The sequence below is a fragment of the Paraflavitalea devenefica genome (assembly GCF_011759375.1).
In the GTDB taxonomy this organism is placed as follows: Bacteria; Bacteroidota; Bacteroidia; order Chitinophagales; family Chitinophagaceae; genus Paraflavitalea; species Paraflavitalea devenefica.
Window position 1 is genome coordinate 461,371 of record NZ_JAARML010000002.1, and the last position, 230,686, is coordinate 692,056.

Consider the following 230,686-nt stretch of genomic DNA (forward strand, 5'->3'; position numbering starts at 1 on the left):
ATATTCATCATAAAGGCAACAATTTTATTCCCGGCGATTTTGATGGAGATGGCAACCAGGACTATATAATGATTCTGGCCATGAAGACGACCGAATATGAACCTGATCCGGTGGACTATTTTGGTTTTAAGGCTTTCCTTACCTGTCCTTCTACCAATGAGATCAATAGCGAGATTGTCAATTTTGGCTTTGGATCTTATCCTCCCGATTTTTATGCCAATACGGTTGCTGATGCCGATATGATCACGCCTTTTGATTTTGATGGAGATGGTAAACATGAGATACTGGTTACCAAAGACAATACCAGCTATGTATTATCTGTGCAACGTGTTTCGGCTACTACAGGTTATTCCTTTGGCGCCTTTGTGATAGCTACTACTGCTGAGGTGATCAAGAACTGTCGCGTGTATCCGGGCGATTTTAACGGCGATAGGAAGAGTGACCTGCTTGTCAGGAATACGAATGGTAGCTGGAAAATTCTGTATAGTACCGGTGCTTCTTTTGTAGCAGCCTCCTTTTCTTTTAACCAAAGTCCGAATATTACCGGCAACTATTCAGATGATAAGATGATAGTATCGGATTTTAATGGTGATGGAAAAAGTGATATTGTGCATGGATTCCCTTATTGGGTGGGCGGTGTATCTACCAGTTCCAGGTTCTCGCTTTATTACAGCAGGGGAGGTATTGGCGGATCTTCTTCTTTCCTGTACGAGCAGTACGTCTATAATAACGTATTGTCTTTTGGGGAATTTACCGTGGGCGATTTTAATGGGGATGGAAGAAGTGATCTGCTGAACAGGTTCAATGTGTCTTCACCAGCCGACTTTATTGGATTTAAACAAAATGGCAAGGAAAACCTGCTGGTAAAGATCACGGACGGACATAATGTAACCAACACTTTTGATTATAAGTTGCTCACCGATAAAACTACTTATCCCTGGTTCTATAATCGCACCATATCACTGGATAATCCGGCCAACCTGAATCCGTTTAATTATATTCAACCGCCGATATATGCTGTTTCTGCATTTACTACGCCCAATGGTGTTGGAGGTACTAATACCACCAACTATAAGTATGAGGATGGTGTTGCGCACCGTGCAGCAAAAGGGTTCCTTGGCTTTAAGAAGATCACCGCAGCAAATACAACCCTTGGTATTACTTCCATAACGGAAAATGAGATCAATACCCAGTTTGCGATACCTTATGTTAAAAAGCAAACCACCAGTCTTACGGCTACAGGGGAACTTTTATCTGAATATATTGCAGATGTTTCTTTTGTTTCCTTGTCTACAGGCTATCTGGATCCCAAAAGATTTGTGCAGCATATTGATAAAACACTGGAAGTAAACCACCTTACCGGTGCTGCCGTTGAAACGGTTAACGGGTATGATAATTCCGGGAATATCACTTCGGCTACGGTGAAAACAGGCGCCCTGTCGGGTAGTACGGTGAGCCCAACAGAAACGACCGTCACAACATCCACTTTTGGGACATACAATACACCTGTACCTGCACGTCCGGATAATATTACCGTTTCAAGTACAAGAACCGGCAGCTCCACGGAAAGTAACACCGTTGAATTTACGTATACTGGCAGCGGGATGATCGCTACCCGCAAAGAGTTTGCAGGTTTGCCTCAGGCGATAACTACCACCTATGGATACAATGCATTTGGTAATATTACCAGCGTTACCATCAGTGCTGCCGGTTTGAATAACCGCGTAACCAATTACACATTTGATACCAGGGGACGCCTGCCCTTGTCCAGCCAACGCTCAGCTTCAGGTGTAACACAAACGGAGTCATTTACCTATGATTTCAAGTGGGGGAAACCAGTAACAAAAACATCCTCAGATTGCCTCACCAGCACCTATGAATATGACGCCTTTGGAAGAATGAAGAAACATACCCTGCCTGCCGGCTACAGTGTTAATACTTCCCTCAACTGGGAAGTACAGGGGGAAAATGTATACTATAGTTTTGCCGATTGGCCGACCGGGGCTCCCGATATAAAAGTGTGGTTTGATAAGGCCGGCAGGGAAGTAAAAAAACAAACCAGCGGATTCAATAATCAATGGCTCACGCAGCTAATTACCTACAATACCCAGGGAAATATAGCTACCCAAACAAATAGTTATTACCCTTCCGAAACACCTGTTATAACTACCAATGCTTATGATGCTTATGGCAGGCTTCAAAATATAAGCAATGCAGTGAGTAATGCGCAATATACCTATACAAAGCTAAGTGGCGGAAGAATGCAGGTGGAAACCACGTCGGCCGGACAAAGCACTACTAAAATTACAGATGCTACCGGCAAAGTGGTTACTGCAATAGATAATGGAGGGCAGCTTGATTATGGGTATGACAGCAGGGGCAACCAGCTACAGGTAACGCATGGCAGTACAGTCATATTGAGCAATGGGTATGATAGCTACGGCAGAAGGACCTCCTCAACAGATAAAAATGCCGGTACTATTACGTACCAATATGATGCATTCGGACAGATTACGCAACAAACAGATAATATGGGCAATGCTTATAGCATGACCTATGATGACTTGGGACGTATTGTAACCCGTCAGGGGCCGGAAGGCACCGCTACTTATGAATATTATAAGGACATTACAACCGGATGTAACAATAATAATCTTTCACGAGTTACCGATTTCAATGGTATTGTCAAAGTTTATGGATATGATAATTTAAAACGCCTGCAAACGGAAACAGTCACTATTGATGGCGTGCCTGTTTCCACGTATTATGCTTATGATATCTATGATCACCTGACCAAAATAACCTATCCTTCCGGTATAGAGGTAAATAATATATATGATAACAGCGGGAAGCTGGTACAAGTAACCGGAGGTAATGCAGGCTCCCCAATAAACCTGTTTACCGGCACTGCCTTAAACGGATTTGGTCAATACACTGGTTATACACTGGGCAATAACATGACTTCGCAGAACACTTACACGTATGGATTCCCCACCCGTTACTATACAGCCGGTATTCAGGACCTTAACCTGAACTTTGACTATGCCAGGGGTAATTTGCTGAGCCGGCAGGATGCTATTAAAAGTTTAACAGAAACCTTCCAGTACGATGGGCTCAACAGGCTCACCCAAACTACTGTGAACAATGTACCACAGATCTCTATTGGTTATGATGGGAATACCAGTTTTTCTATGGGCAATATTGTTTCCAAGACCGACGCAGGCAACTACGTGTACAAAAATGATAAAATACATGCGGTGGCTTATATCACCAATCCTGCAGGTGCACAAACGCCACCAGCGACTATTTCCACCAACCTGCAGCAGGTGGCTTATACCCCCTTCTTAAAAACAGCTATGGTTACAGAGGGGGCTTACCAGGTGAATTATATATATGGCGAAGATTACCAGCGGGTCAAGAGTATCTTAAGGCAGAATAACAATATTATTGAAACAAAATATTATTTAGGTAATTATGAGAAGCAGAATAGCGGAGGAGTAAACCGGGAAATACACTATGTGATCGGGGGCAATGGTTTATGTGCCATGATCGTAAGGGAAAATAGCGTAAACAACTTCTATTTTGTGTACACGGATCATTTAGGCAGCCTGCTTACGCTAACGGATATCAACGGGAATGTAGTGACTGAACAGAACTTCGATGCCTGGGGACGTAACCGTAATCCGGTCAACTGGCAATATGCGGGTGTTCCTGCTAATCCTGCATGGCTGTACCGTGGATATACGGGACATGAACATCTTGCCCAGTTTGCCCTGATCAATATGAATGGCCGGATGTATGATCCTATACAGGGCCGCATGCTTAGCCCGGATAATTTTGTCATTACACCTTTCGGTACACAGGGATACAACCGGTACATATATGCCTTGAATAATCCATTAGCCCATATTGATAGTAATGGCGACTTCCCCTGGCTGATAGTGGCCGTTGCTGCTGCAGTATTTGCGGTTGGAAATACAGTTGCCCATGCTGTGCGGGGCGATATTGATAATTTCTGGGATGGGTTAAGGTACTTTGCACAGGGCGCCATTGCCGGCGCTGCTTTGGGTGCAGGGATTGCAGCGGGCATAAGTGTACCGATATTGGGGACCATTATTAAAGGGGCGGCATGGATCTACGCAGGTACAACTGCACTGAGTGTAGTAAGTGGTTTGGGGCAAGGGATCTTTGGCGGTGATTGGGGTGCCCTGCGTAATGCCGGGGAGATATTCCTGGGCAATTTCTACCTGGATGAGAACCGCTCCTTCTTTGGTGGTGTATGGCAGGGTGTTTCCAGATTTAGCTGGGAACTTACCCAATCTACTATAGGATATGGCTATACCCAGATACGCAATACAGTAGGGAATGTTGATGAAGTAGAGTTCTTTGGCGGCGCCACCTTTGCCTTCAGGTTAAACCGTACAGGGCAGCAAGATCAAGGTGTATCCATCGGCAACTATATTAATATCAGGGTCCGGGGCAACAATACCAATATTCTGAGTAATCCGCTCTACATGCACGAATATGGACACACTTTCCAAAGCCAGCGATGGGGTATTTTGTATCCTTTTGTTGTAATGATCCCAAGTGCCCTAAGCGTCTCGAATCAGGCGGATATTCCTGGTTTTCCGGGCCTCACCACCCATGATATCCGGGCATTTGAGATGGCGGCCAACAGGTTTGCAGCCGATTACTTTGGAAGGCATTTCGGAATAAATTGGAATAACTTTGAACCGGCCGCCGGCGGTACCTATCCGAGAAGATGGCCATAAACCTTAAAATCAGTTCTATGAGATACTTAATCATTTACCTGGGGAGTTGTTTGTTGCTGATGTCTTTCCGCTGTGGTAAACTGGCAGAGACAAGAAACAGCTTCTCCATAAAAAACAATGCTGCTCATAGCATATCCTTCTATGTGGCGGCGGTTGGGATACAACATAAATATCCCGATACAGCCATTGAAAATAATCAGGTTCCCATGCAGTCCATTTTGCCAGGCAAATCTGCAGACTGGGGTACCGGACTTAAATGGGAAGAGTTTTTTAAAGCCTTGCCAACGGATACTTTGTCGGTCTATTTATTTCATCCGGATACATTGCAAAAGTATAACTGGGCTGTAATACGCGACCAGTACAAAGTGCTAAGGCGTTATGATTTAAGCCTGCAGGATTTAAAAGGCCTCAATTTTGAAATTCCTTATCCATAGTAAAGGGTTTTAACCAGCTAAAAAACACTCCATGAAAAAGAAATTTATAGTATCCCTGATCCTGACTCTGGCAGGCATATATGCGTTCTCACAGCAGCTTCCGGCCAATGCCTGCGGTATTGTCAATACCTATGATGCTGCAGGTAACCGGTTAAAACGGGTATACTTTTGTAACAATGGTATTGATCCCTATCCCACGCGTGCAGCGCAGCAGACAACAAATGTTACCGAAGAAATTCAGTCTATAGATGCCCTGTATCCCAATCCTACCACGGGCCGCTTTTTTGTTACCTTCAGTAAGGCATTGAGCAATGCGGTGGTATCCCTGACCGATGTGAACGGTAAAACCATCCGGCAATTCAAAGCCAGTGGCTATAGGGTAGATTTCGACCTCTCGGCATTTGCCGCAGGTGTCTATTTTGTGCTCATCAATGATGCAGGTAATATCATTTCCAAGAAAGTGGTGAAACAATAACAGTGATAGTAAAGATGGGGAAGAAGAGCATTAATCACAGGCTTTTAAAAAGCCTGGATTTGGCGATCCCCGTTTTTTGAAAGAAATACTGGAAGCTTACGCGCAACACGCCGAACCCATATTTCATGCTTCTGCTGAAATTGATAGAGGAAGCCTCATCAAAGTATTTCGTAGGACAGGTTATTTCAGCAATCTCAAAACCTTTATAGAATATCTGTGCCAGTATTTCATTATCAAAAATGAAATCATCTGAATTGTTCTCAAAAGGAATGGACAGCAGCACATCTTTATGATACGCCCTGTACCCGGTATGGTATTCAGATAATTTTTGTCGCATCAACAGGTTTTGGATAGCTGTGAGTAAGCGGTTGGAGATATACTTGTACATAGGCATACCACCTTTTAAAGCTCCTTTTCCCAAAATCCTGGACCCAAGCACCACGGGATATACTTTGTTGGCAATCAGGGATACCATAGGTTTGATAAGTGCCGGTGTGTATTGGTAGTCGGGGTGCAGCATTACAATAATATCTCCACCTAACTCCAGGGCTTTTTTATAACAGGATTTCTGGTTGCCCCCATAACCCTTATTTTTTTCATGCCTGATGATATGGGTAAGGCCAATGGCTTTTGCTATCTGGATAGTATTATCCATACTCATATCATCTACCAGGATGATTTCATCCACAATGGTCCGGTCTATTTCACGGCAGGTCTTTTCCAGGGTGAGGGCCGCATTATAGGCGGGCAGAACAACTATTACTTTTTGGCAATTGATCATGCAATGGCTGTTTGAAAATGCATTTTATCAATATGCCATTACGGCAGAAATGGATAATGAGTTGCTTACCCGAAATTTATGTCAGCCATCCCTGCTTCCATTTCTGTGCAATTTTAATGGCCGTTTCTACCATGGCGGGGTCCCAGTTCTCTATCTTCCAGTCAGAATGGGCTAAGGAGGATTGAGCCAGCAGGCGCCTGGCATCTTCATACGAAGGCGCCGATTCCAGGATAGCGGAAAGCTCCCGTTGCTGCTGGTATAAAAACAGGTCTTCAGTCACGCCCCCCTTTTGCAGTGGAGCCTGGGGTAGAAATGAACAGGTGGAATGGGGAGTGCGGGATAAATTTTTTTCGCTTACAATGCTCTCCATTCTCCCGAAATCCTGGTAGAATTGTTGTTTGCTTTCGGGAGTGAGCAGGCCAGTGCCCAATTGTTCCAGCACTACATATTGAAGATGAGGGCAACGTGATATGGTCATTTCCAGCAATTGGAACACTGCTGCAGGTACTGCATTATCATGGGTATCCCTTCTTATTGTCCTTCCTGCTTCCACTTCTGAATCGTCCCAGCTACCACCGGAAATATGGATTTCCCGCACCCTGTGTAAAGGATAGAGATCAATAACCTCTTCAAAGGGAATGGAAAAATTATGGAGCTGGCACCAGAGGTTATGCAGGTCTAAAATGATAAAACCATTTACAGGTTCCAGCAGTTGGTCAAGGAAGGTACCATGCCGTTTTACTTCATCCAGTGAATAGGAAAACGCGAGGTTTTCAAGTCCCACAGGGCATTGACAGGCTTCCTGGATCCTTTGTAAGCGGTCTCTGCCAATAGCCAGCGTAGATGTTGTGTAAGGAATATTAAGGGGAGCACCCTGGTGGAAATCCTTGCCGGTCATAAATCCAAAATGCTCCGTGATGTGGTCAAATTGAAATTCAGTACAGGTTTGTTGTAGTTTGTTGAGCCATTGTTGCTGTTCGGGCAACCATTTTCCGGAAAAGAGTGAAAAGAAAATCCCATGACCTATAAGCCTTTTCTCTTTACTGAATGCAGTCAGTAATTCCCGGAACCAGGCTGGGATTTCCTCTACGTTGAACAGTGCATCAAAAGACCATTCAATGGCTTCTATTCTTGCTTCTTCCCATAAAGGAATACAGGCGCCAAGAATATCGGCTTCCAGGTTACAGGCTACGGAGGATAGTATTTTGGGCACTGGCAGGAATTTGCAGTGATGATCTTATAAGCCGATTAACCCATTCCGCAGGCTGGGCAGGGATAGGGAGGTTTATTTTTCTCTTCTTCCTTGGCTTCTTTCTTTGCTTTGGTATCCGGCAGGTCTTTGTCTTTGCTGCAGGAAGTGGCGGTTTGTACGGCAATGCCAATCACGATGGCCGTGAGTAACGTTTTGGGTAATTTCATTTTGTCGGCTTTTAAATGACTAATTACATCTATGACAGCGGGAAATGAAAAAGCGTGGCATGCGCCGGATTGCAGCTTTGCGTAATATGATAATCAGGACTTGCGCTTGAAATGCTTACTTTTTTTATATTGAATACTCGCGAGGAGGTTGATGGAGTCAAAAGGAACATCTATCAGCTCACTGATCCTGTTCAGTTCCTCCAGGGTAAATTTCTCCGTACGGTCTATTAACCTCGTCATCCGGTTATTATTGGTGCCGAGGTCTCCTGCCATGACTGTTTTGGGCAGATAGGTAAAGATCTGCTTGAATTCGGTGATATGACCCGATTCAATCAGTTTTTTTACGCCTATGTATCTCTCATCCTTTGTCATGATCCAAAGAAAAAAACAAATGATAAATAAATTAGCATAAAGTACAGATTGTCCTTTATTCGTTATGACACGGACGATTTTAAATAAGATGTATCTTTTTTTTGTGATCTTCCGTATTGGTTAGTGTTACAATTCGTGTAATTAAGTACCAGACTGCGTATCATAGATTTTCAGGCTGCCCAATATGTAAAGGGAACAGCATGCTATGGTTAGCATACAAGGGGAGGTTTGAACAAGTAAAATTACTAAAATTATTAGTATTTAAACACTGATTTTATACTTTTGGGGATTGTTTGTTGATAAGAGCAAACAACCATGTATGTTATAAATGGATAATTGTGAATTGTCAATGGTACATGCATTGTTGTCCTTGTCCCGCTGCCGCTATCCCTCATTGCTTTTGTACCTTCTTGCCTTTATGCCTTCCTCCCTGGGTGTGGATAATTAGCCCTGCTAATGAGGTTTTTACGGTTTTTTTGGTATTATTATTGAAGTTAATACCATTGATACCATTGCCTTATAACTCCCGCCCACGCCGTAGCAATACCCTGTTCCTAATTTTTTTACTGGATAATTTGTATGGGAAAAATTGTACTTAAAATTTTTCATGATGCCGCTATTGTTGCTAGTATCCCTTTATGAATTCAGGCAGTTTCTCCAGATCGTATTGTGGATTGCTGTGCCTGCTACCCTGATCGCTGTATTTCTTACTATTTTCTTTCATTATCGCCGCAAGAAGAAACAGCAAGGACTGGAACTGGCTTTCGAAGAGGAAGAAAGCTGGTCCGAAAAGCTGCTGCAAAATCCCGTAATGCCTTCTATCCAGCCTGTTGTGGACGGACAGGCTGAGCAATTACCCGACTGGCTGGCCAGTGCCAATCCCGAGAACACCTCTCTGCTGAAGAAATATGAGCAGGAAGTAAGGCGGTACAGGGAAAACTACGCTATCCTGGAACAGGATTTCCGGGAGCTGGAAGGAAAGTATACCGACCTGCGCAATAAGGCTTATAGTGCAGATAAAGAAGCAGATATGAAACTTGTGGCCCAATTGCAGCAAGAGATAAAAGAATATAAAGACAAGATCAGTCAGTTGCAGCAGGCTGCCAACGTCCACCCGGAAAATGACGAAATACTTCAATATAAGACCGAAAATGAAGAACTGACTGAGCAGTTGCAGCAGGTGGAAAAGCTTTTACAACAGTTCCAGGAAGAGAATAACCGCCTGCAGTTATTGGTCACTGCAGGGAATGATGCGGCTGTTGCCGGTGATGCCGGCGCCGATGAGCGCATTCAGGCCTTGCAGCAATTATTGGCGCAAACAGAAGCAGAGCGAAAGACCCTGAAAGAGAAGCTGGCTGAAAAAGAATACCTGCCTGATGTATTGGAAGAAAAGAAGTTACATATTGATTTTTTACAACACCAGTTGGAGCAACGTATCAAAAACTACCATACACTGGAACAACAGGCCGGAGAATCGGCCTCTCAACTGCAACAATTGCAAAATACCGCTGCCGGATTTGATCAGCAGATCAGGCAGCTCAATGATGAATTACAGTTGCGGCAGCAACAGTCTGCCGAATGGCAGACTGCCCTGAAAAACAGTCGCGAAGAAGGGGAGCAGCAGCAGGAGGTCATTCGCGCCAAAGCCGGGCATATTGAAGTGCTGGAAAAAAACATACAGGACTTACAGGAACAGCAGGGGACCTTACAAACAGCCATCGCCGGTCACCAGGACTCCGTGCGTACTTTGCAGGAAAACCTGGCCACCGAACAGCAGAAAGCTGCCTCCCTGGAAAACAAACTGGAATTGAGCAGCCAGTTGCTGGTGAAGATCTATACTGAATTGGCAAAATCACTGAACCATCACGGACTGATCATCACTACCGGTCAGGCAGCCCTTACGGAAGGTAGCCCTGCCACTAAAGACGAAGTACTGCAATTGGAGGGATAAATATAGCGAAGGCAACAAGGCATAAGGCAATGAGGCATCGAGGCGCTGCGTAGAAAGCCGACCTTTTAATCTTATTGCCTTTATGTCTCAATGCCTCGTTGCCTTTCCCTTAAGATAATTTTAACATTTCGTAGTATACAGCGCTGCCCGGGGATTCGTTATAGTTTCGTTAACTTACAACAAATTGCACCCCCGTATGAGAAAGTATGCCCCGGCAAACAACTTCATCATTACGCTTTTAATACTCATCGTAGTCACTGCATTTCATCCTCCCGTCAGCAATCTTTCCCTTACCGGCGCCTGGCATTACCAGGAAGGGACCCATGAGGAGACCCTTACGTTTGTGGATGGCTATTTTGTACAGGCTGTGTTCGACAAGACTGGCAAGCAGTTCATGTATACCTGGGGTGGCCCTTATGCAATAAAGGATGATAAAATTGAGGTCACTACCCAGTTCCATACACAGCAAAGAGAGAAAGTGGGAGAGGTGGTCAGCATTGCCTGGTCGGACAACAATGGCCAACTGGTAGCGAATGTTGATGGAAAAGAAAAGACCTGGACGCAAACGGATAAAGGGATGGGCGACCTGGCAGGAGTATGGCGTATTGCCGGCCGCAAGCAACAAGGCCAGCCGGTAACCATGCCGCTGAGACCCCGGCGCACACTCAAAATACTGTCTGCTACCCGCTTCCAATGGGTAGCCATTAACATTGAAACCAAAGAATTCTCCGGAACAGGAGGTGGTACTTACACCTTTAAAAACGGGAAATACACAGAGAATATTGAATTCTTCAGCCGCGATAGCACCCGGGTAGGGGCCTCCCTTACTTTCAATGGAAAAGTGCGTGGCAATGAATGGGACCACACCGGCCTGAGCTCCAAAGGCGATCCCATTGATGAAATGTGGAAGAAGCTGAACGCAGAATAAAGAAAAGAATCCGGCATCCGGCAGCCAACACCAGGAGCCAGTCCTTTCAATTAACAAGTTTTCCCCCGTTGGAAGGGGTAATTATTTACCCCGGCGAGCTTTTCCGTAACTTGCGGTCATGCAACAATACCTTGATCTGCTGCAACATATTTTCGATAAGGGGGTAACCAAAACCGACCGTACCGGCACTGGTACGTCCAGTTGTTTTGGTTACCAGATGCGTTTCGATCTTCAGCAGGGATTTCCTTTGGTGACCACCAAGAAACTTCACCTGAAAAGTATTATTTATGAACTGCTCTGGTTCCTGCAGGGCGATACCAATACCCGTTACCTCAAGGAACATGGGGTTAGTATCTGGGATGAGTGGGCCGATGAAAAGGGGAACCTGGGACCTGTGTATGGCAAGCAATGGCGTAGCTGGGCAGGCGTCGATGGTAAAACCATTGACCAGATCGGTGATGCCCTGAAGCAGATCAAACATAATCCCGACAGCCGGCGCATTATTGTAAGCGCCTGGAATGTGGCAGAACTACCGGAAATGGCATTAATGCCCTGCCATGCCCTTTTCCAGTTTTATGTAGCTCCAGGGGTAAATGGCGGCAAAGGAAAGCTCTCCTGCCAGCTTTATCAGCGCTCAGCAGATGTTTTTTTGGGCGTGCCCTTCAACATTGCCTCTTATGCATTGCTCACCCTGATGATGGCACAGGTATGTGACCTGGAGCCGGGCGAGTTTATTCATACTTTTGGTGATGTGCATTTGTATAACAACCATGTGGAGCAGGCTAAGCTGCAATTAACCCGCACACCTTATGCATTGCCGGTGATGAAACTGAACCCGGCCGTCAAAAACCTGTTCGACTTCACTTTTGAAGATTTCACCCTGGAAAATTATCAGTCGCATCCGGCCATTAAGGCGCCTGTAGCTGTGTAAAGAAATATTATGCTTATAGCTTTAGTTGTTGCTGCTGCTGAAAATAACGTGATCGGTAAGAATAACCAGTTGTTGTGGCGCCTGCCCAATGATATGAAGTTCTTCAAGAATACCACCTGGGGTATGCCGGTGATTATGGGCCGTAAAACATTTGAATCACTGGGTAAACCGCTGGCGGGCCGTACCAATATTGTGATCACCCGGCAGGATGCCTGGGAGGCGCCGGGCGCACAGGTCGTCAAAAGCCTGGAAGAATCAATAGCTGCTGCGGCTGATACCGATGCCAAAGAAGCATTTGTGATTGGTGGTGGCGAAATTTATGCGCTGGCCTTGCCATTGGCGCAAAGGATCTACCTTACCCGGGTACATACCAGTCTGGAAGGGGATACTTATTTCCCCGAATTCGACGGGCAGCAATGGGAGTTATTATCTAACCTTGACTTCCCCGCTGATGACAAACATGCTTATGCCTATAGCTTCCAGGTGTGGGGCAGGAAATAACGGGGGAAAAGCTTCTGAATTTTGTATTCAATATTCTGTATTCTTTAACCATGTTCTCACGCTCGCAGTTAGCGAAAAAATATTTGCACTATTATTTTACGGCTTCCAATGGAAAGGGACATGGCGTGCATTCTCCCTTTGTATTTGAGTTTATCACCAGGGTCCTGAATGATGACAGTCATTTCTATGCGTATGACCAGGTAGAAGCTTTGCGCAGGCAATTACTGGCCGATACCCGGGTGCTGGAAGTAGAGGATTTCGGTGCAGGCTCTGCCATCCAAAATACCAACCGGCGCACAATAGCGCGTATTGCAAAGCATGCCGCCAAATCCAGGAAGTTCAGTCAACTCCTTTTCCGGATCGTGAATTATTACAAGCCGGCTACGATATTGGAATTGGGTACCTCCCTGGGTATTTCCACCTCCTATATGGCATTGGCCAACCCGGCGGCGCACATTATAACAGGGGAGGGCAGCAAGGCCATAGCCGAACAGGCGGCTGCCAATTTCCGGCAACTGTCGTTATCGGCTGTTGAACTGGTGCCCGGTAATTTCGATGATACCCTGCCGCACATACTGGAAAAGCATCCCGTTATTGACCTGGCCTTTATTGACGGCAACCACCGGCTGGAGCCTACCCTCCGTTATTTTGAGCAGCTACTCCCGCATATAACAGACAACACGATCGTTATCCTGGATGATATTCACTGGAGTGAGGGCATGGAGCAGGCCTGGCAGCAGGTGAAGGAGCATCCTGCGGTTATGCTTACCATTGACCTCTTCTTTATAGGGCTGGTATTCTTTCGCAAGGACTTTAAGGTAAAGCAGTATTTTTCCGTCCGTTTTTAATGTCGTTATGCAGGGTTGAAAATTTCATTTATATTAGTGTTCTCAACATTTAACAATTAAACCAACTCAAGATGGAACAGCAACCTTCCAATGAACCCCTGTTCGGAATACAGGTGGACTATGATTCCGGCAATACATTTAATGAGGCCGCCAAATGGGCGAAGTTTATTGCCATTATTTTCTTTATAGGTATTGGTTTGTGTGTATTAGTCCTGGCATTCTCCAGTGCCTTTTTGATTCAAGGTCTCAGCAACTTTATGCCGGGACTGGAAATGGCAGGCGGGATAGCCGGTGGCCTGATCGTTGCCATAATCGCCATTGTGCTCATTATTTTCACGTACCTCACCATTTTACTATACCGTTTTGCTACACTGGTGCGGAAAGGTATAGAAAGTCAAAATCAGGCGCAGTTTAATGATGGGCTCAGGAACCTGAAGAACTATTTCCTGATTAATGGGATATTTAGTTTAATAGGTATCGTATTTAATGTAGTAGGTACTATCGGAAACCTGTTTTAACACCTGTAAAAAAAGCATATGGAAAACAACAGTAATCAAGCAGATAATATATTTAATATTTCAGTGGAAGGGAATGCCAGGGAACTCCTGCTTACAGCAGCTACCTGGGCACGTATCATAGCTATTGTGGCATTTATCAGCGCAGGATTATCCGTGCTCAATGCCATTATTGGTAAGCCGGGTTTGGGTGGCGCCGCCAGTATATTTAGCATAATGGTTGCATTGATCATGGCGGCCATTAGCGTAGTGATCAATTTATTTTTGTACAGATTCGCTTCCAACAGCATTGAAAGTTCCTCCAATATGAGCCAGGTGCAGTTTAATGAAGGGATTGGTAATTTGAAAAACTACTTCAAAATTGTCAGCATCTTCATCATCATTGTGTTGTCGCTGATGGTTTTGGGCTTCATATTCCTTGGTCTTGGCAGAGGATTCAGATAAGAAAAAGCCCTTTGACAATATTATTAACCCCGCACTGCGGGGTTTTTTTATTTTAATTGGTGGAGTAGTAGTTGTAATCTTTCAGCAGGGTTTGCAGGAATTCAATAGCATCCTGGTCGCTTTCCATTTTTAACTTGGACTTGATGCGGTCTCCGATCCTGAGGGCCAGGTCGTAGTCATTCTTCCTGCGCACACTTTCAATGATACTTTTAAGGGTATTGATATCCCGGTCGCTCAACTGCATTACCTGCGGATAGCGCGGTTTATAGGTAGATTCCACTTCTGTGAATACAGTATCCTCCCAGGAAGTACGGTTTTTGAGGTCAATCAGGATCGTGCCGGCCAGGAGATCGCCCACGCGTTGTGATTTGGGCGTAAAGATCACACAGGCCAATCCCAGGAAAAGTAGGGGTAATGTCCACCAGGGTATTACCTGGGTTACAATAGCTGCCAACAGCCACCAGGGGAAATCAATCATTCTGAAAAGCCAGCGAATGAGGTACTGGCCAATGCTGGGTTGGCCGCCTTCTTCTGTAATCACTTTGATACGAAGGGCCATTTTCCCCAGTGTCTGGCCATTCAGGGTGATCTCCAGCAAGGGGAAATAAAGGAATACAGGTATAATGACCACTACGTACTGCCAGCTCCAGCCAATCATGGGTATATCAACGATCGCTGTCATGAGCCGCAGGTACATCCATAAAGTAAACATGTCTATCAGCCACGCAAACAAGCGTTTGTGGAAGGGGGAAATGGGAAATTCCACCTCTATATTAAAACCTGTATCTAACTTAACCAGCAGCATATTGCAACAATAGGGGAATAATTTCGTTTAGCATTTCTGTAAACGCTCTTAAAATTAATAAATTACACAAATTGCACGAATTATACCGGAAACCATGGTTTGCCCGGATTGTACAAATTGCACAAATTTGTAATCCTATTAAAAAAGGGCGCTGAAAAACACCGATAACACTGGTTATCAGTCTTTGTTCAATGGACTTTTTCCTGTAGGTTTGAGAAACTTAAAATTGTACCCCCGGTGAGAGAAGGTCTTTTCCTGAAAAAAAATATTGACAAATGGAAACAGTACCAGTATGAGGCTGCTTCCAACCCGGACGAGATGGCGCAGCAGTTTACTGAGCTGGTCAATGATCTGGGGTATGCCAAGACCTTTTATCCGCACAGCAAGGTTACCCAATACCTCAATGGGCTGGCCTCCAAAATCTACCTCGGCATTTATAAGAATAAACGGGAAGAAAGCTCCCGGTTTACCCGTTTCTGGACAACGGAGCTGCCTTTAACGGTGCGTAAGCACCACCGTGAGTTGTTGTATGCCTTTCTCATTTTTACCTCCCTGGCCATTATGGCGGCGTTCTCGGCTTCGCATGACGAAACATTTGTGCGCGGCGTGCTGGGAGATCATTATGTGGAAATGACAGAGGACAATATTGCCAAAGGCGATCCTTTTGGCGTGTATAAGGATGAAGACAAGGTCTCTATGTTCCTGGGCATTGCCCTCAACAATATCCGCGTATCCTTAATGGTATTTGTGGCCGGTATCTTTTTGTCCCTCGGTACTGCCTGGTTCCTGTTTACCAATGGCGTTATGCTGGGCGCTTTCCAGTATATGTTCTTTGCCAAGGGGCTGGGATGGTCATCGGTGCTGGTGATATGGATCCATGGCACCCTGGAAATTTCGGCTATTATTATTGCCGGCGGAGCAGGGTTTATCCTGGGCAACAGTATCCTGTTCCCGGGAACCCGTAAACGCATTGACTCTCTGAAAAAGGGCGCCAAAGATGGGTTGAAACTGATGATCGGACTGGTGCCGGTATTTATAGCCGCCGCTTTCCTGGAGGGGTATGTGACCCGTTATTCCACCATGCCACAATGGATCAGCATTTCCATTCTGGCTTTATCATTTAATTTCATATTGTGGTATTTTGTACTCTATCCCATCAGGTTAGAAAGAAAGAATGCTTCAATTAAACCGCTGAAGTAGCCAGGCATGTTACGTGTTTCACTGAATATAGGATTGAAAAGAACAGGCAGGATGTTGCTATACATCTTCCTGCTCTCCATGCCCTACCTGGTTATGGCGCAGGATGATGAGGAAGAGGTGACGGTGGATACGATGGTATCGGAAACGCCGACTGGAGACAGGACCATAACGACTATACAGGAGGATACTGATTATGAGCAGGAGAAAGTAAAGCCGGCACCGCCTGAGTTACGCCAGGTGCCGGATTCGGCGGTGAACAGGATGAAGCAGGAGGAAGCCTTTGCCTATGCCAATGATCCTGAATATTGGAGCAAAAAAAAGCAGGCGGAGGAAGAGGAAGAAGACGCCAGTGACAGGAGAAGCGGATTCTGGTATAATTTCTACCGGTTTTTTGCCGATAGCACGGTGCGCATGATTATGTACATTATACTGGGAGTGGTCTTTGTGCTGATCATTTACCGGGTGATCGTTGTAAATAACCTGTATATGACCGGCGCATCCCGACGCAGAAAAGAGGAAGCAATAACCGAGGAGCGGGAGATTGATGATGAGAACCTGGACCAGAAGATACAGTCTGCCATACGGGAAGGCAATTACCGGTCGGCAATCCGGTTCATGTATATCAAATCCCTGCGCTCGCTGCATGAGAAAGGGTGGATCCGTTATCATGCACAGGCCACCAATTATGAATACATCAACCAGGTACATCCTTATGGCATAGGTAATGAATTCCGTTTTCTTACCCACGTGTATGAATATGTATGGTATGGTGAGTTTGCCTTGTCTGAAGACCAGTTCAACAGGGTACAACAGAATTTTCAACATTTTTTTAATACTGTAAAGCCGTGAGCCGTTCCCTGCTGTACATATCTTATTGTTTGCTGCTGCTGGCAGGCTTAACTGGTTGTATAAAAACCAAAAAGCTGAACGAACGGGTAACGCTCTGGCGCAATGATAAGATACCTTATGGTACTTATTATGCCCATGAAAACCTGGCGCGCATCTTTCCGGAAGCTTCTATAGAGAATACAAAGACTTCCCCCGATCCTTATCATAAGGAGAATACCCATGATATTTTTTCCAATTCTTACAATCCTAAGGCGAACAAGACCTGTTATGTGATCATTGCCAATTCGGTGATGCCGGATGATAAAGAAATGGAAGGGCTTTTTGACATGGTGAGCAAGGGTACCCAGGTATTTATTTCTTCTTCCAGTATTGATGAAAACCTGCTGGACAGCCTGCAGTTGAAAGCTTCCCTGTATACCGGCTTTTTTAATGGGCATGATTCCCTTACGGTACGTGTGTTTGATCCGGTATCCTGGCAGGAAAGCAGGTATTCTTATCCCGGCATGGCGCTGGATAACTATTTTAGTAATGTAGATTCTTCCATTACTACGGTATTGGGGAAAAATAAGGAAGGCAAGGCCAATTTTGTAAAGATAGCTTATGAAAGCGGCGGTGCTTTTTATATTCACCTGGCGCCTATGTCCCTCACCAATTTCTTCCTGCTTCATAAGGGTAATAAAGGCTATTATGACCAGGTATTGTCCTGGATGCCGCGCAATGCGGAGTTGGTACGCTGGGATGATTATTTCCGCAACAGTGTAAACGGTAATGGTAAAGGTGGTAGAAGTGCAAAGGACACTTTTTCTGCCCTTGGATGGTTGCTGGGCCAGCAACCGTTGGCATGGGCCTGGTGGTTGCTATTGTTACTGCTGTTGCTGATCTATCTCTTTGAATCGAAGCGTAAGCAGCGCATTATTCCAGTGATAGCACCGGTAAAGAACGCCTCTCTTGATTTTGTGAAGACGATAGGCCGTATGTATTTTCAGCGCAAGGATAATAAAGACCTGGCGCATAAGATGCTGGTTCATTTCCTGGGGTATGTGCGCAGCCGTTACAATATCCGTGCTACTGTAATGGACAGCGATTTTGTACAACGGCTGGCCTATAAGAGCGGTTATGACCAGCAGGCTATACATTCACTGGTATATGTCCTGCAGTATGCACAGGATGCACCACAGGTATCGGACCATGCCTTGCTGGAACTGAACCATAAACTCGAAACTTTTTATCAATACGCCTGATAGCGCGAAACATTCATAAACAACGCCTCATTACATGGAAGAGACTTTTTTTGAACTCCGCACCGATCTTAGCTCCCTGCAGCAATCGGTAGAAACCTTAAAGGGAGAGATCGCTAAAGTAGTGGTAGGACAAGAACAGATGGTAGAATTGTTGCTGACCGCAGTACTGGCCGACGGACACGTTATTATTGAAGGCGTGCCCGGCGTAGCCAAAACACTGACGGCCAAACTACTGAGTAAAAGTATCTCTGTGGGATTTTCCCGCATCCAGTTTACCCCCGACCTGATGCCGAGCGATGTGATCGGTACTTCTATATTCAACCCTAAGGAAACGTCTTTCCAGTTTAAGAAAGGACCTATTTTCAGCAATATTGTGCTGATAGATGAGATCAACCGTGCCCCGGCCAAAACACAGGCGGCGTTGTTTGAGGTGATGGAAGAAAGGCAGGTTACGGTAGACGGGCAAACTTATCCGCTGGCAGCCCCCTTTATGGTGGTAGCCACACAAAACCCCATTGAGCAGGAAGGTACTTATCACCTGCCCGAAGCTCAACTGGACCGTTTCCTGTTTAAGATCAATGTTACTTACCCTACACTGGAGCAGGAGTTCCGCATCCTTTTCAATCATCACCATACTACGCTAAACAGTATGCTGGACGAAGTAACGTCGGTGATCAGTGCAGCGCAGATTGATGCTTTGCGCAAGCAGGTACGTACCATCCGCATAGAAGAAAAGCTGATCAGCTTTATTACTTCCATTGTGGCCAATACCCGTAATCACAAATCCATTTACCTGGGTGCTTCTCCCCGGGCATCTATTGGTATATTGAACGGTGCCAAGGCGCTGGCTGCCATGCGCGGCCGTGATTTCGTGACGCCGGAAGATATTATTTATATTATTCCGCCTGTATTGCGCCACCGCATTGTGCTGACGCCCGATAAGGAAATGGAGGGCGCTTCTACCGATGATGTGATCACGCAGGTCATACAAGGAGTGGAAGTACCAAGGTAAGAGAGAAGAATAAAGAACCCGATTACAAAACACGAAACTTGCGTTTTTACAATAATTATATCAAGCCATTATTCTTCAGCCGCCGGTTCTATTGGTCGCTGGTGGCAGTGATCACTTTATTCCTGGTGTCGTTCAATTGGTCTTTCCTCTTCCTGGTGGGACAGTTGGCTTTTTTATTCCTGATTGTGCTGGTATTGCTGGATTATGCCATCCTGTTCCTGCAACGAAAAGGAGTAGTGGCGGAGCGTGAATTGACGGAGCGCTTCAGCAACGGCGATAATAATAAGGTGCAACTGGTGTTGAAAAGCCATTATCCATTCCGGGTGCAGCTAAAGATCATTGACGAGATCCCGGTCCAGTTCCAGCAACGTGATTTTGTATTGCAGGCATCACTGGCCGGTGGTGAACAGCAGCGGCTGATATACCAGTTACGTCCGGTAGAGCGGGGGGAATACCTGTTTCATGATATCAATGTTTTTGTAAAAAGTCCGCTGAACCTGGTGGTGCGCCGGATAATCACGCCACAGGAGCAGATGGTGAAGGTAATGCCTTCCTACCTGGCCCTGCGCCAGTTTGAGCTATTGGCCTATTCCAATAACCTGGCGGAAGCCGGAAGCCGGAAGATCCGCAAGATTGGGCATAGCCTGGAGTTTGAACAGATCAAGGAATATGTTATTGGTGATGATATCCGCAGCATTAACTGGAAAGCTACTGCCCGTAAAGGCGGCCAGTTGATGGTGAATAATTATGTAGATGAACGCAGCCAGCAGGTGTATTGTGTGATTGATAAAGGCCGGGTGATGAAAATGCCTTTTGAAGGGATGACCTTGCTGGATTATGCCATTAATGCCACCCTGATACTTTCCCGGGTAGCATTGATCAGGCAGGATAAGGCCGGCCTCATCACTTTTGCCGAAAATATTGGTCAGTTCCTGCCGGCCGACCGCAAAGCTGCCCAGATGGGCAGTATCCTTGAAACCCTGTATAACCAGGAAACGAAGTTCCTGGAAACAGATTTTGAGAAGTTGTATGCCCTCGTGCGCACCCGTATTACCCAACGCAGCCTCATTGTGCTGTTTACCAATTTTGAATCCATGAGCGGCCTGCAGCGCCAGTTGCCCTATATCCGGAGTATTGCCCGCAATCACCTGGTACTGGTGGTATTCTTTGAGAATACGGAGTTGCGTCAGCTTACAGAATCCAAAGCCAATGATATTGAATCGGTGTATGTAAAAACCATTGCTGAAAAGTTTGTGCATGAAAAAAAGCTCATCGTTAAAGAGCTGCAGCAGCATGGTATCTTCACTATCCTTACTGCTCCGCAAAACCTCACGGTGAATACCGTAAATAAGTATCTTGAATTGAAAGCAAGGCAGGCTATTTAAAATGCCTGTTTTCCTATCTTCGCCGCATGGAGCAGGGTATCCCTAATATTTTTGCAGATGGTCAGGTATTGTTGATCAATAAGCCGCTGGAGTGGACTTCTTTTGATGTGGTACGGAAGCTGCGGGCGCAAATGAAGATCAAAAAAGTAGGTCATGCAGGTACGCTCGATCCTTTGGCTACCGGCCTGCTGATCCTGTGCACCGGTAAGTTCACGAAGCGTATTAATGAATACATGGCCCGGGAAAAAGAATATACCGGCACCATTACCCTTGGTTCTACTACACCCACGTATGACCTGGAAAGTGAGCCGGAAAATTTCAAGGATTACAGCGGCATTACGCCGGTGCAACTGGAGGCGGTAACAAAAGTGTTTACCGGTGATATTTTACAAGTGCCGCCTATTCATTCGGCCATTAAGAAAGATGGCAAACGGGTGTATGAGCTGGCCCGCAGGGGTGAGCAGGTAGAACTGGAGCCCCGGAAGATCACTATTAAGGTTTTTGAGATCACAGCCATTGAATTACCCTTGATCCACTTCAGGGTAGTATGTTCTACGGGTACTTATATACGCAGCCTGGCCAATGATGTGGGTGCCGCCCTGGGTTGTGGCGGTCACCTCAGCAGCCTGTGCCGCACGCGCATAGGAGAATTTACTTTGGATAAATCGATGACAATAGAACAAGCGCAGCTAATGATTAAAGAAGCAATAGAAAAGTAAGTGGAACGGCTTAGAACGGATAACCAATGCCCAGTTGCAATTGCCCGCTGCCGATATCCAATTTCTGGAACCAGCCATTATTTACACTGGCATAACGTGGATTCTTGATGCGGTAAGCCCAGTCGAGGCGGATGAGGAAAAACTCAAAGTCCAGGCGTAAGCTGGTACCCGCTCCTACAGCAATATCTTTGTATAACCGGCTTAATTTGAAAGAAGCTTCCGGTATTTCCTTGCCATCCTGGAACTCCTTACTCCAGATATTCCCGATATCTGTAAATAAAGCGCTGTTGATCTTAATGCCTGCAATGGTAGTGAGGTTAAAGCGGTATTCTACGTTAAACTCCAGTTGCATGTTGCCAAACCGGTCTACCCGGGTGCTATCCGTTTGATCATACAGGGTAGAGGAGCCGGGGCCTAACCGCCGTACCTGCCAGGCGCGCATGCTGTAAGGGCCTCCTGAAAAAAATGCTTTGAAAAAGGGGAGATTATATTCTTTTACTTCTTTTACTACTACGCTGCCGGTATCCGTTTTACCATAAATAAAGGCTACGCCGCCAAATACCCGGAAGGCCCAGGACGATTTCTTGTAATTAATATAATGCTTAAACTCCCCATCCAGTTTCACGAACCGGCGAAGGTCGCCCAGTTCTAATCTCCGGATGAGGCCAAACAATGCGCCACTCTCTTCTATGCGTCCCCGGATAAGGGTGAATTTCCTGTCTTCATCATATTGCCGTCCAAAAGTAGCGCTGAAGATGGTGCTAATGATCATACCATCATTGAAAGCAAAACGGTAGGCCGGGATGGCTTGTTCCAGTTTTATCAGGCTATCCGTCTTTTTGAGGTTCGTATACTCAAAGTTTAAAGGAGTTAGCTGGTAACTCTTGGTCCATCGCTGGGCAATATTATCAGGATCGGAGGCACGGGTCCTTCTGCGTGTCCATTCATACCCCCAGGAACTGTTAAAGGAGGGGGCAGTGAAGAAGTCGCGCCGGTTGGTATAGGTACCATTCAGGTTCAGCACAGTACGCCTGGCAATGGTGCGGTCAGTTCCCGTTGTTTTCCGCGGAAACAACCTGAGCAGGAAATCGGGAATGATGATCTTTGGAAAGTAGATATTGTGCGAAAGGCTGGCCTGTATGGTTTGTACCAGGTGGGTACCGATCTCTATACCAAAACGGGCATTGGTACTGGTTTGTATGGCTTCCCGGTAGGCATTGCGGTTCAGTAGCCGGAAGTTGAGACCAATACCAAAATAGGTTCCCTGCGAAAGGAAGTCACTTACGTTGCGGCTGGTCTCAAAGTCAACATTAAGGCTGTGCTTCATGGCAGGGTATAAGCGTAATACAGCATCCAGCAAGGGAACACTGTCATAGCGCTCCTGCAGACTGAGGTCTACATTTTGCCAGGCGCCCAATTGGTTAAAAGTGTTGATGACCCTGTAATACCGGCGCTGGGAGTAGAGCGACCCGGGCCGTAGCCGGATATTGTTGGCAATGAAAGGCAACTTAAACCGCCGGGAGCTGTACAGGATCTTATAACCGTCAATAACAGCACTGTCTTTGGGTACAAAGGTGGTATCATCCAGTACAGACAGATCGGGGTATACTTTGACATCACCTATATAAAATTTCCGGATATGGAAACTGTCCTTTACCGGCCTTTGTTTGATCACTACATTGATGGTAGGCTTTTCCCGCTTTTTACGCAGGGAATCTAATAGTTGTAATTGCTCAAAAGGGTCCAGCGTAGGATCAATGAGCGCAGCTACCACCGTATCACGCTCGGCATAGATATTTTCTTTGGTGAATTTGTAATAGCCACTGTCGCGGTACATGCCCAGCAACCTGTCCAGTTCCGCATTTACCTTCTGGTCGGAATAAGGCGCTCCTTTTTTCAGGAGTGATTCTTTCCGGGACTTCAGGGCCAGCGCCTGCAAGGCAGGTGTTTCCAGGGCATAGCCTATGGAATCCATGTGCAGGGCAATACCGGGCGTTACCGTGAAAGTGAGGTATACCCTTTTCTGTTCACCCTTACGCCTGTTGGGCACCGTATCAATAAAAAATGTATCCCGGATGGTGGGTTGAAAATAACCCAGTGAGTTAAGCAGGTTGGTCATGAATATTTTTGACCGGCCAATGTTCAGGGAATCAAATACAGGCGGCCTCTTTAGCTCACGATAAACGCCGGCATAGGAAACCAGCGGCGCCTTGAGGCTGTCATCTACCTGGGCCTGCAATTTGGTCTGCAATTCCTGCCGGTCATAATCGGGCGTTTTGCCTGCTATGTTAATGGTAGTCTTATACACAAAGGGTTTGGCGGAATTATACTTACGCGGCACGGTACAGGACGCGGCCAGTAGTAAACCCAGCAGGCCATATAAAGACCACCTGGAAAAAGTAAAAAAAGTAACTTGCTGGCCGGATGACATATAACTTTAAACGGGGTGCAAATGTTGGTTAAATCGCAGGTCAAATATATTCAAAGTTTAAGCCAGAAAAAATCAAGGGACGAAGAAGGGGTATTTATTGCTGAAGGCCCGAAGATTATTAACGAACTCTTAAGTACGCCCAACGTGGCTGTGCAGCAGTTGTATGCCGTGCAGGAATGGATGGCACAACATAGCGGAATAGCGGCTGGCGGGGCGATTGAAGTAAGTGAGCAGGAGCTGGAACGGCTTTCGCTGCAGCAAACGCCCAACCAGGTGATCGGTGTTTTTAAAAAGCCTGTATTTGCCAAAATCACCAGTTACCGGGAGCGGCTTTCCCTGATGCTGGATACCATCCAGGACCCAGGCAACCTGGGTACTATTATCCGTTGCGCCGACTGGTTTGGCATTGACACGGTTATTTGCAGCAGGGAATGTGCCGATGTTTTCAATCCCAAGGTGGTGCAAAGCACCATGGGCAGCATCAGCCGGGTGCAGGTGATGTATGAAGACCTGGTTGCTTTTATGCAGCAGCATGCGGATGTGCCTGCCTGGGCGGCTACCCTGCATGGCGCCAACCTGCATGAGCTGCCTCCGGTAGAGGGAGGCATATTGGTGATCGGTAATGAATCGAAGGGCATTCATGAAGAGTTGCTGCGGCTTTGCCGCCACCGTATTACGATTCCGCGTAAAGGACAGGCAGAATCTTTAAATGCAGCAGTGGCTACGGGCATCATACTTTCACATATCGTTAAATAGCTTCGAGCGACGAGCTGTGAGCTTCGAGCAAATACAGCGAAGCATAGGGCTCGTAGCTCGTGGCTCAAAGCTCGTAACTGTTTTCAGCTAAAGCGGATAGCCTTCACCGGCTGTATTTTTCTTACAATGATGGTGGGGATCAGCAGTACCAGGAAACAAATGAGGAAGGTGCCTATATCCACCAATACTACCTGCCACCATACTACATCGGCCACGGCTTTGGACATCCAGTAAGCGTCTTCCGGCAGGGGGATGAATCCATAGCGTTGCTGCAGCCAGCAGATGAGCAGGCCAATAACATTGCCCAGGAGCAGACCGGTAAAGGTAATAACAGCCCCATGGTACAGGAATATCCGCTGTACAATATTGTTCCGGGCGCCCAGCGCCTTTAGCACGCCTACCATGCGGGTGCGTTCCAATACCAGTATCAGCAGGCAGGTAATGAGGTTGAGTGTGGCAATGACGATCATGATGATCAGTACAATGACAATGGTCTTATTCTGCAGTCCCAGCCAGTCGAAGATATTCGGATAAATGTCCATGATAGTAGTACCCTGTAATCCAATGGGAAGTTTCGGCACAATGTCCTCACTTACCTTATCCATTTGATTAAAGTCATGCAGGAATATTTCATAGCCGCCCACCTGGGTGGAATCCCAGTTATTGAGACGTTGTATCAACTTCAGATCGCCGATGGCAATATGCTTATCATAGTCTTCAATACCTGTTTTGAAAATGCCGGCTACGGTCAGCTTACGGGGACGGAAAGAAGGGGAGCCGGGCTGAATAAAGTAGATGATGACCTGGTCATTTACTTTAAGTTTGAGCTGGGAGGCGGTATAGGCAGACAGGTTGATCTCATTGCTGTACCCGCTGTCGGTAAAATTTACCCAGCGTCCTTCTACCAGGAAGCTTTGCAGGTTATTGAAATCATACCCTTTTTCCACTCCTTTCAGTAATACGGCTTCTATGGTCTCGGATGTTTTAAGAATGGCATTTTTGGTGGCAAAGGCCTGCACTGTTTTGATGGCCGGATTGGTCTTTTTGAGGTTGAGTACCGAATCACTCATGGGGATGGGTACTTCTTCTGCAATAGATACTCGCACAGCATCAAAGCTTTGCACGCGGATATGGCCCCAGAAGCTGAATACCTTCTGGCTGATGGTTTTCTGGAATCCGCTGGCAAAGGCCAGGGTGAGGATCATGACAGCTACGCTGATAATAGTAGCGCCTATGGAAAGGCGTATCACAAAGCGGGAAAATGACCGTTGTTGATTAAAAGCGATGCGTCGGGCTATAAAAGCGGCGATATTCAATCGGCATGATTTTTCGGTCGTAAAAATAGCAGAAAGCAACCATACCATTCGAAAAAGCTGTCTTTTAGAGGATTTCTATAACTTCAGCGCATGGAAACGTCCAGGACGTTCCATCCGGCCCAAAAACAATAAAAACTAACGGATGAAATATATCTTATCCATTTTCCTGATCCAACTGTCTGTAGCCATGCAGGCGCAGATACCCGATGCTGTTTATTCGCCACGCATTAAAACAGTGCTGTTGCACCAGGCTGGTAACCAGTTGGGTGTTCCCATTATGAAACTGGGCGCTATGGGCGCGCTGGAACTGCATTTTGACGACCTGGACGCCAATGTTAAAAATTATTCCTATACTTTCCAGCTTTGCAATGCCGACTGGACGCCTGCCATCCTGAGCCAGTTTGATTTTATTAAAGGCTTTTCCCAGCAACGCCTTAACACGTACCGTATTTCTTCTATCGCTTTTACCCGTTATACCCATTACCAGGCTACTTTGCCCGACCAGAATTGCATGCCCAGCCGCTCGGGCAATTATATTTTAAAGGTTTTCCTGAATGGGGATACTTCCAAACTCATTTTCACGAAACGGATGATGGTGTGGAGTGAAGCCGCTGCGATTACCGCCCAGATACAGCAACCTTTTAATGGACAGATCTTCCGCACCCACCAGAAGATACAGTTCAAGATAGCGTTGAATGAACAATTGAATGTGGTGAACCAGTTCCAGCAGATCCATGTAGTGATCATGCAGAACAATCGCTGGGACAATGCCGTGACGAATATCCGTCCTTCTTTCTTTTCAAGGAATGTGCTGGAGTATAATACGGAGAATGATGCCGTATTCCCGGCAGGGAAGGAGTGGCGCTGGCTGGATATCCGCAGTTTCCGTTTTCAGAGCGACCGGGTAGAACGGGTGAAGTATGGCGCCACCAGTACAGAAGTGATCGTGAAACCGGATGCCAACAGGAGCCCCCAGCGGTTTAATTTTTTCCGGGATAATAATGGTATGTTCACGATAGAGACTACGGAAAGCGTGAATCCTTACTGGCAGGCTGATTATGCTACGGTGAATTTCACGTTTGTGCCGGGTAATAATTCTCCCTTCCCGGATAAGGATGTTTTTATTGTAGGACAGCTTACGAATTATAACCTGGACGACAGTGCCAAGATGGTATTCAATACAGAGCGGGGTGTGTATGAAAGATCGTTGTTCCTGAAGACGGGGTATTATGATTATTGTTATGCCACAGTTGACCGCAATGATAAAAAACGGCTCCCTTCTTTTGAGTTTACAGAAGGCAATTACTGGGAGTCGGAGAATAACTATACTATTTTGGTATACTATCGCCCCTTGGGCGGCCGTGCCGATGAGCTGGTAGGGGTGACAACGGTGAATTCACTGACGGGAAGGCGATGAGGAAATTATTTATTATTACTTATTGATTATTAGTTGTTGCATACCGGAGCTGCTGTGGCTGGAGCGAATTGATTGTTAGCGAATGTGAAATAATTAATAATCAATAATCAGTAATTAATTGTTTTGACGTATCTTTGCAGCCGGCAGGTCTTACACGACCAGCTCCTGCTGAACCCCCCCAGGGCCGGAAGGCAGCAAGGGTAGGCGGTTGTAGCGGTGCGATGTAAGTAATCTGCCTTTTTTTCTTTTCTTTTATCCAAGAGCATGGCCCATGGTAACCTGCACACATCTTTCCCTTCAAAGAGATCGCTTCCCATTCAGTGGCCATTACCGCTTACAACAAGTTAACATTTCAAAATCGTAATAGTATGAAGTTTTTTATTGATACAGCTAACCTGGCTCAGATTAAAGAGGCTCATGAATTAGGTATCCTGGATGGTGTTACTACCAATCCTTCCCTGATGGCCAAAGAAGGTATTAAAGGTGAAGATGCAGTGATGAAGCATTACCTCACTATTTGTGAAATGGTAGATGGTGATATCAGCGCTGAAGTGATCTCTACTGAATTCAAGGATATTGTGGAAGAAGGTAAAAGACTGGCTGCTATTCACCCGAATATCGTGGTGAAAGTGCCAATGATCAAGGATGGTATTAAAGCGATCAAGTATTTTGCTGACAATGGTATTAAGACCAACTGTACGCTGGTATTCTCTGCCGGTCAGGCTATCCTGGCCGCCAAAGCAGGCGCTACCTATCTCTCTCCCTTTATTGGCCGTGTGGACGACAGTAACTGGGATGGTGTACAACTGATTGAGCAGATCTCCCATATCTATAACCTCCAAGGGTACAAAACAGAGATACTGGCAGCTTCCATCCGCAGCCCGCTCCACATTGTAAAGTGTGCAGAGGCCGGTGCTGATGTGGTAACCAGCCCGCTGGAACCCATCTTAGGATTGCTGAAACACCCGCTTACTGATATCGGCCTGGCCAAGTTCCTGGAAGATGCCAAGAAAATGGCTGCTCCTGCACTGGCTGGTGTGAAATAAGCTTACATATAGTGAGTAAATGATATTATAGACGCCCCTTTTTTAGGGGCGTTTTTTATTGGATAAGTCATTTAATTTTAATAGTTTACAGTATACGAAACATCGTGGTAGCGGAAAAAACTATAGAGCTCTTATAGAGCTTTTATAGAGGAGCTATAGAGCTCCTATAGAGGCCTTCATCCGGGGATAATCCAGGGTATAGCCGGAGAATAACCAAGGGACAAGTACGGACGAGGTATAGAAAAGGGGTTGGTCTCCTTTATCCCGCAGTCTCTTTCTGTGCTGCTGGGTTTGTGAGATGGTGGAAACAAAAACTAAGAATTTCTCCTGTTCCGCTTGCTTTTCCGGGCCGGGGCATTACCTCCCTGCAGTATTTCATCCACCGTTCTCAGCCGTTCCGGTATATCCACCGTTTTCAGGTAGATGGTGACCTCCTTCCAGACCTGCGGATTGCTCTTCAGGGTGGCCTTTACGGTCACTTTTTCCCCCTTAAAGGCAGTATCGAGGATCAGGTTACAATTGTCGAATTTGCCGGCCGAAGCGGTAAAGTTTAACTCTTTGGCGGTGAGGGGCAGCCAACGGCCATTGGAGAGTTTCCCGTCTACATTAATGTAATTGTGCACCCCTTTCTTCAGGCTGTCGGTATAGAGGTGGAAGAAAATACTATCCACCTGCTGGGCCTGCGCGGTGCGGCCGGCGCCAACAATCAGTGTCAATAAAATGTAATAGATTATCTTCAAGTGTAAAGAATTGTCTGTTTATCCAAGATCGGAAATAGCCCTGAAAAGTTGTATTCCCGGGTTGTTAAATATAGCAAGAAACGGGTTGAGCAGGCCGGTAAATACAGGGAATTTGCATATACTAATTAATACGTTATGCTATCAGAAAAAATATTAAATTTTGAACCTGTGACTACGAATGCTTACCAATACGAGCAAATAGCACGGGCTATTGATTATCTGTATGTCAACTTCCGTGCTCAGCCCAGCCTGGAAGAGGTGGCGGCCCAGGTGAATATGAGCGCCTTTCACTTTCAGCGTGTGTTTACAGAATGGGCAGGCATCAGCCCCAAGCGTTTCCTGCAATTCCTCACTACCGATTACCTGAAACACCGGATTACCGGTTTTGACAACCTGCTGGATGCGGCCGATGCAGCCGGTTTGAGCAGCCAGTCGCGGGTATATGATCTCTTTGTGAACCTGGAAGCGGTAACACCACAGGAATACAAGGAGAAGGGTAGTGGCATCCGCATAGACTATGGCTTTCACAATACGCCTTTTGGCGAGTGTATTATAGGGGTAACCGGACGTGGTATTTGTCACCTCTCCTTCCTGCAGGAAGACAACCGGAGCACAGCGGTGGAAGAGCTGGAAAAGGCCTGGGAAAATGCTACGGTACGGGAGCACAGCCGGAATACAGAAGTGATGGCCAATGCCATTTTTAACCGCAAGCCGGGCAAGCAGGAAAAGCTGAGTGTACTGGTGAAAGGGACCAATTTCCAGGTGAAAGTTTGGAATGCCCTGCTGGAGGTGCCTTATGGCAATGTAACCACTTACCAGTCTATTGCCCGCCATATTGAGCTGCCCAATGCCCTGCAGGCGGTAGGATCGGCCGTAGGCGCCAATCCCATTGCTTACCTGATACCCTGCCACCGGATCATCCGCAAGAACCTGATCATTGGTGAATACCATTGGGGTACCGAACGTAAGAAAGCAATGCTGGGCTGGGAAATGGCGAAAACGGCTATTTAATCAAAATACGCAGCGGCATTCGGGTCTGCTGCTTTTTTATAGAGTAGTTCGATCTGTGAACGCAGGATGCGGTCTTCCGATAATTCCGGTAGCTGATCAACTGGAAAGAAAGCCACTTCAAGGATGTCGAATCCCTTCTGAAACTGTATGTCTCCTGTTATTGCACACAGTAGGGCAAATTTGTATACATAGAATGCCTGAGCCGGATGTGGATGGCATCTCTTATCAAATACCGCCAGCAGGCGGGTGGCTTTTACTGCTAGTCCTGTTTCTTCCCGGAACTCTTTTTGAATGACCTCGGAGGGGGATAAACCGATATCGGCCCAGCCGCCAGGCAGGGTCCATTTTCCATCGGCCATCTCTTTTACGAGTAATATTTCACCCGCTTTATTGAGCGCAAGTCCCCGTATATCTACTTTGGGGGTAGGATAGTCTGTATTGGGCGCATAAAAGCTTTTGATCACTTCTATGGGCTGGTTAATGAGCAGCCCCGCCATTTCATGGCTGATCTCCAGTAATTCGGTATACCGTTCCCGGTCATAATCGTTGGTATTGTACACAAGGCCGGTGTCTGCAATGGATTTTATCCGCTTGGCGAGGTTGAGCAGGGTACTGTTCACGTACTTTTTGCGGGTAAATGTATGTCAACTCCAGCTATAAGCCGCATCAAGTGGTATTCCCAATTTACCCAATTTTGTTATATAACAAGGAGTTATCGTGCTTTTATGGGTGCATTCCGGGTGAGATTTATGCACGGTGCAAGGCCATTTTATCCACAACTTGCCGGGGATATCCACATGGTGCAGTGTTTGTGTATATTTCCCTGTGTGTAACTGTGTGAGTAACTATTGTCCTATGTATTTTGTACCCCTATTCTTCTATATTTGCTGTCCTTAAAAATTAAGACACTGTGCGATTAAAGAGTTTAGAAATTAAAGGTTTCAAGAGTTTTGCCGACAAGACCGTACTGAATTTTGATGAGGGTATTACCGGCGTTATCGGGCCTAATGGCTGCGGTAAAAGTAATATCATCGATAGTATCCGGTGGGTAATTGGCGAACAGAAGATCAGTCACCTGCGTAGCGAAAACCTGGAGAGCCTGGTATTTAACGGCTCCAAAACACGTTCTGCAAGTGGCCTGGCCGAAGTAAGCCTCACTTTTGAAAACACCCGTAATCTGCTCCCGACAGAGTTTAATACCGTTACTGTTACCCGGAAATTCTATAAAAGCGGTGAAAGTGAATACCGCCTCAATGATGTGCAGTGCCGCCTGAAAGATATCCAGAACCTGTTTATGGATACCGGTGTGAGCACCGACAGTTATGCCATTATTGAGCTGGGCATGGTAGATGAGATTATTAAGGATAAGGAGAACAGCCGCCGCCGCATGCTGGAACAAGCTGCTGGTATTACAATATATAAGACACGTAAGAAGGAAGCCAAACAGAAGCTGGATGCTACCGAGCAGGACCTGGCGCGTATTGAAGACCTTTTGTTTGAGATCAACAACCAGTTGAAGAGCCTCGAAAACCAGGCGAAGAAGGCGGAGAAGTATTACGAGATCAAGAAAGATTACCGCGAGGTAAGCATCGAACTGGCCAAGGCTTCCCTGGAAGGATTTAACCTTACTTACCGCGATCTGAACAGCCAGGCAGAAACGGAAACCGATAAGAAGATCAGGCTGGAAGCGGAGATCGCCAATGAAGAAGCGGTGATCGAGCAGGAGAAGGTAGGGTTTATTGAGAAGGAGCGCGCCCTGCAAAGCATGCAGCACGAGTTTAACGACCTGTTACAGACTTTACGCACAAAAGAGAACGATAAGAACCTTGCTTCCCAGCGGTTGAATTTCCTGAAGGAAAAGGAAAACAACCTGCAGGAGTTCCTGAATAAAAGTGAAGGACAATTGAAGGGACTGGAAGAGAGCATTGAATTCACCCGTATACAGGTAGGAGAGGAAGAGGGCAAACTGGAAAGTCTTACCCAGCAATTAGATGATCTGAAGGAGGCGAGTGAAGAGAAGCGTAAAGTGTTTGATGAAAAACGCGTGCATGTGGATAGCCTGCGCAGTGAGAACCTGAATATGCAGCGCAACCAGTTTGAAGCAGAAAAGAAGGTGGCGATTGCTGATAACTCTATCCGTAACCTGGAGCAAAGCATTGCCCGGCTGGAAGAAGAGCAGGAGGTACGCAACAGCCAGTTGAAGCAACTGGAAGAAGAGCGGATCACGAAGGAAGAAGAACTGGAAAGCCGCCAGCGCGACCTGCAACAGTTGCAGGAACACCATGAACGCACCAAAGAGCAGATACTGCAAACGCAGGGTGAAATGGAGCAGTTGCGTCTGCAACTGGCAGACGAAAGCCGTAAGCTGGATGCCCGGAAGAATGAGCATGACCTGCTGAAAAGCCTGATCGACTCCATGGAAGGCTATCCCGAGAGTGTGAAGTTCCTGCACAAGAATCCCAACTGGAATCATACGGCGCCTATTTTATCCGATATTATTTATGTGAAAGAAGAGTTCCGCGCAGCCGTGGAAAATGTGTTGGAGCCTTACCTGAACTATTATGTGGTGAATGACCTGCAGGAAGGTTTGCAGGCGGTACACCTGCTGGATGAAAATAAAAAAGGTAAAGCCAATTTCTTCCTGCTGGATAAGCTGAACGGGAATGGGGAAGGTGTTGCCCACCAGCCGGAAGGCACGATCCCTGCGATGCAGGTGATTGAGGTGGACGCGCAATATCGTCAACTGGCAGAGCACCTGCTGGGGCAGGTATTTATTGCAGAGAATGAAGAAGCCCTCCAGAACAGCAATGGTTCTATTGTACTGGAAAAGCACGGTAAGTATGTAAAAGGAAAATACTCATTGACCGGTGGCAGCGTGGGCATGTTTGAAGGAAAGAAGATCGGCCGCGCCAAGAACCTGGAAAAGCTGCATGAGCAGATACAGGTGCAGGAGCGTATCGTGCATGAGTTGAAGGCAGCTATCCAGGAAAAGCACAATGAGGTGATCGGTTATAATGAGCAACTGAAGGAAACAGCGATCAAGCAAGCCCAGGAAGATATTAACCGCCTCACCAACCTGGTGTTCTCCCTGCAGAATAAGATCGAGAACCTGCATGGTATGAAGAGCACCTCCCAGAACAGGCTGGAAGAGTTGCAGATGAACCTGGAGAATACGACTTCTTCTATTTCCGGCACACGTGAAGAGTGGCAGCAACTGGTAAGCCTGCTGAATGAAGTGCGCGATAAACTGCAGGCGGCGGAAGGGGATTATAAATCGGCAGAAAGCCAGTACCACAGTGCTTTGGCTACATATAACGAGTTTAACCTGCAGGTAACACGTCAGCACAGCAAGATCAATGCGCTGACCCAGGAACTGGAGTTCAAACGCAATCAGCTCACCGGCCTGCGCACCCAGATAGATACCAATGCCTCCCAGTTGAAACAAACGGCGGAGAACATTACAGAGAGTGAAGAAACCCTGGCCAATGCCGATAACGGCCTGTTGGACCTGATGCGTAAGAAGGAAGAAGCGGAGAAGGTATTGAATGAAACAGACCAGGCTTATTATAACCTGCGCAATACACTGAGTGAAAAGGAAAGTGAGTTGCGGCATAAGACAAAAGAGCGGGAGATGCTGGAGCACCTGCTCACGGAGATCAAGGACAAGCTGAATGAGCTGAAGCTGCAACTGGCCGGTATGAAGGAAAGGCTGAATGTGGAGTTCCGCATTAACCTGGATGACATTATTGACCAGCCAAGGACAGGGGATACGCCGACAGAAGAGTTGCAGGAGAAATGTGACCGTATGAAGAAGCGCCTGGAGAACCTGGGCGAGGTAAACCCCACTGCTATTGAAGCTTTCCAGGAGATGAAGAAACGCTATGAGTTTATCCTGGAACAGAAGAATGACCTGGTGACCGCCAAGGACAGCCTGTTGCAGACGATCCAGGAAGTGGAAGCCACCGCCAATCAGCAGTTCCTGGATACTTTTAACCGGGTACGTGATAATTTCCAGAAGGTATTTAAGGCACTGTTCACCGAAGATGATACGGCCGATATGATCCTGGAGAATCCGGAGAACCTGGCCGAAACCAGCATTGATATTATTGCCAAGCCTAAAGGTAAACGTCCTTCTTCCATTACCCAGTTGAGCGGTGGAGAGAAGACGTTAACGGCTACTGCGTTGCTGTTTGCTATTTACCTCATCAAGCCTGCTCCGTTCTGTATCCTGGATGAGGTGGATGCGCCGCTGGATGATGCGAACGTAGGTAAGTTCACGAATATGATCCGCAAGTTCAGTGAAGAGAGCCAGTTCATTATTGTTACGCACAATAAGATGACGATGAGCTCAGTGGATGTTATATATGGGGTAACGATGCAGGAGCCCGGTGTAAGTAAGCTGGTGCCGGTGGATTTCAGAAGCCTGAATTAATGTGATAATTTGAAAATGGCTTTGTGAAACGGGGTTACCAATTTTAATTAACGAAGTAGAATCTGGTCAGAACAATAAATCAAAAAAATCCCGCTTTCGTGCGGGATTTTTCATTTATGGGTATTTTCAAATTATCACATTGGCATTAATGTCCATGACCGCCTTTCCCTTTTCCACCGCCAGCGCCGCCATGTGGATTTAAAGTGCCCAGGTCGCGGTCAAAAAGGTACATACCGCCTTTGTCTTCGCCAATGAGCTTTAATTTGTCAAGGATCTGGCGGGCGAGGCTTTCCTCTTCAATCTGCTCGGTTACGTACCATTGGAGGAAGTTATGGGTAGTATAGTCTTTCTCCTGTATGCAAAGCTCTACGAGGGCATTGATCTCATTGGATACTTTTACCTCGTGGGAGTGAACGATCTCGAAGATCTCCTGGATGTTCTTAAAGTCTTTCTGCGGTGCAGCAAAAGGAGGAACGATGGCATGGCCGCCACGGTCATTGATATAATGGAACAGCTTAAGCATGTGCAAACGCTCTTCATCGGAATGATGGTACAGGAACTGCGCCACGCCAGTGTAACCCTTTACTTCGGCCCAGGAGCCCATGGCAAGGTAATACATGGAAGAGAATCCTTCCAGATCAATCTGCCGGTTGAGGGCTGCGTCAATTTTGCTGGATATCATATATTGATAGTTTTTGTGATGAATATACGAATTTCTAATTTCGGCACATTGTTATCGCCTGCACAAAAATAACCGAATATGCGAACTATTATTCTCCTGCTGCTGTCAAATATATTTATGACGATTGCCTGGTATGGCCATTTGAGGCAACAGCATTTGCCTATGTGGAAGGCCATCCTGGTGAGTTGGGGCATTGCTTTTTTGGAGTATTGCCTGATGGTGCCTGCCAACCGCTGGGGTTTTTCCAACGGGTTTAACGGCTTTCAACTGAAGATGACGCAGGAAGTGATCACCCTGATCGTATTTACCGTTTTTGCAGTGATTTACCTGAAAGAGCCCTTTCACTGGCGTTACCTGGTGAGCTTCGCCTTTTTACTGGGAGCGGTGTATTTTATGTTTAAGAAATAGCTTCGAGCTGTGAGCGCCGAGCTACGAGCCCTGTTCTTCGCTGTTTTAGCTCGAAGCTCGTGGCTCATAGCTCATTGAATGAGCTTTGCTATTTTCCCATTACTGCCCGCCAAAAACACAGCATTGCCTTTCTTTGCTTTCCGGCATACATGAAAGCCTTCTGTCGAAATAGATTGCCAGTGATTACCGCCATCAACAGAAATATCTACACCCGGCACCCCGCAGGTGATCAGCTTTTGGGAACTGATGTATACCACACAGCTACGATACCCCTGTGGCCCTTTAACAGGCGCCTGCCAGGTTTTCATACCGTCTGTTGACAGCAGACAGTTTTTGGTCGTGTCTTTTTGGTTATCATAGTCTCCGGCTACAATGATGGCCTGGTTGCCATGGATGGCTATGGAATTGGGACCGGTCATTTCACGGCCTTGTGTAATGTCGAGGGATTGTGCACCACGGGGATCAAATAGCCGTGCATTTTTACCACCGGATACGATGGTGAAGAGCCCTTTTTTATGGTACCAGATATTGGAGCCGCTGGCGGCAAAGAAACCTTCGCCTTCCAGGGCAGGCAGTGCCGTTGTGGTCATTTTTTTCCAGGTGCTGCCGCCGTCATCGGTGGTAGCCAGAAATACTTTACCGTCTATAGGATCACCTACTACAATGCCTCTTTTATTGTCATAAAAATCCATGGCGTCGAGGAACATGCCTTTGGTGCTATCGGTAAAGACGGTTTTCCAGGTGCGCCCGCCATCGTTGGTTTTGAGGATATGGGCCGGTTCGGCAATGGCGATGATAACAGCCGTTTTATCATCAAAGGCCTCAATATCACGGAAATCCCTTTTTTCAAATCCGGGTACAGTGGTCCACTGCCAGGTCTTCCCGCCGTCAACAGACCGGCCTGTTTTGCCTTTACTGCCGCTGACCCATATTACCTGGTCATTGACAACACTAAGGCCGCGAAGGCTGGTTTCTGTGCCGCTGGTGAGCAGTTCGATCTGTTGTGCCTGTAAAGCTGTTGGGGAAAGGAAGCAGGTGGCCAGGAAAGCGATGGCGGAGAAAAAGGTTTTGATCTTCATAGCTGTTAAGATAAGCAAAAATCAAAAAGCCATCGTTCCGTTGAAGCGATGGCTTTTTGAATGTCTTAATCTTTCAGTCGAATCGATCGAAGGTAAACTCATTTCAAAGGCATTGGATTGGATACAGGTGCTCTCTGTTTTTGGTGGTTGGGTTTTTAGGATATCGACTGGGTTTTTAGGTCTACCGGATTAGGGGCTTTCTACTACGATATTGGATGTTGCTATATGGTCTTTCAGGATTTTTCAAAAGAAACCTCGATGCACTCCGGATCAAGGATAAAAGCTTTCGGTTTCTGTAAGGGATTTAGAACAGATCTTTCAGATGATATTGGATGCTGGATATTGGCGGTGGACTTTCTGTAGAGATATTGGATCAACTATTTCAAAGGTAGTATTAGAACTTTTATTGACATAGCGCAAATCTGCCCTGTTTTTTGGCTTCAGTTATTACCCATCATATCGTAAAAATTGCTATCTGGCTTAGCGGTATTACTTTTAATTCTATCGTGTTTTTGCGAAAAACATCCTGATTTGGGTAAAAACACTCGATTATTCCTGGTAATTATACTGCTTAACACGAGCCCTGCTGCAGGAAACCACCAGCCCCTTTTGGACAAGGGAGGCTTCGGGAAAGTCAGGCCAGGCATGCGTTTTTTAGTGGCGAAGGGCTTTTTTAAAACCCTTTTTTAGCGGATTGTAATTTGGGTAAAGTGAAGTTGTCCAGGGGACTTTTCTCAGCTACCAGCTTCTCTATTTCGCTGATCTTACGGGGAGCTGCCCAGGAGAGCAATTCATAATCCTTTTCCCGGATGAGCAGGTCATCTTCAATACGCACGGCAATGGTCCACCATTTCTTATCACAGGGACTGTTCTCCGGAATGTAAATGCCGGGCTCTATAGTGATGACCATGCCTTTCTTCAGCTTTGTAGAGGCATTCCTGTCATGCACATCCAACCCAATATGATGGCCGAGGCCATGGGGGTAGTATTTGTTGGCTTCTTCCTTTTTGCTGATGATGCCCAGTTTCAATAACCCATCGGCTATTACACCCCTGGATACTTTATCCAGTTCCTGCCAGGTAGTGCCTTCTTTACATAATTTGAAAGCGGCTTCCTGGGCTTCATATACCAGCTCGTAAATGGCTTTTTGTTCCGGGGTAAATTTCCCATTGGCAGGCACGGTCCGGGTTACATCGGCTGTATAGCCATGGTATTCGGCGCCTACATCCATGAGCACCATCCTGTTCTCAACATGCAGCTTTTCATTTTCCTGGTAGTGCAGTACGCAACCATTGTTGCCGGCGCCTACAATAGAAGGATAACCTACATGCTCGGCGCCATATTTTTTATGAACAAATTCATGCAGTCCCTGCGCTTCTCTTTCTGACATGTCGGGACGGACAGCTTTCATGACTTCGGCCTGTCCCTGGCAGGAGATCTCTACAGCTTTGCGCAGCAGTACAAGTTCTTCCGCTGTTTTAATTTCCCGCAACTGACCTGTATATTGGCGGAACAAAGCAGTGCTGAAGCGTTTGTCCTGTGCATAGTTGTCGGTGATCTGTGCCTTCTCTTTCAGTTGTTGGATCAGATCATACAGGTCGGCATTGTCATACAGGGAGTTGGCAATATCTGTTGGCAGGCGGTCAAGAATGATCTTTTCGAATTTGGAAAAGTCTATAGCGGTATTCTTAAAGTCTTCGCCATTGTATACATGGGTGAGGCCTAGTTTTTGTTTGGCGCCTTCCACGCCCAATCTTTTACCGGTCCATTGTTCTGCCTGTGCATTGCGTTTTTGTACAAACAATAACTCTTTATAGGTACTGCCATCGGCAGCGGTTTGTGGTTCTTTAAACAACAGGAAGAGTGAATGAGGTTCCTTATAACCGGTAAAGTAATACAGGTCGGGATTCTGGTGGTATACATAGTCCACGTCATTGGAAAAATTGCGGGTGGGGTAGGCCCATACAATGGCAACGGAATTGGCTGGCATTAGTTGCCGCAGGGAATCCCGGCGGCCTGCATGGAAGGCAGGGGTAAGGTAATCATCCGGCAGATCGGTTTCCTGGGCGAAGGCAGGGGTGGTGGCCAGCAGGGTGGCTACTATAACGAAATCGCGTAAACGCATAGTTGGGTTTTTAAGCATCATTGAATGAGATAAATTTAGGGGTTATTGTGTATAGGCGCCGGAGTGAATGAGGCGAGTGGAAGTGATAAGTGGCGAGTGGTAAGTGAGCGGGAATAGGGGTAAATGGGTAGGCGGCATGCTGTGAAAAGGGGAATTACCGCAGGGGTATTCAAAAGCCGCAATGACGAATCGTATTTTATGCAGGAGTGTGCAAGGTAGTAATACTGAAACTGGCAAAAGATGCAATATTTCGTTATTTTTTTGCGATTTTACAGGGTAATAGCCAGCTTAGTGAAAAGTCAAATATACCTGGTCGTATCTGTCTTAACGGTCGTAATGTCATTTGTACCCGCATTGATCGTCTTGCTTAAAAAACTTTGGCAGGCGACTCCTTTTCAATATTTCGCTGTTTACTGGATCATCAATGGACTGATGAATATTATGTTCCTGGTAGAGGGACTGAATAAAAGATTTATTGAAGTGGCCAGTGTGATCTATAATGCATTGGATATACCTATGATGGTGGGCATTATCTACCTCGCTGCTTTTTCTCCGGCGATCAAAAAGTTTATCCGTATTGGCATGGTGGTTTTTGTCCTGTTTGAAATTGTTTGCCTGGCAAGCAGCGGACTCCGGTATGATGCCTTGAAGTATGCGTTGGGATTGGGTTTGATCTTTATCCTGACGATTATTATCTGGCAGATATCCCTGTACCTGCAACAGGTGGTGTATGCTACACGGGAAAAAGCCCTGTTGCTCATCCATGGCGCCTTGTTGTTCCAGTACGGCACTTATATCGTGGTGTATATTTTTGATTATTTCCTGAGCGGGAGTAGTGTGGCAGACAATATTGACAAGTTCCTGATCTATTATATTTCTACCATTTTATCCATCGGTATTGGTTGCAGCGGATTGCTGCTGAAGGGGCTGCATAAGTTACCCGCTACAACGGCGCTCAGAAAGTCTTTTTGGGCTGAGTCCCGGGAAACGCCTGTATGATGGCCATCACGAAGAGGATATTTTTCAACAGGTTGAATACTGCATGCAGGGGCCAGTTCTGCTCCCATTGTTTTCCCACCGTAATAAAGAAGAAGAAACTTCCCGAAAGATACACGAGACAACCCAGCGTTATCCAGAAAGCCGGTTTTTTGTAAATGAATTCCATGGGATCGTCCATAAGCCATTCATGAAACAGGAGCAGGCTGTAACTGATGATGAGTATGACGGCTGTACCGGCATTGAAACGGCTGTAGTAAACAAGTCCGAATTTCTCCAGCTCAAGGGTTACTATGACGATGAAGATCACGGAACCTGCTATTACCCATTTCTTATAGTTTTTCCGTCGGAAGAACCGGTAAAAGAAAAGGGTGAAGAAGGTATATTCCGTGATGGTGAATATGAATGACAGGATCCTGGCTGCAGTAGGCGAGGCGTGGAGGATTTCCGATAAACGGTCGCCGGTAAAAACTGTCAAGGCATAGATGAACAGCAGCTTGCCTGTGAGACTCAGGCGGGATGGACGCAGAGCCAGCAAAGTGATAGGGATAGCCAATAACGAATATGACGCTATTATGCCTGCAAGGGGTGTTACAGTCATGCCTTAACCGAATTGTGCTAAAAATAACACTTATCTGTCAAAAAGGAACAGCGAAATGTGGAGAATAGAATAGTATTTAGTGGATCACAAGTCAATGATCGCGTATGCTTTCTCGCTGAGATAAGGACCACCAGGATGTTTGGCTGTATAATCGAGGTTGATCCAGTACTGACCATTTTGTTCGTGGTAGTAGATGTTATCTATCGACTTGTCGCCAAAAAGATAGATGATGGCCTGCTGCAGCCGGTCAAAAGCTTTTTTATCACCTGCATACATTTCCGGGTAGAGATGTCCTTCTGACAATACCATGCGGCAATGTGCGCCGATTGCCTTGAGGCAGGAAACCATGAGAATGGTATGATCATCGCAATCGCCTCCCATCCCGTTGAGGATGGTTTCACGGGCAGTGGCAAAGTATTCATCCCGCTCAGAATCGGATACGTATTTAAAGCTGGAGTTGATGTATTTGAAGAGGGAGAGATGCCTGACCACAGGACCATATTTGGTGTGGTATTCATCAAAGTAATCGAGGGAATGCTTTACGGCAAAGTTCCGCACAATAGAATCTCTGTAATCTACTTTGGATTGTAATACCTTGATGGTTTTAGTCAGCGGCCCATCGAAAATGCCGGGCGTTAATACGAGGTCTGTTTCCTTTTGTCCCTTCTGGCCCCAGTTGTTTTCCACCATGGTCCGGTAGTCGGTCACCATGTGGCTGAAGCCATATCCATTGGTAAGCTGGTTATATAGCAGCACCAGTACACAGAGCGCTACAGCAGGTATAAGCAGGAACCGGAAGATGCGCAGCACCAGCCAGGTAGCCAGGGCGGCCAGCAATACAGAAACAGTAAGATCGAGGTTCCAGTCGCCCACCATCAGGGGGGGAAGATACCGGTTAATGAGCGGGGCCAGTGGTAATACAGTGAGAATGCTGACGATGACCAGCAGCACTTTCCGTATTTTGATATACTTTTCGTCGTTAAAGTTCATACCTGATAGCATCCGTTAAAGCAAAGAAAATCATTTCTGTCAACTTATTCATGTGCACCAATAGCCATAGTAGCTAAGCAGGTCGTTTGGGGAATAAGGTTTACATGAATTTATACAATTTTACGTTAACGGAGGCATAATATTAGCCCCGGTTTTTTACACCGGGGCCTGCTGGTATCATTTAGTCATCATCTTCTTCGTAATAGGCATCCTGATTATCATTGTATACGGATTCCCATTCTTTCACTTTGTCATCGCTCAGCAGTTCCAGTATATCGAAGATGGGGTCAGTTTTCTTTTTCCATTCCAATACCGGTACTTCCGCATAGTTGGTGACATACAAACAATAATCCGTTTCTACCGTTACTTTGAGCAGTGACACCGGGCTGTCTTCTTTTTCCTGTACCAGGTAATAATAACCAGACTCTAATAGTGCATACGAATACATACAATCTCCCTCCACCGTTTTAGTTAAAGTGTTTTAAAAAAGTAACTTAATTGGTTATAGTAAGTGATTACCCTGTTTCCAGGCATACTTTTTCAAAGGCAATGATCCTGGGCAGAATTTAATGGATGTAGCGGGGGTTGGTTTGGTAGAATTCTGATAGGTTGGTAAGGCCAAAATTAGGATAATAATGGTAATCGCCGGGCAGGAGGCAGGGCCAGGGGCAAAATTTTTACGGAAGCTTAATAATTCTGTCTATTTATTATTGATTATTAATATGTTATAAATGGTTGTAAAGTTAATAAATATGCTGACTGGGGTTATAAATACCCGCACCAGGATCCTTTACCTCCATCCCGGCGGTCCAAAAGAGGGGAGGATTATTTACCGGCAGGTTTGCGATATTTGCACCTTTTTAAACCTCTGTATATGCGTATCGCGATTAATGGAATGGGACGTATCGGCCGTTTGTTATTCAGAAGGCTCGTGGAGCATGAAGCAGTGGAACTGGTGGCTATCAATGATATTATGGAGCCGGATAACCTGGCTTATCTCCTTAAGTATGATTCTGTGTATGGCACTTTCCCCGGGCCTGTAAGTTTACAGGATGCCAAACTGCAGGTGAATGACCTATCCATTGCGGTATTACAGGAGCCTGATCCGGCCAGGCTGCCCTGGAAGGCATTGGGTGTGGATGTGGTGCTGGAATGCTCAGGACGTTTTACGAGCAAAGCAAAAGCATCTGTCCATCTGGCTGCCGGTGCCAGGAAAGTGCTGCTGTCTACCACCGGTTCACCGGATATTCCTTTGATGATTTATGGCTTCAACCAGCATTTGCTTACACCGGAAACGGATATTATTTCACCGGGCGGCTGTATGACAAATTGCTCCACCCATATCCTGTACCTGCTCAATTCGATTGGTATTGAATCGATGCACATTAATGTTTTACACTCCTATACCTCCCGGCAGGGGATTGTAGATGCGCAGCACAAACAGTTCCGCCGCGGAAGGGCTGCTGCGGAATCTATTATCCCGGTAGAGATTGACCTGGCGGTTTCCCTTGAAGGCCTGTTCCCGGTATTACAAAACAGGATTGCCGCGGTATCTACCCGCGTACCGGTAGCCAATGGCGCCCTGGCCGATTTCACGGTCCAGTTGAAACAACCTACTACTGCGGAGGAGATCAACCAGCTATTCCGTAAAGCTGCCGCTGCTGAGTATAAAGGCATCGTTGATTATACAGAAGAACAACTGGTGTCGCTGGATATTAAAGGCAATACACACTCCTGTATTGTAGATGGCACGCTTACCTCCGTCATCGGAAAGCATGTGAAGCTGATCACCTGGTTTGATAATGAATTTGGTTATACCAGCCGGATGCTGGATTGGTTGCTGTACTGGAAGAAGGTGTTGGGGTAGTTGCTGGTATCTGGTTGCCGGATGGCATTGTTACCTGAAGCGACAGGGTTATGCACAATGTGGATAAGTTGGATTAGAAGAAAAAATATGTAACTGGTACTCACAATTTTAGCAGCACGAGGCGTTAATAACTCTGTTGATAATTTGTGAGCAATCAAAATTCCAGTAACATTGCCTTCTTAAAATCTAACCCCAATGAAGAAGTTAACCAATCTGCTGTTGGCTACTATGGCCATGGCCCTGACCGTACCTGCGCAGGCACAATTCAAGACAGACAAAGAACCATCACCCGGCTTTGTGAAAGCCATTGAGACGATCCTGAGCGATTACCCTTACAATTACAGGCATATTACAGGCGAGCTGGTAGAGGCTACCGGCGACTGGCACCAGTATGTCTCCACGGTATCATTGCCAGGTTCTGAGAATTGCGTTGTAGGGGTTTATCATTCCGAACTGGATACCACTGCCAGTTGGCAGGCATTGATGTTCCGGAGTGAGACTTTCAGTAAAGCGGCTGCTGCTTATAAACGCCTGTACCAGCAGCTTACCCGCTGTCACCTGAAGATGGTAGATGGCAGCTTCTATTACCTGGATGGGGATTATGAAGAAGCTTCAGAAGATGTGGATTTTATTACGAGCGCACTGACGATCCGGACGGCTGATGAACGCTTCCGCGAATTCTATGTAGAGCTGGAACTGCTGTACAAGCTGGATGAGTGGGTGGTGAATGTGAATATGGTAAGCAAGAAGAAGGATAGCGAAGTGAGGCCCGACTGGATGAGTGGGAAGTAGTTCCGGGTTTCGGGTTTGGAGTGTCGGGTTCTTTTGTTTGTACCTATTGACTAAACCGACGTTTACATTATTAAGAAGGATGCCGCCTGGTGAGAGGCGGCTTTTCTTTTTATAATTAATCAATTCTGTAATCTTCCCGTACAGGAGAAAAGGCATCGAGTACGCGGCAGTCGGTGAGGGCAATAGCACTATGGGGGGTGTTGCCGGGAATCACGTGTGTAGTGCCTGCGGTGAGTACCATTTTTTCTCCGCCAATGATCATTTCCAGTTCCCCTTCCAAAATAAAGGTCACCTGCTCATGCGGGTGCCGATGCTCGGGCAAAGGACTGCCTTTCTTAATGTCTACTATCGACAGCGTGATCTTTTCGCCATGTACGAAACGCCCGAAATAGCCGGGCACGATCTCTTTTCCTTTTATATTATCGAGGTGTTGCATGTAAATATGTTTAAAAGCATTATTGTTCAAAGTAGCAGACACTGCCGCCTACCCACTTCTTGTCCTTGTTGTAATCTACGCCGATCATCTTTCCTTTGCTCAGCCGGGCCAGGTTAATGGCCGGGCGGGGTCTGTCCCACCCATCCTGCCACAGGTACATGATGCGTATTTCCACTTTGGCCGGCACATCGGGGGTGGGAATGACATCGGCATATTTTACTTTCCGTTGCAGTATCCAGTTCTCCGGGTTGTTGGTATGGGCAATATGTTCCGGGGTTACATCTATTACCACGCCCTGGCCGGCAAAAGAGAACAGGGGCTTCAGTACGTAATTCTCCAGATCGGCGGGCACCTGTTTCAGTTCATTCAGGAACCAGGTTTCAGGCACGTAGGGATGATGGATGAAAGGCAAGGTGAATTTGCTGATGCGGTAGAACCAATTGGGGTGCGGTACCCATTCCACTTCCAGGTCCTGCGTAATATCTACAAAACTGCCCAGCCTGGCCTTTTGCGCATGCAGGTCGTCAAAGATAACGCGGTTATAAATGCGCTTTACGGCTGTCTTTTGTCCGTTGTTCAGGTAATAGAGTTTTTTCCCTTCCTGGATGAGCTCTGTAATACAAACCGGTTGTATGCCGAGGTAATCCCGCGTACAATAGAAATCAACTTTCGTCTTTTGTTCATGGGGTTTTATCTCCAGCAGGATCACGTTTTCCGGCGGCAGGCCGCCGAGGATCACCTCTTTCAATTGAGCCAGGTAACTGTCACGGTTCAATCCATTGAGGTATTGGGAGTAGTTGTCCGGCACCGGGAAATACTGGCGCAGCAGGTCGGGATACAGGACCTGGAAACCAAAGAGGGTAGGGAAGCCCTGCATTTCAATCAACTGCGGCTCCAGTGAACCGTCTTTGCCGGTGCAGATACCAAAGTCGAAGGCGATCATGTGCGCATGATCGTTCTCATTGGGCACCCGCTCGCCGGGAGGAATAGCCCTTTCCGTAAGCTCCCTGAACTTTGGATCGGTGAGTACATCAATAATGCTTTCACAGGCATCGAATACTTTCTGGGCAAACGTTTTGTCAATGAATACCGGCGTCTCAGCCAGGCGGAATTCTATAGCGCCCGGGTATTTCCCGTCCAGTTCTTTCAGGAATGCATTGTACTGTTCAACGGTGAATGTTTCATTGTACACTTTCCGCAGGCTGGGTACCATAGCTGGTTTGTTTGCTGGAAGATACGAATTACCCGGCTTCTACTGTTACCAGTTTGTCAATAGCTTGTTTGAGGAAGTTGGGTATTACATGCGAGTAGGTATAACCTATTTTATCAGGATCGTTGAGTTGCTCTATCATGGATTGCCACTTTTCAAAGCCATGGTTTTCTATGACAGTGTGTTTTTTATCTTCCCGCTGCAGGTACATACTCATACCGGAAGCATCGGCTTCGGGGTGAAACTGTGTGCCGATCATGTAGTGATTAAAGCGGATAGCCATGATAGCCCTTTCGAGCGGGATGTGCGGACGTTCTTTTTCAATGGCCAGCAGGGTGGCGCCCAGTTTCCGCAGTTGCTTATTATCGGGTTGTATCACCTGGTAGTCCCGGCTGTCTACTGCATAGAAAGGGTCGTTCAGGCCGGCGAATACAGGTTCCTCTTTACCGGTTTCGAGCATGTGGACAGGGAATACGCCAAAGGCGGTAGACCTTCTTTTGGCCACCTGCGCTACCCGGAAGTACCGGCAGGCCAACTGAAAGGAGTGGCAGATGAATAAGACGTTCTTTTTGACCGGGTTGTGTGCGGCGTTGTTATAGTCTTCTACGGTTTGCAACCAATTGAAATACTGGTTCTCCCACTCACTGCCTTCACTGTCAAGGGGAGAGCCGGGGCCGCCGCTGGAGATATAGATGTCGTAGGAAAGATCGGGTAACTCGTTTTTGAGCCTTACATCAAACTCATCCCAACTGATATTGACCTGATGGGTTTGCCCATATTGGGTTAATAATTCCCGGATACAGCGCATGCCCTGGTTGGGCTGGCCTTCATAGAGATCTAGGATTGCTATGCGTATGTAGGTATAATCGCTCATATAGATGCCTGCAAACATAAGGATTTTTGCTGTTTGGGTGGCTTGCAGACCTATATGATAACGTACAGCAGGGGCGATTAGTTGTATCGGCTTATTTGATAAGGCCCTTCATCATTTGCTCTGCCACGAGCTGGTTGCCCTTTTCATTGAGGTGCACGCCGTCGGTGGTGAGGATGTTCCTGTCTTTGTTCTCCGGATTGTTGGCCAGGTTGTATTCGAGAAAAGTTTTGCGGAGATCAATAAGGCCCACATTGTTCTTTTGGGCTATCTGGCGGATGATGTTGGCATACTTGTTCAGGTCGCCATCCAGTTCATTGCTGAAGTCTGTGCGTTCTCCGATAGCAGCGGGCGTGCAGATGACTACTTTAATGTTTTTAGCCTGCAGTTTTTTGATGATGGCATGGTAGAATTTTTCAAACTTGTCGGCATCTGTACCGGTACCGGATGTTTTTTTGTGCCATACATCATTCACCCCTACCCATATTACAACGGTGGTGGGATTTTTTGCCAGCACATCCTCCTCCATGCGGAGATAGAGATCATACGCCTTATTGCCGCCAATACCTGCACCTATGAGCTCATATTGGTCCTGTACGCCTTTTTGCTTCAGCAGGTCGCCCAATACCATAATGTAACCACCGGGTTTTGCACCTGCCTGGGTAATGGAGTCGCCAAAGAATACAATACGTTGTTTTTGCTGGGGAAGGGTAAAGGCCATTAATAAGCTGATAAAGGAGGCAATAACGATCGTTTTTTTCATAATGTGCCGAGTTGGGTGGTCAAAACTAATGGTTTTTGCTTGTAAAAAGAAGTGCGCCGGCACTTACTGTCTTCTGGTTATTGCAATGATAATATCCGAAATTGGAGCTGGTACTATTATTTTGCAGGCGGCATATACCTCATGGATTAAATAAAACGATATGTTCTTTTGTAAGGAGAGATCATGGATGATGCTGGTCATACTGTTGGCCTGTAATAGGGGCAATGCCCAGGAAACAGATACCGTTCAACGAATGGTGACAGGCCGCCGGAATAGTGCGGCGCAGCAGGCAAAACCTTATGTGATCATGATCTCGGCCGATGGGTTCCGGTATGATTATGCGCATAAGTATGCTGCTACCAACCTGCTGCGGTTGAGCCGCCAGGGGGTAAGGGCGCGGTCTATGCAGCCTGCTTTTCCATCCCTTACTTTTCCCAATCATTATACGCTGGCTACGGGATTGTATCCTGCCCATCATGGGTTGGTGAATAATAACTTTTATGACCCTACCCGTGGCGCGCGTTATTCCATGTCGAATAAGACCATTGCTTATGACTCCTCCTGGTATGGTGGTGGACCGTTATGGGTGTTGGCAGAAAAAGAACAATTACTGGCTGCCTGTTTTTATTGGGTAGGCAGTGAGGTGGCGGTGCAGGGTGTGCGACCCACTTATTATTACCTGTATAACGAAGCTATTCCCATCAATGAACGATTAAAAACGGTGAAGCACTGGCTTCAGTTGCCGGAGGCAGAAAGACCCCACCTGATCACGTTCTATTTCCCGGAGGTGGACCATGAAGGTCATGCACATGGGCCGGACAGTAAAGAGACGGCAGCCGCGGTACATTTTGTTGACAGTGCCATCGGCAGGTTGTGTGCGATGGTAGATTCCCTGCAACTGCCGGTTAATTATGTTTTTGTATCCGATCATGGCATGGCGGCTGCTGATACAGTCAATACGTTGCGGGTACCGCCCGTAGATACTACCAGGTTTGTGACGGTGGCCGGTGATGTATTGGTGAATTATTATGCGAAGGATAAAGCATTGATCCCGGAGCTCTATCAGCAGTTGAAGTCAACTGCCGATGGTTATGATGTGTACCTGCCCGACGAGTCGCCGGCAGGCTGGCATTACCGGAAGCAGGATGACCGTTATAACCGCATAGGCGATGTTTTATTAGTGGCCCGTTATCCCCGGATGTTCACCTGGGGCAATAAGCGTCCCAATCCCGGTCGCCATGGTTATGATCCGCAGGTGGTGAAGGATATGGGCGCTACTTTTATGGCCTGGGGGCCTGCCTTTAAAAAAGGTAAGGTGATTGCTCCTTTTGAGAATATACATGTGTATGCATTGGTAGCGCGGATACTGGGGCTGACAATAGATCAACCGGTTGATAGTAAGGAGAATGTGTTAAATAAGATCATCAAGTAGCATAAGGAGCGAGTAGTAAATGGCTAGTGGCGAGTGGTCCTTTGAGCGGAAAACCACTAGCCACTTGCTACTCACCACTAGCCTGTTACTTTTCAAATACTTTTTCTCCCTGTATATAGGTAGCCAGTACCTGCACCTGTAATAATTCTTTTTCGGGCGCTTTCATCAGGTCTTTATTGATGATGATAAAGTCGGCCAGCTTACCGGTTTCGAGGCTTCCTTTTTCTGTTTCTTCAAAGTTGGACTTTGCTGCCCAGATGGTCATACCGCGCAGGGCGTCCCCCCTGCTTAATGCATTTTCCACCTGGTAACCACCTTCCGGCCAGCCTTTGGCATCTTTACGCACTACCGCAGCATAGAAAGTTTTGAAGGGAGAGATGTCCTCTACCGGGAAATCGGTGCCGAGTGGTATCCAGCCATTTTGTTTGAACAGATCGTTGAACGCATATGCGCCTTTGACCCGCTGTGGCCCCAACCGGTCTGCGGCCCAGTACATATCGCTGGTAGCATGGGTAGGCTGTACCGAAGGAATGATACTGTACTGGCCAAAGAGGTTGAAGTCATGTTGATTGAGCACCTGCGCATGTTCAATGCGCCAGCGGAGATCATTTTTGCCGGTGAGGTATTTGCCATAGATGTTCAGGATGGCGCGATTGCCGGAATCACCAATGGCGTGGGTACACATCTGGTAACCTTTGGTGAAAAGCAGGCTGGCCACCGAATCGAAATGAGCGGGATTGCTCAACAGAAACCCTCTCCAGCCGGGCCGGTCGCTATAAGGTTCCAACAGGCAGGCGCCTCTTGAGCCCAGTGCACCATCTGCATATACTTTGAAGGAACGCACATTTAACCGGTCGGTTTTTATTTTGCCTTTGGCGAAGATGTAGTCATAGTTCTTCGGTGCATCACTGAGCATAGCATAGATGCGCATTTTGAGATCGCCGGAACGTTGCAGACTATCGATGAAGGTAATTTCTTCATGGTCCAGACCACAATCATCTACGGTGGTTAATCCCACTGCAAAACAATATTGCTGCGCCTGCAATACACCTTTCTTTATTTGCTCAGGCGTAGGAGCGGGTACTTTTACCCTTACCAGGTCGATGGCATTGTCTATTAATATACCAGTTAGTTTTCCCTGCTTTACTTCTACGGTACCACCGGTTAAGGTAACACCCAGCTGCAGGCCGGCGAGTTCCAGTGCTTTTTTATTGGCAATGGCGGCATGTCCGTCAATGCGGGTGAGCAGTACCGGCCGGTCGGGGAATAATTGATTGAGCTGGTCATTGACAGGAAATTCTTTAACGGGCCAGTCATTCTGGTCCCAGCCACGGCCAATGATCCATCCTTCGGGATTTTGTGCTGCGAAGCCCTGTAGTTTTTTCAGGATCTCGTCCCAACTGGTGGTAGCTACCAGGTCGGCGGTTTGTAATCCTATTCCATAGCGGAAGAAGTGGGCATGGGCATCTATCAGTCCTGGGTAAATGAAGTTCCCCTGCGCGTCTTTCTTTTCTTTGGCATCGTATTGGGCCAATAGGTCGTCGGTTTTACCGGTAGCGATGATCTTACCGTCTTTTACGGCAATGGCCTCTGTGGTGGAAAAGGAGGAGTCTACTGTATATACGATGGCATTGTATACAATGAGGTCTGCCTGCTTTTTAGATTGGCAGGAGAATAGGATGGTTAACAGGATGAGGTAACAAGTAGTTCTCATGTTATTGTTTAAACTTTTCGGGGTGTTTGGTGTGAAAATCTGTGGCATCCTGGTAAGCTTTGGCTACGGCGAGGATGGTGGCTTCATCATAGAGGTTGCCCAGCAAGGTGATGCTGGTGGGCAATCCATTTTGGCTAAACCCCACTGGGAATACGACCACCGGATGACCGGTAAGGTTGGTCATGGCCAGTTGATTGCCGCTGAACGTGGGCACAATGATCACATCATATAGTTTGATAAAGGCATTTAGTTTTTCCATGAGTGCATACCGGTGACGGTTGGCATTGATGTATTCAGCGGCAGGAACGAAGCGCGACACCCGGAAGCTGTTGGGCCAGAAATTCTTGTCCTGCCGGCGGATGAGGTCATCCTGGTTACTGCGTGTCAGCTCATCAAAAGCAGCGGCCGATTCAGCACTGAGCACTATGTCCATGATGTTGAATGGGTAGATAGTTGAATCGGGGAAGTTGACTTCCCTGATATCGGCGCCTGCCTTGCGTAAGGTTTCCAGCACGGCCCACTGGGGCGCTGTGGGAGACAGGTTCTTAAAGTAGTTGGCGGCACAGGCGATACGCAGCTTTTTGAGATCCGCTTTACCGGTATAGTTAAACGCGCGGGTGATGGCCCCTGCATCTTTACCATCTGTTCCTTTGAGATGATAGAATACAATGGCGGCATCTTCTGCGCTGCGGCAAATAGGCCCTGCTTTATCAAGACTCCAGCACAGTACCATAGCGCCGCTGCGACTTACCGATCCAAAGGTGGGGCGCAGGCCGGTAGCGCCGCAGGTATGAGAGGGGGATACAATAGAGCCCCAGGTTTCTGTGCCGATCGCAAAAGGCAACAGGCCTGCTACGGTAGCAGAAGCCGAACCGGCAGAGGAGCCACTGGAACCCAGCTTCCCGTTCCAGGGATTGCGGGTGCGCCCGCCAAACCATAAGTCGGCATACGCCAATTCTCCCAGCGTGAGCTTGGCGCACAGCACGGCACCTGCTTTTTTCAACTGCGTATATACAAAAGCATCTTCGTCTATTACCTGGTCCTTATAGGGTACCGAACCCCAGGTGGTTTTATAACCTTTTACGGCAAAGAGGTCTTTGAGGCCATAGGGAATACCATGCAGTGGCCCTTTGTACAGCCCTTTTTTAATGGCTTCATCGGCCTGCCTGGCCTGTTCCAGGGCCAGCTCCGGTGTAAGGGTAATGACACATTCCAGTGTATCGCCCCATTTTTTTAACCGGTCCAGGAAGAAGGTGGTTAATTCCACCGAGCTGATCTTTTTGTATTTGATAAGGGAGGCCAGTTGCAGCAGGGAGTAGAAGGCCAGCTCATTCCTGTTGGCCGGCAGATTTATATTGGCTGGTATATTAAAAGCGACGGCTGCCTGTTTTACCGGCACGGTATAGCCATGCGGGGCGGGGTTAAAAGCAAAAGGGTAGGGTAGACTGTTGGGAATGGATAGCTCGTGCATTTTCCGGTAATGCTGCAGGTTATCATTCAGTCCATCCACCATGGAATCTTTTTCTGCCGCCGTAAAGGAAAGATCGCTGAGCCTGGCGGCCTGTGTGATGGTTGTGGTATCTGCTTTCTGTTGTGCCTGTGTTGTGTATAGAATGAAGAATGACAGGACCAATAGAACATGCTTCATGTTTGTGAATGCTTTGGTGAAGGGATGCCAACCATCTTAAAGATATGGATAAAAAAACGGAGCCGCCCCGGTTTGTATGGAGGCGGCTCAGTTTTTAATGTCTATGGGTTTGTTTTAGTATGGTCTCTTAATGACGCGCTGGGTGACTACTTTATCATCGTAGAACATCCTGAGGGTGTATACGCCACTGCTGAAGCGGCTGAGATCAACCCGGATGTTATTGGCAGCGTTGCCATTGAATGTTTGCTGGTACACGACCTGTCCTGATGAACTGATCACTACCATCCCCTTCAGGCTGGTGGGCGGCAGCAGGTGCCGTACCTCGAAGTAGCCGCTGAAAGGATTGGGATAAATGAGGTATCCTTCCGCTTTCAGTTTGGCCGGCAGCGTAACGGTAGAGATATTGATATTGTCCAGGAAGGTATTGTTACCGGCATTGCTGGTATTCCTGAAGATGACCTGGAAGTTGCTTCCGGCAGGGACATATTTTGATACATCAATGAATTCCCTTCTCCAGTAGTTGCTGTTGGGCACGAAGCCGACCGGATCATTAGCGCGGTCATAGACGAGCGGCTCATTGGGATTACCTACTGTTTGCAATTCTATACCCCATTTTTTGTATACAGAGGTATAGGTATTGCCGCAATCGGTGGATACCAGTACTTCCAGTGTGTCCATGGGAATGGCTGTACTGCCGGGGAATACGGAAGTGGCATGGGCCATATCAAACCTGATGTAGGTGGAATCAATATTGGCTTCCGCTTTGATAATCGGAGAATAGAGGTCATCTGTTTGTCCGGAGGTACTTCTGTAATTGCGTACCCAGGCAGAAGCGCTCTGTTCAGTGGAGCTGAGCGTGTTTCTTTCCCAGGTGAAGTTGGTACCGGAGGTTGACAGACCCCAACCGGCTGGCGGGAAGGTGCCTGATTCAAATCCTTGTGTGATTGGCGCACTGACTGGTACAAAGATGGTGAACCTGAACCGTAAGGTATCATTGGTTGGATATTCATCTGCACCGTTATTGGGCAAAGAAGTGTACACCGTCAATACATGGGCGCCTGCAGGGAGGTTGGCAATATTGCCCAGGGCGTAGTCGATTGCTTCGCCTTTACCGATGGTTCCATTCCAGGTGATTGTGGTGACAGTGCCATTGTCAATGCTGTAATTGACCTTCACGGTAGTGAGCGTTGATTTGGCTTTGTTGGCAATGACCACCACCGGTGTAATGTCGAATTTATTACACTGGAAAGGCGGTATGCCTTTGATAGCCGTAATGGCGGCATCCCTGCCGGGCTGAATGGCAGCGGTAACGCCAATGTCATCAATGAATATATTGTTGCCATAGGCATTTACGTTCCTGAATTTAAGGATGACCTTTTGCCCACTGCTGATAAATGGCGTCAGGTTGACGGTTTCAGTCCGCCACAAATCATCATCATCTTCCGGGTCAAAGGCGCTGGTTTCAAGGTCGTCTTGTGTTTCCAGGTCTTTACCCGTTTTTTTATAGATGATGAACCAGTTTTGACCGCCATCATTGGAGGCGTGTACTTCCAGCCCATCCCAGGTATAACTGGGGTCATCATAGCGGGCATGCGCTACGCGGAAGCTCAATACTGAACTATCGAAACCGGTAAAATCAATAGGAGGGGTGACCAGGTCTTCAAACTGGCCGGGCTCATTGTAGTCATAGTTGGCAGCAGCTACTGCGCCGGAAGTAAAGAAGTCTACATCACTCAACTGCCAGGTATTGGCCCCGGTAGGATTGTTCACATACCAAAGGTCGTTGGTTGCAGTGAGCCTTGGCGGGAAGGTGCTGCCATTGAAATCCTGTGTGAAAGGCGCTGTGAGGTAATTGGTACGGATGTTAACCCTGGTGGTGAGGGTATCATTGTGCAGGTAATTATCTGCACTGCCATTGGGCGCCGTAGTATATACCACTATCGTATGATTGCCCATAGCGCCGGTGATGTTGCCGAGGTTCAGGGTGGTATCGCCGCCGGCTGCCAGGCTTAATGGGAAAGTAGTAGGTACTGCCGCTGCCGCATCTAATTTTACATTGATGGTAACGGCCGTGAGGGGGGTAGTACCGTAGTTACGTATAATGGCCTTCAACGGTGTATTGTCAAGCACAGGGCTTCTGCTGTCGCATTTACCCATCGGTGTAATGCTGACGAGATACGCATCGGTAACAGGGGCTGGTGGCAGATCGGCATCAGACATCATCAGGTCATGCCTGTACATGTCGAGCGTAGCCATTACCCGTTCTTTTTGCCCGTTGGTAAATATAAACAGGGAGCGGTCGTCATAATAGTTCATGAAGTTCATGTACATCATACCGGGTGGTGCGGTCTGGCATCCGTCGCCATAGATACCACTTACATTACCATACATGGTATTCTCATCGGCTTTTTCCGGTGGTGTATCATCATTGGAAGCGGCGGGTGTTAATGGCCAGCCGGACTGTATCCTGAAATCAAGGTTATTGCAGGCGGTATTGTCACCGAAGGTATGCCACAGGTAAAGGTAGTGGCCTACTTCATGGGAAAGCGTGGAGCCCTGGTCATATACGGTGGAATAGTAACCACGGCAGGGATTGGCGCCCAGCACAGCGAGGTGGATGGCAACGCCCTGCGGCCCGATGGCAGTAGAGTTGGTAAACGGAAAGGTAGCGATACCCAACAGGTTATCGGAGAAGACAGCGCACCAGATGTTGAGGTATTTGCTTACATCCCAGGGATCCTGGCCTCCACCGGAAGTACTCTTTAACAGGTTGATGGTAGTTTGTGAAAATGTTTGGGTGGTAACGCGGCGCTCAATACCATTGGTGGCAGCGCCGGAAGGATCGCGCCTGGCCAGTACAAACCGCACCGGTATATCAGCAATGGCCGATACAAATTCAGGTGCAAAGACGCCATTGGCCTTGTAGAAGGCTGCTTTTTTACCAGCGAAATCCTGGTTCAGGATCTCCAACTGTTCGTAAACGTCCCTGTCGGGAATAACATTCAACACATTGCTGGGGCCTACCAGGTGGAATACCACCGGAATGATGATCTCTCCGGCCTGTATACGCTGACCGCTTTGGTCCTGCTTGCGCTGAAGGTATGCGTTGTATTGTTTTTGTCCCTCTTCCTTCCATCTTTGTAGAATGGCCGGATCATCCTGAATGATCTTATTGAGGAGTTCCATTGTTCCGCACCGGTGCTGGAGGTGGGTGTTAGGGAGGTTTCTTTGTTTTTGTGCCGAAGCAAACAAGGTAAGGCATACACATAAACCCGCTGCTGCAGTACGTAGAGTAGATTTTCTCAAGGCAATAAAGTTTTGGTTCAATGTAATAATTAGCAACTCATGCGTTTCCTCAAATTACTATTTTTTTAGAACACTTTCCTGCCGCCTGAAATTTAATTTCCTAAAATGCTGTCCCCATTTGGATCTTAGGATTATACATTACTAATTAAATGTTTTTGATATGTCAAAGCACTACCTGTACAGGCTATTCGTATAGGTTATTATGCCCCATACCTGTACAAATAACAATTCTACCCAAACACCCGAGGGCGAGTGGTAAGTGGTAAATGGCTAGTAGGCGTAGTAGTCGCAGGCAATTCGACGCAGAGGCTCCACTTGCTACTTGCTACTTACCACTAGCTTGTATCATAATCCGTAGAGAAACTGGTTTTGGATGTAGTCTACTACGCTGGAAAGGCTTTGCGTTTGTTCAAAGACTTTTAGTTGCCTGTCGGCACCGGTCCCTTCTTCCATCATACGGGCTATGTAGTTCACTGCATGGCGGCTGCCGAGCGGATCAACCACATCATCAATGAAGTCGAGCAGTTCATAAATGAGCACCCGTGCATTTACTTCTTCTTCCTTGCCAAAGTCAATCAGGCGGCCATCAATACCATAGCGGCTGGCGCGCCATTTGTTTTCGTTGATGAGTGCGCGTGAATACTGGATGAAGTTGAGGTTCTGGTTGCGCAGCTTGTATATTTTGGCACATACTCCCTGGAAGAGGGCCGCAATAGCAATGGTTTCGGAAACCGTCATTGGTACATCGCAGATGCGGAATTCCACGGTGTTGAAGAAAGGATGCACCCGGAGGTCCCACCATATTTTTTTGGCATTGTCTATACAGTTGGTCTTCACCAGCAGCTTGATGTAGTTGTCATAAGATTCGATAGAATCAAATGTTTCGGGTATGCCGGTGCGGGGGAATTTGTCGAATACTTTGGTACGGAATGATTTATAGCCTGTTTGCCGGCCTTCCCAGAAAGGGGAATTGGTGCTGAGGGCATAGATATGCGGCAGGAAATAACGGGTGGAATTGGCGATGTGGTTGGCCATTTCCCGGCTCTCCATGCCTACATGCACATGCAGGCCAAAGATGAGGTTGCTGCGCGCTGCTTCCTGTAGTTCGTTGACGATCTCATTGTACCGGATATGATCGGTGATGAGCTGACTTTCCCAATGACTGAAAGGATGCGTGCCGGAAGCGCCCATGCCGAAGCCCTGCTCATGGGCAATGCCGGCAATGGTTTTACGCAGGGTAGCCACATCATGAAAGGCTTCGTCTACATTCTGGCAGATGTCGGTACCTACTTCTACTACGGCCTGGTGCATTTCGGCCTTTACTTTATCTTTAATGACTTTCTGTCCTTCGGTCACTATTTTCTGTTCATGACTTTTGAGTTCACGGGTATTGGGATCCAGTACCATGTATTCTTCCTCGATGCCCAGTGTAAATTGCTTGTAATTGGTGTTTCCCATATGACAATCAGCTAATTGGTACGTGCTTAGATTAAAGGTTGTTTGGCAGTGCTGTGTTTGAGGTATTCGCCCCAGGTGAGGTTATCACGTTTGGGTTCATGGGCCATTGCCCGTTCGATGGCATAATTGGCGGCGGTTTCCACTACCCAGTTGAAATTGTCTTCTCCTACGCTTGGCAGGTCGGCATCCGGCGCCGGATTGCAGAAGTCAATGGCATAGGGAATACCATCCCGTACAGCCAGCTCCACCGTATTGAAATCATACCCGAGGTATTGATTGATGCGCAATACGATCTCTTCCATTTGCAGTAAGCGTTCCTGCGAAGGGTTAAAATCGCTGGTATAGCGCAGGTGGTGTGGGTTACGTGGTTCATAAGGCATGATGCGTACGTGTTTGCCACCAATGCAATAACAGCGGTAATATTCTTCAAAGATGATCTCTTCCTGGAGCAACATGACCAACTGCCCCGTTTCGCCGTGCTTGCTGTAGAAATCTTCGAGGTTATGGAGCTTATATACGTTTTTCCATCCGCCACCGGCAAAAGGTTTCATATAGGCCGGAAACCCTACATAACTGAAGATGCCTTCCCAATCCAGTGGATAGGTAAGGTTGCTGAATGACTGATCGCTGGTATCGGGGGGCAGCTCATAAGAAGGTAAGATGACGGTTTTGGGAACCGGCACGCCTATTTTAACCGCCAGGCAGTTGTTGAAGAACTTTTCGTCGGCACTCCACCAGAAAGGGTTGTTAATGACGGCGGTACCGCAAATAGCCGCATTTTTAAGGAAAGCCCGGTAAAAAGGCACATCCTGTGAAATACGGTCTACAATAACTGCATACTCATCCGCAGCGCCCTGTACTACTTTATCTATCCGGACCGGCTCGGCCATAACACCATTCACTCCTTTACTATTGATCCTTTCTACAAATGCCATCGGGAATGACCTTTCCTTCCCAAAGAGAATACCTATTTTTTTCATTATACACACATTTTTTGGTGAATGATATTGACGGAGAGTGGTAACCAAATTTATCTGAATGGACGGGAATCTCCAAATTCATTACTTTTGCCGCCATGCACACTGAGATTAGTACCGGCATCATGGTTGAGACCGTAGCATTGCCATCTGAATTCCTGGACCGAACCGTAACGATCAATTTTTACCTGCCTGCCCCTGGTACCCGGCCTGAAGAAACCAGTCTGCTGCTGGTGAATGACGGGCAGGACCTTGAAGCGATGGGGTTTGATAAGATGATCAGTTACCTGTCGGAGACCAGGCTTGTTAATCCCCTCTTTGTAGCGGGTATTCATGGCGGCGATGACCGCCTTAATGAATACGGAATGCTGGCAGGCCCCGATTTTAAAGGGCGTGGCGCCAAAGGTGCGGCTTACCAGCGGTTCATTGTAGAAGAATTACTGCCCTATATATACAGTCATTATAAGATATCTTCTTTTAAAGAGCGGGCTTTTGCCGGCTTCTCGCTTGGCGGCCTGAGCGCCATGGATATGGTGTGGAATCATCCCGGGGTGTTTTCCAAAGTGGGTGTGTTTTCCGGTTCGCTGTGGTGGCGTTCAAAAGATCAAGATGCCAAGGATTATAATGGCGAGAAACATCGCATGATGCACCGCCAGGTAAGGGAAGGGGAATACCATCCCGGGCAAAAGTTCTTTTTTCAATGCGGCACGCAGGATGAAACAGAAGACCGTAATAAGAATGGTGTGATTGACTCCATTGATGATACGATCGACCTGATGCGGGAATTGTTGCAAAAGGGGTACAGGGATGGAAAAGATATGTACTATCTGCAACTGGAAAAAGGTAAGCATGATGTGGTTACCTGGGCCAAAGCTTTACCGGCCTTCCTGAAGTGGGGATGGCGGGGGAAGGGGGAAGAATAGGTTCCTGCTAATAAGTTATTATGATATTGAAATAAAAGCCGGCTTTTAATACAGCCGGCTTTTATTTTGTTACTATTTATCGTTGATTGGGTCCCTGATAAAAGAATTGGGTTTCATCTCCACTGAGGGTATTATAAGAGGCGTCATAGTTCTCATGGTGACTATTCTGGCCTATATAGTAACTGTGGCTGCCTGCCGGGAGGTTCATCCTATAGGTATAATCGCCGTTTGTTATCCAGCGAAGAGAGACCTGGGAATAAATGTAGGAGAGGCTCCTGATCTGGAAATCGTGACTAATGTTCAGGTTTACCGGTTGTGTACATTGTTGATCTGCAAAGAATTCGAGGTACACATCGTTTACATTTTCCCAGTAGGTGCCGTTATCATAGTTAGATATCAGCTCATATCTTAATCTTACATAAGGCGGCCCGTAAATGGCTTCCACTGTTTCCTCATCACCGGCTGATATCCAGAAGTTCCATCCCCAGGTGGTGCCATTCAATCGTGTCATGGTTGGTATAGAGGTATTAAATACAAAATCGGGGTCTGTGATAAGAGATGGATATAGCATAATGGAGTTAAAGTCAAAGGCCCCGAATTGGGTACCAGGTATGCCCTGTTCCGCATAGGTTTGAAAGTTATGTAGCTTGCCCGACTTTATATTTGACAAATTGATGTTGATAAAGTTTCCACGATCTGTTCGTGACTGTTCATGGAACAGGCCCAGTGAGTGTGCTATTTCGTGTTCTGCGCTGGTGAGGTCTACAGTAGGATTTTCTATAAGATTGATGATCTGTTTACCACCGATCATTCCTACGGGAGAGTTGTTGATGGTACTTTCCGTGAATTCTATATAGTTGGCCTGGCTGCCCCGGGGTACAAAGTCCAGCCCACCTACCAGTATTTCCCATTCATTCATGGCAGTCTGGATGGTATTACGACTGGCAGTGGAAAGATTGGCATTGAAGGTGAAGGGCACCACGCCACGCGGCCAGTGTTTGGTAAATTCCAATCTAAATGTTCTGGCGCTGCCATCATTGATGATTTTGAGTTGCTCTACCTGGGAGGGCGTCAACGCAATATCCCCTTCCAGCAGGTACATGGTATCAGACTTGTAGAGAGACAGTTTTTTCCCGTTGGCAAATTGAAAGTTCACATATTCACCACCAGGAGGCAGGCTGAAGTAGTTAATGTTGTGTGGAGCCTGTGTTTCTTTTTTTTCCGTATCCTGCGGTTCAATATTTTGTTTCTGACAGGCGTACAGCAGCATGACCAGGCAGGCCATGCATAACAAGGATAAGATTTTCATAAGAGAAAGTTTTAGGTTTAATGATATTAAATTTAACCAATTCTCTTTTTTAGGCTGTATTATTTTTTTGTTTTCGTCAAGCGAGGGCTTATTGGTGGTATATTAGTATATTTATACACGTTATTTTTACTCTCCTGTAATCACTTTTTCATGAACGGTTTAAAGACAATATCTCCTCTTTTTAAGGTTCCGGGTTTTTCCAGTCTGCGTCCCGGAAGGAGCCCTTTGGGGCCGAAGGAGTCCTTGTGGACCGGCCGGGTTCATTTTGCCACTTTTATCTACGCTTAAAGTACGCTCCAGGTACGCTTATAATACGCTCATGGTACGCTTATGATGCCCTCCACATCTTGGCTTACTTTCGGCTTAGTATGGACTTAATATAGGTCTGATAGGAGCAGTATATGGGCTGCCTATAGCCGGTAAGGCGGAAAGACCGGAAAGGGATATGAGATTGGGGATTTCATTTGTAATCAATAGTAATCATTTGTTATCCTTTGTATTCATTTGTTTCATGCTCATTTGGAAATGGGTACCAGGCCGCTGTATGTTTGCCGTGAAAGTGGTGATGGTTCTTTTTCTAACATTTAAAAACAATTTTATGGCAAAGCAAAAAGGTACACATCGATTTACCGGTAAGATGGGCGCCACCATCGGGTATAAGCTGAAGGATGAGTTCATTGAGCGTGAGAATGGTTCCAAAGAAGGCAAGGCGTTTAAGAAAGATCCGCTCCGCTGGCGTACGATGTATTATGCTGGTTTGTTTGTCCAGGCCTCCCAGACGGTAAAGTTTATTTATCGTGCATTACCGGAAGACCAACAGCAACATGGCGTATATGGCAAGCTTTCGGGTATGGCATTTACGATGATCAAAGCAGGTAAAACAGTAGAAGAAGTGAAGGAGGTATTGACAAAGCAATATGTGGAGGATAAGAGGCCGCTGGTGGAGGAGAAGCAAGAAGAGGAAGCCGCCAAAACTACTGGAACCGCTGCTTCAGGAGCGGGGGCCGGCACAGCGCCTGCACCATTACCTGTATTGGAAAATCAGGTACAAAGCTACGTGATCGCGAGGACCGCTATGCCGGTGTTTTATACGACGGTGAGTGGGTAATTGTGTACAGTGTGTAGGCCGGGAAAGCATAAAAAAAGCCCCGGAATTTCCGGGGCTTCTTTATTATGCGAAATCATCAATCTTTAGAAATTCACTTTAGCACCCAGTGTCCAGGTTCTTCCGAAGCCGGGATATACAGTATTTTTCTTTCCGGAGCCATTATTACCAATGATGAAATCTTTGGCATCATAACCGGTTGTACCGGGATTAGGATTGTATTTATTGTCAGTTGTAGATTCTGCAATGTATTCTTCGTCCAGGATGTTATCTACATTCAGGCGGAAGGTTACTTTAGTTCCGTTGAATTTAATTGTATAAGACAACATACCATCCAACAAGCCGTACGAAGGAAGTTTCCAAGCCTGTACGCCTTCCTGAGCTGCATTTGACCTGTTTTCCGGTGTAAAGTTGGCATACAGGTTATCAGCAAAATAGTAAGATGCCCTGATCTTTAAACCTTTAATGATCTCATAGCCGGCGCTCAGGTTAAGCGTTGTTTGAGCGGCATCACCTACCTTCAATCCTTTGGTATAAATATAAACGGTATCAATCGGAACACTGTTATCGTTCGTTACAACTGTTGATACATTGTTTTTCCATTTCCAGTCGCCCAGCGATAACATACCCTGGATCTCCAGTTTGTTGATGGGACGTATGGTTGTTTCAAACTCAATGCCCTGGTGCAAGGCAATGAGACCAGCAATGTTGGAACGGAATTGCTGACCTGAGGAGGGGTCAGTGAATGTTTGGTTAAAGTTTTTATCCTTCCATTCTGTTCTGTACACGTTAACATTAGCACTAACCAGTTTAGACCTGAAACCATAACCAGCTTCAACACTGAAGATCTTTTCGTTGGTTATGTTTTTGTTTACATCTACGTTGTTGTTATTAGGCCATACCGTATTGAAGAAAGGAGCCCTTTCAAAATAGCCCACGTTGGCAAATACGTTATGCTTATCTGTGAGACGGTAGTTGGCGCCACCCTTAACAACGAAACCGGTGAAGTCTTTTTTGGCTGACTCCCAGATGGGGTTGGTCTTCTTGTTGTACAGGAAGTGGTCAATCCGCTGGTAGTTGGTATTGGACAATGAACCTGCTGCAAATAAGCTCCATTTGTTTTTATTGTATTCTGCCGATACGTAACCGCCCACTTGTTTTACAATACCATCGTTGTTGTAATCAATAGTTCCATCCTGGTCATCGGCCGCAACGTATTTGCCAGGATTGTTCAGGTCTTTGGTTTCATAATAGGCTGCAACACCCAATCCATCTTCAACCCTGCGGTAGTGCAAGCCTTTGTAGTATCTTAAGTCAAGACCACCATTTACAGAAATAGCAGAATTAATGTCATGGGTAAGATTCAGGATGCTACCATACCAGTTGTGTTCGTTCATGGATGCACGGCGGATGATACCATTACCGTTTAAGTCTGCCACATATTTACCCTGGTAAGGGCCCGCCAATGTCCATTGGGGATTGCTGGGCAGTGAGCCGATAGCAGGAGACGGAGTAACACCGGAATTCCATTTTTCGATGTCATCAAAACGTACCAAGCCATTGGCATCGTCAGGTGTCGTGAAACCGCTATATGTGGTTGGAGTGCCTCCTGAGTTGGGAATAGAACCAATTGGGCCGGTACCACCTCCTCTGCCGAGAGAAGCATACAATACAGCGCTGAAATCGGTCCTGTTGTTTATTTTCCAATAATAGTTCAGGTTGGCTACCGGCTTGTGGTAGAAGTTTTTGCTCCAGCTAAATTCTTTACCCTTGTAATAGCCCCAGGAGTCATTGTATTTGGCGCCACGTACAACAGTAGTGGCATCATTGGGGTTACCAAACAAGGTAGCGTAAGAGATAGCAGCGCTTCTCTGGTGGTGCCATTGGGGGGCGCCGGTAGCGGTCAAGGTGATGGTATGTTTATCGTTGATCTCCCAACCTAAAGTAAGGAAGTAGTTCCAGCCTTTGAATTTGGTGCCGTCTACATAGCCATTGCCTTGTGTATAAGAACCCAATAAGGATAAGGCCAATCCGTTCTTACCTTTACCGGTATTGTAGCCAACGGTATATTTCATATAGCCGTCGTTGCCGATGGTGGCAGAAGCCTGGCCGCCTTTTTCCATTTCGGTAGCTTTGGTAACGATGTTGATGTTACCGCCTACAGCAGCGATTGACAGCTTGGAAGCACCCAAACCGCGTTGTACCTGTACGCTGCTGGCAATGTCGGCCAGACCGGCCCAGTTGCTCCAGTACACTGCACCACTTTCCATATCATTCACCGGAACACCGTTGATCATTACCGCCGTGTTGGTTTGGGCAAACCCTCTTACGTTGATCCTGGAATCACCGAAGCCACCACCTGATTTGGTGATGTAAGTGCCAGGCATGGTCCTTAAAATTTCAGGGAACTCTTTATTGCCAATCCTTTCTTCGATGGCTCCTGCACGAATGGTGGAAACAGCGATCGGCGTTTTCCGGTCAATAGCGATGTTGCCGGTTACGATCACTTCTTTCATCGCTACCTGGCTGTTGGCAACGCTGATATCTCCGAGGCTGGCGCCGGGTTCTACTTCTACGGTTTTGCTTAAGTAGCCAACAGAGCTGATCTCGAGCGTAGCTTTTTCTGTGATCACAAAAGTGAAGCGGCCATCAACAGCCGAAAGGAGTTGTAATTTCTTACTACCTGCAGTAACCGTAAGTGAAGCTCCTGGAATGGTTTCTTTAGTGTCGGCATCTACCAGCCGGCCGGTTACAGGGGTATTGGTTTGGGCCCATAGGGCGAGGGGTCCTATAAGGACCAAAAAGAACAGAGTGAGTGATCTTCTCATATATGCATGTTTAATTTCTGGCGGCAAAGAAACAATGATCCCTGCTGCCGTACCAGCAGCTTTGTATTATCAAATAATTAAATTGACCGAAAACAATACAAATACAGATCAATGTATCCAGGCTAAGAAGCCTTTGTATTCCATGGTAGCAAGAAACCGTAGCAGCATTCTCAGGGTAAGGTGTAGCAGTTGTGCGGCAAAAATAACCGAAAAAATTGCAATGCGTGTTAACAGGGATAGTAGTTTTACACAGTCTGTTCAGAACTGCATACTACCCAAACACCATGAGCATTCTCTCATTTTATGTACTGGCAAACCTGCACTGCAGGCGCGATTGAACAGGCAATTGATACACATCAAATGCTGCATGTACACCAAAAAATAATCCTGATCAATAAAAAATGGCGGGCCTCCTTTACAGGTGACCCACCATTGTATCAATAAGTGTGTATTGTACAATCAATTATTAAAGATGTACCGCAGTCCCAACTGTATACCCCAGGTACTGGTGGTAGAGTAGTTGGGCTGGAAACCGGCTTTTGGATTTTCCGGGTTAAAAGTGAATTTAGGTGCATTCCTGTTGAAGACCTCTCCGCCTGTATTATTAGAGGCGGAAGGCACACCAAGAATACCCATATCCTGGAAAGTGCCAAAGGTATACTGGTAACGGTACCCCCATTCAGAGTTGATCAGGTTGAGTGCATTGATAATATCCACGCTGAATTGCAGGGTATGTTTTTTAGTACCTGTACGTAAGCTGAAGTCCTGCAATACCCTGATATCAAGGCTATGTGACCAGGGAAGCAGTGCGCCGTATTTTTCCATGTACTGGCCTTTGTGTTTACGCAGGTAATTATCATTTTCAATAAATGCAAAGAATGCATCACGTTGTTGGTTGGCAGACCAGGTTTTGGTAACACCTCCTGAAGTGACTTTAAATCCTTCTACGAAAGTGATCTCAGAAGGATCTTTCGGTATATACAGGACGTCATTGGCCTGTCCGTCGCCATTGATATCAGATCCATAGCGGTAAGTGTACCTTTCCTGTGGCTGTGCGCTGTAGAACATACCGATGGTAGTCGCCATTTTACCACCCCAGTAGTTGAAGCGCTTAGACAGGTTAGCCACTATGCGGTGCGGCACAGCATAGTTGGAAGGACCCTGATCGGGCTTGTTGGGATTGAAGATGATGTTATTGGTATTGAAACCGCTGGCGCTTTGGTCACCACTGCCAATGGCCACTTCTTCTGCCAGTGTCCAGGTATAGGCCAGGCCAGCTTCCCAGTTCTGGGAGAAGGTTTTCTGTACCTGGGCAGTCAGCGCAAAGCTGTAGCCTTTGTCGGTATTGTCCAATACGATCATCTGGCCAATGTTATCATTTAACCTCACATTGTAGTAAGGCCTTTTGTCTGCCGCACCGCCCAGCGTGCCATTTTGAGCGCCGAGATTGGCATTGCGGAAATAGGCGTTATTTATTTGTTTGGTGTAAATGGCTTCGAGCGTGAAGACATAGTTGCCTGCAAAGCGCCTGTCAATAGCCAGGTTACTCCTCCATACCTGTGGCATTTTGAAGTCTTTATCTACTGCAGTGTAAGAAGGGCGGCCTGTCGGAATAGTAGTTCCCACCGGAGGTATTTCATTCTGCGGAGGAATGTAGGTTGTTCTGTCTGGATTGTAACGGATGTTGGTAAGTTGTGCAGCACTGGCATTGAACTGGGCCCGGATTACTCCATTGTCACCTACCTGGTTTACGAGCCAGATGAAGGGAATGCGGCCGGTGAACAGACCAGTACCACCACGCACAATGATTGATTTATCGCCTTCGGGATCGTAGGTGAAGCCTACGCGGGGAGAAAACAGGGGCCTTTGTTTGGGCCATTTGCTTACATCAAATTTTTCATCGTTTCCATTCTCATCTTTGAAGGTAACTGCTTCAAGGGCTGGATTCCGGGGGGGATCATAAGGATAGAAGGGCAGATCCACCCGCAGGCCATAGGTGAGTTTGAATTTATCGGAAGGTGACCATACATCCTGCGCATAGATGCCTAATTGGGCAAATTTTGCTTCAGGCACTTTGATGCCGAGGCGATTATTAGGATCATACGCTACTGAAAAATAAGTAGGTGCACTGTTGCTCAGGAAGTCGGCCAGGGACGCATAGCGATAGTAGCTGGGACCTGCACCACCGGTGAAGGAGTTGGCAAATTGCATATACTCGTAGCTAACACCGCCGGTAACAGTATGTTGTCCAAGATTGATGGTCACATTATCGGCTATGTTCAACGCTTTGTCACTAATATTATTCAGGTAAGAGAAAAGATCGGTACCAAAGGAAATGTATACATTGTCAACATCCCGCATAATGTCAACAAAAGCAACCGTGCTGTTGGGAACGCGCTTCAATTGGTTATCGGTATAAGAACCAATCAACTGGTTGGTTATTTTGGAGCTGAAGTTAGAGTTGAGTTCCAATACACCTGATTTTACTACCACGTTGTTCTTAAAGTTGGAACCGGTATAGGCCATGCCACCGGTTCTGCCACCCCTGCGGCTGTTGCCCGCAATACGGGGGATGGGCGAAGCTGTGCTGGAAGCATTGATCTGGTCGTCATCATCGGTTTCAGACTGTGTATAACGCAGGGTCAAACGATGTTTGCCGGTAATATTCCAGTCTACACGACCCAGAAACTTCTTATTCTCTGTTTCAAAATTGTAACCCTGGTATCCGCCTGGGTCATATTTGTAATTGGTAATGAGGTATTGCCTTAAATTGTCCAGGTCACTTTTCAATACAGCGGTAACATTAGGACCTGAAGAGGACGGATTATCTTTGGCTATGAATGTTTGGCCGGGTTGCGTTCTCTTTTCCTGCTCATAGTTCACAAAGAAGAATAGCTTGTCTTTGATGATGGGACCACCGATGCTGGCGCCAAATATTTTGGTTGATCTGTCGGCATTGTCTACTTTGTCCCCTTTTACCTTCTCACCGGTAAAATCCTGACTCTTGTAGAAGCCATAAGCTGTTCCATACCAGTTGTTGGTACCCCTGCGGGTTACGGCATTGATACCGCCGCCTACGAAGCCTGACTGACGAACGTCATAGGGGGCAATGTTTACCTGGATCTGGTCTACGGCATCAATAGAGATAGCAGAAGTAGCACCACCGGGGATCATACCGTCACCGCTACGGCCGAAGTTGTTGTTGAATAAAGACCCGTCAATGGTAATGTTGTTATAGCGGTTGTTCATACCGGCAAAGCTGTTGCCATTGCTTTGCGGGGTGAGGCGGGTAAGGTTGGTAAGACTGCGGGAAACGTTGGGCAGGTTCTGCACCAGCCTGTTGCTGATGTTGGTGGAAGCACCGGTCTTTACGGTGGTGTTTCTGCGGCCTGCACTGATAGTTACTGCCTGTAATTCCACTCCTGCACCTGCAAGGGTCGCCTGCAGGTCAAACTTTTCACCTAACGGAATATTTATATCACCTCTTGTAAAATCAGTATACCCTACATAAGAAACTTTTACATTGTAAGGGCCACCGGGGGGAATGTTGTTGACATCGAAACGGCCACCAGCCCTCGATACCACGGTAAATACAGAACCGGTAGGCTCGTGCCTGAGGGTAATGGTAGCCCCTGCCAGTTCTTCGCCTTTTTCATTTTTGACGACACCGGTCATATTACTCGTAGTAACCTGCGCCACTACGTTTATACTACATCCGATAGCCAGTAAGAAAAACAAGGCAATCATTGATCTTCTCATATATGCATATTTGATTTCTGAAAGCAGGAAACAAAGACCTGTTCTTCCATACAAAATCAGTTACAGCCATTTTGATTACCAGGCTTGGTGACACTTAATTACAGATCAATGCTTCAAAAAAACGTGCAGGTCCTTTTTGATCAATACCTGCCGGTGGAGAGTTTCAAGGGGGTCCAGGTTAAAATTTAGCCGATGTAACAAATGTAACAGAAAATAGAAGGAAATGTTAAAACCGAATGCACAGGTTATACACAAGCGTAAGGCATCGGGGCAACCAGGCGTCGAGGCATCAGGAAAACCGTAACACGACACTACCCAAAAACCCTGATCACTGCTGTTCCATCTGCTTTGCAAAAACTATAATAGAGGCAAAGGCAGACCTGAAAGTGCTGCATGTTCATGCAGGGATAATCTCCGGGAGCCGGTTTTGCCAGACCCGCTGCGGCAACCTTTTTCCTCCGGATGGCGTTATACTACATAGGTTGCCCGTGGCAGATCGCCGGGTTTCCCGGCTGCCCGGGTAATGCCTGCTAAGGTGATGAACTGGTTTATTGCAGTATACCGATCTCATATAATTGTTAGAAATCAGTCACTTAGGAGAGTTTGTTCCAGAACCTGAACCTTGAAATTTGTGCCTTTAATTAGTAACTTTGCGTCAAATTAGCTCCATGCTCGATACAATAGAAAGTGCGATTGAGGATATTAAAAACGGGAAAATGATCATTGTCGTAGACGATGAAGACCGTGAAAATGAAGGGGATTTTATCACTGCCGCCCGGAATGTAACCCCGGAAGTGATCAATTTTATGAGCAAACATGGCCGCGGCCTTATCTGTACGCCGCTGCCGGAAAGCCGTTGTGAGGAGCTGCAACTGGGATTGATGGTGAATAATAATACGGCCCTGCACGAGACAGCTTTTACTGTTTCCATTGATTTACTGGGGCATGGTTGTACTACCGGTATTTCGGCCCACGATCGTGCCAAAACGATCCAGGCATTGATCAACCCGGCTACCAAACCGGAAGACCTGGGCCGTCCCGGCCATATTTTCCCGCTACGCGCCAAGCAAGGCGGCGTATTGCGCCGTGCCGGACACACGGAGGCAACCGTTGACTTGGCCCAACTGGCCGGATTTGAGCCTGCGGGCGTACTGGTAGAGATCATGAATGAAGATGGTTCTATGGCCCGCCTGCCCGAACTGATAGAGATTGCGAAGAAGTTTGACCTGAAGCTTATTTCTATAAAGGACCTGATCGAGTACCGGCTGAAGCGTGATAGCCTGATAGAAGAGGTGGTGCGGGTGGATATGCCCACCCAGTGGGGGCATTTCAAGCTCATCGCTTTCCGGGAAAAGATGACAGACATTGAGCACCTGGCCCTGGTAAAAGGTGAATGGAAGCACGATGAGCCTGTGCTGGTAAGAGTACACTCTTCCTGCTTTACCGGCGATATCCTGGGCTCCATGCGTTGTGATTGCGGCGACCAGTTGCATACCGCGATGGAGATGGTAGAAAAAGAAGGTAAAGGAGTGATTGTGTATATGAACCAGGAGGGCAGGGGCATTGGACTGGTCAATAAGCTGAAAGCCTATAAGCTGCAGGAAAATGGTTATGATACAGTAGAAGCCAATCTTCACCTCGGCTTCCCGATGGATAAGCGGGATTATGGTATCGGCGCCCAGATCCTCCGCGCTTTGGATATTACCAAGCTGCGCCTGATGAGTAACAATCCTAAAAAACGCGCCGGCCTGCTGGGCTATGGACTGGAAGTGGTAGAAGCAGTTCCTATTGAGATATGCCCCAACCCGCACAATGAAAAGTACCTTACTACGAAGAGAGATAAATTAGGACATGAGATATTGAAGGGATAATTTTTAATTCTTTCCTATCGTATCCTGTTTGCTGCTGCTGTCTGTTGCAGAAGTGGAAGTATTGCTGGCTTCTTTCTCCCGTTGCCTTTGTTCGGCTTTCTCTTTTCTTTTCCGTTCGCTGCGGAAAATGTCACCCAGGCGGTCAAAGTCGTGCCGGTAGCTGATACTGGCGCCTGAGCGGTTCTGACGGGCGCCCACTCCACTCATATAGTTATAGGAATCGCGGTAGAAGAAGGTGAGCACTACTTTACCATCGGCCCTTACTTTCCATTCGGCTGTGATATCCGGCAGGAATTGCAGGTTCTGCGTAGCCTGTACCTGTTGGGAGCTGAGGCCAAAGTCGAGAGCACTGCCAAAGGTGAAGGTCAGCCGTTCATCGAGGAAGCTTTTACCAATATTGAAGTTCAGGTTCGTACGGTCTATATTGAGCCTGTTCTTGTTTACATTGTCAATGAAGTTGGACCCGCTGTACATCTGTGCATTGAAGTTGACCTTAAGGCTCTTGTCGTTGAATATTTTCTGGAAGATGTTGGAGAACTGTTTGCTAAGGGTGTTGGAGAGCACACCGGAAATGCTGTTGATGACCACTCCTTCAAAGGCGAGGTTGGCCAGGGCGCCCTGGTTGCTGGAGGTAGACAAGGGACCAAAGCTGTTGAATACAATGAGGAAGGCTACCTGTTTGTTCAACTCATTCTCGTCGCTTTGGATACGTTGCAGGATAGCGAGTGCATCTGCATCATTTTTCAGTGGACTACCCGGTGGCATTTCTATCTGGAAACTGATGTCGGGCTGCATCAGTTTGTTTTTAAGGCTGGCCACTACGATTACCTCTCCCCGGTATTTACGCACGTTGTTGTTGATGCCGCCACCGTTATCGGTGCCCGACTGCAGGGAAAATGCATCCAGCCCCAGGTCGCTGAAGCGTACATTTTCTGCCACGTATTCAGCATCTATCTTTATGGTGGCCCCAAAGGGATCGCCCTGCCATTGTATATAGTTGCCTGCATTGGGGCGCAGGGTAAAAGGTTTGCGCAGGAGCGACTGGAAGGTGAAATTGTAATTACCCCTATCAATATCGTACCGGCCGATGATGGAGAATTCTCCATCGGTACGGGCCCTCATTTTAAGATTGCCATGGCCAACGGCCTGGATGATATCGCCGGTGGCCTCATCCATGATTACGTACATGTTGATGTAGTTATTGGCGGTCACATCGAGTGTTACGCTCAGGTTGCTTTCTTTAAAGGCATCTACTTGCTGCATTTCACGGCCATATACCTTCCATACGATGTAGTCTGTTTCCCCGCTTTGTTTGGAACTGCCGGAACGGATGTAGAGTTTGGAGCTATCGGCCGGTTCGCCCCTGATGTCCATCTTCATATCCTCCAGCCTGTCTTTGAGTGTCATGTTCACCTTGGCGAACACCGTACCAAAGAAGGGATCTTTTCCTGTACCGTCGGTAGCCAGCACCAGCAGTTTATTGGTGTTCATGGCAAAGTCAAAGTCGAGGTCATTAAATCCCCGGTGCTTTAAAATGCCACGGCTAACTGTACCTGTATTGCCAAACTCATCTTTGATAGCAAAGGAGCCAAAGTTGATACGGTCTTCCAGGAAATCAAAAGTAGCTGCCGGTATCTTGTACAGCACATTGGTATAGTTTACCCGTAGCTGTCCGTCGCGCAACTGCACCTTGCCGAGGTATTTTAAATTGTCGGTAGGGCCGGTGATCCTTAGCTGTCCGGTAGCCAGGCCGGTAATGTTTTTGAATACGCCCGACAGGTATTTTTCGAGGATGTCTATCTTAGTGTCCTGGAAATTGCCGGTAATATCCAGCGGGGTTTTGCTGTTGGTACTGTCCAGCAGGTTGTATACCCCTTTCATATCAAAAACGTAATCCTTATTGTTGGATACGGCGGCAAAGTTCACCGCGCCGCTGCGTTGGTTGTAGTTGGCATTGAGTTGTATCCTGCCCAGTGAGTCGTTATCCAGCCTGAACTGATCGGCCTCCCCATTCATTTCTACCTGTATCTTTCCGAATGGGTTCATTACATCTACGGTGGCATTGAGTAATCCTTCCAGCCGGGTTGTTTTGGTAACGTAGGGCGCGAAGTCGCCAATATTGATCTTCTTCAGTTCTACCTTGATATCGTTGGTATTGCCAATGTCTGATGGCTGGGTGGTGACCAGCACTTCCTGGTCGCCGCTGTATATCTTCACCCCGTCGGCTGTTACCAGCTCTTCGCTCAATACCAGTTCCCCGTTCTTATCAATCACCCAGTTCTTACCATTCACGTCGAAGGTGGATTCATTGAAAACGATGCGCACGCCTTTGGGCATGGTTTGCACACGGGCGGCGATATTGGCGGAGTTCAATGTTTGGCTGGCGCTGGTTTTTATGGTGATGTCTGAAACATCATTAGACGAACGGATGTTGATGGTAGAACCCGGGAAATGCAGGCTGTCATTGATGTAAACATCTGCAATAGAGTTTTCCAGGGTGAGGCTGTCCAGGTTACCAGTGCCCTTGAGCATCACATTGTAGAAGGCAATGTTCTTGTAGTTGAACTGCGGCACTTCCACATTCAGGTCGAGCATGTTTTCTTTGGTATTGATACGGCCTGTAACGGTGCTGTAGTTGAAACCTTTGAGGTTTTTATCAAAGAAATCGAGGTATTCATCCACTTTTTTGGTGGTGACCACAAAGCTGAAATTCTCATCCGACTGCAGGGTACGTCCCTCTTTGATATAGCTGGGATAGTATTTATGCAGGAAGGTGCGGAAGGCGGTGGGCAGATCGCGGATGGAGAACTGGCCTGCCAGGGCCGCATCAAATTCATTGCTGAGTACCGTGATGACTTTATTGGCGCCCATGATCTTAGACTCTACATACAAGGAGTCGAAAGATATGCGGTTCCCTTTTTTGAAAACAGATGCTTCATATACACGGGCTGTACCGAGGAAGTTATCAATATTGTCGCCACTGAAATTAAAACGGAATTTACCGGTTACCTCTACACTGTCCTGCAGGAGTTTAATATTTTTAAGGTCGGCCTTCGCAATATTGGCGTCGAAATTAAACTCTGGTATTTCCTTACTGAAGTCAACCAGACCATTCAATTGGAATTGCAGGTTGGGATCGTCAGAAGTGAGTTCTCCATTGAACAAGCGCTTGGCCACTGTTCCTTTGACCGTAATGTTCTGATAGTTGTAGCCTCTTACCTCCAGCGACCTGATAACGCCATCCAATTTGGCATTAAGGCTGTTGGCCTTCATACCAATCCCATACACGCCTCCATTGAAACTGATCTTTCCTATCTGTGCCACGTCAACAAAGGGGCCCAGGTGGAAACTGTCGGTGCGCAGCTTACCGGAATAGGAGGGGGCTCCTTTTTCGGGAAATTTCATGTTGAGGTCACTGACAATGGCGCCCAGGTTGGTGCGTATGGTACCATAGGTCACAAAGTCGGTAATGAAACCAGTGAAGTTGCCTTTGAATTGGAGGTATTCCAGTTTGTCCAGTCTCGGTTGCTGTACATTCTTTAACTGGGGTATGATGGTAATGGCATCCGGATAGGTAGTCCTGAAATCATTGGCTACAAAGTCAATGAAAGTGTTGTTGATATCGGGCAAACCTTTAATGCTGATATTACCATTGAGGTAGGTGTTCTTACCTGCTTCAATGATGAGTTTGCGGGCTGTAAGGTTCTCTACCGGTCCTTTTATCTTTCCGCTGATGCGTATCTTCTTTTTCCAGTTTCGCATGGCCGGTGCAAAGAAGGCAATGTCGTCACTGTCCAGGTCTGCGTCATTAAAGTCTGCTTCCATCCGGACCTTCGAAACAAAGTCGCCCATATCATCAAAAGTAGCGTAGTGCATGGCGAAGTAGTTGTGCAGGCGGCTACGGTTCGTTTGCAGGTCAAGCTTATGGAATTCCATGGCTTCGGGATGCATGCGTACCTGGGCATCCAGTTTTTTCACGATCAGGCCACTGCGCTCGCGGGTAGCGAGGTGCATATTGAGCGTAATGGAATCCTGTTTGAAAGCTACCTGTTTGAAGGTGGCATTGATATCGCTGAAGTTGATGTGGCTGGCATCAAAATGGGTGGCGAGTGCATCGTCTGTTTGCCGGTCGCTTTTAAAGGTCCCCTTATTGAGAATAACTTCATTAATGGCGATATCCCACTTGCCGGGGTTCCAGCGCAGGTGATTGGTGTCATTGACAAAAGTTTCTTCCACGTATTTGGGGCGCAGTGAATCGGGGCGGTTGCCTTTATAGTTGTAGATGGCAAATACCGGCTGATTAATATGCAGGGTGTTGATCCGGATCAGCCTTTGCTGCATGTCGAGCTTGTCGGCATCAATGTCCAGTTTGCCAAACTGAAATTGCATGTCTTCGCCGCGCCAGCCATCGCGTTGCAGGACGGACACATTATCAAACTCTACCTTTTTCAGGTCGAGGTTGATGCTTCCTTTTTTGGTGGTGGTGTCTTTGGGGCCGCTGAAGTAATCGGCCAGAAAGCGGTAGTTCCAAATGCGGTCCTGCCGTTGCAGGTGAATGACGGCATCCTGCAGGCCAATGTATTTGAGCTCAATTCTGTCTTTAAAGAAAAACCAGTCGGTAATGTTGACTTTCAGGGCCCCGGCATAGAGCAGGGTATCCTGCTGGAGGTCTTTTACGAGGGTACCTTCCAGCACCATCTTGTTGAATAAGGCAAAATCAACATGTTTGATCTGAACGGTAGTCTTGAGGTCCCTGGAGAGCCGTTTGGTGGCCTGGCGTACCAGCCAGTTCTGGACGGGAGTAGTTTGGACGGCCAGCCAGGCCAGTAAGATCAGTGCGATCAGTACCAGCAGCACGGTCCGGGATATTTTCCAAAATTTTCTCAGGAACTGCGTATTCGGGTGTAAAATTAGGTATTCCCTATTGCTGAGCAAATTCAGTACCAATGAATTGAAATCATTTGATAAAGATCAGCTTTAGGGGCGCTTTAACAGGATAAGGACAAATAACGATTACTCGTTATTCTTACCTTAACGATTTTTCTGTCGGGAAAGGTTGGGTTCCGCAGCAGGTTTTAGTATTATTTAAGGGTGTTGGCCGGGCTTTTTGGGCGGCGGGTTCAGGCCATCCTGTAGGTTATCAGCCCATTAATGGCCTGCTAACTGCCTGGGGATGGTATCAAACTTGCACTGCGCCTCTCTGTAGCAGGGTAGTTTTGTAGGGATTCAGTGCAAGGTTGGTAGCTTTTTAGCCTGATTTTGTGCTATGCGGTATAGGGTTGATTACCATTGGAGGCGGGCAGGCTGTATCTTCTTCACCAGTATTAACCAGCTAATCTTCTACTAAAGCATGCCTGGCACATGCACTGATGGTTTTGTTTTTGTTTATGAGCAAGTCCGTGAAAAACACCATCAGTCTGGAAAAATTTGTGAGCGATAATATCAAAGTATTGTGCATCACCGGTATTGTATCTTCTGAAAACTGCATATGCTACGTGATCTGCGAGTTGGATTATTCTGGAAGCCTTGGAATTAACAAAAAACGGAGTATCCGCTAAGTGTCTTATACTTCCCCATTGTGTACCTATTGTTCTAAAATTCTTAGCTAATCCTTGTAAAGTGGTTTCATGAGAACTCTCATCCAAAATTAATAATCCCTTTTGCCGTTCTCCTTCTGCATTCAACTTTGATAAATAAATATCAAATCGTTGACACAAATCTTCAAAAGCTAAATTCAGCGAATGATTTCCTGTAAATGAACCTTTATGGATTGCACAGGCAAAAGCATATGTACTATTGGAAGAATTTGCCAGAACTTTCAGTACAGCTTTTATTACACCCTGGGCTTCCTCTTTACTTAATTTGTCCCAAGGGCTATTTCTGCGAGAGAAGATTTCAGAAGCATGAAATTCTATGTTGGAATAATTCCTGGGGTCTATACTTTGTGCTATTTTATCTAATTCATTAGATAGGTAATAGCCTTGCGTTTCATAAATTGAGATGCCTCCTAAAACAACATATTCTTCCTTAGGATTATTGACTGAACCAGAATCATCTAAATACAGAAGATGCATAAATAAAAAATGCAGCCGAGTGACTTTCATCAACGAACCGCCGTGGCAGCCCTCTCAACCGCAGGGTAAAAATAATATATTTTATTATATGATCAACAAGGCAAGGTACTATGTTCGCATTTTATTAACTTAATTGACTGATAGTCAGTTAATTGTTTTTTAAGGTTTGATATTTGCCGGGTCCTTGATCCCTTCTCCCGCATTGTACTCCGCTGATTTTCCGGGTTCTATGGAGAGGTTTTTCCAGGCATCGCCTTTGAGGAGGCGGCCGAGGTATACAATTTGCCCTACATGATAGGGATAATGGGCCAACTGGCGGTTGATAGCATCTATAACGATGAGCGGCTCCCGGCGGATGGTAATGGTCTTCAGCAGGTCCTCTTCGGTAAGAGATTCGAGGGCGCCGAGGAAACAGGACCAGCCCTCTTGCCACAAGTCCATGAGCTGTGCCCGGGAAAGTGGGGTCACGCCAAATTCTTCATCCCGTTTACGCCATTCTTTTTCTCCGTCTTCTGTGAGGAAATTGGTCCAGCGGCTGAGCATGTTCCCGTGCAGGTGCCGGATGATGATGGCAATGCTGTTGGAAACTGTATTGGGCTGGTATAGGAAGTCTTTTTCGGCCAATTGTTCGAAGGTGCGTTCGCCCAGGGATTTATAATAACGCAGGCGTTTGAGGGTGGCTGATAAGTATTCTTTTCCCAACGAGTTACTCATCCTAATGAAGTTTGTACAAAGGTAAAGAAAGCTGCGGGCTTCGAGCCTGGTGCTTCGGTTTGCTTTCTTGTATTCGCTCCCTGCTCGCAGCTCATAGCTCATAGCTCGTGGCTAATCAATACCCCGCCGCATGATCATCTCCCCGTTTATCGCCTACGGCTTCAAAAGAGCCATCGGGTAAGATGCGGATGACTTCTGTGCGGCCGATGGCGCTGCGTTCTTTGATCTTATAGCCCATCTGCTGCAACTGTTCGCGAACGGATAGGGGAAAGTCTTTTTCCACCAGGAGAGAATCGGGTAGCCATTGGTGATGGAATTTGGGTTTGTTGACGGCATCATCGGCATTCATATCAAATTCCAGTATGTTCACGAGTGTTTGGAATACCGAAGTAGTAATGGTAGTACCGCCGGGGGTACCTACTACGAGGTAAGGCTTACCGCTTTTCAATACGATGGTGGGCGTCATAGAGCTCAGCATACGTTTGCCGGGCACAATCGCATTGGCATCACCCCCTACTGCCCCGTACATGTTGGGTACGCCGGGCTTTACACTGAAGTCGTCCATTTCATTGTTCAGCAGGAACCCGGCGCCGCCTACCACTGTTTTACTGCCATAACCACCATTGAGGGTGGTGGTCACCGCTACTGCATTGCCACTGTTATCGTATACGCTCAGGTGGGTAGTCTCTTCACTTTCCGGGATGATGCCTGCCTGTACGGCTGTACTGCTGCCTGCTTTGGAAGGATCATAGTCTTTCATCCTTTCTTTTGCATAGGCATCACTGGTGAGTGTTTTGACAGGTACTTTAAAGAAATCCACATCGCCCAGGAATTTCGCCCTGTCGGCATAGGCCCTGCGTTCCACTTCTGTCATTAACTGTACAGATTGTGCTGTTTGAAAGCCATAACTTTTGAGGGGCTTGTTGGCAATCATGTTCATCATCTGGGGCAATAAAATGCCGCCGCTGCTGGGCAGGGGCATGGTGACGATGGTGTATCCTTTATAGTCAAAGATGGAAGGCTGTCTTTCTTTGGCAGTATAACTTTTCAGGTCATCATAGCTGATGATGCCATTACCACGCTGCATTTCCTCCACGATGAGCCGGGCTGTTTCGCCTTCATAGAAGCCGGCCTGTCCTTTATCGCGTATGCGCTTTAACGTATTGGCCAGGTCTTTTTGCACCAGGGTATCACCGGCCTTCCAGGGAGTGGCTTTTACGAAGGCAGGTGTTACGGTATTGTATTTGATGAATGCCGCCTGGGCGCGGTTGAGGTCTGCTGCTTCATCGGCTGTAATGGCATATCCTTTTTCGGCCAGGTCAATGGCGGGCTGTACCAGTTTTTTAAAAGGCAACTTACCATGCGGGGCTGCAGCGAATAAACCGGCTACCGTACCCGGCACACCTGCCGCGAGGTGACCATAGAGGCTAAGGGAGGTAATGGCATTGCCGTTTTTATCGAGGTACATATCCCGGTGCGCTTTACCCGGCGCTTTTTCCCGGTAGTCTAAGGTGATGTTTTTGCCATCGGCCAGGTGGGCTACGAAGAAGCCGCCACCACCGATATTGCCGGCGGCGGGATATACTACTGCCAGCGCCAGTTGCGTAGCAATAGCGGCATCCACAGCATTACCGCCCTGTTTCAGGATGGCCAGGCCCACTTCACTGGCCAGCGGATGGGCAGATACAACAGCGCCATGAGTACCCGTTATCTTCTTCTGTATGGTGTATTGATAAGGGTTTACTTTAGTGGGACCTATTACTGTCCGGCTGCCCGAACAGGCATACAACAATACTGCTATCAGTAATATATAGGTGTTGCTTTTCTGCATATAAATCCTTTTGGTTGGGGACTAAAAATACCAAAGCTAATTCAATAAAATATTTTATCTTACAGTATATCAATGCCAGGCCACAGGGCCGCAATTAACCAACAAACTGGACACAAGATTATGAGAAAATTTAACTACCCGCTTCGCAGGGTGAGTGTTCTTATGCTACTATTACTCACCTTTCTATGTTCCTTCGCTCAAACTACCGGTACTATTAAAGGAAATGTAAAAGACGCCAGTGGCAATCCGCTCAGCGGCGCATCTGTTGCCCTGGAAGGGCAGACAGGCGGTACGCTGACTGATGCTGCCGGCAATTATTCCCTGAAGGTAGCCGCCGGCACTTATACTATTGTTATCAGTTATGTGGGCCAGGAAGCACAACGTTTCCAGGTGACTGTGGCAGCAGGCAGTACCGTAGAGCAAAATGCGGCGATGAAAACGATTGTTGACCTCAGCAGTGTAGTGATAATAGGTTCCCGCTCGCGCCAGCCACGCAGTAAGCTGGCTACCCCGGTACCGGTGGATGTGATCAGCACACGGGAAATAAAACAGTTTGCACAGACCGACCTTTCCCAGTTATTGACTTATGTGGCCCCTTCTTTCCAGAGCGCCCGTCAAACGATCTCAGATGGTACCGACCATATTGATCCGGCAGGCTTGCGCGGCCTGGGCCCCGATCAAACATTGGTATTGGTGAATGGAAAACGCAGGCATACAACTGCCCTGGTGAATATTAATGGCACCGTAGGGCGTGGTTCTGTAGGCACCGACCTGAATGCTATTCCCGCTGCCGCTATTGAACGTATTGAAGTGTTGCGTGATGGCGCTGCCGCACAATATGGCTCCGATGCAATTGCCGGGGTGATTAACGTGGTACTAAAGAAAAATTATACCGGGTTTACTATCTCCGGATTGGCCGGCCAAAATATTACCACGATGCCTTATGCAGGTGGCATTGATATTACTGACGGACTTACGCGGCAGATAGATTTCAGCGGCGGTTATGGCTGGAAGAGCGGTGCGTATGTTAACCTTAGCGGACAATGGTTGAAACGTGATGGCAGCAACCGCAGCGGACTGGACAATATTCCCCTTATCTATTATGGCAATGCAGGATCGTTGCCCCCTGGTGCTGCTGTTCCACCAGGTGTTAGTCCTACTGATTATTACCGCTGGCTGATTGATGAAGACAAGTCATTTGCAGCGCAGCGCAAGTATGACCGTCATAATATTGTAGCGGGTAATTCATCTGCCAATAACCTGGGCGCTTTCCTGAATGCCGGCATTCCTATTACTGATAAAGTGGAGGCTTATTTTACGGCCGGCCTGAGCCGCCGCACCGGCGCTGCCAGCGGCTTTAGCCGTAACCCCAATTCCTGGAGCCAGCAGCCGGTACTGGAAAACGGCCAGCGTTATTATTATGATGGCTTCCTGCCGCAAATACATACTACGATCAGAGACGCTTCTTTGATAGCCGGCGTACGGTTCCCGATCCAGGAGTGGGATGTGGACATCAGTAATACCGTAGGCCAGAATACGATCCGCTATGATATTAAGAACACCGGCAATGCTTCCCTGCCAGCCAGCGATGACGTGCAAACCGAGTTTTATGCCGGTAAGCTGGGCTTTTTGCAGAATACGGTGAATGTTGATCTGACGCGGAAGTTCTCCCTGGGCATTAACTCACTCAATTTTGCCTTTGGCGCTGAATACCGCCGTGAAAAGTATACGATCCGCGAGGGCGAATTAAATTCCTGGATGGACACTTCTGTGAATGGCAGAAGGTTTCAGCCAGAGCCTGTACCTTCTTATCCCGGTTCCTCACTGATCTATACACCAGCCGGCGGCCCTGCCGTGCCGGGCGCGCAGGTATTCCCCGGTTTCCGTCCTTCTGATGCTACCAATGCACACCGCGATATTTATGCAGCGTATGTTGATGTTGAATTGCAGCGCAATAGTTTTTTACTGGGAGCAGCTGGCCGCTTTGAACACTATAAAGAGTTTGAGGCCGATTACAGTAATTTCAGCGGCAAGCTCACCGGCCGTTATGAGATCAACAAGAACCTTGCCCTGCGCGGTTCTGTAAGCACTGGTTTCCGGGCGCCTTCCCTGCATCAGCGCTATTTCCAGAATACCTCCACCCAGTTTGTTGGCGGATTGCCTTCCCAGGCTTTAACAGCCAATAACTACAACCCCGTAGTGCGGGATGCTTTTGGTATTAAAGAACTGAAACCTGAAACTTCTTTGAGCTTCTCTGCCGGCGTGGTAGGCTCCGTAGGTAATCACCTCACGTTTACAGTAGACGCTTATTTTATTAAGATCGATGACCGCATTGTGCTTTCTACCCAGTTCAGCCGCAGCAACGCGCTTGTAGACTCTATTATGAGGGATAAGGATGTACCGTCTTCCGTGAATGCCCTGCAGTTCTGGACCAATGCCATCAATACAGAAACAAAGGGTATTGATGTGGTGGTAACGGAAAGGTTTAAGCTGGGCAAGGGCAATGCCAGTTTATCCGTAGCGGCCAATTTCAATGAGAACAATGTAGTAGGCGGTTTGAATACCAACTCTGTGCTTGATGATCCCAAGGTGAACCCAAGCTGGAGCAACCCCAATGCCAACCCGGCCAATGACCTCAGTACCGGACTGTTCGACCGTCAGCAACGTTCCCGTATTGAAGTGGCGCAGCCCAGGAGCAAGGTCAATATTACTTTCAGCTATGACCTGCCCAAATGGAACTTCCTGGTGCGTACGGTGCGTTTTGGAAAGGTGGAGTATGTGCACAATGTAGACCCTGCCTCCATGCACCCGGTGAATAAGACGTATTTCAATGATGTGGGCCTGGGGACAGACCAGACCTTTGATGCCAAATGGACCACCGACCTGGTGGTGACGTATAAAGTGACCCGCGGCCTCACCCTCACCGCGGGCGCCAATAATGTGTTTGATGTTTATCCCGACAGGATCTTTATTGATCCCCGCAATGATCCGGCGGCGTATTATGCTACACCGGTTACCTCCGGGGCCAATAAAACCGCTGGCGGATACAATGCATCCCGGGACGCTTCCAACAGGGGACGTTTCCTGTTCACCGCCAACCAGTTTGGATTTAATGGCCGCTTCCTGTTTGCCCGGATCAACATAGATGTATTTGAACTGGGTAAAACGATTAAAAATGCTATCCCTAAAAAATAGTTAAGTACGCTTCTATTATTATCAGTCACATGAGAAATCCGAAAGGCATCCTGGCAACGGGGTGCCTTTTAGTTCCCAACCACCCTGTATTTCTTCTGTATTCTGAATTCTGGATTCTGTATTCTAAGTTGAATTTCTTCCTTATTTTCATGGCTTATATAGAGATATCATGAAGAAGTCCCTGGCCTTATGGCTCCTGTTATTTGTTGCAATGATTGGCTATTCGCAGGTAAAATCGCCCGAACAGTTCCTGGGGTATAAGATCGGCGCCCGCTATACGCCCCATTTTAATGTGGTCAATTATTTCAGGGAGGTGGCTGCTACCGCTTCGAATATGGTGAAGCTGGAAGCGTATGGCCGTACCAATGAAGGCCGCCCTTTATTGCTGGCTTATGTCGCCTTGCCGGAGAACCTTTCCCGCCTGGAACAGATCAGGCTGAATAACCTGCGCCTGGCAGGCTTCACAAAAGATAAAATGGCCCCTGATGAGAAGGGCCCTGCCATTGTATGGCTGAGCTATAATGTGCATGGCAATGAAACCTCTTCTTCTGAAGCAGCCATGCTTACTTTGTATGAACTGGTAAACCCTGCCAATGCCAAAACCAAAGAATGGTTAAAAAATACCGTGGTGATCATTGATCCCTGTATCAATCCCGATGGCCGCGACCGCTATGTCAACTGGTTCAACAGCATGGTGGGCGTAACACCCAATCCACAGCCTTTTACCCGTGAGCACAGTGAGCCCTGGCCCGGCGGCCGTTCCAATCACTATTATTTTGACCTTAACCGCGACTGGGCCTGGCAAACACAGGTAGAGTCGCAACAACGGCTGGCAATTTATAACCAATGGCTGCCGCAGATCCATGTGGATTATCATGAGCAGGGCTATAATGAGCCTTATTATTTTGCCCCTGCCGCCGAGCCTTTTCATGAAGTGATCACTCCCTGGCAGCGTGAGTTCCAGGTAATGATCGGTAAGAATAATGCCAGGTATTTTGATGAGAATGGCTGGCTGTTCTTTACCAAAGAACGATTTGACCTTTTTTATCCCAGCTATGGCGATACCTATCCCATTTACCGGGGCGCTATTGGTATGACGTATGAGCAGGGCGGCCATAGCCGTGGCGGCGCTGCGGTGATCAATGAAGATGATGATACGCTCACGCTGTGGGACCGCTTGTACCATCACTTCACCACGGGCATGGCTACTATTGAAGTATCATCGCAAAACGCCGGTAGGCTGGTGCAGGAGTTTAAGAAGTATTATGATAAAGCCCGTACCACCCCTCCCGGGGAGTTCAAAGCATATGTGGTAAAAGCCGATGCCGGCGATAAGCTGACCCGCTTAAAACGTCTGCTCGACAGGAATGGTATTGAATGGTCGTACGTTAATGCGGCCGGCTTTTCAGGGCTGAATTATTTTACCGGTAAGACCGAGGGTTTTAAAACGGTGTATGGCGATATCGTGATCAATGCCAATCAGCCGAATGCCAACCTGGTGGATGTATTGTTTGAAAGAACTTCCAGGCTGTCAGACTCTGCCACGTATGATATTACTGCCTGGTCATTGCCTTTTGTATATGGCCTTACTACCTATGGTCTTAATGCGTATGTAAGTACTACTGTTGAAGATATTGCGGTACGTCCTTCTTCGCATGAAGCCGCCAAACTGGCTTATGCTGTGCGCTGGAATGGCATCAACAGCGCCCGCTTCCTGAGTGAGTTGCTGAAGAAGAAAGTAAAAGTGCGTTTTGCCGAAGAGCCTTTTACAGCCAATGGCCGTCAATTTGAGCGTGGTACTTTACTCATTGCCCGTACCAGCAATGTTGCCCTGGGCAATGCATTACATGCCATTGTAGCTGCCGCTGCTGATTCAACCGGTGTTGGCCTTTTCGCTGTCAGTTCGGGTTTTGTAGACAAAGGTTTTGACCTCGGCTCGGGTAAAGTGCACATGCTGCATGCGCCCAAGGTAACCCTGGTGGCCGGTGACGGTGTGTCGTCCCTGGGTATGGGAGAGATCTGGCATTTCTTTGATAAGGAGCTTGGCTATCCTGTGAATATTGTATGGTCGGACGAGGTGAATGGAAATGTGCTGAAGCAAACGGATGTATTGATACTGCCCGATGGCAATTACCGCTTCCTGGGCGAAAAAGCCATGAATGATAACCTGAAAGAATGGGTAAGCAATGGCGGTAAGCTGATAGCCCTTGAAAATGCCGTGGCCCAGTTGTCGCGCGGCGAGTGGGGCATCAAGCAAAAGGAAGATAAGAAGGACGAGAAGAAGGATGATAAGAAAGATGACTATAGCATGCTCAAGCGGTATGAGAACCGGGAGCGTGATTTTATACCGGGCTTTAATCCCGGCTCTATTTTTAAGGTAGAGCTGGATAATTCGCATCCGCTGGCTTTCGGATATGACAGCTTCTATTACACCCTCAAGCAGGATGACAATATCTACGAGTTTTTCAAAGATGGCAGTTGGAATGTGGGCGTTATTAAAAAAGATAACCAGGTGGCAGGTTTTGTTGGGGCGCGACTAAAAGAAAAGCTGAAAGATGGCGTCTTATTCGGGGTGCAGGATTATGGACGGGGTACCGTGGTATACCTGGCCGATAATCCATTGTTCCGGAGTTTCTGGGAAAATGGTAAGCTCTTGTTCTGCAATGCTGTTTTCCTGGTAGGGCAGTGATATTCTGTATGCATAATCGTTAAAATTGTACCAACGGGGCAGGATACTGCCCCGCTTTTGCTTACTTTGGCAGACCGTTGTAAAAACCAACCAGTTCATGATGAGGATTTTTTACCTGAAAAGATGGGTGCTGTGTTTATTGTTATCGCTGCAAGTTATTCCGACGCTGGCGCAAACACCGCCGGCTTATTCTGCTGCCGATATTTACCTGCAGATCAAAAAGCTGAAAGTATTGGGTTCTGTGCTGTATGTGGCTGCGCATCCCGACGATGAGAATACCCGCCTGCTGGCCTACCTGGCCAAGGACCGCCTTTACCGTACCGGTTATCTATCCTTGACCCGTGGCGATGGCGGACAAAACCTGATCGGTGATGAACAGGGCATTGACCTGGGACTGATACGTACACAGGAGCTGCTGGCCGCTCGCCGTATTGATGGCGCCGAGCAGTTCTTTTCCCGCGCCTTTGATTTTGGATTCAGCAAGAGTACCGACGAAGCCCTGGCTACCTGGGGTAAGGACAGGATCTTGTCGGATATAGTATGGGTGATCCGCCGCTTTCAGCCGGATGTGATGATCACGCGTTTCCCCGAGGATGCCCGTGCCGGCCATGGCCACCATTCCGGTTCCGCCGTACTGGCCCATGAAGCATTCCGCGCTGCGGCCGATCCCACTGCGTTTCCCGAACAATTTAAGTTGGGCGTAAAGCCCTGGAAGGTGAAACGCATTATGTGGAATACGTTCAATTTCGGTGGCAATAATACTACCTCCAATGACCAGTTGAAGATCGATGTAGGCGGTTATAATGCCGTACTGGGCAAGGGCTATGGCGAAATAGCCGCCGAGAGCAGGAGTCAGCACAAAAGCCAGGGATTTGGCGTGCCGGCAGGAAGGGGTGTTGCCTTTGAATACTTTACACCCGTGGAAGGAGATGCTCCGAAGACAGATATTATGGAGGATGTGAATGTTTCCTGGTCCCGGATTGAAAAAGGCGCTGCCATTGAGGCCAAGATTGATGATATCCTGAATAATTATTCCCTGGCGCATCCCGAACGTTCTGTGCCGGCGCTGGTGAGCTTGTATAAAGAGCTTAGCAACCTGCCGGAAGGCTACTGGCGTACCCAAAAGATGCAGGAAGTACAGCAATTGGTAGAACGCTGCAGCGGCCTGTTTATGGAAGTAAATGCCACCACCGAATTTGTAGTGCAGGGCGACTCTATGCGGGTAAATGCCGTGGTCAATAACCGGCTGGGAGGTACTATACAACTGGTGCGCTTTACCCTGGATGTATTTGATTCTACTTTCAACAAACCCTTAGCGGCCAATACGAATGTTGTCTTCTCAAAGCCCATTTATATATTCTCCACCAAGCCGGTAACACAACCCTACTGGCTGGAGCATAAGATGAGCGAAGGCGCTTTCACGGTGAATGAACAGACTTTTATCGGCCGCCCGGAGAGCATCCCTTCTTACCAGGCCAGCTTTGAAGTAACTGTGGAGGGACAATCTTTCACGTTCGTAAGGCCGGTGCAATATAAGTTTACTGATCCTGTAAAAGGCGAGCTATACCGCCCGCTGGTGGTGGTGCCTGCTGCTACGGTGACTACAGAGCCGGGTATTGTGATCTTCCGGAAGCAGGAGAAGGCCGCACAGGATATTATGCTGCGCGTAACAGCCAATAAAACTTTTGATCATTATACTGCCAAAGTTTCGAAAAGGCTGAAGTATGATAACTCAATATTTACTGATACCAATTTCTCCGTAGTACGGGGATTGAGCAAGCCCTATTATTTTACGATCAATAATGGCATGCTGAAAGGCCTGGAGCAGGATAATGTGCAGGCTTTTGTAGAACTGAGGAACGGGAAGGTGGAACAACCTGCCTGGCTGAATATTACCAGCATACAATACGACCATATTCCTCCCATTCATTATTTCTACCAGGATGCGGTGAAGGTGCTGAATATAGACCTGAAAACAGTGGGTAAAAGGATCGGGTATATTGAAGGCGCGGGTGATAAGGTGCCTGCTGCACTGGAGCAAATGGGCTATGAAGTGGTGGTCTTGAAAGAAAAAGATATTACCGCTGCTGTGCTCAAACAACTCGATGCCGTGATCACCGGTATACGGGCTTATAATGTACATGACTTCCTGTCGTCTAAATATGAAACATTGATGGAGTATGTAAAGAACGGTGGTAACCTGATCGTTCAATACAATACCAATAATTTCATCAGCACCGTAAAGAGCAGGATCGGGCCTTATCCTTTCACGATTTCGCGTAACCGTATTACGGATGAAAAAGCCAAAGTAAGTTTCCTGCTGCCGCAGCATCCTGTATTGAATTATCCCAATAAGATCACAGAGAAGGATTTTGATGGCTGGATACAGGAGCGGGGCATTTATTTCCCCGACCAGTTGGACACCGCTTATAAATCAGTGCTGTCTATGGCCGATCCCGGTGAGCCGGCATTGAATAACAGCCTGATCGTAGCTGATTATGGGAAAGGGAAATTTGTGTATACCGGGCTGGTATTCTTCCGCGAGCTGCCTGCCGGTATTCCCGGCGCTTACCGGTTACTGGCCAATATTATTGCACTGAATAAAAAGAAAGGATTCTAAATGAGCGCACCCTCGAGAGCCAAGGGACAGATAGCCCTGATCGTTGCTATTGTGGCTGGTTTGATCATTGGCAGGATTATTAAGAAAGCCACCATCGGCCTGGCTATTGGGATTATACTGGGCCTGCTGGTACTGATGATATTATCAAAGCGAAAACAATAACGATTGCCAAACAATATGTCAGCATCCTCTAACGAAAAAGTTCCTGTATTCAGGAAGTGGCGCCACTGGTATTGGCTGGTCATTGGGTTCCTGGCATTGCTGGTCGTATTGTTTTACTTGTTTACCAAACATTACGCATGAACTTTTCCCGGTTAGACTGGATCGTCCTGGTGGTCACCCTCTTGTGTATTATACTCTATGGAGTATTTAAAAGCCGTGCCTCCAAAAACCCGGATGGTTATTTCCTGAATGACCGGCAAACGCCGTGGTGGGTGGTGATGCTGAGCATTATGGGCACACAGGCCAGCGCAGTTACTTTTTTATCGGCGCCGGGCCAGGCCTATACAGATGGAATGCGTTTTGTACAGTATTACTTTGGATTGCCCTTAGCCATGGTGGTGGTATGTATCGCTTTTGTACCCATCTACCGCAAGCTAAAAGTATATACGGCATACGAATACCTGGAACAACGATTTGACCTGAAGACAAGGTTGCTGACCTCGCTGCTGTTCATGTTGTCGCGCAGCCTCTCTACCGGCATTAGTATTATTGCACCTGCCCTGGTGCTGCACAGTATGCTGGGCTGGGATTTAACGATTACCAATATATTCATGGGCGGCTTATTGCTGATCTATACTACCAGCGGTGGCGCCAAAGCAGTAGCTTATACACAGCAGTTGCAGTTCATTATTATCTATGCGGCCATGTTTGCCGCTGCCTGGTGGGCCGTTAAGCTATTGCCGGAAGGCATGGGCATTAGTGAGGCCCTGCACATCGGCGGCAAATCAGGCAAGCTGAATGTGATCACCGCCGGTATTACGGAACAGGGATTTGACTGGAAAGACCGCTTTAATATCTGGAGTGGTATTATCGGTGGCTTCTTTCTGACGCTTAGTTATTTTGGTACCGACCAAAGTCAGGTGGGCCGCTATCTTACCGCCCGCAGCGACGGGGAGAGCAAGCTGGGTCTTCTGCTGAATGGCATGGTGAAGGTGCCGCTGCAGTTTGGTATCCTGCTGATCGGTGTGTTGATCTTTTCTTTTTACCAGTTTCACAAAGCGCCCGCCTACTTCAACCTGGCTGAAGAGCGGAATGTAAAGTCCAGCCGGTATGCCGGTGAATATGCGGCGGCAGAAAAACAATACGAACAGTTGCAGGACGAAAGGAATGGCACCCTGATCGATCTGGCGGCAGCCATTAAGGGGAATGATGAAAATGCCATTAATCAGTATCGTGAGGAGTTGCAACTTCATGAAGTGGCTGCTAAGCGTCAGCGGGATACGGTAAAAGCCATTATTAAGAAAGCCAATCCCGGCAGTGATGCCAATGATACCAATTATATTTTCCTTCGTTTTGTAGGTGATACGTTGCCCAACGGACTGGTAGGGCTGGTTATTGCTATTATATTCCTGGCCGCCTGGGGTAGTATTGCGCCTGCGCTCAACTCGCTCGCTTCCTGTACGATGATAGATTTTCACAGGCGCCTCACGAAGCGGCCCATGACACCCTTGATAGAATACAAATGGTCCAAGCGATATACCCTGATATGGGGTATTGTTTGCATTATTATGGCGCAGTTTGCTTATAATCTTGGCAACAGCCTGATTGAAGCGGTCAATATCCTGGGCTCTTTATTCTATGGTCCTATCCTTGGTATTTTCCTCGTGGCTTTCTGGTTGAAGCGGGTGGGGGGGCATGCTGTATTTGGCGCTGCCGCCATTGCAGAAGCCATTGTACTTACCGTTTATTTTATGAAGATCGTCTCTTTCTTATGGCTGAATGTGATCGGCGCAGCGGCAGTGATTTTGTTCAGTTTGTTGCTGCAGCCGTTTTGCGGGAAGGTGGGTGTGAAGAAAGTGGCGGTAGAAAATTAGATTCGTACTGTTTATGAGTGCTTGTCAATTTCCTTTTTTATCTGCTTAACAATAGTTGTAACATTGCTTTCAGACACGAGATCGATTTTTAAATTTTCTGTTGCTTTCCCTTTAATTGTTTTATTAATAAACTTATCCAATTCAGGGCTTCCATGAGGAAGGATGCTTAATAAGTAAATGTGTACTTGTTCAGAAGAACTATTTAATTCATCTAATTTCCCAACCCATTTGTAAACCTTATTTTTTATAGCATCAGGCCGTGTTAAATTAAAAGAAACACTCTCAAAGCAATTCCAGGCACCATTTTTCCATGCTTTTTCAAATTCCAGCTCATCATTCTTTGTTTTTACTTTATGGGCTGAAAGATGGCTGGAGATACCATAATCATCAAAATGTTTTTTATACACCTTATTCCAAACTTCCTTATCTCTTCTCACTTCTTCATCGTCTTCTTCTGTCAGGTGTATGCTTACAAATCTTGAAAACAGATCATCCACTGTAGCCTCTGGGTTGATGTCAAGTGTTTTTTTTATGTCGGAGAAAATGAGCGCGCTGTCATCTTTAGGCAGAACACTTTTTGTTATTTCATCCAGGGAGTTGAATCTCTTGAATGCGAATTCTGATTGAAGTCTGGTTGAGAAAGTGTCGAGGTCCTCGTGAATAGTCTTAACCGATTTTATCAAAAACCTGCTGTTAATGTTCGGGAAGAAGCTTGAAATCTTACCTATTTTAGTAATAAATTTTGACTTCAAAGTACCATTTGAAGGATCAAAAGCGACAATGCCAAGATTTACAAATTCTCCAGATACCCTGTCTGGCAGATATCGTAAAATTTGATACTGAATGGTAATCATGACATCAGTTTTTTGAGTTCTATAATAAAAGCTTCTTTATTATTACAAATTGAAGTGAGAAGTTGTTTGATCCGGTCAAACTGATTCGATAGCCATTCTTTAGGTATAAGGGCCTTGGCAGTTTCCCAGAAATTTTCGTCTAAATTATCAAACCTTTGCGAAAATTCCACAAAATCGAACTCTTTGCCTTTGATTTTGGACAACAAACAATGCTTGTTAACCCATTCTAAATCAGCTTCTCGTATTTCCCATGGGTTCGGGTTGGGAAAAATGTCATGGATAAAGCTAAACGCCAGTTCATGATCATATATCACAATTTCCATTCCATCAGTGATCATATTGGGTTTTTCATTTGTTCTATCCGGATTTTGAATGGCTAGGTCGAAGGCAAAAATTGCTTGCGCATATGGCAATTGATGATTGTTTAGATCCTGAGTTGGCAAAACAGTAGAATACCTTTTTATGTATTCTGAGCCATAATTTAGGCCTAAGCTCTTATTGGCGTACTGCCAGGTATCGTTTCCGATTAGTAGTTCAATGAAGTTTTGAGAAATGTTTACTATCACAGGAGAAACAACCCTGATGTCCATTTGAGCTGCAATAAAGACTGCCAGCAGCTCCCGCATGCAGGCTTCATTAGACATTCGTGGAGCGCCACGAAACTTGACTACATAATCACCTTTATTTCCATTGCTATCAACTCCGGTTAATAACAATGGTTTATTGGCACCCGATTCAAATGATTCATGCGGGCTTAATGCTTCTATTATCGGTAATCTATAGTTGCCCGCAGTAATTTTACTCATAGCAGCAATAGTATCTTAGATAAGGAATAAACATAATGAAATAAAGGCGGACAAATATGGCTTTAAATCATATTTGTCGGTAGTAAGTTGTAAAGAGGGGAGGATATGTGTGTAGGTATACAGCTTTTGTGGTAAGACTGATCACGTCATTACATATTCGCTCTAGGGATAGTTAACAAGGTCTTTATTGTAGTCCTGCCGGAACTTTCGTTCATTATATCTATAAGCAAAAAGATGATAAGGCAGTTTCTCTTTGGGTGTTGCTTTGCATTTTCTATGCCTCCTGCCTTTTAACCGCCGCGTTTTACGGCGGAAAGGTTCTCTCAGTTGCACCACTTCAGGTTCCTGTAGCACTACTTCCTGCCCGGTATATTGTTTGACCAGGTAAGCTATTACATCTTCTTCTGTCCATTGGTATTTTAACCAGGTCATGGCTTCGCCGGTGAGCTTGCGGTATAAGGCATGTTGCTTCCGGTCGGCTGGTATGATGGCGTACACGGTTGAACCAATGCGGGAGGCTTTAGCCAATAGGGCGGCATATTGCATGGTCTTGCGGAAAGCAGGATCTTTCTTCACCCTTTTGCCCGTGAGGGAGCTACGGGTACGGATATAATACCGGCCATACATCTTATAGATGCAGATGGGACCAATGGTGCCCGTAATGGGTGGTATGCCGGTGTATTTAGCCATATAGTATATAACATATACTGCTTAAAATTAATAAATGCTGGCTGTCAGGACAATACCGTGAAGTGGGTAAAATGGCAGGGATGTGCAAACCAAGTACGATCCTTGTGTGATCCTTGTAGGTTAAAGCGCACTTGGTACGGGGCTGGTACAAGGATCACACAAGGATTGAGTAAGGATTGGGCCTGGGGCCTTTCTGGGTTGTTTTGCCACGTTCTGTGACTAAGGGAGGCCCTCGCATAGCGGAACAAGCTCTGTCAGGCTTTAGCAGCCGCTTGTCCTCCGGCTATCCTCCGACTGAGCGCCGGGGTAAAGGCGCACTTTTCCCGGAATGGGAATTGACCTGTTGCGTATATGCCTGATATCTATTACTTTTCGGAAGATCATAACTTTATCACTTATGGGACTCGATAGCGTAGAAATTTTAATGAAGGTGGAGAAGACCTTCGATATCAGTATCCCTAATCAGGAAGCTGAAAAGATCCTAACCGTAGGTGATTTTCATAATGTTGTTTGGAAACACCTGGAAGGAAAGTACAGCAACACCTGTAAATCGCAAATGCTGTTCTATAGGTTGCGGCAGGCTGTTATCAACACTTTTGAACTTTCGCGACAGGATTTGAGACTGGACACGCCTGTAAATGATATTTTCCCACTGCAAAACCGGCGACAGGTTTATGCCAGTTTTTCCCAGGCCCATGGTCTGCAACTTCCTGACCTTGTGCTTACAAGCCCCTGGTCTTCTTTCATGAACTATCTTGGCTTTATTACTATTTTAGGTGGACTTGGCTGTTCGCTGCTGCTGATCTTCCTTTTTGATTACAGTAACTGGTTCTTGCTGATGCCTGTTGCGGGCATTGCCCTAACCTGGTTTGTTTCTGAAATGCTTGAACCCCTACGTACTGTAATTGAACCTGCCTCTGTGCGTGCGTTTACACAACAGGTACTTTATTTGAATTATGCCACTATAGTCAAAGAAAGCGGGACCAACAGAAAGGAAGTAGAGTCTGTCATTAACCATATCATCGCAGATATGGGGGGACTGGAATTACATGAGGTAACACCGGAAAAGAAGATTTGTGATGATCTAGGTATTGACTGACTATAATATAAGATCACATTTTATTTCCGGGCTATCATAAACACTTCCGCCCCACTTCTTGGTGGAATGGAATTGTAACAGGGCGTTAATGTATGCAGGGTAAACTTTTGCTCAAATAAGCCTTTGTATTCTTCCATACTACCGCCAAAGGGCGGACCTCCTTCAAATGTGCGATTGAATAATACACCCACCAGTTTGCCGCCGGGTTTTAGCAGCTCATACATTTTATGCATGTAGTCCTTACGCAAGGAAGGCTGCAAGGCGCAAAAGAAGGTTTGTTCAATGATCAGATCATACTGCCCTTCGAGGGCAAAGAAATCACCGGTAATGATTGTAAGCTGCCGGCCAACGTATTGGCTGAACTTCACTGCCAGCTTTTCCGTAAGCAAAGGAGCGATATCAATCAACGTAATATTGGTAAATCCCTGTTGCAGCAGGTATTCCGCTTCATAGCTGTTGCCACAGCCGGGAATGAGTATGGCCAGGTATTTATTGGTGAGCTGGTCGAAATAGGCTTTCAGGGGCGTGGATATATAACCTATATCCCAACTGGTTTGCTCCGTTTGGTAACGTTCGTCCCAGTAGCCGGCATTTAATGGCAAGTCGTTCATGGATGTAAAAGTAATAAAAAAGGCCTCCGTTCCCACGGAGGCCAACCTTTAACATAAAACATCCATAATCAAACAATGTTGATGAACGGTGCGGCTTTTTAAAAGCGCCTGATTCCCCATGGCAAGCAACCGCCCTGATGAACCTGTCCGGATTTACATAATGTTCTCCAGGTATTTGTAACCTGAGCCGGTATTTAACAAGAGTATTTTTTCATTACGATGAATGACCTGCTGATTGATCAGGTCCTGCAATGCTTTCCACAAAGCGCCACCCTCCGGTGCTATCAATAACCCTTCTGCTTTGGCTATTTCCTTTACCGCAGCGATCATATCAGCATCCTGCACAGCAATAGGCCGTCCCCCGGATTCCCGTAATACCCGGAGGATCATGTTTTCCGCGAAAGGATTGGGCACTGCCAGTCCGTTCGCCACAGATGGCCGGCCTACATAATTTTTTGCATTGGGCTGTACGCCATTCCAGGTATGTACAATGGGCTGACAGGTAGCCGCCTGCACCGCCATCATACGCGGGCGCCTGCTGCCAATCCATCCCATCTGCTCCATTTCATCAAATGCTTTCCACATACCGATCAATCCCGTACCGCCACCGGTGGGGTAGAGGATGACATCGGGTAATGTCCAGTCAAACTGTTCGGCTATTTCATAACCCATGGTCTTTTTACCTTCCAAACGAAAAGGCTCTTTCAGCGTGGAGATATCAAAGCAGTCTATGGATTGTTTTAGCTGCGCTACCTTTTTGGCGCAATCGCTGATCAATCCGTCTACCAATACCAGTTCGGCGCCATACAACAGGCATTCATCCTTGAATACTTTTGGCGTATGACGCGGCATGACTACAATGGCTTTGATGCCTGCTGCCGCACAGTAAGCTGCCATAGCACCGCCTGCGTTGCCGGCTGTAGGAATGATGCAGGTATGTACGCCTGCTTCTTTGGCTTTGGAGATGGCTGCACTCAATCCCCGCGCTTTGAAAGAGCCTGTGGGGTTGACCGATTCATCTTTTATAAAGAGCTGCGGCAGTTCATACCGCGCCCGTAAGTTCTTTGGGGTGAGGATGGGCGTCATGCCCTCGCCGAGGCTTACGATATTCGCCGCTTCAAAAACAGGCATCACTTCCCGGTAGCGCCACATGCTGTTAACCCGGTTACGCAAAGCTGTTTTGGAGAAATCCTCCGGCAGATCGTATTCCGCTATTAATGGCTGATTGCAACAGGGGGCGAAGGTTTGGCTTTCAAACATGCTGTAGGTTTGCCCGCACTGTGAACAGGAAAGATGAGATAAGGACGTAAACTGTTGTACCGTTTGCATAGTGGCCGTTTAAACAATACAAAAGTATTCTTACCGGCGCCAGTTGGCAATACCGTTTACTTATACGCTATAACTTTTGGTTATAACGTAGAAGGGTTAGTGTTTACTTTTTAACTCGCTGCGACTCACGTTTTTATTGTAATAACCGGTTGCCAGCTTAATGAATAACTGGTTAATCCGGTCGGCTTCTGAGCCGCGCCTTTGTACAAAGTAGAAGGGACGTTGTATAGAGATGCCGGGAATGTTGAGCCTTACCAGCTCCCCGTTTTTTAATTGCCGCGCTACCGAACGCAGTGGTAAAAATCCGAGACAGGTATCATCCAGCAGAAAGTTTTTCAGCGCCTCTGTGCCACCGAGTACGATCCGTTGTTTAATGTCGGCAATGCTCAGTTTGCATTTCAGCAAGGCTTCTGTTACTGCCGCCAGGGTACCCGACCCGCGCTCCCGCAAGGCCACGGGCATGTGCTTCAGGTCGTCTGGCATAATGACTTTCTTTTTTGCCAGCTCACTTCGTGCGCTGCATACCGGTATTACTTCATCGGTGAGGAAGAACTGGTATTTTACAGTGGTCAGGTTGTTCTTGCCCTGGGTAATGGCCAGGTCTATTTCATGGTCTAATAATGCTTTGAGAATATTCTCCGAGTTGCGGTTTACCAGGGTAAGTTCAAAATTGGGGTATTGGCGGTGGAAAGCAGAGAAAACAGGCGGTATGACATACAGTGAGATGGTGGTGCTGGTACCCAAGGTGAGGGAGCCTTTGGCAATGTGCAGGTTTTTTTGCCCGGTAATGTCAAATTCCAGTTGCCGCTCCAGTTCCCGGCCCCTTACCACATATTCCAGCAATATTTTTCCTTCGGCGGTGAGTGATACCGAATTGCCTTTGCGCTCAAACAGGCTGACCTTATACTGTTTTTCCAGTGTTTGTATATGCTTGGTAATAGCAGGCTGGCTGATGTACAGGGCTTCCGCCGCTTTGGAAAAGCTAAGGTGGGTAGCTACCTCGAAAAAAACGGTATGGCCGAAGTTGAGCATGATGTGTGTGGTAACAATCGAAATTACAAATTATGATTCAATGTCGTTTAAGGGCTTCGACAAGCTCAGCCTGACAATAAATAAGCAACAAAAAAGCGTTCCGTAGCCACGGAACGCTTTATACAATACAAATATATTTTACTCATGTATGGCGACGATAGGAATATGGCTATGGTAGGCCAGTTTTTTGGTGTGGCTGGTTTTAAACAGTCCGCCCAGGAATGAATTCTTCTTGGGAACGATGATGATGAGGTCAATGTTTTTATCCAGTGCATACTGGCTGATGGCTTCCAGGAAGTCATACTGCCTGATGAAGAAGAACTCCGGCTTATAGTCGGCCAGCATCTTTTCCAGTACGTTGATCTCTGCTTTGTACTCATCGGTCACTGCTACATAATGTTCATGGTCTACATTCACAATGTGCAGGGTAGGTTTGAAGATATCCAGTACCGATTTGATAGGCTCTACAGGCGTAGTGGTAGCTACCTCTTTGAGGTCACTGGCCAGTACCACATTTTTGATTTGCCGGAAAGTGCATTCAGGCGGAACGATCAGTACGGGGCAAAGGCCGGTATTGACCATGTTAAGGGTATTGCTGCCCATGAAGATCTGCTCCAGGCGGGTAGCGCCGGTAATGCCCATGATCACCATGTCAATATGATAATGCCGTACATAACGTTCCATATTTTCGACGAGGGAAGAGCCTGTTTCCAGCACACAATCAATGGATGTGCCGCCAGCAAATGGTTGTATTTCTGTTTTTAAGTTTTGCAGGGCAGTACCCAGTACTATCGCCCTGTCATCATCAGTTTCTGTGAGCAGGGAACCGTCTGAACCTGCTGCTATTTTATCGGACACATTGTAGAGAATGATGTTTGCATCCTTTACTCCTGCCGCCACCTGTGCCGCGAATTTGGCAGCATTTTTTGAAGTATCGGAGAAATCAGTAGGAACGAGAAATTTTTTCATGTGTTCGTTAGTTTTTTTGAAAGATACGGGAATCCCGGCAATCGTGAATCGGCAACCGGCAATAGTCCCTGATAAAATATTTTGGCCTACTGTTGGCTGCTGCCGGACTAAGAATCAGCATTTAATTGGCTTTTAAGGATTTCAGCAACCGATTGCGGATTGCTCCCGTCCGTTGACGGGACCGATGCCGACTTTGGTTTGTCCAATAATTCCCTATTTTTAGAACCATTATCCAGTTTGTAATAAATTATCGACTTATGAAAAGAGGGATCCTTGCTATTGTTCCTGTTCTTGCTGCACTAACGACGTTTGCCCGGCAGACTGCCGAAATTGCGATCATTCCGCAACCTGTATCGCTGGAAAAGCGGGAGGGGCAGTTCCTGTTCAATGCTCAAACCCGTATTGAAGCTGCCGACCGTAACCCGGATGCTATCCGGGTAGCTACTTTTTTTGCCGAGCAGGTGCGCAAAGCCACTGGTTATGCTGCTGTGGTACAAAGCACGGCTGCCGCCACCCGTACGAATGTGATCAGTTTTACCCTGAATAAAGGAGAGGAAGCCGACCTGGGCAATGAAGGTTATCGACTGGAGGTATGGGCTACCGGCGCCACGGTGAAGGCCAATAAGGTTGCCGGCCTGTTCTATGGCATGCAAAGCCTGTTGCAATTGTTCCCCAAAGAGATTGAAGGAAAAACGGTTGTGAGCAAAAAAAGCTGGGCATTACCGGCTGTGCGGATCACTGATTATCCCCGCTTTGGATGGAGGGGATTGATGTTTGATGTATCGCGCCATTTTTTCACCAAGCAGGAGGTGAAACAGTTTATTGATGAGATGGTAAAGTATAAATACAACCTGCTGCACCTGCACCTGACAGACGACCAGGGCTGGCGCGTAGAGATCAAGAGCCTGCCGAAGTTGACAGAAGTAGGCGCCTGGAGGGTAGATAAAACCGGTACGTTTGGCTCGTTCTCCAATCCCGAGCCTAATGAGCCACGCACTTATGGCGGATTTTATACCCAGGAAGATATTAAGGAGCTGGTACAGTATGCCGGCGACCGGTTTGTGAATATCCTTCCCGAGATTGATATACCCGGCCATAGCATGGCGATGGTGGCCGCTTACCCGGAGCTTTCCTGCACACCAGGTACTTACCGGGTGAATTCCGGCGAGAAGTTTATGCAATGGAATGGTGATGGTACTTTTTATGCGTTGATCGATAATACCCTTTGCCCGGCCAATGAAAATGTGTACACGGTGCTGGATAAGGTGTTTACAGAAGTAGCAGAGCTGTTCCCCTTTGGTTATATCCACATGGGCGGTGATGAGTGCGCCAAGAATTTCTGGGAAAAAAGCGATGCCATCAAACAACTGATGCAGAAAGAGAAGCTGAAAGATATGCATGAGGTGCAAAGCTATTTCGTAAAGCGGGTGGGTAAGATCATTGAAGCCAAAGGTAAAAAGATGATGGGCTGGGATGAGATACTGGAAGGCGGACTGGCCCCCGGCGCTGCCGTGATGAGTTGGAGAGGCATCAAGGGAGGCAAGGAAGCTGCTGCTGCCGGACATGAGGTAGTGATGAGCCCTAATACGAACGTGTATATTGACCTGATGCAGGGAGATGCTGCTATCGAGCCGCCTGTATATAAGAGCGTGTTGTTAAAAAGCGCCTACCAGTTTGAGCCGGTGCCAGAGGGCGTGAATCCTTCCCTGATCAAAGGCGGACAAGCCAATTTGTGGACAGAGCAGGTGTACAATATGCGCCATGCGCAGTATATGACCTGGCCACGGGCTTTTGCAGTGGCAGAAGCGGTATGGAGCCCCAAGACAAAGAAAGACTGGAATAATTTCATTGGCAGGGTAGAGCAGCATTTCCTGCGCTATGATGTGGCGGAGAAAAAGTATGCGCCCAGCATGTATGACCCTATCATTGATGCTTCCAAAGACGCAGCGGGCGTGTTGAAAGTAGCATTAACCACCGAAGTGGAAGGGTTGGATATTTACTACAGTTTCGACAATTCCTTCCCCGACCGTTTCTATCCCAAATATAACGGCGCCCTCACACCGCCCAAAGATGCGGTAACCCTTAAGGTCATTACCTATAAAGGCAAACAGGAAGTAGGGCGGCAGATAGCCATCCCGGTAGCGGAGTTGGTGAAACGGGCGGATAAGAAGAAGAAATAAAAGAATCCAGAATATAGAATACAAAATAAAGAATAGGGGAAACGTCAAATGATGTTTCCCCTTTTTTTGTAATCATGGCTATAAGTTCAGGCACTATTCACTTCGTAATGTCTTCACCGGGTTGGCGAGTGCGGCTTTGACCGACTGGAAGCTGATGGTAATGATGGCAATCAATATCGCTATGATGCCGGCCAGTACAAATACCGTCCAGCCAATGTTGATCTTATAGGCAAAGTCCTGCAGCCATTTGTTCATGGCATACCAGGCTATGGGCGTTGCTATGACGATGGAGATCAATACCAGTGTAATAAAGTCCCTGGCGAGTAGCCGGATGATACCGGCCACACTGGCGCCTAATACCTTGCGGATGCCAATTTCGCGGGTACGTACCTGGGCGGTATAGGTAGCGAGTCCGAGTAATCCGAGACAACAGATCACGATGGCAATAGCTGCAAAAATACTGAAGATAGTACCGGTACGGGTTTCGGTTTTGTACAATCTATCGAAGGCATCGTCGAGGAAAGTATATTCAAAAGGCACTTCTCCATTGTATTGCTTCGTTATCTTTTCGGCAGCGGCAATGGCTTTGGAAGCATCCCTGGCGGTAGTCTTAATGTAAAGGGATGCATTTTGCGCTTTGTGAATATAAAAGATGGCCGGTTCTATTTTACTCTTCATCGAAGCAAAATGGAAATCCTTCACTACGCCGGTAATGGTGCCGGCGGTCTCCCATAGTTTAAACCGTTTACCGATCGGGTCCTTGATGCCTGCCTGCCGTATGGCTGTTTCATTGAGGATGAAATGCGCCGAATCGGACGGTGTGCCGGTAAAGTTAGCACCTGCCACCAACTGCATTTTAAAGAAGGGAATGAAGTTTTCGGAAATGGCTACCGGGCACATCATCATGGTTTCATTGGCGCCTTTTCCATCCCACCAGTTGTTGCCGGTTTGGTTGGTGAGGTTGATGATGTTTCCATTGGCCCTGGTCACATCCAGTACACCGGGCTGACTGAGAAGTGCAGTCCTGATGGCATTGTAATGGGTGCCACCATCACGTACCCAGACACCCAGTACATGGTCTTTATCATAACCCAGGTTACGTGTGCGGATGTAATCCAACTGTCGGCCGATAATGAGGGTGCCGATGATAAGGGCCACCGAACAGGCAAACTGGGTAACTACCAATGCTTTTCTGAACAGGGCATCGCTGATGCGCGCATTCATTTTGCCTTTCAGTGCTTTCAGCGGCTCAAAGGAAGAAAGCAACAGGGCCGGGTAGATGCTGGAGATGATGAGCGAACCGATGATGGTAATGAGGAACAGGAACCACAGGTGATAATCACCCAGGTTAAGTTGCAGTGTTTTGCCCGACAACTGATTAAAGAAAGGCAGTAGTAATTTGATAACACCAATAGCCAATATAGCGGCCAATATAAAAAGCAGGGCTGTTTCCACGATGAATTGCAGGAATAACTGCCATTTGGCAGCGCCTACGATCTTGCGCATGCTTACTTCTTTGGCGCGCAGCATGGAGCGGGCGGTGCTGAGGTTGACATAATTGATGCAGGCAATGATGAGGATGATGAGGGCTATCCAGGTAAACATGCGTACGGTTTCCATGCCCGCTTCTTTGCCATCCGATTGATACAGGTGCATATCGGGCAGGTGCAGGAACTGGTATTTGATATCCGTATCATCTGCTTTATTCCGTAAATGGATATTGCGCAATTGAGTGGCCAGTTTATTGAGGTCGGTACCAGGTTGCAGCAGGAGGTAAGTGTCAAAGTTGAACTGGTGGAAATCATTATCGAAAGTCATGTCTTTCCGGTCCTTGTACTGCAGTTGTGCGTACAGTTGCAGGGGCATTACGATATCGTACTGTATGCTGGAATTTTTGGGTACATCTTTGGTAATACCCGTTACAGTGAAGTTGGTCGTTTTGTCGGCTACGATCACTTTACCAATGGGATCTTCGTTGCCAAAATATTTCTTCGCGGCACTTTCCGTGAGCACTATACTGTTGACGTTGGGGAAAGGATTGGTGGTATTGCCTTTGATGACCGGGAAGCTGAACATGCTGAAGAAAGCGGGATCGGCCATGATGGGCCTTTCAATGTTCAGCCGTTTGTCTTTATAGGTCATGGAATAATAGAGGCCGCCATAACACCAGCGCACTATTTCCCTGATTTCCGGCAATTGCTGCTTGCCCATCATCCCGATAGGCGCCACCGTTTCTGTCCATATCTGCACACTGGCGCCGGTGCCTACCTGGTTTTCCAGTTTGTAAATGTTACCGGCCTGTTGATGAAACCGGTTAAAGCTCAGTTCATCCTGTACCCATAATAAGATCAGGATGCCTACAGCGAGGCCAGCCGTAAGGCCGGCAATGTTGATGGAAGAATAGAATTTATTCTTTACCAGGTTACGCCAGGCAGTCTTGAGGTGGTTTTTGAACATATTATAAGGTATTTACCAATGATCAGTTTAAGCTATGAGGTGTAAGGGTAAAAAAGGTGCCATTTCTGTTATTGGCTGATAAACAGGGAGTTGAAAGGGCGGGAGGGGCGGAAAACTGTACGGTTTCAGTACACCGGATGTACGGTTTAAATAAAAAAAGCAGGTGGCTGCAACGATCTTTGATTGATCAATGTCAAGGATCCTAGCAGGTCTTCTGCTACATTTTTAGTAAGACGGGTTTAGGGGGTTAAATCAGTCTCTTCCAGGGTCTTCCGGCTGTAGCCGTGAAGGCCCTTTTTAATTCTGCTCCAGTTGGTCTTTGGAGGGTAGTTTGGGGAAGGAGGCGTGGGGCTCCAGTTGATACCAGAATACGACAGCGCTGATATCGGATTGTTGTTGTAAATACCTGCCACCGCTTTTCCAGCCTAAGTCCTGTATGGTGATCCTGAGGTCTTTCTCAAAACGCACCGGGTCGGTAAGATGCCAGCGGTACATGCCAAAGCGCTGCTGTGAGTTGTACAATCCATCGGGCCTGATCACCTGGTGCAGACCGGCATAAGCGGTACTGAACTCCTGGTATTTGCCTTTCACATCAAAGTTATAGGAGCCACAGAAGTAGTCTTCTGTACCAGTGCCATTGATGGTAGGGAATTGCGTATCGCCATCCAGGAAGAATTTGATCTCTCCTTCACCCCACCAGCCATTGTTGTGTACGCCCCAGGCCATCGTAGTACCCACATAGTGGCCCTTGCCTTTTATATTATCTACCATGGTGAACAGGCCGCCCTGTGTAGGATTGCTTCTGCGGAACTGTGCATGGAAATAAGCGGCATCGTCCGGTACCTCAGTAAGCGTATAATCAATCTGGTAATAAATGCGCATGTCTTCTGTGGCAATATTCTCCAGGGTGACGCGGCATTTTTTACGAAAAGGCATTGGCCAGTAACAATTGAAAGCACTGCCGGGGTTGACAGTTACTGCGAGTGAGTTCAATGGGGCAAATGCTCCCCAGCCCATGCCAAAGAAATCACCTACCGGCACTTCTACAGAAGGTTCTTTTTCATCATCCCAGTAAAAACGCAGGATGGAAAAGCGCCAGTTGCCCGTTGGCGTCATCCAGATATGCTGGATAGCACCGGGACCGGTAATCTCGCCCAAGGTAAAAGTGGTGCCTTTTTTCACCACTACATACGGACTCACTTTCCATCCCTGTCCCAGTTCCCGGGCTTCATTCTTCGCAGATCCGTTTTCGAGGGTGGCCATGCCTCCCTTACCCGGCTCACCGGTAAAATTTTCAGGACTTATAGAGCGTGATTTAGCGTTAGAGAGCCGGTATATATTGCCCAGGTTTACATCCAGGCCATTGAAAGTGTTGGTTTTTTGTGCAATAGCAGCAGTCGTAGTAATGGCCATCGCCAGGAGCATACATATTGATCTCATGTGTACACGATTTAATAGCAGGAAGGTACTAATCCTTTATGATTTCTTTAACAGAATTAGGGCCTACCGGCACGATAAATGTTTAGGTGAATAAGGTACTTAATAACTACACAGGGACAACGAAGATCCAGAATAACGCGTTGATTGGTTGTTTTTGGTTGTAGAATAAAAAGGCCCTTTCAGGCAGCACAACACTGAGAGGGCCTTTGTTTTGAAGTCTGAAGTCGGAGGACTGAAAGAACACCTGTATTTTCTGGCTTCAGACTTCATTAATTAAAATGCTTTCTTATTGCTACCTCCTGTGCTGCTATTCTTATCTGCCTGCTTCACGTATTTTTCCAGCCAGGCATTTTGTTCGTAGAGCATGTGCAGCAGGTTCTCTTTGCCGCGGTAGCCATGTGCTTCATAGGGGAGGCTTATAAAACGCACCGTGCCGCCATGGCCTTTTACGGCATTGAATAAACGTTCGCTCTGGATGGGGAAGGTGCCGGGATTGTCATCCATTTCACCATGTATCAGCAGCAGTGGTGTTTTGATCTTGTTGGCATAGCTGAAAGGGCTCATGGCCGAGTACAGCTCAGGCGCCTGCCAGTAAGTGCGGTCTTCATTCTGGAAACCAAACGGCGTGAGTGAACGGTTGTAGGCGCCGCTGCGGGCAATACCTGCTTTGAACAGGTTGGTATGCGCCAGCAGGTTGGCTGTCATGAAAGCGCCATAACTATGACCGCCAACAGCTACCCGGTTCTTATCGCCCACGCCCATTTCTGCCAGCTTATTAATGGCTGCTTCTGCATTCATCTTTAACTGATCAATAAAATTGTCGTTGGGCTTTTTACTGGAGTCAGTGGCTACGATCGGCATTTCTGCATTATCCAGCACAGCATATCCCTGGGTGACCCAGAAAACGGGGCCGCCAGCGCTCACCATGGTAAACCGGTCCTGGGAACCACGGATCTGTGCAGCATCGGCGGCAGAGTTGAATTCACGGGGATAGGCCCACATGAGTACCGGTAAAGGGCCTTCTTTTTTAGGATCATAGTTTTTGGGCAGGTACAGGTCGCCGGTAAGGTCTACGCCATCGGCTCTTTTATACGTGATCTTTTGTTTGCTGATGCCTTCCAGTTGCGGATAAGGATTGGTAAAACTAGTAATAGGTTGATCGGCTACCCGCAATACCAGGTTTTTGATGTAATAGTTCGGCATGTCTTTCTGTGACTCGCGACGGGTCAGTAAAACGAGTTTGTCGGCATCCAGCACATAGGCCACAGATTCGAAGGCGCCTTCCTGGCAGCGCCAGATGATCTCATTCTTTTTGGTGTTGAGATCAAACTTGGCGATGAAGGGGAGATCACCTTTGGGCGAACTACCAACAGGATTATTCATCAGCAGTTTGGTATCGTTGTCGATCAGCCTGATCACCTGGCGGCCGTATTTATTTTTTATAGTGACCGGGAAGCCGGGGTTGCCGTAAGCATCGGTAATATTGCGTTCCTGTAATGTTTCCAACTGACCTGTAGCAGGATTGTAGCGGCTGAGCCGGGTGCTTTGTTTGCTTTGCAGGCGTTCACTCACCAGTGCGATCTTTTCATTGCCCCAGCTAATGCCGCCAAAACGCCAGGTTGTTTTGAACAGTTCTTTGGGTTCGCTGGTGAAGGGGGCACTCAATGCATATACGGCATCATGGAAATCGGACCTGTTTTTGTAGATCCCGCTGTCGAGTGGTGCGCTCCAGGTGAGGGTGGCTGCCTCATCATCGCGCCAGTCGAACCCACGCGGTGCATTCAATATATTGTCGTAGCCGGAAGGAGAGAGCTCGGAAGAAGGCAGCTCTGCCACTACTTTCACTACTTTGCCCGTCAGGTCGGTTATGCTCACGGTGGAATTGAAACCGTTGGCAGGCACGAGGTAAGAGAAGGGCTTATTGATGGTGCGGATAAGCAGGTATTTCTTATCCGGAGAAAGACTGAAGATGGTATAGATCGCGGGCTTGCCGATCTTCGTTTCTGCTCCATTTACATTCTTCACCAATTGCACCGTGGAGTAAAAAGCAAATAATTGTTCATCATAGGGCGATTTGATGAGGTCCTGGTAAGTACGGCTGGGCGCTACTTTACCGAGGTTTTGCTGCACTGCCGGGCCGGAAGGCATGAGCGATTTAACAGGCGCTGCAGCCGCCGGTTGTAAAATGGTTTTGTACAGCAGGGTATTGTCATCCATCCACACAAAATCCTGTCCCAGGATCACGTTGAGGGGTTGCTTGTTGACTTTAACGGCTTTGCGCGTAGCCACATCGATCACATACAGGTCTACGCTTTTGTTGGTCGTATTGGTGAAGGCAATTTTCTTTTCACTGGGATTCCAGCTTACATTGCCGGCCAGCATGTTGGCGGGCAGGCCGGTAACAGGGTATTCCTTGCCGGCTTTGATATCCTTGAGGATAAAGTTGTTGATAAAGTTCTGGCGGCTGGGCGCAAAGTTGTTGGGATTGATCCGCTGTCCGGCAATCCTGAATTCCGGCTGCGCCAGTTCTTCTACAGAAGGATAGCTGTTCCTTTCAGACAGGAGCATCCATTCCGCTTTTCCATCAATGGTGATACCGGGTGTTGGCTTGGCGAGCAGCAGGTCGGCAATGGCTGCAGGAGGTGTTTTATAGCCCTCGTCCTGGGCAAAACAGTAATTGACTACAAAGAAGCTAAGGAGCAACAGTAATTTTCTCATGTGTGATGCAGTTTATTGAATGTATAGCGTTCATGCAATGACTTAGACGGCAAGCGGTTCCGTAAACCTGTGTGTAGTTAGGTTAACAAGTTAAGCATTGCGCTTTTTCTCCCCCTTTATGAATGGGACGGGCGGTGGAATGGCTGGAAGAAGCGGCCTGCAGGAGGGTTGGTAAACAGGTAATTGGGAGGAGGGGCGGAAAAAACAGTCCCCGCAGAAAAATATTTTTTGATAAAAGAAAGGATGTCCTATTTTTGCGACTCGAAAATGAACATATTTACGCACATACATCACCATCATCATACTTACCTCCACAGGTAGGCCGGTGGTGCTTTGTTCAGTGCCATATCATATTCAAAGGGCTTACCGCAGGTAAGCCCTTTTTTATTGTTTATCCGATAACTAAAATAATATTCAAAAGACAATGCTCAGAATAGCTATTCAAAAGTCAGGACGCCTGTATGATGATTCTGTACAGTTACTGAAAGAGTGCGGTATTGACCTGCGTAATGTGAAGGACCGCCTGCGGACGGAAGCAGATAATTTTCCGCTGGAAGTATTTTTTCTGCGGGATGATGATATTCCCCAATACGTAGAGGATGGCGTGGCCGATGTGGGCATTGTAGGCGAGAATGTACTGTTTGAAAAGAACAAGCAGGCTGAAGTAGTAGAAAAGCTGGGCTTTGGCAAATGCCGCCTGGCAGTAGCCATTCCCCGCGGCCAGCAATATGATGGCGTAGCCTCCCTGCAGGGCAAACGCATTGCCACCAGCTATCCCTTCCTCGTGAATGCTTTCCTCCAAAGGAATAATGTACAGGCCGAGATCCATGAGATCAGCGGCTCTGTAGAGATCGCCCCCGGTATCGGCCTGGCCGATGTGGTGGCCGACCTGGTGAGCAGTGGCTCCACCCTCTTTATGAATGGACTGAAAGAAGTGGAAACCATTCTGCAATCCCAGTCAGTGCTCATTAAAAACAACCAGTTGAATGTTGCTCAGCAACAGTTGCTCGATAAACTGGTATTCCGCATCAGGGCGGTGAAGAAAGCCAAGCGCAATAAGTATGTGTTGCTGAATGCGCCCAATGAAAAGCTGAACGAGATCATCAGCCTGCTGCCCGGCATGAAAAGTCCGACCGTACTGCCACTGGCCGAGCAGGGATGGAGCAGTGTACACAGCGTACTGAGTGAAGATACTTTCTGGGATATTATTGAACAGTTAAAAGCAGCCGGTGCACAAGGTATCCTGGTAGTACCCATCGAAAAAATGATAATATAAATGAATACACCGGTAAATCAGCACATCAAACCATAGCGAAAGCACAATAATATTACGCGTTTATGAAAGTATTTGATAACCCGGCCAGAAGCGAATGGAGCACGTTATTGCAGCGACCGGTGGCAGAAGCCGCAAAGCTGGAAGCAGTGGTGAGCGGCATCCTGCAACAGGTGAGAACAGGCGGCGACAACACGGTGAAAGCACTGACCCTGCAATTTGACAAAGCAGTGGTGGATAACCTGCTGGTGAGCGAAGCCGAATTCCGGGAAGCCGCCCAATTACTGGATGCGGAACTGAAGACTGCCATCTTAACTGCCAGGGCCAATATTGAAACGTTCCATAAAAAACAGTTGAGCGAACCGGAGATAGTGGAAACGATGCCCGGCGTACAATGCTGGCGCAAATCAGTAGCCATTGAAAAGGTAGGTCTGTATATTCCCGGCGGCACAGCGCCCTTGTTTTCTACGATCCTGATGCTGGGCGTGCCTGCAAAACTGGCCGGTTGTAAAGAGATCATCCTTTGTTCCCCGCCGGACAAGAACGGCAAGCTGCATCCTGCCATTTTATTTGCGGCGCAGGCAGTAGGTGTCACCAAGCTGTTTAAAGCGGGTGGCGTACAGGCGATAGGCGCCATGGCCTACGGAACGGAATCGATACCAAGGGTGTCAAAGATATTTGGCCCCGGTAATCAATATGTAACCTGCGCCAAGCAATTGATACAGCAGGAAGGCATTGCGATTGATATGCCGGCTGGTCCCAGTGAAGTGGCCGTCTATGCGGATGAAAGCGCCTCTCCTGCATTTGTAGCTGCCGACCTGCTGAGCCAGGCGGAACATGGAGTGGATAGCCAGGTGTTGCTGGTTACTGGTTCCTCGCTGCTGGTTGATGCCGTAATAAAAGAAGTGAATAAACAACTGGTACTGCTACCACGAAAAGAATTAGCGGCGAAGGCACTGGAGCATAGCAAGATCATTGTGGTGAAGGATGAGACGGAAGCCATTGACCTGCTGAATGAATATGCGGCTGAGCACCTGATACTGGCTTGTAATAATGCGCTTGCGCTGGCTGGCCGGGTAGTGAATGCAGGTTCAGTATTCCTGGGGCATTATTCGCCCGAAAGCGTGGGCGATTATGCCAGTGGTACCAATCATACCCTGCCTACGAATGGATATGCCCGCGCCTATAGCGGCGTAAGCGTGGATAGTTTTGTGAAGAAGATCACGTTCCAGCAGCTTAGCGAACAGGGATTGAGAAATATTGGCCGTACAGTAGAGCTGATGGCTGAGGCAGAAGGATTGGAGGCGCATGCGAATGCGGTGCGGGTGCGGTTGCACTCAGTAAAGAGTGAGTAATAAAAAGCCACCCGGGAATTGTAGTTTTGGCGTTGGCTGATTTTCGAATCAGAAAAAATTAAGCAATGAGTTTTGATCTGAATAATTTATTAAGAGAGAATATCAAGAAACTGGTGCCCTATTCTTCGGCCCGTGATGAGTTTAAGGGGGAAGCCAGCATTTACCTGGATGCGAATGAGAATAGCCTGGGCTCACCGCTCAGGAAATGGTACAACCGCTATCCTGACCCCTTGCAAATAAAAGTAAAAGAGAAACTGGGCGAAATAAAAGGTGTGCCTGTAGAGAATATCTTCCTTGGCAATGGCAGTGATGAATGTATTGATGTGTTGATCCGCGCCTTCTGCGATCCGGGGAAAGACAATATCATTATTTGTCCGCCTACCTATGGCATGTATGAAGTGAGCGCCCACATCAATGATGTGGCCATTAAGAAGGTGCCGCTCACGCCTGCTTTCCAGCTCGACCTGCCGGCTATTGAAGAAGCGGTAGACGATTATACCAAGATGATCTTTGTCTGTTCGCCCAATAACCCCACCGGTAACTCCCTCGACAGGGGCGATATTGAGGTATTGCTGAATAATTATTTCGGCCTGGTGGTAATTGATGAGGCGTATATTAATTTTTCCCGCTTCCGGTCTTTTACACAGGAGCTGAATGATTACCCCAACCTGGTGATTATGCAAACCTTATCCAAGGCCTGGGGGCTCGCGGCCCTGCGCGTGGGGATTGGCTTTGCTTCCACGGATATTGTTAAGGTGATGAATAAGGTGAAGCCGCCTTATAATATCAACCAGGCTTCACAGGACCTCGTACTGCAGGCGCTGGAAGAGGTAGGGCAGGTGAATGATATGATCCGCGAGATCGTAGCGCAGCGGGGTGAACTGGAAAAGGTGTTGCCTGCTTTACCGGTGGTGCAGCAGGTATATCCATCAGATGCCAATTTCCTGCTGGTGCGGGTAACAGATGCCAAAGCGATCTACCAGTATTTGCTGCAGGAAGGCATTGTGGTGCGGGACCGCAGTAACGTGACCCTGTGTGAAGGATGTCTGCGTATTACTATTGGTACGGCTGCGGAGAATGAGGCCCTTATTCAATCGTTAAAAAAGTACGCCGCGCAACCGGCGTAATGATCAAATAGTTAATCAAAAACATCCTCTAACGAAAAACGGCAACATGAAATGGATTTGCACCATGCTCCCCGCACTGTTACTGGCAGTGGTTACTGTCTCTGGTAATGATTCTACTAAAGTAAAACCCAAACCATGGAAGGCTACGCCCGTGGAAGAGAATGGAGGTATTACTTTGCCTGCAGGATTTAAGGCTGTAGTACTGGCAGATACGGTTGGCCGGGCCCGTCACCTGGTGGTTACTTCCAAGGGTGATGTATATGTGATGTTGTTCAGGCTTCAGCAAGGCAAAGGCATTTTACGTTTGCAGGATACCAATCAGGATGGCGTGGCAGATAAGGCCAGTACTTTTGGTAATTATCCCGGCACAGGCATTACCATTAAGAATGGTTATTTGTATACCTCCTCCAATAAAGAGGTGTTCCGCTATAAGCTGAACGATCAACAGGAAGTTCTCCATCCCGACCAGCCGGAAAAGATCATTACCGGGTTGATTGACCGGGGCACGCACAATACCAAATCATTGGTGCTGGACAATGCCGGCAATATTTATGTAAATATCGGCGCTCCCTCCAATGCCTGTCAACTGGAAGACCGCAAGAAGGGTTCTCCTTCTCCTGATCCTTGTCCGCTCCTGGATTCCGTAGGTGGCGTATGGCAGTTCAAAGCGGATAAGTTGAACCAGACTTATGCCGATGGCATCCGTTATGCTACCGGCATCCGCAATATTATGGGCCTCGACTGGGACAATAACAACAACACGTTGTATGCGATGCAGCATGGCCGGGATAATCTGAATACTTTATTCCCGGAGATGTTCAATGAAGAGGAGAGTGCAGAGCTGCCGGCTGAAGAGTTGTTCCAGATTAAGCAAGGCGATGATTTTGGCTGGCCTTATTGTTATTTCGACTGGCAGCAGAATAAGAAGGTGCTGGCGCCTGAATATGGCGGCGACAAGAAGAAGGAAGGACGTTGCGCTGATAAGAAGAAACCCATTTATGCTTTTCCCGGGCACTGGGCTCCCAATGCCTTTATGTTCTATACCGGCAACCAATTTCCGGAGCGTTATAAAAATGGCGCTTTTATTGCTTTTCATGGTTCCTGGAACCGGGCGCCTAAACCACAGGCTGGCTATTTTGTGGTATTCCTTCCATTTAAAGATGGTATGCCCAGCGGAAAGTATGAGATATTTGCGGATGGTTTTGCGGGCGAGTCGCGCGAGCCTGCCAAATCAAGGTACCGCCCCTGCGGACTGGCCCAGGGGCCTGATGGTTCCCTGTATATTTCGGACGACAAGAAAGGACGGATCTGGAAAGTTATGTACACTAAAAAATAAATACTCTTTGCTATGCGAAAGACATTCCTGCTGATCACATGCGCCGGTACCCTGTTACTGATGGCTGCCCAAACAAAACCCAAGCCCGTCCCCAAGAAGGTGATGGAGAACGGTAAGAAGGTATATGATACGTATTGCCTGCCCTGTCATCAACAGGATGGCAGCGGTGTTCCCAATATGACGCCCACCCTGGTGAAGACAAACTGGGTAACCGGCGATAAAACAAAGCTGGTACAGGTGGTCCTGAAAGGTATGAAGGGCGTGGAAGTGGATGGTGAAACGTATGAGAATGTAATGGCTGCCCATGATTATCTTACCGACCAGGAGATTGCGGACGTAACGACCTATATTCGCAACAGTTTTGGTAATAAGGCGAGTTTGATCACGCCGGCGGAAGTGAAAGGGATACGTGCCAAGACGAAGTAAGGAAATCATAGATTATTATATTTGCTGAGTTCAGGATACTGAATTCTAAATTCTTTTTTCATGAAGCGTGTGTTGTTTATTGACCGGGATGGTACCTTGATTAATGAAGCGCCTCCTACGTATCAACTGGATTCTTTTGATAAGCTTACTTTTTACCCGGGCATGTTTGAGTACATGGGAAGAATTGCCCGGGAGTTTGATTATGAACTGGTGATCGTGACGAACCAGGATGGCCTGGGTACAGAAGCCTTCCCGGAAGATACTTTCTGGCCTTTGCATAACCTGGTAATGAAGAGCCTGGAAGGTGAAGGCATCCGCTTCAGCGCTACTTATATTGACCGGTCATTTCCCAAAGACAATGCACCTACCCGCAAGCCCGGTACCGGCATGCTGACCCAGTATATCAATAACCCGGCCTACGACCTGGAGAATTCCTATGTAATAGGCGACCGTATTACGGACGTACAACTGGCCAAGAATTTAGGCTGCAAAGCCATCTGGCTGAATAATGATGCTGCCCTGGGTGCGGCAGAGATCAGTGATCAGGTAGTTGCGCTGCGCCCGGTGATCGCGCTGGAAACTACCCAATGGAGTACGATCTATGAATACCTGCGATTAGGATTGCGCCGGGTGGTGCATGAACGCAATACGAATGAAACGCAGATCAGGATTGAGCTGAATGTAGATGGCAGTGGTAAGGCGCAGATCATTACGGGTCTTGGTTTCTTTGACCACATGCTGGACCAGATAGCCCGTCATGGCAAGATGGACCTGACGGTGCGCGCCAATGGTGACCTGCATATTGATGAACACCATACGATTGAAGATACCGGTATTGCTTTGGGAGAGGCTTTTGCCAAAGCCCTGGCCGATAAGCGTGGTATGGAGCGTTATGGTTTTGCCTTACCGATGGATGAGGCAGATGCCAAAGTGCTGATTGACTTCGGCGGCCGCAACTGGATCGTATGGAATGCGGAGTTCAAAAGGGAGCGCATCGGAGAGATGCCTACCGAGATGTTCTTCCACTTCTTCAAGTCATTTTCTGATGCCGCCAAATGCAACCTGCACATTGAATGCCATGGCGACAATGAACACCATAAGATAGAAGCTATTTTCAAGGCATTCGCCAAGGCTATCCGTATGGCGGTGAAGCGCGACCCGCTGAGTAATTATTTGCCGAGTACGAAGGGCGTGCTTTAAACCAGCACGTCCTGCCATTCTTTCACCCGATCAAAGACTGACTTCGCGAAGGGACAAAGCGGAATAATCTTGATGTCGTTGCTACGTGCATATTCCACGGCGGCATACACCAATTGTTTGCCAATGCCTTTGCCGGAGAGGGATTCATCTACTTCCGTATGTTCAATGAGCATTTTATCGGGATTGGGCATGGAGTATACCATTTCGGCCAGTATTTTACCGCCTTCTTCCACATAGAACATGCTCTTGGTCTTACCCTGTTTGTGTTGTATCAGCATTCTGCAAGTATATGATTAGTGATGACGGCATGGTGCTGCCGCCTGCAAATTAGTACAATTGCTGCAGCAGCGTCATACCTGCGGGCCACAGCCCCAGGTTAGAAGCCGAATTAATATGTCCACAGTTCCCGATGTTTACCAGCCGGCTGCCCCAGGCCTCAGCGAATAGCTGCGCCCTGTCTATAGATACATATTGATCGTTGCTGCTGGCTACGGTGATAGAAGGGAAGGGCAGCCTGTAAAGGGGCATGGGCATAAAGCCGGAGGTGCCGGGCGGATAGCTGGGAGCATCCACATCACTGGGACCTACCAGTAAAGCGCCTTTAATGGTACGGTTGAACTTCCTGGCCCAGTAGACAATGGTACAGCAGGCCAGGCTATGGCCTACCAGGATCACTTGTTCCAAGGGATGTTGCTTTACTGCAGCGTCAATGGTATCGATCCAGTCTTCGGCATAAGGGGTGTCCCAGTCCTGCTGATGGATGCGGATAAAGCCATATTGTTGTTCCCAGTGGGTTTGCCAGTGTTGCGGACCGGAGTTGTTGAGGCCCGGCAGGATAAAAACGATCGGGTTCATTGTCTAAAGGTAAAACCTTTGGGCGCTTTTAACTCACCGGGATCGTACATATTGATGAATAAGATAATGGGCTTTTCCTGCCCTTTCCAGGTAACGATGTAAGCATCCAGCAATCCTCCTCCCATGATACCATTGGGCGTTTTAAAATGGCAGCAGCTTCCCCTTCTTGTGTAGCTGATGGCTTCTCCGTCTGGGCCCAGCAGGGCATTGAGAAAGCGTTTTTCATTACTGGCGCCATTTTGCAGCCCGCCTCCCACTTTGATGGGATTGGCCTCTGTATAGCCATAGGTTGAATCTTCTGCTATGGCAGTCAATTTAAAAGCATTGTCGTTCAGCATGGCGTGGTTACCAGCGCCGGAAGAAGCAGACCTTAATTCGGGATATTGGGTCTTCCGGGATGAGCTGCAGGCTGTTGCCAGCAAGGCAAGAGCCAGGATGGAGGAGACGGCCAGGGATTTCATGGTGTTGATAGTTTAAGGGTGTAGATGCAGTAATAAACAGTTTTACATAGGGTTACCGGCATATTAACATTTTGTTGGACCGGCCTGTTTTGTAAATTTTTTGGCAGAATGGAATTGCTACTGCATATTTGCACTACAATGGAACTGAACAAACAAAATAATCAGTGGTGGTGGCATACAAACTCTATCCGGGGCTTGTAACGCTGCTATTGTTGTTTTAGGACACTATATTCAGGGCCCCGATTTATCGGGGCTTTTTTATTATCATTAATTATAAATCTCTTCAGAGGGACCAGGCATGAAAAAAATAGCTATTCAGACGAACTGTAAAAAGATGCTGGCCGATGTATTTACCCCGGTGGGTATTTACCTGCGGGTACGGGACCGCTTCCGGGATACGGTATTGCTGGAAAGTACCGACCACCATGCAGCAGAGAACAGTTACTCCTTTATTTGTATCAATGCCATTGCGGGTATGGAGATCACTTCCACCCGGAGCATTGAATTCAAATGGCCGGGAGAAGCGCCTGAAAAGATCGCTGTCAAGGATGTGCAGGAAGTGCCGCAACTGCTCTGGGATTTTATGCAGCGTTTCGAGGTAAGCGGTAATGGCTCCAAAGAAAGCCGCTTTGCACAGGGCCTGTATGGCTATACTACTTTTGATGCGGTGCAGTTCTTCGATACGATACAGTTGAAGTCGGGCAGCACAACGCCGGAGATACCCCTGATGCGTTACCGGCTGTACCAATATGTCATAGCGATCAATCATTATAAAGACGAACTGTTCATTTGTGAGAATGTGATCCGCGGACTGGAAAGTGACCTATCGGTCGTAGAGTCGCTGATCCGCAGCAGGGATGTACCGGTATATCCTTTCAAAGCGCAGGGTGAGGAAGTATCGAATATGACCGATGCCGCTTACCGCGAGATGGTGAGCAAAGGTATCCAGAGCTGTTTCCGCGGCGATGTATTCCAGATCGTATTGAGCCGCCGCTTCCAGCAATCCTTCCGCGGTGATGAATTCAATGTATACCGCGCACTCCGCAGCATCAACCCCTCTCCTTATTTATTCTTTTTTGATTACGGCGATTATAAACTGATGGGCTCTTCCCCCGAATCACAGATACTGATCCAACAGGGAAAAGCTGTGGTGCATCCTATTGCCGGCACTTTTAAACGTACCGGCGATGATGAAACCGATAAGCAGGAAGCCGCCCGCCTGCTGAAGGATGCCAAGGAAAATGCCGAGCATGTGATGCTGGTAGACCTGGCCCGCAATGACCTGAGCCGGGTATGTGATGAAGTGGATGTAGCGCATTACCGCCAGGTACAGTATTACAGTCATGTGATCCACCTGGTAAGTGAGGTGACCGGCAAGGTACGGCCTGACAGCAATCCTTTTGAGCTGATGGCCAAAACATTCCCCGCCGGTACGCTGAGCGGCGCGCCCAAGTTCAGGGCCATGGAACTGATTGACGGGTATGAGCCTACCACCCGCAGTTATTATGGCGGCGCTATTGGCTTTATGGGATTTGACGGCAGTTGTGTACATGCTATTATGATCCGTACTTTCCTGAGTAAGCAGAATACGTTGTATTACCAGGCCGGGGCCGGTGTGGTAGCCGCCAGCAACCCGGAAAGCGAATTGCAGGAAGTGAATAATAAGTTAGGCGCTTTGAAGAAGGCGATTGTTTTTGCAGAAGAAATTTCTTAATAGGCTTCGAGCCGCGAGCCACGAGCTGCGAGCGTTTTGGCTCGAAGCTCGTAGCTCAAAGCTCGCAGCTAATAAAACTCATTACATTGACCAGGATATTAGTTTTTGACAATTACGATTCATTCACCTACAACCTGGTGCATTTGGTAGAGAAGATATTGCACCAGAAGGTAGAGGTATTCCGTAACGATCAGCTCCCTTTGGAAAAGGTAAAGGTGTATGATAAGATCATTTTATCACCCGGCCCCGGCATCCCGGTAGAAGCGGGTTTGTTGTTGCCACTGATCAAAGAATATGCTGCCACGAAATCGATATTGGGCGTATGCCTGGGACATCAGGCCATTGGTGAGGCCTTTGGCGGCAAACTGGTCAACCTGAGTACGGTGTACCATGGTGTGGCCACTCCCTGCCAGGTAGTGAACCCCCAGGCGCCGCTCTTTGCGGGACTGCCTGCAGAGATAGAAGTGGGCCGTTACCATAGCTGGGTAGTGAGCGAGGAAGGGTTCCCCAAAGACCTGGAAATAACAGCGCGGGAAGCCAATAATTACATTATGGCCCTGCAGCATAAAAAATATGATGTACAGGGTGTACAGTTCCATCCCGAAAGTGTACTGACACCCATGGGCGAACAGATATTACGTAACTGGTTGAAAAACTAATGGACAAATAATTATGAAAAAGATACTTCAGCTATTATTTGAACATAAGACACTGAGCAGGGCTGCTGCCAAAGAAGTGCTGGTGAATATCGGCAAGGGTATTTATAACGAACATGAGGTTACCTCCTTTATGACCGTGTACCTGATGCGCAGTATCACCATTGAAGAGTTACAGGGCTTCCGCGATGCCTTGCTGGAGCTTTGTGTGCCGGTAGACCTGAACGGGCATGCCACGATTGATATTGTAGGCACCGGCGGTGATGGCAAGAATACGTTCAATATTTCCACGCTGGCCTGTTTTATTGTAGCCGGCACCGGTCAGAAGGTAGCCAAGCACGGTAATTATGGCGCTTCTTCTATCAGCGGCGCTTCGAATGTGATGGAGCAACTGGGCTATCAATTCAAGAACGATAAAGAGCGTCTGAAGAAAGAAGTGGAAGATGCCAATATCTGTTTCCTGCATGCACCGCTGTTCCACCCTGCGTTGAAAACGGTAGGTCCCATCCGGAAGAACCTGGGTGTGCGTACTTTCTTCAATATGCTCGGCCCTATGGTGAACCCTGCATCGCCTGCCTTTCAACTGGTAGGGGTGTATAACCTGGAGATGGCCCGTATTTATAATTATTTGTTACAGCAAACAGAAAAGTCGTTCACCATTATCCACGGGCTGGATGGTTATGATGAGATATCCCTGACGAATGATACGAAGGTGATCACGAATGAAGGGGAGCGGGTGATGACGCCGGAACAACTGGGCAAGCGCATGGTGATGCCGCAGGATATTTTTGGCGGCAATACGGTAGAAGAAGCGGCTAAGATCTTTGTGAAGATATTGGGCGGGCAAGGTAGCTGGTCGCAGAATGCGGTGGTATTGGCCAATGCAGCTATGGCCTTACATTGCACCGGCCAATATAAGAAATACGATGATGCTTATGCCGCTGCTGTGGAAAGCCTGGAAAGCGGGAAGGCGCAGCAGGCGTTGGAAAAATTGGTAGCGCTGCAGTAAAGGCAACGAGGCAACAAGGCATTGAGGCAACGAGGAAGAGCGAAAAGTAACAATTCATAATATAAGGGTACATGAACATACTGGACAAGATCATAGCGCATAAGAAGATAGAAGTGGCAGAGCGTAAAGCGGCGACAAGCATTGCTGACCTGGAAAAAAGCCCTGCTTTCTCCCGCCCTGTGTTGTCACTGAAGCAGTTTTTGCTGGATGATAGTAAAACAGGTATTATTGCCGAGTTTAAAAGGAAATCACCCTCCAAAGGAATTATTAATGGTGATGCGGATGTAGTGGCGGTAACAACCGCCTATGCACAACATGGCGCCTCCGGCTTGTCGGTATTGACCGATACCACTTTTTTTGGCGGCAGCACAGAAGACCTTGTAAAAGCAAGGGTCAATAATATACCTATCCTGCGTAAAGAATTTATCATTGATGAATACCAGCTTGTAGAAGCCAAAGCAATGGGGGCCGATGTGATATTGCTGATAGCAGCCTGCCTGACACCGGCTGATGTACAGCGTCTGGCCCGTTTTGCCCAAAGCCTGCAACTGGAAGTATTGCTGGAATTGCATGATGAAGAAGAGTTAGCGCATATTTGTGAAGAGACCGTGTTGGTAGGGATCAATAACCGCAACCTGAAGACTTTTGTGGTGGATATTGAGCGCAGCCTGGCCATGGCGCAGCGTATCCCGGCCAATAAGGTGAAGATCGCTGAGAGCGGCATCTCTTCTGCGGAGAATATCCGCCTGTTCCGTGACCATGGATTCAGGGGTTTCCTCATCGGAGAGAATTTTATGAAGGAACCTAACCCCGGTGCTGCCTTTGAACAGTTCGTTAAAGCACTCCACTGATGTTTACTCCATCAATGGATAAGCGGTTGACTTGCCAGATCACAACTAACACTTAAAATCTGACAGCACATGAGAGTAAAAGTATGCGGCATGACACAATCGGACCAGGTAGAAGCGTTGGCTGGTATAGGCGCTATGTTTGCCGGCTTTATTTTTTATCCTAAAAGTCCGCGGTACGTATTCAGGCATATGACCACCACACAGATCCGCAAGGTGAATAATATTAATAAGGTGGGCGTATTTGTGAATGCCACGATTGAAGAGGTGCTGCACCTGGTAGATGAATGTCGCCTGCACATGGTACAGCTACATGGTGATGAACCACCCAAGTATTGCGAGAAGATCGCGGATTATGTTTCTGTGGTAAAGGCATTCCGGCTCAGTGATAATGATAGTGTGGAATGGATGATAAAGCCCTATATGGATATGTGCGATATGTTTATGTTCGATACCATGGGCGCCGGGTATGGCGGTACCGGCAAGAAGTTCGACTGGAGCGTGTTAAAGAATAATACGATCGGCAAGCCTTTTTTCCTGAGTGGCGGCATAGAGCCGGGCGATGAAGAACAGCTTATGGCCTTTTCACAGGACCCGGTAGCGAAAGCGCTGTTTGCCATTGATATCAACAGCAAGTTTGAAGTGAGCCCCGGTGTAAAGGATATGGAGAAGGTGAAAGGGTTTATTGGGAAGTTGAATGTATAAAGGCAACAAGGCATCAAGGCAACGAGAGGCAAAGTCCTTTTAGAATTCCCCGCAGTGTCTCCTGTAAGGGACGCTGCGGCATAAGAAAGTAAATAGTATGGTAACTGTTCGTGTTGCGGAAGAAAGAGATCTTCCTGAAATATTGACGATCTACAATGATATCATTGTACATACTACGGCGGTATATGATTATCAGCCGCACACGGCTGCCATGCGGAAACAGTGGTGGGATACAAAACAGCAGCAGGGATTCCCGGTGTTTGTAGCAGAAGAAAACAGCAGGATTGTGGGATTCAGCTCTATTGGTCCCTTCCGGGCCTGGGCAGCCTACAAGTATTCGGTAGAGAATTCAGTATATGTGGCAGCAGATGTACGGGGTAAGGGCATTGGCAAGTTGTTGATACCACCACTGATTGACGCGGCCACCAGGCTGGAGATGCATACGATCCTGGCCGGTATTGACGCCAGCAATGAAGCCAGTATCAAACTGCATGCAGGATTTGGATTTGAAGAAGTGGCGCATTTCAAAGAGGTGGGTTATAAGTTTGGCCGCTGGCTTGATCTGAAGTTCTTGCAGTTGATATTGAAGACGCCGGTAAAGCCGGTAGAGATATAAGAATAGAAAGAGAATACATAAATTTTTGACCAATGATCAATCAAACAGTTCCATTGGGACAGTACAAGGGAACTTATCAGCAACCGAATATTTTCGGGTATTACGGAAATTTCGGTGGCGCCTATATTCCTGAAATGCTGCACCGTAATGTGGAGGAGTTAAAATCGAAGTACCTGCAGATCATGTATGAGGCTTCGTTTCAGCAGGAGTTCAATGCATTGCTTGCCGATTATGTAGGACGGCCAACGCCGCTGTACCTGGCCGAGCGGTTGAGTAAACAATACAATACCAGCATTTATTTAAAGCGGGAAGACCTTAACCATACCGGTGCGCATAAGATCAATAATACGATCGGGCAGATATTGCTGGCGCAGCGGCTGGGCAAGAAAAGGATCATTGCGGAGACCGGCGCCGGACAACATGGTGTGGCTACGGCTACCGTGTGTGCCCTGAAAGGCGTCGAGTGTATTGTATATATGGGGGAGAAAGATATTGAAAGGCAGGCGCCGAATGTGGCACGTATGAAAATGCTGGGCGCTACGGTGATACCGGCTACCAGCGGCAGTAAGACATTGAAGGATGCTACGAATGAAGCCATCCGCGACTGGATCAATAACCCCACCGATACGCATTATATCATCGGCTCTGTGGTTGGCCCTCATCCTTACCCGGATATGGTGGCCCGCTTCCAGAGCGTGATCAGTGAAGAGGCGCGTAAGCAGTTGAAAGAAAAAACAGGCAAGGAACTGCCTACACATGTATTGGCCTGTGTGGGTGGCGGCAGTAATGCAGCCGGTATGTTCTATCATTTCCTCGATGAATCTTCTGTAAAGTTGGTAGCTGTAGAAGCAGCAGGACATGGTGTGCACAGCGGCCTGAGCGCCGCCACTACCCAACTGGGTAGGCCAGGGGTATTACATGGCAGCAAGAGCCTGGTGATGCAAACGGAAGATGGACAGGTAGTGGAACCGCACAGTATTTCCGCCGGACTTGATTACCCTGGCATCGGTCCCATGCATGCCCATTTGTTTGAAACAGGCCGCGCGCAGTTTTTAAGCGCTACGGATGCAGAAGCCTTACAGGCTGCTTTCGAACTGGCTAAGCTGGAAGGCATTATTCCTGCATTGGAATCGGCACATGCCCTGGCGGCGTTGAAGCAGCTTTCTTTTAAATCAACCGATACGGTGGTGCTTTGTTTGTCGGGCAGGGGGGATAAGGATCTGGCAACCTACATGAAAGCAATGGACGAAAAAAAGTAGATTATATGAGCAGGATACAGGAGTTATTCAAACGAAAGAAAGATCATGTGCTGAATATTTATTGTACGGCAGGTTATCCGCAGTTGGAGAGCACCCTACCCGTGATGCGGGCCTTGCAGGAGAATGGCGCCGACCTGATCGAGCTGGGTATGCCTTACAGTGATCCGCTGGCAGATGGCCCGGTTATCCAGGCGAGCAGCAGCGTGGCGCTGGCCAATGGCATGACGATCAAAAAGCTGTTTGAGCAATTGAAGGATATGCGGCAGGAAGCAGTAGTGGTTGGTGGTGAAGGCGGATCGGGTGTGCGGGGCGGCATTGTGGTGCCGGTGATCCTGATGGGGTATATGAACCCGGTATTGCAATATGGCTTTGAAAAGTTCTGTGCCGATGCTGCCGCCGCAGGCGTGGATGGCCTTATTTTGCCTGACCTTCCCGAATATGAATTTGAAACTGAATACGGAGCTATTATTAAAAAGTACGGACTGGATTTTATTTTCCTGGTAACACCCGAAACTTCTGAAGCGCGTATTAAAAGCCTCGATGCCTTGAGCAGCGGGTTCCTGTATGCGGTGTCTTCTTCTTCCACTACCGGGAAAGACAAGGACATGAGTGGCGTGAGCGCTTACCTGCAGCGCTTGCAGAACATGAAGCTGCAGAACCCTGTACTGGTGGGTTTTGGTATTAAGGACAAAGCCAGCTTTGAAGCTGCCTGCCAATATGCGGAGGGCGCTATTATTGGCACTGCCTTTATACAGGCGCTTGACAAACAGCAAGATGTGCCACAGGTGGTGAAACAATTTATGAATAAGGTTTTACAATAATCATTATGAGTTTAGTGATCGTTAAGTACAATGCGGGTAATATACAGTCTGTGTTGTATGCATTGGAAAGGATTGGAGAAACTGCCGTGGTGACGGATGATCATGAGCAGATCAGGAAGGCCAATAAGGTGATCTTTCCGGGCGTGGGAGAGGCCAGCAGCGCTATGCGTTACCTGAAAGAAAGAGGACTGGATGAAGTACTGAAAAGTCTGCAGCAACCGGTATTAGGTATTTGTTTGGGTATGCAACTGATGTGTGCCTACAGCGAAGAGAATGATACACCCTGCCTGGGTATTTTCCCGGAGCCCGTGAAGCAATTTAAACCGCCTGCCGGCAGCACCCTGAAGGTGCCCCAGATCGGCTGGAATGCTATTTATAACCTGAAGACCAACCTGTTTAAAGGAACCCCGGAAAACAGCTACTGCTATTTTGTACATGGCTATTATGCAGCGCTGGGCGATCATACGATTGCTACCGCTGATTATGTACAACCCTATAGCGCTGGCCTGCACCGTGATAATTTTTATGGCCTGCAGTTCCACCCCGAAAAGAGCGCCCAGGTGGGCGAACAATTATTAAAGAATTTTTTGAGCTTATAATATGGAGATCAAAGCGGTACCATTAGCAGATGTATGGAGGATGCGCCAAGCGGTGATGTATCCTGCCGAAAGTCTTGATTTTGTGAAGCTGGAAGAAGATGAGGCAGGCTTGCATTTGGGCGTATATATAAACGGAGAGGTGGTATCTGTCATCTCTGTATTTGAAGACCGGGGACGTGTACAGTTCAGGAAGTTTGCTACCAAAACCGATCAGCAGGGAAAAGGATATGGCACCGCTTTGCTGCAATATGTGATGGATTGGGCCAAGCACCACAATAAGCAATCCATTTGGTGCAATGCCCGGTTAACGGCTACGGCTATTTATAAGAAGTTTGGCATGCAGGCCACCGGCGATGCCTGGCAGAAGTACGGACTTGATTTTATTAAGATGGAAAAACAGTTACAAAGCAAAAGAACGATGCAGATCATTCCTGCTATTGATATTATTGATGGAAAGTGCGTGCGGCTTACACAGGGCGATTACCAGCAGAAGAAAGTGTACAACGAAAACCCTTTGGAGGTAGCGCTTGAATTTGAAGCCGCCGGATTGCAACGCCTGCACCTGGTAGACCTGGATGGCGCCAAGGCCGGCGCTGTGAAGAACTGGAAGGTGCTGGAAACGATCGCCGGCAAAACAAAACTGGTGATTGATTTCGGCGGTGGGATTAAGACGGATAAGGATGTAGACATTGTGTTTAATTCCGGCGCGGCGCTGGCCACGGTGGGCAGCATCGCCGTGAAGAATGAGCAGGAATTTGTAAAATGGTTACTTACGTATGGCGCTGATAAGTTCCTGCTGGGCGCTGATGTAAAGGATGAGAAGATAGCGGTAGGCGGCTGGCTGGAAACCACCGATATATGGATCTATGATTTTATTGCTAAATACATAGCGCATGGTGTGCAGCAAATATTCTGTACCGATGTGAGCAAGGATGGTTTGCTGCAAGGCCCCGCTGTTGAGCTCTATCAAAATATTATTAAACAATTCCCTCAATTACATTTCATTGCCAGTGGCGGTGTGAGCAATATGGAGGATGTGCGGCAGTTGCAGGAGATCGGTTGCAGTGGTGTGATCATTGGTAAAGCTATTTATGAGGGCCGTATCACTGTTGAAGAGCTGGTAAAATTAAAGTAGCATTAAGTTCTAAAAAATAATTACTGTGTTAACAAAGCGTATTATACCCTGTCTGGATATTAAAGATGGCCGTACGGTGAAGGGAACCAATTTTGTGAACCTGCGTGATGCGGGCGACCCGGTAGAACTGGGCGCCCTGTATGCCCGGGAGGGAGCTGATGAACTGGTATTCCTGGATATTACTGCTACGAATGAGAAACGGAAGACGTTAAGCGAACTGGTGAACCGCATTGCGCATCATATCAATATCCCCTTTACGGTAGGTGGTGGCATCAGCAGTGTGGAGGATGTACAGGTGTTGCTGCAAAACGGGGCCGACAAGATATCGGTGAATACAGCCGCCTTTAAGCGCCCGGAGGTGATCAGGGAACTGGCGAATGAATTCGGCAGCCAGTGCGTGGTGCTGGCCATTGATACCCGGCAGGAGGCTGATGGCGAATGGTATGTGTACCTGAATGGCGGACGGGTAAAAACGGAAGCCAAATGTTTTGACTGGGCCAAGCAGGGAGTGGACCTGGGCGCGGGCGAGATCCTGCTCACTTCCATGAACCATGATGGTACCAAACAGGGATTTGCCTTGGATATTACCCGCCGGCTGGCGGAAGCCTTGCCGGTACCGGTGATTGCCAGCGGCGGTGGTGGCAATATGCAACATTTTGTGGATGTGTTTGGGGCCGGTAAGGCCGATGCGGCGTTGGCAGCCAGCATCTTCCATTTTAAGGAGATCAGTATTCCGGAATTAAAGGGATATTTGCAGGGCCAACAAATTGCTATCAGACCGGTGTGATAGCTGTGTTCCGCAGCGTCCCCTGCCGCCTTCGATGAAGCTTCGGCGGGCAATGCGGGAGACGCTGCGGGGAAAGAGATATAGAATCCAGAATTCAGAATAAATACATGAAAATAGATTATACCAAATATGCAGATGGCCTGGTGCCTGCCGTGATACAGGATTTTAAAACCCATAAGGTGTTGATGCTGGGGTTTATGAATGAAGAGGCGGTGAAGAAAACGATGTCGGAAGGAAAGGTGACGTTTTACAGTCGCAGCAAGAAGCGTTTATGGACCAAGGGAGAGGAGAGTGGTAATCACCTGCTGGTAAAAGAGATACTATCAGATTGTGACAATGATACGTTGCTGATCAAGGCACAGCCCCTGGGGCCTACCTGCCATACCGGCGCAGATACCTGCTGGAGTGAACGCAATCACCAGGAGGATTTCCTGTATTACCTGGAAGATATTATCGAGCTGCGTAAGAAGAGCAGTGACGAGAAATCGTATGTGCGGCAGCTTTTTGGCAAGGGCATTAATAAGATGGCTCAAAAAGTAGGCGAAGAAGCCGTGGAACTGGTGATCGAAGCGAAGGATTCCAACGATGACCTGTTCCTGGATGAGGCCGCCGACCTGCTCTTCCATTATTTGATTTTACTTAACGCAAAAGGCCATAATTTACAGTCCGTAGTAAACGTTTTAAAGCAGCGACATTCAAAATAAAAAGCTCTCTATGAAACTCTTATTGGTTTGTATATTATTGATACCCATTGGATTGGTGGCGCAAACAGGTTTTGTGATCAAAGGCTCCGTGACGGGGCTGCCCGAAGCGTCCAAAGTAACATTGACGGATGTTAATAATGCTACCGATACACTGGCCCGCGGCATAATAACCGGCGGTGTTTTTGAGTTGAAAGGAGCCGTTAAAGAAGCCAACCTGTACAACCTGAATTTTGACGGTTCTGCCAAGAAGGCGGTACTGTTTATAGGGAATGACAATGTCACTGTACAGGGAACGATAGAAGATCTTCAGCAACTGAGCGTTAAAGGCTCAGCTATACATGATGATTTTGTAGCGTTTCAACAAACATTTACCCCCCTGTTCAGGACTTTATCGGACATGAACCAGAAGCTGTACGCCATACCCAATGTACAGCCCACCGATTCTATCATGGTGGCGTATACCAAGCATGTAGAGAAGACAAAGGCGACTATTGAAAAGTTTGCCGCTGAAAAGAAGAGCTCCCCTGTAACTCCTTTTATGCTGGTCGTGACCAGTGAACTGGAGCAGGATATCGCGGTGCTGGAAAGACGATATAACGGATTGGCTGCTGCCGGTCAGCAGGGATTTTATGGAAAGATCCTGAAACAACGTATTGATGACAGTAAGATCGGCGCTGTGGGCAGTCAGGCCATTGAGTTTACCCAGAATGATACCACCGGTACGCCGGTAACACTGGCTTCTTTCCGCGGCAAGTATGTATTGATCGATTTCTGGGCAAGCTGGTGCAGGCCCTGCCGCATGGAGAATCCCAATGTGGTACAAGCCTTCAATAAATTCAAGAATAAGAACTTCACCGTACTGGGTGTGTCCCTCGACAGGGATAAATCGCCCTGGTTACAGGCTATTAAAGATGACAACCTCACCTGGACTCATGTGAGCGACCTCAAGTTCTGGAGCAATGAGGTAGCCCGCCTGTACAAAGTGGAGGGCATACCTCAAAACTTCCTGGTAGACCCGGCTGGTAAGATCATTGGGAAGAACTTAAGAGGGCAAGGTCTTCAGACAAAGCTTTGTGAATTATTGGGATGTAATTAGTTCACATCTTTCCCTTCCTGCAGCATTTTCAGCATCCGTTCCACATTGTTTTTATTCAGGTTATCGGGCGCCTGTGTCAGGGCTTTCTGACCATATTCTGTTGCTTTCTTATAGTTACTGAGGGCTGAGTAACCCCGCATCATACCCACATTGGTGGTGAAGATATTAGGGTTTTTATCGTAGTTGAGCTTAAAGGCGTCAAAGGCTTCCTTGCTTTTCTTTTGCTGCAATAATTGTCTTGCATAAGCATGTATCTGGTTGGCACTTCCCATGGGCAGGGCTTCTTTCATAGCTGCCTCTGCTTCTGCGGGGCGATTGAGCTTGTTGAGTAGCTGCGCCTTGGTAGAAAGCGTATTGAAGTTCTTTTGCCCAATGAAGGGGCCGTTGGCGGCATGCTCAGCCCATGCCAGGGCTTCTTCCAGGTTTACATTGTTGACGATGCAATAATTGGCGGCCTGGTTCCAGGTTTGCCAGCCTACATTAAAGCTCTTCTCACTGCGTAATTCCCGGCGGAAAGATTCGAGCTGCAGGTTGATATGATCTGTCTCCACCCGGAAAGGGAATAGGAGTTTTTCCCATGCCAATGCTACAGTAGCGGAAGAGTCGGTCTCATTGAGGAATTCATATTTCAGCCATTCCACACTTTTGTCCAGGGGGACCGGTTTAATGGTCACGCGCAGTGCATCTTCCTTATCATCATAAAAGAAGCTGCCCCAGGAAGTATGGTTTTTAGAGAGAATGAGGGTAGCTGCCTGGGGATCATACGCAATGAATAAACCGTATTTACCGGCGGGCAGGGACTTGCCTTCTATCATGACCGGTGTGGTGAATTCAATGACGGTATTTTCATTGGCGCCTGCCCGCCAGGGCGCATTTTTACTGGTGCCAAAACCTAAGTCGGCAAAGCCTTTGTGAACCAGCTCGCCCCAGATCTTTCCTTCCCGGCCTTTTACGCCCGGACGGCTGTAATCGATCGTGATGTTGGTAATGCCGATGTTCTCACTCACCGTGGCTTTCCGGTTGCCGCCTTCAGGCGCCGTGGTAAGCTGGGCAACCGTGTGGGCGCACAGGAATAGCAGGCAGGCAGCAGTCAGTAATTTGTTTTTCATGTATGTAGTTTTAGTTCCTGAAGTTAATGAAGGGGCCGCCGGTAATAAAGGAATTTGGGATTGCTGTGCAAAGGATGGGATGAGTTGAAAGGTGCAGTGATGTAAGGTAAATGGCCCGGAAATGGCTGTCGGATTTATATATACGTAGCTGAAAATCAATGCAGCAGGTTGTTGGGGAGGTGGAGGCTGCCATTCGGTTGTCTGAAGCGGGATTTAAGCCGCAGAGTCCCTTGCAGGAGACTCTGCGGGGAAGTAATGAGGTGGGAGACCCTGCGGGGGATATCAAGGTAAGGGGAAGCTTCTCCGCAGTGTCTCCCGCATCGCGTGTTACAACTTCAACGAGTTGACAGGGGACGCTGCGGAAATACCATGATTGCATTCTATTTAGTATTTCCTACTGTTTATCAGGTTTTTCATACATCCCGCTAAATGTGACAATCATTGTTGTCCGGCGTGCGGTTACTTTGCCTGTAAATGATAATAAGCCGTGTTATACGGTGGCTGGGAACAGCCCTTTTATTCATGCCTGTAAGCAGTATACAGGCGCAAACAACTTTATCTATGACAGGTGAGTATTATCTGAGGGGTGTAACGGAAGTGGCCTCGGGGTTTAAGCTGAATGCAGATTCTACTTTTCAATTCTTCTTTTCTTATGGTGCACTGGACCGTTATGGCGCCGGCAACTGGCAGGTTAAAGAGGGCAAGCTGGTCCTGAACAGCCGGCCACAACCGGCGAAGGATTTTGCACTGATCACCAGTAAAGTGGTGCCCGGTACTTACACCACCATCCGCATTATAGAGAACAATGCCATGTTGTTGTCTTACGTCAATGCTAAGGTCAGTCCGGGTCATATGGATAGTGTGCTCACGACAGATAAGAAAGGCGTGATCGCGTTGCCTAAGCAGGCAGTGGATACGATCATGCTGTTATTTGAATTTTGCCCCGAGCGGTATTCTACGTTTTCTGTTGCGGACACTACGCATAATTATTTTGAGTTCCGCTTTGAGCCCTGGTTAATGGAAGTGTTTTTTGCCAATTTCAACCTGTCGGTAGATGAAAAGGGATTGTACGGGAATCATCCGTTGATGGAGGGTGCACAGTTCCGGTATAATAAATAATTCATTGTCAACGTTAGTGAGGTTCTGCCGCAGGGTCCCCTACGGGAGACCCCGCGGTGAAAGAAATAAAAAACTTGTTGCCAACGTTAATCCGAATAATTACTAACCCCCATTTATACACGTTTTATGTGGTTCTATTTTTTAGCTTACCTGGTTGTTGCAGTCGGTTTACTGGTTTTTCAGCTTAGAAGGAAAGGAGCGTAGGGCTTCTTATGCCGCAGAGTCCCCTCCGGGAGACTCTGCGGAATAAAATGCAGAATCCAGCATCCAGCATGGCTGCCGCGCTTTAAAGTTGTTGATGAATAGTAGTCAACGAACATAAAAGATTACGCACCCATTCTGAATGCTGGATCCTGGCTTCTGTATTCTTTAATTTTCTTCCTTGTCTTTCTTTTTACCACCGAAGATGCGCCGGAAGAGGCCATCCTTTTTCTTCTTATCGTCGGATTTTACTTCTTCTTTGGTATCCTTTTTTTCAGGCACCTGGTTCTTGGGTTTGGTGGCTTCTTCCAATACTTTCTGCTCTTCTATCGCCTGCTTTGAATCGGTAGGAATGTTTTGGGTATCCGGTGTGCTCAGGTATTCATCGGCGGTACCATTGCCTACGTTGTCGCCTTCGGCGCCGGGATCGGGTGTGCGGTCAACGAGGCCACCATAATCATATTCCGTACGCATGTTTTCGGGCTGTACAAATTTAGCCTGCCTGTCCAGGGCGAGGGTCTTATCGGCCAGTGCTTTCTGGAAGAAGTATTCCCAGATAGGACGGGCAGCCCGTCCGCCTTCACCCAGGCCATTATCGAGCCGTATAAACCGGTCATCGCAACCGATCCATACGCCGGCCTGCAACTGGGGCGTAAAGCCAAAGAACCAGGCATCGGAGTTATCATTGGTAGTACCGGTCTTGCCACCCATCTCGGCCAAGCCCAGGCGTCCGCGTAAACCGGCCGCTGTACCATAATCGGTAGCGCCCTGCATCATACGGGCCATGGTATAGGCTGTACTCTGACTGATGACCTCTTTACGCTCTGTATCAAAGCGCGCCAGTACATTGCCATTCTTGTCTTCAATACGGGTGATGTAGATGGGCTTGGTACTGAACCCGCCTGAAGGGAACATGGTATATCCCCACATCATTTCAAACAACGACAGATCGCAGCTACCCAGACTGATAGAAGGGTAGGGATCTACTTTGGTGGGTATGTTGATCTGCTTCAGGAACTCGGAAAAACGTTGTGGTGTTGTTTGCTTAATGATATAGGCGGCTACTTCATTGATAGACCAGGCCAATCCGCTGGCCATGGTGCGGGTGCCGGTACGTCCCCTGTTCTTGGCAGGTACGTAACCGGAACCAGGGAAGTATTGTTGCGTGTTCTCACATTGTGTTTCCGGCGTGAAACCATATTCTTCAATAGCCAGTGCATAGAGGAATGGCTTGATGGAAGAACCTACCTGCCTTTTGGTTTTCAGGTTTACGTGGTCATATTTATAGTTCTTGAAATCAATACCACCTACCCAGGCTTTTACCTGTCCGCTCATAGGGTCCATGACCATGAAAGAGGCCTGCATCATTTCGCGGTTGTATTTGATGGAGTCCATGGGCGTCATCACGGTATCTTTCTCGCGTTTGGGATTCCAGGCAAATACTTTCATGGGCGTTTTCTGGTAGAAGGACTTTTTGATCTCGGCATCGCTCAGGCCGTCTTCTTTCAGGTTCTTCCAGCGCTGGCTGCTCTTCATGTAGCCTTCGAGGATGTTTTCATGTCCTTTCCATACCGCATCGGTTTTAACGCCACGCTGGGCGGCCAGGGCCCGTTGTAATACCGGCATGTGTTTGGCCACTGCTTCTTCTGCATATAGCTGCATGCGGGGATTGATGGTGGTATAGATGCGCAAACCATCGGCATAGATATCATATTCCTCGCCATCGGCCTTCGTGTTGTCTTTGGCCCATTTTTTCAGTTCCTCCCGGATCACATCGAGGAAGTAAGGAGAGATGCCATTGTTCTCATCCACTTTCTTATAGTTGAGGCGGATGGGCTCTTTTTTCAGTTTGGCAGCTTCCCCCTCTGTGATGTATTTGTTATCGGCCATCAGGCTTATTACGGTATTGCGGCGGTCGAAAGCGGCTTTGTAGTTGGTCCTTGGGTTGTAGGTACCGGTCGCTTTTTGCATACCCACCAGCACGGCTGCTTCATCAATGGTGAGGCGGTCGGGCTCCTTGGAAAAGAAGGTGCGGGAAGCATTGCGGATGCCATATACGTTATCACTGAAGGAAACGGTATTGAGGTAGAGGGCAATGATCTCCTGCTTGGTAAAGTTGCGCTCCAGCTTGATGGCAATGATGTTTTCCTTGATCTTTTGCAGCATACGCGCCACGGGATTGGTAGCCCGCTCATCAAACATGTTCAGGGCCAACTGCTGGGTGATGGTGCTGGCGCCGCCGGCACTGCCAAAAGAGGTGATGGCCTTGGTAAGGCGGATACCATCTATTCCGGAATGCTCGTAAAAGCGTTTGTCTTCTGTGGCCACCAGGGCATTGATCACATGTTTGGAGATATCATTGTATTTCACATAGCTGCGGTTGCCGCGGTCGCGGTAGTATTTCCCCATGGGCGTGCCATCATCGCCAAATACTTCGGAAGCCAATGTAATGGAGGGGTTTTCCAGTTCGGACAGGGAAGGCATGCCGCCAAATACCCCCCAGTTGATGAGCAGGAGGAATAGTACTACGGTCAGAAAACCATACAGAAATATGCGCCAAAAGATCTTAACAGGACGGGTCATATTAATAATTAACGTTTATGAAGGGTTGTTTTATCAACTGCAAAAACCATACTTAAAGTTGGTTTAAAGCCTGCTCAGATTGCATTGTATCTATAAGTGATTGTTTTTCAATCCTGTTCTGTCTGTCCAGACCTTGATAGGTTTGTTAAAATTTACCCGGGAATAGCTGCTTCAGGAATGCCTTATAGGTATCCATATCTTTTGTATTCTGCAACACGCCGAGGTTGGCTTCGGTAAGGATCACAAAAGAATATTTGGCAACAGGCAGCCAGGGTATCAGATCAGCCGGAGCCGATTGACGGGCCTTTTCCAGGTAGGCGATGGCGGCATCCGCATTTTCAAAGCCGGCAATGGTCATTATCCGCAGGGTATCGGTGAGCGCCTGGTTACCTATCTGTAAAGGCTTGTTGTAATATTTTTCCTTGTTGTACCGGTTAAAGGCATTGCGGGCCTCTGTGATGTATACAGGGTCTACTTTGGTGAGCACAAGGCCTACCATGTGCGGCGCATTGGGATCGTAGAAGAAGGCTGGTTTGCCCGGCGCTACGATCACTTCCCTGGCTTTTACCACGCTGTCCCTGGCCGCCACTACCGGCTGCTGTTGTGCTGTATCGGGCACCGGTTGCCTGGGTATGGCCGTAGGATTGATCACCAGTGCATCACGTTTGATCTTATCCGTAACAATAGGCTGCTTTTGCGCATTGAGGGCGCTATCTTTTTTCACCGCGCTGGGGTTGGTGGTCGTTTCTTTGATGCGTGCCTGCTCTTCTTCTTTTACTACAGGAGGCGCTTCCGTTGGTTTTTGTGCTACCGGCGCTACAGGGCTATCGTCAATGATGGCCATGCTGTCTTCCTTCGGCCGCTCTATTTTCAGTTTGGTGAGGTAGTCTTCAATCTGCTGACGCCTTCCCAATACATCAATGAGGTTTTTGGCTTTGGCAGCCATGGGTGTATTCGGATACATACCAACGATATGCCCAAGGGATGTTTTGGCCGAATCGTCCATGCGCTGGCGGATGAAGTAAACCGACTGTATGTACAGCAACTGGGGCGTCCAGTAGTTCGTTCCATACAGGCTGTCGGCCAGTTTCTTTTGCCGCAGCGCCTCGTCAAAGCTTCCTTCTATGAAGAGATTATAGACGTGCTCATATTGTTTGGTCATGGCCGCTTTGGCTGCATTTTCTTCCGGACTGCCGTTGGGGTTGGACACTGTTTTTTCGAACGAAGTGCCGGCATATTTTTCTTTGAGCTCTTTTGCTACGTTGGCGGCGCTGGCGGTAAGGCCCATTTTGTTGTAGCAATAGTAGAGGTGGAACAATACTTCGGGGCGCAGGTTGCTGTAGCCAAATTTTTCCAGGAAGCCTTCAAACTCCGTGATGGCAGAAGCATAGTCTTCCAGTCCTTCCATATAGGCCTTGCCCAGTTGGAATTTAGCATTTTCGATGGAGTCGTTGGAGCGCTGCATCTGCGTCTCGGTGAGCGGCAGGTTTTTCAGCAGGCCTTCATAGCTGAGATCAGCGGCTGCACCGGCGGCTTCAGCCGCTCTCACTGCTTCGAGGGTACCGGCGGCAGGATCTGTTGGTACCTGGTTAGCGGCCTGCCTTACGGCGGCCATGCGGCGCCAGTTGTCTACATTTTTCCGGCTGCCCCATTTGTTCTTAAACTCGGTAAAGCCTCTGCCCTTGAGGCTGGCATTATCAAAGTACCAATCGCCTTTGGCTTTGTCGCCGAAGAGATCGGGCGGGGGCGCATTGTTATTCTGGAAAGCATTGTTGTTGTCGTTGGGGGAGGAGGGGTCTTCCTCTTTGATGCCCTGCTGCTTGCGGAGTTGTTTGGCCAGCTTTTTTACGAAGGCCTCCCTTTCTGCTTCGGGCAGTCCGGCGATGCGCTGCAGGCTGTCCTGCCGTTCTATCACGCCCAGTTGCTCCACGATGCGCGAGAGGGAACCTTTACGCTGCTCGTACAGTTGCTGGCTCAGCAGGGAGGTATCTACAGTGGTTACGCTGTCGTAAAAGTTTTTGGCATCGGCATATTTCTTCTCCTCAAAAGAGAGATTGGCCAGCAGGAGGAATGCTTTCGACTTGTTGCTGTTATCGCCCGTAGGATTGACAAAGCGGGTAGCCTTCAGCAAGAGGGCTTTGGCGCCGGGGATGTTGTTGCGTTCCAGTTCCATCCGGGCGGCAGCAAATAAGATGATATCGCGGTAGTTGGTGTATTTATCCCGGCGGGCCATTTTTACCAGGGCGTCAATGTTTTCCTGGATGGCTTTTTCATCGCCCTTGTTCTGGCGGATGCTGTTGAGGCGGGCATATACTTCCATCACCGGATCGAGGGTATGGTTGATGGCCTTGCCATAGAATTCCTGCGCCTGCTGGTGGTTGTTCGCGCGCTCGTATAACTGCGCAATCAGGTATTCCCAGCGCGCCTTCTCCTGTATGCCCCTGGCATTGGGCAGCGCCTGCTCCAGGTAGGAGGCCGCACTATCGTACCCTTGTTGTTTATAGAAGTATAAGGCCTGCATTTCCAGGAGATCGGTTTGTAACCGGGCCGGGAAGTTGGGATCATGCTTCAGGGTCTCTATGAGGCCGGCTGCTTCGGGCATGGCATCCTGCGCCAGGAAGGTCCTGATCTGCCAGATGAATGCTTCGTTGCGGCTGGGCGGCGTGGTCCATATTTTATTGGCCAGGTTGGTCTTTTCTTTGGTAGAAATGGAGAAGGCATTGCCTCCTTCGATGGCATTACTACCGATGGGGACATCATAACCATCTTTTTCGCGGGGCGAAAAGACGTAGTTCACGTATTGGAAAGTGAAATAAGCCGTGTCCAGGATGTTCTTATAATAATACGCCCTGCCCATGAGCATGTACAGGTTGTCGATCCAGGTATTGCGGAGGTCGTGCAGGAGGATGCCTGCATTGGCCTTGTAGATGACGGAGTCCAGCTCCTTGTCCTGCGAGGTTTGTTGCAGACTGTAATTATAAAAGGGGAGCAGTTGGGTATAGTCGTCCTTGAAACCCATTTTAGCGCGTTCGATGATCGCTTCCAGCTTTTCATTGGCATTGAAGTGCCAGTTGAACTTGGTAACGCCATTCTGGGTAAAGCGGCGTACCACGGTCCACTTCTTATCACCCGTTTTTTCGGAGCGTAGTTTTTTCTCTTCGTATTTCTTGGGTTTTCCCTTCAGGTCAAAAGAAACCAGGGGCTGCTGTGCGGAGGCTTCCGGCAACCAAACGTAAGAGAGCAATATAAGTAGGATGATCCGCGTCAAAACCGTCATTTGCTGCGCAAACTAAACTCTTAATAACTTAATTTCAAGAAATTTATTTTTAATTCCCCGCTATATTTTTTTGTATCCACAAGGCTGGGCTTTTCGCCCTATCTTGTTACCTTTAAACCGCTGAAATCCTCTGTATGGCCAAATTCGATGCCAATTCCACGTTAAGACGGTTACAAAACCGCTACCGCCTGGTAGTGATGAATGATGATACTTACGAAGAAGTTGTTACGTTTAAATTATCCCGGCTGAGTGTATATATCGTTTTGAGCACGATTTTCGTTCTGTTAACGGGACTCACCGTAGCCCTGATCGTATTTACGCCCCTGCGGATGTATATACCGGGTTATGGCGACGTGAATGCCACCCGGGAACTGCGGGAATTGAAGATCAGGACGGACTCGCTGGAGCAGGTGATGTACCAGCGGGGCCAATATCTTGACAATGTGAAGAATGTGCTGCAGGGCAACCTGAGCGTGAAGCTGGATACGACCGCACTGGAGATCCCGAAGCCGGAGACGATAGATGAGTAAAACAACAATATCCTAACTTATTTAAAACCAGTCATATGTTCAACCAGAAGTCCAAGTCCGAAACCTTCCCCGAGACGCCCACTCCCGGCGGCGCCAGCATTATTGCAGCCGGCACAACCCTGAAGGGCGATATCAGCAGCAGCGGCGATATCCGTATTGATGGCACCTTACAGGGCAATATCCATTGCACTGCCAAGGTGGTTATTGGCTCCAATGGAGTTGTCAACGGCGATATTGCGGGCCAGCAGGCCGATATTATGGGTAAGGTAACCGGCACTATCAAGGTGAAGGAATTACTCCAACTGAAAGGCGGCAGCCAGGTAAATGGAAATCTCCATGCCGGCAAACTGCAGATCGAGCCCAGCGCCAATTTCAATGGCCAATGCCATATGTCAGGAGGCGACAGCTCATCGGCATCCGCGGCTTCCAATGGCCAGGCCGATAAACGTGCTGACAAGCCGGTATTGGCAGGGGCATAAAAGGGTAGCCCAAAGGGTAGCCCCTACGGGGCAAAATACCGTGGTTCGTTTATTATTCTACAAAGCGTTGGCCCCTACGGGGCCAGGGAGGGTATCTTTTGCCTGTATTCTTCTGGTTGCTGAATTCTGTATTCTGAATACGCATTCCTTACCTTTGCGGCATGGAAAATAAAGCTGCAGTCAGGGCCTTTTTACCCATTACTATTATCTTTCTGGTTACCAATGCCTTCTTTATTGTGGGACGTTCCCTGCTCACCCAATGGGGGGCCGACACCGACCTGCTGATCATGGGCAATCTCCTGCTGATCCTGCTCACGGTATTTTCATTCTACCAGCATATCCGCGCCCTGCGCAATAAGAATATACATGCATTCCTGCGGGTGCTGAAAGGCAGCATGCTGATCAAGATGATGGTCTGCGGCGTAGCCGCCTTCATTTATATCACTACTGCCAGCAAGGCCGTGAATACCGCCGGCGTAATCGGGTTTATGCTCCTGTATTTTGTATATACCCTGACAGAAGCGGCCATTGTGATGAAACTGAGCAAGCAAAACAAGAATGCCTAAACAGGAAGCCCCCCTGGATTATCTGCGCCGCTTCATCCCCGAAGCGGCCGTATTGAAGGTGCTGGAATACCTGCACCAGTATAATGTTCACCTCACGATCACCCAGGAGCGTAAAACGGTGCTGGGCGATTACCGCCACGCCACCCAATATAAAACACACCGCATCAGCGTAAACGGTAACCTTAATCCCTACGCTTTCCTGATCACCCTGGTACATGAACTGGCCCACCTGGTCACGTTTACCCAATATGGCAACCGCGTACAGGCCCACGGCAAGGAGTGGAAAACACTGTATGCCACCCTGCTGGCTGAGTTCCTGCAATCGCCTGTCTTCCCGGCCGATATCCAGCAAGCCATTCGCGAATCCCTGCACGACCTGCCGGCCAGCAGTTGCGCAGACGAAGGCCTGATGCGGGTATTGCGGAAGTACGACCGGCAGAATGGACTGGTACTGGTAGAGGAATTATCCGAAGGACAACTGTTCGATATCGGCGAGGGCCGTATTTTCAGGAAAGGGAAGAAGCTGCGAAAAAGGTATCAGTGTTTGGAGCTCAAGACGGGGAAATTATACCTGTTTAGTCCTATCTATGAGGTAAAAGCTAGTGGCTAGTGGTAAATGGCAAGTGGTAGCTGCGCAAAAGCCCACTAGCTACTTGCTATTCACTACTCGCTTTTTTTCTTAGCTGATGAGGGCCATGATGCTGTACATGAGTACGTAACTGATGAAGAGGATGGCGAAGAAGATCTTAACGGGGCTTTTCATGTGGCGAATGTTTTTAACGGATAGAAATAGGTGTATTCCCCATAACGAAAAATTTGTGCCAGTATTTTGTGGGGGATAAGAAAGTGCTGCGAGCCGATTGCATTACTGGCCACCTGCTGAAGCGGCCTGACTTTCCGTCTTCCCGCCTTCCCGGCCGGCGCTGCTCTCCGGATTGCATACGTATTTTCCGAATAATGGGATTGGGAGTTTTACGAATCGTAGGTAAATACCATTAGCGGGGGTAGAGTGAATCACAGAAATGCAGGTGATACTTACGGTTATTGTTGGGTGGGGGCGATTTTAACAGCATTTTTACAGCCGCAACGCTTAAAAGTCCAAGTCCGATAATCCAAGTTCATCCGAAAAGCCCTAATCCAGATCCCCCCTTCCCCGGCAACACCGAAGGGATGAGAAACAATATCCAGGACCTATGAATTGACCTGTGTGTACCCTTGAACGTATGCCCAATCCCATGAAAAACACGGTAATTCCGGTATCCAACACCAATTTACCTCTGTCACCACTGTGCCTACCACCACAGTAAGAATTTGCCTCCCGCTTACGGGAGGCTTTTTTATGCCTGTGAATGAGGAACAATTGCCCCAATCCAACAAATAAATGTGCAATATGGACAAATGTACCGGACTAATTTGCGGTTGAATTCGTGCAACAATCAAGACCCTTTCCTATAAAAATTAACTAACTCGTACTATAGACTGGTGTGTATACACCTACCGCAACCTTGTTATAAAACACTTATCCGGGGCGACTGAAAACATTTCAGCCTGCCCTTTTTACGTATGAAGTTTAAACTAAACGAAACAGACATTGAGCGCGTGAAGCAGGCCGCGCTGATGATGCAGGAATCACCTAAGCTGCATTTTACGATCGTTCAATGGGCTGCCAAACTAAGGATGCCTGAGAAAAGGCTTAAGCGAGCTTTCCGGGAAGTTCATGGCAAAGGCCTGTATACTTACCTGCGGGAGCTACGTATGGAAAAGGCCAAACAAATGTTACTGGAAGATATTCCCATCAAAGCTATTATCAAGACCATTGGCTACAAAAGTGAAGGCAACTTCAGTAAAGCATTCCGTAAAACTTCGGGCGAATCGCCGAGAGAGTGGAAGGGGAGAGCGTGAAGTAGAATATTTACCCTGAAAGGACTGTAGACTACCCCGCGATGACCATTTAGGTTTCCTAATTTACCTGCATGATGTACCGTGACTGTACTTCAACATTCAACAGTCAGGCGGGTACTTACGTGTGCTTTATTACGTGATTTTTATTTGTAGCACCATATCCATTGTATGGAAATAGAAATCACCAGAACCGACATTGAGCGGGCGCACCATGCTGCATTAATCATGGAGCAATCGCTCAAATCCCATTTTACCATTGCGCAACTGGCCGAAAAAGTGATGCTGCCCGAAAAGCGGCTCAAAGCTGTATTCAAAAAACTGTACGGTGTGGGTTTGTATACCTACCTGCGACAGCTACGAATGGAGAAGGCCAAGGCATTGCTATTGGAAGGAAAGCCCATCAAGGTGATCATTCACGTGATCGGGTATGAAAATGAAAGCAATTTCTGCAAAGCATTCCGCAATGCATTTAAAGAATCACCCCGTACGTGGCGAAGGAAAGAAATGAAGAAAGCAGTGTGATCAGTATAAACCCCGCAGGGAACAGAAGTCGCCCCGCTTTCACTGTTTTAACGGAATAGCTTGCAGTATAAACCCTTCCTATGGTGATACGTTTGAAAGAGGCCGATGTGCAGAAGCTGAGCCTGGTGCGGGAGATCATCCTGCGCGATGTGCGCGTACATTATACGCTGCCACAGTTATCAGCACTTTCCCAATTAAATACTTTTAAGCTGAAGAAAGGATTCAAGATGCTGTACGGGCAATCTATTTATGATTTCCTGCAAAGCCAACGCATGGAACTGGCCCTGCAATTACTAACGGCCACGGATGATCCCATCCAGGACATTGCCGACCGGTGCGGGTATGGTTATGCCACCAATTTTATTGCGGTGTTCAGGAGGAAGTTCAAGATAAAGCCCACGCATTACCGGAGAAGTCAGTCCATCGGCAAGTCCTTTATTCAACATCCGTCCCGTACCTGTTATGTGAGTCAGGCCCCGGATACCCTGTACCCGGTGCCGCGGTATAAATATTAATCCCTTCCGCGCTGTCAATATTCGATAAACTTCTACGTGCCGTTCATGATTGTTCAATGGGTGGTTGCCTCCGGGCGCCTGCCTGCCTTATTATGTATGAAAAACGCTGACAAATGACTACACAGCAAGCATTGGTCCAACCTGCCGTTGAAGTGCCCGAGCACAAGTCCGGACTGGTCTTCAAACCTTATGATCTGCAATGTATCCACCAGGCGCATACGATCCTGTCGAAGGACCCGCCGCCCAAGATGACGAATGAAGCCCTGGCGCTGGAAGTGGGCATTAACCGCAATAAGCTGCATTACGGGTTCAAGCATGTGTACGGACAAACGATCACCCATTTCCTGGAGCAACAGCGCATGCAGAAAGCAGAGCTGCTGTTGAGTACCACGTATAAATCGGTGAAGGTGATCGCTGCGCTGACAGGGTATTGCAACAGCAGCCGGTTTGGCTCGGTGTTTAAGAAGACATTCGGTATGAGCCCTGTCCAGTACCGTAAACAATGCCGCAACGCCCGTGCGCTGCAAAGGGCCTGTAACAATGCAACAGTGGCGTGAATACGCTCCCGCTGTTGCCTTACCTCATCTATTAATAGCTAATTGTTATGATCAACAGTTCAAGGATCTTTGAAGGCTTCCTGCAAAAGAGAAGGTTTGCCCTGGCGCTCCCTTTTTTACAAGGCGATGTGCTTGATTTTGGTGGTAATGAGGGCGAGCTGCGGCCCTATGTGCCCGGCAGTTATACGCTGGTGAATTATGACCACGCGCCCATGGAAGATAAAACCTTTGATACCATTGTGGCGCTGGCGGTGATAGAGCATATTGATGTGAACGATGTGTTTGCCGTGTTCCACACGTTTAAATCGAGGTTACGGCCCAATGGGGTGTTGTTGCTGACTACGCCCACGCCCCAGGCCAAACCCGTGCTGGAACTGATGGCCAGCCTGCGCCTGCTGGACAAGCACAATATTGAAGAGCATAAGCATTACTGGACCAAAGAGGATATTCACCGGCTGGCCCGCCTGAATGGGTTTACGGTAAAGCAATACAGGCGGTTCCAACTGGGGTTTAATCAGATGGCTTTGTTTACGGCTTCATAAGCCGCAGCGTCCCCTACGGGAGACACTGCGGAGAAAGTAAAGCGGTTTCAACTGGGGTTTAACCAGATGGCTTTGTTTACGGCTTCATAAGCCGCAGCGTCCCCTACGGGAGACACTGCGGAGAAAGCAAAATTTGGATGACAGTTCCTTGCGCCAGGTTCAAAAAGAAGGGTTATAATCCATTTACTAAATGGGGCGCGGTTTCATATCTTTTCTTTAGTAAGCGCATCATGTAGCTGTTCACGGCCCACTGATCGGCAATGGGGGCGCTGGTGGCCGGCAGGTGTACCATGTAGGGGAAGGGGCCAAACTCCGGCGTGATGGTGAGCGTGGCCTTTTCTTTTCTCTTACGTTCTACTACTTTATCCCACCAGGCCAGGTGCTTGTGCAAGGCTTCCTGCCAGGCCGGCACCCGGGGATCAGGCACCTGCGGACCTTCTGCATAGCCTACCCTGGCATGGATATGCTCTGTTCTTTCTATGGCCAGTTGCATGGCCTCCGGCTGGTCATCGAGGTAAGATTCCGCCACACACACCCAGTGAGAGGCATCCAGCGTTAGTTTTAAACCAGGTATGGCCTGCAGGTATTTTTTAGCGATGTGCGCGGCAAAGGGAAATTTATTGCGGTGGGTTTCGTGCACGATGGGCAGACCGCTGGTGGCTGCTGCCTGAATGAGCACTTCATTCTGGCTGAAGCTAAAGAAATCCTTCCCGGTTTGTGAGTTGACCTTTTCGGCGGGATAAGGCTTCAGTTTTTCCAGCCAGGCCTGGTACAGCTCATAATGCCGGATGAAGTTGGCTTCATAGGTATCATAGTGCTGTGGAATGATCTTCAATTCATATCTCGCGGCGGTGTCCCATACGGCATCCAGCTCCTGCCGGGTAGTGGTGGCAGCGATACCGTATTCAATGCCATCATAACCTTCCTGCTTTACCTGCCGGCAAAAATCTTCCCAGGAAAGGTACTCACTTCCCCAGCGGGGACAATAGAATTCAATCTTCATGTATTAATATTTTTATCAAGGGAGATTTAGAGGGGTTTTGTTTTTATTTTCAATACTTCAGGACGAAGGTAAGGTTTGTTCACGTCTACGGTGCCTTTCCATTGATAAGGGTCATTGCCGGCGATGAGCACAATATCCCGCAGGTCTTCCGTAGCGGGCAGCTTGCCGTCCTGGTCCCAGGGCAACATGGATTCTGCACTCATGTAGTGATTTACCAGTGCGGTACGGAAATTATCGGCCGTCTTATTCCGCAAAGAGCTGTGCAGGGTATAGCCGTTGAAGAAGACCACGGAGCCGCTCTTCACTTCCACCGGTATCATTTGCTCCCTGAAGGGGGATACATCAATGGTGTCTACATCGGCATATTCGGCAGAATCATTTTGTACCCTTGGCATCATGTAGCCCGGGCGGCCGGGAATGATCCAGAGGCAGCCGTTCTCTACATTGGCGTCATCAATGGCAATCCAGGCGCCTACCAGACTTTTATCGCGGGTGGGAATGTAGAACTCATCCTGGTGCCAGGCTTGTCCCGCCTTGCCCGGCCCTTTTACAAAGAGCATGGACTGCATGCACTTGAGGTTGGGGCTGACGACTTTGGTAAGTACCGAGACGATCTTGTGGTGAAAGAGGTAATCGTAAATGAGCGCCGATATCTTATGGGGGAAATGGATGGCCACGTATTTCCGCAGTATTGCTGCATCGCTTTCGCCGGCCTCTACCTGGATGATGCCATCGAGGTAGCCACGCTGGCCGCGGAAGATGGCGGCGGTTTCTTTTTTCAGCTCTGCAATTTCAGCGGCCGATAAGAGACCGGGTGCGATGAGGTATCCATAATTGGTATAGAAGGCAATGTTGTCGGGGGTAATTCCTGCAGCAGGAATGTAAGCATGCTCCTTGTTCATGGTGCTATTGTTTATGGATGAACAATTGTTCAATGTCTTCGAGCGATCTTCCCTTTGTTTCTTTCACCTTGTACAGCATGTAGCCGAAGGCGATGGCGCAAAGGGTGGCATAAGATAAGAGGGTAACGGAAGTGCCCAGGTGCTTGGTCATGACGGGAAAGGTATAGGTCACGATGAAATCGGCCAGCCATAAGGCCAGGGTGGCTACTGATAAGGCGAGGCCCCGCACGCGGTTGGGGAAGATCTCGGAAAGGTATACCCAGGTAACGGCGCCCAGCGTACAGCCAAAAGCCCCTACATAGAGCAGCATGAAGATGAGCACGATGTAGTTGTCGAAGTAACTGTACCGGAAACAAAGCGCCACGGCTACGAGTGAGATGCCCATGACCACACAGCCGGCCAGCAGGAATTTCTTGCGGCCTACTTTATCTACCAGGCCAATGGCGATGAAGGTGGATACTACGTTCACCACGCCGATGCCAATGGTTTGCAGGAGCGAGGAAGCTGTATTCAATCCTGTTTCTTTAAAGATGACGGGGGCGTAGTACAGGATGGAGTTGATGCCGGTGACCTGCTGGAATACGGCTACCAGGATGCCGATGAACAATACGGGCCGGTAGGTTTTATTGAAGAGTGTTTTGAGCGATACCCGCTCTTCTGTGCGAAAGCTGTTTTCAATGGCGGTGATCTCCTTCGCTGTTGCCGAGAAGCCGGATGTTTTGATGACAATGGCGGTAGCGGCTTCGGAGCGCCCTTTTTTCATGAGCCAGCGCGGTGTTTCGGGCACGGCGAGTAAGAGGCCCAGGAAGAGCAGGGAAGGAGCGGCCTGGGAGGCAAACATCCACCGCCAGTTGTTGACCCCGGTGCCATCAAACAAGAAGTTGGAAAAGTAAGCCAGCAGGATACCGGCCACGATGGCCAGTTGGTAAAAGGCTACCAGCCTGCCCCGCCAGGCGGCGGGCGCCATTTCGGCTATGTACATGGGTGATACCATGGCGGCAGCGCCTACACCGAGTCCGCCGATGAGGCGGAAGAGAATGAAGACCCACAGTTGGTTGGCCATGCCGGCCCCGATGCCCGATACGGCAAAGAGGATGGCGCAAATGATGAGCATGAATTTCCGGCCATAGCGGTCGGCCAGTTTACCCGATACCATGGCGCCACCGGCGCAGCCAATGAGTATGGAGCTCACCGTCCACCCCAGCATGTATTCATTGAGCGAAAAATAGGTAGTGATGTACGGAATAGCGCCGGAGATGATGGCCGTATCAAAGCCAAACAACAAGCCGCCCAGCGCGGCCACGCCGCTCACCAGGATGATGAATGATTTGTTGGGCTTGTTCAGGCCCGGTTGTATGGCTACGATGGCGCCCGTGGGGGCAGGCTTGGTATAGGTGGTGGCGTCGCTCATGGTGATGATGGTTTTCTGTCTCCTTGCAATTGATGGATGGCCACGGCTGCTGAGGGCAGGCTTTCATAACCCTGCCTGTCAACCGCCGTAATACGATAATACCAGGCGCCTGTGAGTGGTTGGGCGCGCAGATCTTGTCCATTGTCTGTATAGGTCAATGCTGCATCGGCTGCTATATAAGTTAGGTTGTTTTCCGGACCTGCTGCACATTCTTTTTGCTGCGAACGGTAGATCCTGTAATAGAAGGCGCCTTTCACGGGTTGCCATTTCAATGTGTATTTATCTGTTGTTGCTACAGGCGCCTTGAGTGAAGGAACAAGGCGGGTAGCTTTTTCCTGTACTAATGAGAGCGGAAGTGATGGTGCATCTGCCGGGAACACCGCGGTATTGCTGCCATCGGTAGCGCTGATGTAGTAGTCTATTCCTTTTTCGGTGATAGTAGTGGCCGGGATCGCAGCAGTGAAAACAGCCTTTACCCTCCTGGTCATGGGTAGCTGCTTCCACTCCTTTGTCCCGGCACTGCGGTAATAGAGTGTGGCGGTGAGTAATTCATCGCTGCGGTTGTCAAGCAACCTGGCTTTGATCCATACGGACTGACCAGCCAATACGGAAGTGGGCGGCGAGATGATTACGATCTGCGGCGCTGCTGCATCGGCATTGCCGGCCAGGCAAGGCACGCTGATGGAAGGCAATTCTGCATCATTGCCCCAGCATACGGGATGCACTTCATAGGCATGCTGCCCATCAGCTTTGTCTTCATATTGCCGGGTATGCGCTGGTAGCAGCTCATTGTTGATCTTCTTTCCATCCCGGTAAATAAAGAAGCCTCGAATGTTGGGGTTGTCTGTTTGCCAATACAATCTGGCCCCTGTTTGCGTGCCTCTTGCTTCCACGTTTTCCGGGGGGATGGCCATGTAGGAGTTGAGCTGTTTCCAGCCGAGGTCGCGGTAATTGTTTTGGATAAACCGGTTCTGCACACTCACCACATTGCCGAGGGAAGAGATATCACTCACGCGGCTGTTGAAGTTACTGACCCAGGAGCGGGCCATGGCCGCTATATCGTGGGCGCGATTGGAGGCGTAGAGGTTGAGCAATATGTGGTCTCTGGTGGCTGCGATGCGACTCCGGAGCAGGCGGAGGCGGTATTGCTGACCAGGTGTTGCCGTCAGGCTGATGGCCGAATCAATGGTACTTAGTTGCTGATTGGCTTTGCTGAGTTGCGCCTGCGCCAGTTGCACGGGCTCCCGGTCTTTGAAGAGCAGGTAGAGGGTGTGCGTACCACTGGGTGGTTCAATGAACACGGTGACATCTTTCCATTCATTCCAGCTTCCGGTGGGTAATATTTCTTTTTCACCGATGAGGGGGCCATCAGGTGTATCTAACCGTAATTCTATCCGGCCGCCATCGGTGGCGGAGGACACACGGAACTGGTATTGCCGGGTGGAAGGCGTAAAGGAAACATTGTCATAGGCCAGCCAGCTTCCGTTGACGACATAACCGATGATCTCCTGTCCCTGCGGACCGGGCGCTTTGCGGGCCTGGAAGTATTTGGCATAGTTCACCGCCATCTGGTGTGTGCCATTGCCGGACGCCTCTACCGGTTTAAAGGAATGCAGGTTGAAGAGGTACTGGGCCCTTCTGTCTACCCCTGCGAGGGAGAAAGGCGGTGTCCACCGGCATTCGCTGAAGTCGCTGGCAAAGGGTTCATTCTGGTTGATGATGGGCGTTACCAGCGCGGCGGCGGGTGCGCCGTACTGTTGGGTAGCAAATTGCCGGTACACGGTGGTGGCGCTGTTGAGTTTGTTTTGATCATCCCAGGGCGCGCGGGCCATGAACCACATCTTGGCTTTCACGGCATCGGTAATGCGCCAGGTGAGGGAATAAAAGCCTTTCATATTGGGCGACCGCTCCTGCCAGGCCCGGATGGTGTTGGAGAGGTGCATGTTGTAGGGATAGTAGTAGGTGGAGCTGTAAAAATCCCTTTCCAGCCAGGGACAGCCCCAGTATTCATGGTCTTTGTAAATATGGCCATCTTCAAACGCATCGGAGTATTTGGAGATGGGGGCACAGATGACGTCTTTGGGCAGGGAGGATACATCTTCAGCGCGCAGTCCCCAGCCTGCCACGGCGAGGCGCAGCCGGGGCATTGTTTTTTTCAGTCCGTGGTAAAAAGCATCGAAGATGGTGCGCCATTGTTCCCGCGCTTTTTCGGCGCCTTCATGTACGAGTGATTCACTCTGGAAGCAAAGCAGGTAATCCAGTCCGGGGTAATCGGTGGCGATCTGTTGTACCCGGGCGGCTATTACGCGGGGATCATCGGGGGGCAACTGGTAGCTTTCGTGGATGAGGTTGATGTCGAGGCCCAGTCCTATCTTAATACCACGTTTATGCGCATACTCAATGACGCGCTGAAATTCATTGACGCCCTTGCGGAATACCTGTTTGTTATCGAGCTTTTCATTGTGCAGGGCGCAGTCGGCCCCGAAATCATAATCATCAAAGAGGGCGGCCGAGCCGAAAGGATATTTGTTCACTTCCCAGCCGGGATAGCTGCCCCAGGCATGGCCGCTGCGGGCAGTGGCCATCCATACGCGGGATAGCTTGCCGGCCACTTCAAAGTTGTGGAACATTTCATTGTGGCCTTCTTCGCCGGTATAGTTGTGGATGTGGAGGAAGTTCATGCGTAGGCGGGCCATCTGGTCGAGGATGAAGGTCCAGTCTTCCCAGGAGTAGGAGGTGGCTGATTGGGGGAAGTTGGTCCAGGGGAGGAAGCCGCGGATGGCCATAGCTGGAGTTTTTACTTCGTCGATGGCCCCCCCGAAGCCTCCCCCTAAATCCCTCCCGCTTGAGCGGGACAAGCTCTCCGGTGGAGGGGGACTTGAAGACGCGGGGGACAAGGGTAATACGTCTCCGTCAAACGAGAAGTTGATGCCCATGTGTTCTTCGAGGAAGCCGTAGACGCCGTATAAGACGCCGGTGGTGTCATTGGCGGCGATGACGATGATAGATTGGTTGTTGCGTTGAATCTTTTTAAGGAGATAGCCTTGGGGGCCGGGATTAGTGGGGCTTATTTTTATTTGGCTGTTGCTGATGAGTTGGTCGATCATGGGATGACCGGGGCGGCCGAGGATGAAAAGGTTGTTGTTGTTTGTTACTGCATTGGTGGTAATGGATGGTAAGGTGCCAGTGAGGGTATGGAGGTAGCGCGCCAGTTCTTTGGCGGCATAGTTTTCCATATTGGTATGGTGGGGGGATAAGCTGATCGTCAGTTCCTGGGCGGTTGTTGCACCCATGATCAGTGTGCCTCCCAGTAATATGATCAGTAAAGGGATCCTTCTGTAGAAGGCAAGCGGTTTGTTGAAGGTATTCACTTGCAGTAGTTTGATAGGCAAGCTAAAACAATGGTGGGGCGGGGTGGTGCACTTTTTGATGAGAAAAGTAAACTATTTTACGGCCTCTTTTTTGTCAATTCCTTTGCTTTGAATTATTCTTTTGCTTTGAGGCCTTTGACTGTTTCGCACTGCGTGCGGGGGCTTGTTGTTACTTTCTTTGCCTTGATGCAAAGAAAGTAACCAAAGAAAAATCAAGGCAAACCCGAATGCCTCCGGCCGGTTTGCCGGCCACGCCACCCCAGGTGTAGCTTTGATTATTGGTTATGGGCTTTTATGCTTTGGAGTGGATGGTTGTTGGTGAGGGGCTGGTGCTTTTGGGTTTCTACTATGCTGGGGTTGCTGATTTTTTTGTATCTCCTTGTTTTTTGTATTTACGTTACAGGCTTTTATGTTTTGGAGTGGATGAGGAAGGGCAGGCTTACTGTGGTTTACTTGGCTTGTTTGGAAAAGGCTTTGTGGTATGCGGTTTAAAGGGGATTATAGCCTTGTTGCGGGCGGATTGGGGGTGGGGTAGTGGTGTTGCTTAGGTGGATGGTGGAGGGTTGTAAAGGGCTGCGTATGCGGTTTGGCGTGGAGAGGGATTTTACTGCGGTGAAGTGGTACCCTACCGGGCGTGAAGTGCTCCAAACCTGGCCGGTGAATGCCCCTGAAAAGCGCACTGGAGTGCTCTACTACTGCACCCTTCTATAGTGTACCAGTGCAAGGTTCAGGCAATAGGTAGGCCATTCCCTGAGCATTCACCACCCATTCCTCACTCATTTTCCGTACATGCTGCTGCAATCAGCTCGACTGTGTGCCGGTAAAAGGTTGTCAAAGCAAACGCCCACTAACCACTAGCCATTCCCCACTCGCCTTTATTCAACACCAATCCCCTGCTGTTTTTGGTGAAAACCGCTGATTTTACCCGAGTACGCTATTTGAATACTCTTACTATGCCTTTGGTATAGCTTTGGTATACCTTTGCTGTACCTTTGCCTTACTTCAACCTCGCTTCAAACCTCGCTACTTTACGGGTATGTGGTACTGACACAAACCTATGGTAAAAGATACCCTGTTTCCAAATTTGCATGTCCGTTTCCTGCCTAAACCTGCACAAATGTCCCATTTGTCCGTTTTTGTACTTTTTGGTCTTCCGGTATGGTCCGCTGCTTCTTCTTATCCTGATTGGATTACTCCACTATTTTGAGTGGGGTGAGTGGGGGAATACAACACTAATCCCCCGCTGTTTTGTGTTCAAAACCGCTGCTTTTCGTGAAATGGGTAAACTATAGCTTAGGTATAGCTTAGGTATAGCTGAGCTATAGAGTTCCCATAGTCCAGGTATAGAGTATCCATACTGTATCTACGGCTGATCTATTGGTGATCCCAACCCTTGCTCCCTTATTCCGATACTATGTCTCCATTTTCCTGACTTCTTTTTGGGTCCGCTTATTTGCCTGTTCACTGCTTCCTGTACAGCAATATTGTTGCAGGGGCACAAGTTACCGTGCCACTTTTTCATAAGTCGCTGATAATTTTATTTTACGCTATTAGCATGCTATTGGTATGCTTCGGGTATGCTTCAGCTATGCTTCCCCCATGCTTAGGCAATGCTTCCCGCATGCTTGTTTTGTACTAAAAAAACTTTACAGGGTGGGTCGTATTGTTACCGCATGGGCTTTACACCCCCACAAATATACTTACCCAGGGAGAAGCCCCACCAAGAATGATCAGTTTTGCAAAAAATGATACAAATGATAAAAACGAAATGCCGGTATACCCTTTGTTCCGTTCATGTATGCTATCCCCTGCAAAAACAACCGGGGCCTGGATTTATACCTGATGCATTACAAGTGATCCCGACTGAATAACTACACAATTTTAATGGTGAGGAAGCGATAAAAGTCTTAAATTACATAAGATAGTTTAGCTTGTATATATGAAGCCGCTCGTTCAGAAACTGCCCCTTACTGCCGATACTTCTTTTATCGCCCAAACATTCCGCACACCGCATTTTGAAGTGGGCTGGCACCAGCATATTGAATATGAGCTGATCCTGTTTACCGAAGGTTCGGGCATGAGCTTTGTCGGCAACCAGGTGGGTGAGTTTGACACCGGGGATATTTATTTCCTCGGTTCCAACCTGCCGCATACGTTTCAAAAGAGCGGCGACCAAATCACCAGCGCCGTGGTGGTGCAGTTCAGGGATGATTGCTGGGGCAGTGACCTGCTGCGGATACCGGAAAGCCGGCACATGAAACAGTTACTGGACACCTCCCAGTATGGATTGAAGATACAGGGCGATTGCCGGCAGCGGCTGGCGCCGATGATCAAAGAACTGGAATGGGCGCATGATGGCCGGCGCCTGCTGTTGTTGCTACAGTGCCTGGACCTGATGGCCGAGACCAAAGAATATGTCACCGTATCTACGAAAGAAATAACCCAACTGAACAGTAAAGACAAGGATTGTATTGACCGGGTATTCCAGTTTACCATTGATTCTTTCCGCGATCCCGTTACGTTGCCGCAGGTAGCCGCCATTGCCTGCATGAGTGTGCCCGCCTTTTGTAATTACTTCAAGCGCAGCACGAAGAAAACCTATATTGACTTCCTTAATGAAGTGAGGATTGGTTATGCCTGTCAGCTCCTGCAGGAAACCAACAACACCGTACTGGACATTTGTTATGAAAGCGGTTATAATACCATGACCAATTTTCACAAGCAGTTCTTAAAGATCAAACAATTCACGCCTTTACAGTACCGGAAGCATTTTGCGGCGGAGGTGATTAAGAGGGGCGGGAATATTGGGATTGTGGAAGATGTTCCTGCTTCTTAGTATAGCCCAACGAAAATGAGAATGTTGGTATGTTTTGTGATAAAATTGATATTCCCACTCTGTAATTTGCCTCCAGTTAGTGAAGTGAACTACGTCACTACCTTCTAAAAAATTCAAACAACTTATAGCGCGGATAAAAAGCCCCGCAAGCGAGATAAACTCTGCTGGTAGCGGGATGGAATAGGCTTGTTTTTCAAACCTGCAAATCTTATTATATGCCAATCAGTTTTAGTCTATTCGACCCTCCGGGACCTACTCCTGCCGTAAAGTCTGTTGATGACCGGCAAACTGGTCAGCTTGTTGCTGACAATAGCACTGCATCAGACGTCTCTATTAAAAAGTTGTCCATCATTATTCCGGTCTATAATGAAGCAAAAACCATTTCGCTGATCCTGGACCGCATTCATGAAGTAAAGCTCATCAAAAATATAGAAAAGGAAGTGATCATTGTGAATGATTGCTCGACTGATCATACGGAGCAGGTGATTCATCAATATATGTCTAACACACCGGCATCAACCATTCAATACTTATCCCATAACATTAACCAGGGGAAAGGTGCGGCTATTCATACGGGAATTGCCCATGCCACCGGAGAATACCTGCTGGTGCAGGATGCTGACCTTGAATATGACCCGGGCGAATACAACAGTTTACTAAAGCCCGTGGTGGTTGGCGCGGCTGATGTAGTATACGGCTCCCGGTTCATGGGCGGTAACGCCCACCGCATCCTTTTCTTCTGGCATACCATCGGTAACAGGTTTCTCACCTTCTTGTCCAATTTCTTCAATAACCTGAACCTGACCGACATGGAAACCGGTTACAAACTGTTCAAAACGGATATTATTCAGCGAATCCGCTTACAGGAAAAGCGCTTTGGCTTTGAGCCGGAGGTGACGGCCAAGATAGCGATGGTGCCGGGGATAAGGATCTATGAGGTGGGCATTTCTTATTATGGACGAACATTCGCAGAAGGGAAAAAGATAGGTTGGAGGGATGGCGTGAAAGCTATTTACTGCATACTGAAGTATGCATTGTTTAATAACCAGGTAATGAAGTCGAGTAAAGCAAAAGTAGCAACTGTATGAAAAGGACGACTATCATTGAGATCATTGTTATGCTGTATGTCATCCTGTTCCTGTATACCGGCATCAGCAAGATCATGGAGTATGGTGTATTCAAGGAACAATTGGCGGAATCGCCTATCCTGGCGCCTATGGCATCACTGGTAGCGCGTGGGCTGCCTATTGTGGAATTCTTGCTGGTCGTATTGCTGGCAGTTCCCCGGTGGCGATTGAAGGGATTTTATGCCTCTACAGGATTGATGATCGCTTTTACTATTTACATCATTGTACTCATGAGCTTTAATGATCAACTGCCCTGCAGTTGTGGTGGTGTGCTGGCAGCTTTATCATGGGGACAGCATATTGTTTTTAATGGTGTGTTTATTGTATTGGGTATTGTTGGGGTGATCCTCGAAAGAAAGGTGCGGAGGACGGCAGCGGATTACTGGCATGCTATTGTTAAACAGCCGGATCACAGCATTTAATTTACTACACCAGCGCATAACGCTACATTTTGAATAACTGCGTTTGTTGATCTATAAGGAAAGGGCCTCCATGCCAATGTCATTAAGTTAAGGACATAAGTATCCTCACCACAGTTTATGGAACTGGAGTTTCTCCGGTTCCTTATGTCTGCAAAAAAAACTGTGGTTATGTCTGTAAACCTAAAAATCATTCGTGAGTTAAAAAAAATATTACTCAAACGGCTTCTGATGTCTCTTTAAGAGAGCTGTTTGTTACTACCCGGGGCATATTTAGCCGAAACCGAAAATTTGGTTTTGAGCAACTAGCCTATCTGCTACTGAACTTCTTAAAAAGAGCTATAGTATTGAGCTTGACGGCTTCTACAGTCACATTGGTAAGCTCGGGATGAAGTAAGTAAATCTGCCTTCTGCCAGCAGCGAATGAAAGTAAAAGCTCTCTTTTTTTGCCTGTTTAAATGAAGTTTTGCTGAAAGGTTTTTATAAATATCACAACGATGATGTAAGGTATGGAAGGAATTACGCTTAATAGCTGTGATTGATACTATTATTGGCCTTGTCAATATCTGTAAGGTTTAGGTTGGGGATTCAATCTATCCTATTCTCTACAGGTAAACTGCAATTGCCTGTATGAGCGAGCGAACAATACCATGGCCAATCTTAACAAGCAGTTTTTGAAGCTCAAGAGGGATGTCACTTTGTAATAAACGAAAACGTTTTCAGTAGGGAACGCCACGAAAGAAAACCTATTGGTATTGCCGAAGGTTAGAAGTAAGATGAATTATTATGAAGATGTATACTTTACGGCTTTTTTGCTATCGCCCCAAAATGATAGGTAAAGCCCAACAAAAAATATTGCTGCAGGTTGTTTGCCTGGCTGTCTTCTATATAATTTCCTGATGTAGTTCTTGTAAGGTTATTGAACTGTTTTAATATATCAAAGGCAGAAAAGGTTATTTCAACCTTGCGGCTTTTCAGGCAGAGATAAGAGCCCTTTATATTCCACAACAAAGAACTTTTATCAAAACCTGCCGGTAGCCGGTTATTATAGCTGAACGACACCGACTGGTTTAATTTTAAGCGCTTTAATAAATATAGCTCCAGTTCCAAACCGGCATTATGTATCCAATATTGCTGATTCAAGGCTTTGTTTTGCTGGTATTTTAAATCCGACCAGGTTGGTGCATACCTGAAATAGGTATTAATAATATCCGTCCATTGATAACGAAAGTTGAAAATTAGCTGCATGCTAATGTTATCTGTATTATTTAAAATGCCATCCAGATAGAGCTTGTCCCGCAAATAATTAATTTCAATATGACCGGTTATGCGAAAACTGTTCTTTCCTCTTTTTAGCATATAAGCCGAACTAAGAGCGCTTCTCCATGTATATACGCCATTTATATTTTCAAAACTGCTGGTTTGCCTTCCAAGGCTGTCGGTTTGAACGGATGGAATAATCTTATTCTGCACAGTGTTAAATGTCAAAGAAGCGTTGTAAATACGCATCTTGGCTTTTTTGATTACAGCAGCTCCTTGGTTGTTAAAAGTCCATACAATGTTGTGTGCGAGCGAACGGCTTAACGTAGGGTTACCTTTGTTTATATATAGCGGGTTGGATATATTCTGCACCGGTTGCAATTGATCAAGAGTAGGCAGTATAACATTGGCTGTATAATTTAAATTATAAGACCTTCGGTTACCAATTTTTGAAAGGCTCAGACTTGGCACAAGATTTACCTCGATTTTACTGATGGAATTGCTGTGGGCTAAATCTTTTTGAGCCTGGTTATTTTGGAGGAGCATTATCCCTGTTACAAAACTAAAATTGTTCTTATTATACATTACACTGAATGTACTGGTATTGCTAAAGATGCGGGATCGAAACTGATTGCTGTAACTGGAATCTACCTTTAGCGCTCCCAGGCTATCTATATTCCGGGTGATCCTGCTAATATCGTTCCACTGTACATTAAATACATTAGTTAGGCTTAAAGTAAGATCCTTGCCTTTTTTTTTATTAATTCCCAATTCGGCAGCTAAATTATTCGTTTTATTAACCGATTGAAATTGCTGCCGAAAAAGTTGCTGTGAATCAACCAGGTTATTTTTATAAAAAACAATGCGCCCATCGCTATAATCCGTTGAACTCTTATTTGAGGAGCTATAAGATAAGCTCATAAGAATATTCCAGCTATCAATGTTTTTATTATAGTATATGCTATTTGCCCAGTTTGTTGTAATTTCTTTTGACCGGTAAGAGTTTTCAAGGTGATTCAGTAAGTTGCCTTGCCCATCTTTTGTAATTGTTGAATTATTGTTACTGCTTAGGCTGTTGGTTCCATCAAGCATTGTCTCAAACGTGGTTGCATTTGATTTTGACGAATGCTCCAGTTTTGCATTGGCTTTATGGTTGTTGCTCGCGTATTTCCCTTCGGAAAGAGATTGGGTAATAAGCTGATTACCGGATAAAATATTTTGCCTTCTTTCTTTTATCAACTCCCTAACTGTATTAGGGTGATTGTATTGATAAGATCCGGTTATTTGCTTTTTGTCATTCAATTGATAACCATATTCAAGACCTGTGAATGTGTTTTCAGTAATGCCCGATCCGCTGCTTACCAGGGTAAATTGTGAAACAGTGGAACCGGCTTTATTAATATTGTTTCTGCCGGCATATGCACTTAAGCGGTTATTTTCTCTCATCAATGAACCGAAGCCAGATCCTTCATATCTTTTATCTGTACCGCCTAAAAAGCTACTGTTGCCAAAATATTTATTGCCCGCTTTTAGCTTTAGGTTCAATACCTGGCTTTGGATGAGTTGATTTGATCTTTGGTTAGCAAGGGAATCGTTCGCAAATTGAATTTTGTCAACCATTTCACTGGATATGTTCGACAGTGCTACGGATCCATCTTCTCCAAAGAAAATTTTGCCATCTACTAACACCTTGCTTACGGGTCTTCCATTAAAAATCAACCTGCCGGAGTTGTCTATTTCCAAGCCTGGTATGCGTTTGAGTATATCCCGGGCCATAGAATTGGGTGGAACCCTGATGGCTGAAGCCCTGAATTCGACCGTGTCGCCTTTGATCACTACCGGCCTTTCTGCATTTACTACAACTGTATCCAAGTCAAGAGCAGCAGGTTGTAACTGCACAGTTTGCATTGTAGACTCTTTTTGAGTTAATAGTACAAGGCCTTTGAAAGAGGTGTATCCGCGATAACTTATAGTAATCAGGAGGCTGTCATGAAGAGGCAATGCAACTAAGACAAACCTGCCATTATTTCCAGATATTCCGTTGGCAGCGCGGCTGCTGTCGCTAAGGCGGGTGGCCGTAACAGTGGCTCCTACCAAGGGCTCCTTTTCGCGCATCACCCGCCCGATCAATATACCCTTTTCCTGAGCCACTGCCTGCAGCCCTTTCAGCATTAAAAGAAGCAAAAGAATAGTTGACTGTCTGTGGGAAATCATCATGGTACAATATAAAAAGAACACCTCTTGCCACGGTTCAGTATCTTCTTTAAAAACTATCCTATTTTTTATTCATCGCTACAGTCATTGAAAGAAATGTTAAAGTTGATATGTTTTGTGAGAATAATGATATTTCATTATAGTATTTTGCCTGGAGAATTGAAAGGCATTGCTTTTCTCAATTACTTCAGTAAAGGCAACAGCTATCAAAAAGGTATCCATCATTATTCCAGTCTATAACGAAGCCAAAACCGTTGCATTAATCTAAGGCCGCATCAATTAAGTTAGGCAACAAGGGCCCATTTGGGAAGTGTTTAGCAGTGAATGATTGTCCTGGGTCCTAATTATCAAAACAACTATCATGGTTAAGAGCGTTGGCTAAAAATGTAGAAGGGTGAAAGAACTGAGGCAAGGATCCACCTTCGCTAAAACTACTGAGGACGATGTGGCGAAGCCGAAAACCACTAAAACAGAGTAGGCAATATTTAAAAATCAACCTTTAGCTTTTTGAATGAAAAGGCACGTTTATTATGAAAAAGATAAAATTCATGTTATTGTCTCTTTCTTTGGTAGGAGTAGTAGGTGGCGCTTTGGCGTTTAAGGCAAAATTTTTAGATACTTATTGTGTCGCAGCGCTACCAGCAGCCGGCACCTGTGGGCAGGTAGGTAAGCTTTGTACAAATAAGATTGAATTTCAAACAACAACTAATGCAGGTGACTTTGTTTGTACTACTACACCTAATGCGATGGGTAATTGCCCTGCCACTTTAAGATGTACCAATACTTCTACTAAACTCAAAATTGATCTGTAGATGATTGATCCGATAGGCAATATTTAAATCAACCTTTAGCTTTTTGAATGAAAAAGCACGTTTATTATGAAAAAGATAAAATTCATGTTATTGTCTCTTTCTTTGGTAGCAGTAGTAGGTGGCGCTTTAGCGTTTAAGGCAAAATTTGATGGTTCTTATTGTGTCGCAGGGCTACCAGCAGTCGGCACCTGTGGGCAAGTAGGTAAGTTTTGTCCAAATGAGATTGATTTTGTCACAATGACTAATGCAGGTGGTGACTTTTTTTGTACTACTACACCTGATGCGAATGGTAATTGCCCTGCCAATTTAAGGTGTACCAATACTTCTACTAAATTCAAAATTGATCTGTAGATGATTGACCCGTTAGGCAATCATCGCTAATTGTCTCCTTTAAGACTTTGAATATTAAATGGAGAATTGTTAGATAATGATCCAAATTGCTCCCCTTGCACGGTAATATGGGGAGCATTTTTTTATTTACCTGGGTACTCCGTCTTATACACCTGACATGCCGGGCAGTGACTACCGCATTCCCCACTGGGGTCCAGTTCATAACGGCCCTCTACTCCCTTTAACTTAAGTGGAATTCCTTTCGTCATCCAATTGGGGTGGTGGCGCCCCTTCAGTTAGTGATCCGGCCAAAATGCCTTGTTTTGCCATAAGTTACCGAAGGCTTCCTCTTCGGCTAATTGAAGAAGGCTTCTTCCTTGCTCGCTTTCTTTCAAAGTCAAAGCAAAGTTTATGACGTTTTGAAATTGATAACCTTCGCCCAGCGTCATAGCTGCAAAGGATTTGGAATGTGTAAGCAAATAAAAGCCCTGGCTTATTTATGCAACGAGGCAACAATATTGTTGACAACCTTCCCAATCTTTATTAAACTCCATGAGATAATTCGGATATTGATATGTTTTGTGAGAATATTGATATTCTGCCAGCTTAATTTGGCTGTAGATTGATACTGCATCCGCAAAGGTACAATTGGGGAACAGCCAAAGCTGAATATGTGATTTTGGTATAGCTTAAAATTTATGATCCATGCAAATGAACGAAACTTTATCACTGCCTATGTCCTTATCCTTTAAAGATTTCTTATTCAGGGATAAAAGGAACCGGAAAATACTGCTGATAGCTTTAGGGTTTATAATCATTCAATTTTCTTTTTTTAAGTACTTGTATCCGTTTGCCAGTTATATACATGGGGATTCTTTTTCGTACATAAATGCGGCAGACAAAAATTTAACCATTAATACCTACCTGATTGGATATTCCAAATTTCTACGTTTTTTTAGCGTATTTGCAAAGCCGGATTTTGTGCTCGTTACCTTCCAGTATATATTTATTCAATGTAGCGAATTGTTCTTGTTGTTTACCGTATTCTACTTCTATAAACCAGGTAAGGCGACGCAGATTGTGTTGTTGTGTTTTATGGTTTTTAATCCCTTGTTTTTGCACCTCGCTAATATGGTAAGTAGTGATGGCTTTTTCCTGGCATTGAGTCTTACCTGGTTTGCCCTCCTGCTGTGGATCATTCATCGGCCTTCCAATAAAATAATCATCTGGCATGCGGTGGTATTGTTCATAGCTTTCACCGTTCGTTACAATGCTATGATCTATCCTTTTATTGCTGCTGCAGCATTCTTGCTTTCAAAATTGCCGTTGCGAAAAAAAATAGCAGGCATTGGTCTTGGCTTGTTGCTATGCGGGTTATTTATGGGATTTACTATGCATCGGTACAAAAAGCTTACCGGCTATTGGCAATATTCTCCTTTTAGCGGCTGGCTGATGGCCAATAACGCCATGTATGCTTACCGTCATGTAGACAGTGCAGATCGGAAGCCTGTGCTTCCAAAATTCCAGGCGCTGGATAGTATGATCCGAAAGTTCTACGACAGGACACGTGACTTAAGGATAAACCCTTCAGAAAAAGCGATGGCCAGTACATTTTATATGTGGTCCCCGAATATGCCACTGATGCAATACCGGGATAGCTTGTTTAAAGCAGCGAAAGACACTACAGCCACTGAGTTGAAGAAGTGGGCCAGTATGGGGCCGTTTTATAAAGAATATGGCCAGTACATTATCAGGAAATACCCCTTGTATTTTGCAGCGTATTTTATGTGGCCCAACGGCCGAAAATATTATGCCCCGCCGGTTGAATTTTTGGAATTTTATAATTCCGGAAGTGATGGAGTTTCTGATCAGGCTAAAGCATGGTTTGGCTACCAAAGCCAAAAAGTGAAAATCAGGATGAAAAATCCAAAAGTTTGGGTACTTGATTTCTATCCTATTTTGTCGGGCATCATCAATGTAGTGATGCTATTTGGATTACTATATTATATACTGCTCAAAGGTTGGCAATATAATCGGGTATTTAACAAAATGGTGATCATGGGCGGAATGGTTTGGTTGTTAAACGCTGTCTTTACCATCGGCGCTTCCTCTGCGGCCTTGCGGTTTCAGTCGTTCCCTGTATTGTTAACCACGACGTTTGCCCTGTTATTGGTAGATTGGATGGCGCAGTTGATGCGAAGTATGAAGATGGAGCAGCAGAAATTAACAGAAGAGCTTCCGCAGGAGGCAATCGCTTAGTATAAATGGGGAACTAATCTACCAGGTTGCCTTGGAGATATTAGGCATTCACGATATAAAACATATGAAATATGAAATTACTTTTCCAACTAATAATAATAAGTACGATGGCTGGGTGTTTTGGCGCAGATCCTCAAAAAACAGGACTGGAAGGAAAGCCATTGCCTGAATTCAGCTTACTGCTTCCTGATAGTGCTACCTGGTTTAATTCAAAGAATATACCCTCGGGGAAGCCCATCGCCATTTTTTATTTTAATCCTTACTGTCCTTATTGCAAGGCACAGACAACAGAGATCATTGAGGATATGGACAAGTTAAAGAATATTCAATTTTACTTTGTAACTAATTACCCATTAATGGATCTAAAAAAGTTTTACAATGAGTACCAATTGGTAAAATACCCCAATATTACTACCGGTGTAGATACAGGGATGGTTGTAAACGATTATTTTGAAATTGCAGGTGTTCCCTATATAGCGATTTACAGCAAAAATAAAACCCTGAATAAAACCTTTATGGGAAAGATCTATAGCAGCCAGTTGAAAAAAGTGGCAGAAGAATAAGCGAATTGCGCAAGTACACCCGGTTTGTCCTGATCAGACAAACCAGTATAACTGTTGATACAAACCTGCAGCAAGGGCCCGCTTGCGGGAATGTTTTGGCAGTGAATGATCGCCCTGACTTTTAATTATCAAAACAACTATTCATGATTAAGAGTCTTGGCGAAAATGTCCAAAGATGAAAAAGCCAAGGTCAGGATCCGCCTTCGCTAAAGCTACTGAGGACAATGTGGCGAAGCCGAAAACCACTAAAACAGAGTAGGCAATATTTAAAAATCAACCTTTAGCTTTTTGAATGAAAAAGCACTTTTATTATGAAAAGAATAAAATTCATGTTATTGTCTCTTTCTTTGGTGGCAGTAGTAGGTGGCGCTTTGGCGTTTAAGGCAAAATATACAACTGCTTATTGTGTCGCAGCACTACCAGCAGTCGGCACCTGTGGGCAAGCAAATAAGTTTTGCCCCAATAAGATTGATTTTCAAACAACTACTGAGACAGGTGACTTTGTTTGTACTACTACACCTGATGCGGCGGGTAATTGCCCTGCTAATTTGAGGTGTGCCGCTTCTACTAAACTCAAAATTGATCTGTAGATGATTGACCCGTTAGGCAATCATCGCTAATAGTCTCCTTTAAGATTTTGAATGTGAAATGGAGAACTGTTAGATACTTATCCCAATGCTCCCTTCACCCTAATGTGAGGGAGCATTTTTTATTTAGCTGGGTTCCCCGCCTTATGCGCCTGACATACCGGGCAGTGACTACCGCATTCCCCGCTGGGGTCCAGCTCATAGCGGCTCTCCACTCCCTTTAACTTAAATGGAATTCCTTCCGTCATCCAACTGGGTGCTGGCGCCCCCTTTAGGTAATGATCAAAAAACTGCGTATAGCGGATGGTAAAATCTCTAAGGTCATTCAATTTCCAAAGCCTATGGCCTCCATCATCGTACTGCAGCCACCATGCTTTATTTTCCAGGCGGCGTTGGGCGTTAAACATTTCCACGGCTTCCTCAACAGGAACATCTCTTTTTTTACATGCATACATGAGCACCGGACTTGTTATCTTGTCCGCGTGTAGCACAGATGTGTGATCCACCCATGCATGCTTGTTTTGCCAAAGATTTCCTAATCCCCCGGCTCCATACGCAGAAACCTCAGCCCACTCCAAGTGACTTTCTTCTATTCCTCCTGTTGTCAATGACAAAGCAATCCTCATTATATTAGTCGTCCCCGACCCAATTGACATGGCAGCAAAAGAACGGGAATGGGTGAGCAGGTAATAACCGAAACGTCCTGAATTACTATGCCCCACGGCTCCTATATGTTTGCCATCCACATAGGGCAGTTGGCTCAGGTGCCGGGCTGCCCCGTCTATCGTATTCACGGTGCTGGGTCCCCATTTACCTTTGGTGAAATAAATATCCGGTGTAAATACCAGGTATTCATGGCTTACCATCCAGGCAGGATTGCTAAAAAGATCGGGAGCATCTATATATCCAGGCCTGGGGTATTGGTAGAGCCGGTCAGACAGGGCTCCATAAAAGGATATGATCACCGGGTATTTTTGGGCCGGGTCAAAATTTTCCGGTTTATACAATACGCCCTGGCTTATCGTGCCATCCAATTGTTTAAAGGAAACCAATGTTGTCGTAAGCCAATTGTATCTTTTATGAGGTTGCAAATCCGTTAAAGCTTTATAGGTTTTAAAGTCGCTGGTCGCAAAATAATTGGGCGCTTCGGTGGCTGTCTGCTTTTTTACGATCCAGGTATTGTTACCGGCGGCTTTTAGCGGAGGCATGCCAGCATCCAAACCATTTAGCCCCGACATAACTGCCATAAAACAAGGTCCCATATAGAGTAATGCCGGGTCACCTGCAGAACCCAATGACTTCCGGTAAAATCCATTGTATTTGTTCTGCCTGTTAAACGCCCTCAGCAATAGCGTGTCTTTACCAGATAAAACGGGTTGATTAGTAGGAAGACCCCGGTCGTGACCCATCAAACTGAATAAGGTCTGATGGGAACGGCCATAACCATTGGTGATGTTCACTGGTGGCTTTTTGCCCGACAGGTCCAGTTGCCAGATATCATAATTGTCATATACCAACACGCCCCGATCTCCCTCCAGCCAAGCTGCCACTCCAATTGGTTGTTCTTCCGTTGGCTGCTGCCTGGGACGCAGGTAAGGATCTTCAGCGCCTAACCGGCAGGGGGGCACTCCGGAGGAGATATTTACCAGTTTTCCTGTAAATAGTTCATAGCTATAATAATTGCACTGCCGTTCTGCATCATAATAAACCAAATATTTACCCCCGGGGGAAAACCAAAAAGCATAGTCTTGCCCCCTTGCCCTTGTTGGTAATAAATTACGGGAACCGTCTTTCAGTGACAGCAGCCAGTTACTATCCTTCCGGTAATCCTTTTCCCAAAAACGATCCCCATTGAATGCTTTTCCAGATTTTTTTATTATAGCAAAATCACTACTGAGCAGATTCAGTTTTTCCTGTTCGTTTTCTATGAATGTTACCAGGCCGCTTTCAGGACTAAGGATTGCCTGATAGATTGGAAGCTTTTTCAGCAGGTAAGGCTGTGTGGATTGAAGAAAGGTATCCTTATAGCTCCATACATCTACCTGTACTGCATCAGGATCCGGCTGGCGGGTATCCATCTGCGGTTTTAGAGAGAATACGATATAACGGTCGTTATTTGTAAATAAGGAAGCCTCCTGGATCATTAAGCCGGTAGCTATCCCGCCCGTTTGATTATTCACTTTCAGCACAGCTTTGTTCATACCGGTTTTATAATACCAGATGCAATTACCGGCAAGGCCATCCTGAACCGTAAACACTACCTGCTTGCCGCTGCCATCGATACTATAACTGCTTAAAAGGGTAGTGCTATCTGCTGTTGACCAGATTGTATTGGCGACCTCTTCCGGAAGGCTTACATATTGCAAAGCGGTGCGGGTTCCACTGGTTGTTTTTTCCATCGTTTTTAATACCAATACTTTTCCATCCGCGTCAAAGGAATAACTTTCTACTGATTGAAAATGACGCTCCTTTGCTGTGGCCAGGTCATGGATCACCAACTCCTTTGCTGCATTATTAAGCTGGCAGACCAGCCATTTTCCGGTTTCATCAAACCCATAGCCGGCAATCCCGGTAAAGCGTTTCTCCTTTCCGGTGAACAGGTTTTGCAACACCAGGCCGGACCCGGAATTCTTTAATTGATATGCCAGCCACTCATTTTTCCCATTGCCTGGTAGTTGATAAGAAGCCACGTCCTTTACACGAAGGAGGTGGTCCTTGCCTGCCTGTAAAAAACATAGGTCCTGCTTATCCTGGAATATATATTGTTTGCTGTCACCGGAAAAAAAACCCGGGCTGGCGCCCGCAAATGACTGTCGCCAGGAATTAGCCGTGGACTGCACCACTATCGAATCGATCAGTCCCAATGCACGGCCATGCTGAATGCCATACGCAAAATATTTGCCGTCACGGCTGATAGCCAGATTTCCATCAGGCCCCACGTTGATCCAGTTGTCCATGGCATCGAAATCCAAAAGGGGTTTATCACGTTTTGATGGCCGGGGATGAGTATGGCTCCAGACATATTTATCCAGGTCCCAACGTTCACTTTTGGCTGGTGCGGCGGTTTGTCTGATCATGGTGGTATTCTGCGCCAATGTGCTCATCGCAAAACCAATCAGAACAGCAAATAAAAAAAAACGTTTCATAATTGATAAATGTATTACACAAGAATAAATAGATGATTATCAACAGGAGTTCTCAATTTTCTATGAAAACTAGCCTATTTTGAAAAAGTTGAGAAAGCGGAAATCGACCCTGGCGTGGATAATGGCCAGGAAGCTCTTCATTTATATCCCCATACAGCTCCGTAGGTCGGTTCTCCTTTCTTCATCTTCTCTATTACTTTCCGATATTCTTCCTTTTTAGATTCACTTTTTGCTGCATTCATTGCCTTTTCTTCCCATTGAATGGCTTCCTGTTTTTTTCCTGCTTTATGCAATAAGTTGGCATAAGTATCTAATAAGGCTGTCTGATCGGGTTTGTTAATTACGATTTTCTTCATCCATTTTATATAACCATTAATTACCTTTTTGTCGGTAGAAAACATAAAAGCTGTAAATGCAGTATTATTGATCCTGAAAGGATTTTCAGTTTCAATGGAGCAATATTTATTTAAATGAAGCAGCGCATATTTTGTAAAATTGGGATAATTCATGTGTCGGTTATACCATTCTGCCTTTGCCGCCAGAACATTTCTTTTCGCATAAGCAATAGTATATTTTTCCCGAATCATTTTTTTCAGTTTTATCCAATCGGCCTCGTTGGAATGAGTCTGTTGTTGGTGCTTGCCAGAAATATCGGTAAGATATCCACCAGTCACCGCGATTCCTGAGCCAGCTGCCTGTTCCTCAAAAAAAGGTGTAACGATCTCATCCATAATAGTATTATCTATCACCTTACGGGCATAGCCTTTCTCGTTCATTACCTTATCAATCTTATTCCCATCTTTGTAAAAAAAAGCGAATAATCTTGTTTTACTTCCAAGAGAATAGGAAGTCCAAAACTGAATATTTTCCTTAGTATAGCGTTGTTCAGGTGGTAAGCTGCATACATAATCTACATAGGTTTTTATCAGTTGCCTTTGCAATGCGGTATCATTCAATTGTATTGCAATGTTTATCATAAGTGGCAGGCTGTCATATTGGGTTTCTCCTTGTTTATACGCCTCCACCAGCTTGTAGTATTCCTCATAGGGGTCTTTATACACTTTACCCGGCATGGTGGCGGTTTGAGCAAGGGCTACAAAATCTTTTATCCCTTTATATCCATTGTCTTTATGCACGATAACTCCCTGGGGTGATAAAAAGATATAGGTAGGATAGGCTTCTACATGGTATTGTCTGCTGATGCCTGCAGCATCATCGTACCAGCGTTGTACATCTTCATTGTCTTTTTGTGTTTTATCAAACTGAACTTTTACTGAAATAAAATGCTGGTTAAAAAAAATACCCACCGAATCATCGGAATAAACCTGGTTGTCCATCATTTTACAGGGCCCACACCAAGTAGTATAACAGTCTAAGAAAATGTATTTATTTTCCTTTTTGGCTTTTTCTTTTACTTGTGGCCATGATAGCCCTTCGGTCCATTGGATGCCTTTTTCCTGAGCTCGTGCCAGAAAGGGAATTATGATAAGTAAGCAAAGTAATCGATTCATTTTTTTGGGATTTTCTTGTTAAATATTAAGTGTATAAATTTTTTTTGCAATAATTTCCACTCCTGTTTTTCAGACAGGCTTTAACATTCTTTTATTAACAAGTTATTTGTTTTAGTATCCAGTATTCTGTGCCAGATTAGGTGAACTTTGTAAATCAGATAATGGTATTGGATACAATTGCTGATGCGATTTCCAGGGAGCGCCGCTTGCCTTTTGCGGCGTTACCACATTCATTACCTTATCTACATTGCGGGTTCTTTTCAGATCAAGCCAACGATGGCCCCACTCGCTAAATAATTCCACTTGGCGTTCATGAAGAATTGCTGCAAGTAATGATGTCTTATCGTTCGCCGCCGTATTAGGAAGGCCAGCTCTTACGCGGATGGCATTCAAGTCGCTTTGCGCCCCGACAATATTATTTTGTTGCGTTCTCGCCTCTGCCCTTATTAAAAATTGCTCACCCAATCTCAGCATCATAAAATATTCCGTCATATCAGCAGCGGATGTTATTCCGGGCGATGTATTTATTTTGTATTTATAAGCATACGCAACTGTATCATATGTGGTGGGTGTAATGTTAAAAATAGTAGTATCCACCCAATTTCCATGAACAGCCCGCTGGTCTCCCGATTCAAAACTACTCAGTAGGTTGTTACTTAAGTAAACTGGATTATCTACTGTCCCAAGGCTGGGACCCGTAGGCGGGATAATCAAAGTTTGAGCTTCTACCGTATTAAAGTCTATATCGGTGGGCTGCAATTGCCAGATGGCTTCCTGGCTGTTTTTCAAAAAGACATCGTTTAAAGCCGGTAAGGTGTAAAGCGCCGTATTATTGATAACAGTTGATGCCTGCGTTTCTGCTTTGGCATAATCTTCTGTAAACAAATAAACTCTTGCCAGTAAGGCTGCAGCGGCCCATCTAATGGGCCGCACCCTTTCCGTGGTAGAGCTGAGTAATGTTTGATTTAAATAATCAGCACTTAATAATTCTTGTGCATCTTTCAGATCGGCAATGATCTGCAGGTAAACCTGTTCTTTGGGCAATCGGGCCAGCATGGAATTATTTTGAGGATCTGTGGTTACAGCAAGTGGCACATCACCATACAGGTTCACGAGGTAATAATAAAAAAAGGCTCGCATAAATTTGGCTTCACCCAATAATTGCTGCTTCACGGCTGATGTCAGGCTCTTGGACGCACTTAATCCTTTTATGGCTGCATTGGATTTGAACACATAATGATACAAAGGTGCCCAATGATTGTAGCCGGAACCGGGGGGAATGTTCACCTGCAATGCATTTTGATAATATGCAAGGTAAACTTGATCCGTCACTCCGCTGTACAGGGTTAATTCATCTGAAGACATACCCGTATGTAAAGCAATACTGCCGTTTCCCTGAATAGGATTGGTGATAGTTTTTTCATTCATGGAACTATACAATGCCGTAAGTACAGATATAGCTGTAGCATCGCTTGAATAAACATTATTTTCTGCAATAGAATTGGTAGGTGCAGGTACGTCTACTAATTTTTTGCACGACGAAATACTGAATGCGATACCGATACCTATAGGAGCGAAAAGGCGGGACTTTGTCCGCATGCTGAGTATTATCTTTTTTAGATATATTATCGTTGTGTTCATTTTTTAAAATTTAAACAGATAAGATCCATTTTTACTTATCCGATCTTTTTTGTTAATGACATTCACTAGTCATTCTGCTTGCCCGATGTATGTTGTGGGTATCCTGTTCAAAGATCATAATTCCATTTGGACACCCACGGTCCATAACTGCAATGGCGGCAAAGTTCTGCTACTTCTGGTTTCTGGATCCAGTCCGGAATATTTCGTGATGGTCATTAGGTTCTGTCCACTAAAATATAAGCGGACATTTTGTAGATGCGCTTTTTGCAGCCACACTGATGGTAATTGCCATGAAAGGGAAAGGTTTTTCAACCGTATATAGGATGCTTCATAGCTATATCCTGCATCACTGGAGAGAGGCCACATCGGCACCCCGAAGTTTATAACAGTGTAACGGCCAATAGTTGCGTTGTCTCCAGGCTTTTGCCAATGGTTTAATATCGTTACAGGGTGATTACCGGCAAACCTGGAAAAAAAGCCAGGATTATTTAATCCATTGAAATAATAAAAGTCTTTTAACGCTATTTGCCGTACGAACTGGAAGAGAAAGTTTAATTGAAATCCTTTATGGCTGATACTGTTTTGAAAGCCACCATAGTATTTTGTGAGCGGCGTGATTAAAGCGGTTCTGTCTGCAGCGAAGTCGGGATTGGATGTTGGTTTATCATTTTTATCCAGCACCAGGTATTTACCGGTAGCCGGGTCAACACCTGCATAGCGAAATACCTTAGTTACACCGAGCGGCTGACCAACAATAACGTTATAATCTCCGGAAGCATAACTTGTCAATTCAATATTCGGAAAATTCACTAATTTATTCCTGGGAATCGTAAGATTGACACTGCTGCTCCAATAAAAATTTCTTCCTTTTACATTGATTGTATTGAGCACAAACTCCCAACTGGTATTCTGAATAGTGGCCGGTAAGTTTTTGGTAACGCTGGTAAAACCAGAAGTGGACGGTAATGTATAAGCTATTAACTGGTTGGAAGAGCGGTTACGGGCATAAGTTGCATTAATTATGATACGGTCATTTATAAGACCAAGGTCTACTCCGCCCTGCAATTTCCGGGTTTCTTCCCACTTCAGGTGAGGATTGGGAATATTGCCAACCGTCAGACCTGTAGTATTTGTGTAAGGGATAGCAGTATTACTAATATAATACAGACTGAGATAGCTGTAATCAGCAATTTGGTCATTGCCAGTAGCTCCATAACTGGCTCGTAGCTTACCAAAGCTAAGAAAAGAGAAATTACGTTTTATAAATTTCTCATTACTGAATACCCATCCAGCACCCAAGCTCCAGAAATTGTGAAACCTATTTTCATCTCCAAATTTACTGCTACCATCTCGGCGGGCGGTAAAGTTGATAAGATATTTGTCATTCCAATTATAATTCAACCGTCCAAACAGCGCATTGTATTTGGACATCGTGAATAATGTTGAACCATTGTATATAGTTATTGAAGTGGCTGCCGAGGGCGATTTCATTAACAGATCGCTACTGAATCCCGAGGCGTTGAAAGACAATAGGTCAGCAGCATTGTGGCTAATGGTGGCACCCAAAAACCCCTCTATCTTTCCTTTTCCTACTCTGCCTGTATATCGAAGTTGAGGCTCTACAATCCAGGTACGCATATCTCTGTTTGCGAAATCTGAACTTCGCCGGGCAAAGGGCCTATCTTCCGGGCGATATGCTTCCAGGAAATTGGGCGAATACAAGTTGGATTGCTGATTGCTGTATCCAAAATAACTGCGGATCTCCAGGCCTGGTAGAATGTTGTAGCTGAGGCTTGCATTGCTTATTAAGTTTTTAGTAGTATTATTAAACTTGGTGTTTAAGTATGCGAGGGGATTGTTCCAGGTAGAATTGCCAGCTGCATTCGGCGCCCAATTCAGTGTTCCATTGGTATTATAGAGAGGTGGTGCATTCGGCGCTAAAACAAGTTGGTTTGTTAAGTCTACATTCACCAGATGATTTTGATCATAAGTATAGCTACCGGACAAAGTAAAACGAAATTTTTGATTGGGAGAGGCCCCGTTAAAACTAAAGTGGAGCCCGCCGCTTTTATTATCGAAATTGCCGGGGAATACAGTAGTTTGCCGGTTATAAGTCCCACTTATCAGGTATTGAAGCGCAGTTGTTCCTCCGGAAATGCCTGCACTGATATTGGTATATTGTGCCGTACCACCGATCAGTGTTTTTTGCCAATCTGTATAACGGGTGGTGTCCCAAAATTTCAGATCATAATACCTCGGATTAGTGTTAGATTGTGAATTAAGGTTGATCCCATCATTTCTTAATGCTTCATAACGCATGTCCAGGTACTGACGGGTATTCATCATGTCTAACTTACGGGTCACTTTTCCCCAGCCCTGTTGCAAGTTGATGTTTAATTTGGTACGTCCCGCTTTTCCTTTTTTGGTAGTAATCAGGATGGCGCCATTGGCTGCCCGGCTGCCATAAATGGCGGTAGCATCCGCATCTTTTAGCACGTCAATGGATTCAATATCGGCCGGATTGACATAATTCAATGGATTGCCTCCTTGCACAATGCCTTCCAATCCTGTACTTATAAATTGTGATGGGAAAGGTACCCCATCAATAACAATCAGAGGGTCCAGACCGCTTTCGATACTGTTGCGGCCTTGTATGCGTACAGTTACCCCTCCACCTGGCATCCCTGATAATTGCGTTACCTCCAGGCCCGGCACTCGACCCTGCAAGGCCAGCAGGGGATTCGTCACAGGTTGTTTTTCAATATCCCTCGCTTTCACCGTAGTGACATTGCCTACATTAAAACGCTGCGAGGTCTTTCCATAGGCAATTATCTGCACCTCATCCAGCTTGCCCGTTTTGCCTTTTACTTTCAGGTCCAGGTTACGACGGCCGTTCACTAACGCTTCGGTAGATTGAATATTCACGGCTGTCAAAACTAATACCGCATCATGGGGTACCTTACTCAGCGTAAACTCCCCATCACCGTTAGTGGAGGTGCCCATCTTAGTTCCTTTCACTTGCACGCTGACTCCAGCGACAGGATCGTTCTCCTCGTTGGTCACGAGGCCACGGACGTCTATCAATGCGAAAGGAGACATATCACCATTTCCGTTAGCACCACCACTTGTGCCGGATTTTTTCTCACTCACAGCAATGGTCTTCCCATTGATGGTATACTCCAACGGCTGATCTTTGAAGCAAAGGTCCAGTACACGAATGAGTGGCTCATTCTTTACGTGAATGGTCACGGGTCTTGCTTTCGCCAGGATCTCCGTGGCGCCGAAGTAGACGTAACCGGTTTGTTTTTTGATAATAGCAAAGACCCTGACCAGCGACTCATCCTTTACATCCATGGTGAGTTGCTGACTATGGCCTGTAAAGGCATTGGCCTGTACCAGCCCTGCTACCAGCAGTACAATCGTGAGCTTCATAACGCGCAATATTGAGGCGTACGTTGCTACGGCTCCCGCCGTAACAAATGTTTTGTTGCCCGCAAAATCTACCATAATTTTGTGGAGTTAGTTGGTTAATAAAGCAATTTGTTAACTGAAGCCACTCCGGAAGTAGAAGTTCCTGGGTGGTTTTTTTTATAGGCTAAGGCGCCTTGGACGTAACAAATTCATTAGGGCATTTATTAACACAGGAGGGTTTGTTATTGTGGGTTTCGATGGGATGAAAGGAGGAGTAAAGCAGCAGACTGGTCATAAGTTCATTGGATTTTTTAAATTAGCTAATGGGTTCCTGGTAAGCACAAACGGGAAGTTGAAATGGGTTAGTAGCTATATTGTTTTGTATAGTGTCAAGCATCAGCGTCATGCTGAAGTGTCAAGCTGAAGTCCCGCAGAGCGGGACACAGCAAGACAAGAGCGTTGCAATCAAACGGGCCTATCGCCCGACATCAATGGACAGGTAATGGTATGTAGAATGGTTGGTTGCTTGTTCGTTTTGCTACTAATCGTTTTAAAAAGATACGGTGGGGGTAGACACCCCCCGTATTGCTCTCCTTGTATTCTCTACCAGAAAATGGTAAACTATTTATTATTGAACCTGCACCCGGTTGCCTTCCAGCCTGAACCGGACACCATTTTTTTCCAGCATGTTCAGCACCACCGGTAAGGTCAGGTTGCGTTCTATCTCTCCATCAAAGGTGCGGTTGCTCACCGGCTCTGCAAAAGATACCTGGATATCGTACCACTTTTCCAACTGTCGCATGACCGCCTTAATATTGGCCTTGTCGAAGTAGAAGAACCCATGCACAAAAGCCGTGGCTTCCTCTGTATTACCATTTCTTATTACTACCTGCTTATCGTTACTGCATCTTGCCTGCTGACCAGGTTGCAGCAGGTAGGTTTTGTTATCATTGACCAGCAGCCTCACCGAGCCTTCCAATAGGGTGGTCTTTACCTGTAGTTCGTCGGGGTAGGCATTGATGGCGAAGTGGGTACCCAGCACTTCTACTTTACCCATACCGGGCACCTGCACAATGAAGGGCTTTTGTTTATCCGTCGCTACTTCGAGGTATACTTCCCCGGTGATACTGATCTCTCTCGTATTACCGGTAAACAGGGTAGGGTAGGTAACCGAGGAAGCTGCATTGAGCCAGATGGCCGTGCCATCACTCAAGAGTAATTTATACTGCCGTCCTTTGGGCGTGCTCATGGTATGGTATACTACCTTCTTGTCGGGTCCGTTACTCTCCTGGTAACTGATCACCCCTTCTTTACGGCTCACCGTAGCATTGCCTTCGCCGGTTAATTGCCCATTGGCCACACTGTCCAATACAATCTGCCGGCCGGATCCCAGCGTAAGAATGGCGCCGTTCTTACCGGGCTGTATGGCCTTATTAAATGCTGTATCCCATTTTTCCGTTTGCGTTAGTGACGGGGCACGGTTGACCCTGAATAGGAAAAAAGCGATGAGGGATACGGCGATCAATAACACCGCTGCTGCGGCATATTTATACCAGGTATGTCGCGTATTCCGTCTATCCATCACAACCACTTCCTTTCTTCTACGGGCTGCCTCCTTTCTGAAGGAGAAGTAGTCCTTCATTTCCTGCGTAAGTGCCTCTTCATCCTCAAAGGTGTCGAACAACCGGCGGTTTTCCCGCGATGCGGCTTTCCATTCCTGCAGGACATTGTTCTCTTCCGGCGTTAAAGTACCCCGGAGGTGTTTGAGTATAAGCACACGTATTTCACTGGCCTTTTCAAGCATTATACATCGTTTGAATTAAAGAGAAGGGATGGTTAAGTATATGTGTGGATATTGTTGGATACGTTTGGAATGGAAAAATGAACCTCGATTGGTAATAATTATTTAATATAGGCAACGAGGCAAGGCGTTTGCTTCGATAGGCTCTTTTAGAGGTAGTCGGGCCAAAGGCCCGGAAATAAGGGTGCGAGGCTGCAAGCCTCGCACAGCAGCGAAGGCGGTAAGGCGGGAAGGAGTTATTAGTCGGTGCTTTTGAAGAGGAGGAGGGTGAGGGGGAGCAGGAATTTACGCTGGCCGAGGATGGTCCTTAACTGGGCGGCGGCCTTTGACTTGGTACTGCGTACGACATCGACATTGATGCCGAGCTGGTGGGCAATCTCTTCCATTTTTAATCCATCGAGGTAAAAGAGGGTGAATACATCACGCCGCAAGCGGGGCAAGTGCTCTATCTCCTGGTAGATCTCTTCCATGATCTCCGACTTAATAATAAGGTTGATCACCAGGTCGTCATGATCCATAATGGCATCTTCTTCCAGGGAAGTATCCTGCCGGGGCGCCCGGTGGCGGCTGCGCAGCACATCATAACAGTGATTGCGGGTAACGCGGTAGAGGAAGGAACGGATGTGTTGATAGGTATCAAATTTCTGGTAGCCCTCCATTAGTTTATATAAAGAGTCAGCAGCTATTTCTTCTGCTTCGGGCTGACTGTGAATCAACTGCGTAGCGAAATAGCTTAAAGGATAAAAGAATTCCTCATAGACTTTTTTAAATGCTCGCTCCTTGCCTTCCTTAAATTCTTCTATCCAATCATGACCAGGTGTTTGCTCTCTCATGACGGATTATAACGGTTATAAAAACAATACCAGCCTAGAATATTGGTTCGTGTGATTCAGGGGGTTTTAGAAGGATGAGAGGCGTAGAACTTGAAAAATGAAAAAGGAAGTAAGATTGCCAGGCGGCAGGTTAGTGACTGACTAGTGTGAGACATTTTAAAAGTACTACTTTTTCAGGTATATATAAAAATAATGCCTGTGTGGAGAATTAGGTGTTAGCTTTTAGCGGTTAGCTGTTAGGCGTTTGCTTCGACAGGCTCTTTGGCCGCAGCGTCCCCTCCGGGAGACACTGCGGGGAATAAGCCTCGCACAGCGCAGCTTACCATGATGCGGCCATGCATAATATATTCCTGAAAATTATCAATTGATTTTCTATCTTGTATGTCCTATGCAGTACCTCTTTATCTTTCTGCTTATCATGAGTACGGGGGCCATGGCCCAGTTGCCCCGGAATGAGCTGGACCATTTTGAGTATACCCAGGAAATAACACTTACCACTCCCGACTCCATACTGGTACAAAGGGCCCGCACTTTCTTTAGGCAACCTTTTATTGTGCATTGGGATTCAGTCGCTTTTGTAGACGCCGTGCATACCGGCAAAGGACATATTATGGTGCGCATCCATCACTGGCTCAAAGGCTTTACAATACCAGTGGCCTTGAAGCTGGAGATTGACGTGAAGAAGAATGGCTACCGGTATTCTGTACGTCACCTGGAAGCCGATAAAAAGGATAGCCGTTACCTGTTTCCGCTGGAACAAAAACCGCCCGCCGTCAATGCCATAGTATATGAACAGTTGTTGCAGAAGACACACCGGTATGTGGGCGCCGTGATCAGCTTGCTGAAACGGTATATGGGCGGCGAGTTCTGATGTGGTGAATCCCTTCGACCCTTCGACAGGCTCAGGGTGACAGAGGCTTCGACCACCCTTCGACAAGCTCAGGGTGACAATGCTTCCCGCAGAGCGGGACAGGGAGGGTGACAAATACCACTAAAGTTGTATTGATATAACGGTGATTATAGTGTAGTTTTAAGTTTACCTGCCAGATGCACTTAGTCCGTGCCCGGCCATGATCATAAATTTTAATTATGCCGGGTAAACGTAACATAGCTTTTTTGCTGGCTATCTTCTTATTGTTTGGCGCTTTCTTTTCACTCTACTATTTCTATTATGTGCCTGCGCAGCGCAACAGTCTGCACCAATACGCTTTTTCCCTGCTGGAACGGATACAAACGAATATCCTTGCCCGCAACCGGGACCTGGGCCAGTTGTACCGGAATACGGTGGTGAAGCATGTACAGGATAAGGACCGTGAAGCGCTGGATGTAATGCTGGGCCGCCTGAGCGCTCCGGCATTTATGATGTTGGATACGACGGGTTTTTTACGCGATAAACCACCGGCCCCCGGGGCCGCTGCCACCTCCTTAACAGATACTACCGTGCACTTTGCCTGGCTGGACGGCTGGCGACTGGTATATCCCATAGCCGATGCCGGCCGTAAGACAGTACCTGTATCTATCCCTGTGGCAGAGCTGCTGGAACCCTGCTTCGTGTACCGGAAAGAGTTCTTTGAATCGTACCTGCTGGTACGTATGGATAAGTCTGCCGGTACCGGTATTGTGGTGTATGGCGCTGACTCCTTTGGCATGCGCCAGGAGATGAGCGGCGACAGTCTGCTGCTGCGCCAGAAAGGAGGCGGCTTTCCGCAAACCACCGATATTACGCTGAAGGGTGTGCCCTATAAGTTGTTTAGCTGGTCTTTTTTATTGGACCGTCAGCCGGTAGTGCTGTGCGGTGTGGTGAGGCAGTCTGTTTACCATTCCACCATCCATACCATCCCGTTAAAAGTAGTGTACCCGGTGATCATCCTGCTGCTGCTTACCTTGCTGGCCCTGCCTTTCCTGAAGTTGTATTTTATGGGTCGCCGGGAACCCTTGCGCAACCGGGACTTTACGTTTGGCGCTATTGCCGTAGCCATCGGCGTGGCCATGATCACGCTCATTATTATCCATGTGCTGTTGTTGTACCGGAGCGACCGGGAGATCAACAGCAACCTGAAAAAGTTATCGGAGCAGCTAGAAAGCAGTGTATCGCAGGAGCTGACGCAGGCCGGCCGCCAATTGACTTTTTTTGATCAGGAGTTGTCTTTGAGGGTGGGTAAGGAAAAGGGTATCCTGCCAGGCCTGAAAGTAAAGCATACCAATGGTAAGGACTCCATTTTTATTCCTTGGATGGATAGCGCCAGCGGTACGTCTTATTATTATTTTAACCGGCTGAGCTGGGTAGACGCTACCGGTAAGCAACAATGGAAAGCGCAGATCGATGATCCTGAAACGATCAAATTCATTGATGTGAGTAACCGGCATTATTACCAGGTGTTTAAGGACACCATGCCGGGGCGCGCCGATACGGGCCTGATGGTGATGGAACCGGTGAATAGCTGGACGAGCGGCGACTTTGAGATCAACCTTTCCCAGCGCAGTAAGGTAACCGGCCGGGCAGCGGTGATGAGCACACATTTGTATTCCCTGCAGAATACCATTCTGCCGCCCGGTTATGGCTATTGCCTGATGGACAATGCCGGGTATGTGTACACGCATTCGGACATCCGAAAAGGACTGAAGGAGAATTTCCTGGATGAAACCGGCAGGCTGCGGGCTGTGCAGGAAGCCATGACCAGTCACCAGGATACCGTATTGAACAACCTACTGCTGTACAGTAAACCGCATTCCATTTATATACATCCGCTGCAGAAGCCTCCTTTATTCCTGGTTACTTTTTATGACAAGAGCTTCTTTTTTGCGGTGCACCTGCGTATACTGGTATTTGCCCTGCTGCTGCTGACCCTCTGCGCCACGCTGGTGATAGTGGCCATGGTGCTGCTGTACTGGAAGCCCAACCGGCATGCTGCGTTTGCCCCGGCCGATTATGCGCAATGGATGTTGCCCAAGCGTTCCCTGCTGCCTTACTACAAATCGGGCAGCCTGTTTATGGCCCTGTACCAGTTGCTGATACTGCTTTGGCTGAATGAATACGATGCTTACCTGCTTTTACTGGTCACCTGTCTTACCCCGCTGAATGTATTAAGCGCGCTGGCTACCTTCCGCCTGTATGAGGATACGTACCTGCAGGGAAAGCAGGATATACGGCGAAGCCGGGTGCTGGCGCTGGTATTGTTGCAAGGCACGCTTACCTTACTCTGTGGTATATGCGGCGAAGTTTCCTGGCGGGAGGGCTGGCTGTTTTATGGTTTCCAGGGCACCCTCTTTATCGCCTTACTGTGGATGGTTCATTATGATCAACTTATTAAGACAGATAATTCCTTATTGCGTTGGTGGCAGCAGCGAAAGCAGGCAGCGCAGCAGCATACGGTTGGCCAATGGTATGAAAAGGTCGCCAACTGGACCGTGTGGAAACGGGTACAGTGGCACTACCTCACCTGGCATGCGATCTTTATTTTGCTGCTCACGCAGTGCCTGAGCTCCCTGCCGGCCGCTTTGTTTACCTGGTATGCACAGAATCATGAGATCAGGCAGTCGGTTAAAAAAGGACAGCTATACCTGGCCACTCAACTGGAGCAAAGAAAAAGCGGCATTGAACGCTTTTTAAAAGACCATGATACCACGGTTGCCCGCAATCAGTATGCAGATACGATCGCTTATACCAAGGGCATTTACACCATTTATGGAGATACCGTAATGCGGCCTTCCGTAAATAATACCCGGCATGCGCACCAGGCAGCGCGGTTGTATACCCGGTCGGAAGATTTTTACCTGGAGGCAGTGAACCGGGTTATTCCCAATTATAATGATCCGCTGTTTTACCCGGCGTTGCGCAACGGCTCGTCGGACAAGCGCTGGCACTGGGATAGCTGCTGCCGTGATACCATGGAGCTTACCTGGCATCCGGCGCGGGAAGGATTGTTTGCCCGGGATATGGCTGTCCGTACGGCGCCCTTGCTGATCGTGTCGGACCTGCCCGACCGTTATGTGATGACCAAAAGGCCCCTCCTGGTGCTCCTGTTGTTCGCGCTGGGTATCTTGATCGCTATCGGCCTTGTCAGCTTGATCCGTGCGACCATCTACCGTTTCTTCTCCCTGCGCTTTGTGCATTGGCAGGAGGGCGGGAGCGAACCAAGTATACCGGGCGAACCAGTGATACAACCCGGTCATTTCCTGGAGAAATGTTATGAGACTACCAGGAACCGGGAAGCCATTGACCTGCAGGGAACCGCCTGCCTGGCTGCTTATTTCAAACAGACAAGTACTACTGGTGAAACGATCACCCTTGCAACAGCAGAGGAACAGGAAGCGCTTATTATTAAACAGGTGGCTGACTGCAGGTTGTTCTTTGAGGCGGTGTGGGCTGCCTGTAGTGAAGAAGACAAACTGCTACTGATGAACCTGGCCCAGTATGGTGTACTGAATTATAAAAACACGGAAGGGATCTACCGCCTGATCAGCCATGAGCTGGTAACGGTGTACAATGGCCGCCTGGCCCTGATGAGTCCGGCTTTCCGGTATTATATACTTACCCGGATCGACCAGCCGGAGGAAGTGGAAATGAAGCGGAAAACGATGGCTGGTGGCAGATGGCAACAGATACGTATGCCTTTACTGGTGATCTTCCTGCTGATTGGTATTTTCCTGTTTATTACACAGGAAGAAGCCTTTAAAAGGATAGGGGCGATACTGACCAGTGTTACCGGGGTTCTTTCGTTGCTGATGAAGTTTGCGAGTGATGCGGCGGCGGGGAAGAAGTAAAAACCGCAGCGTCCCCTTTGGGAGACACTGCGGAGAATATAATTATTAATCAATAATTTCCTAAGCTACTGCTTTATTGACCAGTGCGGCCGCTTCGCTGAGGAGGATAGCGGATTGTACTTTGAGGCCGCTTTCTTCGATGAGCTTTTTGGCTTCTTCGGCATTGGTGCCTTGTAAACGTACGATGATAGGCACGCTAATGTTGCCGATGGATTTGTAGGCGTCAATAACACCTTGCGCTACCCGGTCGCAACGAACAATACCACCAAAGATGTTGATGAGGATCGCCTTTACTTTAGGGTCTTTTAAGATGATGCGGAAACCGGCTTCTACGGTAGTGGCATTGGCTGTACCACCTACGTCGAGGAAGTTGGCAGGTTCACCGCCGCTTAATTTGATCATGTCCATGGTAGCCATGGCCAGACCGGCGCCATTTACCATACAACCTACGTTGCCATCCAGCTTTACGAAGTTGAGGTTGAATTTACCGGCTTCTACTTCTGTAGGATCTTCTTCACTGATATCGCGCATGGCTTCGAGGTCGGGATGGCGCATGAGGGAGTTATCGTCCAGGTTCATTTTGCAGTCTACCGCAATGATCTTCTCATCGGCAGTCTTAAACAAGGGGTTGATTTCCAGCATGCTGCAATCCAATCCCACGTATGCATTGTATAAATTGGTAACGAACTTCACGCAATTCTTAAAGGCTTCGCCTTTGAGGCCCAGGTTAAAGGCTATTTTACGCGCCTGGAAACCCTGTAAGCCACCGCCGGGGTGTACCCACTCCTTGAAGATCTTCTCGGGTGTTTTGTGGGCTACTTCTTCAATGTCCATACCGCCTTCGGTGCTGTACATGATCACATTCTGGCCACGGCCACGGTCGAGCAGGATGGATAAGTAGAACTCTTTTACGGGATTGGGGCCGGGATAGTATACGTCCTGGGCTACCAATACTTTGTTGACCAGTTTGCCGGCAGGTCCGGTCTGGATGGTCACCAGGGTGCCACCGAGTATATTGGAAGCGATCTGCTTGATCTCTTCAGCGCTTTTGCCTACGGCTACGCCGCGTTGCTCCGTGCCCTGGACCTTACCCTTACCGCGTCCACCGGCGTGGATCTGGGCTTTTACAACGGCGAAACTATTGCCAAACTGTACTTTGAGGTTCTTGTATGCTTCTTCGGCTGCATCAGCCCTGTCTACCGGAATGCCTTCCTGTACCGGTACATTGTATTTCTTCAGCAGCTCTTTTGCCTGGTATTCGTGGAGATTCATGCAGGAATAATTTTGGGCGAAAGTAAGAAGGAAAGGCCAGAATTTAGAATTCAGCATCCAGAATTCAGAATTGCTGCCGCGCTTTGAATAGCAATACTTTGGCTCACGACGCTTAAATTCTGGCTTCTGGATACTGGCTTCTTGTATTCCTGGATACGGATTCTGGCTTCTGAATTCTTCTATACCTTCATCTTCATGTATAGATTCATTATTTTATTAATATTCATCATCGGTTGCAGGAGCAACCCATTCTATATGTGGGCTTCTTCTTCCATTTCCGCTTTGATAGCTTCCCAATTCTTATGCTTATAGCAGACAGGATCCGGCATTTGATCCGCAACAGTGAAATTAGTGAGACCAATAAAAACATCTTTTATCTCATGCCAGGGATATTTCTTTTGATAAATCGCTAACAAGTCTACCAGACGATGTGTTTCCAGGATTTCAGACAGGTCCCAAAAATCCTTTTTACGGCCTCCACGAGATATAGTATCCAACTTCATTGCCGCAATATCCTCAATGGTTGCTAACCTGATTCCTTGTTCTTCTATCGGCGGATCTAAAAACGGAGCATCCCAATAAAGAATATCCGTCTTTACACTGGTTCTTTCATCATCTCCGATAAATAGGTAAAGTCCCTGATTATTAATTTGATCAGCAGGGCCTGTAATCGCCCCGGTTTCTTCTACATAGGGAAATTGCAGTTTGACTGCCTCCAAAATGTGGTAAAAAGGAATTTCGCCGTAAGGACCATCACAAAACATATCAATATCTACCGACTCCCTGTGTCCCCGGAGCAAACTTAAAGCTGTACCGCCAACTAACCTGAAGTCAGTTAGCACTGGCATGCCCATCAATCTGACTAAAACATTGAATAGTTCGTTGCCTGTGGTTTTGCGGTGAAGCATTTAAAATCACTATTGTGAAGATGAAAAAGCCTGCGGGAGATTACCGCGGCCCGTGGTAGAAGGCGTTCGGAATTAGTAACAATTGAGCGTACCCTGTTTCTTCCATAATAGCGGATGATTTCTCTAATATCATCTAATGTACCTCGCTCCATCGCCCTGATGATTGTAAATTCAGGGTAACGATCGAAGTCGAGCCGCGCCAGATCTATATCCCAAAAGGCACGACGTGACAATGAAGGTTTCGTTATGGAAGAATTAGCTTGCACACTCAAATATACAAAAAAGGCAGATCATATACCTGGCCAATTCTCCGAAGGAATAGGGTGTTTTTAAGGCCAGGGGAGCTGAATTCCGGCTTCTGAATGCTGTATTCTAAACTACCTTTAAAACGTACAATCCCCTCATATGAGACTATTTTTCATTTGTTTGCTCTTTCTCTTCTCCTGCCGGAGCAACCAATACATCACGATTCCGGTACGCCCGGTAAACGGGATGACCGGCACGGTCTTTTACAAACAGGTCATTCCCCTCAGCCGCGAGGAGCGGGAGACCATCACGGTGAAAGAAGTGTTATCGGGCAATATTCCTCCTTTCCTCAAGTATTTTGTGCGGGTGGAAACGGAAATGACCGACTCGCTGGGCATTGCCCACCAGGCGGTTTATTTTGTGGCACCCGATTACCTGTCGGTAGGCAGTCAGGCCGATTTTGCCCGTATCCCCTTAACGCCCATGGCCGCCCAGAAGATTGCCGACGGGCTCAACTGTTTCCTGCCCACCCGCAAGATGGTGAATGCTATTTACCGGCAATCGACCGTGAAGCTGGAACCCATTCCCCTGTACCAGTACCGCGACAGCGCCCTCATCTTCTGGCACCACCACCTGATGATCGAAGGGCAGCGGCAGCAACGCCGGGGGCTGATAGCGGGGATCAAAAAGGATGTGGTGATCTCGGGTAAAGTATCGCGCGATAGCAGGCCCCACCGGGTAGCCATTTATGGCTGGCACCAACCGGACGGGCAGCCCATTCAGCCCCTGTATACCGGGCATGTAGATTGGTATGTGGATTACAGTCACGGCATCCGGCTGGTGTACCGCAGGGTGAAAGTGGATGGCCGCTGGATGGATTATGAGGAGGTGTTGAAGAGCCCGCTGTTGAAGAAGCTCTTGTGTGATGAGGAGGATTGCGACTTCTACCGGTATGAGTATTAGAAGTCCGGCTTTCCGATTATCTTCGCGCACATTATGGCAATTATTCAACAGTTACGCGAGACCACCGATTATATTCAACGACTTTATCCGCATACCCCTGAAGCTGGTATTGTGCTGGGCAGCGGCCTGGGCAATTTTGCCGCTGAGATCAGGATCGAAAAAGAGATCCCTTACAGTGAGCTTCCGCATTTCCCCGTATCTACCGTAGAAGGGCATTCCGGCAAGCTGATCTTTGGTGAGCTGGGTGGCCGGAAGATCGTGGCCATGGCCGGCCGTTTCCATTTTTATGAAGGCTACTCGCCCGAACAGGTCACTTATCCCATCCGGGTGATGAAGCTGCTGGGTATTCAACACCTGTTGATATCCAATGCTGCCGGTGGCGTGAACCCCGCTTTTAAGGTGGGCGACCTGATGCTGATCACGGACCATATCAGTCTGGCCATTGTGAACCCCCTGATCGGCAGGAACCATACCGAACTGGGGCCGCGTTTTCCCGATATGAGCGAGCCTTACTGCAAGGCATTGCAACAAAAAACAAAAGCCATGGCGGCTTCCCTGGGTATTACCCTGCGGGAAGGCGTGTATTTCGGTGTTACCGGTCCGACGTTTGAGACCAGGGCCGAATATAAAATGATCCAGGTACTGGGCGGTGATGCCGTGGGCATGAGTACGGTGCAGGAGGTGATCATTGCCGTGCACATGGGACTACCGGTGGTGGCCATCAGCATTATTACCGACCTGGGCATCCGGGAGGAAGACAATATTATCACCCATGAAGAGGTGCTGGAGGCGGCTGCCAAAGCGGAGCCCAAGCTGTCGGCGATTTTTAAAGGGTTGCTGGCGGGGTTGTAGACTTAGCCGGGAAGGCGGAAAGGCGGGAAGCACCCTTCGACAAAGCCGGAGGCTTTGAAATAGGCGTCACTAGCCGGAGGCTAGCGACTGAAGAGACTGGCAACAGCCAAGAGGATGTTATTAATAGGAAGATTAACTTTTGTATAATTGGCAGGCCGGTATTAATCAGTAATTTGTTCCCCAAATTTTAAGGCATACGTGTTGAGGATTTTTTATATACTTTTTGGAATAGCGCTGTTATCGGCCGGCTTTGTAAGCACTGCATCTGCCCAGCGGGGCGCTATTGACCGGATCAGGGGCATGGGCGGCAACCTGGGCAGCGCCGGCAGCGGTAAAGGCGATAGCGTAACCCACCGTACGGGCCTGGAAGATTCCATTACGATCAATTTCCGCTTTTTGGATTCCACCCGCCTACGCGGTTTTGATTCCACCATTTATGATTTTACCCGGAAGGTGCCTATGCCCTGGTACAACGTGCACCTGGGCAATTTTGGCAGCGCTTCCCGCAGCCTGTTGTTTACGCCCCTTATGCAATCGGGCTGGGACCATGGCTTTCACGCCTATGACAATTACAATTTTACGGCGGCGGAAACTAGGTTCTATAACACTACACGACCTTATACCGAAATGAACTATCTGCTGGGCTCGCGGGCCGAGCAGATGATCAATATCGTGCATACGCAGAATATTGGCCCCCTCTTAAATATAGGCATTCAATACCGGCTGATCAATTCACCCGGTACTTTCCAGAATATGAATGACAACCACAACAGTTACCGCTTCAGTTCCTGGTACCAGTCGAAAAACAAGCGTTACCAGCATTTCGTTATCCTGGTGGGTAATAAGCTACAGGCGGGTGAGAACGGTGGTATTAAAACGGATCAACCTTACCTCGATACAACTGGTTTTGATGAGCGCTTCACCATTCCCACCCAATTGGGCGCCGAGAAGGTGAATAACCGGAATTTCTTTCAAACGGTTATCGGTACGGGCACTTATTTTACCAATGCCACGTACCTGATGCGGCAGCAATATGACCTGGGGCAAAAGGATTCTATTGTGACAGATTCCACCGTGATCCCGCTGTTTTATCCGCGCTTAAGGCTGGAACATACCGTCAGCTACAGTACCTATAAATACCGCTTCCGGGATAATGAAATTGTTGACAGTGCGTATTATAAGGACAACTATGGTCTTGACATGGTGACTCCGCGTGATTCTTTTTTCATCCAGGATTACTGGACCGACCTGACGAATGATTTCTCCATCTACCAGTTTCCCGATGCCAAGAACGCCCAGCAATTTGTAAAGGTGGGCGCTGCTTTTCAAATGCTCAGCGGCAAGTTTGATTCGGGCAGGGTAGCGGTGAAGGAGCATAACTTTTTTGTACATGGCGAATACCGTAACAGGACCCGCAATAAGAAATGGGATATATCGGCCAATGGCCGTTTTTATGTAAACGGGCTGAATGCCGGCGATTATGATGCCTATATCAGTCTGCAGCGGTATATCAGTCAGCAGGTCGGTTACCTGCAGGTAGGTTTCCAGAATACCAACCGTACGCCCTCTTATGTATTTGACCAGGCCAGCAGTTTTTACCTGCCCACTGCGGTGGCGGATACTTTCAATAAGGAGAACATCACCCATATTTTTGCTACGCTCGATCAGCCGCGGTACCGGCTGAAATTGTCGGGCAGCTATTACCTGGTGACCAACCTGACCTATTTCAGCTCCATGCTGCAGCCCAACCAGGAACCTACCTTGTTTAACCTGCTACGCATAACGGCCGAAAAGCAATTCCGCCTGGGCAGGCGCGGCTGGAACTGGAAAACCTGGATCATCCTGCAGCAACGCGCGGGCGACGGGCCGGTGAATGTGCCTTTATTGACCACCCGCAATACGATCGGGTATGATGGTAACCTGGGATTCAAAAACCTGAACATCAGTTTTGGATTGGAAGGCCGGTATTTTACGGCCTATAAGGCGCCGGGTTATTCACCGCTGCTGGGCCAGTATTATTTCCAGGATACTGCCACGATCCAATTAAAGATGCCTGATCTCAGCGCTTACCTGCATTTCCGCATTAAGAGCTTCAATGCGTATGTACGGGCGGAGAATTTAAATACTTTCGATCCTGGCAAGGGCGGATTTTCCAATAATAATATTCCCACGTTTAATTATCCCTATCCCGGCCTGCAGATACGGGTGGGGATCTTTTGGAGCTTTGTGAATTAGAATTAGAATTAGAATACAGAATACAGAATACAGTAGGCGTCCCCTTTATAACCAATATTTATTTTCCAGGTTTTTTAATACCCCATTGCGTTTGGCGCGTTTGGAGCGGCGCAGGAGGTAGGGCATGATGAAGGAGAAGAAACCGGGCAGGCGGGTATCCGTCAGGTCCAGCAATACCGCCAGGTGGTCCATCTTTTTCGGGATGCCTTTTTTATTGGTCTCGCCGTCATCTGCCAGGCCATAGCCAATAGCGATCCCTTTTTCAAAACCGGTGGAGCCCGGCGTCAGCTTAACCTGGAAGCGGATGGGCGTTTTGCCGGCATTGTAAAAGCGGTGCAATTCTTTCACACCTGCGACGGCTGTTTCGCCGGGTTTTAAATGCAATTGTCTTGTTTTGAGCCCAATGCTCAACACCCCTTCCACGGCTGTAAACTCTTCTTCAAAACTCACATGGTAATGTAAGGTATTGCCGCCGCCTGCCTCCAGCTCTACTTCCAGCAGGGTATAAGCGCCATTGGTCTCCCGGCTGCTTTTGAGTAAGGTGACTTTGTCTTTAATAAGCGGGTTTTCAAAAATTCTTCTTTCCATGGCCTGTAAATTGAAGGTTAAAAGTAGGCGCTGTGCCAGGCCGGCCAAAGCGGGCATGGTATAATATGCCGGAAAAGGAAGATGAATTGTTATTATTGAGGTATAACGGTGGGCAGACTGCTTATTGTTATGTACTTTCACGTGCGAAAAATGATCAATATGAAAAACAAACACATTGTATCCGTTACTGTATCATTGTTAGTAGTGCTTCTGTTTACTGCCTGCTCTACCAGTAAGGTAGCTGCACCCGATGGCAGTGGGAATGTAAATCTGAAAGGTACCTGGACCGTTCAGGACGTTAGTTTTGAGGGCATTTCAAAGAATGGTTTTAAGGTGACTGTTTTTGACGATGCGCCTTATAGCTGTTTCATTGGCAGCCAGTGGAACCTGATTGCCAGCGGCAATGGCTCGTATACGATCCCTTCCTCAACGGGTTGTGCGGCCGGGGAAAGGACCATTTTCTGGGGTGTGCAAACGGAGAATGGAACGCCTGTTTTCCTGTTCAAAAAGCTGCCTCCCGGCGCCAAGCCGCAAAAAATCACCGATGGCTTTAAGATGACGGTTAAGTCGGTGACTGCCAATTCTATGGTGTTGCAGGATGATATCTATTTTGAGGGTAAAACGATCTATATCAATTATCATTTCTCCCGGTAAGAACTTAAAGATGTGGTTTTTATGTTAAAGCTGCCTTTCGGGGCAGCTTTGCTTTCTTTTTACAGAACAGGGAGTTATCTTTGCTACAGAGATGAAAAAGGCCATCATTGCGATATTAGCCATTTTGTATGTAACCGTTGCCAGTGGGGTAGTGGTGAATGTACATTATTGCATGGGGCGTATCGCATCCGTGGAATATGGGTATGATGACCACGATGTTTGTAGCAAGTGTGGCATGAGTAGCCAAAAGAAAGGCTGCTGCCATACCGAATACAAACTGATCAAACTGCAGGACGAACACCAACTGGTAAAGGCATCCATTGCCTTCTCCGCCTTGCCTGCGATTGTTCCTGCGCAGCCGCCTCTTTTTCAGCAACCGCTTTCCGGGGCCCATCAATATCTGGCCCTTCAATACCATTCTCCGCCGGACTCCCGGCTTAATAGTGTTTATCTTTCTAATTGCGTTTTCAGAATTTGATAGTAAAACAGGCAAGTGGTAAGTGGCTAGTAGCGAGTAGCCCATATTTACCAATAGCCACTAGCCGTTTACCACTCGCTATTTATGTATACGACTTTTCCGCGCCCCAGGCGCTAATCTATTTTCATTTACTATCAAATAAACAATCATGAAAACGCAACCTATTATTCTCTCTTTTGCTTTAGTAATCTTCTCCGCTTTAACTGCCAGCGCTCAAAAGAAAGCTGATGTCACCCAGAAAAAAGAAACTTTCAAGGTATGGGGTGAATGCGGCATGTGTAAGAAGACGATCGAGAAAGCCGCCAAAGATTCCGGCGCCCTGGCCGCTTCCTGGGATACCGACAGCAAACTGCTGACCGTTACGTACAATACCACCAAGACCAGCAACCAGAAGATACAACAGGGCATTGCTGCCGCCGGTTATGATACCCGCGACCTCACCGCCGATCATACCGCGTATGACAAGCTGCATGAATGCTGCAAGTATGATCGCAAGGCGGCCGCTGCCAACGCAGAGCAAAAACAACCTGCCAGTCATCATTAATCACCTTCAACATTATCAAGATGAAAAAGATGATCCTACTGTTGCTGGTGGTGCTGATGGGCATCACCTCGATGGCGCAATTTAAAAATGCCACGCTGCAGGCGGCAGGACTTACCTGTGCGATGTGTACCAAGGCCATTAATAAGGCGCTGGAGCAGGTGGCTTTTATCCAAAGTGTAAAGGTGGATATCAAAACCTCTTCTTTCCTCCTTGCTTTTAAGGAAGGCGCTACGGTGGATTTTGATGTGATGAAGAAGGCAGTGGAAGATGCCGGCTTTTCGGTAGCCAAATTAAAAGTAACCGGTGTTTTTGATAAGGTGGAGGTGCAAAATGACGCCCATGTGCAGATAGATGGCAAAACTTTTCACTTCCTCAATATCAGCAAGCAAACCCTGCAGGGCGAGAAAGCGATTACGCTGGTGGATAAAGATTTTGTGAGTGCCAAGGAGTATAAGAAGTACAGCGCTGCTACCAGTATGGCTTGTGTGAAGACCGGCCGGGCGCAAAATTGTTGCACCAAAGAAGGCATTGCCGCCGATACCCGCATTTATCATGTAACTATTTAGGAGAAATGAAACAATTTTTTATTGCCTGTTTAATACTATTGGCTACCAGCGTAGCTGCTCATGCGCAACCCAAAAAGGGAGAGAAAGCGCCTGAGATCGCTATTCCTGATGTGGAAGGCAAAACAGTGAAACTATCCGGCCTGAAAGGAAAAGTAGTGCTGATCGATTTCTGGGCTTCCTGGTGCGGTCCCTGCCGCAAGGCGATGCCCGCCCTGCGTAAACTGTATGCGGCGAATAAAAGCAAGGGCTTTGAGATATACGGCATTAGTCTGGATGAACGCAAGGGCGACTGGACAAAAGCGATGGGCGCCGATAAGATCACCTGGATACAGGTGAATGAGCCCGGTGGATGGGAAAGCGCTACGGCCAAAGCCTGGAATATTGAGCACCTGCCTTCTTCCTTTTTACTGGACAAGGAAGGGAAGATCGTAGCGGTGGACCCATCAGAAGCGCAACTGAAAAGTTTACTGTCCTCCTTATTACCTTAAAACCGGTTGCCATGAAACAATTGATCACGATGGCAGGGTTACTGCTGCTGGCAGCAGCCGGTTATGCCCAGGAATTATATGTATATACAGAGCCTGCTTCGAATATGCCGGCCAAATCCATCAGCGCCAAATGGAATACCAAACTGCTGAAGGCTTTGCACAGTGACCGGGTGGAGCAACGCCATACGCCCGAAATCATGTTTGGGCTCAACAAGAACTGGATGGTGCATGTGGCCGGTACTTTTTCGGATATGTATTCTTCGAACGTACGGTGGGAGAGTGTACGGCTGTATGCCAAGTACCGCTTTCTCTCTATCGATGATGTGCACCAGCATTTCAGGATGGCGGCGTTTGGCGAGGCAACCCACAGTGTGAACCCCGCTTATTATGAGGAAGTATCACTGGATGGCGACCAGAGTGGCGTGATGGGCGGTATTATCCTGACGCAATTGTGGCAAAAGCTGGCAGTGTCTTCTACCCTGGGTTTTGCCCAGGTAACGACGAAACGGCCTAAATATATTGAGGACCTGTATCCCTGGCAGGCGTTTAATTATAGTTTATCGGCGGGCTACCTCGTACTGCCCCGGGAGTACACCAGCTATGGGCAAACCAACCTGAATGTGTATGTAGAATTGCTGGGCCAGCAAACGCTCGACCGGAAGCAATATTATGTGGACCTGGCCCCGGCTGTACAGCTCATTTTTAACAGCAATGCCAAGTTAAATATCGGGCACCGTTTTCAGTTGGGCAGCGATATGCACCGTATGGCTGAGAAGAGCTGGCAGGTGAGTTTTGAATATGTATTTCTCAATGCTTTGAAGAAGAAGCGGTCGTAACCTAAGTGCTCTGGCTTGTCGTAGCAAGCCAGAGGCGTGCAAATACCCGTCACCAGCGGGACGCTGGCGACTGTGAGCGGTCGTAGTACAGCTCCTTCAAAATTAAAGACTTAGGCCTCCTGTTGCAGGGAGGCCTTTTTTATTTTCCGCACTTCCGGGTTGTAAGTTTTGCTTATTGCTACTATTATTATTACATTTGACTAAATATAAATTTAGGCTAGTCTAAAATAATAGTTATAGCAAGCAAAAAGTATAGGCATGAAAAAATGGTTTTACGCAGTAATAGGTTGTTGTTTGGTTACCGGGCTCTATGCCCAATCTGGCGGCGTTAGCGGCATCGTACGCGATAAAAGCAATGGGGAGATATTGCCCGGGGCTACGGTAGTAGCAGCCGGGCAAAAAGTGGTAACGGGCAGGGACGGGCGTTTCGTTATTGCCGGTACAGAGGGCCTTACCGGGCCGGTGATCGTGACCATGGTGGGGTATAAAGCAGATACGATCAATCGGTATGATGCCGGCAAAACCCTCGTGGTTCTATTGGAAACAGCGGCCGGCGTACTAACGGATGTGGTGATAACAGGCACCATGAAGGCGGTATCAAAATCATCCAGCCCGGTACCGGTGGAAGTGTATACCCCGCAATTCTTCCGGCGCAATCCCACACCTTCTCTTTTTGATGCCTTGCAGCAGGTGAATGGCGTACGGCCGCAACTGAACTGCAATGTTTGTAATACGGGCGATATTCATATTAACGGATTGGAAGGTCCTTATACGATGGTACTGATAGATGGCATGCCCATTGTGAGCAGCCTTTCTACGGTCTATGGCCTTTCGGGTATTCCCAACTCCCTGGTGGAAAGGATCGAAGTGGTAAAAGGGCCGGCCTCCTCCCTGTATGGTTCGGAAGCCATTGGCGGACTGATCAATGTGATCACGAAGAACCCTGCCAAAGCGCCGCTGGTATCGGTAGATGTATCGTCCACTACCTGGAATGAATACAATGTAGATGCGGCTGTTAAGTACAAGCCTTCCAGGAAGGTGACCGCCTTACTGGGTGTTAATTATTTCAACTTCACCAAACGGTTTGATAAGAATGATGACAACTTCACGGATGTGACCCTGCAGAACCGGATCTCGCTGTTTAATAAGTATAGCTTTCAGCGGAAAGAGAAACGGGCCGCCAATGTAGCCGTGCGTTATGTATATGAGGACCGCTGGGGCGGGGATATGCGCTGGAATAAAAGTTTCCGGGGAGGGGACAGTATTTATGCAGAAAGTATTTATACCTCCCGGCTGGAGCTGATCGGCAATTACCAGTTGCCCGTAAAGGAACCTTTATTGTTCTCTTATTCTTTTAATACCCATACCCAGCGTTCCGTATATGGCACTACGCATTATAACGCTTTGCAGCAGGTGGCTTTCGGGCAACTGACCTGGGACAGATCCCTGAACAGGCACGACCTGCTGGCCGGGGCTGTATTCCGCTATACGTATTATGATGATAATACCCCGGCTACCCATGATGCGGTGAACCACAAGAACGATCCTGAGCGTACCCCCCTGCCGGGTTTCTTTTTGCAGGATGAGATAGCCCTGAATAACCGGCAAAAGTTATTATTGGGGGCCCGGTGGGACTATCACCCGGTGCATGGACATATTTTTACGCCGCGCGCCGCCTGGAAGTTTTCTCCTACGGCCAATGATATTATCAGGCTGAATGCCGGCACCGGCTTCCGGGTGGTGAACCTGTTTACGGAAGACCATGCAGCCCTTACCGGCGCCCGTACGGTGGTGATTGAGGGTGAACTGAAGCCGGAACGCAGTTATAATGTGAACCTGAATTATGTAAAGAAGATCTATGCGGCCAATTTCTGGTTGAACATCGATGCATCGGTATGGTATACCCATTTCACCAACCGCATATTGCCCGATTACCTCAGCAATCCCAATGAAATACGGTACAGTAACCTGAAAGGCTATTCTGTTTCGCAGGGCGCGAGTGTCAATGCGGAATTTGGCTTTACATCCTCGCTGCGGGGACATATTGGCGTCACCCGGCAGGATGTAACGATTGTAGAAAAAGTTGCCGGGAAAAAGGAACGTACCCAACAGTTGCTGACAGAAAAATGGAGTGGCAATTGGTCATTATCTTATACATTCCGTTCAGGTGGTTGGGTGATAGATTATACAGGTAACATCTATGGACCTATGTTGCTGCCCCTGTTATCGGACCTCGATCCGCGTCGTGCTAAATCGCCGGTGTGGAGTATCCAGAATATTCAACTTACCAAGAAGCTCAAAGGAGGTGTAGAAATATATGGTGGTATCAAGAACCTGCTGAACTGGACACCGGCCAGGAATACCCCTTTCCTGATCGCCCGTTCCAATGACCCGTTTGATAAACAGGTGACCTACGATAATAACGGGCAGGTAATAGCCACCCCTGAGAACCCTTATGCACTTACTTTTGATCCCAATTATGTATATGCTCCCAACCAGGGGATGCGGGGATTCCTGGGTGTAAGGTGGACGCTGCAGTAGTTTCGCGTTTCGCGTTTTGGGTTTCGGGTTGCTGCCGCGCTTTGGGATGGCTGATATTTACCGGATGCCAATCTCTTTGCTTCCGTTGCAGATGACTGCAGTGCGATCTGTTACCTATAGTCATGTTGTTGCACTTAAAGAACCCGGAACCCTGAACGCCAAACCCGGAACTGTATTACAGTATTTCAAGATCTGCAAATGAAATAGGCTTGATCAGTACTTCGTACGAAAAACCGGGGATATTGGGGAAGGTAGGGGGATAGCCGCTCATGAGAAAGAGGCGCAGGGATGGGTTTACGTGCAGGAAGCTTTCTACTTTGGTCCAGCCGATACCGTCGGGTAAGTTATTATCAAGAAATAAAATATCTGGTAACACTTCTTCCATTTTGATCAGTCCTTCCTGCAGGGTAGCGGCGCTGTATACGTCATAATTCTTCCGGACAAAATAAGACTTCATTAGTAAACACAGGTCGGACTCGTCATCAATGATCAATATCTTTTTTTTGTTCGTCAACACCAGTTTATTGTGGTTTAACAAGTAACGTAAAATTTGACCGGATAGTGTGTGGATTATTTTCCACGGATTCCGGTGGCCAATGGGCGGCATTCTTTTTACGAACTAAAATATCATTCCATCATCTAAAACTATTTAAAATGACTACAACAACAAAAGTATTCTTAGGTATTGTAGGCGCCGCCGCCGCAGGTGTAGTAATTGGCATGTTGATAGCTCCCGATAAAGGTAGTGAGCTGCGCAAGAAGATCAAGGATAATTGCAGTGACTGGGCCGGTCAACTGTCTGACCTGTTCCATCAGGGTAAAGAGAAGGTCGATGACCTGGCTGCAGAAGCCGGTAACAAATATAGAGGGTAAAGGAAACCCGCAGATAAGTTATAAAAAGACCAGCTATGCGGCAATCAACAGAAGATATAAAATATACTGAAGTGAAAGACCCCAACGTCAGCGATAACCTGGCCGATAATGTTATAGACTTCCTTGAAACTTACTACAAGCTTACCTTAGTGAATATCACTGATAAAGTATCAGGGGTGGCATCATCGGTCGTGGCATTTATGGCCATATTTATTATTGGCATTTTTGTGATCCTCTTTATTGGTCTGGCGCTGGGCGTGTGGCTGGGTCAGTTACTGAACAGTGCTATCGCAGGCTATTTCCTGGTAGCTGGTCTTTTTTTACTGGCCATGTTAATCATATGGGCCTTCCGCAAAAAGCTTACGGCCGGTTTCCGGAATTTTATTATCCGCAAAGTGTATGAATAAACCGATGATCAGAACGTATGATGACCTGCTGCAGGAAAAAGCACGTTTGCGCATTCAACTGGATGCGCAGAAAGCTGAACTGAATGGCAGGATCAGGGACCTCAAAGAGAAATTGGCGCCGGTAGGAAGCATCTTGTCTGCCATAGGTGGCATTACGGCTATGGGAGCCGCCAATCCTGTGCTAAAAACAGGCGTAGGACTTGCGGTGGATATATTCCTGAAAAAGAAATTATTCAAAAATAGCGGCCTTATAACCGGTTTGCTGGGCAGTTTCGTGGTACGGAATGTAGCTACCAAGGTAGTGGGAGGCGCTGTGGGGTTATTGATAGGCAAGCTGGTCAAAAAACTGGCCAGCCGCAAATCGCCTAAATCCCCGGGTCCTGCTACGCAGGAATAGAGGCTGTATTGAACCAGTAACTCCTGATCTCCTGGATCACCCGCACCAGCGCATCAAAGCTTACCGGTTTTACAACGTAGGTGTTGGCGCCCAGTTCATAACAGCGCCTGATCTCATTCTCGTTCTTGGTAGTGGTAAAAATAATGACGGGGATCTTTTTTAATTCAGGGTGTTGCTTGATCTCTTTCAATACTTCGCGCCCATCCTTTTTGGGCATGTTCAGATCGAGCAGGATAAATCCGGGGTACTGGATATCCAACGTCTTTTTCTGCATAATACCCGAGAGGTATTCAATCAGCTCAATCCCATTTTCTACAAATTCCAGGGTGTCGGTAAACCCATTTTCCTCGAATGCCGTCTGTAATAAAAAACGATCATCTGCATCATCTTCAGCGATGAGGATAAATAGTTTCTGCATAGCGTTGGCGATACATTTTACGCAAATGTAGAGAAAGGTGCCCTAAACCCATTACAAACCAATAAATTCCTGATCAAATTTTTATGAATGGGCGGGGCCTTTTCGGAAAATACGGTCCTTCCAGTTTGACAGGCGGCTACCGCTTCACCTGCACCCATACCAGGGTATTCCGGCCTGGCGGTTTCTGTAGAGCTACCGGTTCATTTAGCGATGGCGTGGGGAATGTTTTCCCGGCCCGCAAAGCGGTATGCGGCGGTATGGTTTTTTAGCCTGTTTACTAAGAGATCCTTTGAAAAAAGCAGGGCTCCAGGCCCTGGAATAGGCTGCGGGACCACCAGTCCCTGCCTGTCATGTTTAAACCTAAATTTTTCTTTATGAGCACACAAGATCCAAAAATAAAAAAAGTGAAACCCGATAAAGCCAACAAGCCAGGTGCTACAGAAAAGCCTGGTGAACGGTGGCAGCCTGATCCGCAAAGCCCGAAGAGCAGGGCTTTTGACCAGGGGCTTTCCAACAATTCCAATACACAAACCGGTACGGCCCAAAGTGGTTATGACGAAACGAATCCCAAACAGCCCGGCGGTAAACAACAGCAACAACCTAAGGTAACCAACCAGGAGAATGCTATTACCAATAGCGAAGAGCAGAACAACCCCCAAACACCTCCTATGAAAAGTGGGCTTTAACACCATACCTTTTTTTTCGCGGCGGACGTTGATTTGGTTGTTTTAACCCGGCAGCAAGCACTGCCGGGTTTTTCTTTGTCATGAATTGATGTCAGGCTGAGCTTGTCGAAGCCCCCCTTCGACAAGCTCAGGGTGACATAATAAAAAAAGTACAGTGGGTGTACTGTACTTTTTTATGAAAAAGGTTTAATTGGCTACTCCACATTCTTTGCTTGTCCGGGCATTACTGATACCAGGAACAAAACACTAAAGATGAAGAACAGAATTTTGGCAATAGACGTAAATCCGGCTATAACACCGCCAAATCCGACTAAGCCTGCAATGACAGCAATCAGGAGAAAAATGCCGCTCCATCGTAACATATTCATTTGATTTAATTGTTTACAATGGATCAAACTCCTTCGCTTTGAATATCGGTTCCATAAGAAACAATGGCAGCTTTCTTTTTGCTGGTTCTTCCAGCACTGCTGGTTTATTCAAGGGTGCCGGAAGGGTACTTTGACCCGTTGCTGGTTTATACTTTCTTACTGGTTCAAAACTGGTCTTAATAAACTGCCGGATACGAAGCCGCCTCTGCCTGGTGTGAACAGCGTCTTTCATTCGCATAATAATAGTTGTGTAGGACTATTATCATAAAACTAATGCCCGTTCTTATTAACGTAAAAGGCATAGAAGATGAGTATCCCATTCTACAAATAAATTGCAGCATGTGGCCGATTGATGTTAAACAGTCAATCAATAAAAGAACTACCCGCTAAGGTGTTGTTGAATAAGGCCGGCCGCTTCTTCCAGTATCCAAATGGAAACGGAACTGCCATTTACGAGGAACGTTGCTTTACCATGTTCATCTGCTGTGAGCTTTTCTTGCCGGTTACCGGTGATATCGGTAAATGTTTTATGCGCGAAACGATCTCCCAGTTCCATGACCTTGTTCCCCTCACTTCCGGTGCTTAGTAATACGGCGCAACCGGAAAACGCTTTCTCTTCTATTCCTCTTCTTATCCAGCCAACGGTATTAGGATGGTCAAAATAGTCGTACTCCTCACCATAAGCGAGCAATTGGCGTACCACCATCATTTTATCCAATCCCGGGACCGGCACTATCTCAATAGGGATCTTTTCTTCTCCTTTCTGTATATCATACTTAGCGCCATACAGATGTGGGTAAAAGATACAAGGGAATCCCTTGCCCCTTAATAAGATAAGTGCATACGCCAATGGCTGGAACCAATAGTCGACATACGATTCCAGCGACTGGCCGGGCTGACTGTCATGGTTGTCGACAAAAGTGAAACTACTGTCGGGCAGTTCCTTCAGCACCGTGTTGTCAAAGATGCTGCGAATATCATAATCATTTTTCTTTTGCGCTGCATTGCAAAAGTTAAAATGCAACGGTACGTCATACATCAGTGATTGTTTGCCCAATGCGTTGCAATAATTAATAATAGCGTCTGTTTTAGTACTCCAGTATTCCGCTATACAAAAAAAGTCCTTTTTGAATGTATCTTTCAGGTAATGCAGCCATTCCTGGAAGAAGCGGTAATTGATGTGTTTGACGGCATCCAGGCGAAAGCCATCAATATTGGTTGTCTGGATATACCACTCTCCCCATTTCTTCACTTCTTCCCGTACAAAAGGATTCCTGAAGTCAATGTCGGCGCCCATGAGGTAATCAAAATTGCCCATTTCATCATCCAGCATCTGGTCCCAGTTATCCCCCATATTGTGCTGGATAAGAAAGATCCTTTCGCGGTTATCCATTTGCTCACTAACACCGGTGAAGGAATCCTTGTCCCATATAAAATTGGAATATTTACCTTTCCGGCCGGGGAAAGTAAACTTCGTATGGGCTTCAATTTCTACGATCTTGTCCGACATTTCCTTGCGGTTTTCAATGTTTACCTCCCGTGCTCCCATTTTTTCTGTTTCATCTGCGCCGTGTTTATGGTTCAGTACAATGTCGGCTATAGCCTGTAGCTGGTGTTCATGCAAGGCATTGATACAATCAATATATTGGTCTTTGGTGCCGTGGCGGGTGCGTACCGTGCCTTGCTGGTCAAATTCGCCCAGGTCGAAAAGGTCATACACTGCATAGCCTGGTTCCCAGGTTCCGCGGGCAGATTTATAAGCGGGGGGAAGCCATACATGGGTAATGCCCAGCTTCGCCAACCGGGCGGCCTGCTCTTTACAATGGTTCCAGAGATTCCCATCATCCGGATAATTCCAGTGAAAGAACTGGAACATGGTGGGGTTGTTCATATACTATACTGTGTTTTATTTTCATTAATAAAAGGTGGGCCACCCTTGCAGCCCGGCAAAGCCGCGCTGCAGGGCGACTCACCTTAGTATTTTATCTGCCGGATATACAATCCCCGTTTGCCGCCTGATGGCATCCAGGGTATCCATTACATCCAGGCTGAACCGGTGACAATGCTTGTTGCTATACAGTTTATGTTGCCGCACGCAGCGGTACACTTCTTCTGCTTCATACTGCAACCCGTGGCCTTCCCAGGCACAAGGGTACTGTTGTTCGCCTCCTTCATAACTGGTAACCCGAATGCCGGATGGTTTTTCATTCCAGGGCGTACCGATATGGATGCTGCCTGTTTCGCCATAAATAGTGGCTTTCCGGGCAGTTTCGGTCACCAGCGATGATTCTATAAAAGCATAACTACCGTTATGATAGCTCAGTACGGCTGCACAGGCTTCATCTATTTGTTTATCCGACAAGCGGGCTGTTGCCTGTATGGTGGCAGGTTTGCCCAGCAGGAGATGGGTAAGGAAAACAGGGTAGATGCCCAGGTCGAGCAGGGATCCGCCGCCTAATACCGGGTTGAAGTAGCGGCTTCCGGGATCGTAGGGGGCTTTATAGCTCATATCCGCTTTCACGGAGATGATCTTTCCGATGGTATTGCTTTCTATCAGGGATAGCAGCTTCCCGATACTGGGCAGGAAACGGATCCACATACCTTCCATCAAAAAGGTTTGGTGTTGGGCAGCGGCCTCCACCATTTCTTTTGCCTGGCGGCTATTCATGGCCAAAGGTTTTTCACAGAGTACAGGCATCCTGTGTTGAAGGCAATGAAGGGTTTCCGAATAGTGTAAGGGGTGAGGCGTAGCGATATATACCGCATCAATATGCGCCTGATTGGTAAAGTCATTAATGGCTGAAAAATATTGGGGAGCGTCTTCTTTCCGGGCAAAGGCTGCTGCCTTATCCAGGTTGTGCGAAAGTACAGCACCCACCCGGTGCCGGGCAGTTTTGATAAGGTCCAGGTCGTGCGCAAACTCAGTGGCGATATTGCCGGGACCAATAATACCCCAGGTAAATGTGTCCATCAGTAACAGAAGACAACACTTATACCATTGGTCTTTGTGGATTTTGATCTACAAGCTTAATCAGGTACGGGAAAATACAATTGAAACACGGCGCCTTCTCCTGCAGTGCCCATGGCTACCACATTGCCACCGTGGTTGATCATGATACGCTGTACCATGGGCAAACCGATGCCTTTGCTTTGGTAAAAGCCCGGCTGGGCTTCCAACTTCTGGAAGAGGTAGAACATCTTGTCTACATACTTATTGTCGAAGCCCATGCCGTTATCAGCAATGCTGATCTTGTAATACATCGTGCCGCCGAAAACAGACAGTATCTTATTGCTGATCTTATTGCCGGTAATGGCTTCATGGGTAATGGTGATAACAGGCGCCACCTCCTTACGGGAAAACTTGATGGAGTTATCGATCAACTGTTCAAATAAGATCGCCAGTTGGGAGGGGATCCCTTTAATAACGGGAAGGGTATTGGTGATGATCAGCTTACCCTGTTTGAGCGTCAGTTTCTCATCCATATTTTCCGCTACTTTCAGCAATACATAATTCAGGTCTACCTGCATGAGTGTTTCCTGTGTATTGATAAGGCTCGAATATTTGACCATATCCCGGGTAAGGCCATGCATGTGCCGGGCGGCCGTATCCATTTTGCCCAACAGCATATTCACTTCTTCCGGCAGTTGTTTATAACGGGTGGTTACCTGGTTGGAGAAGGTCTGGATCTTCCGCAGTGGTTCCTGCAGGTGATGGGAGGCAATATTGGTCAATTGTTCCAGTTCGGCATTGGCGCGGTTAAGGCTACCTACCTGTTGTTGTAGTTGTAGCTGGAATTCGAGCCTTTTCCTGAGCTCACGGATAATGAAGAAAAAGGAAATGATGAGGCAGGCCGCGGCAAAAACAAAGGTGGCATACAGGAAATTGGGGGTATTACGCTGGCCGCTTTCCTTCAGCGAATCACGCGCTGTCTTGGTGCGTTCCTCTGTTTCCTGCAATTTATCATACAACTGCCGGTAGTCGGTCATCACTACTTTGGCTTCCAGCAGCCGGTGCGGTAAATTGTCTTCATCTATCTTCAGCGCGGCTTTGGAAATATTCGTCTTCAGTAACCTCAACCGGTCGGCCACCAGGGTCTGCAGCCTGATGAGGTTTACCCGCTGATCGTTGCTGGTAAGAGGCGACTTCCGGAGACGCTCTATAATGCCGGGGATCCTGGTTATTTGATCAAGGGCAGGGGACAGGTACGAGCTGTCGCGGGTAAGCATAAACCCCTGTTCACTGTTAATAGCGTCCTTTAAATAGGAATCCACTTCACTCAGCAGGAACATGGTTTCATAATTGTGTTCTACTTCATTCGATACCTGGGCAGCATCCATTAAGCGTTTGTAAAAAAGCACTGATAATGCGGTGAGTATACCGAAGGACAGAATAAAAAGCGCATAGATATATTGAAACCTGAATTTCATAGACGATGTTCCTCAAATTGTGTAATTTGTTCTACAGTTTGGTGGAGTTGTCAGGCGGGGTAAAGGGGGCAAAAAATTGCCAGGAGACAGTAAAATACAGCATTTACGCAGTTTTTGATCAAAAATTATTTTTTGGAGTAAGGCTTGTAGTATACTACCTACAAATCTTTTCAACATGATCCATCAACACCTTACACAGAAACAGCAGGTGCGCATATTGCCTCAACAGATCCAACTGTTGAACCTATTCCACCTCAACACGCTGGAGCTGGAACATCGTATTGAGCAGGAGATTGAAGAAAATCCTTTGCTGGAGGAGACCAAAAACGATGACAGCGTGGCAAAAGATGAAAAAGAAGCTGTACAGGACTTTGCCGACTGGGAAGAATTTGGTTATGACGATATCCCGGATTACAAGACAGAGTATGCCAATTATTTTTCAGGAGAGGACATTCCGGAGCGCCCGCTGGTGCAAACGGCTGATTTCCGGCAGCAACTGAAGGAGCAGTGCCGCCTGCTCTTATTGGAGGAACAGGAGTTTTCACGCGCCTGTTACATCATTGATTCCCTGAATGAGAACGGTATGCTGGAGCAGGACCTGCCTGGCCTGGCAGAAGACATGTCGTTCAAATACGGCGAGTGGATAGAGGGACCCGCCCTGGAAGGCCTGTTAAAAACGATCCAGAGCCTGGACCCGCCGGGTGTAGGCGCCCGGGATATACGGGAATGCTTATTGTTACAACTGGAGCGGATGAATACGGCAAGGCCCGACGTGGCGGCCGCCCTTAAACTGATCCGGGACCATTATACCGATCTCAAGAACCGCCAACTGGAAAAAGTACGGGAAAGCCTGCGGCTGGATGAAGATGAGTTCAGGATCGTATTGGAACTGGTAGCCTCCCTGCAATTGCAGCCCATTAACACACGCCTGGAAGAGCCGGTAGCCAAGAACTATATTATTCCCGATTTCATTATTACGGTAGAAGGAGACAATATTGAGGTATCACTGGCCCGGCAACGTTCTGCCTCCCTGCACATCAACCATGCCTGGATGGAAACGGTAAAAAGCCAGTGCGCTAAAAAGGATAAAGCGGCGGAGCAATACATGAAGAGCAAGCTGCAGGCGGCAGAATGGTTTGTATCGGCCATACAACAACGGGAGAGTACTATGCTGAAGATCATGAAGACCATCGTAAAATGGCAGTATGAGTTTTTCAAGGAAGGCGATCACCTCTTATTACGGCCCATGATCTTAAAGAACATTGCCCAGGAAATAGGCGTTGATATTTCTACGGTATCACGCATTACCAGTAATAAGTACGCTGCAACGCCTTTTGGTAATATCCTGCTGAAAGACCTGTTTTCAGAAGGTATGCCCAATGTGGAAGGAGAAGTCATCAGTAACCGCATCATCCAGTTTGCGCTGGAAGAAGCGATTGCCGCGGAAGATAAAAAATCACCTTTCACCGACCACCAACTGGTGGTGGTACTGGCCAGGAAAGGCTATAAGATCGCCCGCAGAACAGTGGCCAAATACCGGGAACTATTAAGGATTCCAACCGCCCAGATGCGGGCCCTGTGGCGGTAAACCCTATTGATAACGTTAAAAAAAATCGATTAAACACCACCAACGTTAAACCCATATATATGCCTAAAATATTAGTGATTGATGACGATCGCGATATCTGCTTCCTGATGAATAAGTTTCTTACCAAGCATGGTTATGAGACCCATGAATCTTACACGGCAAAGAAAGCGCTGGAACTGCTGGAGCAAGTAACCGACTTCGACCTGGTATTGTGCGATTACAGGCTGGAAGGGGTGGATGGCAAAACCATGCTACTGAAAATTAAGGAGAAGTATCCTTCCCTGCCGGTGATCATCATTACGGGCTATAACGACCTGAAGACGGCTGTGGACGTTATGAAGATGGGCGCTTATGACTATGTCACCAAACCTTTGTTCCCGGAAGAGATATTGAATACGATACAGGCCGCGCTGAATACCACTGCCACACCGCCGCCTGTCGCCCCCGCTGTACGTAGCTCCGGCAACGGTGTTTCTGCAGTGGATAACCACAATGACAAAAAGAAATCCTTTACGGCCAACGGCGATTACATCTTTGGCACCAGCGCTGTATTCCAGCAGATCATGGACCAGATCATCCTGGTGGGGCCAACGGATTACAGTGTGATCATTTATGGGGAAAGCGGCAGCGGCAAGGAAGCCATTGCCCAGGAGATCCACAAACGCAGCAAGCGCAGTAATTACCCTTTTATCGCTATTGACTGCGGGGCACTTTCCAAAGAACTGGCCGGCAGCGAATTGTTTGGCCATGAAAAGGGGGCATTCACCGGCGCCATCAACCAGAAGGCCGGCAGTTTTGAACTGGCCAATGGCGGCACCATCTTCCTCGATGAAATTGCCAACCTCTCTTACGAGATACAGGTGTCCTTACTGCGGGTGATCCAGGAAAGAAAAATGCGCAGGGTAGGCGGCACCAAAGACATTCCCCTCGACGTACGGATCCTGATTGCCAGTAATGAAAAGCTGTGGGATTCTGCCCAGAAGGGAAAATTCCGGGAAGACCTTTTCCATCGCTTCAATGAGTTTACCATTGAAGTGCCGCCCTTACGGCAGCGCCGGGAAGACATTATGGTATTTGCCCGTCACTTCCTGCATAAAGCCAATGAAAGCCTGCATAAAAGGATCAGGGGTTTTTCGCCCGAAGTGGAAGAGATCTTTAAGAACTATGTATGGCATGGTAACCTGCGCGAGCTCAAGAATGTGGTAAAAAGGGCGGCCCTGCTTACCGATGGTGATTATGTGGAAGACCGCAGTCTGCCATTTGAGATCAGCAATTACCATAAGCTGTTATTTGAGCACAATAATGAAATGGTAGCAGAACCTGTTACCACTGCCCTGCCTGTGCGGGAAACCATGGCTACCGCTCCTGCTGCCAGGAGGCCATTCAGTGAAAACAGCCTCAAGGAGGCTTCTATTGACCTTGAATACGAAATGATCCTGAAAGCACTTAAGGAAACGAATTTCAATAAGAGTAAAGCGGCCCGGTTGCTGAATATAGACCGGAAAACATTGTATAATAAAATTAAGTTGTATCAGGAGTTGAATAACCGCTAAAGCAAAACCATGATCGTTGAAGAAAGCAGCCATATAAGTAAGCTCCAGGAGCTGTTTAATGATACGGAGGAGTTGTTGCAATTTGGTACCTGGCAGTGGGATGTGGCTACCGATAAAATATCCTGGTCCGAAGGCATGTTCCGCATTATGGGATATGACAGAGAAACCGCCCCCCAGTTATCCGATGAATTCTACCTGTCGCATGTGCACCCTTCCGATGCAGAAGAACTGCGGCATATACGTAGCAATGCCATTGCCACGAAAACTCCTTTTGAATACACTTATCGCATTACTACCCATCAGCACCAGCAACGCATCATTAATATTAAAATGAAGTTTGTGCTGGACAATCAGGGAGAAGTGGTGAAAGGGGTAGCTATCAACCGGGATGTAACAGAAAAAACGCAGATGCTGCATGACCTCATGCATTATAAACGTGTTATGGGGCAGAAGGAAGAGTTTCTCAATGTCGGCAACTGGGAGCTGGAACTGGCCACCAATAAAATGACCTGGTCCGACGGTATGTTCCAGTTGCTGGGATATGGGGCACAGGACAAAAAACATGAAATAGACCTGTTTGAATTTTACCGCCTGCACATGCAGCCGGAAGAGGTAAAAAAAGCCAATAATGCCATACAGGAGGTGTTAACCACCGGTGAAACCTATGTGCGGCAGTCTACGCTTATTACCAGGGAGGGGGCGTTGAAATCGGTAGAAGTATTTGGTAAAGTGCTGAAAGACCAGCAGGGTAAGCCGGCTAAAATACTGGGCACGGTAAGGGATGTGACCAGGCTCAAGGAATATGAACAAGAGCTGGAAATAAAAGTACAGGCGCTGAACCGCTCTAACCAGGAGTTGGAAGAGTTTGCTTATGTGGCTTCGCATGACCTGCAGGAGCCCCTGCGTAAGCTGACCACTTTTGGGGAGCGGTTAAAAAATAAGTGTGCCGATCAATTGTCGGAAGAAGGTACCCAATACCTTGGCCGTATGATGGCTTCGGCAGAGAATATGCGCATCCTGATCGATAACCTGCTGGAGTTTTCCAGGGTTACCCGCGCCCAGAACCTTTTTGAACGGAAGGACCTGAATGAGATTGTACAGGAAGTATTGCAGGACCATGACTTTGATGGAGAAGATCCTAAAACGGAGGTACTGGTGCAGGACCTGCCTTCTGTAGAAATGATAGAACCGCAGATCAAACAGCTTTTCAATAACCTGCTCAGTAATGCGTTTAAATTCCGCCGCAAGGATACCGTACCCATGATCAGTATCAAAAGTGAAAGACTGACCAAAACAGAAAAGGATAAGCTCAAGTTGCGCAATGGTAATTTGTATTACAAGATCATGGTGACTGACAACGGTATTGGCTTTGAGGAAACCTACCGGGAAAAGATCTTCCAGTTATTTCAGCGCCTGCATGGCAAAGCAGAATACCCTGGCTCGGGCCTGGGACTGGCCATTTGCCGCAAGATCACCGATAATCATAAGGGGTTGATCATGGCTTCCAGCACACCCGGACATGGCTCTACTTTCTCCATTATCCTGCCTGAGACCCAGGCATTGTAAACTTTATCTGATGTTTATTACCGCCGAGCCGATACGTATTCTGATTGTAGATGATGATGAAGATGACTTCTTTATCACCGACAGCGTTATTAAAGACATTAGCGGCGGCAACTTTATTGTGCACTGGTGTTACAAGTATACTGAAGCGCTGGACCATATTTGCCATAAGCGGTACGACCTTTATTTCATCGATTATTTCCTGGGCGCCAAAACCGGTCTTGACCTGTTGCGGGAAGCGGTGGAACGGGATTGCGAAGCCCCGATGATCCTGCTCACCGGTAAGGGCAATCATGCGTTGGATATAGAAGCCATGCGTGTAGGGGCCGCTGACTACCTTACCAAACCGGAGCTGACCGTTGAAAAGATGGAGCGGTGTATCCGTTATTCCATGGAGAAAGCGCGGTCGCTGAAAGCCTTGCGGGATAATGAGCTTAAATACCGTAATATCTTTGAGCGCTCCAAAGATGCCATCTTCCTGGCAGATACCTCCCTGCAGTTCATTACTGTAAACATGGCCACTTCCAGTCTGCTGGGGTATACGGCAGAAGAGTTATCCAATATGACCTTTTATGATCTGATGCCGGAAGAAAAGGAGGCTGAGTCATTACGGGAATTAATAAAAACCGGGGAAGTGGATGATGTGGAAACCGACCTGCTGAACAAGAACGGGGAAGAACGCACCTGTATTTTTTCCGCCACCATTATTGAACGGCCTGATGGTACGCACTATGTACAGGGCATTTTGCACGATATTACGGGCTTGCGTAAAGCAGAGAAATCGGTACTCATGGCCGAAAAGCTGGCCGCCACCGGCCGGCTGGCCCGCACCCTGGCGCATGAGATCAGGAACCCGCTGACCAATATCCATCTCTCGCTCGATCACCTGCGTACCAGCGATATCTCAGAAGCACAGCTTAATTATTTTGGTATCATTCAGCGCAATGCCAAACGCATCGGCGCCATCATTTCAGAACTGCTGGATACAGCCCGGCCTTCCGATATGATCCTGCAAAATACTTCCCTGCAGGACATACTGGATGAAAGCATCACGGCAGCCATGGACAGGATTGTGCTGAAGAACATCAAACTGCAGATCCGCTACCCGGAGCATATCTTATTTATACCGGCTGATAAAGACAAACTCAAAATTGCCTTTCTCAATATCATCATCAATGCGGTGGAAGCCATGGAGGAGGAGCAAGGCCGGCTGGAAGTGGTCGTGATCAATCATCCCCATGCCTGTGAAGTACGCATTACCGACAACGGAACAGGTATCTCGGAAGAGAACCTGCAACGGCTTTTTGAACCTTATTTTACCTCTAAAAGGAATGGGCTTGGCCTTGGCCTGGCCGCCACGCTCAATATATTGCAGGCGCACCATGCACAGGTAGATGTACATTCTGTCATGGGCGTGGGTACCAGCTTTGTGATCATGTTCAGGCATAAATCCAGGGAGCCTTTCCCGCAAGGCGGGGGCTCTACTGCAGGAGATGCGGCAGAGAAGAAATTGTCATCCTGAGCATAAATAAAAAAATGACCTGGTAGTAATACGCAGGTCATCTTTGCTTTTGAGGATCCTATTGAACCGTCAGAATCCTACGCCAATATAAAAAGTGAAGGCGCTGTTCTTCGAATTTTTGGTGGCCGCTCCGGTAATACCGTCATCGTCGTCACCAATTTCATTCAGGCCATAATTGTACCGGGCGCCGATGGTGAAATGCTGTATATCAATTCCAACACCACCTACCAGGCCATAATCAAACCGTTTGAAATTGTCGGTGTTTAAGTCTGCAATATGATCTACATCGCCGCTTTCGGTATCGAGCCTTTTAATATTGGCAGAGGCGAGGTAAGCCGCATAACCACCTGCCTGAATGTTGAAATTCTTCCCCAGGTTAAATACGGCCAATACGGGCACTTCTACATAATTCAGGTTAAAGCGGTATTCCCCTTCTCCAAAAATATTGTTGTAACGCAGCTTAGCGCCTTTGCTGCTATACAACACTTCGGGTTGAATGGAAAAACCATTGGTGACCGGGAACTTGGCAAACATACCTACGTTTAAACCCACCTTCATGTTCTCATCTTCCACATCATCAACATATAAATTGCTGAGGTTGATGCCTCCTTTGAAACCTATCTTAGGCTGTAAAGTACTCTCTGTGGAAGTTTTTTGTTCCTGGGCCGTGGCTGCTGTTATAAAGCAGATAAGCATGGCCGGCAGGAAGAGTTTACGTAAGCTGCAAATCGTGGTTCTCATTGTTTTCATTTTTAGTACTGTATTTTTTGTTTTCATTGTCTGGTTGCCTGTCATTAATGCGGCTCAGGGATACCTGCTCAATTCATATTCCCCGGTTTTTGCCTTGTGGAATTGCGGTGGTAAAAGGTGTGATTGTGTACCCTTATCTACAGAGGTAATTGAATAGTAGCCGATTATAGCCAGTTGACAGGCATTGCGGGGTAACAATTAATGCTTTCAGGATAAAGCAGGCGATATGGCAGGGCAGGATTTTTATACCTATTTTGATAAAACCATTTACTATGCGTGCAATCTGGAGTGGTTCCATCGGCTTTGGGCTGGTGAACATACCGGTTAAACTATACAGTGCCGTACAGGAAAGTAGTCTTGACCTGGACATGCTGGACAAGAAGGACCAGGCCAATATTAAATTCCAGCGTATTAATGAACGGACCGGTAAAGTAGTGGCCTGGGCCAATATAGTAAAAGCCTATAACCTGGATGGACATTACGTGGTACTTACCGACGACGATTTTCAAAAGGCCATGCCGGAAAAAACGAAGAGCATTGACATCATGGCTTTTGTGGAAGAAGCGGAAATTGATGCCATGCTGTATGAAACACCTTATTACATTGAACCCGATAAATCAGGCGCCCGCGCCTACGCCTTATTATGGAGTGCGCTGCATAAAACAGGCAAGGCAGGGCTGGGCAGTTTTGTACTGCGCAGCAAAGAAAGCCTCTGCCTCATCCGGGCAACAGCAGCCGCGCTTGTAGTACAAAAGATCCGTTTCGAGGAAGAGATCCGGGATATCGGCCCTCTCAATATTCCTAAACTCACCAGCAAGCCTGGTGAGCTGAAAATGGCTTTATCACTGATTGAACAACTGACGGAAAAATTTGATATCTCTGCTTACAAGGATACCTATTCTGATAAGCTCATGAAGCTCATCAGGGCCAAAGCAAAAGGTAAGAAGGTGGCTGCACCGCACATGAAGGTTGTTCATTCAAGGGCCAAAGACCTGATGTCTCAACTCAAAGCCAGCCTGGAAACTAAAAAACGCAGAGCGTCTTAAAAGGCAGCGAGGCATTGAGGCAACGAGGGTTGATTATTGATTACTGATTATTAATTATTCGTTTGTTTCGATAACTGAGCCGCGAAGAAGGTAATAGTTTATTGATATTAAATTAAAGCATGATGGTCGTCAAAGAATCACCAGCGAAGGAAACCCTGGTAAGGATCAACCGCCGTTCCCTGTGCCTTACCAACCTTTCCAAAATATACTTTCCCCAGGAAAAGATCACCAAGGGGGATGTCATCGCCTACTACAATACCATGGCCGATCACATCCTGCCTTACCTGAAAGACCGGCCTTTATCCCTGAAAAGGAATCCCAATGGGATTACCGACAAAGGGTTTTATCACAAAGATGCGGCAGATGAAGGCCCTGCCTGGATAAAATCGTTTGACGAGTATGCGGAATCTTCCCAGAAAGTAGTCAACTACATTGTATGCAATGATAAAGCAACGCTGATCTACCTGGCCAACCTGGGCTGTATTGAAATGAATCCCTGGAACTCTACTGTGCGTACACCAGACAAGCCCACTTACCTGATGATAGATATTGACCCTTCTGAAAAGAACACGTTTGACCAGGTGGTATCTGTAGCCCAGGCGGTGCAGGAAGTGCTGAACAGGGCAGGGGCGGTGAGTTTTTGCAAAACTTCCGGCGCTACGGGATTGCATGTGTATGTGCCGCTCAATGCCCGTTATACCTATGAAGTGGCCAGGGAGTTTGCCCACATTGTGGCCACCCTGGTGCAGGAACAATTGCCTGGCATCACCACGCTGGAAAGGTCTTTGCGCAAGCGTGGTAATAAGATCTACGTTGATTATCTGCAAAATTCCAAAGGGCAAACACTGGCCTCAGCTTATAGCTTACGCCCGGTGCCGGGAGCAACCGTATCGGCCCCTTTAGTATGGAAAGAAGTAAAAAGCGGGCTGCATCCTTCCCAATTTACCATCTATAATATAGAAGAGCGGGTAAAGAAACTGGGCGATGTATTTTACATGGTACTCAGAAATGGCAATAACCTGAAAGGCTGCCTGAAGAACCTGGGATATTGAGCCGGTCCAAAGGACTCCTTCGGAGCAGGCGGCTACCGGTTGAAACTAAAGAGTTGGTTATTGGTGTTCTTTTTCCCTGATAACATATCCCTGATGAGCTGGGCGGCAATCACGCTGAACGTGATGCCATTGCCTCCAAACCCCAGGGCAAACCAGGTATTTGGCCGTTCGGGTATACTGCCTATATAGGGCAACCCATCCCGGGTACTGGCAAAAGTACCTGCCCAGGCAAAATCAGTGCGAAAAGGGATATGCGGGAATAAGCGGCAGAAAGAATGTTCCAGTTGTTTGGATTTTCTGGGCAGGTTGGCGTCGCGCCGGGCGGGATTATAAAAAAGATCGTCCTTGCCACCTACCACAATGCGTTGATCGGGGGATGCACGCATATACAAATAGGGATTGGCGGTTTCCCATATCAACGCATTCTCGTACCAGAACTCGGTGGCGTACAAGGGCTCACTGATAATGGTATAGGTGGAATGCAACCTTTCTATCTTTTTGGGCAGGTATTGCTGGGATTCATAACCGCAGGCGATGATGAGCTGTTTGGCTTCCACCGTATAGCCCCATTCTGTTTGGAGCACTACGCCCTTCCCTTCATAATCAATATTGGTCACCATCGTGTTATCATACACCAGCATGCCTTTATCCTGACCATGTTTCAGCAGGGCATGGGTAAGCTCATACGCTTCTACCAGTCCCCCGTCGGCCGATAACAGGCCGGCCGGTTTATTGAACCCAAATCGTTGCTTAATATCAGGCGCCGATAGCAACTGCAGGTTGAATCCTGCTCGCTTGCGCAGCCCGTATTCCCGTTCCAGGTCTTTCACGCTGTTGTTATAAGAAGCGAACTGGAAGCTGGGCCTCAGTAAAAAAGAAGGTTTGGTGGGTAACTGTTTGCAGATATCATGGAGGTCATAAATGGACTGCCGGCAAAGCAGGTAACTAAGCACGGCATTCTTTTCTCCCACCAATCCGATCAGCTTATGCAGGGGCGTATCAATTTCATATTGTAACAGGGAAGTGCTGGCGGCCGTGCTGCCCATCCCCGCATGCCGGCGATCAATCACTACTGCCTGTATGCCCTTTTGGATCAGGTGCCAGCCTACCAGTGCACCGGTAATGCCTGCGCCGATAATGGCCACATCAGCCTGCAGGTTTTTGCGGAGGGACGGATATACATAGCCCAGCCCATGTCGTAACAATGCATATGGTTTGTCTGACCGGAGATCCATAGTATATGCTAATTTATGTATCGAGGTACGAGGGAGGGATCTCTTTGGCTTCCTGCTTTATTACAAATACGGCAGTTTCCTTTGGCCGGATTCCACTGCCGGCCTCTACCGCATAACATTTAGTGTATTCTGCCCCGAAATACAGGATCAGGGAGGAATAAAACACCCAGAGTAGAATAATCACGATGGTGGCGGCTGCACCATACGTAATACCCACGTTGGATCTGCTGATATAAAAACTGATCAGGAACTTACCGCCCATGAACAGGATGGCTGTAAAGAGGGCGCCCTTCATCACATCATGCCAATGGATAACGGCATCGGGCAACACTTTAAAGATAACAGCAAAGAGCGTGGTGATCACCGCCAGCACGATCAGCAGGTTCAATATATAGAACAGCACAATAATGTCTTCCGAAAATAACCTGGACAGCCGTTCACTCAGCACATCCAGGAGCGTGCTGATCAATAAAGACACCAGCATGACGAACCCCAGACCAACCACGAGGGAAAAGGACAATAGCCGGTTGATGATAAACTTCAGCCATCCTTTTTTCGGTTTTGCTTTTACCGACCAGATGGTGTTGATCGAATCCTGTATCTCTGTAAAAACACCACTGGCGCCAAACAGCAACATTACCACGCCGATAATGATGCCGGTAGTTTTAAACTGGGAATGCTCAATATTCTTGATGATCTCCTGCAACTGGATGGCCGCTTTACTGCCAATAAAGCCACTTACCTGGCCATACACCCTTCCCTGAACGGCCTCGCGGCCATAAAATATACCGGCCAGGGATATAACAATGATCAGTATGGGGCCCATCGAGAAAATGGTATAATACGACAGGGAAGCGCTTAGCTTGAAAGCATTGTCTTCTAAAAAGGCCATACCTGCTTTTTTCAGGATCCTGAAAAATGAACGTATTGAACGCATGCAATACCGGGAGAAATAAGCATGCCCCTGCGCAGACAGGCATGTATACAGGATGAAATACCGGAGAAAGCATCAGCGTGGGGAAAACTATCTACAAACTGGGGTGAAGTGCCTATAGTGCCGGATCAGGCTTGATATTTTTACCTGTTACATTAAAACGTAATAACATGAGAAGCATCTTATATCTTATTGCAGTAATACTGGTTATCGGGTGGATATTGGGATTCTTTGTATATAGCGCTTCTGGCCTTATTCATATCCTGATCATCTTAGCCATCATATCCCTGCTGCTCGGTTTGATCAGGAGTACCTGAGGATAAAAAGGATAACATGGCTCACAACGACCCGATGAGATTGGTTCAGCATCAACAGTGAACCAATCTCATTTTTTTATTCCTGCCCGCAACCAGTACCCAATAACCAGCAACTAACCAGCACCCAGCAACCAGTAACCAGCACCCAACAAAAAAGGCCGGTAGAAACCAGCCCTTGTAAAGTCCAATGTGCCTTATGAAAAACTATTTTTAAACCGGGGTCATCATTTTGTTGTTTTTGTTGTTTGCATATCCCGGTGTCTTTTAATAAGATCATGCGATTCTTTCAGTGATGCTTTCTCTTTGGTGATCAATTGGCGAACGTCTGCATCCATCGTAGCTTCAGATTCCGTCGCTTGCTGGTAAGCTTTCTGGGCTGCATCTTCTCCATACTCACAGGCTGCCAATACGGATTTGCGGTCTTTACCGGAGAAAGTTGCTTTTACGCCCATCCAGGCACGGTAGATCTTGCCAGCGTTGGTGGTGCTCTTCGTATCGGCGCCGCCACCCCTTTTTTGCACTTCCTGTACTAACTCAGCTTTATTTTGCCGGCTTTGATCGGCCATGCGGCGGAACAACGTGCGCAGGTCTGCGTCTATGTCCTTTGTTTCATTCATTGCTTTTTCATAGCCTTCAATGCGGTCATTGTTGATGCGGATCAGGTCATTTAATACTTCAACCAATTCTTCATTATTATGTTGCATAACAATCATTTTAATGGTTTACAGATGAGGTAATATGCAAAAAAACAATACCACTGAACCTGCCCGCTGCGGCGCCTGTTGATTTGTAGAAGGACTTCCTCGATACCCTGGGCGGATGGTTATAAATGATGGCGATAACTCAACATACCCGGCGGCGCAGATGGCATAGATTTTTATAACTATATAGTAAATGCAACTTGCCGGTATGAAAACACTAATCAGTTTAAAAGCAGAAGATCACGCTATCGTCCGTACTTTTTGCGGTTGCTTTTCCGATATGGACCACCTTGAGGAAGAGCTGCATGCTGAAAGCAGGCCCCTTGCAAAACCAGCCATCAACATAGCGGAAACAGCTACCGCTTACCGGTTGGAGCTGGCTTTGCCCGGTTACCGGAAAAGTGATCTTCAGGTGAGTATAGAAAATGATACGCTGATCATCCAGGGCAGAGCTTCCTGTGTACCTGCGCAATATGAAGAAGTACAACGGTTTTACAAAAGAGAATTTGCTGTTGAATCTTTTGCCCGCAGCTTCCTGTTGCCCGAAGATGTGGACAAGGCTTCCGCCTGTTTTGAGGAAGGCATACTATTTATTCACCTTACCAAAGGTGGGGTACGCCGGCTGCCGGTGGAGGGCCCCGCGTACCAGGAAACCATCATTATCAATTAAAAAATGAACTTATGGCCAGGTATTCAGAAGGTGCGGCCAGCTAATTTATTAATCACTATGAACATTGCTTTTATGGAACATGCCGTAAAACTAAACGTTGATGGTCAGAGCCAGTTGGTAAAATTGAACGAAATGGTACATCCGATTCACTGTATGTTCCATGCACGGTTTGAGGACGGGTATGAAAACATCTTCTTTGCCGATGTGGAAAGTGGAAGATGGGTAGAGCAGGATATTGGGTTCACCAGCCTGGCAGATATGATCGGTAAAAAAATAGAAAGCATCTACTACGTTGAATGGGCCAGGAAGGACGTTACCTGGTTTGAGGAGGAAGATGGTGGCAGGCATATTCAATTCGGGTATCATGCCGACAATACGGCCGGGTACCTGGTATATGAGATATTTGCACCCAACCGCCGGTATATGTTTACCCTGGTAAAGTTGCAAACACATGTGTGGCAATTATTTAAAATACCGGGTAGTGGATGGGATTATGATGAAATGTATATCCAGAAAATACCATTTATACTGGATGAGATCATTACCTAACATGAAACGTTCTCTTTCTATATTGATCCTACTGTGTAGCCTGGCAGGATGGGTGTCCTGTGGCGGCGGCGGGCAATCCGATGAGCGGCCTGCCGATTCTCAAATGGTAGCTGAGCATGTGGACCCCAGCACCAAATTCCCGCAACAACTGGTGGAAACAGATACTTTACAAATAGACAGGGCTTTTGTGGACAATGCTATCCAATCTGCCTGGGAAACGATCGCCCTGACCGATCTGGCCGTTCAGAAAGCCACCCATGCCAGCGTGCACGAAATAGCGCAAACCATGGCCCGTTATTACCGGCAATTGTATGCCTCTTTACTGAGGCAAAAGCAGGAGCAGCGGAAGGCGGACAGTGATAGCCTGAAAAAATTTACGGATGGCAGCCGGGAAGCGCTTGAAAAGCTGTCTGGTGCTGCTTTTGACCGGCAATGGATTGAAAAAATGGTGACCCGGAATGAAGCAGCCATCAGCCGCTATGAAGCCGAAGCAGCCGCTGCCAAAAACAAGGATATCAGGAAACTGGCAGATGACGCCCTGCCTGTTATGAAAACGCATCAGCAGCAATTGGAAACATGCAGAACCAAACTTCAATAGCTATTGAAGTTTGAGTAAAAGGACGGCCGGGAGGCCGTCTTTTTTGTGGCATTAAGTTTATAACAGAATAAATAAATAGATTATATGCAACGAGACGGAGCCTGTCAAAGCATATGGCAATCATCCCTGCCCGATTACAAGGCGCGGGCCACTTATATTCCTGTTGGGGTGCAGGATGTGGTAATCGTGGGCGGCGGCATCACAGGGGTGAGCACAGCCTTGCTCTTACAGCAATCGGGTAAGCGATGTGTGCTGGTAGAGGCCAATAACATCGGTTTTGGTACTACCGGTGGTACGACTGCCCACCTGAATACCTTTATGGATTCGTCTTATGCACAGATTACCAGGAATTTTTCTGCAGAAGATGCAACCCTCATGGCCACGGGCGCCAAACAGGCCATCACCCTTATCAAACAACAGATTGAAACCTATGGCATTCATTGCAGCTACAAGGAATTGCCGGGTTACCTGTTCTCTGTCAATGAAAAACAAAGCGCTGAACTGGACGAGATTGTAACGGCTTCCCAAAAAGCCGGTGTGCAAACCGGTTTTGTTACTTCCTCTGTATTGCCCGTGCCTTACCTGAAAGTAGCTTTATTCGATAACCAGGCCCAGTTCAATCCCCTGCAGTACCTCTATGGCCTGGCAAAAGCATTTGAAGACGCCGGCGGCATATTGTTGCAAAACTGCCGCATGTTGCACGCGGACGACAATGAGACCATTGATGTCATTACTACCAAAGGGAATATTAAATGCCGGCAACTCATTTACGCCACCCATATACCACCGGGTGTGAACCTCCTGCATTTCCGTTGCGCTCCTTATCGCAGCTACGCCATTGCGGTGCAGTTAAAGAATGGAGAATACCCCGATGCAGTAGCCTATGATATGAATGATCCCTATCATTACTACCGTACGCAGGAAGTGAACGGCAAACAATACCTTATTGTGGGAGGCGAGGACCATAAAACAGGCCATGAGGAGAATACAGAAGCCTGTTTCCGCAGGCTGGAAAGTCATGTGAGGAGTTTCTTTGAGGTACAGGAAGTAGGCTACAAATGGTCATCGCAGTACTTTGAACCCGTAGACGGACTTCCCTATATTGGCCATTTACCGGGACACCCGGGGAACATCTATGTAGCCACGGGCTTTGGTGGTAATGGTATGATCTATGGCACCCTCTCTGCCATCATCTTGCATGACATGCTGGTGAAAGAAACCAGTCCCTGGGAAGAATTGCTGGACCCCAATCGCATTAAGCCGGTGGCAGGATTTGCCAACTTTGTAAAAGAAGCGGCTGATGTGGTGGGTAAGTTAGCAGGTGGCCTCTTCCCGGAAGGGAAGCTGCATGAACTGGCCGATATTGCATTGGACGAAGCCCGCATAGTAGAATTTGAAGGAAAGAAAATGGGGATTTATAAAGACCCCCTGGGAAAAATATATGCTATTGATCCGGGCTGTACCCATATCAAATGCACCGTGCAATGGAATGGGGCAGAGAAAACCTGGGATTGTCCCTGCCACGGTTCCCGCTTTTCTTATACAGGCGATGTATTGACCGGCCCGGCCCGCAAGAACCTTGCGGTGTATGATATTAAAGTAGGCAAAGCCATTATATAATAAGTGAATGGTGAGTGGTGAGTAAGTTGTCTGTACAGACGTCCACTCACCATTCGCTACTCACCGTACTATTGCCGTTCAGTCTTCAATATTTTCATCAGTTCCGCTAATTGTTGTTCCAGCTTTTCAATCTTCCTGTTCTGCGCTTCAATCAACTGCTGTTGTTCCTGCATGCCTTTCACCAGGGGTACTACAAAGGCATCATAGCTCAGGCTGTAATGGTCTTTATCTGTTTTTGGTTTTATAATTCCGCTGAAATCATATCCGCTATTCATAGCGGCCTGCTCTACTTCCTGGGCCAGGAAACCACTGCGCCGGATCTGGCTGGCTGCCTCATAGGCTGCCTGGGTTTCCGGGGTAATGCCGGTTGCCGGCAGCGCATCAAACCGCTTCACATCAAAATGGTAGCTTACCGGTCGCAACTGCATAATAAAATCAAGTCCTTTTACGTCTTCCTGTATACCAAACTTGAAGCGCATATCGGAAGGAGTGGTAAAGGGCACCTGTCCTTCAATCACCGTAACGGCCGCATTGCCGATACGTACTTTATTGGAGGCATCCACGATAGCGCCATTACCAAGGGCGGTGGCATTGGTGAAAGAAGAGCCTGCTGCCACTCCCGCACGATAACCTACGGCTGTATTATTACTGCCGGTAGTGTTACCGGTAAGGGATTCATAACCCACCGCTACATTACGCGATCCTGTGGAATTCCAGGGTAATGCCCAAAAACCTATGGCTGTATTTTCTTCTCCCGACGTATTGGTTCGCAAAGACACCATGCCAATAGCTGTATTGAAAGAACCATTTTCATTGGCATTCATGGATTCGGTGCCAATGGCTGTATTGTATTGGGCAGAAGTGCTATTGACCAATGCATGCTGGCCTACAGCGGTGTTGTAGGAACCACTGGTATTGTTATGCAGGGCCCAAATGCCAAGGGCGGTATTGTTGGTGCCGTTATAATTATTATACAGTACCTGGTAACCTACGGCTGTATTGGCACTTCCCAGGAAATTATAATGAAGGGCCTGATAGCCAATGCCGGTATTGACATACCCTTTATTGGCCCTCAGCGCTTCAAAGCCATTCGCGGTATTATAAGCGCCTGCCTGGTTTTCATACAAGGCGCGGTAGCCGGTTCCTGTATTTCCCTCACCGCCTTCATTGCTGTATAAAGCCTGGTAACCGATGGCGGTACTGCCATTACTGGCCGTATTGGAATAAAGCGCCTGGTATCCGGTGGCTACATTATCCGATCCGGTGATATTGGAGTATAATGACTGGAAACCACTACTCACATTATGGCTTCCTGATGCATTGTATCCCAAGGCCAAAAAACCGGTTGCCGTATTCTCACTGCCGGTGGTATTGGACCTTAAAGTCATGGCGCCAATGGCCGTATTAAGCATGCCGGTAGTCGTGTTGTTTAATGACTGCCAGCCTATGCCTGTATTATAAGCGCCCGTAGTATTTTCGCGTAATGCGTATCCTCCCACAGCCGTATTGTGCATGCCCCCATTGGAATGCAAGGCTTCTATTCCTACGGCGGTACATTCGCCGCCGCCATTGTACAATGCCCGGTAGCCCATGGCTGTACTGGTGAATCCTCCATGATAAAGCGCTTCATATCCCATAGCTGTATTCGCACTCCCGGTATTGGCGTATAAAGATTTATAACCATTGGCAGTATTACGTTGTCCCTCGCTGTTGAAGCGCAATGACTGATAGCCGGTAGCTGTATTGCCTTCGCCACTGATATCTTCACGCAAGGCCTCGTATCCCAAAGCCGTGCTGCCATTGCCGGTGGTATTCGAATGCAGCGCCTGGTATCCCAACACTACATTTTCAGAGCCTGTAGTATTTTGATAAAGTGACTGGTAGCCGGAAGCAGTATTGCGGTTGCCCGTGGTATTAGTGTAAAGAGATTGATATCCATTCGCCGTATTCATCACCCCTGTAGTATTGGTATACAGCGATGCGGCGCCCAGGGCTGTGTTCCACGTGCCGGTAGTATTCCGGTACAGCGAGATATGACCAATGCCGGTATTGTTATAGCCGCCTGTATTATCATGCAGGGCGTCGCCGCCAATGGCGGTATTGTGAAAACCAGTGAGGTTATGGTATAAGCTGGCCTGGCCCATCGCTGTATTGGCAGCGCCTTCTGTATTGGAGAACAGGGATAGAAAACCAGAGGCTGTATTGGAAAAACCGGTGGTATTGTTCTCCAGCGCCTTATTACCCAGTGCAGTATTGTTACTACCGGTAGTCATGGACTTGCCGGCAATAAGTCCCCAGGCCACATTATTCGTGGCGGGGTGAATGTACCCGGAAGGCAGGTTGTTGACGCGGATGCGCAAAGGCACATTATCAAGGGTACCTAAAAAATTAGCACTATCGGTGCCACTGTTGCCATTTAACAGCCAGGCATCGGTGGCCGCCAATGCTGCTGCTGAAGTGGCCATACTTTGCCATTGCCTACCGGTATGGTACCAGAAGGAGTGGGTAGTGGTATCATATACCAGCAGGCCCTGTGTAGGCGGGATCAGTTTGCGGGCTGCTGAACTCATGCGGGGAATGAGCACCCCTTTATTGCCCGATTTAATATCCAGTATGGCATTGGCGTTGGGCAGTGAACCATCTGCATTGATAGCAAGATTCTGGGCATAGCCCTGCTGCAGCAGCATTAACAAGACGATGGCCATCAAATATTTCTTTTTCATACGATCAGTATATTAGGCTTTATTCTTTAATGATTTTTACAGCACCGGCATCCATGCCTTCAAAAGCCAGGTGATAATTGCCGGCAGCATAGCGTTGTACATTCCATTCAATGGTATTCGTGCCTGCGCTGCACACCACTTTTCTGCGCTCCACTACCTGGCCCGACTGATCAACCAGGAGCAATACAACCTCCTGCTTACTGCTTACAGGTAGCACCACCGTCAGCTTGTCGCGCACAGGATTGGGATATACCTGCACTGTGTTGGTGCTGCTTCCTTTCAATCCTTGCGGCTTGCTGCCGGCCAGCGTGTAGCGATGCAATTGACCAAGCCTATTTTTAGTAAGCCAGTTATAGGAAGTATTGCTATTGTCTTTGCCGCTTACCTTCCAGCCATATCCATCAGAAGAGAAAAGTGTAAGCTCGGCTTCATTGCCGGAAAGCTCTGCATCCAGGTAATGGAACTGCAGGGTGGCATCCAGGTTTTGATTAAAGGCAGGCGCAATATCAAAATACCGTGCCGTAGCGGCAGCTCCGGCAGTGTGCAAAGGCGATTCATGCCCACGGGTGATCAGGGTGGTGCCCAGGTTGGCCGTGCTGGTGATGGATACGCCGATATTGCCCGGGTTGACCCCATTGGGCGATTGCAGTACGGCTGTCCTGGTAACAGTGCCTCCGGGCTTTCCCATGATCCTGCTTTCATTGCTTTCCCCGGTGATATTGCCCGAGTTGCCCAGGTCGAGCGTATAGCGGTCCAGTTGCAGGTTGCCCTTATGCAGGGCAATATTGCCGGTAATCTGTATGTTATTGGTCAATTGAACATCCCGGTGGATAGTGAGCTGATGAAAGGACGTTTTACTGGCGCCGCCAATAGTAACAGGTAGTGCGCTGGTGCTATCGGTAAAGACCACTGTACTGTTGGCGGCTTTAAAATAACCATTGTTACTAAATCCGAGGTTGTGGAATACCAATTGGGGCGAACCGCTGGCTACTATATGGAGCCCCGGTGATACCCTTACCTGTTGCGCGCCGGCGCACAATGCCCCGCATAACAGAAGCAGGAGCAGGCTGTAGCATATTTGTATTGGTCTCATTGTAATAATATTGAATGATTAATTTATTTAGATGTCTTCAACAATTGGATCAGTTCGGCTACCTGTTTTTCTAACTGGGCTATCTTCCTGCCCTGGTCGTTATTGGCAGCTTTTTCTTCCAGCCGGGTGATCTTTGCCTGCAGTTGTTCTATAATAGCCTGCTGTTCCTGCATGCCTTTTACCAGGGGCACTACAAACGCATCATAGCTGAGGCTGTAATGATCGTTACTTGTTTTAGGCGTAATAATGCCGCTAAAATCATATCCGCTGGTCTTCGCCGCTTTTTCTACTTCCTGGGCAATGAACCCGCTGCGGCGGATCTGGCTGGCTTCGTCGTAAGAGGCTTGCATATTGGTGAAAGTGGATTCTCCGTTGCGGGCATCAAATCGTTTTACATCAAACTGGTAGGTCACCGGATGCAGTTGCAGGATAAAATCAAGTCCCTTCACATCATCCTGTACCTTGAACTTAAACCGCCCGTCGGAAGGAGTGGTAAAAGGGACCTGACCTTCAATGACGGTAACGGCTGCATTGCCAATGCGTACTTTGTTGGAAGCATCCACTTTAGCGCCATTGCCGATGGCGGTGGAATTGGAAATAAAAGCAGATAATATGCCTGACTCATACCCGATAGCGGTATTATAACTTCCCAGGCTATTGCCAGAGATGGCCTTTGCGCCAATGGCTGTATTATAATTTCCAAAATTGAATATTAATGTCTGGTAACCATGGCCTGTATTATAATTGCCGAAACTACCGACGCCCATAGAGCTGGCGCCAAAAGCGGAGTTGTATTCACCATTTATATTATTGAAAAGGGCAGATGCACCGGCGGCCGTATTTCCTTTCCCTGTTTCATGCACCATCATGGCATTACTGCCAATGGCTGTATTGGAATCACTGGTATTGTTCGACAGTGTCTGACTGCCAATGGCTACATTATTATTCCCACTGCCTTGTTGCATGGCATAGGCGCCTACGGCTGTATTACTGCCGCCGGTACTATTGGAGTTAAGTGTTTCCCTGCCTATTGCCACATTGCCGGAGCCTGTGGTATTGCTTATTAATGCAGCGAACCCTGCCGCGGTATTACTGCTGCCAAGCGTATTGTTGGTTAAAGAAAACGTACCAGTCGCTGTATTGTAAGAGCCTTGCGTAGTGGCTACCATACTACTGTATCCAACAGCCGTATTGTAATTAGCAAACGTACTGGCCTGCAATGCCATACCGCCCACGGCTGTATTGTTCCCGCCAATGTTTTGCTGCAAGGTATTTGCACCAATGCCGGTATTGTAACTGCCATTGCCATGCTGTAAGGCAAAAAGACCAATGGCAACATTGCCGGCGCCGCCATTGTTCGACATTGCTTCATATCCCATAGCGGTATTGGCAAAACTGCCATTGAGCTGCAATGCCTTGTAGCCATTGGCTGTATTGGATCCCCCCTGTATGTTTTCCTGCAATGCCTGGTAACCCGTAGCGGTATTGCCTTCCCCGGTGGTATTGGCATACAGCGCCTGATAGCCGATGGCAGTGCTGTTATGCCCCGTAGTATTAGAATACAGCGCCTGGTATCCATACACTACATGCTCCGATCCGGTCGTATTCTGGTAAAGCGACTGATAACCGCCGGTTGTATTCCTGGCGCCTGTAGTATTGGTGTAAAGAGAGCCCGCACCAAGAGCTGTATTCCACCTGCCGGTGGTATTGCGGTACAAGGATATATGACCGATACCGGTATTATTATAACCGCCGGTATTATCATGCAGGGCATCACCTCCAATAGCGGTATTGTGAAACCCATTCAGGTTGTTGTACAAACTGGCTTTGCCCACCGCCGTATTGGCTATACCTTCTGTATTGGAAAACAAGGATAGAAAACCGGTGGCCGTATTGGAAAAGCCGGTGGTGGTATTTTCAAGCGACTTATTGCCCAGTGCAGTATTATTAATACCAGTAGTAATGGACTTGCCGGCAACATACCCCCAGGCCACATTATTAGTAGTGGGATGAATATACCCGGAAGGCAGGTTATTCACGCGAATGCGCAGGGGAACATTATCCAGGGTGCCTAAAAAATGGGTGCTGTCGGTACCGCTGTTGCCATTCAACAGCCAGGCATCGGCGGTGGCCAATGCTGCTGCCGATGTGGCAATGCTTTGCCATTGCACACCGGTATGGTACCAGAAGGAGTGGGTAGTGGTATCATACACCAGAAGTCCCTGTGTGGGAGGGATGAGCTTACGGGCTGTGGTGCTCATACGGGGGATCAGTACTCCCTTATTGCCCGATTTAATATCCAGTATGGCATTGGCGTTGGGTAATGAGCCGTCTGCATTGATGGCAAGGTTTTGTGACAGGCCCTGCTGTAACAGCATAAGCCAGATTATCGTGAAGAGGTATACCTTTTTCATTGACCAGTTATTAATTGGTGAGCTAATAATTATTTGGCTGTCTTCAGCAATTGCAGCAGTTCAGCTACCTGTCTTTCCAGTTGTGCTATCTTTTGGTTTTGCACATCATTCTCCTTCTTTTGCTGTTCAATGACCTTTTGTTGTTCCTGTACAGCTTTTACGAGGGGTACTACAAATGCATCATAACTGAGGCTGTAATGTTCCTGTGCTGTTTTGGGTTTTATAATACCGCTGAAGTCATAATCACTGGCAATAGCTGCCTGTTCAACTTCCTGGGCCAGGAAACCACTGCGCCTGATTTGGCTGGCTGCCTCATAAGCTGCCTGGTTTTCCGGGGTAATACTGGCTGTCTGCAGCGCATCAAACCGCTTTACGTCAAAATGGTAGCTTACGGGGCGCAACTGCATAATAAAATCGAGTCCTTTCACATCTTCCCGGATGCCGAACTTGAAACGCATGTCGGATGGGGTGGTAAAGGGCACCTGCCCTTCAATCACGGTAACGGCCGCATTGCCGATGCGTACTTTGTTGGAAGCATTTACAATGGCGCCGGCGCCAATAGCGGTGGCATTGGTGAGTACAGTATTACTGGGTACACCTGCCTGGTAGCCGATTGCCGTATTATAACTACCTGAGCCTTGAAAAACATTGCCGAGCAGGGTTTCGTTACCAACGGCGGTATTGCGATAGCCTGTAGAATTGAACCCTAAAGCCATGAAGCCTACTGCTGTATTTTCACCTCCTGAAGTAGTGCCCCATAGCGCCATGCTACCCATGGCGGTATTAAAGGATCCCGTTGAATTGGTCATTAATGCTTGCCAGCCGGTTCCGGTATTATATTCAGCTTCCGTATTGCCGAATAGGGCGTTAGAGCCAATCGCCGTATTTTTCGAGCCTGTAGTATTATGCTGTATGGCGTCGAAGCCAAGGGCTGTATTCTCGGTGCCTGTGGAATTGAAGTACAGCGACTGGAACCCCATAGCTGTATTGGCATTCCCGGTAATATTTTTTTGTAGCGACGTGTAACCGGTGGCTGTATTGCCAAATCCTTGATTGGTACGTAAGGTCATACTTCCTTGTGCTGTGTTGTACGAGCCTGTCGACGCTTCAGCCATTGATTGATAACCTATGGCAGTGTTGCCTTCACTGACAGTATTTTTATACAAAGCCTGGTAACCGACGGCCGTACTGCTTTTAGCAGTCGTGTTTGAAAACATAGCCCCATATCCAATGGCCACATTTTCCGATCCGGTGGTGTTGGAAAACATAGCCTGATAACCTGAAGCAGTATTCTGTTCTCCGGAAATATTAGACCCCAATGCCTGAGCACCATTGGCTGTATTCTTTTTGCCAATCGTATTATATTGTAAGGCCTGTGCTCCCATAGCTGCGTTGTCACTGCCGAGGGTATTAAACTGCAGGGCGTATATACCAATCCCGGTATTATTTTCTCCCGAAATATTGGCATACAGCGCGCCTCCGCCAAACGCCGTATTATGGTCACCGGTTGTATTGGAATACAAGGCTGTTATCCCGCTGGCTGTATTGGCCTGTCCGGTTGTGTTGGAGAAAAGCGAATAAATGCCGGTGGCTGTATTAAAGTGTCCCCTGTCATTGGAATGCAGGGCATGCAGCCCCAGCGCAGTATTTTGTTGCCCGTCGGTATTGGTCTGCATAGCCCCGGTGCCGATGGCGGTATTGCTGTGGCCTATCGAATTGTTGTAAAGCGCCCGGTAACCGTTGGCGGTATTGTCAACCCCTGTTGTATTGGCCCACAAAGAGAAAGCCCCATGAGCTGTATTGCTGCTACCACTCTCATTGGCCTGTAAAGATTGATGCCCGGTAGCTGTATTATTGCTGCCGGTAGTATTGGCCTGCAAAGACCGGAAGCCGGTGGCAGTGCTGTTATTACCCATCGTATTGGCATACAGTGCCTGGTATCCTGTAGCGGTGCTGCCGCTGCCAGTGGTATTCGAATACAGTGTCTGGTAACCATTGGCCACATTCTCCGATCCGGTGGTATTCTGGTAAAGTGATTGATAACCGCTAGCTGTATTCCTGGCGCCTGTCGTGTTGGTGTACAAAGAACCTGCACCCAGGGCTGCATTCCTGTTGCCGGTAGTATTTCGGTACAGGGATATATGCCCAATGCCGGTATTGTTGTAGCCGCCGGTATTATCATGCAGGGCATCGCCACCAATGGCCGTATTGTGAAACCCATTCAGGTTATTATATAAGCTGGCCTTACCCACGGCAGTATTGGCTGTACCTTCTGTATTGGAAAACAAGGATAGAAAACCGGTGGCCGTATTGGAAAAGCCGGTGGTATTGTTTTCAAGCGACTTATTGCCCAGCGCCGTATTATTAATACCGGTAGTAAGGGATTTGCCGGCAATATATCCCCAGGCCACATTATTCGTGGTAGGGTGAATATACCCGGAAGGCAGGTTATTCACGCGGATACGCAAAGGAACATTGTCCAGGGTTCCTAAAAAGTTGGTGCTGTCGGTGCCGCTGTTGCCATTTAACAGCCAGGCATCGGTGGCAGCCAATGCTGCTGCTGAAGTGGCAATGCTTTGCCATTGCACACCGGTATGGTACCAGAAGGAGTGGGTGGTAGTATCATACACCAGCAGGCCTTGTGTAGGCGGGATCAGTTGGCGGGCTGTGGTGCTCATGCGGGGAATGAGCACCCCTTTATTGCCCGATTTAATATCCAGTATGGCATTCGCGTTGGGCAGCGATCCATCTGCATTAATAGCAAGATTCTGGGCATAGCCCTGCTGTAGCAGCATTAGCCATACTAATGCGCACCCTACAATTTTTTTCATAGACCAGTTTGTTTAGCGTTTGTGATTAGATTTTGATTGCCGATGTGGGTAAGGACCATGCAGTATGGGCATGAAAGTCCTTCATGAGGAAACTGGTTATTTCGGTAAATGCAGTTGTAACAGGGCACAGTGTTGCCCTACGTATACGGGCATATACACAAGCGGGTACCTGAGCAGTCGCGGCAGTAATGAAAATGGGTAGCGGTTTAACGTGCTATATTCAGTGGGTAGGAGATGGTTTGAGGGGAATGGGTAATAAAAGTATCTAATTTTCTTTATAAAGTAAATCGTATAAATACGCTAATTTATAGCGAGTTGTAGAATTTGATTCACGACTTCCGCTTAAATGCCTTTCGTGGCTTTTCGCTTTGCCAGGAATGCTTCAAACGCGGCTAGTGAAAAACTGCTCAGGTTACGGTCGGGTGTAAGGCCTCCTTTCTGTGCGGCCAATACGCCATAACGGCAATCGTCATAACCTTCTATCGAATGCGCATCAGGATCTACAGAGAGCAGTACATTTTTCTCCAGGGCATAATCAATCCAACGCCAGTCAATATCCAGCCTGCGGGGGTGTGCATTCAGCTCTACCACTACCTCTTGTGCGGCACAGGTATCAATAATCGTTTTATGGTCCAGCGGATAGCCGGGACGGCTCAATAACAACCGGCCGGTCATATGCCCCAGGATCGTTGTATAGGGATTTTGAATGGCGTTCATTACACGCATCATGGCTTTATCTTCCGTCATCTTCAGGTTGGAATGTACGGAAGCGATCACCAGGTCGAAGGTGGATAAGATAGCATTGGAGTAATCCAGCGTCCCGTCATTGAGGATATCGCACTCAATACTTTTAAAGATCCTGAACGGGGCCAGCTTTTTATTCAGCTCATCAATATAATAGTGTTGCTCCTTGATCCTTTCTTCCGACAGCCCTTTGGCATAAAAGGCGCTCTTACTGTGGTCGCTGATCACCAGGTATTCATATCCTTTATTAATGGCAGCATTGGCCATTTCCTCGATCGTATTCGAGCCGTCGCTCCAGTCGCTATGGCTGTGAATAATGGCCCTGATGTCTTCCGGTTGTATCAGTGTGCCGGGTGCACGGTTGGCTGCCAGCACAGCCCCCTTTTCGCGCAGGGCAGGAGCTATATAGGGGATATTGGTAGTCGTGAAAATGGCTTCTTCCGAAGTATACGTGGCATTGGTATCCCAACCGGATAATGCCTGCCAGGCCTGGGCGAAGTCTTCACTGCAACTGGTAGTGAACAATACCTTATAGAAAACCTCGTTATTAGCATGATAAAACTTCAGGGGTATATTCTCCTGACCTTTTACCGTCAGTATAGTATCGGCGCTTTCTACCGTACTAAACTGGTTGGCTTCAAAAAAGGATTGCAGGTCCTGTACAGGAACGGTGGTTACCCAGGCCAGTTGGTCAATAATTTCCAGTTGACGGCGGAATGCTCCTGTAATAGCAAAAAGATTACCGGGAAATTGTTCGGCCAGGGTCTTATTCACTGTCAGCGCATACGTTTCTGTGTCTGCATACAGATGGCTGCCCTGGCTGCGCATATAAAACTCAATGGACTCCTGTACATTCTTCTGGGTCTTCTCTCCAAAACCTTTATACAGCATCAGGCGGTTTTCATTGCAGGCATACAACAACTCGCCGATCGTTTCAATACCCATCTCTTTCCAGATCGTGGCAATCTTTTTAGGGCCGATGCCTTTAATACGCAGCATCTCTATAACACCCGGCGGTGTTTTTTCAATATACTCTTCCAGTACCTGCAGCCGGCCATCCTGCTGTACCATTTCCAGGATCTTTTTGCCTACCGAGTCGCCAATACCTTTAATGGAGAACAATTCGGAGGCTGGGGTAGTGGCCAGCGATTGCGGCATCTTTTCAATATTGAAGGCTGCTACGGAGTAAGTCTTGGACTTAAAACTGTTTTCTCCGTGGATGTCCATCAGCTTGGACAGCAGATCAAACTGGTCGGCTATATAGGTATTGTCAATGGTCATGGAACAAAAGTAAACAGAAGTAGGGAAGCTGGGAAAACAGATGTCAGATTACTTGTTCTTCTCATGAAAGCCTTGTGTGGAGCGGCTTTGAGAGGCTTGCAGTCTCGCAGCACTATTTCATTGCTCATTTGTACGCACAAAAAAAGTCCCGGATAAAATCCGGGACTTTGATATGTTCTGCGTTCCAAAGAAGTTATTTCTTTTTTGCAGCTTTCTTAGCAGCTTTCTTTTTTGGAGCGGCTTTTTTTGCAGCTTTCTTAGCGGCTTTTTTCTTAGTTGCCATGTTTTTGTGAATTTAAAATGGTTAGTAAATAAATTTACAACCATAAAAATAGAAACTAATTTGAAACCGCCAAAATTTTTTTACGTTTTGTAAAAAAATTATTATGCAACGGGAACTACGCTGACTACTGTTTTATCGTTCTTCGTCTTCTTGAACTCCACTACACCGTCGTTTAATGCAAACAGTGTGAAGTCTTTTCCTACACCAACATTCTTACCAGGATGGTAAGTAGTACCACGTTGACGAACGATAATGTTGCCGGAAATAGCAGGCTGACCGCCGTAGATCTTAACCCCTAAGCGTTTGCTTTGTGAGTCGCGGCCGTTCTTTACACTACCTTCCCCTTTTTTATGTGCCATGATGAATTAATTTGAAGATTTGAAAATTTGAGTAGCTGAAAAGTCGAAGCAGGAGTTTCAGACCTCTTACCTCAGACTTCCGACTTCGTTATTAAGCGATGTCTGTTACTTTAATTTTTGTGTAATGGGTGCGGTGACCATGTTTCTTACGGAAACCTTTCCTTCTTTTCATTTTAAAGGCAATAACCTTATCGCCTTGTACCTGGCCAACGATTTCCGCCTTAACGGTTGCTTTTACACTGCTGCCAACAGATAACTTTCCATCAGCGCTTACCAGCAATACTTCGGCAAACTCCACCTTGTCTCCGGCATTGCCGTCTACATGCGGAACATATAAAGTTTGGTCCTTCTGAACCTTGAATTGCTGACCGGCTATTTTAACAATTGCTAACATAACTTTCCAAAAATTAGGAGTGCAAAGGTAATAGGTTTATAGCAGATTCCACGGGCTTTTAACTACTTTTTTTAAACATCGCCCGCTTTCCCGGGGAAACGGAGCAAATTTAGGCTTTATAGGCCTGGCGAGCAAGACCTGCCGGATGGGAAGGATTGGACGTATTGTTTGTTATCGAATTGATAATCATAGATTAATATTGCTACAATGACGAAATTGAGTAAAAAGTTATCAAATTAGCCTTAATTTCGTGTGATTGCGCCATAGATAAAACTTATGCAGATTAAATCATTACTGGCAAAACCATTTGCCAACTATGTATACAAGGGTGTCAGGAAAGGGATGGCTACTGCCGTGGAAGACCAGGAGAACATTCTGAAGGAACTGCTGAAAACAGGAAAGATAACCGAGTTTGGCAAAGAACATCAGTTACAGCAGGTTTCCGTATATGAAGAATACCTGCAGGCTGTGCCCATCCGGGATTATGAGCAGTTCAAACCTTATATTGAAAAAATAAAGGAAGGACGCCATAATATATTATGGAAAGGTAAACCCATTTACCTGGCCAAAACATCGGGTACCACCAGCGGGGTAAAGTACATCCCCATCTCCAAAGAGTCTATTTCCAACCACATCAACAGCGCCCGGAATGCCTTGCTTTGTTACATTGCCGAGTCGGGCAATAGTCAGTTCACCAACGGGAAAATGATCTTTCTGTCAGGTTCTCCCGAGCTGGACAGGGTAGGAGGGATACCTACCGGGCGATTGAGCGGTATCGTGAACCACCATGTGCCCAGTTACCTGCGCAGTAACCAGTTGCCTTCCTACGAAACCAATTGCATTGATGACTGGGAAACCAAGCTGGATAAAATTGTAGGGGAGACCCTGGAACAGGATATGACCCTCATCAGTGGCATTCCGCCCTGGATGCAGATGTACTTCGACCGGCTGCATGAAAAGACCGGTAAAAAGATCAAAGACATCTTCCCCAACTTCTCCGTACTGGTGCATGGAGGGGTGAACTTTGAGCCCTATCGTAATAAATTATTTGAAAGCATCGGCCAACAGATCGCTGCTATTGAAACCTTCCCCGCTTCAGAAGGTTTTATGGCTTTCCAGGATTCCCAGAAGGCCGAAGGGCTCCTGCTTAATACCAATAGTGGTATCTTCTTTGAATTCATACCGGCCGGTGAGATCTTCTCCAACAATCCCACCCGCCTTAGTCTGAAAGACGTGAAAGTGGGAGAGAACTATGCCCTTATCATCAACAACAATGCAGGGCTGTGGGGATATAACATCGGTGATACCGTTAAATTTGTTTCCACCAACCCTTACCGGCTGGTAGTTACAGGCCGTATCAAACATTTCATCTCCGCTTTTGGGGAGCATGTCATTGGCGAGGAAGTGGAATACAGCCTTATTAAGGCAGCAGAAGAAGAAGGGGTACACATTACGGAATTTACCGTGGCGCCCATGATCACACAGGGGAAAGGCCAATCCTATCACGAATGGTTCATTGAATTTGAGAACAAGCCGCCTGATATGAACCGCTTTGCCACCAAAGTGGACCATAACCTGCGTAAGAAGAACATCTATTATGATGACCTTATAACCGGTAACATACTAATGCCACTGCACATCCGCACCGTTAAAAAGAATGGCTTCATTGATTACATGAAGTCTATCGGTAAACTGGGCGGACAAAATAAAGTACCCCGGCTGAGCAATGACCGCAAAATTGCTGTTGCGCTGGAAAAATACGTAGAATAAAACAGGTATTAGCCATTAGCTGTTAGCCATTGGCCATTGGCGAAGCGAAAGCGCTAACAGCTAAAGGCTAAAAGCTAACCGCTAACAGCTAAATCCTTCGTATTATTGCTGCTTTCAAAAACCGGTTCATGTCAAAAACTTTCCCTCAAAAACGTATCGCTTTATTCGGGTCCACGGGTTCCATTGGCACCCAGGCGTTGGAAGTGATTGCTTCAAATCCTGATAAATTCACGGCAGAGGTGCTTACGGCCCAAAGCAATGATGAATTGCTGGTAGAGCAGGCCATGCGTTTTAAGCCCAATATCGTGGTCATTGGCGATGAACGCAAATACCCGCATGTGAAGGCTGCCCTGGCCAATACCGATACCAAAGTATTTGCCGGTGAGCAGGCGCTGGAGGAAGTGGCCGCAATGAATGTATACGACGTGATGCTGGCAGCAATTGTAGGATTTGCCGGTCTGCGCCCCACCTTGCGGGCGGTAGAGCAGGGGAAAGCCATTGCGCTGGCCAATAAAGAAACCCTGGTGGTGGCCGGCGACATCGTGATGCAGAAAGCAGTGGAGCACCGCGCCCCCATCATACCGGTAGACTCGGAACACTCCGCCATCTTTCAATGCCTGGTAGGCGAAACCCGCAACCGCATTGAAAAGATCATCCTTACCGCTTCCGGCGGACCTTTCCTTGGCAAAAAGCCTAATTACCTGGTAAATGTTAAACGGGATCATGCCCTGCAGCATCCCAACTGGAATATGGGCGCCAAGATCACCATTGACTCGGCCACCCTCATGAATAAGGGGCTGGAAATGATCGAGGCCCGCTGGCTTTTTAACCTGCAGCCCGATCAGGTATCCGTACTGGTGCACCCGCAGAGCATCATCCATAGCATGGTACAATTTGAAGATGGCAGCATCAAGGCGCAGATGGGATTGCCCGATATGAAACTGCCTATCCAGTATGCGCTGACCTTTCCCCAGCGGATACCCAATGATTTTCCCCGTTACAACTTCCGGAAACCGGCCCAGCTCACCTTTGAGGAACCGGATACCAGGACCTTCCGGAACCTTGTACTGGCTACCGATGCCCTTTTTAAGGGGGGTAACCTGCCCTGTGTGTTGAATGCCGCCAATGAGATAGCCGTTTTCGCTTTCCTGCGTAACCGCATTGGTTTCCTGGACATGACCGACCTCATAGAAAGGACCATGCAACAGGTGCCCTGGATCGAAAAACCCACGCTGGAAGAATATTTTGAGAGCGATGCGGAGGCCCGTAATTTTGCTGCTTCCGTAATTAAGCTCTGATTCCCAGTACCCTTTGCATCATATTCATGCTCTTTTTCCGTTAATAAATGACGAAATTTTGTGAGTGGTATGGATATCCCGTATATTATTGGATATTTGAGGATGTAGATTTCGGACATACTGTGTCCTTCATTCAACAGGTATGTATAATTTTTAAAAATATCAAAGCAGGAAGTCTGTAGTCAGGGAGGTTCCTAAGAACTCAGCGACCCACTCACTACTCACTACTCACTATTCACAATTATGATCACATTCTTAGCCATTGACTGGGCTGTTGTAGGTATCAAAGCATTACAATTAATTCTTTCCCTGTCCATATTGGTGATATTGCATGAAATGGGACACTTTCTGCCCGCCAAATGGTTTAAGTGCCGCGTGGAAAAATTCTACCTCTTCTTCGATCCCTGGTTTTCCCTCTTTAAAAAGAAAATTGGCGAAACCGTCTATGGTATCGGCTGGCTGCCGCTGGGTGGTTATGTAAAGATCAGTGGTATGATCGACGAAAGCATGGACAAGGAGCAAATGAAGCAGCCCGCCCAGCCCTGGGAGTTCCGGAGCAAACCGGCCTGGCAGCGCCTCATCATCATGATTGGCGGGGTAACTGTTAACCTGCTGCTTGGCTTCTTCCTTTTTGCCATGATCCTCTGGATATGGGGCGAGAGCAGGCTGCCCATGACCAACATGAAATATGGGGTGGCAGTAAATCCCATCAGTGAAAAAGCAGGTATCAGGAATGGTGACCAGATCGTAAGTATAGATGGCAAACCCATAACAGATTATTATGACCTCACCCGCAATATCATCCTCGATGAAGCACAGGTAGTACAGGTGCAGCGCGACGGAAAGATGGTGGATGTACCCTTGCCCAAAGGCACCATCCGCAGCCTCATTAAGGGTAAAATTCAATTCATTTCACCACGGGTTTATCCTATTGTAGATACGCTGTTCCCCGGCATTGCCACCTTTACGCAGGATACCCTGCTGAAGGGCGACCATGTACTGACTTTGAACAATACGCCCATTACCTTTTATGACCAGTACCGTACAGAAACCGTGAAATACAAGAGCCAGGAAATAACGCTTACCGTATTAAGGCACAAGGATACCATAACCGTGAAGGCCAAAACAGATTCCCTGGGCAGAATTGGCATGTATGTAGATGCTGAAAAACTGTCGGGCTCCTACAAGCAAAAATTCGACTTCCTGCCTGCTTTCCCGGCCGGCGTAAGCAAGGGATGGGAAAACATGGTCATGAACATAAAGAACTTCAAACTGCTGTTTACCTCCGAAGAAGTAAAGGCCAGTGAGTCACTGGGCAGCTTCCTCAGTATTGGTAACATGTTTGGCTCAAAGTGGGATTGGGAGCTCTTCTGGAGCATGACCGCTTTGCTCAGTGTGGTACTCGCCTTTATGAACATGCTGCCGATACCGGCGCTGGATGGCGGCCACGTACTATTCACTTTATACGAGATCATTACAGGGCGCAAACCCGGCGATAAATTCATGGAGTATGCCCAGATGGTGGGTATGGTGCTCCTGCTGGCGCTCATGGCCTATGCCATCGGGCTCGATTTCTGGCGCTACCTGTTTAAATAAGAACTTTAAGCTTTAAGCTACGATCCCGCAGAAACTTCTGCGGGATCGTTGTTTTTAGGGCCGGGTGCCTATTCATCTATTTGATCACCGGATCATCCACGGTAGTCCCGGACAATTTGATCTGGTATGGCCATTGCTCTTCTGCAGGCGGTGCTGGTTGCGCGTTGGCGGCATTTTGTGACCTTGGCCTGCCCATCGTTACGGGCCAATGCTCCGTCGGCGCTCCGCTCACTACCAGCCACAGGTATTCGGTGTTCTTGGGTACTTTAAAAGTGGCCTTTCCATTGACATCGTTGTACATTTTTCCGTACTCGCGAATACCATCTTTTTTATAAGCTACAAAGCCATAACGCCATCCTGCCTTATCTGTTTTGGTAGTACTATAGCCTGCTGTGCCGGCAATGCCTTTAAAGTCCAGTTTCACTTTAGTGCCGGCCACAGGTACTTTAAGTTTGATACCATTATAGCCATAGTTCTGTGGCGCATGCGTCGCTGCTATTTTGTACCAGCCATCGCCGGCCGCTTCCATTTTAGTAATGTGCTGGTTGGCATATTGACTGGCCACCTTTTCAATCCGTTTCATATCCCAGGTAATGAACCGGCGGCAGGCATCAAATATTTCATCATTGAATTGCTCCTGGTTCAGGTTGGTGATCCGTTTGTAGGTCATCACAGGATCTTCCCCATCCTGTGTGGCGCGACAGAGGTTGCCGAAGAACTCTATCCCGTGTTTGTTCGACCAGTACTCCAGCACGTACGGAGAATGGTACATGTTGGTAGGGTGGAGGAACGCGTAATGCGTTTTTTTCATGAAATCGACCAGGTGGTAGTTTTCAAAGGTCATCCATTCGGGATATACCTGCCATAGCATGTACTGGGCCGACATTTCCATGATAGCGCCGCGCGGGCCGGTCTTATTATCTATACGGGCCAGGAACTGGAAGGAATGTCCCAGCTCATGCGCCAGGGCGCCATAAGGCGCTTTGTTCATTCTTTTGGCGGGCGTCCACAATCCGCCGACCTTGTCCTCTATACCTCCGCCAAAGGCTGTTCCTTCGGTACCACCAATAACATAGAGGATGATCTTGTATTTGTCTGAAATGGACTTGCCCTTTTGTACAAGTTTCAGGTCATTCACATAATAGTTATAGAACCTATCGAGCTCTTTCAATGCTTCCTGTGCATTGAAGCGCTTTGTCACATCCGTATTGGTTGTTGGGTCATCGCCAAATTCTTTGTTCCAGAAGATGGCAATGTTGTCCGACTGCACCATACGCTTATAGCTGTATTCACTTTCGTTGTTGTTGTAATCATTGTTTTCAGGGATACGGTATACTTTCGCCGGTACATACAGCTCTTTCCCTGTAGAGTCTGCTACTACCGGCAAGGGGTGTGTTATACCATTTTCGTTAGTATGCGCAGCCCAAAACATCGGCAGGGCTACTACCATATTTCTGATGTACGTATTCACTATCATGTGGCAGGTGTTTGTTTTACCCGCTTAAAATAGGAAGATTTAAAAGAGCCTGGCCTACCGCTGACCGTTTTGGATAATAAATAAGAAGGAATGGTGAAAAAGTGTATCATCTTACCCAATCCGCCCTACCCGCAATATCCGTAGCGCACCAAACTTCAGCAAGACCTTTTTCCCATGCACCATTTTATAAAACTCAATCCCCATCGCTTGTACTATCACATCACCCTCACCAGCTTTTACCGCATGCTTCAGGTGAATCACGCCGGGTGTTTTCTTGCCCAGCGGCATCAACCTGCTTGCTTCAATATCTTGGGTGCAGCGGTTCTCCGTGAAGTTGATCACCGCCCCGCATGATACCAGGCGGAAATGAGTAGCGTCGGCAGGAAATACCTTCTTCTTTCGGGCAACAAAACCAGGCACTGTTACATATAGAACACCTGTCGTTATATCCATACTGTGCTCAAACCGCACCCGCAAGGCATCATCCAGCGATAGGTCAGGATTAAATTCAAAGCCTTCCAGCAAACCAATATCACCAGCAGCAGCATGACGGAAGCCCATAGGGCTATGCTTATCCCGCTGGCTGGCAGCATACAGCAGCTTATGCATCATGCCATTTAGCTTAGAATGATGTACACCATTAAGCGTGTTACCAAGGCTCCGGCGA

188 protein-coding genes and 1 other RNA gene (2 of these 189 running past the window's edge) are annotated in these 230,686 nt (G+C 47.4%); 106 read left to right on the forward strand and 83 right to left on the reverse strand.

Annotated features, from left to right (window positions below; translation table 11 throughout):
- The 3 genes in view from HB364_RS11510 to HB364_RS11520 are tightly spaced (at most 31 nt apart) and all read left to right on the forward strand, a layout consistent with a single transcriptional unit that may run on beyond the window.
- On the forward strand, positions 1-4,772 hold the 3' portion of the coding sequence (locus tag HB364_RS11510) for a SpvB/TcaC N-terminal domain-containing protein (protein WP_167288126.1). 2,317 nt of this gene lie to the left of the window's left edge; the window shows 4,772 of its 7,089 coding nt (coding positions 2,318-7,089); the start codon falls outside the window, past its left edge; its stop codon occupies positions 4,770-4,772.
- Positions 4,763-5,206, forward strand: a complete 444-nt coding sequence (locus HB364_RS11515; protein WP_167288127.1) for a hypothetical protein — start codon at positions 4,763-4,765, stop codon at positions 5,204-5,206. The genes HB364_RS11510 and HB364_RS11515 overlap by 10 nt, the downstream gene beginning before the upstream one ends.
- Before the next feature lie 31 nt (positions 5,207-5,237).
- Entirely contained in the window at positions 5,238-5,681 is a 444-nt protein-coding gene (locus tag HB364_RS11520; RefSeq protein WP_167288128.1) for a T9SS type A sorting domain-containing protein, read from the forward strand.
- Positions 5,682-5,715: 34 nt separating this feature from the next.
- Here the strand turns inward: HB364_RS11520 and HB364_RS11525 are convergent, their stop codons facing one another.
- The 4 genes from HB364_RS11525 to HB364_RS11540 form a co-directional block, all read right to left on the reverse strand.
- On the reverse strand, positions 5,716-6,462 hold the full coding sequence (locus HB364_RS11525) for a glycosyltransferase family 2 protein (protein ID WP_167288129.1): 747 nt from the start codon (positions 6,460-6,462) through the stop codon (positions 5,716-5,718).
- A 76-nt stretch (positions 6,463-6,538) separates the two neighbouring features.
- Positions 6,539-7,675, reverse strand: coding sequence for a multinuclear nonheme iron-dependent oxidase (locus HB364_RS11530; protein ID WP_167288130.1), 1,137 nt, complete (start codon positions 7,673-7,675; stop codon positions 6,539-6,541).
- A 35-nt stretch (positions 7,676-7,710) separates the two neighbouring features.
- On the reverse strand, positions 7,711-7,881 hold the full coding sequence (locus HB364_RS11535) for a chryseobasin-related MNIO class RiPP peptide (RefSeq protein WP_167288131.1): 171 nt from the start codon (positions 7,879-7,881) through the stop codon (positions 7,711-7,713).
- A 93-nt stretch (positions 7,882-7,974) separates the two neighbouring features.
- Positions 7,975-8,253, reverse strand: a complete 279-nt coding sequence (locus tag HB364_RS11540) for a hypothetical protein (RefSeq protein WP_167288132.1) — start codon at positions 8,251-8,253, stop codon at positions 7,975-7,977.
- Positions 8,254-8,860: 607 nt separating this feature from the next.
- Between HB364_RS11540 and HB364_RS11545 the strand changes: the two genes are divergently transcribed.
- The 7 genes from HB364_RS11545 (at position 8,861) to HB364_RS11575 (ending at position 14,371) form a co-directional block, all read left to right on the forward strand.
- Complete coding sequence (locus tag HB364_RS11545; RefSeq protein WP_167288133.1) at positions 8,861-10,204, forward strand: coiled-coil domain-containing protein; 1,344 nt, start codon at positions 8,861-8,863, stop codon at positions 10,202-10,204.
- Positions 10,205-10,400: 196 nt separating this feature from the next.
- Positions 10,401-11,132 (forward strand): membrane or secreted protein, encoded by a 732-nt coding sequence (locus HB364_RS11550; protein WP_167288134.1) that lies wholly within the window; start codon positions 10,401-10,403, stop codon positions 11,130-11,132.
- Positions 11,133-11,250: 118 nt separating this feature from the next.
- Positions 11,251-12,063: a thymidylate synthase gene (locus HB364_RS11555; protein WP_167288135.1), complete on the forward strand. Its 813-nt coding sequence runs from the start codon at positions 11,251-11,253 to the stop codon at positions 12,061-12,063.
- A 9-nt stretch (positions 12,064-12,072) separates the two neighbouring features.
- On the forward strand, positions 12,073-12,564 hold the full coding sequence (locus HB364_RS11560; protein WP_167288136.1) for a dihydrofolate reductase: 492 nt from the start codon (positions 12,073-12,075) through the stop codon (positions 12,562-12,564).
- A gap of 50 nt (positions 12,565-12,614) precedes the next feature.
- A complete protein-coding gene (locus HB364_RS11565) occupies positions 12,615-13,412 on the forward strand; it encodes an O-methyltransferase (protein ID WP_167288137.1) in 798 nt (265 codons plus the stop codon).
- 71 nt (positions 13,413-13,483) lie between these two features.
- Positions 13,484-13,930, forward strand: coding sequence for a DUF5362 family protein (locus tag HB364_RS11570; RefSeq protein WP_167288138.1), 447 nt, complete (start codon positions 13,484-13,486; stop codon positions 13,928-13,930).
- Between the two features lie 18 nt (positions 13,931-13,948).
- Positions 13,949-14,371, forward strand: coding sequence for a hypothetical protein (locus HB364_RS11575; RefSeq protein ID WP_167288139.1), 423 nt, complete (start codon positions 13,949-13,951; stop codon positions 14,369-14,371).
- Between the two features lie 52 nt (positions 14,372-14,423).
- Here the strand turns inward: HB364_RS11575 and HB364_RS11580 are convergent, their stop codons facing one another.
- Entirely contained in the window at positions 14,424-15,176 is a 753-nt protein-coding gene (locus tag HB364_RS11580; RefSeq protein ID WP_167288140.1) for an RDD family protein, read from the reverse strand.
- Between the two features lie 237 nt (positions 15,177-15,413).
- On the opposite strand from HB364_RS11580, the gene HB364_RS11585 reads away from it, so the two are divergent.
- The 6 genes from HB364_RS11585 to truB are packed head-to-tail and all read left to right on the forward strand — an operon-like array spanning position 15,414 to position 21,582.
- A complete protein-coding gene (locus tag HB364_RS11585; protein WP_167288141.1) occupies positions 15,414-16,376 on the forward strand; it encodes a stage II sporulation protein M in 963 nt (320 codons plus the stop codon).
- A 6-nt stretch (positions 16,377-16,382) separates the two neighbouring features.
- Positions 16,383-17,225: a DUF4129 domain-containing protein gene (locus tag HB364_RS11590; RefSeq protein WP_167288142.1), complete on the forward strand. Its 843-nt coding sequence runs from the start codon at positions 16,383-16,385 to the stop codon at positions 17,223-17,225.
- Positions 17,222-18,466 carry a hypothetical protein gene (locus tag HB364_RS11595; protein WP_167288143.1) on the forward strand — a complete coding sequence of 415 codons (1,245 nt, stop codon included), beginning with the start codon at positions 17,222-17,224 and terminating at the stop codon, positions 18,464-18,466. Before HB364_RS11590 ends, HB364_RS11595 begins: the two co-directional genes overlap by 4 nt.
- Before the next feature lie 34 nt (positions 18,467-18,500).
- On the forward strand, positions 18,501-19,478 hold the full coding sequence (locus tag HB364_RS11600; RefSeq protein ID WP_167288144.1) for an AAA family ATPase: 978 nt from the start codon (positions 18,501-18,503) through the stop codon (positions 19,476-19,478).
- Between the two features lie 38 nt (positions 19,479-19,516).
- Complete coding sequence (locus HB364_RS11605) at positions 19,517-20,863, forward strand: DUF58 domain-containing protein (protein ID WP_167288145.1); 1,347 nt, start codon at positions 19,517-19,519, stop codon at positions 20,861-20,863.
- Positions 20,864-20,889: 26 nt separating this feature from the next.
- Entirely contained in the window at positions 20,890-21,582 is a 693-nt protein-coding gene (gene truB / locus HB364_RS11610; protein ID WP_167288146.1) for a tRNA pseudouridine(55) synthase TruB, read from the forward strand.
- 10 nt (positions 21,583-21,592) lie between these two features.
- Here the strand turns inward: truB and HB364_RS11615 are convergent, their stop codons facing one another.
- Entirely contained in the window at positions 21,593-24,013 is a 2,421-nt protein-coding gene (locus HB364_RS11615; protein ID WP_167288147.1) for a BamA/TamA family outer membrane protein, read from the reverse strand.
- Between the two features lie 21 nt (positions 24,014-24,034).
- Here HB364_RS11615 and HB364_RS11620 point away from each other — a divergent pair, with 21 nt between their 5' ends.
- On the forward strand, positions 24,035-24,769 hold the full coding sequence (locus HB364_RS11620) for a TrmH family RNA methyltransferase (protein ID WP_167288148.1): 735 nt from the start codon (positions 24,035-24,037) through the stop codon (positions 24,767-24,769).
- Between the two features lie 83 nt (positions 24,770-24,852).
- Here HB364_RS11620 and HB364_RS11625 read toward each other — a convergent pair whose 3' ends face one another.
- Positions 24,853-26,085 carry an ABC transporter permease gene (locus HB364_RS11625; protein ID WP_167288149.1) on the reverse strand — a complete coding sequence of 411 codons (1,233 nt, stop codon included), beginning with the start codon at positions 26,083-26,085 and terminating at the stop codon, positions 24,853-24,855.
- A 142-nt stretch (positions 26,086-26,227) separates the two neighbouring features.
- On the opposite strand from HB364_RS11625, the gene HB364_RS11630 reads away from it, so the two are divergent.
- The 3 genes from HB364_RS11630 to fsa all read left to right on the forward strand — a co-directional run bounded on the left by HB364_RS11630 (position 26,228) and on the right by fsa (position 28,548).
- Positions 26,228-27,502 carry a type IX secretion system plug protein gene (locus HB364_RS11630; RefSeq protein WP_167288150.1) on the forward strand — a complete coding sequence of 425 codons (1,275 nt, stop codon included), beginning with the start codon at positions 26,228-26,230 and terminating at the stop codon, positions 27,500-27,502.
- A gap of 141 nt (positions 27,503-27,643) precedes the next feature.
- Positions 27,644-27,743, forward strand: an RNA gene (ffs, locus tag HB364_RS11635) — signal recognition particle sRNA small type.
- Between the two features lie 127 nt (positions 27,744-27,870).
- Complete coding sequence (gene fsa, locus HB364_RS11640; protein WP_167288151.1) at positions 27,871-28,548, forward strand: fructose-6-phosphate aldolase; 678 nt, start codon at positions 27,871-27,873, stop codon at positions 28,546-28,548.
- Positions 28,549-28,862: 314 nt separating this feature from the next.
- On the opposite strand, the gene HB364_RS11645 is transcribed toward fsa, so the two are convergent.
- Positions 28,863-29,288 carry a hypothetical protein gene (locus HB364_RS11645; protein WP_167288152.1) on the reverse strand — a complete coding sequence of 142 codons (426 nt, stop codon included), beginning with the start codon at positions 29,286-29,288 and terminating at the stop codon, positions 28,863-28,865.
- Between the two features lie 168 nt (positions 29,289-29,456).
- Here HB364_RS11645 and HB364_RS11650 point away from each other — a divergent pair, with 168 nt between their 5' ends.
- Positions 29,457-30,299 (forward strand): bifunctional helix-turn-helix domain-containing protein/methylated-DNA--[protein]-cysteine S-methyltransferase, encoded by an 843-nt coding sequence (locus HB364_RS11650; protein WP_208419937.1) that lies wholly within the window; start codon positions 29,457-29,459, stop codon positions 30,297-30,299.
- Here the strand turns inward: HB364_RS11650 and HB364_RS11655 are convergent.
- On the reverse strand, positions 30,296-30,919 hold the full coding sequence (locus HB364_RS11655; protein WP_317170694.1) for an NUDIX hydrolase: 624 nt from the start codon (positions 30,917-30,919) through the stop codon (positions 30,296-30,298). The genes HB364_RS11650 and HB364_RS11655 overlap by 4 nt on opposite strands.
- Positions 30,920-31,209: 290 nt before the next feature.
- Here HB364_RS11655 and smc point away from each other — a divergent pair, with 290 nt between their 5' ends.
- A complete protein-coding gene (gene smc, locus HB364_RS11660) occupies positions 31,210-34,731 on the forward strand; it encodes a chromosome segregation protein SMC (RefSeq protein ID WP_167288154.1) in 3,522 nt (1,173 codons plus the stop codon).
- 145 nt (positions 34,732-34,876) lie between these two features.
- On the opposite strand, the gene HB364_RS11665 is transcribed toward smc, so the two are convergent.
- Complete coding sequence (locus tag HB364_RS11665) at positions 34,877-35,413, reverse strand: ferritin (protein ID WP_167288155.1); 537 nt, start codon at positions 35,411-35,413, stop codon at positions 34,877-34,879.
- A gap of 78 nt (positions 35,414-35,491) precedes the next feature.
- Here HB364_RS11665 and HB364_RS11670 point away from each other — a divergent pair, with 78 nt between their 5' ends.
- Entirely contained in the window at positions 35,492-35,821 is a 330-nt protein-coding gene (locus tag HB364_RS11670) for a DMT family protein (protein ID WP_167288156.1), read from the forward strand.
- A gap of 71 nt (positions 35,822-35,892) precedes the next feature.
- Here the strand turns inward: HB364_RS11670 and HB364_RS11675 are convergent, their stop codons facing one another.
- On the reverse strand, positions 35,893-36,900 hold the full coding sequence (locus tag HB364_RS11675; RefSeq protein ID WP_167288157.1) for a WD40/YVTN/BNR-like repeat-containing protein: 1,008 nt from the start codon (positions 36,898-36,900) through the stop codon (positions 35,893-35,895).
- Positions 36,901-37,573: 673 nt separating this feature from the next.
- A complete protein-coding gene (locus tag HB364_RS11680; RefSeq protein ID WP_167288158.1) occupies positions 37,574-39,025 on the reverse strand; it encodes an aminopeptidase P family protein in 1,452 nt (483 codons plus the stop codon).
- 336 nt (positions 39,026-39,361) lie between these two features.
- Here HB364_RS11680 and HB364_RS11685 point away from each other — a divergent pair, with 336 nt between their 5' ends.
- Complete coding sequence (locus tag HB364_RS11685) at positions 39,362-40,024, forward strand: hypothetical protein (protein WP_167288159.1); 663 nt, start codon at positions 39,362-39,364, stop codon at positions 40,022-40,024.
- On the opposite strand, the gene HB364_RS11690 is transcribed toward HB364_RS11685, so the two are convergent.
- The 3 genes from HB364_RS11690 to HB364_RS11700 all read right to left on the reverse strand — a co-directional run bounded on the left by HB364_RS11690 (position 39,981) and on the right by HB364_RS11700 (position 42,060).
- The gene (locus tag HB364_RS11690) at positions 39,981-40,622 is read right to left on the reverse strand and encodes a hypothetical protein (RefSeq protein ID WP_167288160.1); all 642 of its coding nucleotides are present in this window, start codon (positions 40,620-40,622) and stop codon (positions 39,981-39,983) included. The genes HB364_RS11685 and HB364_RS11690 overlap by 44 nt on opposite strands.
- An 84-nt stretch (positions 40,623-40,706) precedes the next feature.
- Positions 40,707-41,612 (reverse strand): transglutaminase-like domain-containing protein, encoded by a 906-nt coding sequence (locus HB364_RS11695; protein ID WP_167288161.1) that lies wholly within the window; start codon positions 41,610-41,612, stop codon positions 40,707-40,709.
- A gap of 181 nt (positions 41,613-41,793) precedes the next feature.
- Positions 41,794-42,060: a hypothetical protein gene (locus HB364_RS11700; RefSeq protein ID WP_167288162.1), complete on the reverse strand. Its 267-nt coding sequence runs from the start codon at positions 42,058-42,060 to the stop codon at positions 41,794-41,796.
- Between the two features lie 426 nt (positions 42,061-42,486).
- On the opposite strand from HB364_RS11700, the gene HB364_RS11705 reads away from it, so the two are divergent.
- Together HB364_RS11705 and HB364_RS11710 are read left to right on the forward strand one after the other, a co-directional pair.
- Complete coding sequence (locus HB364_RS11705; protein ID WP_167288163.1) at positions 42,487-43,479, forward strand: type I glyceraldehyde-3-phosphate dehydrogenase; 993 nt, start codon at positions 42,487-42,489, stop codon at positions 43,477-43,479.
- Between the two features lie 195 nt (positions 43,480-43,674).
- Positions 43,675-44,271 (forward strand): hypothetical protein, encoded by a 597-nt coding sequence (locus HB364_RS11710; protein WP_167288164.1) that lies wholly within the window; start codon positions 43,675-43,677, stop codon positions 44,269-44,271.
- A 115-nt stretch (positions 44,272-44,386) separates the two neighbouring features.
- Here HB364_RS11710 and HB364_RS11715 read toward each other — a convergent pair whose 3' ends face one another.
- The 4 genes from HB364_RS11715 to HB364_RS11730 all read right to left on the reverse strand — a co-directional run bounded on the left by HB364_RS11715 (position 44,387) and on the right by HB364_RS11730 (position 47,551).
- Positions 44,387-44,707 (reverse strand): cupin domain-containing protein, encoded by a 321-nt coding sequence (locus HB364_RS11715; protein WP_167288165.1) that lies wholly within the window; start codon positions 44,705-44,707, stop codon positions 44,387-44,389.
- A 19-nt stretch (positions 44,708-44,726) separates the two neighbouring features.
- Positions 44,727-45,920, reverse strand: a complete 1,194-nt coding sequence (locus tag HB364_RS11720) for a hypothetical protein (RefSeq protein WP_167288166.1) — start codon at positions 45,918-45,920, stop codon at positions 44,727-44,729.
- Positions 45,921-45,948: 28 nt separating this feature from the next.
- Positions 45,949-46,809 (reverse strand): type 1 glutamine amidotransferase, encoded by an 861-nt coding sequence (locus HB364_RS11725; protein ID WP_246228473.1) that lies wholly within the window; start codon positions 46,807-46,809, stop codon positions 45,949-45,951.
- 73 nt (positions 46,810-46,882) lie between these two features.
- Entirely contained in the window at positions 46,883-47,551 is a 669-nt protein-coding gene (locus HB364_RS11730; RefSeq protein ID WP_167288167.1) for an SGNH/GDSL hydrolase family protein, read from the reverse strand.
- A gap of 160 nt (positions 47,552-47,711) precedes the next feature.
- On the opposite strand from HB364_RS11730, the gene HB364_RS11735 reads away from it, so the two are divergent.
- Positions 47,712-48,983, forward strand: coding sequence for an alkaline phosphatase family protein (locus HB364_RS11735; protein ID WP_208419938.1), 1,272 nt, complete (start codon positions 47,712-47,714; stop codon positions 48,981-48,983).
- Positions 48,984-49,068: 85 nt separating this feature from the next.
- Here HB364_RS11735 and HB364_RS11740 read toward each other — a convergent pair whose 3' ends face one another.
- From HB364_RS11740 to HB364_RS11760, 5 genes are all read right to left on the reverse strand, one after another.
- Entirely contained in the window at positions 49,069-50,697 is a 1,629-nt protein-coding gene (locus HB364_RS11740; RefSeq protein ID WP_167288168.1) for an amidohydrolase, read from the reverse strand.
- Position 50,698: 1 nt separating this feature from the next.
- A complete protein-coding gene (locus tag HB364_RS11745) occupies positions 50,699-52,345 on the reverse strand; it encodes an amidase (protein ID WP_167288169.1) in 1,647 nt (548 codons plus the stop codon).
- 114 nt (positions 52,346-52,459) lie between these two features.
- Positions 52,460-55,651, reverse strand: coding sequence for a T9SS type A sorting domain-containing protein (locus HB364_RS11750; RefSeq protein ID WP_167288170.1), 3,192 nt, complete (start codon positions 55,649-55,651; stop codon positions 52,460-52,462).
- Between the two features lie 345 nt (positions 55,652-55,996).
- Positions 55,997-57,109: a carboxylate-amine ligase gene (locus HB364_RS11755; protein WP_167288171.1), complete on the reverse strand. Its 1,113-nt coding sequence runs from the start codon at positions 57,107-57,109 to the stop codon at positions 55,997-55,999.
- A 26-nt stretch (positions 57,110-57,135) separates the two neighbouring features.
- The gene (locus HB364_RS11760) at positions 57,136-58,089 is read right to left on the reverse strand and encodes an ATP-grasp domain-containing protein (protein ID WP_167288172.1); all 954 of its coding nucleotides are present in this window, start codon (positions 58,087-58,089) and stop codon (positions 57,136-57,138) included.
- Positions 58,090-58,184: 95 nt separating this feature from the next.
- Between HB364_RS11760 and HB364_RS11765 the strand changes: the two genes are divergently transcribed.
- Positions 58,185-59,009, forward strand: coding sequence for an alpha/beta hydrolase (locus HB364_RS11765; protein WP_167288173.1), 825 nt, complete (start codon positions 58,185-58,187; stop codon positions 59,007-59,009).
- A 76-nt stretch (positions 59,010-59,085) separates the two neighbouring features.
- Here the strand turns inward: HB364_RS11765 and HB364_RS11770 are convergent, their stop codons facing one another.
- Positions 59,086-60,318: a M12 family metallopeptidase gene (locus HB364_RS11770; RefSeq protein ID WP_167288174.1), complete on the reverse strand. Its 1,233-nt coding sequence runs from the start codon at positions 60,316-60,318 to the stop codon at positions 59,086-59,088.
- A gap of 598 nt (positions 60,319-60,916) precedes the next feature.
- Between HB364_RS11770 and HB364_RS11775 the strand changes: the two genes are divergently transcribed.
- Positions 60,917-61,426 carry a hypothetical protein gene (locus tag HB364_RS11775; RefSeq protein WP_167288175.1) on the forward strand — a complete coding sequence of 170 codons (510 nt, stop codon included), beginning with the start codon at positions 60,917-60,919 and terminating at the stop codon, positions 61,424-61,426.
- 83 nt (positions 61,427-61,509) lie between these two features.
- Here the strand turns inward: HB364_RS11775 and HB364_RS11780 are convergent, their stop codons facing one another.
- Positions 61,510-64,251 (reverse strand): TonB-dependent receptor, encoded by a 2,742-nt coding sequence (locus tag HB364_RS11780; protein ID WP_167288176.1) that lies wholly within the window; start codon positions 64,249-64,251, stop codon positions 61,510-61,512.
- Between the two features lie 459 nt (positions 64,252-64,710).
- Positions 64,711-68,010, reverse strand: coding sequence for a TonB-dependent receptor (locus tag HB364_RS11785; RefSeq protein WP_167288177.1), 3,300 nt, complete (start codon positions 68,008-68,010; stop codon positions 64,711-64,713).
- A 668-nt stretch (positions 68,011-68,678) separates the two neighbouring features.
- Between HB364_RS11785 and HB364_RS11790 the strand changes: the two genes are divergently transcribed.
- Positions 68,679-69,881 carry a bifunctional 3,4-dihydroxy-2-butanone-4-phosphate synthase/GTP cyclohydrolase II gene (locus HB364_RS11790; protein WP_167288178.1) on the forward strand — a complete coding sequence of 401 codons (1,203 nt, stop codon included), beginning with the start codon at positions 68,679-68,681 and terminating at the stop codon, positions 69,879-69,881.
- Between the two features lie 3 nt (positions 69,882-69,884).
- Here the strand turns inward: HB364_RS11790 and HB364_RS11795 are convergent, their stop codons facing one another.
- From HB364_RS11795 to ggt, 4 genes are all read right to left on the reverse strand, one after another.
- The gene (locus HB364_RS11795; RefSeq protein WP_167288179.1) at positions 69,885-74,738 is read right to left on the reverse strand and encodes a translocation/assembly module TamB domain-containing protein; all 4,854 of its coding nucleotides are present in this window, start codon (positions 74,736-74,738) and stop codon (positions 69,885-69,887) included.
- Positions 74,739-75,205: 467 nt separating this feature from the next.
- Entirely contained in the window at positions 75,206-75,955 is a 750-nt protein-coding gene (locus tag HB364_RS11800) for a DUF3800 domain-containing protein (protein WP_167288180.1), read from the reverse strand.
- A gap of 159 nt (positions 75,956-76,114) precedes the next feature.
- Entirely contained in the window at positions 76,115-76,669 is a 555-nt protein-coding gene (locus HB364_RS11805) for a DUF1572 family protein (RefSeq protein ID WP_167288181.1), read from the reverse strand.
- A gap of 115 nt (positions 76,670-76,784) precedes the next feature.
- Entirely contained in the window at positions 76,785-78,500 is a 1,716-nt protein-coding gene (ggt, locus tag HB364_RS11810) for a gamma-glutamyltransferase (RefSeq protein ID WP_167288182.1), read from the reverse strand.
- 120 nt (positions 78,501-78,620) lie between these two features.
- On the opposite strand from ggt, the gene HB364_RS11815 reads away from it, so the two are divergent.
- From HB364_RS11815 to HB364_RS11835, 6 genes are all read left to right on the forward strand, one after another.
- A complete protein-coding gene (locus HB364_RS11815) occupies positions 78,621-81,695 on the forward strand; it encodes a TonB-dependent receptor (protein WP_167288183.1) in 3,075 nt (1,024 codons plus the stop codon).
- Positions 81,696-81,864: 169 nt separating this feature from the next.
- On the forward strand, positions 81,865-84,384 hold the full coding sequence (locus HB364_RS11820) for a M14 family metallopeptidase (protein WP_167288184.1): 2,520 nt from the start codon (positions 81,865-81,867) through the stop codon (positions 84,382-84,384).
- 97 nt (positions 84,385-84,481) lie between these two features.
- Positions 84,482-87,004: a PIG-L family deacetylase gene (locus HB364_RS11825; protein WP_246228474.1), complete on the forward strand. Its 2,523-nt coding sequence runs from the start codon at positions 84,482-84,484 to the stop codon at positions 87,002-87,004.
- Positions 87,005-87,166 carry a hypothetical protein gene (locus HB364_RS11830; protein ID WP_167288185.1) on the forward strand — a complete coding sequence of 54 codons (162 nt, stop codon included), beginning with the start codon at positions 87,005-87,007 and terminating at the stop codon, positions 87,164-87,166. It abuts the gene before it with no gap.
- Between the two features lie 15 nt (positions 87,167-87,181).
- On the forward strand, positions 87,182-87,307 hold the full coding sequence (locus HB364_RS33335; protein WP_262889777.1) for a hypothetical protein: 126 nt from the start codon (positions 87,182-87,184) through the stop codon (positions 87,305-87,307).
- On the forward strand, positions 87,304-89,040 hold the full coding sequence (locus HB364_RS11835; RefSeq protein ID WP_167288186.1) for a sodium:solute symporter: 1,737 nt from the start codon (positions 87,304-87,306) through the stop codon (positions 89,038-89,040). The genes HB364_RS33335 and HB364_RS11835 overlap by 4 nt, the downstream gene beginning before the upstream one ends.
- Before the next feature lie 11 nt (positions 89,041-89,051).
- Here HB364_RS11835 and HB364_RS11840 read toward each other — a convergent pair whose 3' ends face one another.
- From HB364_RS11840 to HB364_RS11850, 3 genes are all read right to left on the reverse strand, one after another.
- Entirely contained in the window at positions 89,052-89,894 is an 843-nt protein-coding gene (locus HB364_RS11840; RefSeq protein ID WP_167288187.1) for a DUF3037 domain-containing protein, read from the reverse strand.
- Positions 89,891-90,700, reverse strand: a complete 810-nt coding sequence (locus tag HB364_RS11845) for a HipA family kinase (protein ID WP_167288188.1) — start codon at positions 90,698-90,700, stop codon at positions 89,891-89,893. Before HB364_RS11845 ends, HB364_RS11840 begins: the two co-directional genes overlap by 4 nt.
- Before the next feature lie 162 nt (positions 90,701-90,862).
- Positions 90,863-91,390: a hypothetical protein gene (locus tag HB364_RS11850; RefSeq protein ID WP_167288189.1), complete on the reverse strand. Its 528-nt coding sequence runs from the start codon at positions 91,388-91,390 to the stop codon at positions 90,863-90,865.
- Positions 91,391-91,787: 397 nt separating this feature from the next.
- Here HB364_RS11850 and HB364_RS11855 point away from each other — a divergent pair, with 397 nt between their 5' ends.
- The gene (locus HB364_RS11855) at positions 91,788-92,489 is read left to right on the forward strand and encodes an acyl carrier protein (RefSeq protein WP_167288190.1); all 702 of its coding nucleotides are present in this window, start codon (positions 91,788-91,790) and stop codon (positions 92,487-92,489) included.
- A 20-nt stretch (positions 92,490-92,509) separates the two neighbouring features.
- Here HB364_RS11855 and HB364_RS11860 read toward each other — a convergent pair whose 3' ends face one another.
- The 4 genes from HB364_RS11860 to HB364_RS11875 form a co-directional block, all read right to left on the reverse strand.
- On the reverse strand, positions 92,510-93,100 hold the full coding sequence (locus tag HB364_RS11860; protein ID WP_167288191.1) for a methyltransferase: 591 nt from the start codon (positions 93,098-93,100) through the stop codon (positions 92,510-92,512).
- 153 nt (positions 93,101-93,253) lie between these two features.
- Positions 93,254-94,429: a threonine synthase gene (locus HB364_RS11865; protein ID WP_167288192.1), complete on the reverse strand. Its 1,176-nt coding sequence runs from the start codon at positions 94,427-94,429 to the stop codon at positions 93,254-93,256.
- Positions 94,430-94,525: 96 nt separating this feature from the next.
- Positions 94,526-95,461: a LysR substrate-binding domain-containing protein gene (locus HB364_RS11870; protein ID WP_167288193.1), complete on the reverse strand. Its 936-nt coding sequence runs from the start codon at positions 95,459-95,461 to the stop codon at positions 94,526-94,528.
- Between the two features lie 138 nt (positions 95,462-95,599).
- The gene (locus HB364_RS11875) at positions 95,600-96,430 is read right to left on the reverse strand and encodes a universal stress protein (protein WP_167288194.1); all 831 of its coding nucleotides are present in this window, start codon (positions 96,428-96,430) and stop codon (positions 95,600-95,602) included.
- 257 nt (positions 96,431-96,687) lie between these two features.
- Here HB364_RS11875 and HB364_RS11880 point away from each other — a divergent pair, with 257 nt between their 5' ends.
- A complete protein-coding gene (locus HB364_RS11880) occupies positions 96,688-98,610 on the forward strand; it encodes a beta-N-acetylhexosaminidase (protein ID WP_167288195.1) in 1,923 nt (640 codons plus the stop codon).
- A 93-nt stretch (positions 98,611-98,703) separates the two neighbouring features.
- On the opposite strand, the gene HB364_RS11885 is transcribed toward HB364_RS11880, so the two are convergent.
- From HB364_RS11885 to HB364_RS11895, 3 genes are all read right to left on the reverse strand, one after another.
- Positions 98,704-101,067 (reverse strand): ABC transporter permease, encoded by a 2,364-nt coding sequence (locus HB364_RS11885; protein ID WP_167288196.1) that lies wholly within the window; start codon positions 101,065-101,067, stop codon positions 98,704-98,706.
- A gap of 297 nt (positions 101,068-101,364) precedes the next feature.
- Positions 101,365-102,507: a glycoside hydrolase family 172 protein gene (locus HB364_RS11890; RefSeq protein ID WP_167288197.1), complete on the reverse strand. Its 1,143-nt coding sequence runs from the start codon at positions 102,505-102,507 to the stop codon at positions 101,365-101,367.
- A 273-nt stretch (positions 102,508-102,780) separates the two neighbouring features.
- A complete protein-coding gene (locus HB364_RS11895; RefSeq protein ID WP_167288198.1) occupies positions 102,781-105,225 on the reverse strand; it encodes an alpha/beta hydrolase family protein in 2,445 nt (814 codons plus the stop codon).
- A gap of 424 nt (positions 105,226-105,649) precedes the next feature.
- Here HB364_RS11895 and hisG point away from each other — a divergent pair, with 424 nt between their 5' ends.
- The 6 genes from hisG (at position 105,650) to hisB (ending at position 111,942) form a co-directional block, all read left to right on the forward strand.
- Positions 105,650-106,501, forward strand: coding sequence for an ATP phosphoribosyltransferase (gene hisG, locus HB364_RS11900; protein ID WP_167288199.1), 852 nt, complete (start codon positions 105,650-105,652; stop codon positions 106,499-106,501).
- Positions 106,502-106,563: 62 nt separating this feature from the next.
- Positions 106,564-107,853: a histidinol dehydrogenase gene (hisD, locus tag HB364_RS11905; protein ID WP_167288200.1), complete on the forward strand. Its 1,290-nt coding sequence runs from the start codon at positions 106,564-106,566 to the stop codon at positions 107,851-107,853.
- 65 nt (positions 107,854-107,918) lie between these two features.
- Positions 107,919-108,980, forward strand: a complete 1,062-nt coding sequence (gene hisC, locus HB364_RS11910; RefSeq protein WP_167288201.1) for a histidinol-phosphate transaminase — start codon at positions 107,919-107,921, stop codon at positions 108,978-108,980.
- A gap of 46 nt (positions 108,981-109,026) precedes the next feature.
- Positions 109,027-110,316 (forward strand): PQQ-dependent sugar dehydrogenase, encoded by a 1,290-nt coding sequence (locus HB364_RS11915; RefSeq protein WP_246228475.1) that lies wholly within the window; start codon positions 109,027-109,029, stop codon positions 110,314-110,316.
- A 12-nt stretch (positions 110,317-110,328) separates the two neighbouring features.
- Complete coding sequence (locus tag HB364_RS11920) at positions 110,329-110,742, forward strand: c-type cytochrome (RefSeq protein ID WP_167288202.1); 414 nt, start codon at positions 110,329-110,331, stop codon at positions 110,740-110,742.
- A 60-nt stretch (positions 110,743-110,802) separates the two neighbouring features.
- Positions 110,803-111,942: a bifunctional histidinol-phosphatase/imidazoleglycerol-phosphate dehydratase HisB gene (gene hisB, locus HB364_RS11925; RefSeq protein ID WP_167288203.1), complete on the forward strand. Its 1,140-nt coding sequence runs from the start codon at positions 110,803-110,805 to the stop codon at positions 111,940-111,942.
- Here hisB and HB364_RS11930 read toward each other — a convergent pair.
- The 3 genes from HB364_RS11930 to HB364_RS11940 are packed head-to-tail and all read right to left on the reverse strand — an operon-like array spanning position 111,939 to position 113,258.
- Positions 111,939-112,220 (reverse strand): GNAT family N-acetyltransferase, encoded by a 282-nt coding sequence (locus HB364_RS11930; protein WP_167288204.1) that lies wholly within the window; start codon positions 112,218-112,220, stop codon positions 111,939-111,941. The two genes, hisB and HB364_RS11930, sit on opposite strands and share 4 nt — an antisense overlap.
- Before the next feature lie 49 nt (positions 112,221-112,269).
- Positions 112,270-112,797 carry an RBBP9/YdeN family alpha/beta hydrolase gene (locus HB364_RS11935; protein ID WP_167288205.1) on the reverse strand — a complete coding sequence of 176 codons (528 nt, stop codon included), beginning with the start codon at positions 112,795-112,797 and terminating at the stop codon, positions 112,270-112,272.
- Positions 112,794-113,258 (reverse strand): 2-dehydro-3-deoxyphosphooctonate aldolase, encoded by a 465-nt coding sequence (locus HB364_RS11940; protein WP_167288206.1) that lies wholly within the window; start codon positions 113,256-113,258, stop codon positions 112,794-112,796. Before HB364_RS11940 ends, HB364_RS11935 begins: the two co-directional genes overlap by 4 nt.
- 298 nt (positions 113,259-113,556) lie before the next feature.
- On the opposite strand from HB364_RS11940, the gene HB364_RS11945 reads away from it, so the two are divergent.
- The 13 genes from HB364_RS11945 to HB364_RS12005 all read left to right on the forward strand — a co-directional run bounded on the left by HB364_RS11945 (position 113,557) and on the right by HB364_RS12005 (position 125,207).
- On the forward strand, positions 113,557-114,972 hold the full coding sequence (locus tag HB364_RS11945; protein WP_167288207.1) for an anthranilate synthase component I family protein: 1,416 nt from the start codon (positions 113,557-113,559) through the stop codon (positions 114,970-114,972).
- A gap of 86 nt (positions 114,973-115,058) precedes the next feature.
- Entirely contained in the window at positions 115,059-115,631 is a 573-nt protein-coding gene (locus tag HB364_RS11950) for an anthranilate synthase component II (protein ID WP_167288208.1), read from the forward strand.
- A 13-nt stretch (positions 115,632-115,644) separates the two neighbouring features.
- Positions 115,645-116,637 carry an anthranilate phosphoribosyltransferase gene (trpD, locus tag HB364_RS11955; RefSeq protein ID WP_167288209.1) on the forward strand — a complete coding sequence of 331 codons (993 nt, stop codon included), beginning with the start codon at positions 115,645-115,647 and terminating at the stop codon, positions 116,635-116,637.
- A 71-nt stretch (positions 116,638-116,708) separates the two neighbouring features.
- On the forward strand, positions 116,709-117,488 hold the full coding sequence (gene trpC, locus HB364_RS11960) for an indole-3-glycerol phosphate synthase TrpC (protein ID WP_167288210.1): 780 nt from the start codon (positions 116,709-116,711) through the stop codon (positions 117,486-117,488).
- A gap of 69 nt (positions 117,489-117,557) precedes the next feature.
- On the forward strand, positions 117,558-118,190 hold the full coding sequence (locus tag HB364_RS11965) for a phosphoribosylanthranilate isomerase (RefSeq protein ID WP_167288211.1): 633 nt from the start codon (positions 117,558-117,560) through the stop codon (positions 118,188-118,190).
- Positions 118,191-118,287: 97 nt separating this feature from the next.
- On the forward strand, positions 118,288-118,806 hold the full coding sequence (locus HB364_RS11970; RefSeq protein ID WP_167288212.1) for a GNAT family N-acetyltransferase: 519 nt from the start codon (positions 118,288-118,290) through the stop codon (positions 118,804-118,806).
- 32 nt (positions 118,807-118,838) lie between these two features.
- Positions 118,839-120,065 carry a tryptophan synthase subunit beta gene (trpB, locus tag HB364_RS11975; protein ID WP_167288213.1) on the forward strand — a complete coding sequence of 409 codons (1,227 nt, stop codon included), beginning with the start codon at positions 118,839-118,841 and terminating at the stop codon, positions 120,063-120,065.
- Between the two features lie 5 nt (positions 120,066-120,070).
- Positions 120,071-120,886, forward strand: coding sequence for a tryptophan synthase subunit alpha (trpA, locus tag HB364_RS11980; RefSeq protein ID WP_167288214.1), 816 nt, complete (start codon positions 120,071-120,073; stop codon positions 120,884-120,886).
- Positions 120,887-120,891: 5 nt separating this feature from the next.
- The gene (gene hisH, locus HB364_RS11985; RefSeq protein WP_167288215.1) at positions 120,892-121,485 is read left to right on the forward strand and encodes an imidazole glycerol phosphate synthase subunit HisH; all 594 of its coding nucleotides are present in this window, start codon (positions 120,892-120,894) and stop codon (positions 121,483-121,485) included.
- 1 nt (position 121,486) lies between these two features.
- The gene (gene hisA, locus HB364_RS11990) at positions 121,487-122,620 is read left to right on the forward strand and encodes a 1-(5-phosphoribosyl)-5-[(5-phosphoribosylamino)methylideneamino]imidazole-4-carboxamide isomerase (protein WP_167288216.1); all 1,134 of its coding nucleotides are present in this window, start codon (positions 121,487-121,489) and stop codon (positions 122,618-122,620) included.
- A 25-nt stretch (positions 122,621-122,645) separates the two neighbouring features.
- Positions 122,646-123,407 carry an imidazole glycerol phosphate synthase subunit HisF gene (gene hisF, locus HB364_RS11995; RefSeq protein WP_167288217.1) on the forward strand — a complete coding sequence of 254 codons (762 nt, stop codon included), beginning with the start codon at positions 122,646-122,648 and terminating at the stop codon, positions 123,405-123,407.
- Between the two features lie 107 nt (positions 123,408-123,514).
- Positions 123,515-124,111: a bifunctional phosphoribosyl-AMP cyclohydrolase/phosphoribosyl-ATP diphosphatase HisIE gene (gene hisIE / locus HB364_RS12000; RefSeq protein WP_167288218.1), complete on the forward strand. Its 597-nt coding sequence runs from the start codon at positions 123,515-123,517 to the stop codon at positions 124,109-124,111.
- A gap of 10 nt (positions 124,112-124,121) precedes the next feature.
- Entirely contained in the window at positions 124,122-125,207 is a 1,086-nt protein-coding gene (locus HB364_RS12005) for a TlpA disulfide reductase family protein (RefSeq protein ID WP_167288219.1), read from the forward strand.
- On the opposite strand, the gene HB364_RS12010 is transcribed toward HB364_RS12005, so the two are convergent.
- Positions 125,204-126,316 carry a DUF2911 domain-containing protein gene (locus HB364_RS12010; protein WP_167288220.1) on the reverse strand — a complete coding sequence of 371 codons (1,113 nt, stop codon included), beginning with the start codon at positions 126,314-126,316 and terminating at the stop codon, positions 125,204-125,206. The genes HB364_RS12005 and HB364_RS12010 overlap by 4 nt on opposite strands.
- A gap of 561 nt (positions 126,317-126,877) precedes the next feature.
- Here HB364_RS12010 and HB364_RS12015 point away from each other — a divergent pair.
- Positions 126,878-127,435: a hypothetical protein gene (locus HB364_RS12015; protein WP_167288221.1), complete on the forward strand. Its 558-nt coding sequence runs from the start codon at positions 126,878-126,880 to the stop codon at positions 127,433-127,435.
- Between the two features lie 369 nt (positions 127,436-127,804).
- Here the strand turns inward: HB364_RS12015 and HB364_RS12020 are convergent, their stop codons facing one another.
- Both HB364_RS12020 and porW read right to left on the reverse strand, forming a co-directional pair.
- On the reverse strand, positions 127,805-130,219 hold the full coding sequence (locus HB364_RS12020; protein ID WP_167288222.1) for a transglycosylase domain-containing protein: 2,415 nt from the start codon (positions 130,217-130,219) through the stop codon (positions 127,805-127,807).
- Positions 130,220-130,364: 145 nt separating this feature from the next.
- Positions 130,365-133,487 carry a type IX secretion system periplasmic lipoprotein PorW/SprE gene (porW, locus tag HB364_RS12025; protein WP_167288223.1) on the reverse strand — a complete coding sequence of 1,041 codons (3,123 nt, stop codon included), beginning with the start codon at positions 133,485-133,487 and terminating at the stop codon, positions 130,365-130,367.
- 143 nt (positions 133,488-133,630) lie between these two features.
- Here porW and HB364_RS12030 point away from each other — a divergent pair, with 143 nt between their 5' ends.
- The 9 genes from HB364_RS12030 (at position 133,631) to HB364_RS12070 (ending at position 139,109) form a co-directional block, all read left to right on the forward strand.
- Entirely contained in the window at positions 133,631-134,026 is a 396-nt protein-coding gene (locus HB364_RS12030) for a hypothetical protein (RefSeq protein ID WP_167288224.1), read from the forward strand.
- Positions 134,027-134,061: 35 nt separating this feature from the next.
- Positions 134,062-134,505 (forward strand): bactofilin family protein, encoded by a 444-nt coding sequence (locus HB364_RS12035; protein ID WP_167288225.1) that lies wholly within the window; start codon positions 134,062-134,064, stop codon positions 134,503-134,505.
- A gap of 161 nt (positions 134,506-134,666) precedes the next feature.
- Entirely contained in the window at positions 134,667-135,071 is a 405-nt protein-coding gene (locus tag HB364_RS12040) for a hypothetical protein (protein WP_167288226.1), read from the forward strand.
- A complete protein-coding gene (locus HB364_RS12045) occupies positions 135,064-135,681 on the forward strand; it encodes a SprT-like domain-containing protein (RefSeq protein ID WP_167288227.1) in 618 nt (205 codons plus the stop codon). Before HB364_RS12040 ends, HB364_RS12045 begins: the two co-directional genes overlap by 8 nt.
- A 953-nt stretch (positions 135,682-136,634) precedes the next feature.
- Positions 136,635-136,973 carry a helix-turn-helix domain-containing protein gene (locus HB364_RS12050; protein ID WP_167288228.1) on the forward strand — a complete coding sequence of 113 codons (339 nt, stop codon included), beginning with the start codon at positions 136,635-136,637 and terminating at the stop codon, positions 136,971-136,973.
- 168 nt (positions 136,974-137,141) lie between these two features.
- Entirely contained in the window at positions 137,142-137,495 is a 354-nt protein-coding gene (locus HB364_RS12055; RefSeq protein WP_167288229.1) for a helix-turn-helix domain-containing protein, read from the forward strand.
- Between the two features lie 80 nt (positions 137,496-137,575).
- The gene (locus HB364_RS12060; protein ID WP_167288230.1) at positions 137,576-138,010 is read left to right on the forward strand and encodes a helix-turn-helix domain-containing protein; all 435 of its coding nucleotides are present in this window, start codon (positions 137,576-137,578) and stop codon (positions 138,008-138,010) included.
- Positions 138,011-138,123: 113 nt separating this feature from the next.
- Positions 138,124-138,567 (forward strand): helix-turn-helix domain-containing protein, encoded by a 444-nt coding sequence (locus HB364_RS12065; RefSeq protein ID WP_167288231.1) that lies wholly within the window; start codon positions 138,124-138,126, stop codon positions 138,565-138,567.
- 47 nt (positions 138,568-138,614) lie between these two features.
- Entirely contained in the window at positions 138,615-139,109 is a 495-nt protein-coding gene (locus tag HB364_RS12070) for a class I SAM-dependent methyltransferase (RefSeq protein WP_167288232.1), read from the forward strand.
- Positions 139,110-139,281: 172 nt separating this feature from the next.
- Here the strand turns inward: HB364_RS12070 and HB364_RS12075 are convergent, their stop codons facing one another.
- From HB364_RS12075 to HB364_RS12090, 4 genes are read right to left on the reverse strand one after another with little or no spacing between them, the layout of a single operon-like run.
- Complete coding sequence (locus HB364_RS12075; RefSeq protein ID WP_167288233.1) at positions 139,282-140,112, reverse strand: sugar phosphate isomerase/epimerase family protein; 831 nt, start codon at positions 140,110-140,112, stop codon at positions 139,282-139,284.
- A gap of 26 nt (positions 140,113-140,138) precedes the next feature.
- Positions 140,139-141,014: a phytanoyl-CoA dioxygenase family protein gene (locus tag HB364_RS12080; protein ID WP_167288234.1), complete on the reverse strand. Its 876-nt coding sequence runs from the start codon at positions 141,012-141,014 to the stop codon at positions 140,139-140,141.
- A 4-nt stretch (positions 141,015-141,018) separates the two neighbouring features.
- Entirely contained in the window at positions 141,019-142,425 is a 1,407-nt protein-coding gene (locus HB364_RS12085; RefSeq protein WP_167288235.1) for a sugar porter family MFS transporter, read from the reverse strand.
- Positions 142,422-145,796, reverse strand: a complete 3,375-nt coding sequence (locus tag HB364_RS12090) for a carbohydrate-binding protein (protein ID WP_167288236.1) — start codon at positions 145,794-145,796, stop codon at positions 142,422-142,424. Before HB364_RS12090 ends, HB364_RS12085 begins: the two co-directional genes overlap by 4 nt.
- Positions 145,797-146,080: 284 nt before the next feature.
- Here HB364_RS12090 and HB364_RS12095 point away from each other — a divergent pair, with 284 nt between their 5' ends.
- The 4 genes from HB364_RS12095 to HB364_RS12110 all read left to right on the forward strand — a co-directional run bounded on the left by HB364_RS12095 (position 146,081) and on the right by HB364_RS12110 (position 150,181).
- Positions 146,081-146,344, forward strand: a complete 264-nt coding sequence (locus HB364_RS12095; RefSeq protein ID WP_167288237.1) for a hypothetical protein — start codon at positions 146,081-146,083, stop codon at positions 146,342-146,344.
- A gap of 1,391 nt (positions 146,345-147,735) precedes the next feature.
- Positions 147,736-148,632, forward strand: a complete 897-nt coding sequence (locus HB364_RS12100) for an AraC family transcriptional regulator (protein WP_167288238.1) — start codon at positions 147,736-147,738, stop codon at positions 148,630-148,632.
- A gap of 215 nt (positions 148,633-148,847) precedes the next feature.
- Entirely contained in the window at positions 148,848-149,720 is an 873-nt protein-coding gene (locus tag HB364_RS12105) for a glycosyltransferase family 2 protein (RefSeq protein WP_167288239.1), read from the forward strand.
- Complete coding sequence (locus HB364_RS12110) at positions 149,717-150,181, forward strand: MauE/DoxX family redox-associated membrane protein (protein WP_167288240.1); 465 nt, start codon at positions 149,717-149,719, stop codon at positions 150,179-150,181. The genes HB364_RS12105 and HB364_RS12110 overlap by 4 nt, the downstream gene beginning before the upstream one ends.
- 798 nt (positions 150,182-150,979) lie before the next feature.
- Here the strand turns inward: HB364_RS12110 and HB364_RS12115 are convergent.
- Entirely contained in the window at positions 150,980-153,655 is a 2,676-nt protein-coding gene (locus HB364_RS12115; RefSeq protein WP_167288241.1) for a TonB-dependent receptor, read from the reverse strand.
- A 527-nt stretch (positions 153,656-154,182) separates the two neighbouring features.
- On the opposite strand from HB364_RS12115, the gene HB364_RS12120 reads away from it, so the two are divergent.
- Together HB364_RS12120 and HB364_RS12125 are read left to right on the forward strand one after the other, a co-directional pair.
- Positions 154,183-154,464, forward strand: coding sequence for a hypothetical protein (locus HB364_RS12120; protein WP_167288242.1), 282 nt, complete (start codon positions 154,183-154,185; stop codon positions 154,462-154,464).
- A 66-nt stretch (positions 154,465-154,530) separates the two neighbouring features.
- Positions 154,531-154,815 (forward strand): hypothetical protein, encoded by a 285-nt coding sequence (locus HB364_RS12125; protein WP_167288243.1) that lies wholly within the window; start codon positions 154,531-154,533, stop codon positions 154,813-154,815.
- A gap of 275 nt (positions 154,816-155,090) precedes the next feature.
- Here HB364_RS12125 and HB364_RS12130 read toward each other — a convergent pair whose 3' ends face one another.
- Positions 155,091-155,243 carry a hypothetical protein gene (locus tag HB364_RS12130; RefSeq protein ID WP_167288244.1) on the reverse strand — a complete coding sequence of 51 codons (153 nt, stop codon included), beginning with the start codon at positions 155,241-155,243 and terminating at the stop codon, positions 155,091-155,093.
- Between the two features lie 496 nt (positions 155,244-155,739).
- Positions 155,740-156,027, reverse strand: a complete 288-nt coding sequence (locus HB364_RS12135; protein WP_167288245.1) for a hypothetical protein — start codon at positions 156,025-156,027, stop codon at positions 155,740-155,742.
- Between the two features lie 42 nt (positions 156,028-156,069).
- Here HB364_RS12135 and HB364_RS12140 point away from each other — a divergent pair, with 42 nt between their 5' ends.
- The 3 genes from HB364_RS12140 (at position 156,070) to HB364_RS12150 (ending at position 158,206) form a co-directional block, all read left to right on the forward strand.
- Positions 156,070-157,053 carry a hypothetical protein gene (locus HB364_RS12140; protein ID WP_167288246.1) on the forward strand — a complete coding sequence of 328 codons (984 nt, stop codon included), beginning with the start codon at positions 156,070-156,072 and terminating at the stop codon, positions 157,051-157,053.
- 71 nt (positions 157,054-157,124) lie between these two features.
- Positions 157,125-157,616 carry a TlpA family protein disulfide reductase gene (locus tag HB364_RS12145; RefSeq protein WP_167288247.1) on the forward strand — a complete coding sequence of 164 codons (492 nt, stop codon included), beginning with the start codon at positions 157,125-157,127 and terminating at the stop codon, positions 157,614-157,616.
- 311 nt (positions 157,617-157,927) lie between these two features.
- Positions 157,928-158,206, forward strand: a complete 279-nt coding sequence (locus HB364_RS12150; protein WP_167288248.1) for a hypothetical protein — start codon at positions 157,928-157,930, stop codon at positions 158,204-158,206.
- A 119-nt stretch (positions 158,207-158,325) separates the two neighbouring features.
- Here HB364_RS12150 and HB364_RS12155 read toward each other — a convergent pair whose 3' ends face one another.
- The 6 genes from HB364_RS12155 to HB364_RS12180 form a co-directional block, all read right to left on the reverse strand.
- Positions 158,326-161,349 (reverse strand): alpha/beta hydrolase family protein, encoded by a 3,024-nt coding sequence (locus HB364_RS12155; RefSeq protein WP_167288249.1) that lies wholly within the window; start codon positions 161,347-161,349, stop codon positions 158,326-158,328.
- Between the two features lie 137 nt (positions 161,350-161,486).
- Positions 161,487-162,860, reverse strand: a complete 1,374-nt coding sequence (locus HB364_RS12160) for a thioredoxin family protein (protein ID WP_167288250.1) — start codon at positions 162,858-162,860, stop codon at positions 161,487-161,489.
- 111 nt (positions 162,861-162,971) lie between these two features.
- The gene (locus HB364_RS12165; RefSeq protein ID WP_167288251.1) at positions 162,972-164,501 is read right to left on the reverse strand and encodes a RagB/SusD family nutrient uptake outer membrane protein; all 1,530 of its coding nucleotides are present in this window, start codon (positions 164,499-164,501) and stop codon (positions 162,972-162,974) included.
- A gap of 114 nt (positions 164,502-164,615) precedes the next feature.
- Positions 164,616-167,933: a SusC/RagA family TonB-linked outer membrane protein gene (locus tag HB364_RS12170; RefSeq protein WP_167288252.1), complete on the reverse strand. Its 3,318-nt coding sequence runs from the start codon at positions 167,931-167,933 to the stop codon at positions 164,616-164,618.
- 607 nt (positions 167,934-168,540) lie between these two features.
- Positions 168,541-169,716: a FecR family protein gene (locus tag HB364_RS12175; RefSeq protein ID WP_167288253.1), complete on the reverse strand. Its 1,176-nt coding sequence runs from the start codon at positions 169,714-169,716 to the stop codon at positions 168,541-168,543.
- A 236-nt stretch (positions 169,717-169,952) separates the two neighbouring features.
- The gene (locus HB364_RS12180; RefSeq protein ID WP_167288254.1) at positions 169,953-170,546 is read right to left on the reverse strand and encodes an RNA polymerase sigma factor; all 594 of its coding nucleotides are present in this window, start codon (positions 170,544-170,546) and stop codon (positions 169,953-169,955) included.
- Positions 170,547-170,934: 388 nt separating this feature from the next.
- On the opposite strand from HB364_RS12180, the gene HB364_RS12185 reads away from it, so the two are divergent.
- Both HB364_RS12185 and HB364_RS12190 read left to right on the forward strand, forming a co-directional pair.
- Positions 170,935-171,417 (forward strand): hypothetical protein, encoded by a 483-nt coding sequence (locus HB364_RS12185; protein WP_167288255.1) that lies wholly within the window; start codon positions 170,935-170,937, stop codon positions 171,415-171,417.
- A gap of 218 nt (positions 171,418-171,635) precedes the next feature.
- Entirely contained in the window at positions 171,636-175,310 is a 3,675-nt protein-coding gene (locus HB364_RS12190) for a hypothetical protein (protein ID WP_167288256.1), read from the forward strand.
- Between the two features lie 60 nt (positions 175,311-175,370).
- Here the strand turns inward: HB364_RS12190 and sucC are convergent, their stop codons facing one another.
- The 3 genes from sucC to HB364_RS33645 all read right to left on the reverse strand — a co-directional run bounded on the left by sucC (position 175,371) and on the right by HB364_RS33645 (position 177,756).
- Complete coding sequence (gene sucC / locus HB364_RS12195; RefSeq protein ID WP_167288257.1) at positions 175,371-176,582, reverse strand: ADP-forming succinate--CoA ligase subunit beta; 1,212 nt, start codon at positions 176,580-176,582, stop codon at positions 175,371-175,373.
- A gap of 251 nt (positions 176,583-176,833) precedes the next feature.
- Positions 176,834-177,490, reverse strand: a complete 657-nt coding sequence (locus tag HB364_RS12200; protein ID WP_167288258.1) for a nucleotidyl transferase AbiEii/AbiGii toxin family protein — start codon at positions 177,488-177,490, stop codon at positions 176,834-176,836.
- Positions 177,445-177,756: a DUF6922 domain-containing protein gene (locus HB364_RS33645; protein ID WP_394353237.1), complete on the reverse strand. Its 312-nt coding sequence runs from the start codon at positions 177,754-177,756 to the stop codon at positions 177,445-177,447. The genes HB364_RS12200 and HB364_RS33645 overlap by 46 nt, the downstream gene beginning before the upstream one ends.
- 139 nt (positions 177,757-177,895) lie before the next feature.
- Here HB364_RS33645 and HB364_RS12205 point away from each other — a divergent pair, with 139 nt between their 5' ends.
- From HB364_RS12205 to HB364_RS12215, 3 genes are all read left to right on the forward strand, one after another.
- Entirely contained in the window at positions 177,896-178,699 is an 804-nt protein-coding gene (locus HB364_RS12205) for a hypothetical protein (RefSeq protein WP_167288259.1), read from the forward strand.
- Positions 178,700-178,732: 33 nt separating this feature from the next.
- Positions 178,733-179,551, forward strand: coding sequence for a purine-nucleoside phosphorylase (locus tag HB364_RS12210; protein ID WP_167288260.1), 819 nt, complete (start codon positions 178,733-178,735; stop codon positions 179,549-179,551).
- Between the two features lie 198 nt (positions 179,552-179,749).
- A complete protein-coding gene (locus tag HB364_RS12215) occupies positions 179,750-181,786 on the forward strand; it encodes a putative porin (protein ID WP_167288261.1) in 2,037 nt (678 codons plus the stop codon).
- Between the two features lie 45 nt (positions 181,787-181,831).
- Here HB364_RS12215 and HB364_RS12220 read toward each other — a convergent pair whose 3' ends face one another.
- Positions 181,832-182,374, reverse strand: coding sequence for a cupin domain-containing protein (locus HB364_RS12220; RefSeq protein ID WP_167288262.1), 543 nt, complete (start codon positions 182,372-182,374; stop codon positions 181,832-181,834).
- A gap of 159 nt (positions 182,375-182,533) precedes the next feature.
- On the opposite strand from HB364_RS12220, the gene HB364_RS12225 reads away from it, so the two are divergent.
- The 7 genes from HB364_RS12225 to HB364_RS33100 all read left to right on the forward strand — a co-directional run bounded on the left by HB364_RS12225 (position 182,534) and on the right by HB364_RS33100 (position 188,481).
- Positions 182,534-183,028, forward strand: a complete 495-nt coding sequence (locus HB364_RS12225; RefSeq protein WP_167288263.1) for a lipocalin family protein — start codon at positions 182,534-182,536, stop codon at positions 183,026-183,028.
- A 91-nt stretch (positions 183,029-183,119) separates the two neighbouring features.
- On the forward strand, positions 183,120-183,506 hold the full coding sequence (locus tag HB364_RS12230; RefSeq protein ID WP_167288264.1) for an HYC_CC_PP family protein: 387 nt from the start codon (positions 183,120-183,122) through the stop codon (positions 183,504-183,506).
- A gap of 148 nt (positions 183,507-183,654) precedes the next feature.
- The gene (locus HB364_RS12235) at positions 183,655-184,050 is read left to right on the forward strand and encodes a heavy-metal-associated domain-containing protein (RefSeq protein WP_167288265.1); all 396 of its coding nucleotides are present in this window, start codon (positions 183,655-183,657) and stop codon (positions 184,048-184,050) included.
- Positions 184,051-184,070: 20 nt separating this feature from the next.
- Positions 184,071-184,616, forward strand: coding sequence for a heavy-metal-associated domain-containing protein (locus HB364_RS12240; protein ID WP_167288266.1), 546 nt, complete (start codon positions 184,071-184,073; stop codon positions 184,614-184,616).
- Between the two features lie 5 nt (positions 184,617-184,621).
- The gene (locus HB364_RS12245) at positions 184,622-185,104 is read left to right on the forward strand and encodes a TlpA family protein disulfide reductase (RefSeq protein WP_167288267.1); all 483 of its coding nucleotides are present in this window, start codon (positions 184,622-184,624) and stop codon (positions 185,102-185,104) included.
- 11 nt (positions 185,105-185,115) lie between these two features.
- Positions 185,116-185,940: a hypothetical protein gene (locus HB364_RS12250; RefSeq protein ID WP_167288268.1), complete on the forward strand. Its 825-nt coding sequence runs from the start codon at positions 185,116-185,118 to the stop codon at positions 185,938-185,940.
- A 258-nt stretch (positions 185,941-186,198) separates the two neighbouring features.
- A complete protein-coding gene (locus tag HB364_RS33100; protein ID WP_167288269.1) occupies positions 186,199-188,481 on the forward strand; it encodes a TonB-dependent receptor in 2,283 nt (760 codons plus the stop codon).
- A 175-nt stretch (positions 188,482-188,656) separates the two neighbouring features.
- Here the strand turns inward: HB364_RS33100 and HB364_RS12260 are convergent, their stop codons facing one another.
- A complete protein-coding gene (locus tag HB364_RS12260; protein ID WP_167288270.1) occupies positions 188,657-188,998 on the reverse strand; it encodes a response regulator in 342 nt (113 codons plus the stop codon).
- Positions 188,999-189,135: 137 nt separating this feature from the next.
- Between HB364_RS12260 and HB364_RS12265 the strand changes: the two genes are divergently transcribed.
- From HB364_RS12265 to HB364_RS12275, 3 genes are read left to right on the forward strand one after another with little or no spacing between them, the layout of a single operon-like run.
- Positions 189,136-189,354: a YtxH domain-containing protein gene (locus HB364_RS12265; protein WP_167288271.1), complete on the forward strand. Its 219-nt coding sequence runs from the start codon at positions 189,136-189,138 to the stop codon at positions 189,352-189,354.
- Positions 189,355-189,389: 35 nt separating this feature from the next.
- The gene (locus HB364_RS12270; RefSeq protein ID WP_167288272.1) at positions 189,390-189,761 is read left to right on the forward strand and encodes a DUF2207 domain-containing protein; all 372 of its coding nucleotides are present in this window, start codon (positions 189,390-189,392) and stop codon (positions 189,759-189,761) included.
- A complete protein-coding gene (locus HB364_RS12275; protein ID WP_167288273.1) occupies positions 189,754-190,158 on the forward strand; it encodes a hypothetical protein in 405 nt (134 codons plus the stop codon). Before HB364_RS12270 ends, HB364_RS12275 begins: the two co-directional genes overlap by 8 nt.
- Here HB364_RS12275 and HB364_RS12280 read toward each other — a convergent pair.
- Positions 190,145-190,576, reverse strand: coding sequence for a response regulator (locus HB364_RS12280; protein WP_167288274.1), 432 nt, complete (start codon positions 190,574-190,576; stop codon positions 190,145-190,147). The two genes, HB364_RS12275 and HB364_RS12280, sit on opposite strands and share 14 nt — an antisense overlap.
- Before the next feature lie 374 nt (positions 190,577-190,950).
- Here HB364_RS12280 and HB364_RS12285 point away from each other — a divergent pair, with 374 nt between their 5' ends.
- Positions 190,951-191,262 carry a hypothetical protein gene (locus HB364_RS12285; protein ID WP_167288275.1) on the forward strand — a complete coding sequence of 104 codons (312 nt, stop codon included), beginning with the start codon at positions 190,951-190,953 and terminating at the stop codon, positions 191,260-191,262.
- A 194-nt stretch (positions 191,263-191,456) separates the two neighbouring features.
- Here HB364_RS12285 and HB364_RS12290 read toward each other — a convergent pair whose 3' ends face one another.
- The 4 genes from HB364_RS12290 to HB364_RS12305 all read right to left on the reverse strand — a co-directional run bounded on the left by HB364_RS12290 (position 191,457) and on the right by HB364_RS12305 (position 196,058).
- Positions 191,457-191,630, reverse strand: coding sequence for a DUF1328 domain-containing protein (locus HB364_RS12290; RefSeq protein ID WP_262889779.1), 174 nt, complete (start codon positions 191,628-191,630; stop codon positions 191,457-191,459).
- 379 nt (positions 191,631-192,009) lie between these two features.
- Positions 192,010-193,521 carry an alpha-amylase gene (locus HB364_RS12295; protein ID WP_246228476.1) on the reverse strand — a complete coding sequence of 504 codons (1,512 nt, stop codon included), beginning with the start codon at positions 193,519-193,521 and terminating at the stop codon, positions 192,010-192,012.
- A 78-nt stretch (positions 193,522-193,599) separates the two neighbouring features.
- The gene (locus HB364_RS12300; RefSeq protein WP_167288276.1) at positions 193,600-194,601 is read right to left on the reverse strand and encodes a Gfo/Idh/MocA family protein; all 1,002 of its coding nucleotides are present in this window, start codon (positions 194,599-194,601) and stop codon (positions 193,600-193,602) included.
- A 56-nt stretch (positions 194,602-194,657) separates the two neighbouring features.
- Positions 194,658-196,058 carry a sensor histidine kinase gene (locus tag HB364_RS12305; RefSeq protein WP_167288277.1) on the reverse strand — a complete coding sequence of 467 codons (1,401 nt, stop codon included), beginning with the start codon at positions 196,056-196,058 and terminating at the stop codon, positions 194,658-194,660.
- Positions 196,059-196,233: 175 nt separating this feature from the next.
- On the opposite strand from HB364_RS12305, the gene rpoN reads away from it, so the two are divergent.
- The 4 genes from rpoN to HB364_RS12325 are packed head-to-tail and all read left to right on the forward strand — an operon-like array spanning position 196,234 to position 202,284.
- Entirely contained in the window at positions 196,234-197,646 is a 1,413-nt protein-coding gene (rpoN, locus tag HB364_RS12310) for an RNA polymerase factor sigma-54 (protein ID WP_167288278.1), read from the forward strand.
- A 59-nt stretch (positions 197,647-197,705) separates the two neighbouring features.
- Complete coding sequence (locus tag HB364_RS12315) at positions 197,706-199,199, forward strand: sigma-54-dependent transcriptional regulator (protein WP_167288279.1); 1,494 nt, start codon at positions 197,706-197,708, stop codon at positions 199,197-199,199.
- Between the two features lie 9 nt (positions 199,200-199,208).
- On the forward strand, positions 199,209-200,765 hold the full coding sequence (locus HB364_RS12320) for a sensor histidine kinase (RefSeq protein ID WP_167288280.1): 1,557 nt from the start codon (positions 199,209-199,211) through the stop codon (positions 200,763-200,765).
- A 10-nt stretch (positions 200,766-200,775) separates the two neighbouring features.
- Positions 200,776-202,284: a hybrid sensor histidine kinase/response regulator gene (locus HB364_RS12325; RefSeq protein ID WP_167288281.1), complete on the forward strand. Its 1,509-nt coding sequence runs from the start codon at positions 200,776-200,778 to the stop codon at positions 202,282-202,284.
- A 69-nt stretch (positions 202,285-202,353) separates the two neighbouring features.
- Here the strand turns inward: HB364_RS12325 and HB364_RS12330 are convergent, their stop codons facing one another.
- Positions 202,354-203,025: a porin family protein gene (locus HB364_RS12330; protein WP_167288282.1), complete on the reverse strand. Its 672-nt coding sequence runs from the start codon at positions 203,023-203,025 to the stop codon at positions 202,354-202,356.
- Positions 203,026-203,306: 281 nt separating this feature from the next.
- On the opposite strand from HB364_RS12330, the gene ku reads away from it, so the two are divergent.
- Entirely contained in the window at positions 203,307-204,080 is a 774-nt protein-coding gene (ku, locus tag HB364_RS12335) for a non-homologous end joining protein Ku (RefSeq protein ID WP_167288283.1), read from the forward strand.
- A gap of 119 nt (positions 204,081-204,199) precedes the next feature.
- Positions 204,200-205,132 (forward strand): non-homologous end-joining DNA ligase, encoded by a 933-nt coding sequence (gene ligD, locus HB364_RS12340; RefSeq protein WP_167288284.1) that lies wholly within the window; start codon positions 204,200-204,202, stop codon positions 205,130-205,132.
- A gap of 32 nt (positions 205,133-205,164) precedes the next feature.
- On the opposite strand, the gene HB364_RS12345 is transcribed toward ligD, so the two are convergent.
- A complete protein-coding gene (locus HB364_RS12345; protein WP_167288285.1) occupies positions 205,165-206,367 on the reverse strand; it encodes an NAD(P)/FAD-dependent oxidoreductase in 1,203 nt (400 codons plus the stop codon).
- 13 nt (positions 206,368-206,380) lie between these two features.
- Positions 206,381-207,259, reverse strand: a complete 879-nt coding sequence (locus HB364_RS12350; protein ID WP_246228477.1) for a YihY/virulence factor BrkB family protein — start codon at positions 207,257-207,259, stop codon at positions 206,381-206,383.
- 212 nt (positions 207,260-207,471) lie between these two features.
- Between HB364_RS12350 and HB364_RS12355 the strand changes: the two genes are divergently transcribed.
- Positions 207,472-207,618: a lmo0937 family membrane protein gene (locus HB364_RS12355; protein WP_167288287.1), complete on the forward strand. Its 147-nt coding sequence runs from the start codon at positions 207,472-207,474 to the stop codon at positions 207,616-207,618.
- Between the two features lie 224 nt (positions 207,619-207,842).
- Here the strand turns inward: HB364_RS12355 and HB364_RS12360 are convergent, their stop codons facing one another.
- Complete coding sequence (locus HB364_RS12360) at positions 207,843-208,322, reverse strand: ferritin-like domain-containing protein (protein ID WP_167288288.1); 480 nt, start codon at positions 208,320-208,322, stop codon at positions 207,843-207,845.
- Between the two features lie 205 nt (positions 208,323-208,527).
- Here HB364_RS12360 and HB364_RS12365 point away from each other — a divergent pair, with 205 nt between their 5' ends.
- From HB364_RS12365 to HB364_RS12380, 4 genes are all read left to right on the forward strand, one after another.
- Positions 208,528-208,989 (forward strand): Hsp20/alpha crystallin family protein, encoded by a 462-nt coding sequence (locus HB364_RS12365; RefSeq protein WP_167288289.1) that lies wholly within the window; start codon positions 208,528-208,530, stop codon positions 208,987-208,989.
- A gap of 57 nt (positions 208,990-209,046) precedes the next feature.
- Positions 209,047-209,538 carry a hypothetical protein gene (locus HB364_RS12370; RefSeq protein WP_167288290.1) on the forward strand — a complete coding sequence of 164 codons (492 nt, stop codon included), beginning with the start codon at positions 209,047-209,049 and terminating at the stop codon, positions 209,536-209,538.
- 1 nt (position 209,539) lies between these two features.
- Positions 209,540-210,136, forward strand: a complete 597-nt coding sequence (locus HB364_RS12375; protein WP_167288291.1) for a DUF4142 domain-containing protein — start codon at positions 209,540-209,542, stop codon at positions 210,134-210,136.
- 84 nt (positions 210,137-210,220) lie between these two features.
- On the forward strand, positions 210,221-211,756 hold the full coding sequence (locus tag HB364_RS12380) for an FAD-dependent oxidoreductase (protein WP_167288292.1): 1,536 nt from the start codon (positions 210,221-210,223) through the stop codon (positions 211,754-211,756).
- A gap of 68 nt (positions 211,757-211,824) precedes the next feature.
- Here the strand turns inward: HB364_RS12380 and HB364_RS12385 are convergent, their stop codons facing one another.
- The 7 genes from HB364_RS12385 to rplU all read right to left on the reverse strand — a co-directional run bounded on the left by HB364_RS12385 (position 211,825) and on the right by rplU (position 223,878).
- Positions 211,825-214,479, reverse strand: a complete 2,655-nt coding sequence (locus tag HB364_RS12385) for a tail fiber domain-containing protein (RefSeq protein WP_167288293.1) — start codon at positions 214,477-214,479, stop codon at positions 211,825-211,827.
- A gap of 19 nt (positions 214,480-214,498) precedes the next feature.
- Complete coding sequence (locus HB364_RS12390) at positions 214,499-215,572, reverse strand: T9SS type A sorting domain-containing protein (protein WP_167288294.1); 1,074 nt, start codon at positions 215,570-215,572, stop codon at positions 214,499-214,501.
- 23 nt (positions 215,573-215,595) lie between these two features.
- Positions 215,596-217,986 carry a tail fiber domain-containing protein gene (locus HB364_RS12395; protein ID WP_167288295.1) on the reverse strand — a complete coding sequence of 797 codons (2,391 nt, stop codon included), beginning with the start codon at positions 217,984-217,986 and terminating at the stop codon, positions 215,596-215,598.
- A gap of 29 nt (positions 217,987-218,015) precedes the next feature.
- Positions 218,016-220,817 carry a tail fiber domain-containing protein gene (locus HB364_RS12400; RefSeq protein WP_167288296.1) on the reverse strand — a complete coding sequence of 934 codons (2,802 nt, stop codon included), beginning with the start codon at positions 220,815-220,817 and terminating at the stop codon, positions 218,016-218,018.
- Positions 220,818-221,159: 342 nt separating this feature from the next.
- Positions 221,160-222,842 (reverse strand): DNA polymerase/3'-5' exonuclease PolX, encoded by a 1,683-nt coding sequence (locus tag HB364_RS12405; protein ID WP_167288297.1) that lies wholly within the window; start codon positions 222,840-222,842, stop codon positions 221,160-221,162.
- A gap of 384 nt (positions 222,843-223,226) precedes the next feature.
- Positions 223,227-223,484 carry a 50S ribosomal protein L27 gene (gene rpmA / locus HB364_RS12410; RefSeq protein ID WP_167288298.1) on the reverse strand — a complete coding sequence of 86 codons (258 nt, stop codon included), beginning with the start codon at positions 223,482-223,484 and terminating at the stop codon, positions 223,227-223,229.
- A 91-nt stretch (positions 223,485-223,575) separates the two neighbouring features.
- Positions 223,576-223,878 carry a 50S ribosomal protein L21 gene (gene rplU, locus HB364_RS12415; protein ID WP_167288299.1) on the reverse strand — a complete coding sequence of 101 codons (303 nt, stop codon included), beginning with the start codon at positions 223,876-223,878 and terminating at the stop codon, positions 223,576-223,578.
- 276 nt (positions 223,879-224,154) lie between these two features.
- Here rplU and HB364_RS12420 point away from each other — a divergent pair, with 276 nt between their 5' ends.
- From HB364_RS12420 to rseP, 3 genes are all read left to right on the forward strand, one after another.
- Positions 224,155-225,648, forward strand: a complete 1,494-nt coding sequence (locus HB364_RS12420) for a GH3 auxin-responsive promoter family protein (RefSeq protein ID WP_167288300.1) — start codon at positions 224,155-224,157, stop codon at positions 225,646-225,648.
- Between the two features lie 128 nt (positions 225,649-225,776).
- Positions 225,777-226,946, forward strand: a complete 1,170-nt coding sequence (locus HB364_RS12425) for a 1-deoxy-D-xylulose-5-phosphate reductoisomerase (protein WP_167288301.1) — start codon at positions 225,777-225,779, stop codon at positions 226,944-226,946.
- Positions 226,947-227,189: 243 nt separating this feature from the next.
- Positions 227,190-228,542, forward strand: coding sequence for an RIP metalloprotease RseP (gene rseP, locus HB364_RS12430; RefSeq protein ID WP_167288302.1), 1,353 nt, complete (start codon positions 227,190-227,192; stop codon positions 228,540-228,542).
- A 76-nt stretch (positions 228,543-228,618) separates the two neighbouring features.
- Here the strand turns inward: rseP and HB364_RS12435 are convergent, their stop codons facing one another.
- Positions 228,619-230,019: a DUF6055 domain-containing protein gene (locus HB364_RS12435; protein ID WP_208419939.1), complete on the reverse strand. Its 1,401-nt coding sequence runs from the start codon at positions 230,017-230,019 to the stop codon at positions 228,619-228,621.
- A 111-nt stretch (positions 230,020-230,130) separates the two neighbouring features.
- On the reverse strand, positions 230,131-230,686 hold the 3' portion of the coding sequence (locus HB364_RS12440) for a hypothetical protein (RefSeq protein ID WP_167288303.1). It continues 194 nt past the right edge of the window; only the last 556 of its 750 coding nucleotides appear in the window; its start codon lies beyond the right edge, outside the window — the gene reads right to left on this strand; its stop codon occupies positions 230,131-230,133.

Coding starts and splice junctions, on each gene's coding strand:
- HB364_RS11685 (WP_167288159.1), top strand. CDS start 39,362: ATGTCATTTGTACCCGCATTGATCGTCTTGCTTAAAAAACTTTGGCAG.
- HB364_RS11875 (WP_167288194.1), bottom strand. CDS start 96,430: ATGAAAAAATTTCTCGTTCCTACTGATTTCTCCGATACTTCAAAAAAT.
- sucC (WP_167288257.1), bottom strand. CDS start 176,582: ATGAATCTCCACGAATACCAGGCAAAAGAGCTGCTGAAGAAATACAAT.
- HB364_RS11670 (WP_167288156.1), top strand. CDS start 35,492: ATGCGAACTATTATTCTCCTGCTGCTGTCAAATATATTTATGACGATT.
- HB364_RS12305 (WP_167288277.1), bottom strand. CDS start 196,058: ATGAAATTCAGGTTTCAATATATCTATGCGCTTTTTATTCTGTCCTTC.
- HB364_RS11935 (WP_167288205.1), bottom strand. CDS start 112,797: ATGAACCCGATCGTTTTTATCCTGCCGGGCCTCAACAACTCCGGTCCG.
- HB364_RS11720 (WP_167288166.1), bottom strand. CDS start 45,920: ATGGTACCCAGCCTGCGGAAAGTGTACAATGAAACATTCACCGTTGAA.
- hisC (WP_167288201.1), top strand. CDS start 107,919: ATGAGTTTTGATCTGAATAATTTATTAAGAGAGAATATCAAGAAACTG.
- HB364_RS11630 (WP_167288150.1), top strand. CDS start 26,228: ATGAAATATATCTTATCCATTTTCCTGATCCAACTGTCTGTAGCCATG.
- HB364_RS12400 (WP_167288296.1), bottom strand. CDS start 220,817: ATGAAAAAAATTGTAGGGTGCGCATTAGTATGGCTAATGCTGCTACAG.
- HB364_RS12125 (WP_167288243.1), top strand. CDS start 154,531: ATGAAAAAGATAAAATTCATGTTATTGTCTCTTTCTTTGGTAGCAGTA.
- HB364_RS11580 (WP_167288140.1), bottom strand. CDS start 15,176: ATGCTGCTGGTTAAGTTAGATACAGGTTTTAATATAGAGGTGGAATTT.
- HB364_RS12285 (WP_167288275.1), top strand. CDS start 190,951: ATGAGCACACAAGATCCAAAAATAAAAAAAGTGAAACCCGATAAAGCC.
- HB364_RS12160 (WP_167288250.1), bottom strand. CDS start 162,860: ATGAATCGATTACTTTGCTTACTTATCATAATTCCCTTTCTGGCACGA.
- HB364_RS11855 (WP_167288190.1), top strand. CDS start 91,788: ATGGGACTCGATAGCGTAGAAATTTTAATGAAGGTGGAGAAGACCTTC.
- HB364_RS33100 (WP_167288269.1), top strand. CDS start 186,199: ATGAAAAAATGGTTTTACGCAGTAATAGGTTGTTGTTTGGTTACCGGG.
- HB364_RS11890 (WP_167288197.1), bottom strand. CDS start 102,507: ATGAGATCAATATGTATGCTCCTGGCGATGGCCATTACTACGACTGCT.
- HB364_RS12295 (WP_246228476.1), bottom strand. CDS start 193,521: ATGAACAACCCCACCATGTTCCAGTTCTTTCACTGGAATTATCCGGAT.
- HB364_RS12290 (WP_262889779.1), bottom strand. CDS start 191,630: ATGAATATGTTACGATGGAGCGGCATTTTTCTCCTGATTGCTGTCATT.
- HB364_RS11600 (WP_167288144.1), top strand. CDS start 18,501: ATGGAAGAGACTTTTTTTGAACTCCGCACCGATCTTAGCTCCCTGCAG.
- HB364_RS11830 (WP_167288185.1), top strand. CDS start 87,005: ATGAGCGCACCCTCGAGAGCCAAGGGACAGATAGCCCTGATCGTTGCT.
- HB364_RS11520 (WP_167288128.1), top strand. CDS start 5,238: ATGAAAAAGAAATTTATAGTATCCCTGATCCTGACTCTGGCAGGCATA.
- HB364_RS11680 (WP_167288158.1), bottom strand. CDS start 39,025: ATGCGTTTACGCGATTTCGTTATAGTAGCCACCCTGCTGGCCACCACC.
- trpC (WP_167288210.1), top strand. CDS start 116,709: ATGAACATACTGGACAAGATCATAGCGCATAAGAAGATAGAAGTGGCA.
- HB364_RS11730 (WP_167288167.1), bottom strand. CDS start 47,551: ATGAAAAAAACGATCGTTATTGCCTCCTTTATCAGCTTATTAATGGCC.
- HB364_RS12425 (WP_167288301.1), top strand. CDS start 225,777: ATGTCAAAAACTTTCCCTCAAAAACGTATCGCTTTATTCGGGTCCACG.
- rplU (WP_167288299.1), bottom strand. CDS start 223,878: ATGTTAGCAATTGTTAAAATAGCCGGTCAGCAATTCAAGGTTCAGAAG.
- HB364_RS11820 (WP_167288184.1), top strand. CDS start 81,865: ATGAAGAAGTCCCTGGCCTTATGGCTCCTGTTATTTGTTGCAATGATT.
- HB364_RS11705 (WP_167288163.1), top strand. CDS start 42,487: ATGCGTATCGCGATTAATGGAATGGGACGTATCGGCCGTTTGTTATTC.
- HB364_RS12165 (WP_167288251.1), bottom strand. CDS start 164,501: ATGAACACAACGATAATATATCTAAAAAAGATAATACTCAGCATGCGG.
- HB364_RS11965 (WP_167288211.1), top strand. CDS start 117,558: ATGAGAGTAAAAGTATGCGGCATGACACAATCGGACCAGGTAGAAGCG.
- HB364_RS12110 (WP_167288240.1), top strand. CDS start 149,717: ATGAAAAGGACGACTATCATTGAGATCATTGTTATGCTGTATGTCATC.
- HB364_RS12205 (WP_167288259.1), top strand. CDS start 177,896: ATGAGACTATTTTTCATTTGTTTGCTCTTTCTCTTCTCCTGCCGGAGC.
- HB364_RS12175 (WP_167288253.1), bottom strand. CDS start 169,716: ATGCTTGAAAAGGCCAGTGAAATACGTGTGCTTATACTCAAACACCTC.
- HB364_RS12365 (WP_167288289.1), top strand. CDS start 208,528: ATGAAAACACTAATCAGTTTAAAAGCAGAAGATCACGCTATCGTCCGT.
- HB364_RS11525 (WP_167288129.1), bottom strand. CDS start 6,462: ATGATCAATTGCCAAAAAGTAATAGTTGTTCTGCCCGCCTATAATGCG.
- HB364_RS12280 (WP_167288274.1), bottom strand. CDS start 190,576: ATGCAGAAACTATTTATCCTCATCGCTGAAGATGATGCAGATGATCGT.
- HB364_RS11665 (WP_167288155.1), bottom strand. CDS start 35,413: ATGATATCCAGCAAAATTGACGCAGCCCTCAACCGGCAGATTGATCTG.
- HB364_RS11865 (WP_167288192.1), bottom strand. CDS start 94,429: ATGCAAACGGTACAACAGTTTACGTCCTTATCTCATCTTTCCTGTTCA.
- HB364_RS12355 (WP_167288287.1), top strand. CDS start 207,472: ATGAGAAGCATCTTATATCTTATTGCAGTAATACTGGTTATCGGGTGG.
- HB364_RS11860 (WP_167288191.1), bottom strand. CDS start 93,100: ATGAACGACTTGCCATTAAATGCCGGCTACTGGGACGAACGTTACCAA.
- HB364_RS12115 (WP_167288241.1), bottom strand. CDS start 153,655: ATGATGATTTCCCACAGACAGTCAACTATTCTTTTGCTTCTTTTAATG.
- hisB (WP_167288203.1), top strand. CDS start 110,803: ATGAAGCGTGTGTTGTTTATTGACCGGGATGGTACCTTGATTAATGAA.
- HB364_RS11745 (WP_167288169.1), bottom strand. CDS start 52,345: ATGAAGCATGTTCTATTGGTCCTGTCATTCTTCATTCTATACACAACA.
- HB364_RS33335 (WP_262889777.1), top strand. CDS start 87,182: ATGTCAGCATCCTCTAACGAAAAAGTTCCTGTATTCAGGAAGTGGCGC.
- HB364_RS12190 (WP_167288256.1), top strand. CDS start 171,636: ATGCCGGGTAAACGTAACATAGCTTTTTTGCTGGCTATCTTCTTATTG.
- HB364_RS11565 (WP_167288137.1), top strand. CDS start 12,615: ATGTTCTCACGCTCGCAGTTAGCGAAAAAATATTTGCACTATTATTTT.
- HB364_RS11515 (WP_167288127.1), top strand. CDS start 4,763: ATGGCCATAAACCTTAAAATCAGTTCTATGAGATACTTAATCATTTAC.
- HB364_RS12240 (WP_167288266.1), top strand. CDS start 184,071: ATGAAAAAGATGATCCTACTGTTGCTGGTGGTGCTGATGGGCATCACC.
- HB364_RS11675 (WP_167288157.1), bottom strand. CDS start 36,900: ATGAAGATCAAAACCTTTTTCTCCGCCATCGCTTTCCTGGCCACCTGC.
- HB364_RS12120 (WP_167288242.1), top strand. CDS start 154,183: ATGAAAAAGATAAAATTCATGTTATTGTCTCTTTCTTTGGTAGGAGTA.
- HB364_RS11840 (WP_167288187.1), bottom strand. CDS start 89,894: ATGATTACCATTCAGTATCAAATTTTACGATATCTGCCAGACAGGGTA.
- HB364_RS12380 (WP_167288292.1), top strand. CDS start 210,221: ATGCAACGAGACGGAGCCTGTCAAAGCATATGGCAATCATCCCTGCCC.
- HB364_RS11725 (WP_246228473.1), bottom strand. CDS start 46,809: ATGTTTGCAGGCATCTATATGAGCGATTATACCTACATACGCATAGCA.
- HB364_RS12085 (WP_167288235.1), bottom strand. CDS start 142,425: ATGAGCGACGCCACCACCTATACCAAGCCTGCCCCCACGGGCGCCATC.
- HB364_RS12270 (WP_167288272.1), top strand. CDS start 189,390: ATGCGGCAATCAACAGAAGATATAAAATATACTGAAGTGAAAGACCCC.
- HB364_RS12395 (WP_167288295.1), bottom strand. CDS start 217,986: ATGAAAAAGGTATACCTCTTCACGATAATCTGGCTTATGCTGTTACAG.
- HB364_RS11930 (WP_167288204.1), bottom strand. CDS start 112,220: ATGCTGATACAACACAAACAGGGTAAGACCAAGAGCATGTTCTATGTG.
- rpmA (WP_167288298.1), bottom strand. CDS start 223,484: ATGGCACATAAAAAAGGGGAAGGTAGTGTAAAGAACGGCCGCGACTCA.
- HB364_RS11915 (WP_246228475.1), top strand. CDS start 109,027: ATGAAATGGATTTGCACCATGCTCCCCGCACTGTTACTGGCAGTGGTT.
- HB364_RS12345 (WP_167288285.1), bottom strand. CDS start 206,367: ATGGATCTCCGGTCAGACAAACCATATGCATTGTTACGACATGGGCTG.
- HB364_RS11535 (WP_167288131.1), bottom strand. CDS start 7,881: ATGAAATTACCCAAAACGTTACTCACGGCCATCGTGATTGGCATTGCC.
- HB364_RS12275 (WP_167288273.1), top strand. CDS start 189,754: ATGAATAAACCGATGATCAGAACGTATGATGACCTGCTGCAGGAAAAA.
- HB364_RS12180 (WP_167288254.1), bottom strand. CDS start 170,546: ATGAGAGAGCAAACACCTGGTCATGATTGGATAGAAGAATTTAAGGAA.
- HB364_RS12375 (WP_167288291.1), top strand. CDS start 209,540: ATGAAACGTTCTCTTTCTATATTGATCCTACTGTGTAGCCTGGCAGGA.
- HB364_RS11735 (WP_208419938.1), top strand. CDS start 47,712: ATGTTCTTTTGTAAGGAGAGATCATGGATGATGCTGGTCATACTGTTG.
- HB364_RS11895 (WP_167288198.1), bottom strand. CDS start 105,225: ATGAGAAAATTACTGTTGCTCCTTAGCTTCTTTGTAGTCAATTACTGT.
- HB364_RS12185 (WP_167288255.1), top strand. CDS start 170,935: ATGCAGTACCTCTTTATCTTTCTGCTTATCATGAGTACGGGGGCCATG.
- ligD (WP_167288284.1), top strand. CDS start 204,200: ATGATGGTCGTCAAAGAATCACCAGCGAAGGAAACCCTGGTAAGGATC.
- HB364_RS12225 (WP_167288263.1), top strand. CDS start 182,534: ATGAAAAACAAACACATTGTATCCGTTACTGTATCATTGTTAGTAGTG.
- HB364_RS12435 (WP_208419939.1), bottom strand. CDS start 230,019: ATGATAGTGAATACGTACATCAGAAATATGGTAGTAGCCCTGCCGATG.
- HB364_RS11695 (WP_167288161.1), bottom strand. CDS start 41,612: ATGAACTTTAACGACGAAAAGTATATCAAAATACGGAAAGTGCTGCTG.
- HB364_RS12200 (WP_167288258.1), bottom strand. CDS start 177,490: ATGCTTCACCGCAAAACCACAGGCAACGAACTATTCAATGTTTTAGTC.
- HB364_RS12005 (WP_167288219.1), top strand. CDS start 124,122: ATGAAACTCTTATTGGTTTGTATATTATTGATACCCATTGGATTGGTG.
- HB364_RS12155 (WP_167288249.1), bottom strand. CDS start 161,349: ATGAAACGTTTTTTTTTATTTGCTGTTCTGATTGGTTTTGCGATGAGC.
- HB364_RS11780 (WP_167288176.1), bottom strand. CDS start 64,251: ATGAGAAGATCACTCACTCTGTTCTTTTTGGTCCTTATAGGACCCCTC.
- HB364_RS12040 (WP_167288226.1), top strand. CDS start 134,667: ATGGAAAATAAAGCTGCAGTCAGGGCCTTTTTACCCATTACTATTATC.
- HB364_RS11570 (WP_167288138.1), top strand. CDS start 13,484: ATGGAACAGCAACCTTCCAATGAACCCCTGTTCGGAATACAGGTGGAC.
- HB364_RS12060 (WP_167288230.1), top strand. CDS start 137,576: ATGGTGATACGTTTGAAAGAGGCCGATGTGCAGAAGCTGAGCCTGGTG.
- truB (WP_167288146.1), top strand. CDS start 20,890: ATGGAGCAGGGTATCCCTAATATTTTTGCAGATGGTCAGGTATTGTTG.
- hisIE (WP_167288218.1), top strand. CDS start 123,515: ATGAAAATAGATTATACCAAATATGCAGATGGCCTGGTGCCTGCCGTG.
- HB364_RS12230 (WP_167288264.1), top strand. CDS start 183,120: ATGAAAAAGGCCATCATTGCGATATTAGCCATTTTGTATGTAACCGTT.
- hisH (WP_167288215.1), top strand. CDS start 120,892: ATGAGTTTAGTGATCGTTAAGTACAATGCGGGTAATATACAGTCTGTG.
- HB364_RS12010 (WP_167288220.1), bottom strand. CDS start 126,316: ATGAAAAACAAATTACTGACTGCTGCCTGCCTGCTATTCCTGTGCGCC.
- HB364_RS11940 (WP_167288206.1), bottom strand. CDS start 113,258: ATGAAATCCCTGGCCGTCTCCTCCATCCTGGCTCTTGCCTTGCTGGCA.
- rpoN (WP_167288278.1), top strand. CDS start 196,234: ATGATCCATCAACACCTTACACAGAAACAGCAGGTGCGCATATTGCCT.
- HB364_RS11540 (WP_167288132.1), bottom strand. CDS start 8,253: ATGACAAAGGATGAGAGATACATAGGCGTAAAAAAACTGATTGAATCG.
- HB364_RS12390 (WP_167288294.1), bottom strand. CDS start 215,572: ATGAGACCAATACAAATATGCTACAGCCTGCTCCTGCTTCTGTTATGC.
- HB364_RS12130 (WP_167288244.1), bottom strand. CDS start 155,243: ATGACGCTGGGCGAAGGTTATCAATTTCAAAACGTCATAAACTTTGCT.
- HB364_RS11710 (WP_167288164.1), top strand. CDS start 43,675: ATGAAGAAGTTAACCAATCTGCTGTTGGCTACTATGGCCATGGCCCTG.
- HB364_RS12075 (WP_167288233.1), bottom strand. CDS start 140,112: ATGAAGATTGAATTCTATTGTCCCCGCTGGGGAAGTGAGTACCTTTCC.
- fsa (WP_167288151.1), top strand. CDS start 27,871: ATGAAGTTTTTTATTGATACAGCTAACCTGGCTCAGATTAAAGAGGCT.
- HB364_RS11770 (WP_167288174.1), bottom strand. CDS start 60,318: ATGAAAATCTTATCCTTGTTATGCATGGCCTGCCTGGTCATGCTGCTG.
- HB364_RS11945 (WP_167288207.1), top strand. CDS start 113,557: ATGAAAAAAATAGCTATTCAGACGAACTGTAAAAAGATGCTGGCCGAT.
- HB364_RS11590 (WP_167288142.1), top strand. CDS start 16,383: ATGTTACGTGTTTCACTGAATATAGGATTGAAAAGAACAGGCAGGATG.
- hisA (WP_167288216.1), top strand. CDS start 121,487: ATGGAGATCAAAGCGGTACCATTAGCAGATGTATGGAGGATGCGCCAA.
- HB364_RS11870 (WP_167288193.1), bottom strand. CDS start 95,461: ATGCTCAACTTCGGCCATACCGTTTTTTTCGAGGTAGCTACCCACCTT.
- HB364_RS11880 (WP_167288195.1), top strand. CDS start 96,688: ATGAAAAGAGGGATCCTTGCTATTGTTCCTGTTCTTGCTGCACTAACG.
- HB364_RS12030 (WP_167288224.1), top strand. CDS start 133,631: ATGGCCAAATTCGATGCCAATTCCACGTTAAGACGGTTACAAAACCGC.
- HB364_RS12145 (WP_167288247.1), top strand. CDS start 157,125: ATGAAATTACTTTTCCAACTAATAATAATAAGTACGATGGCTGGGTGT.
- HB364_RS11760 (WP_167288172.1), bottom strand. CDS start 58,089: ATGAAAAAAATAGGTATTCTCTTTGGGAAGGAAAGGTCATTCCCGATG.
- HB364_RS12235 (WP_167288265.1), top strand. CDS start 183,655: ATGAAAACGCAACCTATTATTCTCTCTTTTGCTTTAGTAATCTTCTCC.
- HB364_RS12245 (WP_167288267.1), top strand. CDS start 184,622: ATGAAACAATTTTTTATTGCCTGTTTAATACTATTGGCTACCAGCGTA.
- HB364_RS11835 (WP_167288186.1), top strand. CDS start 87,304: ATGAACTTTTCCCGGTTAGACTGGATCGTCCTGGTGGTCACCCTCTTG.
- HB364_RS12045 (WP_167288227.1), top strand. CDS start 135,064: ATGCCTAAACAGGAAGCCCCCCTGGATTATCTGCGCCGCTTCATCCCC.
- HB364_RS11690 (WP_167288160.1), bottom strand. CDS start 40,622: ATGACTGTAACACCCCTTGCAGGCATAATAGCGTCATATTCGTTATTG.
- HB364_RS11825 (WP_246228474.1), top strand. CDS start 84,482: ATGATGAGGATTTTTTACCTGAAAAGATGGGTGCTGTGTTTATTGTTA.
- HB364_RS12265 (WP_167288271.1), top strand. CDS start 189,136: ATGACTACAACAACAAAAGTATTCTTAGGTATTGTAGGCGCCGCCGCC.
- HB364_RS12070 (WP_167288232.1), top strand. CDS start 138,615: ATGATCAACAGTTCAAGGATCTTTGAAGGCTTCCTGCAAAAGAGAAGG.
- HB364_RS12220 (WP_167288262.1), bottom strand. CDS start 182,374: ATGGAAAGAAGAATTTTTGAAAACCCGCTTATTAAAGACAAAGTCACC.
- HB364_RS12020 (WP_167288222.1), bottom strand. CDS start 130,219: ATGACCCGTCCTGTTAAGATCTTTTGGCGCATATTTCTGTATGGTTTT.
- HB364_RS12140 (WP_167288246.1), top strand. CDS start 156,070: ATGATCTATCCTTTTATTGCTGCTGCAGCATTCTTGCTTTCAAAATTG.
- HB364_RS12150 (WP_167288248.1), top strand. CDS start 157,928: ATGAAAAGAATAAAATTCATGTTATTGTCTCTTTCTTTGGTGGCAGTA.
- trpA (WP_167288214.1), top strand. CDS start 120,071: ATGAGCAGGATACAGGAGTTATTCAAACGAAAGAAAGATCATGTGCTG.
- HB364_RS11555 (WP_167288135.1), top strand. CDS start 11,251: ATGCAACAATACCTTGATCTGCTGCAACATATTTTCGATAAGGGGGTA.
- HB364_RS11550 (WP_167288134.1), top strand. CDS start 10,401: ATGAGAAAGTATGCCCCGGCAAACAACTTCATCATTACGCTTTTAATA.
- HB364_RS12330 (WP_167288282.1), bottom strand. CDS start 203,025: ATGAGAACCACGATTTGCAGCTTACGTAAACTCTTCCTGCCGGCCATG.
- HB364_RS11575 (WP_167288139.1), top strand. CDS start 13,949: ATGGAAAACAACAGTAATCAAGCAGATAATATATTTAATATTTCAGTG.
- HB364_RS11715 (WP_167288165.1), bottom strand. CDS start 44,707: ATGCAACACCTCGATAATATAAAAGGAAAAGAGATCGTGCCCGGCTAT.
- HB364_RS12210 (WP_167288260.1), top strand. CDS start 178,733: ATGGCAATTATTCAACAGTTACGCGAGACCACCGATTATATTCAACGA.
- HB364_RS12035 (WP_167288225.1), top strand. CDS start 134,062: ATGTTCAACCAGAAGTCCAAGTCCGAAACCTTCCCCGAGACGCCCACT.
- HB364_RS11805 (WP_167288181.1), bottom strand. CDS start 76,669: ATGAGTAACTCGTTGGGAAAAGAATACTTATCAGCCACCCTCAAACGC.
- HB364_RS12135 (WP_167288245.1), bottom strand. CDS start 156,027: ATGCCAGATGATTATTTTATTGGAAGGCCGATGAATGATCCACAGCAG.
- HB364_RS12405 (WP_167288297.1), bottom strand. CDS start 222,842: ATGACCATTGACAATACCTATATAGCCGACCAGTTTGATCTGCTGTCC.
- HB364_RS11815 (WP_167288183.1), top strand. CDS start 78,621: ATGAGAAAATTTAACTACCCGCTTCGCAGGGTGAGTGTTCTTATGCTA.
- HB364_RS11620 (WP_167288148.1), top strand. CDS start 24,035: ATGTTGGTTAAATCGCAGGTCAAATATATTCAAAGTTTAAGCCAGAAA.
- trpB (WP_167288213.1), top strand. CDS start 118,839: ATGATCAATCAAACAGTTCCATTGGGACAGTACAAGGGAACTTATCAG.
- HB364_RS11560 (WP_167288136.1), top strand. CDS start 12,073: ATGCTTATAGCTTTAGTTGTTGCTGCTGCTGAAAATAACGTGATCGGT.
- HB364_RS11785 (WP_167288177.1), bottom strand. CDS start 68,010: ATGAGAAGATCAATGATTGCCTTGTTTTTCTTACTGGCTATCGGATGT.
- HB364_RS11845 (WP_167288188.1), bottom strand. CDS start 90,700: ATGAGTAAAATTACTGCGGGCAACTATAGATTACCGATAATAGAAGCA.
- trpD (WP_167288209.1), top strand. CDS start 115,645: ATGAAAAAGATACTTCAGCTATTATTTGAACATAAGACACTGAGCAGG.
- HB364_RS12100 (WP_167288238.1), top strand. CDS start 147,736: ATGAAGCCGCTCGTTCAGAAACTGCCCCTTACTGCCGATACTTCTTTT.
- HB364_RS11850 (WP_167288189.1), bottom strand. CDS start 91,390: ATGGCTAAATACACCGGCATACCACCCATTACGGGCACCATTGGTCCC.
- HB364_RS12385 (WP_167288293.1), bottom strand. CDS start 214,479: ATGAAAAAGAAATATTTGATGGCCATCGTCTTGTTAATGCTGCTGCAG.
- HB364_RS12325 (WP_167288281.1), top strand. CDS start 200,776: ATGTTTATTACCGCCGAGCCGATACGTATTCTGATTGTAGATGATGAT.
- HB364_RS12105 (WP_167288239.1), top strand. CDS start 148,848: ATGCCAATCAGTTTTAGTCTATTCGACCCTCCGGGACCTACTCCTGCC.
- HB364_RS12065 (WP_167288231.1), top strand. CDS start 138,124: ATGACTACACAGCAAGCATTGGTCCAACCTGCCGTTGAAGTGCCCGAG.
- HB364_RS12250 (WP_167288268.1), top strand. CDS start 185,116: ATGAAACAATTGATCACGATGGCAGGGTTACTGCTGCTGGCAGCAGCC.
- hisG (WP_167288199.1), top strand. CDS start 105,650: ATGCTCAGAATAGCTATTCAAAAGTCAGGACGCCTGTATGATGATTCT.
- ggt (WP_167288182.1), bottom strand. CDS start 78,500: ATGCAGAAAAGCAACACCTATATATTACTGATAGCAGTATTGTTGTAT.
- HB364_RS11545 (WP_167288133.1), top strand. CDS start 8,861: ATGATGCCGCTATTGTTGCTAGTATCCCTTTATGAATTCAGGCAGTTT.
- HB364_RS12015 (WP_167288221.1), top strand. CDS start 126,878: ATGACAGGTGAGTATTATCTGAGGGGTGTAACGGAAGTGGCCTCGGGG.
- hisD (WP_167288200.1), top strand. CDS start 106,564: ATGAAAGTATTTGATAACCCGGCCAGAAGCGAATGGAGCACGTTATTG.
- HB364_RS11615 (WP_167288147.1), bottom strand. CDS start 24,013: ATGTCATCCGGCCAGCAAGTTACTTTTTTTACTTTTTCCAGGTGGTCT.
- HB364_RS11755 (WP_167288171.1), bottom strand. CDS start 57,109: ATGGGAAACACCAATTACAAGCAATTTACACTGGGCATCGAGGAAGAA.
- HB364_RS12170 (WP_167288252.1), bottom strand. CDS start 167,933: ATGAAGCTCACGATTGTACTGCTGGTAGCAGGGCTGGTACAGGCCAAT.
- HB364_RS11775 (WP_167288175.1), top strand. CDS start 60,917: ATGGCAAAGCAAAAAGGTACACATCGATTTACCGGTAAGATGGGCGCC.
- HB364_RS11970 (WP_167288212.1), top strand. CDS start 118,288: ATGGTAACTGTTCGTGTTGCGGAAGAAAGAGATCTTCCTGAAATATTG.
- ku (WP_167288283.1), top strand. CDS start 203,307: ATGCGTGCAATCTGGAGTGGTTCCATCGGCTTTGGGCTGGTGAACATA.
- HB364_RS12080 (WP_167288234.1), bottom strand. CDS start 141,014: ATGAACAAGGAGCATGCTTACATTCCTGCTGCAGGAATTACCCCCGAC.
- HB364_RS11765 (WP_167288173.1), top strand. CDS start 58,185: ATGCACACTGAGATTAGTACCGGCATCATGGTTGAGACCGTAGCATTG.
- HB364_RS12360 (WP_167288288.1), bottom strand. CDS start 208,322: ATGCAACATAATAATGAAGAATTGGTTGAAGTATTAAATGACCTGATC.
- HB364_RS12055 (WP_167288229.1), top strand. CDS start 137,142: ATGGAAATAGAAATCACCAGAACCGACATTGAGCGGGCGCACCATGCT.
- HB364_RS11700 (WP_167288162.1), bottom strand. CDS start 42,060: ATGTATTCGTATGCACTATTAGAGTCTGGTTATTATTACCTGGTACAG.
- HB364_RS12350 (WP_246228477.1), bottom strand. CDS start 207,259: ATGGCCTTTTTAGAAGACAATGCTTTCAAGCTAAGCGCTTCCCTGTCG.
- HB364_RS11790 (WP_167288178.1), top strand. CDS start 68,679: ATGCTCGATACAATAGAAAGTGCGATTGAGGATATTAAAAACGGGAAA.
- HB364_RS11920 (WP_167288202.1), top strand. CDS start 110,329: ATGCGAAAGACATTCCTGCTGATCACATGCGCCGGTACCCTGTTACTG.
- HB364_RS12320 (WP_167288280.1), top strand. CDS start 199,209: ATGATCGTTGAAGAAAGCAGCCATATAAGTAAGCTCCAGGAGCTGTTT.
- HB364_RS12300 (WP_167288276.1), bottom strand. CDS start 194,601: ATGGACACATTTACCTGGGGTATTATTGGTCCCGGCAATATCGCCACT.
- HB364_RS11740 (WP_167288168.1), bottom strand. CDS start 50,697: ATGAGAACTACTTGTTACCTCATCCTGTTAACCATCCTATTCTCCTGC.
- HB364_RS11800 (WP_167288180.1), bottom strand. CDS start 75,955: ATGCATCTTCTGTATTTAGATGATTCTGGTTCAGTCAATAATCCTAAG.
- HB364_RS12420 (WP_167288300.1), top strand. CDS start 224,155: ATGCAGATTAAATCATTACTGGCAAAACCATTTGCCAACTATGTATAC.
- HB364_RS12095 (WP_167288237.1), top strand. CDS start 146,081: ATGGGCTTTTATGCTTTGGAGTGGATGGTTGTTGGTGAGGGGCTGGTG.
- HB364_RS12050 (WP_167288228.1), top strand. CDS start 136,635: ATGAAGTTTAAACTAAACGAAACAGACATTGAGCGCGTGAAGCAGGCC.
- HB364_RS12315 (WP_167288279.1), top strand. CDS start 197,706: ATGCCTAAAATATTAGTGATTGATGACGATCGCGATATCTGCTTCCTG.
- HB364_RS12370 (WP_167288290.1), top strand. CDS start 209,047: ATGAACATTGCTTTTATGGAACATGCCGTAAAACTAAACGTTGATGGT.
- rseP (WP_167288302.1), top strand. CDS start 227,190: ATGATCACATTCTTAGCCATTGACTGGGCTGTTGTAGGTATCAAAGCA.
- HB364_RS11885 (WP_167288196.1), bottom strand. CDS start 101,067: ATGTTCAAAAACCACCTCAAGACTGCCTGGCGTAACCTGGTAAAGAAT.